Source organism: Cronobacter universalis NCTC 9529, from assembly GCF_001277175.1.
GTDB lineage: Bacteria > Pseudomonadota > Gammaproteobacteria > Enterobacterales > Enterobacteriaceae > Cronobacter > Cronobacter universalis.
In genome coordinates, this window is sequence record NZ_CP012257.1 from 1,262,070 (window position 1) to 1,492,755 (window position 230,686).

Genomic DNA, 230,686 nt, shown 5'->3' on the forward strand with positions numbered 1-230,686 from the left:
CGCTGATTCAGCGGGTTTTTTTATGCCTGCCGTTTTACCTTACCTCAGTAAAACAGAAAGCTTTTCAGAAAAAACGCGACCACCAGAACGCTGAATAACACCGCCAGCCAGCTCATCATTTGCGCTTTCATAAGCCCCTCCCGACACAGACGACAGGCCGATAGTGGCAGAGAAAAATTAAGCTAACATTAACGAGGCGTCGGTTAGCGCACGCTGATGGAAGAAAAAAGCCAGAATGCGAGCGCCGTCATCATAAACGAACCAAACAGGTTCAGCGCCACGTTAAGCCCTGCCCAACCGATGCGGCCATCCTGCAGTAAAAACACCACTTCAGCGGAGAAGGTCGAGAAGGTCGTCAGGCCGCCGCACAGGCCCGTCGTAATGAGGAGCTTCCACATCGGGTCCAGATGCGTCATGCGGTTGAACCACGCGAGCCCTGCGCCGATGATAAACGCGCCCGCGAGGTTGGCGGTGAGCGTACCGATCGGGATGGCGTGATGTACAGGATTCAGACGCAGGCCGAGCCACCAGCGCAACACGCTGCCGGCGCCGCCGCCGAGAAATACCGCGAGCATAATTTTTAACATGGGGCGTTTGTCAGTATGTTATTTGCAAGGCGAATAGTTTACCGTCAGCAAAGGCGCGCTGGCTACCGGAAGGGGAAAGTGAAATGAAAGTGGCGATTGGACAGTTCGCGGTCACGCCTGACGCGCAACAAAACGCGCAAACCTGCGTGGAGCTGATGGCTAACGCCGCCAGCCAGAATGCGGCATTGCTGGTGCTGCCCGAGGCGTTGCTGGCGCGCAGCGACAGCGACCCGGAGCTGTCGGTGAAATCGGCGCAGACGCTGGATGGCGACTATGTCCGGCAGTTACGCGAGGAGAGCGCCAGAAACCGCCTGACAACGCTTCTGACGCTGCACACTCCCACTCGTGAGGGCAGGGCGGCCAACACGCTCATCGCGCTGCGCGGCGGCGAGATTATCGCGCAGTATCAGAAGATCCATCTGTATGACGCCTTCGCGATGCAGGAGTCGCGGCTGGTGGACGCCGGCAGCACGCTGCCGCCGTTGATTGAGGTGGAAGGCATGAAGGTCGGGCTGATGACCTGCTACGACCTGCGCTTCCCGGAAATGGCGCTGAGCCTGGCGCTCGCAGGCGCGGACGTGCTGGCGCTCCCGGCCGCCTGGGTACGCGGGCCGCTCAAAGAGCATCACTGGGCCACGCTGCTCGCGGCGCGGGCGCTCGACACCACCTGTTATATTGTGGCGAGCGGCGAGTGCGGCAATCGTAATATCGGGCAGAGCCGCGTGGTGGACCCGCTTGGCGTAACGATCGCGGCGGCGGGTGAGCGCCCGGATCTGATTTTCGCGGAGATTTCAGCAATGCGCGTGGCGCAGGTTCGCGAACAGCTGCCGGTACTTAAAAATCGCCGTTTCGCTGCGCCGGAATTATTTTGATGTTTTTTTATCCAGCGCTTGATTCATCTCGTTACAGATTGCTATTGTGTGTCGGGCTTAAATGACCGTTAATAAGTACGGTCTTTGACATCGCCGACTGGCGCCAGATTTTCTAAGAAGGTAAGTATGGGTGAAATTAGTATTACCAAACTGCTCGTGATCGCCGCACTGGTAGTTCTGCTGTTTGGGACCAAAAAACTGCGCACGCTAGGGGGAGACCTGGGCGCCGCGATTAAAGGCTTCAAGAAAGCGATGAACGACGACGAGGCCGGCGCGAAAACGCCTGCGGCGACCGAAGCCCCGGCGGAACGTCTTTCTCACAAAGAATAATTTCTGCCCCTGCGGCATAAAAAAAACCGGCTCATCAGAGGCCGGTTTTTTTGTGGGCAAAGCCCTATGGTAACAATCTGTTACGCGCTTATTTCACTTCTTCGCCTTTCGCCTGGAGATCGGCATGGTAGGAAGAGCGAACAAACGGGCCACAGGCGGCGTGCGTAAAGCCCATCGCCAGCGCTTCCGCTTTCATCTCTTCAAACTCGTCAGGGCTTACGTAACGCTGTACCGGCAGGTGGTGACGGCTCGGCTGCAGGTACTGTCCCAGCGTCAGCATGGTCACGCCGTGGGCGCGCAAATCGCGCATCACGTCGATGATTTCCGCATTGGTCTCGCCAAGGCCAACCATCAGACCGGATTTGGTCGGGATTTCCGGGTGCGCTTCTTTAAAACGCTCCAGCAGCTTCAGCGACCAGTTATAATCCGCGCCCGGACGCACCTGACGATAAAGACGCGGCACGTTTTCCAGGTTGTGGTTAAACACATCCGGCGGCGTGGCGGTCAGGATCTCCAGCGCTCTGTCCATGCGGCCGCGGAAATCGGGCACCAGCGTCTCGATTTTGATGGTCGGACTCTTTTCACGGATAGCCGTAATGCAGTCGGCAAAGTGCTGAGCGCCGCCGTCACGCAGGTCATCGCGATCCACAGAAGTGATAACGACGTAGCGCAGCGCCATATCGGCGATGGTTTGCGCCAGCTTCTGCGGCTCGTTAGCGTCCGGGGCGACCGGACGGCCGTGCGCCACGTCGCAGAACGGGCAGCGACGCGTGCAGATAGCGCCAAGGATCATAAAAGTCGCGGTGCCGTGGTTGAAACACTCCGCAAGGTTCGGGCAAGAGGCCTCTTCACAAACAGAGTGGAGGCCATTCTTGCGCATCGCCGCTTTGATACCCTGAATGCGGGTCGAGTCGGCAGGGAGTTTGATTTTCATCCACTCCGGCTTTCTTAACAAAGCCTCCCGCTCTGTCGCCACATTCTTAACCGGGATAAGGGCCATTTTATCGGCATCGCGGTATTTCACACCGCGTTCCATCACAATGGGTTTACTCATAGCGTGCGTGTTCCAGTTGCGGATAACGAAGGAAAGCGTTTAAATTCAAGGTAATGTTGTATTTATCAACTATTTTTGAATTAACGGCACGCAGTATAACATTACTGCCACACAGAATCAGCCTGAGGGCACCTGAAACGCCGAAGAATTTGTAAAATAGTTGTTATTTAGTGCCTTTAAGCGGCCGCCCATTATGAGGGCGACGCGCCAGCCGAAACGGCGTGGTGGGTAAATCCTTCCACAATCGCCTCAATCACATTCTGCACAACGGGATCACGCAGGCTGAATTTATTGTAATGCAATGAAATGTCGATAGTTTCTTTTATAACGACATCGCTTTCCACTTCAATAAGTCCAAAGCTGTCTTTAAATAACGTGAATATTCGTGCGGGCATAAAGCCGATTAAATCGCTGCTGCCGATGATAGAAGCGATCGTCACCATATTGTAACTGCTAAACGAAACGTTTCGATCAGGCAGTAGCGTATTAATTTGCTTGCGTACGCCATTCACCATTCCGCCAGGCAGCATAATGAAAGTGTGCTCCCAGGTTTGCAGGTCTTCCGACGTGACAGGCTCGCCAGTGCGCGAGCAGGGGTGGCCGCGGCGACAGACCACGGCGACGCGATCTTTAAAGAGCAGGTGCGTGCTGAGGGTGCGCGACGACCACGAGCCGCTGTCGACCACCAGATCGGTCTGGAACTGGCTCAGCTGAGTTTCGGTGTCCTGCAACGGAATGTTACGGATTTGCAGATGAGGATTTACCGTGCGGATCTGCTTGTAAATCTGCGGGATCACCAGCGCGCCCAACGAGGCGGAGGTGGCAATCGTAATGGTGCGCTGTTTTTCGTGCTCGCCCTGTAAATCCAGCGCGCCGAGAATAGATTCCAGCCCCTGACTGATATATTCATGCATGTGGGTCGCATAAGCAGTCGGGGTAACCCCTTGCCCTTTGCGAATAAACAACGGATCGGGAAATATCAGTCGCAGTTTCTGAATAGACTGGCTGATAGCCGATGGCGTCAGGTTCAGTACTCTGGCCGCGTTAACGATGCCTTTATGCACGTATACGGCTTCGAAAATCGTCAGCAGGTTTAGATCGATATTTCGCAGAGTCTGGAATATTTGCGGTCTACTGTCATCTTCCTGTTTGGCTGAAGGTTTTTCAGGGGGATGGTTCAATTCCACGCTACGCTCCAACTGTATAGATAAATCAAATAATAGAGAGGTTCTATTTATAATAACTGTGAACAGGTCCCTTAGCCGACAATAAAACGCTCCGGGGATCTTACCCGCATAAAGTGAACAGGACTTTACATGGACGGCATAGGGGCGGGTGGCGTTTTCAGATAAATCCCGCTTATCTTCTCTTGCCGTTAATCCATTGATGAGATTAAGGAAAATCTATTCAGGCGCAGAGAAAATAAATAATCCGTTATGGAATGTAAAGCGGCAAATTGCATAACGATTAAAGGCCGCCACAAGAAGGGCGGCGAACCAGGAAAGTCTTAAGCGCTGATATATTCCGCGGGGGGATTATTAAGTAGCGCTAAAAAGTGATGCACCAGTCGCGGCTGCACCGCTTCAGGGTTTGCGCCAGCAGAAAGGGCGCTGACCTGGGTCATTTCCATCCCGGCGTACCCGCAAGGATTAATACGTAAAAACGGACGTAAATCCATATTAATATTAAGTGCAAGACCGTGAAAAGAGCAGCCTTTACGAATACGCAGCCCCAGCGAGCAGATTTTTTTGCCGTCCACATAGACGCCTGGCGCGTCTGGTCGAGGGTAGGCGTTAATATTCCACTCTGCAAGTGTATTGACGACGGTCTGTTCCAGCAAGGTGACCAACTCGCGCACGCCGAGCTTGCGGCGCCTGAGATCTAACATTACATACATGACCTGCTGGCCGGGCCCGTGATAGGTCACCTGGCCGCCGCGATCGCTCTGGATAACCGGAATGTCGCCCGGCATCAGTACATGTTCTGCCTTGCCGGCCTGCCCCTGCGTGAAGACCGGGGTGTGCTCGACCAGCCAGATCTCATCCGGTGTGGTTTCTTCGCGTTCGTCGGTAAACTGATGCATCGCCTGCGAAACGGGTTCATACGGCTGAAGCCCGAGCTGGCGAACAATGATTTTTTCCTGAAGCAAAACAGCGTCTCCGAAGAGAGAAGGTGCGGGGAGTATATCACGAAGAGAAGTTACCCGGACGCGGCCGGGTAACGGGGTTACAGCACCATACGCACGATTTCGATATTGCCGAGCTCTTCATAGAGCGTTTCCACCTGCTCGATATGCGTCGCGTTGATGGTAATCGAAACGGAATGGTAGTTGCCTTTGCTGCTCGGTTTGATCTGCGGCGTGTAGTCGCCGGGAGCATGGCGCTGCACTACCTCGACGACCAGATCGACCAACTCAGGCTTCGCCAGGCCCATCACTTTGTAAGTAAAGGGGGTCGGGAACTCAAGCAGCTCGTTAAGTTTGGTTTTCATGTCAGCTCCAGCGTTACGTCAAAAAATAATAACTCCCGCCGAAGCGGGAGTTGGATTGATGCTTAGTATATGGGGATGAAAGTCAGGCTTTCAAGTGGTCAGTAATTAACCAAACCAGTGGTGGAACATCAGTTTGATGTAATCGATGATGCGGCCAAAGAAATTGCCTTCCTGAATCTCTTCCAGTACCACCAGCGGGCGCTGTTCGATGGTTTTACCGTCCAGCTGGAAATTAATGGTGCCGACTACCTGATTTTTCGCCAGCGGCGCGTGCAGCTCGGAGGTGTTCAGCACATAGCTGGCTTTCAGATCTTTCATGCGGCCGCGCGGGATGGTCAGATAGATATCTTTATCGACACCCAGCGAGGCGCGATCGTTATCGCCAAACCAGGCCGGCTCGGACGCGAACTCTTTGCCGGCTTTCAGCGGGTTCACGGTTTCGAAGAAACGGAAGCCCCAGGTCAGCAGCTTTTTGCTTTCTGCTTCACGGCCTTTAAAGGTGCGCCCCCCCATCACGGCGGAGATGAGACGCATCTGACCTTCGGTGGCGGACGCGACGAGGTTGTAGCCCGCTTTGTCGGTATGACCGGTTTTGATGCCGTCCACGTTCAGGCTGTTATCCCACAGCAGACCATTACGGTTGGTCTGGCGGATGCCGTTGAAGGTGAACTCTTTCTCGCGGTAGATGGAGTATTCGTTCGGCACATCGCGGATCAGCGCCTGGCCAATCAGCGCCATGTCGCGCGCCGAGCTGTACTGGCCGTCAGCGTCGAGACCGTGTACGGTCTGGAAATGGGTGTTTTTCAGGCCCAGCGCGGTGACGTAGCTATTCATCAGGCCCACAAACGCGTCCTGGCTGCCCGCCACATAGTCTGCCATCGCCACGCAGGCGTCGTTGCCGGATTGCAGGTTAATCCCGCGGATCAGCTGAGAAACCGGCACCTGCATGCCTGGTTTCAGGAACATCAGGGACGAGCCTTTGAAGACCGGGTTGCCGGTGGCCCAGGCGTCATTGCCGATGGTCACCAGATCGGACTCTTTAAATTTACCTGCTTTCATCGCCTGGCCGATGACGTAACTGGTCATCATTTTGGTCAGGCTCGCCGGATCGCGGCGCGCGTCAGCGTTCTGCTCCGCCAGCACTTTCCCTGAGTTGTAATCGATGAGGATATAGGCTTCCGCGTCGATCTGCGGCACGCCTGGGATCATCGTTTTGATATTAAGGTCGTCGGCATGGGCGGCGGTGGAAAGGGCTGCGACAGAAAGCGCCGTGGTAACGGCGAGACGCTGCATAAAACGAACGGAGAAAGTGGTCTTCATGGTCTGAACAACGACATCCGTGATGAGTGAAAAAAAGTGCCTTACTATAGCAAATGCCTTATGGGCTGGCATCCGACTTTGCGCATGACTTTGTTAACGGCCTTTACCGTAACTGACAAAGCGGCAGGCCAGCCCGGCCTGCGGTTATTGGGCGACAGTAATGAAAGACTGAACCTGCGCTTCGCTCTGTAAACGCTGCTGGAGCGAGGCGGCCTGCGCTTTGCTGGCGAACGGCCCTAACTGAACGCGATAGACTGCGCCGTTCTGGCTGACGCGTCCTGGTACGGAAAATTGCTGGCTCAGTTTTTGTTGCCACTGCGCGGCACGCGCGCTGTCGCTGACGGCCCCGACCTGCACCACATAATTCCCGGCGGCGGCGGTGGTCGTGGAGGCGGCGCTGGCGGCTGGCGCGACGCTGCCCTGCACGGAGCCTGGCGCGGTCACCGGCGCGTTGCGGGTGGCGGGCGCGGCAAGCTGCGCGGGTTCAGCGGCAGGTTGTACGGGGGCGCTCGCGGTGACGGGCTGCGCGGTAGCGGCCGTCGGCGTGGTGTCCGGCGTTGAGCTTTCCAGCACGCCCGAAGCAAGCGTCGTCGGCGCGCCTAAAAAGCCGCCGCTTTTCACCGGCGCGCCGGTGGTGTCATCGCTTTGCAGCGTATCGTTGCTCACCGGGCGGATATCGCCCTGCGGTTCGGCAGGCTGGGGGGCAGAAGAGACGCTGCCGAGGCCGCCGCTTAAATCAGGACGCGCCGGGAGCGCATACGTTTGTTTCGCGACCGTCGTACAGGCCATGCCCGGCCCAGAGAGCGAACCGTCCGGCGCGACGATAATCGGATCGATACGCACTTTGGTGTTGTTCGACGTATTCAGTCGATCCGCCGCCGCGCGGGAGAGCGAGATCACGCGGTCATTGCCATATGGGCCGCGGTCGTTAATGCGCACGACAATCATGCGGCCATTAGCGAGGTTAGTAATGCGCGCGTAGCTTGGCACCGGCAGGGTAGGGTGCGCGGCGGTGAGCTGCATTGGGTCGAATGGTTCGCCCGAGGCGGTCAGGTTGCTGTCCGGCTCCGCGTCATAGATAGCGGCAAGCCCCGCCTGACTGAAGCGCGAAGGATCCTGAACGATGGTATAGCGTTTACCGTCGCGCTCATAATCGCTGTTTACGGAAGGATTCAGCTGTTCGTAGCGAGGATCCGCGCCGCTTATCTCAACGATCGGACCGTTGCAGACCGGCTGCTGTGGCGCTACGCTCGCCTGTTGTTGCCCTTCGTTATTGACGCCGCAGGCGGTTAATAACCCTGCGGCGATGCAGACGCCAATCCACTGCTTACGCATTGCGAACCTCTTATACGCTCTTCGACAACATTTTCCTGTGGGTATGGATCGACATCACGATGCCAAACCCGGCCATGAGTACAATCAGGGCGGAGCCCCCGTAGCTGACCAGCGGCAGCGGAACGCCCACCACCGGTAAGATACCACTCACCATACCAATATTCACAAACACATAAACGAACAGAATCAGCATCAGGCCGCCCGCCATGACGCGCCCGAAGGTCGTCTGGGCGCGCGCGGCGATCCACAGCCCGCGCATAATCAACAGGACATAGAGCGCCAGCAGCACCAGCACGCCCACCAGGCCCAGCTCTTCAGCGAGTACCGCGAAGATAAAGTCGGTATGGCGTTCCGGCAGGAATTCCAGCTGCGACTGGGTGCCGTGCAGCCAGCCTTTGCCGCGCAGGCCGCCGGAGCCGATGGCGATTTTCGACTGAATAATATGATAGCCCGCGCCCAGCGGATCGCTTTCCGGATCCAGCAGCATCATCACGCGCTGGCGCTGATAATCGTGCATCAGGAAGAACCAGAGGATCGGGATAAACGCCGCGATAAGCACCACCGCGATACCAATCAAACGCCAGCTTAAGCCGGAGAGGAACAGCACGAACAGGCCGGAGGCGGCGATAAGAATCGATGTGCCGAGGTCAGGCTGGGCGGCCACCAGCAGCGTGGGCATGAAAATCAGCACCAGCGCGATGCCGGTGTTTTTCAGCGTTGGCGGGCAGACGTCGCGGTTAATAAAGCGCGCCACCATCAGCGGCACGGCGATTTTAGCGATTTCCGAGGGCTGGAAGCGCACCACGCCGAGATCGAGCCAGCGCTGCGCCCCTTTGGAGATGGCCCCAAAGGCGTCCACCGCCACCAGCAAAATAATACAGACGATGTACAGATAGGGCGCCCAGCCTTCATAGACGCGCGGCGGGATCTGCGCCAGCACGATCATAATCACCAGGCCCATCATAATCTGCCCTATCTTGCGCTCCATCATGCCGATATCCTGGCCGCTGGCGCTCCAGATAACCATTGCGCTGTAAAAACAGAGCGCCAGAATTATCAGCATAAAGGTCGGGTCGAGGTGGATTTTATCCCACAGCGACTTTTTATTCGGATTGTCGGTCATCTTATCGATCCTCCGCCGCCGCCGTGGCGGGGTTTTCCGTCGGCAGTTCGGTGTTATTGTCCCCGAGCATAATGTGGTCGAGGATTTGACGCATGATGGTGCCCACCGCCGGGCCCGCGCCGCCGTTTTCCAGGATCATCGCCACCGCCACCTGCGGGTTATCGTAAGGCGCGAACGCGGTCATCAGCTTGTGGTCGCGCAGACGCTCAGCGATGCGGTGCGCGTTATAGGTTTCGTTGGCTTTGAGCCCGAAGACCTGCGCGGTACCGGATTTCGCGGCGATTTTATACGGCGCGCCGGCGAAGTATTTGTGACCGGTGCCGTTGGCGCGGTTGGCGACGCCATACATGCCGTCTTTGGCGATTTCCCAGTAACCGGAGTGAATATCGCCCACCGGCGGCTGTTCCGGCTGTTTCCACGGCACTTTCTGGCCGTTCACCACCGTCGTCATCAACAGGTGCGGCACTTTCACCACGCCGTCGTTAATCAGGATCATCATGGCTTTGTTCATCTGTACCGGCGTGGCGGTCCAGTAGCCCTGGCCGATGCCGACCGGAATGGTGTCGCCCTGATACCACGGCTTTTTAAAGCGTTTCATCTTCCATTCGCGCGTCGGCATGTTGCCGGAGCGCTCTTCGGAGAGATCGATTCCCGTCAGGCTGCCGTAGCCGAACTTGCGCATCCACTCGGAGAGTCGGTCGATGCCCATGTCGTAAGCGACCTGGTAGAAGAAGGTGTCTGCGGATTCTTCCAGCGATTTCGTGACGTTAAGCCGCCCGTGGCCCCACTTTTTCCAGTCGCGGTAGCGCTTCTCGGAGCCTGGCAACTGCCACCAGCCGGGGTCGAACAGCGACGTGTTGCGGTTGATAACGCCTGCGCTCAACGCGGAAACCGCGACGTAGGGCTTCACGGTAGACGCCGGCGGGTAGACGCCCTGGGTGGCGCGGTTAATCAGCGGCGTGTTCGGATCATTCAACAGGCCAGAGTAATCTTTGCTGGAGATACCATCCACGAACAGGTTCGGGTTGTAGCTTGGCATTGAGACCATCGCCAGAATGCCGCCGGTACGCGGATCGGTGACTACCACCGCGGCGCGGCTGCCCTGGAGCAGGGTTTCGATATAGGTCTGAAGCTTGAGATCGAGCGTCAGGTAGATGTCGTGGCCCGCCTGCGGCGGCACTTCTTTCAGCTGGCGAATGACGCGCCCGCGGTTGTTAACTTCAACCTCTTCATAGCCGGTCTGGCCGTGCAGGACATCTTCGTAGTAGCGCTCAATGCCGAGCTTGCCGATATCGTGCGTGGCGGCGTAGTTGGCGAGCTTGCCGTCTTTATCGAGGCGTTCGACATCTTTATCGTTAATTTTTGAGACGTAGCCGATAACGTGCGTCAGCGCCGCGCCGTAAGGGTAGTAGCGGCGCTTATAGCCTTTGACTTCCACGCCGGGGAAGCGGTACTGATTCACGGCGAAACGCGCCACCTGCACTTCCGTCAGGTTGGTTTTCACGGGAATCGACGTAAAACGGTGCGAGCGAGCGCGCTCCTTTTTGAAGTTCGCGATATCGTCATCGGTGAGATCGACCACCGAGCGCAGCGCCTCCAGCGTATCCTGCACGCTGTCTACCTTTTCAGGCATCATTTCTATCTGGTAGATAGTGCGGTTCAGGGCGAGCGGCGTCCCGTTGCGATCGTAGATAATCCCGCGGCTTGGCGGGATAGGCACCAGTTTGATGCGGTTTTCGTTGGAGCGGGTCTGGTAGTCGTTAAAACGCAGGATCTGTAAATGGTAGAGGTTGAAGATCAGAATTCCGGTCAGCACCAGAATGCCGGCAAAAGCGACCAGCGCCCGACGCACAAAGAGCGCGGACTCAGCCGTATAATCACGAAAGGAATCCTTGAGTTTCATCCGCTGCTTAACTTACCTGTGGTGATTATTCACGATGATACGGGTGGTTGGTGGTAATACTCCAGGCGCGGTAGAGACTCTCCGCGACAATCACACGTACCAGCGGATGGGGCAGGGTCAGCGCGGAAAGCGACCAGCTCTGTTCCGCCGCCGCTTTACACGCATCGGACAGGCCTTCCGGCCCGCCGATAAGCAGGCTCACATCGCGGCCGTCCTGTTTCCAGCGCTCAAGCTCGCGGGCCAGCTGCGGCGTATCCCACGGGCGCCCCGGAATATCCAGCGTCACGATGCGGTTTTTCCCCGCCGCCGCCAGCATCATCTCGCCTTCTTTATCCAGAATGCGTTTGATGTCGGCGTTTTTGCCGCGCTTCCCTGCCGGGATCTCAACGAGCTCGAACGGCATATCTTTGGGAAAGCGGCGCAGATATTCGCTGAAACCTGTCTGCACCCAGTCGGGCATTTTTGTGCCAACGGCGACCAGCTGAAGCTTCACGCCTTAACCCCAGAGCTTTTCCAGCTCATACAGGCGACGGCTCTCTTCCTGCATGACGTGCACCATCACATCGCCGAGATCGACCACGATCCAGTCGGCGGCGCTTTCGCCTTCAACGCCGAGCGGCATCATGCCCGCAGCGCGGGATTCCTGAACGACATGATCGGCGATAGACATTACATGACGGCTGGAGGTGCCGGTGCAGATAATCATACAATCTGTAATGCTGGATTTGCCCTTAACATCAATGGCGATAATATCCTGGCCTTTAAGATCGTCGATTTTATCAATGACAAAATCCTGGAGTGCTTTACCCTGCAAGTTTTCCCCCTGGGAATGTGAACCACAGATGACGCCGGATGCGCCATCGGATAATCGATACGAGTACAGCGCCCGGAATGCGGGCGGGCTGCGCTCAGAAGTGGGCTATCATCCCACCGCAGGCAAGAGTTTGCATCGCCATTTTTGTAAAACAATTTCAGAAAGGCGGCTTGCGGCGGGAAATATCTGGCAGCGGAGGATAACAGCATCGCCCGTTGTGTCAATGCCTGAACCGCAATCGGCTCAGCGCGCGTCGGCGGAACGACGCCACGGCGCGCGGTTATTTCGCGTCTTTCTTCTGTTACGGCTGGCGATACAGCGCGTGATGGTGGATATACGCCAGCACGGCGGGCGGCAGGAGATCATCACACGGCAACTGCTTTGCAAGGCGCGCGCGGATGTCCGTCGCGGATATCGGAAAGAGCGGGGTGTCGGCAAGATAGATTTTCCCGGCAGGTTCGCGGTGAAGCTCGTCCGCCTGGCGGGCGAGGCGCGGCGCCAGCCAGCGCTGGTCTTCGTCGGTTTTCATCTCCACCGGATAGCCAGGACGGCGGCAGACCAGCAGATGACAGCACGCCAGCAGCGCCTCATAGTTATGCCATGTGCGCAGCGTCAGCAGGGAATCCTGGCCGATGATAAAGGCCAGCGGCGCATCCGGGCCTGCTTCACGGCGCAGCTGCGCCATCGTTTCGCTGGTCCAGGAGGGCGTGTCGCGTTGCAGCTCGCGTGCATCCAGGCGAAACAAGGGGTTACCGGCAATGGCCAGTTCCACCATCGCTTTGCGCTGAAGACTGCTGGCGCCAGGCTGCGGGCGATGCGGCGGCACATTATTCGGCATTATGGTCACCTGAGTAAGCTTCACTTCTCCGGCGAGCGCTTCCACGGCGCGCAGATGGCCGTAATGGATGGGGTCGAACGTGCCGCCATACCAGGCCTGAAGCGCAGGGATGCGGTCAGTCATCGATAAACACTCCGGCCAGCGCTTTGTGGCAGAGCACCAGCGAGAGACTTTCCAGCTCCGGCCAGACGTTCTGGCCGTAATCCTGCTTGAGCGTGATTTCGCACTGTGTCAGCAGACGTACCGCCTGCCAGAGCCTGTCGTCGCTCAGACGTGAGAGCGCCTCGGTAAGCAGGGCGCGGCGGTTCTGCCAGACGCGGTGCTGATCAAACAGCGCGCGCAGCGGCGTGCTTGCCGACTGGCGCTTTAACGTGACCAGCGTCAACAGCTCGCGTTGCAGGGTGCGCAGTAAAATTACCGGCTCGGCGCCTTCCTGACGCAACTGCTGAAGAATATGCAGCGCGCGTTTGCTTTTACCCGCCAGCAGGGCATCGACCCAGTGGAACGGCGTAAAGTGCGCGGCGTCGTTAACGGCCTGCTCGACGCGCGGCAGCGTCAGTTTGCCGTCCGGCCAGATCAGCGACAGCCGCTCCAGCGCCTGGGCGAGCGCCAGCAGGTTGCCTTCGTAGCAGTAGCAGAGCAACTGACAGGCGGCGTCGTCCAGTTGCAGATTCATCTGCTTCGCCCGGTTAGCCACCCAGCGCGGCAGTTGCGCCTGCTCCGGCGTCTGGCAGGTTATCTGCACGGCGCGGTCGGCGAGCGCGGTAAACCACGCGGCGTTTTCCTGGGCTTTGGTGAGCTTGTTGCCGCGCACGATGAGCAGCAGATCGTCATGCAGCAGACTGACCAGCGTGGCGAGTTGTTCGTTAATAGCGGCGTTAGGGCCGTTATCCGGCAAGGCCAGCAGCAGCGTCTGGCGGCTTGCGAAGAGACTCATCGCCTGACAAAGCGAGAAAATCGCCTGCCAGTCGGTGCTGACGTCAATAATAAAGCGGTGATGCTCTTCAAACCCCTGCGCCTGCGCCTGCTGATGAATGGCGTCCTGGCTCTCCTGGAGCAGAAGCGGGTCGTTGCCGAGCACTAAATAGGCCGCGCGCAGCCCTTCATTGAGCTGCGCGCGGAGTTGTTCAGGGTAAAGCCGTAGCATTACTGAACGGGGAGAGTGGTGGAGACGCGGCCGCTGTCTGGCGTCGCCGCGTCGGCAGGCTTACTGGCAGGCTGAGAAGCATCACGGGTTTGCGACTCATCGCGTACGTGAACCGCCACCAGTTTGCGGATCAGCTGTTCGGCGGCTTTGTCATACATCTCCTGAATGATGATGCTGCGTTCGGCCGACTTCGCCAGCGCCGTCAACGGGTTATCGAAGAACGAGCGATACACGCGGGCGTTGATCGGGTAGATGTCATGACCGGGGATCAGCACGGTGGCGTTAACGGTCATCACCATCTGATACTCCGCGGTACGACCGTTCTGGAAGACCGACGCGGTATCCTGAGAAATGGTCGAGCTGCCAATACGCAGCGACGGCACGTCCTGGCGAATGGAACTCGCCTCGACAATCTCGACGCCGTTCAGACGCAGCTGGTTACGCACCGCGCGCGTCAGCGGGCCGTTCGGATCGCCGGAGTTAAGGATCAACGTATGCATTTGCTCCGGCACCTGCGTGGTATTGCGCAGATGCCAGCCGCAACCGGCGGTGAGCATCACCGCCAGGCCTACAAACAGAGTAATCAGATGTCGCACGCTTCCTCCTGCGCTTAGCCCACAACCAGGTTAAGCAGTTTACCCGGTACGTAAATCACTTTACGCACGGTCACGCCGGCGAGGTATTTCGCCACCAGATGTTCCTGAGCGGCGCGCTCGCGCACCTGCTCTTCGGTCGCGTCAGCCGCCACGGTGATTTTACCGCGCACTTTACCGTTGACCTGTACGACGACCAGCGTGGTGTCTTCCACCATCGCGCTTTCGTCAGCCTGCGGCCACGGCGCGTTGTCGATATCGCCTTCGCCTTTCAGCTCCTGCCACAGCGTAAAGCTGACGTGCGGGGTGAACGGGTTGAGCATACGCACCACGGCCAGCAGCGCTTCACGCATTAAGGCGCGATCCTGCTCGCCTTCCTGCGGCGCTTTCGCCAGTTTGTTCATCAGTTCCATGATGGCGGCGATAGCGGTGTTAAAGGTCTGACGGCGGCCGATATCATCGGACACTTTCGCGATGGTTTTATGAACATCGCGACGCAGCGCTTTCTGATCGTCATCCAGCGCATCCACATTCAGCGCCGGCGCGTCGCCGAGCGAGGTGTGCTCGTACACCAGACGCCAGACGCGTTTCAGGAAGCGGTTTGCGCCTTCCACGCCGGATTCCTGCCACTCAAGCGTCATATCCGCCGGGGAGGCGAACATCATGAACAGACGCACGGTGTCGGCGCCGTAACGCTCAACCATCTCCTGCGGGTCGATGCCGTTGTTTTTGGACTTCGACATTTTGCTCATGCCGGTATACACCAGCTCATGGCCCGCGGCGTCGCTCGCTTTCACGATGCGGCCTTTCTCATCGCGCTCGACGATGGCGTCTTTCGGGGAGACCCAGTTACGTTCGCCGTTCGCGCCCACGTAGTAGAACGCGTCCGCCAGCACCATGCCCTGGCACAGCAGCTGTTTCGCTGGTTCGTCAGAGTTCACCATACCCGCGTCGCGCATCAGCTTGTGGAAGAAGCGGAAGTAGAGCAGGTGCATGATGGCGTGTTCGATGCCGCCGATATAAATATCGACCGGCAGCCAGTAGTTGGCCGCTTTCTCATCCAGCATGCCTTCTTTGTACTGCGGGCAGGTGTAGCGCGCGTAGTACCAGGAGGATTCCATGAAGGTGTCGAAGGTGTCGGTTTCACGCAGCGCAGGCTGGCCGTTAACGGTCGTTTTCGCCCACTCCGGGTCTGCTTTAATCGGGCTGGTGATGCCGTCCATGACCACATCTTCCGGCAGGATCACCGGCAGCTGATCGGCAGGCGTCGGCATAACGGTGCCGTCTTCCAGGGTCACCATCGGGATTGGCGCGCCCCAGTAACGCTGACGGGAAACCCCCCAGTCGCGCAGGCGATAGTTCACTTTGCGCTCGCCCACGCCTTTGGCGGCGAGTTTGTCGGCAATCGCGTTAAAGCCCGCTTCGAAGTCCAGTCCGTCAAATTCACCGGAGTTAAACAGCACGCCTTTTTCGGTGAGCGCTTGTTCGCTCAGATCCGGCGCGGCGCCTTCTGCGGTCAGGATAACGGGTTTAATCGGCAGACTGTATTTGGTTGCGAATTCATAGTCGCGCTGGTCGTGGCCCGGAACGGCCATAACGGCGCCGGTGCCATATTCCATCAGCACGAAGTTCGCCGCCCATACCGGGATAGCTTCGCCGGTCAGCGGGTGAATCGCTTTAATGCCCGTGTCGACGCCTTTCTTCTCCATGGTCGCCATATCGGCTTCGGCGACTTTGGTGTTGCGACATTCGGCGATGAAATCGCCCAGCGCCGGGTTAGCGGCTGCCGCGGCCTGCGCCAGCGGATGACCCGCCGCAACGGCCAGATAGGTGACGCCCATAAAGGTATCCGGGCGGGTGGTGTACACCGTCAGCTTTTCGTCGCTGTTCTGAACGTCGAAGGTGATTTCCACGCCTTCAGAGCGGCCAATCCAGTTGCGCTGCATGGTTTTAACGGTATCCGGCCAGTGGTCGAGCTTATCCAGATCGTTTAACAGCTCGTCGGCATAGGCGGTGATTTTAATAAACCACTGCGGGATCTCTTTACGCTCCACTTTGGTGTCGCAGCGCCAGCAGCAGCCGTCGATGACCTGTTCGTTGGCAAGTACGGTCTGATCGTTCGGGCACCAGTTCACCGCGGAGGTTTTCTTGTACACCAGGCCTTTTTTGTAGAGCTCGGTGAAGAACTGCTGCTCCCAGCGGTAATATTCCGGCGTACAGGTCGCCAGCTCGCGGCTCCAGTCATAGCCGAAGCCCAGCATTTTGAGCTGGTTCTTCATGTAGTTGATGTTGTCGTACGTCCACGGCGCCGGCGCGGTGTTGTTTTTCACCGCGGCGCCTTCCGCCGGCAGGCCGAAGGCGTCCCAGCCGATGGGCTGGAGCACGTTTTTACCGAGCATACGCTGGTAGCGCGCGATCACATCGCCAATGGTGTAGTTACGAACGTGGCCCATGTGTAGTCGGCCAGAAGGATAGGGAAGCATCGACAGGCAGTAATACTTCTCTTTGCTCTCGTCTTCGGTCACTTCAAACGTGCGCTTCTCTTCCCAGTGAAGCTGTACTTTGGATTCTATCTCTTCCGGGCGATATTGCTCTTGCATGGCAGCCAGTAGTCCTGTTTTCAATACAGCTACAAATGTAGCCTTAACGTGTGTTATTTCAGATCCGCATAGCATAGCCGATTCGACCGCTGCAAAACAGCCTTTCAGCCGAGGGCGCGCGAATAAGGAAATACGTGGTTTTACACGGCCCTGTGCGCTGGCTGACAAAGCGCTGCGGGATTAACGACTACAATAAGAAGAGGTTACCCATCCAGGAGGAAAAGGCGATGAACAAGGTTGCGCAATATTACCGTGAACTGGTGACCTCGCTCACCGAACGCGTACGCAACGGGGAGCGGGATATCGACGCGCTGGTGGAGAGCGCGAGGCGGCACATTGCCCGTACCGGCGAGCTCACCCGCACCGAGGAGGAGGAAGTGACCCGCGCGGTGCGGCGCGATCTGGAAGAGTTCGCCCGCAGTTATAAAGAAAGCCAGGACGATGTGACGGACAGCGTCTTTTTACGGGTAATCAAAGAGAGCGTCTGGCAGGAGCTGGCGGATATCACCGATAAAACCCAGCTGGAGTGGCGCGAAGTGTTCCAGGATCTTAACCATCACGGCGTCTATCACAGCGGCGAGGTGGTGGGTCTTGGCAATCTGGTGTGTGAAAACTGCCATCACCATCTCGCTTTTTACACCCCGGAAGTGCTGCCGGTCTGCCCCAAATGCGGCCATAACCAGTTCCAGCGTCGGCCGTTCGAGCCGTAACAGACAATATGAATGCGCGGGCCTGAACCCGCGCATTATTTTTGGCAATAATAGTTAGTGGAGGATTTTCGCGAGAAAATCTTTCGCGCGTTCCGATTTCGGGTTCGCGAAGAACTCTTCTTTCGGCGAGTCTTCCACAATCTTGCCTTCATCCATAAAAATAACGCGGTGCGCCACTTTACGCGCAAAGCCCATCTCGTGCGTCACCACCATCATGGTCATCCCTTCCTGCGCCAGCTCGACCATCACGTCCAGCACTTCATTGATCATTTCCGGATCGAGCGCCGAAGTGGGCTCGTCAAACAGCATCGCGACCGGATCCATGCAGAGCGCGCGGGCAATCGCCACACGCTGCTGCTGGCCGCCGGAGAGCTGCGACGGGAATTTATTGGCATGCGCGGACAGCCCGACGCGCTCCAGCAGCTTTAGCCCCTTTTCACGGGCGGCGGCTTTGTCGCGCTTGAGGACTTTGACCTGCGCGAGCGTCAGGTTTTCAATAATGGAGAGATGCGGGAACAGCTCGAAGTGCTGGAACACCATGCCGACGTGTGAGCGAAGCTGCGCCAGATTGGTTTTTTTGTCGTTCACCCTGGTGCCGTTGACGACGATTTCGCCCTGCTGAACAGGTTCAAGGCCGTTGACGGTTTTAATCAGCGTCGATTTGCCGGAGCCGGAAGGGCCGCACACCACCACGACTTCGCCTTTTTTCACGGCCGTGGAGCAGTCGGTAAGCACCTGAAAGTGACCATACCATTTTGAAACGTTTTTCAGGGTAATCATTATACAGTCCTTTTCTTCAGCCAGCTGACCAACAGCGATGCACTTAAACTAATGACAAAATAAACGGCGCCTGCAAACAGGATCATCTCTACCTGGGTGCCGTCGCGCTCGCCGATGGTGGACGCGGTGCGGAAGAAATCCGCAAGGCTCAGCACATAAACGAGCGAGGTATCCTGGAACAGCACGATGCCCTGAGTGAGCAGCAGCGGCACCATGGCGCGAAACGCCTGCGGCAGGATAATCAGCTTCATGGATTGCCAGTGCGTCATCCCGAGCGCCAGCGCGGCGCTCGACTGGCCGCGGGAGATGCTCTGAATACCGGCGCGGATAATCTCCGAATAATAGGCGGCTTCAAACATCGAGAACGCCACCATCGCGGAGATCAGACGGATATCAGTTTTCGGCGAGATGCCCAGCACATCCTGCAAAATCCCCGGCACAATCAGGTAAAACCACAGCAGCACCATGACCAGCGGGATGGAACGAAACACGTTTACGTAGGCGGTGGCAAACCAGGCCAGCGGCTTAAATGCGGAAAGCCGCATCACGGCCAGCAGCGTACCCCAGACGATACCGAAGATGACGGCGGTAACGGTGATTTTTAAGGTGATCACCAGCCCCGCCAGCAGATAAGGCATAGAGGGAACAATCGATCCCCAGTCAAATTCGTACATTATTTGCTCCCCATATTGCCCGGCAGGCGAACCTTACGTTCCACCAGATTCATCACCACCATGATGACCGTGTTGATAAACACATAGGCAAGGGTGATGGCCGTAAAGGATTCCCAGGCGTGAGCGGAGTAGTCGAGCAGTTTGCCTGCCTGCGCCGCCATATCCACCAGACCAATGGTTGAGGCGATGGCCGAGTTCTTCACCAGGTTCATCATTTCGGAGGTCATCGGCGGCACAATGACGCGATAGGCGTTGGGCAGCAGCACGTAGCGATAGGTTTGCGGCAGCGTCAGCCCCATCGCGAGACCGGCGTTTTTCTGGCCGCGCGGCAGCGACTGGATAGCAGCGCGTACCTGCTCGCAGACGCGGGCGGCGGTAAAGAGCCCAAGGCAGATCATTGAGGAGAGGAAAAACTGCACGTTCGGATCGAGCTCCGCCTTAAACCACATGCCGAGATCTTCCGGCAGCAGTTCCGGCACCACCAGATACCAGGTAAAGAACTGGACGATCAGCGGAACGTTACGGAAAAGCTCGACATAGCAGGTGCCGATGCCGGAGAGAAAACGGTTCGGTACGGTGCGCAGAATGCCGAACAGGGAGCCAACGAGGAAGGCGATTATCCAGGCGCTTATCGACAGCGCGACGGTCACCTGGAAGCCACTCCATAGCCAGCCTAAGTAGGTGGTGTTACCGAACGGCGCATCCTGCAGAAAGATGCCCCAGTTCCAGTCTATAGACATAACGTACTCCGAAAAAAAAGAAGGGTAGCAGCGCTACCCCCTAAGATTGATGAGAAGCCTCTCTGTTCGCGTCGGTTGGGGAACGGCCAACCGGCGTATAGTCTGTCCGGGCTTGCTTCTTCAATCATGAGGGCAGGATGACCCGCCCCTTAATGGTTGTAATTAGTTAAGCGCTTTATCGTTAGGCTCTTTGAACAGGGCTTTCATGTCGTCGGAAAGCTCAAAGTTCAGGTTAAGGTTTTTCGGCGGGATTGGGTTTTTAAACCACTTATCAAACCATTTCGCCGCTTCGCCGGAGGTCTGCGCCTGGGCGATAGTATCGTCTACCAGCTTTTTGAAGGACTCGTCGCCTTTACGCAGCATGCAGCCGTAGGCTTCTTTGGACTGCGGCGTGCCGACGATTTCCCAGTTGTCCGGTTTCTTCGCTTTCGCGCGCTCGCCGGCCAGCAGGGCGTCATCCATCATAAAGGCCACCGCGCGGCCGCTTTCCAGGGTGCGGAAAGAGTCGCCGTGATCTTTGGCGCTGATGATGCGCATATCCATTTTCTTCTCGTCGTTCAGCTTATGCAGCAGCACTTCCGAGGTGGTGCCGGAGGTCACGACGACCGCTTTGCCTTTCAGATCCGGGAAATCTTTAATCGGGCCGCCTTTTTTCACCAGCAGGCGGGTGCCGACGACGAAAATGGTGTCAGAGAACGCGGCCTGTTTCTGGCGCTCCAGGTTGTTGGTGGTGGAGCCGCATTCGAAATCAAAGGTGCCGTTTTGCAGCAGCGGGATACGGTTCTGCGACGTAATCGGGATCATTTTGACCTGCAGATCCGGCTTATTAAGCTGTTTCTTCACGGCTTCAACGATGGCGTTGGAGTAATCCTGCGAATAGCCGACCACTTTTTGCTGGTTGTCGTAATAGGAGAAAGGAACTGAGGATTCGCGATGGCCGACAACGATAACGCCGTTCGCTTTGATTTTATCCAGCGTGCTTTGACCGCCGCTTGCGTCTTCCGCATGGGCCAGACCTGCGCTCAGACCCATTACCAGCATTGCTGCGGTCAGTTTACGTAACTGCATATCCAACTCCTTTATCGCGGCGCCAGAAACGCCATTGATACCCAATTGTGAATGTGTGTTGTTATATCCTGCCGTCCCGCCAGCAGCGTTAGTACCGTGTTGGTACCATTTAGCCTGGCTGGATGTAAATAATTTGCTGTGAATTTGTTTATTTTTGCGAAGCGCGCCGCACCAATCAGAGGCAAAAATGCGGTGTTGCACTAAAGTGGTGCCGCAAAAGATCGCTGCTGGTGCACATAACGCGCCTGCGTCGCCCGCTAAGGCGTTTCAGCTAAATCATTGGGTTAACTAAAGCAAAGGGTGTGCCAGAAAGGAAAAAGGCCAGCATAGCTGACCTTTTTAGCGGCAATGTAGCGGCAGTTTACGAACGTCTGCGTCTGCCGAGGCACATCAGCACGGAGACGAAACTACCCAGCGCGACGATTATCCAGATAATCGCGTTGCCAAAACGGGCATATGGCGTGAGCCCGCTGGTGGGCGTGACGGCGGCGTTTAACACCTCGCGGGTGAACTGCGGGATGATCGACTGAATGTTACCGTTAGCGTCAATAACCGCCGTAACGCCGTTATTGGTGCTGCGCAGCAGCGGACGCGCCAGCTCCAGCGCACGCATACGCGCCATCTGGAAATGCTGCCACGGGCCGATAGAGTGGCCGAACCAGGCGTCGTTCGAGATAGTCAGCAGGAAATCGGTATCCGGGCGGAAGTTATCGCGCACCTGTTCGCCAAGAATGATTTCATAGCAAATCGCCGCCGTGAGCTTCATACCATGCGCCTGCAACTGCGGCTGCATATACGGGCCGCGGCTGAAGGAAGACATCGGCAGATCGAAGAACGGCGCCAGCGGACGCAGAATCGATTCCAGCGGCACGAACTCGCCAAACGGCACCAGATGGTTTTTATGGTAGCGGTTGGCGGAGTTGTAGCTGTATGGCGTACCGGCGCCGAGCGTAATGATGGTGTTGTACGTGTCGTAACGGTTTTTGTCGTTAAGACGCGCATCCACCACGCCGGTAATCAGCGTCGCGTCGTTATCGCGCAGCACGGTGTCGAGATCGTGCAGGAACTGCTGCTGATTGCTCTCTAAATCAGGAATGGCGGATTCCGGCCAGATAACCAGCCCGGCTTTACCGAGCTGCTCGCGCGTGGCGTTAAGGTAGATGCGCAGCGTATTCATCAGCTCGCGTTCATCCCACTTCATCGACTGCGGAATATTGCCCTGTACCAGCGCGACGTTGATTGCGCGCTCGGCATGCGGCTGATACCACTGGATATAGCGTAGCGGGAAGGGCAGCGCGAACAGCACGAGCGCGCAGACAGCAGGCTTCCAGGCGCGATGCGCCATCGCCAGGACCAGCAGGCCGCTGACCGCCATCAGTAAAAAGGTGATGGCTTCAACGCCCATTACCGGCGCCAGGCCTTTCAGCGGGCCGTCTATCTGGCTGTAGCCGAACTGCAGCCACGGGAAGCCGGTCAGCACCCAGCCGCGTAAAAACTCGGTCAGATGCCAGACAACCGGCGCGGCGACGGCCATGCGCAGCCAGCTGGTTTTCGGCCACAGACGCGACAGGACGCCTGCGAAAAGACCGGTATAGAGCGACAGATAAGCAGCAAGGAGGATAACCAGCGCCACGTTGACTGGCCCCGGCATGCCGCCGAACTGGGCGATACTGACATAGACCCAGTTCACGCCGCTGCCAAACAGGCCAAGCCCCCAGAAGAAACCAATCCAGGCGCTTTGCATCGGGCGACGGTTAAGGGTAAGCCCCTGTAAGCCCATCAGCGAAATGAGCGCGGCGGGCCAGAAATCGTAAGGGGAAAAGGCCAGCGTTCCGCTGGCACCGAAAAGCAGCGCCAGCAGCAGACGCACGCGCTGGCGTTCAATCATTGAGGCAAGAGCCATTCCATTAGTCTTCCAGTTTAGGCTGCGGCGAGTTTTCCGGCATTCTGACGTGGACCTGGATAATACGACGGCTGTCCGCCATGGCAACTTTAAACTGGTAACCATCGATGTCGATGGTCTCTCCGCGCGCAGGCAGATGTCCGAATGCCTGCATCACCAGACCGCCGATGGTGTCGACTTCTTCATCGCTGAACTGGGTGCCGAAGGTATCGTTAAAATCTTCAATAGACGCCAGCGCGCGCACGGTCCAGGTGTGGCGGCTGAGCTGACGGAAATCGATATCTTCTTCGTCGTCGTATTCATCTTCGATTTCGCCGACGATAAGCTCCAGAATATCTTCGATAGTCACGAGCCCGGATACGCCGCCGAATTCGTCAATTACGATAGCCATGTGATAACGCTGGGAGCGGAACTCTTTCAGCATCCGGTCAACCCGTTTGCTTTCCGGCACGACAACCGCCGGGCGCAGCACTTTATCCATGCTGAAAGCTTCGGCATCGCTGCGCATAAACGGCAGCAGATCCTTGGCCATCAAAATCCCTTCAATGTGATCTTTATCTTCGCTGATCACCGGAAAACGCGAATGCGCCGATTCGATGATGACGTCGAGACACTCATCGATGCTCTGGTTGCGTTTCAGGGTGACCATCTGGGAGCGGGGGATCATGATGTCGCGGACGCGCTGGTCGGCGATATCCATAACCCCTTCGAGCATGTCGCGCGTATCCTGATCGATAAGCTCGTTCTGCTCGGAATCACGGATAAGCTCAAGCAGTTCATCACGGTTTTTTGGTTCACCGTGGAACAGCTGGCTTAAGAGGAGGGAGAAAAATCCCTTTTTATTAAGTGAGTCGCTACTGTGTGAGTTGTCGTCGCTCATGGCGTTAGTTCAGGGTTCTCGTGTTGGTTGATGTATCGCTTGCGGCGGAAAAGACACGCCGCAGCGGTAGAAATCACTGGCGGCAGCGGGCTGCCGCACAGATTACGCTTTCTCGGCAATGTACGGATCGTCAAAGCCCAGGGCAAGCATTATCTCGGTTTCGATGCCTTCCATCTCTTCGGCTTCGTCATCCTCGATATGGTCATAGCCCAGAAGATGCAGACTGCCGTGCACCACCATGTGCGCCCAGTGGGCGTCCAGCGGCTTTTCCTGTTCGCGCGCTTCGCGCTCGACCACCTGACGACAGATGATCAGATCGCCAAGCAGCGGCATATCGATGCCCGGCGGCGCTTCGAACGGGAACGACAGCACGTTGGTGGGTTTGTCCATACCACGATAAGTCAGGTTTAAGTCGTGGCTTTCCGCTTCATCCACCAGACGCACCGTGACTTCTGATTCTTCCTGAAACTGCGGCACGACGGCATTCAGCCATGTCTGAAACTGCGCCTCGTCCGGCAAACCGGTGGTGTCTTCGCAGGCAATCTGCAAATCAAGAATGACCTGACTCATTTACTCTCCTGCGCGCCGGCGGCCAGCGCCTGGGCTTCACGTTTACGCTCTGCGGCCTGTTCGGCTTTGCGTTTCTGGTCAGCCTCTTCCCACGCTTCATACGCGGTGACGATGCGCGCGACGACCGGATGGCGCACCACGTCTTCGCTGTGGAAGAAGTTAAAGCTGATCTCTTCAACTTCCGAGAGCACCTCGATGGCGTGACGCAGGCCGGATTTCAGGTTTCTCGGCAGGTCAATCTGCGTGACGTCGCCGGTGATCACCGCTTTGGAGTTAAAGCCGATGCGGGTCAGGAACATCTTCATCTGTTCGATGGTGGTGTTCTGGCTTTCATCGAGAATAATGAACGCGTCGTTAAGCGTACGGCCGCGCATGTACGCCAGCGGCGCGACTTCAATCACGTTGCGCTCCATCAGCTTTTCCACGCGCTCGAAGCCGAGCATCTCGAACAGCGCGTCATAGAGCGGGCGCAGGTAGGGGTCGACTTTCTGGCTGAGGTCGCCTGGTAGGAAGCCCAGTTTTTCACCAGCCTCCACCGCCGGGCGCGTCAGCAGAATACGACGGATCTCCTGGCGCTCCAGTGCGTCCACGGCGGCCGCAACGGCGAGATACGTTTTACCCGTACCGGCAGGGCCGATACCGAAGGTGATGTCGTGGTCGAGAATATTCGCGATGTACTGCGCCTGATTTGGCGTGCGCGGTTTAATTACGCCGCGTTTGGTCTTGATATTGACCGCTTTGCCGTACTCCGGCACGCTTTCGGCGCTCTGCTCAAGCACGCGAAATTCTTTAATGGCCAGATGAATTTGCTCCGGCTCAATCTCTTTAATTTCGCCGCGCATCGGGGCGGTATCGACGTACAGATGGCGCAGAATATCCGCTGCCGCGCTGACGCAAATCGTGCGGCCGGTCAGTTTAAAGTGGTTGTCGCGACGGGCGATTTCGATGCCGAGGCGGCGTTCAAGTTGTTTGATGTTGTCATCAAAGGGTCCACAGAGGCTAAGCAGACGAGCGTTGTCTGCCGGTTCCAGCGTAAATTCACGAGTTTCGATATTCAAACTTGTCCTCTTGGTCACTCAGGGCCAGTTAAGGTGAATAAAAATGCCTGCTGATTTTCTCAGGGCCTGAGAGAAATTATTCACGGCGAGGGAAAAAGGCGCAAGCGACAACCCGGATATTTGGGTGACGCCTTCAGAATACAAGCACGGATGGTGTAAAAATAAGCGTATGCCGCGCCGGGGCGGCATACGTGAGAGAGCAGATTATGGCTGGAAAATCCCGACGCCGAGTTCGTTTTCTTTGCGGGTGCGGGCGATGATCGATTCCGGCGATTCCACTACGCGCAGGCCCATCTCGTCTTCGGTGCGGATAACCTTGCCGCGCAGCGAGTTCGGGAACACTTCCGTGATTTCCACATCGACGAATTTACCCACCATATCCGGCGAGCCTTCGAAGTTCACCACGCGGTTGTTTTCGGTACGTCCGGAAAGCTCCATGATGCTCTTACGCGATGTGCCCTCGACCAGAATGCGCTGGGTCGTGCCGAGCATACGGCGGCTCCACGCCATCGCCTGCTGATTGATGCGCTCCTGAAGGATGTACAGACGCTGCTTTTTCTCCTCTTCCGGCACGTCATCCACCATGTCGGCGGCAGGCGTGCCCGGACGCGCGGAGAAAATAAAGCTGTAGCTCATGTCGAAATTCACCTCGGCAATCAGCTTCATGGTCTGCTCGAAATCCTGCTGGGTTTCGCCAGGGAAGCCGACGATGAAATCGGAGCTAATCTGGATATCCGGGCGCGCCGCGCGCAGCTTGCGGATAATGGCTTTATATTCCAGCGCCGTGTGGGTGCGTCCCATCATGTTCAGCACGCGGTCAGAGCCGCTCTGTACCGGCAGATGCAGGAAGCTCACCAGCTCCGGCGTGTCGCGATAGACTTCGATGATGTCATCGGTGAATTCAATCGGGTGGCTGGTGGTGAAGCGGATGCGGTCAATGCCGTCAATCGCCGCGACCAGACGCAGCAGGTCGGCGAACGTGCCGGTGGTGCCGTCATAGTTTTCACCGCGCCAGGCGTTCACGTTCTGGCCGAGCAGGTTAACCTCACGCACGCCCTGGGCGGCGAGCTGGGCGATTTCCAGCACGATGTCGTCGCTCGGACGGCTGACTTCTTCACCGCGGGTATACGGAACCACGCAGTAGGTGCAGTATTTATTGCAGCCTTCCATGATGGAAACGAACGCCGTCGGGCCTTCCGCGCGCGGCTCAGGCAGGCGATCGAATTTTTCGATTTCCGGGAAGCTGATGTCCACAACCGGGCTGCGCGTGCCTTTTACCTGGTTGATCATTTCCGGCAGGCGGTGCAGGGTCTGAGGCCCGAAAATGATGTCGACGTAGCGGGCGCGATCGCGAATATGGTCACCTTCCTGAGACGCCACACAGCCGCCCACGCCGATAATCACATCCGGGTTCTTTTCCTTTAACGTTTTCCAGCGACCTAACTGATGGAAAACCTTCTCCTGTGCCTTCTCGCGGATCGAGCAGGTATTCAGCAGCAGAATATCTGCTTCTTCCGCCACGTCGGTCAACGTAAAGCCGTGCGTGGTTTCCAGCAGATCGGCCATCTTCGATGAATCGTACTCATTCATCTGACAGCCCCAGGTTTTAATATGGAGTTTTTTTGTCATTGACTTGCCATTGCTCAGTTAAAGCCACTCATTTTGGCCGCGTATTGTAATGCTTTGACGGGTTCGTGACCAGTGGCGAGGCAAAGACGTCAGGCGGCGAAAAATCCGGTAAACTGAAGAGAGATTGCTTAAGGATAAAATGACCATGACAAATCAACCAATTGAAGTCGTCGTTGTCGGCGGGGGCATGGTGGGCGCCGCTGCCGCGCTGGGGCTTGCGCAGAATGGTTTTCAGGTGGCCGTCGTGGAACATGCCGCGCCGCCGCCGTTTTCGCCGCAAAATCCGCCGGACGTGCGGATCTCCTCGATCAGTTGCGCGTCGGTGGATCTGCTGCGCGGGCTGGGCGTCTGGCAGCAGGTGCTGGAGATGCGCGCGCATCCTTATCGCCGCCTCGAAACCTGGGAGTGGAACGAGGCGCGGGTCGAGTTCAGCGCTGATGAACTCCAGTTGCCGGAACTGGGCTATATGGTAGAAAACAGCGTGCTGCAACGCGCGCTGTGGGAGGCGCTGGAGGCGCATCCGGCGGTACAACTGCTGTGCCCGGCGACGCTCACGCAGATGACGCCGTCGCAAAATGGCCACGAACTGAAGTTCGATAATGGCGACACGGTGCAGGCGCGTCTGGTGATTGGCGCGGACGGCGCCAGCTCTCAGGTGCGTAAATGGACAGGCATCGGCGTCAACGCCTGGCAGTATCAGCAGTCATGCCTGCTTATCAGCGTCGAATGCGAACAGCCGCCCGGCGACAGCACCTGGCAGCATTTCACCCCCAACGGGCCGCATGCGTTTTTACCGCTCTTTAATAACCGGGCGTCGCTGGTCTGGTATGACCGCCCGGCGCGCGTCCGTCAGCTTCAGGCGATGAATATGACGCAACTTGGTCGAGAGATAGCAGCAGCGTTCCCGGCCCGGCTTGGCCGTGTGACGCCAGTCGCCTGCGGCGCGTTTCCGCTGGTGCGTCGTCATGCGCTGCGTTATGTCCTGCCGGGCGTCGCGCTGATTGGCGATGCCGCGCATACTATTCACCCGCTGGCGGGGCAGGGCGTGAATCTCGGCTATCGCGATGTGGACGCGCTACTGAAGGTGGTGATTGATGCCCGTAACGCGGCGGAAGACTGGGCCTCCGGCGCAGTGCTGAAGCGCTATCAGCGTCGTCGTATGCCGGATAACCTGCTGATGCAAAGCGGTATGGATCTCTTCCATTCGGGGTTTACCGCGAAGCTGAAACCGCTGCGCGTGCTGCGCAACCTGGGGCTTATCGCCGCCCAGCGCTCTGGCGTCCTGAAGCGGCAGGCGCTGCGGTATGCGCTCGGTTTATGATGCCTTAGTTACAACATGCTTATCGGTGTATGAATGGGAGGTGACAGACGCGTTATCGTCGTCATCGCCTGGCAGCCGTTAACGTATTCAGAGCAGTAAAAAGGCCCGCCTGTGCGGGCTTTTTTTATGGAGCACGCCAGGGCTGAACGGCAAAGCGTCACTCGCAACGGCGATACAGAAGAGAGAAAGGGCGGGAGCAGAAAAGAAAAAAGCCTGCTTTCGCAGGCTTTTAAAGAGTGGCTGGGGTACGAGGATTCGAACCTCGGAATGGTGGAATCAGAATCCACTGCCTTACCGCTTGGCGATACCCCAACAAATGTTGGTGCTGAATTGTCAGTTAAAGGAAGAAATAAAGAACCTTCAACCAGTGCGTTTAGCGTCTTGCCAACCGCTTCTTCAAAGTGGCTGGGGTGCAGGGATTCGAACCCCGGATGGCGGAATCAGAATCCGCTGCCTTACCGCTTGGCGACACCCCAAGAAACTCTTGCGAAGTTTACTTCGCGCATCTCGCACTAAAAAAATGCAGGACGCTTTAAATATGGTGGCTACGACGGGAATCGAACCTGTGACCCCAGCATTATGAGTGCTGTGCTCTAACCAGCTGAGCTACGTAGCCAAATTTTACTGCTTTACCAGTGATAACGACTGGCTGGGGTACCTGGATTCGAACCAGGGGATGCCGGTATCAAAAACCGGTGCCTTACCGCTTGGCGATACCCCAACGACTGCTGCGTCATACGCAAAAGTCGAAGAAATATGGCTGGGGTACCTGGATTCGAACCAGGGAATGCCGGTATCAAAAACCGGTGCCTTACCGCTTGGCGATACCCCATCCGTGCAACGCAATTACGAAGTGGTGCGGGAGGCGAGACTTGAACTCGCACACCTTGCGGCGCCAGAACCTAAATCTGGTGCGTCTACCAATTTCGCCACTCCCGCAAAAAAGATGGTGGCTACGACGGGAATCGAACCTGTGACCCCATCATTATGAGTGATGTGCTCTAACCAGCTGAGCTACGTAGCCATCTTTTTTCGCGTTACCTTATCGGCGTTGCGGGGCGCATTATGCGTATTGGGCCTGGAAGCGTCAACACCTTTTTTGGCGAAAATCGACGTAAAGTGACTGTTTGACTAGCTTGCGAACAGCTTGATGCAATATTCGGCGATTCCAGGCGAATTATCCACTAATTCAACAGAAACAGCGGTACTGTCTGCGCTTCTTTGCGCCAATAAAAAACGGGCCCGCAGGCCCGCTGTCTGTTTTCTGGCGTTGCTTATTTATAGGCAGACTGATGTACGCCCACCGCACGGCCTGACGGATCGTTCATAGTTTTAAACGCTTCGTCCCATTCGATGGCTTTCGCGGAAGAGCAGGCGACAGACGGGCCGCCAGGCACGCACTCCGCCGCACTCGGCACCGGGAACAGCTCTTCGAAGATTTCGCGGTAGAGATAAGCTTCTTTCGACGCTGGCGTGTTATACGGGAAGCGGAAGCGCGCGGTTTCCAGCTGCTGATCGGAAACCTGTTTCGCCGCCACTTCTTTCAGCGTATCAATCCAGCTGTAGCCCACGCCGTCAGAGAACTGCTCTTTCTGACGCCACGCCACGCTCGCCGGCAGATAAGATTCAAAACATTCACGCAGGATATGTTTTTCCATCTTGCCGTTGCCGCACATTTTATCCTGCGGGTTAATACGCATCGCCACATCAAGGAATTTCTTATCGAGGAACGGCACGCGCGCCTCAACGCCCCAGGCCGACATCGCTTTGTTGGCGCGCGCGCAGTCAAACATATGCAGCGCCTGTAGCTTGCGTACGGTCTCTTCATGCAGCTCTTTCGCGTTCGGCGCTTTATGGAAGTAAAGATAACCGCCGAACACTTCGTCTGAACCTTCGCCGGAGAGCACCATTTTGATGCCCATCGCTTTGATTTTACGGGACATCAAATACATCGGCGTTGACGCGCGAATCGTGGTCACATCATAGGTTTCGATGTGGTAAATCACGTCTCGGATCGCATCCAAGCCTTCCTGCACGGTGAAGTGAATTTCATGGTGTACCGTACCGAGATGGTTGGCGACTTCCTGCGCGGCTTTCAGATCCGGCGAGCCTTCAAGGCCAACAGCAAAGGAGTGCAGCTGCGGCCACCAGGCTTCGGAGCGCTCCTGGTCTTCCACGCGGCGCGCCGCGAATTTCTTGGTAATGGCCGAAATGACCGAGGAATCCAGGCCGCCTGAGAGCAGTACGCCGTAAGGCACGTCAGACATCAGGTGGCTTTTAACCGCATCTTCCAGCGCCTGGCGCAGCTCGGCTTTGTCCGTCACATTATCTTTCACCGCGTCATAGTCAAACCAGTCGCGCTGATAGTACTGGCGAATCTCGCCGTCCTGGCTCCACAGGTAGCTGCCCGCCGGGAACTCTTTAATGGTGCGGCATACCGGCACCAGCGATTTCATTTCGGAGGCGACATAAAAGTTGCCGTGCTCATCGTGACCCATATAGAGCGGGATGATGCCGATATGGTCGCGACCAATCAGATATGCGTCTTTTTCGCTGTCATAAAGCACGAAGGCGAACATGCCCTGCAACTCGTCCAGAAACGCCGGGCCTTTCTCTTTATACAGCGCCAGGATGACTTCGCAGTCAGAGCCGGTCTGGAACTGGAAACGATCGCCATATTCCGCGCGCAGCGCCTGATGGTTGTAGATCTCGCCGTTAACGGCCAGGACGTGCGTTTTCTCAGTGTTGTAGAGCGGCTGCGCGCCTGCGTTGACGTCCACGATAGAGAGACGTTCATGCGCGAGGATCGCTTTATCGCTGGCGAAGACGCCAGACCAGTCCGGGCCGCGGTGGCGCATCAGGCGCGACAGCTCAAGCGCTTTTTTACGCAGTTCAACCGCGTCGGTTTTGATATCCAGCACACCAAAAATAGAACACATAGAAAACTCCGTTAACCTTGGCGGTAATGTTGTGTTGTCTGTCTGCGAGGCGTTGCGGTTTATGCAATGTTTTCGCTTCGGCCTCCGTCGTTGATTAAGAAAATGCCGCAAAGGGTGCAGGTTGTGCAAGCGTTTTAGCGCGGGAGCCATAAATAGTTCAATGAGCGTTATCGAAAACTTAAAAACAGTCAGTAAAGCGGGGCGGTTTTTAAAGAATCGTCAAAAAAATAGCGATTTTATTAAACGGGGTTCTGTGGGCGAGACAAAAAAAACGGCCATCGTTAATGGCCGTCAGGTTCAGATAACGTCGATTTCGGCGACGGAGGGATAAATCCAGCTCGGCCGGAACGGCATGGCGTCAATATCATTGATGGTCGAAACGCCCGACAGCACCAGAATGGTCTCGAGGCCCGCCTGGAAGCCAGCCAGAATATCGGTGCGCAGGTTATCGCCTACAATCACCGTATGCTCGGAGTGGGCCTGCATTTTATTGAGCGCCGCGCGGATGATCCAGGGGCTCGGCTTACCGACATAAAATGGCTTGCGCCCGGAGATTTTCTCGATGCCCGCGCACAGCGCGCCGCAGGCAGGATAAAAGCCGCGCCCGTGGGTATCCGGGTTGGTGGCGATAAAACGTGCGCCGTTGGCGACGAAAAAGGCGGCCTTATGCATCATCTCCCAGTTATAGGAGCGCGTTTCGCCCACGATGACGAAATCGGGATTGATATCGGTAATTGTAAAGCCTGCTTTATACAGCTCGTGAATTAATGCCCCTTCGCCGACCACGTACGCTTTCTTGCCTTCCTGACGACGCAGGAAATCGGCCGTCGCCATCGCGGAGGTGTAAAACACGCTGTCCGGCACGTCGATCCCGGCGGATGCGAAGCGGTTAGCCAGATCCTGGCCGGTCTGGGACGGGTAGTTGGTCAGCAGAACCAGCGGAAACCCTTTTTCAAGGATGCCGGTCAGGAATTCGCTGGCGCCGGGCACCGCGACGTTATCGTGCATCAGCACGCCATCGATATCGCAAATTACGTTCTGAATGGTCATGGACTACTCTGGCTCAGGGAACAGAAAGGCGTAACTATAGCGCAAATCGCCACAGTCACTCGTTAACTTTCCAGCAAACGCTGTAATAACAACCCGTTAAGCATGGCGCGTTTTACCAGCGCAAACGCGCCGATAGCCGAGCGGTGATCGAGTTGCGACGGCACGACCGGCAGGTTTTTGCGAAACGCTTTCAGGGATTGCGTGTTGATGCAGCTTTCGATCGCGGGCAGCAGCACTTTCTGCGCTTCAACAATCTCACCGGCGATAACCACTTTTTGCGGGTTAAACAGGTTAATGGCGATGGCGATGGTTTTACCGAGCTGACGACCGACGCGTTCCACCACTTCGCAGGCCAGCGCATCGCCCCGGTTTGCGGCTTTGCAAATGGCTTTGATATTGCACTCGTCGGGCGTCATACGGCTCGGGTGGCCCTGCTCCAGTAACTGACGCACGCGCTGTTCAATCGCGGCATTGGCGGCGACGGTTTCCAGACAGCCAAAATTGCCGCAGTGGCAGCGCTCGCCCAGTGGATCGACCTGAATATGGCCAATCTCGCCGACGTTGCCGTTACGGCCGATGAAAATACGCCCGTTCGAGATGATGCCCGCGCCGGTGCCGCGGTGAACGCGCACCAGAATGGAGTCTTCGCAGTCGCGCGTTGCACCGAAGTAGTGCTCCGCCAGCGCCAGGCTGCGAATATCGTGGCCGACAAAACAGGCGACGTTAAAACGCTTTTGCAGCGCGTCAACGAGCGGCCAGTTCTCGACATTGATGTGCGGCATATAGCGAATGACGCCGCTTTCCGGATCCACCAGCCCCGGCAGGATCACCGACACGGCGATAAGCTCGCGGATTTTGCGCTGCCAGGTGTCGACAAACTGCGCGATGGTGTTCAGCAGCGCGTGTTCCAGCGTCTCCTGAGTGCGTTCGGGCAGGGGAAAATGTTCTTCCGCCAGCACTTTACTGCTGAGATCGAACAGCGTCAGCGTGGCGTCATGGCGGCCCAGGCGCACGCCAACGGCCTGAAAATGCCGGGTTTCGGTAACGATGGAGATAGCGCGACGGCCTCCTGTCGAGGCCTGCTGATCGACTTCTTTAATCAGACCGCGCTCAATAAGCTGGCGGGTAATTTTGGTGACGCTGGCGGGCGCAAGCTGGCTCTGTTCGGCTATCTGAATGCGCGAAATCGGACCCTGCTGGTCGATAAGACGGTAAACCGCCGCGCTGTTAAGCTGTTTTACGAGATCAACGTTGCCAATTTGAGCCTGTCCGCCAGTCGTCATGCCTTTATTTACTCAGTAACGACCTCGTTACCATTAACGATGGTCTTGATGATTTTATAATCGCGGGTAAAGGCGGTAAGGTTCGCCACTTTGCCCGCTTCAATGCTGCCAAGCCGGTGCGCCACGGCCATGGCGCGGGCCGGATAAAGCGTCGCCATACGCAGCGCTTCGTCCAGCGCGATATTGACATGCTCCACCAGGTTGCGCACGCCTTCTATCATGGTCAGCGCCGAGCCACTCAGGGTGCCGTTTTCATCCACGCACAGGCCGTTACGGTAGTATATTGTTTTACCGGCAAAAATGAACTCATCAATATTGGCACCCGCGGGCGCCGTCGCGTCCGTCACCAGACACAGCTTGTCGCCTTTGACTTTTTTCGCCAGACGCACATTAGCGAAATCGACATGCAGGCCGTCGGCGATAATGCCGCACCAGACATCCGGCTCGTCAAAGATAGCGCCCGTCAGCCCCGGCTCGCGGCCGGTGATATAAGGCATAGCGTTGAACAGATGCGTGGCGAAGCGAATACCGGCGCGGAAGCCTTTTTTCGCTTCTTTGAGCGTCGCGTTAGAGTGCCCGGCGGAAACCACAATACCCGCAGCGGTTAACTTTTCGATAACCTCAGGCGCAACGCGTTCCGGCGCGAGGGTGATTTTGGTAATCACATCGGCGTTTTCGCACAGGAAATCGACCAGCGCTGCGTCCGGCTGGCGAACGTAATCCGGGTTATGCGTGCCTTTTTTAACGATATTCAGCCACGGGCCTTCAAGGTGCAGGCCCAGCGCCTGGTTCTGGTGACGCGCCAGGTATTCGCGCATCACGCGCACGCCCTGTTTCATCAGCGCGTCGCTACAGGTAATGAGGGTAGGCAAATAGCTGGTGCAGCCCGATTTCTCGTTGGCTTTTTGCATGATTTCCAGCGTTTCAATCGATACCGCTTCAGCGGTGTCATTGAACTGCACGCCGCCGCAGCCGTTGAGCTGCACGTCGATAAAACCGGGGGCGATAATGGCGCCGCCCATATCGCGCTGCTCGATACCTGCCGGCAGTTCAGCCAGCGGGCAGAGGCGCTCAATCAGGCCATCGGCGATGATAATCGCGTGGTCATCCAGAATGTCGTGGCCGGTGTAAATCCGGCCGTGGGTTAATGCGTACATAATGCCCCCGGTAACCAGTCCTTAAAGATCTTTGATATTTTCAGCTTCGAGCTCGGTGAAGTATTTCAGCGTCTTCACTTTCAGTTCCATCGTGGAAGGCTCATCGCACACGATAACCGCTTTCGGGTGCAACTGTAGACAGCTGATTGTCCACATATGGTTAACGTTGCCTTCAACCGCCGCCTGCAGCGCCTGCGCCTTAACGTGGCCCAGCACCAGAATCATCACTTCCTGCGCGTCCAGCAGCGTGCCGACACCCACGGTGAGCGCGTATTTTGGCACCTGATTCACATCGCCGCCAAAGAAACGCGAATTCGCCACACGGGTGTCGTGCGTCAGGGTTTTGATACGCGTGCGTGAGGCCAGAGAAGAGGCGGGCTCGTTGAAGGCGATATGACCGTCGTTGCCGACGCCGCCCATAAACAGATGAATTTTGCCGTAAGCGCGAATTTTTTCTTCATAGCGGCGGCATTCTGCGTCAATATCCGGCGCGTTGCCATCCAGCAGGTTGATATTTTCTTCGGGAATATCAACGTGCTCGAAGAAATTGCGATACATGAAGCTGTGGTAGCTTTCGGGATGATCTTTCGGCAGGCCAACATATTCATCCATGTTAAACGTCACGACATGTTTGAAACTGACCTGGCCTGCTTTATGCATCTCAATCAGCGCCTTGTAGGCTTCAAGCGGCGTACCGCCGGTCGGAAGACCCAGAACGAAAGGGCGGTCGGCGGTGGGGTTGAAATCGTTAATGCGCTTAACAATATGGCGGGCGGCCCATTTGCCCACCTGCTGCGGCGTAGCCAGCGGAATCAGTCTCATTGTTCACCTCGGAAGTTAGAAACAGGAGCGGATTAAACGACTCACAGTGTAAGGGTATACCCGTTCGCTGAAAGCGGGAGCAATCCGTCTCGATTTTTTGAATGATAAAATAAGTTTTCGAGGTAAGCCAGAGCGAAGGGCGTTGAATAACGATATTTGGTGATAAAAATCACAGAAAAGACGCGTTTAATTTGCGAGGCGAATTAATTTTGCAGACACTCTGGATTGATGCAAAGTGTCGCCGCGTTTCAGGGTTAGTAGCACAATAAAAACACTGCTTAGCTGGAGCCTCATCGGGGTCTCATAGGGGGAAAAAGTGAGTATTTTAGGTTATTTACAACGAGTAGGCAGGGCGCTGATGGTGCCTGTGGCTACGCTGCCTGCGGCAGCCATTCTGATGGGGGTCGGTTACTGGCTTGACCCGACCGGCTGGGGCGGCAGCAACGCGCTGGCGGCCTTCTTCATTCAGTCCGGCTCCGCGATTATCGACAACATGGGCGTGCTGTTTGCGGTCGGCGTCGCGTATGGTATGTCAAAAGATAAAGACGGCGCTGCGGCGCTGGCGGGGTTTGTCGGCTTCCTGGTGCTGACGACGCTCTGCTCGCCAGCGGCTGTCGCCATGATCATGAAGATCCCGGCCGATCAGGTGCCTGCCGCCTTCGGCAAAATTAAAAACCAGTTCGTGGGCATTATGGTGGGGATTATTGCCGCCGAACTGTACAACCGCTTTAGCGCCGTTGAGCTGCCGAAAGCGCTGTCCTTCTTCAGCGGCCGCCGTCTGGTTCCGATTCTGACGTCCTTCGTGATGATTGTTGTCGCGTTCATCATGATGTACATCTGGCCGGTGGTGTTTGGCGGTCTCGTCGATTTTGGCGAGCAGATCCAGAAGCTCGGTTCGGTCGGTGCGGGCGTTTACGCGTTCTTTAACCGTCTGCTGATCCCGGTGGGTCTGCATCACGCCCTGAACTCCGTGTTCTGGTTCGACGTGGCGGGCATTAACGATATCCCGAATTTCCTGGGCGGCGCGCAGTCTATCGAATCCGGTAAAGCCGTGGTCGGTATCACTGGTCGTTATCAGGCGGGCTTTTTCCCAATCATGATGTTCGGCCTGCCGGGCGCGGCGCTGGCGATTTACCACTGCGCGCGTCCGGAAAATAAAGCCAAAGTGCTGGGTATTATGATGGCGGGCGCTTTCGCCGCATTCTTTACCGGCATTACCGAGCCGCTGGAATTCTCCTTTATGTTCGTGGCGCCGGTGCTGTATGTCATTCACGCGGTACTGACGGGCATCTCCGTATTTATCGCGGCGACAATGCACTGGATTGCCGGCTTCGGCTTCAGCGCCGGGCTGGTGGATATGGTGCTGTCGTCCCGTAACCCGCTGGCGACGCACTGGTACATGCTGATCCCGCAGGGTCTGGTTTTCTTCGTCATCTATTACGCGGTGTTCCGCTTTACCATCACCAAATTCAACCTGATGACGCCGGGCCGTGAGCTGGCCGTCGCAGGCAGCGAAGCAGACGGTGTGGACGTCAACGTGAGCGACGAGAAAGACCTGGATGCGGCTGGCCTTGCGCGTCAGTACATCGCGGCGGTGGGGGGGTCCGATAACCTGACCGGTATCGATGCCTGCATCACGCGTCTGCGTCTGAACGTGAAAGATTCCGCGCGGGTGGATGAAGCGATGGCTAAGCGCCTTGGCGCGACGGGCGTGATTCGCCTTAACAAAACCAGCGTGCAAATCATTGTCGGCTTCGTGGCGGAAAAAATTGCGAACGCGATGAAAACCACCGGTCATGTCGATGCCTCCGCGCCAAAAGCGCAAACCGCCGCTCCCGTAGCACCGGCCGTGAAGCCGCAGGCGGTGGCGAATGCAAAAACCATCGCCGCGCTGGTCTCGCCGGTGACGGGGGAAGTGGTCGCGCTCGACGCGGTGCCGGATGAAGCGTTCGCCAGCAAAGCGGTCGGCGATGGCGTCGCCATCAAGCCCACCGATAAACTGGTGGTCGCGCCGGCGGCCGGGACTATCGTGAAAATCTTCAACACCAACCATGCGTTCTGCCTGGAAACTGAAAACGGCGCAGAAATTGTGGTGCACATGGGGATTGATACCGTTGCGCTGAACGGCCAGGGCTTTAAACGCCTGGTGGAAGAGGGCGCGCAGGTGACGGCAGGCCAGCCGGTGCTGGAGCTTGATCTGGATTATCTGAACGCTAATGCGCGTTCGATGATTAGCCCGGTCGTATGCAGCAACATCGACGACTTCGGCGGGCTGGTTATCCAGGCGCAGGGCGCGGTGGTGGCAGGCCAGAGCGCGCTGTATGAAATTAAAGGCAAATAATCGCTTCTGAGTCGTTATGCCTGAACGGCGGGGGAAACTCCCGCCGTTTTTTTTCGCCTTTTTTTGGGGCTGGCGCGCACCACTTAACGCCATGTAGGGTAGCGGACACTGAGATTAAGGAGAATCACATGCGTCAGATTATTGTCATCCTCTTCGCTGCCGTGCTGTTAAGCGGCTGCATTCCTCGCTACGCCACCCACCGGCCTGCGCTCGATATGGATATTCAAAACGAGCAGGGCGAGCCCATTCCCCACGCCACGCTCTGGCTGCAAACGCACCGCATGCCGCCGGGTTATTACCCGCCGCCGGAAAAATTCACGGCGGATGACAACGGCCATGTTTCCGTCTCGCGCGTTTCGGAGTGGGAAAACATGATTTTCTTTCTCCACGGTACGATGATCTATTCCTGGAGCTGGTGCGTTGAGGCGCCGGGCTACCTGCCGCGTGAAGGGAATGTGGAGTCGTTAAGGTCGCCCGTTAAATTACTTAAAGCCAGAACGCCCGAGCGTTGCCGGCTGGCGGAGTACGCAGAGACCAGGCAATAACCGACGGCGCGCGACGGCGGGATTTTCTGTAACTAAAGGTTGTTTCCCGTCTCTGCTTATAAGATCATACGCCGTTAAACGATGTTGACGCTTTGAGGAATATGCGATGAGTGAGGCTGAAGCCCGCCCGACTAACTTTATTCGCCAGATTATCGATGAAGATCTGGCGTCTGGAAAACACACCACGATTTGCACCCGTTTTCCGCCGGAGCCGAATGGCTATCTGCACATCGGCCACGCGAAATCGATCTGCCTGAACTTCGGTATCGCGCAGGATTACCAGGGCCAGTGCAACCTCCGCTTTGACGATACCAACCCGGTGAAAGAAGATCTGGAATTTGTTGAGTCGATTAAAAATGACGTGCAATGGCTGGGTTTCCACTGGTCTGGCGACGTGCGCTACTCCTCTGACTATTTCGATCAGCTTTATAACTACGCCGTTGAGCTCATCAATAAAGGCCTGGCCTACGTTGACGAGCTGTCGCCGGAGCAGATCCGCGAATACCGCGGCACGCTGACCGCGCCTGGCAAAAACAGCCCGTTCCGCGATCGCAGCGTGGAAGAAAACCTGGCGCTGTTTGAGAAAATGCGTGCCGGTGGGTTTGAAGAGGGCAAAGCGTGCCTGCGCGCCAAAATCGATATGGCGTCGCCGTTTATCGTGATGCGTGACCCGGTGCTGTACCGCATTAAATTCGCCGAACATCACCAGACGGGCAACAAATGGTGCATCTACCCGATGTACGACTTCACCCACTGCATCTCCGATGCGCTGGAAGGGATCACCCATTCGCTCTGTACGCTGGAGTTCCAGGACAACCGTCGTCTGTATGACTGGGTGCTGGATAACATCACCATTCCGGTTCACCCGCGCCAGTACGAATTCTCGCGCCTGAATCTGGAATATACGGTGATGTCCAAGCGTAAGCTGAACCTGCTGGTCACCGATAAGCACGTCGAAGGCTGGGATGACCCGCGTATGCCGACGATTTCCGGCCTGCGCCGTCGCGGTTATACCGCCGGATCCATCCGCGAATTCTGCAAACGTATCGGCGTGACCAAACAGGATAACACCGTGGAAATGGCCGCGCTGGAAGCGTGCATTCGCGAAGATCTCAACGAGAACGCGCCGCGCGCCATGGCGGTTATCGATCCGGTGAAACTGGTTATCGAAAACTACCCGCAGGGCCACAGCGAAATAGTGTCGATGCCTAACCATCCGAACAAACCGGAAATGGGCAACCGCGACGTGCCGTTCAGCGGCGAAATCTGGATCGATCGCGCGGATTTCCGTGAAGAAGCGAACAAGCAGTACAAGCGTCTGGTGCTGGGCAAAGAAGTGCGCCTGCGCAACGCGTATGTGATCAAAGCAGAGCGCGTGGAGAAAGACGAGGCGGGTGAAATCACCACCATCTACTGCTCCTATGATGCCGACACGCTGAGTAAAGATCCCGCCGATGGCCGCAAGGTCAAAGGCGTTATCCACTGGGTCAGCGCGGCGCATGCGCTGCCGGTTGAGATCCGTCTCTATGACCGTCTGTTCAGCGTGCCGAACCCGGGCGCAGCGGAAGATTTCCTCGCGACCATCAACAAAGAATCGCTGGTCATTAAGCAGGGTTATGCTGAGCCGGGCCTGAAAAATGCTGAAGCAGGCAAAGCCTGGCAGTTTGAGCGTGAAGGTTATTTTTGCCTCGACAGCCGCCATGCAAACGGTGACAAACTGGTGTTCAACCGCACCGTGGGACTGCGCGATACCTGGGCTAAAACCGGCGAATAATACTTTGCCTGTAACAAGACGCCGCCGCTGTGCGGCGTTTTTTTATCTTTTTATTCAAACAGTTAATCGTGACATAATATTCGCGACGCGAATTAATTCATGGGATCATAATAAATCCCGCACCCGCCATAAAAACCTTTCTCGATATTTTTATCTGCATTTTCTCATGAAATCGCTTTCATTTTATCAATCGGTCTAAATAAGTGCGCTTTTGTAGTATTAAAAACCTGTCTCATGAAAATGTTACAAAATGAAAATTATTTTGTGCACTGCGTCATAAAGCCACGAAAATTCAGGGGATTAAGATTGATAATTCGCGCCGCGAAAAATAGTCTTGAGGGGCTGTTTCGGGGGTTCTCCTTCGACACGTTTACTTTTTGAGTTTTCATTTTTTCAGGCGCTACTGGCGCCGCGAATTTTTTACGTCAAAGAGGAATTTCACATGCGTTCGTTGAGATACAAACGTAGCGGCGTCGCGCTGGCTGTCGCCAGCGTCACCGCGCTGGGCTGCTTATGCAGCCCGCCCGCTCACGCCGCGGGGTTTATAGATGACTCCACGTTAACCGGCGGCATCTATTACTGGCAGCGCGAGCGCGACCGTAAAGATGTCGCGGAAGATAAATACAAAACTAACCTGTCGCATTCCACCTGGAACGCAAACCTCGATTTCCAGTCAGGGTTTGCCGCCGATATGTTCGGGCTTGACCTCGCCGCGTTCACGGCCATCGAAATGGCGGAAAACGGCGACAGCGGACACCCCAATGAAATCGCGTTCTCTTCCAGCAATAAAGCCTACGACGAAGACTGGTCCGGCGATAAAAGCGGTATCAGCCTCTATAAAGCAGCCGGTAAATTTAAATATGGCCCGCTCTGGGCCCGGGCTGGCTGGCTGCAGCCTACCGGCCAGACACTGCTGGCGCCGCACTGGAGCTTTATGCCCGGCACCTATCAGGGCGCGGAAGCGGGCGCGAATTTTGACTACGGCGAGGCGGGCGCGTTGAGCTTTTCGTACATGTGGACCAACGAATATAAATCGCCGTGGCATCTGGAGATGGACAAGTTTTACCAGAACGACAGAACCACCCGCGTGGATTATCTCCACTCCATCGGCGCGAAATACGATTTTAAAAACTCGCTGGTGCTCGAAGCGGCTTTTGGTCAGGCGGAAGGTTATATCGATCAATACTTTGCGAAAGCGAGCTACAACTTTTCCCTTGCGGGTAGCGCGCTCTCTACCAGTTATCAATTTTACGGCGCGCGCGATAAAGCCAGTAACGGCAGTATCAATGATATCTACGACGGCACCGCCTGGCTTCAGGCGCTGACGTTTGGCTATAAAATAGGCCAGGTCGATCTGCGTCTGGAAGGCACCTGGGTGAGCGCCGAAGGGCAGCAGGGCTATTTTCTGCAGCGCATGACGCCCACTTACGCCTCTTCCAACGGGCGGCTGGATATCTGGTGGGATAACCGCTCCGATTTTAACGCCGATGACGAAAAAGCCGTGTTCTTCGGCGCGATGTATGATCTCAAAAACTGGAACCTGCCTGGTTTTGCGCTCGGCGCGTCATACGTTTACGCCTGGGATGCGAAACCCTCCACACTCCCGACCACCGATGGCTACTACGATCCCAACTATCGCCTGAAAGAGTCCGCTTACAGTCTGGATGCGGTTTACACCCTGCAGGACGGCCGCGCCAAAGGCACGATGTTCAAACTGCATTTCACCCAGTACGACAACCATTCCGACATCCCGAGCTACGGCGGCGGTTACGGCAACATCTTCCAGGATGAACGCGACGTGAAATTTATCGTCACGGCGCCGTTCACGATTTTCTGATTGCGCAGGGGCGCGCAGGCGCCTTCCATCAAGGGCAGTGAAAAGGACACGATGATGAAAAAATTACAGGTCAGTCTGTTAGCGGGTGCGGTGATGGGGCTTTTCAGCGGAGCCAACGCACAGGCGTCAACGGCAGAGAGCATCAGCCAGTTTGGGCTTAATTACACGATTACCGACAACCAGGCCGCGCAACTCGGCACAGATTGCGCGGCGCTCGGCGCCGACTGGGCGTCATGCAATAAAGCGGTTATCACGCTCACCAATCCAGGCGATGCGGTGACGGACAAAAACTGGACTATCTGGTTTCACAGTATTCGCCAGATCCTGAAAGTCGATAACGATCAGTTTAAAGTGACTCATGTGATGGGCGATCTCCACAAGCTTGAGCCGACGGATAAGTTCACCGGCTTCCCCGCGAAAGCTTCGGTGGAAATCCCGATTATCAATGAATACTGGCAACTGTTTATTACCGACGTGCTGCCGCGCTGGTATGTCACGGCGGACGACGGCGCGCCTAAGGTTATCGCCAGTACCGATACCGAAACGCTGACCGACTTTGTCAGCCCGCTGAAAGATCAGTGGAAACGCACGCCTGACGATAAAAATATCCTGATGACCGCCGAAGCGCGGTTTGACAAAAACAGCGATGTTAAAACGCTGAACGCAGAGCGGCTGCGCGGGCAGATCGTGCCCACGCCGCGGCACGTCAAGGTTCACGGGCAAAATGTTTCTCTCGATAAAGGCGTCCAGCTCGATCTCTCCGCGCTGGATAAGCCTGCCCAGGAGGCGATTACCGCCCGTTTCGCGCTGCTCGGCGTGAAAACCGACGCGGGGTATCCGGTGCGTACGGGCATCGACAGCAAGGCGTTTACCGGCAAAGAGGCGGTCTCCGGCGCGTATCAGCTGCATATCGGGCCACAAGAGACGACGATTACCGGCTATGACCGCGCCGGCGTTTTTTATGGTCTGCAATCGCTGCTCTCGCTGATCCCGGATGAGGGCGCGAAGCAAATCGCCACACTTGAAGCCAGCGACGCGCCGCGTTTTGACTATCGCGGCATTCAACTCGATGTGGGACGCAACTTTCACACCAAAGCCGCTGTGCTACGCCTGCTTGACCAGATGGCGGCCTATAAGCTCAATAAATTCCATTTCCATCTGAGCGATGACGAAGGCTGGCGTATCGAGATTCCGGGCTTGCCGGAGCTCACTGAAGTGGGCGCGAAGCGCTGTCACGATCTCAGCGAAAAAACCTGCCTGCTGCCGCAGCTCGGCTCCGGGCCCGATACGAATAACAACGGCAGCGGGTATTTCACCCGCGCGGATTATATTAAGATTGTGAAATATGCCGCCGCGCGCCAGATAGAGGTGATTCCGGAAATCGACATGCCCGCGCACGCCCGCGCGGCGACGATCGCGATGGAAGCGCGTTACGACAGGCTGCAAAAAGCCGGTAAAACCGAAGAGGCGAATCAGTATCGTCTGCTCGATCCTAACGATACGTCGGTCACCACCGGCGTGCAGTACTACAACCGCACCGGCTACCTCAACCCGTGCCTCGACTCGTCGCGCCGCTTCGTGGATAAAGTAATTGGCGAGATCCAGCAGATGCACAAAGAGGCCGGGCAGCCGCTCACTACCTGGCATTTCGGCGGCGATGAGGCGAAAAATATCTACCTCGGGGCGGGTTATACGGACAAAGCGAAACCAGAGGCCGGGAAGGGAATTATCGATCAGCGCCGTCAGGACAAGCCCTGGGCGCGCTCGCCGGTGTGTCAGAAGATGGTGCAGGACGGCGTGGTGGCTGATGTCGAGCATCTCTCCAGCTACTTTGGCGCGGAAGTGAGCAAGCTTGTCAAAGCCCACGGCATCGACACCATGCAGGCGTGGCAGGACGGGCTTAAGGACGCGAAAGACGCCAGCGCGTTCGCGACCCCGCATGTTAACGTCAACTTCTGGGACTCGCTCTACTGGGGTGGTTTCGATACGGCGAACGACTGGGCAAATAAAGGTTTCCGCGTGGTGGTCTCTAACCCGGATTATGTTTATCTCGATTTCCCGAACGAAGTAAACCCGGCGGAGAGCGGTTACTACTGGGGTACGCGATTCAGCGACGAGCGCAAGATTTTCAGCTTCGCGCCGGATAACCTGCCGCAAAACGCCGAGACCTCCGTCGATCGCGACGGCAATCCGTTCAGCGCCAAATCCGACAAGCCGTGGCCGGGCGCGTATGGCCTCTCGGCGCAGCTCTGGAGCGAAGTCGTGCGCACCGATAAACAAATGGAGTACATGATGTACCCGCGTCTGCTGGCCGTTGCGGAGCGCGCCTGGCATCGCGCCGCCTGGGAGCAGGATTATCAGGCAGGACGCGAATATAAAGGCGGCGAAACGCATCAGGTGGATGTGAAAGCGCTGCATGAGGACTGGACGCGCTTTGCGAACCTGGCGGGCAGCCGCGAACTGCCGAAGCTTGAAAAAGCGGGCGTGCAGTTCCGTTTACCGGTGCCCGGCGCGCGCGTTAGCGAGGGCGTGTTGCAGATGAACAGCAGCCTGCCTGGCGTTGCGATGGAGTATTCCACCGACGATGGCGCGCGCTGGCTGCGTTATGACGCCGCGAAGCCGCCACGCGTCACAGGCGCGGTGCAGGTGCGCAGCGTCAGCAGCGACGGTAAGCGCTACAGCCGTGTGGATAGCGTACAGCCATAACGCAGCGTAATTAAAAAGCCAGCCTCCGGGCTGGCTTTTTCGTGAGGGACGCAAGGCTTACAGCGCGTCAGGCAGATGGTAAACCGCGACCAGCTTGCCTTTGCTTATCTCAATATTCTTCGCGCTGCGCAGTTGAGAAAGGGTTTTCATCACCATGCTACGGGAAAGATTAGTTTTTTTAACAATATAATCCGCCACGTTAATGCGGTTGCGCATGAACTCATCCATCGCCGCCAGGCAATCAATATTGGCTTTAATCATACTGAAGCTGTTTCTGCCGATCATAATTTCTTCGCGATAGCAAAGCGTATTAATAATCCATGAAGACAAAATAAGCAGATGTAACTGACAGTGATTTTTCTCAATTTCCTGCATGAAATAATCAAAAGGAATTAACTGATAATGACATTCAGAATCAGCCTGTAATTTTGCGAATTGGGATTTACCTAAATTCCTGGCGAGACCAAGGACGGAGGGCGCGCTGCTTTTTTCCAGAAGCAGCCGGTCGCTCTGGCGCATCAGAGAGAACTGACCGCCGCGAATGATGCAGATCTCCCCGTCCCGCAGGGGGATGAGCGTATTTTTTTCCGCACGAGACCAGCTACCATAGCTATTGAAAATATCCGCGATACGGTAAATCTCAGCAAGCGGTTTAGGGGGTAAGACCATATGGGTTACCTTATATAAAATAAAATTAAATCGTTGCTGTATCTTAATGGATGGATTTTTATTGCTGCAATAAGGCGCAGGAGAGATAAAAGAACAAACAGGGATAATCTGATGCCTAAGCGATTGAGCGGCAAAGATATTTATCTTTTCTGAATTTCAATTTAATAAAATATATGTGGTTTAATTAAGCATTGTGCGCTGTATTAAAACACTATCACTATTTAACTCTATCTAAAAAAATACATTTCTATTTTCGGAGCAGCGTTTTCAGGCAATAAAAAAGCCGACAGATGTCGGCCTGGATGATGCAGTGTGCGAGTGTTATTTCCCGCCAGCCTCGTGGGCGTGTTCGTTTTCGCGGCAGTCGCCGTCCGCGCAGTGACCATACAGATAGAGACTGTGGTTGGTCAGGCGGATGCCGTGACGCGTGGCGATCTCACGCTGACGGGCTTCAATGGAGTCATCGCTGAACTCGATCACTTTGCCGCAATCGAGGCAAATCAGATGATCGTGATGATGCTGTTGCGTCAGCTCGAAAACGGATTTGCCGCCTTCGAAGTTGTGGCGAGTGACGATGCCGGCATCATCGAACTGGTTAAGTACGCGATAGACCGTGGCAAGGCCAATCTCTTCACCCATGTCAATCAGACGCTTATAGAGGTCTTCCGCACTGACATGATGATTGACCGGTTCCTGCAGCACTTCGAGGATTTTTAATCGAGGAAGCGTGACTTTCAGGCCGGCCTTCTTTAATGCGGTATTGTTGTCAGTCATGCGGAATCTGTCCTGTTGCTTAACGACTCGCTCCGGAAGGGAGCGATACATCGGATACGCCGAAGATGAATGCGTCTCATTATAGAACTGACATGCCTAAATGAAAACCGCAAGCGTCCGGCAAAAAAGAGCTTAAAAATCGTGGGCCAGCCAGCGTTTTTTACGTGGAGGGCCTGATAATTAAGGAAGCTATTGTACAGCGTAGTGAGGGAAAGTTAAAAATTTGTAGCAATTATTTTCATTGCTTTTATCTATCAAACGGCGCGGAACGGTGCCCGCGCCGCTTATCATCAGGCGTTGATGATTTCCTGCAGATGTAGCTCTTCGGAAACCTGTTTGACCCATTTTTCAACGCGTTCCGCGGTCAGCTCCGGCTGGCGGTCTTCGTCAATCGCGAGACCGACGAAGTGATCGTCGTCCGCCAGGCCCTTGGAGGCTTCAAAGTGGTAGCCTTCGGTCGGCCAGTGGCCAACGATGGTCGCGCCGCGCGGCTCGATAATGTCGCGAATGGTGCCCAGCGCGTCGCAGAAGTATTCTGCGTAATCTTCCTGGTCGCCACAGCCGAAGAGAGCTACCAGCTTGCCGTTGAAGTCAATTTCTTCGAGCGTCGGGAAGAAATCATCCCAGTCGCACTGCGCTTCGCCGTAATACCAGGTCGGGATGCCAAGCAGAAGAATATCGAATGCTTCCAGATCTTCTTTGCTGCTTTTGGCAATGTCATGCACTTCAGCAACGTCTTTCCCGAGCTGTTTCTGGATAATTTTTGCGATATTTTCGGTATTGCCGGTGTCGCTGCCGAAAAAGATGCCTACGATTGCCATAAGAAGAATAACCTCTTGAATCTAAATGTGATGGTGCTGGCATAACGCCCACAGATAGGGCAATCATAGCAGAACAAAAGAGGGTGCGGAAACGGTATCAGGCGCCGGGTGCACTCTCTGCTACATTGCCCCGTCCTTTTGGGTAAAATTCAGACCAGACCTTACTCCTGCAAGGCTTTCAGCTGCGCGAGCAGCATCGCTTCTATCAGCTCGCTGCGGCTGATATTGCGCGCCTGCGCGAGATGGTTCAGCGCGTCTACCGCGTCGGCGTTCAGCTTCAGCTCCACGCGCTTAAGCCCGCGAACTTTGTCACGTTTAAGCTGGTTGCGCTTATTGATGCGCAGCTGTTCGTCGCGCGACAGCGGATTGGTTTTCGGTCTGCCCGGACGGCGTTCATCCGCGAAGAGATCGAGCGTTGTGCGGTCCGTTTGTTCTTTTGCCATGGTATGAGTATAGACAGGGGAAACAGGCTGCCGTGGCGGAGCCCGGCGGTATTTCAGCGCGCCATCATACATGAGGCAGCGAAGCGCGCCAACGCATCCGGCGCGCGAGGGCGCCGGTCGGTCTGTTTTTAATCAGTTTCCAGAAAACGACGGATCGCGCGCAGCACCGCCTGCGGTTTTTCGGCATGCACCCAGTGACCGGCGCCCGCAATCACATGCGCGCGGGCCTGCGGGAACTGCGCGAGCAACGCCTCGCGGTGCGCTTCTTCCACATAAGGCGACGCGCCGCCGCGAATAAACAGCGCGGGGCCGTGCCAGGCGGGCACCGTTTCCCAGCCGACGATACGCGAATACTGGTTCCACAGCACCGGCACGTTAAAGCGCCACTCGCCCTCGACAAACGATTTCAGCAGAAACTGCACCACGCCTTCCTCAGCAATCTGCTGACGCATAATCTCCGCCGCCTGCTGGCGCGACGTGGCGCCCGCGTCGCTCACCGCGTTCACCGCGTTAAAAATTTCATCGTGACGGCGCACCTGGTAATCCACCGGCGCGATATCAATCGCCACCAGCTTTTCTATGCGCTCCGGCGCGAGGGCGGTCACCGCCATCGCCGCTTTGCCGCCCATCGAATGGCCGATGAGAATCACCTTATTCAGCCCCAGCGCGTCGAGGGTTTCGAGAATATCCTGCGCCATCGCCGGGTAATCCATCGTCTCGCTACGCCCGGAAAGCCCGTGGTTTCGCAAATCAACCTGCACAACGTCATGATCCGCCACCAGCTCACGCGCCAGCACGCCCAGGTTATCCAGGCTGCCAAACAGCCCGTGAATGAACACAATCGGTGTATTTTGAGTCGGTTGTTGCGCAGATTGCGTGCGGGTATTTAATTTCATGGCAAAGTTCTTTTTTGGCGACTGACAGGTTAGGTTATCATGTTGACCATTCTGCCGCCCGGCTGCAAGGTTCCAGTTAATTCCGACTTTTGCGGCCTTCCTGGTTTGACGCTATCCGCTGTTGGGTTTTAACTCTATAATCCCAACGACTTGTATTCAGAAAAGATATCGCACTGGATTAAGATGAAAACGATTGAAGTTGATGACGAGCTGTATCGCTACATTGCCAGCCACACCCTGCATATTGGCGAAAGCGCGTCCGACATTTTACGGCGTATGTTGAAATTTTCCGCCTCCTCGCAGTTAGCCGCTACCCCAGCCAAAACAGAGACTTCCGCCACTGTCGCGCCCGTCGCTGAGCCTGAAAAACCGGTAAACCCGGCGCGCGATCGCGTGCGCGCCATGCGTGAGTTACTGCTGTCGGATGAATACGCCGAACAAAAACGCGCGGTCAATCGTTTTATGCTGGTGCTGTCTACACTCTATTCACTGGATGCAAACGCGTTTGCCGAAGCAACCGAGTCGTTACATGGCCGTACCCGCGTCTATTTCGCCGGTGACGAGCAAACGCTGCTGCAAAGTGGCAACCAGACGAAGCCCCGCCATGTGCCGGGCACGCCGTACTGGGTGATCACGAATACGAATACAGGCCGCAAATGCAGCATGATCGAACACATCATGCAGACCATGCAGTTCCCGGCGGAATTGATTGAGAAGGTTTGCGGCACCATTTAACTCTTGCGTCAGAAGGACCAGGCCATGGCAGTCGATAACCGTGCGGGACAGCCTGCACAACAGAGTGATTTAATCAACGTCGCCCAGCTGACCGCGCAGTACTACGTGCTGAAGCCGGAAGCGGGCAATGCGGAACACGCGGTGAAGTTCGGTACCTCGGGCCACCGCGGCAGCGCCGCGCGCCACAGCTTTAACGAGCCGCACATTCTGGCGATAGCCCAGGCGATTGCCGAAGACCGTGCGAAAAACGGCATCACCGGGCCGTGCTACGTCGGCAAAGATACGCATGCGCTCTCCGAGCCCGCGTTTATCTCCGTACTGGAAGTGCTGGCCGCTAACGGCGTCGATATCATCGTGCAGGAGAACAACGGTTATACGCCGACGCCTGCGGTCTCGAATGCGATCCTTGAGCACAACAAACGCGGCGGCGCGCAGGCGGACGGCATCGTCATCACCCCGTCGCACAACCCGCCGGACGATGGCGGCATCAAATACAACCCGCCTAACGGCGGCCCGGCGGACACCAACGTCACCAAAGTGGTCGAAAACCGCGCCAACGCGCTGCTGGCGGACGGCCTGAAAGGGGTGAAACGCCTCTCTCTGGATGACGCCTGGGCGAGCGGCCGCATTCAGGAAAAAGACCTGGTGCAGCCGTTTATCGAGGGGCTTACGGAAATCGTCGACATGGCCGCTATCCAGAAAGCCGGCCTGAAACTTGGCGTCGACCCGCTCGGCGGCTCCGGTATCGAATACTGGAAGCGCATCGCGGAGCACTACAAGCTTGATCTCACCCTCGTTAACGATCAGGTGGATCAGACCTTCCGCTTTATGCACCTCGATAAAGACGGCGCGATCCGCATGGACTGCTCGTCGGAATCGGCGATGGCCGGTCTGTTGGCGCTGCGCGATAAGTTCGATCTGGCGTTCGCCAACGACCCGGACTACGACCGCCACGGTATCGTCACGCCTGCGGGCCTGATGAACCCGAACCACTATCTGGCGGTGGCTATCAACTACCTGTTCCAGCATCGTCCGCAGTGGGGCCAGGATGTCGCCGTCGGCAAAACGCTGGTCTCTTCCGCGATGATCGACCGCGTGGTAGACGCGCTGGGCCGTAAGCTGGTGGAAGTGCCGGTCGGCTTTAAATGGTTTGTTGACGGTCTCTACGACGGCAGCTTCGGCTTCGGCGGCGAAGAGAGCGCGGGCGCGTCCTTCCTGCGCTTTGACGGCACGCCGTGGTCCACCGATAAAGACGGCATCATCATGTGCCTGCTGGCGGCGGAAATCACCGCAGTAACCGGTAAAAATCCGCAGCAGCACTATGACGAGCTGGCCGCGCGTTTCGGCGCGCCAAGCTACAACCGTCTCCAGGCTTCCGCGACCTCCGCGCAGAAAGCGGCGCTCTCTAAGCTCTCTCCGGAAATGGTCAGCGCCAGCACGCTGGCGGGCGACCCGATCACCGCGCGTCTGACGGCCGCGCCGGGCAACGGCGCTGCCATCGGCGGCCTGAAAGTGATGACCGAGAACGGCTGGTTCGCGGCGCGTCCTTCCGGCACCGAAGACGCGTACAAGATCTACTGCGAAAGCTTCCTCGGTGAAGAACATCGCAAGCAGATTGAGAAAGAAGCGGTGGAAATCGTCAGCGAAGTGCTGAAAAACGCCTGAGTGAACTCCTGAACGGGAGACACAAAAAACGGCAACCTTCGGGTTGCCGTTTTGCTTTCATCGTTATGTCGCTTATCAACCGTGCTTATTAGTCAGCTCAAAGCGCGGCGACACCAGCCCGTACAGCGTCCAGCCCATAAACGTCACTATCGCGCCATACAGCATCGCCTCCTCGCCTGACGAGTAGAGCGCGTAGAAGCTGTAAATCGCCCCGAGCAGCGCCACCAGATTCGCCTGTTTCGCCTTACGCGGCGGCACCTTCGCCACCTGCTGAATAATCACCAGCGCCGCCATCGACAGAATATACGGGATGATATTGGTCACCACCGCCAGGTTCACCAGCACGTTAAACTGCTTGTTGAGGGAAGGGCTGATGGTCATCAGCGACAGGCCGCTCTGGATAATCACAATCGTCAGCATCCCTTTCACCGGCGCTTCCGCCCGGCTCAGGCGGGAAAAGACTTTCGGGAAATAGCCCTCATCGGCGGAAGAGCGGAACACCTGCGCGATGGTGAACTGCCAGCCGAGCAGCGAGCCGCAGCAGGACATCACCATCAGCGCCATAATGATTTTCCCGACGCCCGGCGTAAACATCTGCGCGAACGCCAGCCCGAACGGCGCGGTGGAGCGGGCCAGATCCAGGTTTGGCACGATACCCGCTATCACATTGGTGGAGACGATATAAATCACCGCCGCGCCCAGCGTGCCGCCGAGCACCGCGATCGGCACGTTGCGCTCCGGGTTTTCCACCACCTCGGTATTGGCGCAGGCCGATTCGAGGCCCAGGAAGGCCCACAGCGTCATGGCGATGGACGATCCCACGGCGTCGAAAAACGGCACATGATGCGGGTTCCACGAGGCGGCATACAGCGACGGGCTGAACCAGAACCAGCCGATGACCGACAGCCCGACCACCGGAATGATCACCCCCCAGACGGTGATGCCGCTGAGTTTGCCGGTCAGACGCGCGCCGCCGAAATTGGCGACGGTGCAGATCCACAACACCCCAATGGTGGCGATCCCGGTCTGCACCGGCGTTAAGGTCGCGCCGAACAGCTCGCTGCCATAGCCGACCGCCGAAATGGCGATAGCCACGTTGGCGATAAGCAGCGACACCCCATAGGTGTAGTTCGCCATAAAATTGCCGGATTTACCGAAGGCATACTCCGCGTAGCCGCCCATACCGCCCGGTTTGCGGCTGAACATCCCGCATTTGGCGAATGCCCAGGCGAGCGCCATCGAGCCCACCGCGGTGACCAGCCAGGAGATAATCGAAATCGTGCCCACTTCGGCGAGTTTGGTCGGCAGCATAATAATGCCGGAGCCCATCATGTTGACCATCGTCAGGATGGTCAGCGGCACGACGCCCATTTTGTTGGATTTGCTCATCATAACGCTCCTTCTGCGCGCGGTTGCGGCACAGGTTTTTCACTGACCACGTAACACCAGACCTGATGGCGACCGTCGCAGGCTTCGACATAGACGCCCTGCAACTCCGGCGCGAAGCCCGGCAGCAGGTTGATCCCTTCTTCCAGCGCCCGGAAGTAATGCAGCGCCGCGCCGCCCCAGATTTCGCCAGGCACCACGCACAGCACGCCAGGCGGGTAGGGGAGCGCGCCCTCCGCCGCGATGAGGCCTTCGGCCTGTTCCAGACGCACCAGCTCGATATTGCCGCGAATAAACGCCTGGTTAGCCGCCTGCGGGCTCATGGCGACGCGCGGGAAATGCGCTTTGCGGAACATCTCTTTTTGCAGCTGTTTGACGTTACGGCTGGCGTAAAAGTCGTGCATCTCCTGGCAGAGCTGGCGCAGCGTATAGCCTTCGTAGCGCGCCTGATGCTGTTTAAAGAGCGACGGCAGCACGTCGGCGAGCGGCGCGTCGCGCTCCAGCAGCGTTTCAAAGCGCGCCAGCTGCGCTACCAGCTGTTGCAGCTTGCTCATCTCTTCGGCGGGCGTCAGCAGGAACAGAATGGAGTTAAGATCGCATTTCTCCGGGATGATATGGTTTTCGCGCAGGTAGCTTGCGAGCACCGCGGCGGGCACGCCGAAAGCCTCATACTCGCCGGTTTCGGTATTAATACCCGGCGTGGTGAGCAGCAGCTTGCACGGATCGACGAAATACTGGTCCGGCGCGTAGCCTTCAAAGGCGTGCCAGCGCTCGCCGGGTACGAACTGGAAAAACCGTAAATCAGAGGCGATCTGCGCGGTTTCATAACTCTGCCACGGTCGGCCGTCGACCATGGCCGGGACAAAGGGCCGGATGGCGCGGCAGTTGTCGAAAATCATCTTGCGGGCGTCAATGCCATACTCCACGCAGCGCATCCACATGCGGCGTCCGGCGTCGCCCTCATGCATCCGCGCGTTAATGTCCAGGGCCGCGAAAAGCGGGTAAAACGGGCTGGTGGAGGCGTGCATCATGAAGGCGTTATTCATCCGCTTGTGCGGCACGTAACGCGGCTGGCCTTTGATATGGCTGTCTTTTTTATGGATTTGCGAGGTTTGCGAAAATCCGGCCTGCTGTTTATGCACCGACTGCGTGACGAGAATGCCAGGATCGTTTTCGTTAAGCGTCAGCAGCAGCGGCGAGCAGGGCGCCATCATCGGGATAAACTGCTCATAGCCGACCCACGCGGAGTCAAAGAGCAGGTAGTCGCACAGCGGCCCGAGCGTGTCCACAATCTGGCGGGCGTTATAGACAGGCCGTCATAGGTGCCGAGCTGGATAACCGCCAGACGGAACGGGCGCTGTTCTGCGGCACGCGCTGGCGCTACCTCACGCACCAAATCGCGCAGGTAACGCTCGTCGAAACAGTGCGCGTCGATCCCGCCGATAAACCCGTACGGGTTACGCGCGGTTTCCAGATAGACCGGCGTCGCGCCCGCCTGCAACAGCGCGCCGTGGTGGTTCGACTTATGGTTATTGCGGTCAAACAGCACCAGATCGCCCGGCGCCAGCAGCGCGTTGAGCACCACTTTATTGGCCGAAGAGGTGCCATTTAACACAAAGTAAGTTTTATCAGCGTTAAACACCGCTGCGGCGTGCTGCTGCGCAAGGCAGGGCGCGCCTTCATGGATCAGTAAATCGCCCATCGCCACGTCGGCGTTGCAGAGATCGGCGCGAAACAGCGTATCGCCGAAGAAACTGACGAACTGGTTGCCCGCCGGGTGACGGCGGAAAAACTCGCCGCCCTGGTGACCGGGGCAGTCAAAGGCGCTGTTGCCCTGATTGACGTAATCCACCAGCGCGCGAAAGAACGGCGGACGCAGCGCGGTTTCATATTTCTGTGCGGCGGCCTCAAGCTGGCGGCCATAGTAGTCGCGGTGCGATTCATTATATTCAAACACGCCCGCAATCCGCGGCAGATACTCTGCCGGCACCCGCTCTTCGGGCTGGCACACCACAAAAATCGGAATGCCAAACCCGGTCATTTCAATCTCATCAATAATGCCCTGGAGAATATCGCTGACGGCCATTACCGCCGCGGCAATATCAATATAATCGGTGTCGTGAATATTAATAATCTCGCGGTCGGTAGAAAAACAGTCCGGACATAAACGGCTGACGCCAATTTTTAACGCTTGCATGAGAGTTCCTTATTTCAGGCAAAATCATCCCGCCAATTTTCTTTACGGAAAATTGCTCAATATAAATGTCGGGCAAAACGCTCCCGCTGCCGTTAAAAGGCAGAACAGAAGAGTCGCTCTTTTTTAGCCAGACAGGCCCCTGCCAGCAACGTGCTGGTATTACAAAGGACTGTGACGAAAATGCGCGTACATTCCCAGGCAATCACCTGTTAACGAATAACATCAGATGTGCTCTGAAGAATGACCGGCGCGCAGTAGCGCAATACGCTAGCGGGAGTTGAAAAGGTGAAAGTCAAAACAGTTGCGGTGGGCGAACATCATAATATGGGTTGTCCGCCTGATATGTGGCATAAACCGATTATTATTTTCCATGTGATTATTTCCTTTCAGTAATTGAAAGCATGGATATTTTATCCAGGATGTCAGGCTGATCTGTGAATAAGATCAACAAAAAAGACCTGAGCCAGAAATAATTAGTCGCCGTTTATGCATAATGCAGAGCAGACCGCTGTTTGTTGTTTAAATGTAAATGCTCGGTTAATAAAGGGTGTTATTTTATTTTGATGAAGTAATGGCTTTATTGTCGACAGACGGGAAATAACAAATGAATAAATAACGGAAAGTGCTGAAAGGCTATTCAAAATAAAAGAGAGGGGATATTTAAAGCCGCGCCAGGCGTGACGCGGCGTTAGCGTTAAAGCATAAAGCGGTAGCCGATGCCGGTTTCAGTCAGCAGGTGGCGCGGGCGCGCTGGATCGCTTTCCAGCTTCTGGCGCAGATGGCCCATATAGATACGCAGATAGTGGCTATGCTCGACCGCGTTCGGCCCCCACACCTGGCTTAACAGCTGGCGCTGGGTCAGCACTTTGCCGGGGTTATTCAGCAGCACGCCCAGCAGGCGGAACTCAATCGGCGTCAGGTGGATCTCCTCCGCGCCGCGCGTGATGCGTCTTGCGGCCAGATCGACCGTAATATCGGAAAAGCTTACCACCGGATCGCTCTGGCTCGCGCTGCCGTGGCGGCGCAGGGCGACGCGCAGCCGCGCCTGCAATTCGCCGATGCCGAACGGCTTCGCGAGAAAATCATCGGCGCCGGCATCCAGCGCCGCGATTTTGTCCTGCTCGTCGCTGCGTGCCGACAGGACAATCACTGGCGTCTGGCTCCACTGGCGATAGTCGCGGATAAAATCGATGCCGTCGCCATCCGGCAGGCCGAGATCGAGGATCACCAGATCGGGCTTGCGGGTGGCGGCTTCAATCAGCCCGCGCTGGAGGGTTTCGGCGTCATAGACGCGCAGCCCTTCGCTCTCCAGCGCCGTGCGCAGAAAGCGGCGGATCTCTTTTTCATCTTCGACTATCAGAACGCTAATCACATGACCTCGTGGATATCCAGTTCCGGGGGCGTTTCTTTGGGCAGCAGCACATGAAAACTGGCGCCGCCTTCCGGGCGGTTACGGGCGTAAATCTCGCCGCCGTGCACCTCGACAATCGCCTGACAAATCGCCAGCCCCAGACCGACGCCGGGAATAGCGGATTCTTTATTGCCGCGAGCGAATTTAGCAAAGATAGCCTGTTCCTGACCAGCCGGAATGCCGGGGCCGTTGTCCCAGACTTCCAGATCGAGCCGGTCGTCGCGCCAGCCCGCGCGCACGCCTATCTGCGCCCGGGCGCCTGCGTATTTGGCGGCGTTCTCCAGAAGGTTAATCAGCACCCGTTCAAAGAGCGGGCCGTCGACATGAATCAGTGTGAGCGGATCGCTAAGGTTGAGGTCGATGTGCCGCCCGCCGAGACCCGGCTCCAGCATCTTGAGCGCGCTGCCCACCACTTCTTCAAGCGTCAGCCACTCTTTGCGCAGGTTAAAACCGCCGGACTGAATGCGCGCCATATCCAGCAGATTATTCACCAGCCGTGCGGTGTTCAGCACATGCTGGCGGATTTCGCTCGCCTGCGGCGCGTGTTTCGAGCCTTCGGACGCCAGATCGAGCGTCAGGATCTCCGCCTGGCCGAACAGCACCGTCAGCGGCGTGCGCAGGTCGTGAGAGAGTGCGGCCAGCAAAGAGTTGCGAAGCTGTTCGCGTTCGCTGGCGAGCCGCGCTTGTTCTTCGCTCTCGGTGAGAAAGAGCCGCTCCAGGGCGCTCGCCACCAGTAACGTAAAGGTCTCCAGCAGCCGCTGCTGTTCGGGGATCATCAGCTGGCGCAGGTTGCCCGGCTCGACAATCACCAGCCCGAGCGTTTTCCCGGCGGTGCGCAGCGGCAAAATCTGATACGGCACGCCGGGCAGGGTGTCGGTGCCCGCGCCGGCAGGCAAGCCTTTATCGAAGCTCCAGCGGGCGATGGCTTCATCCCACGGGGTGATTTCCGAGAGCGGCTGCGGCGGTTGCAGCTTGCCGTGGTCATCCGGCAGCAGCAGCAGGCCGCGCGCGTGAAAGGTAGAGGCGATAAACTGCTGGCTGGTGATCGCGATATCGCGCGCGCTGCGGCCCACCGCCAGCGCTTTGGACATCTCGTAAAGGTGGCGGGTGCGCTGCTCGCGATAGCGCGCGATACGCGCCTGGTAGCGCACCCCTGCGGTCAGGTTGCCGATAATCAGCCCGACGCTCAGCATCACCGCGAAAGTAAGCAGATACTGCACGTCCGAGACTGCCAGCGTGCCGCGCGGCGCGATAAAAAAGAGATCGAAGCTCACCACGTTGATGACGGTCGCCACCACCGACGGCCAGCGGCCATAAAACAGCGCCACCAGCACCACGCCCAGCAGATAGACCATCACCAGGTTGGCGGCGTCAAACGCGATAAGCCACTGGTGCGCCACCAGCGTAATCAACGCGCAGAGCGCCGCCGCCACCGCGCAGCCGCGCAGCTGTACCCGCCATTTCTCCATAAACGGGCGGTTATCGGCGGCTTTGGCGCTGGCAGGCGCCGGTTTGTCATCCAGCGCCACAATCAGCAAATCGAGATCCGGCGCGTGGCGCGCGAGCCGTTCGGCGAACGTATCCTGACTCCACCAGCGGCGTTTATTGCGCCGCCCGATGACGATTTTGCCGAGGTTATGCTCGCGGGCGTAGCGCAGGACGGCTTTCTCCTCGACCGGGTCGGCGAGGGTGGCGGTCTCCGCGCCCAGCTCCTGGGCGAGATGCAGGGCGCTCAGAATAGCGCGCCGCGCGGTTTCCGGTAGCTGGTGCAGACGCGGCGTCTCCACATAAACCGCGTGCCAGACGCTCCCAAGCCGCGCCGCCAGGCGCGCGGCGGTGCGCACCAGCTTTTCGTTGCCTGCGCCCTGGCCGACGCACAGCAGAATGGCGTCGCGCGTGTGCCAGACTTTCTCCTGGCCCTGGCGGTCGCGCCAGGCGCGCATCTGGTCGTCCACCCGGTCGGCGGTACGGCGCAGCGCCAGCTCGCGCAGCGCGATAAGATTGCCTTTGCGAAAGAAATGCTCGATGGCGCGCTCCGCCTGGCCTGCGATATAGACTTTGCCTTCATGCAACCGCTGGCGCAGATCGTCCGGCGGCAGATCCACCAGCACGATTTCATCCGCCGCATCGAAAATCGGGTCGGGCACGGTTTCGCGCACCTGAATGCCGGTGACGCCGCCCACCACATCGTTAAGGCTCTCGAGGTGCTGGACGTTAACGGTGGTAAAGACGTCAATGCCCGCGTCGAGCAGCTCATCGACATCCTGCCAGCGCTTCGGGTGGCGAGAGCCGGGCGCGTTGCTGTGCGCCAGCTCGTCCATCAGGATCAGCGCCGGGTTACGCGCAAGCGCCGCGTCGAGATCGAACTCCTGCACCACGCGGCCCCGGTGATGAATACGCTTAAGGGGCTGGATAGCCAGCCCCTTGAGTAACGCCGCGGTCTCCTGGCGGCCGTGCGTTTCCACCACGCCGACCAGGATATCGAGCCCCTGCGCCCGAAGACGCTGGGCCTCCTGCAACATGGCGTAGGTTTTTCCTACGCCTGCGCAGGCGCCGAAGAAGATTTTGAGTTTTCCGCGCGTCCGGCCCTGCGTCTGCACCAGCAGGCGGTCCGGGTCGGGGCGCATCGGCTCTTCGGTCATGATGGTTCCTTACGGTTGCAGGGCGTCCAGCGCCAGGTTCAGTTGCAGTACATTGACCACCGGCTGGCCGAGAAAGCCCGCGATCGGCGCGTCGGTGTTCTCACGGATAAGGCGTCCCACTTCCGCTTCAGAGATGCCGCGAGCCTGCGCCACGCGCGGCGCCTGCCAGAAGGCGGCGTCCGGCGTAATGCCGTAATCAAGACCGCTCGCGGAGGCCGTCACCAACTCCACCGGCACCGCCGCACGGGCGTCGGGGTTGGAGGCGCGCAGCGCCTGTACGCGGGCCTGAACCTCTTTATCCAGCGCCGGGTTGCTGGCGGCGAGGTTACTCCCGCCGGAAGCCATTGGATTATAAGGCGCTTCGGCCGTCGCGGAAGGGCGGCCCTGGAAATATTTCGCGTCGCTGAACGCCTGGCCAATCAGGCGCGAGCCGCGCACTTCATCATGCTGGCGGATAAGCGAGCCTTCCGCCTGGTCTTTAAACCACCACTGGCCGAGCACCGTGGTCGCCAGCGGATAGACGCCGCCGGTGAGGATCGTCAGGAAAACCAGCAGGGTGAGGGCGGGACGTAACATAGCCATAATGATTCCTTTTTAAACCAGACCAGACAGCGTTAACAGCAGGTCGATAAGCTTGATGCCGATAAACGGCACCACCAGCCCGCCCAGACCGTAAATCCACAGGTTGCGGCGCAGCATCGCCGCCGCCGCGAGCGGCTTGTAGCTCACGCCTTTCAGCGCCAGCGGGATGAGAAAGACGATAATCAGCGCATTAAAAATAACGGCGCTGAGAATGGCCGAGGCCGGCGAGTGCAGATGCATCACGTTCAGCGCGTTCAGTTGCGGATAGGTCGCCGCGAACGCCGCCGGGATAATGGCGAAATATTTCGCCACGTCGTTGGCGATGCTGAACGTCGTCAGCGAGCCGCGCGTCATCAGCATCTGTTTGCCGATGTGCACCACTTCGATGAGCTTGGTGGGGTTAGAGTCGAGATCCACCATGTTGCCCGCTTCTTTCGCCGCCTGGGTGCCAGAGTTCATCGCCACCGCCACATCGGCCTGGGCCAGCGCCGGGGCGTCGTTGGTGCCGTCGCCGGTCATCGCCACCAGCCGTCCTTCGGCCTGGTACTGGCGGATCAGCGCCAGTTTCGCCTCGGGCGTGGCTTCGGAGAGAAAATCGTCCACGCCCGCTTCAGCGGCGATGGCGGCGGCGGTCAGCCGGTTATCGCCGGTAATCATCACCGTCTTGATACCCATTTTGCGCAGCTGCGCGAAGCGCTCTTTAATGCCGCCTTTGACGATATCTTTCAGCGCGATAACGCCGAGCACCTGCGCGCCTTCGGCCACCACCAGCGGCGTACCGCCGGTGCGCGCCACGCCTTCCACGAGTGTGTCGACCTGCGCCGGGAACTGGCCGCCGTTGGCTTCCACATGGCGGCGAATGGCGTCCACCGAGCCTTTACGGATCATGCGGTCCTGCACGTTGATGCCGCTCATGCGCGTCTGGGCGGTGAAGGGCACAAAAGTGGCCTGAAGATGCTGAACGTCGCGCTCGCGCAGGTTAAAGCGCTGCTTAGCCAGCACCACGATGCTGCGGCCTTCCGGCGTTTCATCGGCAAGCGAGGCCAGCTGGGCGGCGTCAGCCAGCGTTTTTTCATCCACGCCGGGGGCGGGCAGGAAGTCAGACGCCTGGCGGTTGCCGAGCGTGATGGTGCCGGTTTTATCGAGCAGCAGCACGTCCACATCGCCTGCGGCTTCCACCGCGCGGCCGCTGGTGGCGATAACGTTCGCGCCAAGCATCCGGCTCATGCCCGCCACGCCGATGGCGGAGAGCAGCCCGCCGATAGTGGTCGGGATCAGGCACACCAGCAGCGCCACCAGCACCGTCACGCTGACCGCCGTACCGCCGTATTGCGAGAACGGGTAGAGCGTGGCGGTCGCCAGCAGAAAGACAATCGTCAGCGCCACCAGCAGAATGGTCAGCGCGATTTCGTTCGGCGTTTTGCGGCGCTCGGCGCTCTCGACCATCGCAATCATACGGTCAAGGAACGTCTCGCCGGGGTTGACGCTGCACTGGATAACCAGCCAGTCGGAGAGAATACGCGTGCCGCCGGTCACCGAGGCGAAATCGCCGCCCGATTCTCGGATAACCGGCGCGGATTCGCCGGTAATGGCGCTCTCATCCACCGACGCGCCGCCTTCGATCACCTCGCCGTCGCACGGGATAATATCGCCCGCTTCCACCAGCACGATATCGCCTTTGCGCAGGTCAGCGGCGGGGATGTGATCCATCTGGGCGTCGTGATGCGGCGCGCGCAGCTTGCGGGCGAACGCGGTCTTTTTCACACCCTTCAGGCTGTTGGCCTGGGCTTTGCTGCGGCCTTCGGCCAGCGCTTCGGCGAAATTGGCGAACAGCACCGTAAACCACAGCCACAGGCTGATGGCGCCGGTAAATAGCGCCTCGCCGGGCAGTTTGCCGGCGGCAATCGCCACGGCGATCAGCGTGGTCAGCAGGCTGCCGACCCAGACGATAAACATGACCGGGTTGCGCCACTGGGCGCGCGGACTCAGTTTTTTAAGAGCATCGAAAAGCGCCTGACGAACCAGCGAGGATTCAAACAGGGCCATTTGCTTGCGACTCATGGATAGCGACTCCGCAATGGTCATTTCACAAAAGAGAGGTGTTCCGCGACCGGGCCTAAGGCGAGGGCGGGGATAAACGTCAGGGCGCCGACCAGCAGCACTGTGCCCGTCAGCAGGCCGATAAACAGCGCGCCGTGGGTGGGCAGCGTGCCGGTGCTCGCGGGCTGCGCTTTTTTGGCGGCGAGCGAGCCGGCTATCGCCATCACCGGGATAATCACCAGGAAGCGGCCAAACCACATGCAGAACGCCAGCAGCAGGTTCCAGAACGGCGTGTTGGCGCTGAGGCCGCCGAAGGCGCTGCCGTTGTTATTGGCGGCGGACGACACCGCGTAGAGCACTTCGCTGAAGCCGTGAATGCCGGGGTTGAAGATGCCCGCCCGACCCGCGTCGGTCATCATCGCCAGCGCCGTGCCGAGCAGCACCAGCGCAGGGGTGACCAGAATCGCCAGCGCGGTCATTTTCATTTCACGCACGTCGATTTTCTTGCCGAGGTATTCCGGCGTGCGGCCAATCATCAGGCCCGCGATAAACACGCCCAGCAGCACGAACAGCAGCATCCCGTACAGTCCGGAGCCGACGCCGCCGAAGACCACTTCGCCAATCTGCATCAGCCACATCGGGATCATGCCGCCGAGCGCGGTAAAGGAGTCATGCATGGCGTTTACCGCGCCGCAGGAAGCCGCCGTGGTGACGACCGCAAACAGGCTGCTCGCGAGAATGCCAAAGCGGCTCTCTTTGCCTTCCATATTGGCGGCGCTGTCGGCGCCGAGCGTGAGGAAGTGCGGGTTGCCGGTGGTTTCGGCCCACATCACCAGCGCCACGCAGACCACGAAAATCACCGTCATGGTCCAGAGAATGGCGCGGCCCTGGCGCGCGTCGCCCACCGCATCGCCAAAGGCGAAGCAGAGCGCCGCCGGGATCAGAAAGATAGCCAGCATCTGTACGAAATTGGTCAGCGCGGTCGGGTTCTCAAACGGATGCGAGGAGTTGGCGTTAAAGAAGCCGCCGCCGTTGGTGCCGAGCATTTTGATCGCCTCCTGCGACGCCACCGGCCCCATCGGCAGCATCTGCCGCGCGCCTTCCAGCGTGGTGAACGGCTGGTAGGCCGAGAAGTTCTGAATCGCGCCTTGCTGAATAAAAAACAGGGCGATAATCAGCGAAATGGGCATCAGCACCCACAGCGTGACGCGGGTGAGATCCTGCCAGGCGTTGCCAAGTGTCGTCGCCGACTGGCGCGCAAAGGCGCGGATCAGCGCAAACGCCACCGCAATGCCGGTCGCCGCCGAGAGGAAGTTCTGCACCGCGAGGCCCGCCATCTGGCTGAAATAGCTGACGGTGCTTTCACCCGCGTACGACTGCCAGTTGGTATTGGCGACGAAACTCACCGCCGTGTTGAGCGCCAGATGCCAGGAGAGCCCCGGCAGGTTCTGCGGGTTCAGCGGCAGCACGCCCTGGCACATCAGAATGGCGAACAGTAGCGCCAGACCGAGCGTGTTAAACACCAGAATAGCCAGCAGGTAGCGTTTCCAGTCCATCTCTTCCTGACGAATGCCGAGCACGGCCCAGAGCGCGCGCTCCACGCCGCCCACGCCCGGCAAAGGGTCGCCGTTAATCAGCCGGGCCAGCAGGCTGCCCAGCGGTTTCGCCAGCGCCATCAGCACCAGCAGGAAACTGGCGATAAGTAAAAATGCGGACGCCGCCATCAGAACGCCTCCGCATTAATCAGGGCGTATACCAGATAGCCCAGCAACAGGAAAACCAGCACGATGCCGGTTATCAGGCCTGCACTCACAATCCACCTCCAGTGGGGTTTTTTGAATATGTGCAGAGGGTAGGGATTCAGGCGTAAAGGTTTCGCAAAAATCGCGAAGCGGGGTGTAAAAAAAATATAAAAATGGCAAAAGCCATGATTTAACTGCGGGTTAGTATTTATTTAACCGTTTTGTAACTTATTTACGATATCAATTGTAAAGATGGTAAGAATTCGCCCTAAAAGCTGGTCGGATGAGTAGTAAAATTACAGGCAAAGCGATACAATTTTAACCAGCTCACAGAATCCGGTTTCCGGCCTTGATTGCCGGGCAGTTAAGTTAAGGGGGAAAAACCTATGTCTTTATATAAAAAATATCCTGCGCATCAGGTCTTCCTGCGTCGCGCGGTAGTGCTCCTGGTCGGCATTGCGGCCCTGCCGGTGATGCTGTTCTGGAAAGACCGTTCGCGTTTTTACAGCTATCTGCATCGCGTGTGGTCGAAAACCAGCGATCAGCCGGTCTGGATGGCGCAGGCTGAACAAACCGCCAGCTATTTCTACTGATTCGCGCGACTCCCTGAAAAACCGCTCATAAAGAGCGGTTTTTTTATGCCTGCGATACGCCGCGCCGCTGCGTTTTTCGCAGTCATCAGACTGGTGTTAACAGGCCGCCTCTGGCTACACTGAGAGTGTATAAAAATGAGGATGGCCGAATGAGTATAAAAATCCCTGTTGGCATTAGCGCCTGTCTTTTAGGGGAAAATGTGCGTTTTGACGGCGGCCATAAACGGCTCGCCTTTGCGGTGGAAGAGCTGGCGCCCTGGGTGAAGTATGAGCCCGTCTGCCCGGAGATGGCCGTCGGCCTGCCGGTGCCGCGCCCGGCGTTGCGTCTGGTGAAAACCGACGAGGGCCTGGCGCTGCGTTTTAGCGATAAGCGCGAAGGGGATTTAACCGCTGAGATGGAAACCTTTTCGCGCGAGCGCGTCAGCCGTCTGGATCACCTGTGCGGCTATATCGTCTGCGCGAAATCGCCAAGCTGCGGCATGGAGCGCGTGCGCGTCTACGATGCGGATGGCAAAAACAACCGTAAAGCCGGTCGCGGCATCTACACGGATATTCTGATGAACGCGCTGCCGTGGCTGCCGGTGGAAGAGGACGGGCGCCTGCACGATCCGGCCATTCGCGAAAACTTCGTCGAGCGCATCTATACGCTGCATGAACTTCACGCGCTGCGCGCCGAAGGGCTGACGCGCGGCAATCTCATCGCCTTCCACAGCCGCTACAAACTGCTGCTGCTGGCGCATTCGCAGCCGCTCTACCGCGAACTGGGGCGCTTTGTGGCCGCTATCGACCAGTGGGATTCGCTGGAGGCGTTTTTCGACGAGTACCGCCTGCGCCTGATGACGCTGCTCTCCATCCAGGCGACCCGCCGCAATCACACCAACGTGCTGATGCATGTGCAGGGCTATTTCCGCAACCAGCTTAACGGGCGTCAGCGTCAGGAGCTCTCCACGCTTATCGACCGTTACCGTCAGGGCACGCAGCCGCTGCTGGCGCCGGTGACGCTGCTTAAGCACTACATGGCGGAATTCCCCGACCCTTACCTTGATCAACAACGCTACTTCGAGCCGTACCCGGAATCGCTTCGCCTGCGCTACGGCCGTTAAACAAGGAGTGTTATGACCACGCATCTGGTCTGGTTTCGCGCGGATCTGCGCGTTAACGACAATCTGGCGCTCGCCGCCGCCTGCCGGGACCCCGACGCGCGGGTGATCGGCCTGTTTATCGCGACCCCGCAGCAGTGGCGCGATCACACCCTCGCGCCGCGTCAGGCGGCATTTATTCACCAGAATCTGGAAGCCCTGCAACAGGCGCTGGCAGCGCGTGGCATTGCGCTGTTTACGCGCGAGGCGCCCGATTTCGCCGCCGCCGTGGACGCGCTGGCCGCATTTTGCGACGAACAGCAGGTTTCCACGCTCTTTTACAACTATCAGTATGAGCTGAATGAAGCCCGGCGCGATGCGGCGGTTGAGCACAGGCTGGAAGGCCGCGTCGCCTGTCAGGGCTTTGACGACAGCGTAATGCTGCCGCCCGGAAGCGTCGTGACCGGCAACGGCGAGATGTATAAAGTGTTCACGCCTTACAGCCGGGCGTTTATACACCGTCTCGGCGAAGGATTACCGCCCTGCGTCAGCGCGCCGAAGCCGCGTAACGGCGGCGCGATAACCGACCTGCCTGCGCTTGCGCCGTTCGATTATCCGTGTGAGACGCCGGACGCGCTGCTGTTCCCGGCGGGCGAAGAGGCGGCGCTTAAACGCCTGCGTGAGTTTTGCCAGACGGCCGCGGGCGATTATCCGGAAAAGCGCGATTTCCCGGCGATTCGCGGCACCAGTTTGCTGTCGCCGTATCTCGCCATCGGCGTGCTCTCGCCGCGCCAGTGCCTGCATCGTCTTTTAACCGAACACCCACGCGCGCTGGAAGGCGGCAGCGGGGCGGTGTGGCTGAACGAGCTTATCTGGCGCGAATTTTATCGACATCTTATCGTCGCCTGGCCGCACCTGTGCCGCCATCAGCCGTTTATCGACTGGACGGCGCGGGTGGCGTGGCAGCGCAACGACGCGCATTTTCAGGCGTGGTGCGAAGGCAGGACGGGGTATCCGATTGTCGACGCCGCCATGCGCCAGATGAACGCCACGGGCTGGATGCACAACCGGCTGCGGATGATCGCCGCAAGCTTTCTGGTCAAAGACTTACTGGTCGACTGGCGGCGCGGCGAACGCTATTTTATGTCGCAGCTAATCGACGGCGACTTTGCCGCCAATAACGGCGGCTGGCAGTGGGCCGCCTCCACCGGCACCGACGCCGCGCCCTATTTCCGTATCTTCAACCCCACCACGCAGGGGCAGCGGTTTGACGCCGAGGGCGACTTTATCCGCCGCTGGGTGCCGGAACTGAGCCATATTCCCGGCAAGGCGGTGCACGAGCCGCACGCCTGGGCGAAGAAAAACGGCAAGGCGCTGCGTTACCCGCAGCCTATCGTCGATCACAAACAGGCGCGCGTCGCGACGCTCGCGGCGTATGAAGCGGCCCGCAAGGAATAAGAGAGAGACCATGAAAAACAGCGAACTGGAACAACTGATCAACGACAAGCTCAACAGCGCGACGTTCAGCGACTACGCCCCGAACGGCTTGCAGGTTGAGGGCCGCGATGAGGTGCGCAAAATCGTCACCGGCGTCACCGCAAGCCAGGCGCTGCTCGACGAAGCGGTGCGCCTGGAGGCCGACGCGGTGATTGTGCATCACGGCTATTTCTGGAAAGGCGAATCGCCGGTAGTGCGCGGCATGAAGCGCAACCGCCTGAAGACGCTGCTCACTAACGATATTAACCTCTACGGCTGGCATCTGCCGCTCGATGCGCATCCGCAGCTTGGCAATAACGTCCAGCTGGCGCAGCTGCTCGGCATTGAAGTGAAGGGCGAGATCGAGCCGCTGGTGCCGTGGGGCGAGCTGTCGATGGCGGTATCGGGCCCGGAGTTCGCCTCCTGGCTTGAAGCGCGTCTGGGCCGCCGCCCGCTGTGGTGCGGCGATACCGGGCCGGACCTGATTAAGCGCGTCGCCTGGTGCACCGGCGGCGGGCAGGGCTTTATCGACAGCGCGGCGCGTTTCGGCGTCGACGCCTTTATCACCGGCGAAGTGTCTGAGCAGACCATCCACTCGGCGCGCGAGCAGTCGCTGCACTTCTACGCGGCAGGCCACCACGCCACCGAGCGCGGCGGCATTCGCGCGCTCAGCGAGTGGCTGAACGAAACCACCGATCTGGACGTGACCTTTATCGATATCCCGAACCCGGCTTAACCAACACAAGAGAGGAAAACGTGCAGCGAGCCCGTTGTTATCTGTTAGGCGAAAGCGCCGTGGTACTGGAGCTGGAGCCGCCCGTCACGCTTGCCAGCCAGCAGCGCATCTGGGGGCTGGTGCAGCGTCTCGCGGACGTGCCCGCCGTGGTGGAAGTCATTCCCGGCATGAATAACATTACCGTGATGCTGCGCGAGCCGGGCACGATGGCGCTGGACGCTATCGAGCGGCTGCAACGCTGGTGGGAGGAGAGCGAGGCGATCGTTCCCGACGCGCGGCGCATCGAGATCCCGGTGGTGTACGGCGGAGAAGGCGGGCCGGATCTCGGGGTGGTGGCGAACCATGCCGAACTCAGTGAAAAGCAGGTGGTGGAGATGCACGCGCAGGTCGATTACGTGGTCTATTTCATCGGCTTTCAGCCGGGCTTTCCGTATCTCGGCGGGCTCGCGCCTGAGCTTGCCACGCCGCGCCGCGCGGAGCCGCGTCTTCAGGTGTCCGCAGGATCGGTCGGCATCGGCGGCAGCCAGACCGGCATCTATCCGCTGCCCACGCCCGGCGGCTGGCAGATTATCGGCCATACGCCGCTTGCGCTGTTTGATCCGCGCAATAACCCGCCGGGCCTGCTCGCGCCGGGCGACACCGTGCGCTTTGTGCCGCAAAAGGAGGGCGTATGCTGAAGATCATTCGCGCGGGCATCCACGCCACCATTCAGGATGGCGGCCGTTTCGGACTACGCCAGTACGGTGTGAGCCAGTGCGGCGCGCTGGATGGCCCGTCGCTGCACATCGCCAACCTGCTGGTGGGCAACGACCCTGATGCGGCGGCGCTGGAGATAACGCTCGGCCAGTGCGTGGTGGAGTTCACCGAAGACACCTGGTTTGCGCTCACCGGCGCGGGCTGCGATGCGACGCTTGATGAGCGCGCCGTCTGGACCGGCTGGCGTCTGCTCGCCCGCGCGGGCCAGCGCCTGAGCCTGAAGCTGCCGCGCCGCGGTATGCGCAGCTACCTGGCGCTGGCGGGCGGTTTCGACGTGCCGGAAGTGATGGGCTCGCGCAGTACCGATGTGAAAGCGGGCGTCGGCGGTTTTGAAGGGCGGCTCCTGCGCGACGGCGATGAACTGCCCGTCAATCCGCCCACGCGTCATTTCCGCGAGGCGCGCGGCGTGAAGCAACTGCTGTGGGGCAACCGCATTCGCGCGCTGCCGGGACCGGAATATCACGAATTCAGCCACGCGGCGAAAGAAGCCTTCTGGCGCACGCCGTGGCAGTTGAGCCCGCAGAGTAACCGCATGGGCTACCGGCTGCACGGCCACATGCTGGAGCGCACCACCGAACGCGATTTACTCTCCCACGGCCTGCTGCCGGGCGTGGTGCAGGTGCCGCACGGCGGACAGCCTATCGTGCTGATGAATGACGCCCAGACCACCGGCGGCTATCCGCGCATCGCGTGCGTGATCGACGCCGATCGCTACAACCTCGCGCAGCTGCGCCTGGGCGAGCCGATTCACTTCGTGCAGTGCTCCATCGAAGAGGCGCTGCAGGCGCGCAGCGACCGGGCGCGTTACCTTCAACAACTGGCATGGCGGCTTAACGATGAAGATTGATCTTAACGCCGATCTCGGCGAAGGCTGCGGCAACGACGCGCAACTGATGCCGCTGATTAGCTCCGCCAACATCGCCTGCGGCTTCCATGCGGGCGATGCCCGGACGATGCGCGAGAGCGTGCGGCTGGCGCTGGCGCACGGCGTGGCGATTGGCGCGCATCCGGGGTTCGCGGATCGTGAAAACTTCGGGCGCACGGCGATGCAGCTGCCGCCGGAGACGATTTACGCCGAGACGCTCTATCAGATCGGCGCGCTCGCCGCTATCGCACAGGCCGAGGGCGGCAGGCTGGCGCATGTGAAACCGCACGGCATGCTCTATAACCAGGCGGCGAGAGACGCGGCGCTCGCCGACGCTATCGCGCAGGCGGTAAAGGATGTTGACGCGTCGCTGATCCTGGTGGGGCTGGCGGGCAGCGAACTGATTCGCGCGGGCGCGCGTTATCAGCTCGCCACGCGCGAAGAGGTCTTCGCCGATCGCGGTTATCTGGCCGACGGCGCGCTGGTGCCGCGCAGCGAGCCGGGCGCGTTGATTGAAGACGACGACGAAGCGGTCTCGCGCACGCTGATGATGGTGCAGGAAGGGCGGGTGCGCAGCCGCGACGGCGCGTGGGCGGCGGTGAATGCCCAGACGGTCTGCCTGCATGGCGACGGCGCGCACGCGCTGGCGTTCGCGCGCCGGTTACGCGAGGCGTTCGACGCGCGCCAGATTCAGGTCAGCGCGTAACTCAGAGCGATGCCGCCGCCCGCGCGGCGGTGTCGTAAAGCGAGGCGATGGTGCGCAGCAGTTGCGCCGTTTCGCCAATCGCCGCGCCCGGTATGCCGCTCTCGACCTGAATCGCGATAAGACACGCTTCGCGCACGTCGCGGTATTTCATACACAGCGCTTTGCCTTCATCCGTCGTCGAGAAATAGAGCTCTTTACCCACCTTTTCACTGGTCACATAGCCCGCTTTCACCAGCTTTTTCAGCGCGTAGGTCACGATGTGCGTATCTTCCACGTTAAGCACAAAGCAGATATCCGCGAGTTTTTTCTTGCGGTTGCGGTGGTTAACGTGATGCAACAGCGAGACGTCAAACGCGCCCATATCCGGCTCGCCCGCCGCCGTCATGCAGCGCACCATCCATTTGTTAAACGCGTTGCCGGTCATAATAAGCGCGTACTCCAGCTCCGAGAGTTCCGCGCAACGCTCCGACACCAGATGACGGGACGACACAATGCGCCCGTCAGCAATATCGTCGTTATCACTTGATACAACAGCTTTTTTACGGCTCATGGCGTCCCTTACTCTCCTGTGGGTATTGGTAAAAACTATAAAACGTCACCGACAAAATAAAAACATTTTATTGATAAATTGTTTACATACTATGACTGTTCAGATATAGCTTTTTGGTCAGGTTCTGCACGTTCACAGCGCCTCTCACACAACAACGTTCGCCGCAATGCCCACGCTTCGCCACCCGGCGAAGGAGCAGAATAGCCTTCGGCGTGCAACGCTCACTTTGGAAAGGGTAACAATGTATGGACGGTTCCTCTCTGTTGCCGCTCATCGGTATTCCGGTGGTGGTTATCGGTTTCGCGCTGCGCTTTAACCCGCTGCTGGTGGTGGTGGTTGCCGGGCTGACGACCGGGCTCACGGTCGGCATGGATTTCGGCATGCTGCTGGAAACCTTCGGCGAAAAGTTCGTTAACAGCCGCTCGCTCGCGACTTTCATTCTGATCCTGCCGGTCATTGGCCTGCTGGAGTATTACGGCCTGAAAGAGCGCGCCCAGGCGTGGGTGGCGAAAATCGCCAGCGCCACCTCGGCGCGTATTCTGATGCTCTATTTCGTGGTGCGCGAAGGCACCGCGGCGCTCGGGCTGATGTCGCTTGGCGGCCACGCCCAGACCGTGCGCCCGCTGCTCGCGCCGATGGCTGAAGGCGCGGCGCTCAATGAATATGGCGAGCTGCCTGCGCACATCCGCGACAAAATCAAAGCCCACGCCGCCGCCTGCGACAATATCGCGGTGTTTTTTGGCGAAGATATTTTCATCGCTTTCGGCGCGGTGCTGCTGATTGACGCGTTCCTGAAAGAGAACGGCATTCCCGGCATCGAGCCGCTGCATATCGGCCTGTGGGCCATTCCGACCGCGATTGCGGCGCTGATTATTCATATGGCGCGCTTGCTGCGCTTAGACGCCAGCATTCGCCGCGAGGTGCTGGCCTGGCGCGCGGAGCAGGGCAACCAGGAGGCCGTGCAATGAGTACGTTGCTGACCATCAACCGCGTCTACTACCTGATCGGCTTTATCGTCATGCTGCTGGTGGTGATGACGCTTCGCGATCGCGGTAATCCGAAACGCTTCACTACCGCGCTGTTCTGGTTCCTGTTCGGCGGGATTTTTCTCTTCGGCGATCTGCTGGTGCAGGAGCTGGGCCGTTCGCTGGCCTACCGCATTATCGGCGGCGCGGTGATTGTCATCGCCCTGCTGGCGGGCTTCGGGCTGGTCGGGAAGGGGCACTATAAAATGTCCACCGAGGAGGAGCGCGAGGCGTCGTCCCGGCGTCTGGGCAACTGGCTGTTTCTGCCGGCGCTGCTGATCCCGGTGGTGACGGTGATTGGCACGCTGTTTTTAAAAGGCGTCTCGTTGGGCGGCGTGTTCCTGCTGGATCAAAAACAGCTGACGCTCGCGGCGCTGTGCGTGGCGTGTATCGCGGCGCTGCTGGTGGGCTGGTGGCTCACGCGCGGCACGCCGCTGCATGCGATTCGCCAGTCGCGCCGCCTGGTGGATACCATCGGCTGGGCGGTGATTTTGCCGCAGATGCTGGCGATGCTCGGCGGGGTGTTTGTCGCCGCCGATACCGGCACGGCGGTGCAGCGCGTGGTGAGCCTGTTTGTCGACCCGGAAAACCGCTTCATGCTGGTGGTTATCTACTGCATCGGCATGGCGCTGTTCACGATGATTATGGGTAACGCGTTTGCGGCGTTCCCGGTGCTGAGCGCGGGCATCGCGCTGCCGCTGCTGATTAATCATCACCACGGCGACCCGGCGCCGCTGCTGGCCATCGGCATGTACGCGGGCTACTGCGGCACGCTGATGACGCCGATGGCGGCGAATTTTAATATCGTTCCCGCCGCCCTGCTGGAGCTGAAAGACAAATATCAGGTGATAAAAATTCAGATCCCGACGGCGCTGACGCTGCTGGTGGTGAACGTTTTCCTGATGTATTTCATCGTATTCCGCTAAGGCCCACTAAGGAGCTGTTATGACGTTGACACAACCCCAGGCCGACGCCTTTGCCCGGATGCCCCTGACCTATCTGCGCCAGGAGTATCCGAACCATATCATGCATCTGATGAATGATGACGCCGACGCGCTGCCGCCGCGCGAACTGCACCCGATTTTCTACGGCTGCTTTGACTGGCATTCGGCGGTGCACGGTTACTGGCTGCTGCTGCGCTGCTTGCGCCGCTACCCGACGCTGTCGTGCCGCGAAGAGATCATCGCGCTGTTCGATGAACACATCACGCCTGCGAATGTGGCGCGTGAAGTGGATTACTTTACCGCGCCGTTCCGCGCCTCGTTCGAGCGCCCGTATGGCTACGGCTGGCTGCTGGCGCTCGCCCAGGAGCTGAAAGCGTCAGACCTGCCGCAGGCTGCGCGCTGGCACGAGACGCTGGCGCCGCTGACCCAGGATATCCGCGCGCGCCTTATCGATTACCTCTGCAAGCTGACCTACCCGATTCGCGTCGGCACCCATTACAACACGGCGTTTGCGCTCGCCCTCGGTCTGGATTACGCCCGCGCGCTTGGTGATGAGACGCTTGAGCGCGCCATCACTGACGCGACGACGCGCTTTTATCAGGCCGACACCGACTACCCGGCGCACTACGAGCCGGGCGGCGATGAGTATCTCTCCGGCGCGCTCACCGAAGCGCTGCTGATGAGTAAAACGGCGGCGCATTTCCCGGCGTGGTTTGACGCGTATCTGCCGGATATCAACGACGTGGCGGCGCTGATGCACCCGGCGGTAGTGAGCGATCGCGCCGACCCGAAAATCGCCCACCTCGACGGGCTTAACTTAAGCCGCGCCTGGTGTATGAAGCATATCGCCGCGGCGCTCCCTGAAGATCACCGCGCGCAGCCAGCGCTGCAGGAGGCGGTGCAACGTCATCTTGCGGCAAGCGTTGAGCATGTGGTCGGCAGCCACTACAGCGGCGGCCACTGGCTGGCGAGCTTCGCGCTGCTGGCGCTGGAGTAAACCGTTAACCGCCGCTTTTTTGCGGCGGTTGTCTTTTTCTCCCGGCGCCTGCTGCTACAGTTTATCCTGATGTTTTAATGCGTAAGTAACCTGAAAAGGATGAACGATGCCGGAAGGACCGGAGATCCGCCGCGCGGCGGACAAGCTTGAAGCGGCGGTGGCGGGCAAACCGCTGACCCACGTCTGGTTTGCGTTTCCTGAATTAAAACCGTTTGAAGCGCAGCTGACCGGCGCGCGGGTGGAGCGATTCGAAACCCGCGGCAAAGCGCTGTTGACGCATTTTTCCTGTGGGCTGACGCTCTACAGCCACAATCAGCTGTATGGCGTCTGGCGCGTGGTGAAAGCGGGTGAAACGCCGCAGACCACGCGAAGCCTGCGCGTGCGGCTCGAAACCGAAGACGCCGCGGTGCTGCTTTACAGCGCCTCGGAAATCGAGATGCTGGATGCAGACGGCATGGCGGCGCACGCGTTTTTGCAGCGCGTCGGGCCGGACGTGCTGGATATGTCGCTGACGGTGGAGCAGGTGAAGGAGCGTCTGTTAAGCCCGCGCTTTCATCGCCGTCAGTTCAGCGGGCTGCTGCTGGACCAGGCGTTTCTCGCGGGGCTTGGCAATTATTTGCGTGTGGAGATCCTCTGGCAGGCGCAGCTTGCGCCGCGCCACAAGGCAATAGAGCTGAATAATACGCAGCTTGATGCGCTGGCCCGCGCATGTCTTGAGATCCCGCGGCTCTCATACCAGACGCGCGGGACGGTGGATGAGAATAAGCATCACGGCGCGCTGTTTCGCTTCGAGGTGTTTCACCGCGCCGGGAAGAAATGCCGCCGCTGCGGGGGAATTATCGAGAAGACGACGCTGTCGTCGCGGCCATTTTACTGGTGTCCGGGGTGTCAGGCGTAGTTTTAGGGTGAATGGCGGGTGCGCGTTGCTTACCCGCCCTACATGAAATATAGATGGGTTGTGGCGGGTGCGCTGCGCTTACCCGCCCTACGTTAAATACAAAAACGGTGGTTCGGTGTAGGGCGGGTAAGCGCAGCGCACCCGCCGCTAAAACGCCCATAAAAAAACGCGCCCAAAGGCGCGTTTTTCAGATTAACCGCAGCGTGGATTAACGCTTGGTCAGATCGGATTTGAAATCACGCTGCTCGTAGCCGGTGTACAGCTGACGCGGACGCGCGATCTTCATGCCTTCGCTGTGCATCTCGTTCCAGTGCGCAATCCAGCCCACGGTACGCGCCATCGCGAAGATAACGGTAAACATGGAAGACGGAATGCCCATCGCTTTCAGGATGATGCCGGAGTAGAAATCCACGTTCGGGTAGAGTTTCTTCTCGATGAAATACGGGTCGTTCAGCGCGATGTTTTCCAGCTCCATCGCCACTTCCAGCAGATCGTCTTTGGTGCCCAGCTCTTTCAGCACTTCGTGGCAGGTTTCGCGCATTACGGTGGCGCGCGGGTCATAGTTTTTGTAAACGCGATGACCGAAGCCCATCAGGCGGAAAGAGTCGTTTTTGTCTTTCGCGCGACGCACGAATTCCGGAATGTGCTCAACGGTGCTGATCTCTTCCAGCATCTTGAGTGCGGCTTCGTTAGCGCCACCGTGCGCCGGTCCCCACAGGGAGGCGATGCCCGCGGCGATACACGCGAACGGGTTCGCGCCGGAGGAGCCTGCGGTACGTACGGTAGAGGTTGACGCGTTCTGCTCATGATCCGCGTGCAGGATCAGAATGCGATCCATCGCGCGCTCCAGCACCGGGTTCACCTCGTAAGGCTCGCATGGTGTGGAGAACATCATATTCAGGAAGTTGCCGGAGTAGGAGAGATCGTTACGCGGATACACAAACGGCTGGCCGATCGAATATTTGTAACACATCGCCGCCACGGTCGGCATTTTAGAGAGCAGACGGAAGGCCGCAATCTCACGGTGACGCGGGTTATTGACGTCCAGCGAGTCGTGATAGAACGCCGCCAGCGCGCCGGTCACGCCGCACAGCACCGCCATCGGGTGAGAATCGCGACGGAAACCGTGGAACAGACGCGTGATCTGCTCATGGATCATGGTGTGGCGGGTGACGGTGGTTCTGAATTCGTCGTACTGCTCCTGGGTCGGCTTTTCGCCGTAGAGCAGGATGTAGCACACTTCAAGATAGTTGGACTCAGTGGCTAACTGATCGATAGGGAAACCGCGGTGCAGCAGGATACCTTCGTCACCATCAATAAAGGTGATTTTGGACTCGCAGGATGCGGTGGAAGTAAAGCCGGGGTCGAACGTGAAAACACCTTTTGAACCAAGACTACGGATATCGATTACATCCTGACCGAGCGTGCCTTTTAGCACATCCAGTTCGATAGCACCATCACCGTTATAGGTTAGGTTTGCTTTAATATCAGCCATTTACGGTCTCCTTAGCGCCTGTTGCTTGCGACGGTTAACCGCCGATTTACCTCCAGCCAGCAGGGGACAGTTGCCAGTTTGTTGTGTGGCGCGCAGCTCTGTTTCAGAGGGGAAACCAGGGTACAGAGCGATGGGCGGCTTGCAGGCAACCATTCAAACCTGGGTGAAACAACAGTAAATCAGGGTGTTAGCCGTCAGTATTTGTCAAACCTGTTTATCACTAATACCTGGCTAAATTACTGCGGTCAATACTGGCACACTGTTACATAACTTATTCTCAGGTGAAAGCATGACCCCATAACTTTTGCGAATTATATGCGTTTCTGGGTGATGTTTGTAACTAATTTGTTTAACATTTGTCAAATCAGATGATTAAAAATTAAAATAATGTTGTTATCGTGATCCTGGTCACTGTTCCGACCAAAACCGGCCAAAGAATTTGTAGGTTAATTGTAATGATATTGTGAACATCCTATACTGCCGCCAGGTCTCCGGAACACCTTGCAACCGCGAGCCACCCAGCGTAGTAACGTGTCATGCAGCCTTTGGAAGCGGTGATTTTGCATGACGCGGAGTTATAGAAAAATGACGCTGCTTGACCCGCCTGCAGACCGGAGGAAGGACACAATAAGAACAGCATGTGGGCGCATTCATGATAAAAAAGGTGAATAAACAACGACCTGTCAACCTGGATCTGACAACGATCCGGTTTCCTGTCACCGCGATTGCTTCTATCCTCCACCGCGTTTCCGGCGTGATTACCTTTGTCGCCGTCGGCATTCTGCTGTGGTTGTTAGGACTCTCTCTCTCGTCTCAAGAAGGCTTTCTGACTGCGTCCAACATCATGGACAGCTTCTTCGTTAAATTCATTATGTGGGGCATTCTGACAGCGCTGGCTTACCACGTTGTTGGCGGCGTTCGCCACATGCTGATGGATTTCGGCTATCTTGAAGAAACCTTCGCAGCAGGCCAACGCTCCGCTAAGTTCGCTTTTATTATCACTGTCGTGCTTTCAATTCTCGCAGGAGTCCTCGTATGGTAAGCAACGCCTCCGCATTAGGACGCAACGGCGTACATGACTTCATCCTGGTTCGCGCCACCTCCATCGTAATGACGCTGTATATCATTTATATGATTGGCTTCTTCGCGATGAACGGCGATCTGACTTATGAAGTCTGGACTGGTTTCTTCTCATCCACCTTCACCAAAGTGTTCACCCTGCTGACCCTGGTTTCGATTCTCGTCCATACCTGGATTGGGATGTGGCAGGTGCTGACCGACTACGTAAAACATCTGGCGCTGCGCCTCTTTTTGCAGCTGGCGATTGTCGTCGCTCTGGTGGTTTACGTGATTTATGGCTTTGTTGTGGTGTGGGGTGTGTAAATGAATTTGCCAGTCAGAGAATTTGATGCCGTTGTTATTGGCGCAGGCGGCGCAGGTATGCGCGCGGCGCTGCAGATTTCCCAGAGCGGCCAGACCTGTGCGCTGCTTTCCAAGGTGTTCCCGACCCGTTCTCACACCGTCTCCGCCCAGGGCGGCATTACCGTTGCGCTTGGCAATTCCCATGAAGATAACTGGGAATGGCACATGTATGACACGGTAAAAGGTTCCGACTATATCGGCGACCAGGACGCGATTGAATATATGTGTAAAACCGGCCCGGAAGCGATTCTGGAGCTTGAGCACATGGGGCTGCCGTTCTCCCGTCTTGATGACGGCCGTATTTATCAGCGCCCGTTCGGCGGCCAGTCGAAAAACTTCGGCGGCGAGCAGGCGGCGCGCACCGCGGCGGCGGCGGACCGTACCGGCCACGCGCTGCTGCATACGCTCTATCAGCAGAACCTGAAAAACCACACCACCATTTTTTCTGAGTGGTATGCGCTGGATCTGGTGAAAAACCAGGATGGCGCGGTGGTGGGTTGCACCGCGCTGTGCATCGAAACCGGCGAAGTGGTCTACTTCAAAGCCCGCGCGACCGTGCTGGCGACCGGCGGCGCAGGCCGTATTTACCAGTCCACCACCAACGCCCACATTAACACTGGCGACGGCGTCGGCATGGCGCTGCGCGCCGGCGTACCGGTGCAGGACATGGAAATGTGGCAGTTCCACCCGACCGGCATCGCCGGCGCGGGCGTACTCGTCACCGAAGGGTGCCGCGGCGAAGGCGGGTACCTGCTGAACAAACACGGCGAGCGCTTTATGGAGCGTTACGCGCCGAACGCGAAAGATCTGGCGGGCCGCGATGTCGTTGCGCGCTCTATCATGATTGAAATCCGCGAAGGCCGCGGCTGCGACGGCCCGTGGGGCCCGCACGCCAAGCTGAAACTCGACCATCTGGGTAAAGAAGTGCTGGAATCCCGTCTGCCGGGCATTCTGGAACTCTCCCGCACCTTTGCTCACGTTGACCCGGTCAAAGAGCCGATCCCGGTTATCCCGACCTGCCACTACATGATGGGCGGTATTCCGACCAAAGTGACCGGCCAGGCGCTGACCGTGAACGAGAAGGGCGAAGACGTAGTGATCCCGGGCCTGTTCGCGGTGGGCGAAATCGCCTGCGTATCCGTACACGGCGCCAACCGTCTGGGCGGCAACTCGCTGCTTGACCTGGTGGTGTTCGGCCGCGCGGCGGGCCTGCATTTGCAGGAGTCCATCGCCGAGCAGGGTCAGCTTCGCGACGCCAGCGACTCCGACGTGGAGTTCTCGCTGGAGCGCCTCAACCGCTGGAACAACAACCGCGACGGCGAAGATCCGGTCGAAATCCGCAAAGCGCTGCAGGAATGTATGCAGCATAACTTCTCGGTATTCCGCGAAGGCGACGCGATGGCCAAAGGGCTTGAGCAGCTGAAAGCCATCCGCGAGCGCCTGAAAAACGCCCGCCTGGACGACACCTCCAGCGAGTTCAACACCCAGCGCGTCGAATGCCTGGAGCTGGATAACCTGATGGAAACCGCTTACGCCACCGCCGTATCGGCGAACTTCCGTACCGAGAGCCGTGGCGCGCACAGCCGCTTCGACTACCCGGACCGCGACGACGAAAACTGGCTGTGCCACAGCCTCTATTTGCCGCAAACCGAGAGCATGACGCGTCGCGAAGTGAATATGCAGCCTAAGCTGCGCCCGGCTTTCCCGCCGAAAGTGCGTACTTATTAAGAGCGGAGCAATGTGATGAAACTCGAGTTTTCCATTTATCGCTATAACCCGGATGTCGACGACGCGCCGCGCATGCAGGATTACACCCTGGAGCAGGAAGAAGGGCGCGACATGATGCTGCTCGACGCCCTGATGCTGCTGAAAGAGAAGGACCCGAGCCTCTCTTTCCGCCGCTCCTGCCGCGAAGGCGTCTGCGGCTCCGACGGTCTGAACATGAACGGCAAGAACGGCCTGGCGTGTATTACGCCTGTGTCTAACCTGGGCGCCGGTAAGCAGAAAATCGTTATCCGTCCGTTGCCCGGTCTGCCGGTTATCCGCGACCTCGTAGTGGACATGGGGCAGTTCTACGCCCAATATGAGAAGATTAAACCTTACTTGTTGAATAATGGGCACAATCCGCCGGCGCGCGAACATTTGCAGATGCCGGAGCAGCGCGAGAAGCTCGACGGGCTGTATGAGTGCATTCTGTGCGCCTGCTGCTCCACGTCGTGCCCGTCGTTCTGGTGGAACCCGGACAAGTTCATCGGCCCGGCAGGTCTGCTGGCAGCGTACCGTTTCCTTATCGACAGCCGCGATACCGAAACCAACGAGCGCCTGGATGGCCTGAGCGATGCGTTCAGCGTGTTCCGTTGCCATAGCATCATGAACTGCGTGAGCGTTTGTCCGAAAGGGTTAAACCCGACGCGCGCCATCGGCCATATTAAGTCGATGTTGTTGCAGCGCAGCGCGTAAGTAAGCGTTGCGGTAGTGGCGGGTGCGCTTACCCGCCCTACATATAAGTGTCCCTCTCCCTGAGGGGAGAGGGAAAAGCAGGAAACCTTTAAAAACCGCTACAGAGTAGTACCAGTAATCGAGGCGTTCAGTGCGAGACAAGGCGGCAACTGAGCGCATCCCCAGGAGCATAGTGACCTATGTGACTGGGGTAAGCGAAGGCAGCCAACGATGTCGCAGCCTGAACGAAGAAGATTAATGGCAGTTTTTAAAGGTTCCTTCGCGGGCCCGCACTAAACAAGAGCTCGCAGGTGAACCCCGGCACGTACAACACTGTACGTGGTAGTTTCTACGGCGAAATAAGCAGACATGCTTAAGGGATCACGATGCAGAACGGCGCAATGAAAGCCTGGCTGGACTCTTCTTACCTCTCTGGCTCTAACCAGAGCTGGATAGAACAGCTCTATGAAGACTTCTTAACCGATCCTGATTCAGTGGACGCCCACTGGCGCTCTATGTTCCAGCAACTGCCTGGCACCGGCGCGAAACCGGATCAATTCCATTCAACAACGCGTGATTATTTCCGTCGTCTGGCGAAGGATGCCTCACGTTACTCTTCCTCGATTTCCGACCCTGACACGAATGCGAAGCAGGTTAAAGTCCTGCAGCTTATTAACGCCTATCGCTTCCGTGGCCACCAGCACGCGAATCTCGATCCGCTGGGCCTGTGGCAACAGGAGCACGTCGCGGATCTGGACCCTGCGTTCCACGATCTGACCGAAGCCGACTTCCAGGAAACCTTTAACGTAGGCTCTTTTGCGCTTGGCAAAGAGACCATGAAGCTCGGCGACCTCATCGAGGCGCTTAAGCAGACCTACTGCGGCTCCATCGGCGCGGAATACATGCATATCACCTCGACGGAAGAGAAACGCTGGATCCAGCAGCGTATCGAATCGGTCGCGGGCCACGCGGGCTTTAGCGCGGACGAGAAAAAACGCTTCTTAAGCGAACTGACCGCCGCCGAAGGACTTGAGCGTTATCTGGGCGCGAAATTCCCTGGCGCGAAACGCTTCTCGCTGGAAGGCGGCGACGCGTTAATCCCGATGCTCAAAGAGATGATCCGCCACGCCGGTAAGAGCGGCACGCGCGAAGTGGTGCTGGGTATGGCGCACCGCGGTCGTCTGAACGTGCTTATCAACGTGCTTGGTAAAAAACCGCAGGATCTGTTTGACGAATTCGCCGGCAAACATAAAGAACACCTCGGCACCGGCGACGTGAAATATCACATGGGCTTCTCGTCGGATATCGAAACCGAAGGCGGCCTGGTGCACCTGGCGCTGGCGTTTAACCCGTCGCACCTGGAGATTGTCAGCCCGGTGGTGATGGGCTCGGTGCGCGCGCGTCTCGACCGCCTAGACGAGCCGAGCAGCAACAAAGTGCTGCCGATCACCATTCACGGCGACGCGGCAGTCGCCGGGCAGGGCGTGGTTCAGGAAACCCTGAACATGTCCAAAGCGCGCGGTTACGAAGTGGGCGGCACGGTCCGTATCGTTATCAACAACCAGGTGGGCTTCACCACCTCCAACCCGCTTGACGCCCGTTCCACCCCGTACTGCACCGACATCGGCAAAATGGTGATGGCGCCGATTTTCCACGTCAACGCGGACGACCCGGAAGCGGTCGCGTTTGTGACCCGCCTGGCGCTGGATTTCCGTAACACCTTTAAGCGCGACGTGTTTATTGACCTGGTATGCTACCGCCGTCACGGCCATAACGAAGCCGACGAGCCGAGCGCTACCCAGCCGCTGATGTACCAGAAAATCAAAAAACACCCGACCCCGCGCAAAATCTACGCCGACAAGCTGGAGCAGGAAGGCGTGGCGAAACTCGAAGACGCGACCGAAATGGTCAATCTCTACCGCGACGCGCTGGATGCCGGCGAGTGCGTGGTGAAAGAGTGGCGTCCGATGAATATGCACTCCTTTACCTGGTCGCCGTATCTCAACCACGAATGGGACGAAAGCTACCCGAACAAAGTGGAGATGAAGCGCTTACAGGAACTGGCGAAGCGCATCAGCAGCGTGCCGGACGGCATCGAGATGCAGTCGCGCGTGGCGAAAATCTACGGCGACCGTCAGCTGATGGCGAACGGCGAGAAACCGTTCGACTGGGGCGGGGCGGAAACGCTGGCCTATGCGACGCTGGTCGATGAAGGTATTCCGGTGCGCCTGTCCGGCGAAGACTCCGGCCGCGGCACCTTCTTCCACCGTCACGCCGTGGTGCATAACCAGGCTAACGGTTCTACCTGGGTGCCGCTGCAACACATCCATAACGGCCAGGGCCAGTTCAAAGTCTGGGACTCCGTGCTGTCTGAAGAAGCGGTGCTGGCGTTTGAATATGGCTATGCGACCGCAGAGCCGCGCACGCTGACTATCTGGGAAGCGCAGTTCGGCGACTTCGCCAACGGCGCGCAGGTGGTTATCGATCAGTTCATCAGCTCCGGCGAGCAGAAATGGGGCCGTATGTGCGGTCTGGTAATGCTGCTGCCGCACGGCTACGAAGGCCAGGGGCCGGAGCACTCCTCCGCGCGTCTGGAGCGTTATCTGCAACTCTGCGCCGAGCAGAACATGCAGGTGTGCGTGCCATCGACCCCGGCGCAGGTTTACCACATGCTGCGTCGTCAGGCGCTGCGCGGTATGCGCCGTCCGCTGGTGGTCATGTCGCCGAAATCGCTGCTGCGTCACCCGCTGGCGGTATCGAGCCTTGAAGAACTGGCCAACGGCGCCTTCCAGCCGGCCATCGGCGAAGTCGATGAACTCGATCCGCAGGGCGTGAAACGCGTCGTGCTCTGTTCTGGTAAGGTTTATTACGACCTGCTGGAACAGCGTCGTAAGAATGATCAGAAGGATGTGGCGATTGTCCGTATCGAACAGCTCTACCCGTTCCCGCATCACGCGGTGCAGGAAGCGCTGAAGCCGTTCGCGCACGTGCATGATTTCGTCTGGTGCCAGGAAGAGCCGCTCAACCAGGGCGCCTGGTATTGCAGCCAGCACCACCTTCGTGAAGTGATTCCGTTTGGATCTGCATTACGTTATGCAGGCCGCCCGGCCTCCGCCTCGCCGGCGGTAGGGTATATGTCCGTTCACCAGAAACAGCAACAAGATCTGGTTAATGACGCGCTGAACGTCAATTAATTAAAGGATAAATAATGAGTAGCGTAGATATTCTTGTTCCCGACCTGCCTGAATCCGTTGCTGACGCAACCGTCGCCACCTGGCACAAAAAGCCGGGCGACGCGGTAAAACGCGATGAAGTGCTGGTAGAAATCGAAACTGACAAAGTGGTACTGGAAGTACCGGCGTCGGCTGACGGCGTTCTGGATGCGGTACTGGAAGACGAAGGCAGCACCGTCACGTCTCGCCAGATCCTGGGCCGTCTGCGCGAAGGCAACAGCGCGGGCAAAGAGAGCAGCGCCAAACCGGAAGCGAAAGAATCTACCCCGGCGCAGCGCCAGCAGGCGTCTCTGGAAGAACAAAATAACGACGCGCTGAGCCCGGCTATCCGCCGTCTGCTCGCCGAACACAACCTGGACGCGGCCGCCATCAAAGGCACCGGCGTTGGCGGCCGTCTGACCCGTGAAGATGTGGAAAAACATCTGGCGAAAGCGAACGGCGGCGAATCTGCCAAAGCCCCGGAACAAGCCGCCGCCGCGCCGCAGCCGCAGCTCGGCGCCCGCAGCGAAAAACGCGTGCCGATGACCCGTCTGCGCAAACGCGTGGCCGAGCGTCTGCTGGAAGCGAAAAACTCCACCGCGATGCTGACCACGTTCAACGAAGTGAACATGAAGCCGATCATGGATCTGCGTAAGCAGTACGGCGACGCCTTCGAAAAACGTCACGGCATCCGTCTGGGCTTTATGTCCTTCTACGTGAAAGCGGTCGTTGAAGCGCTCAAACGCTTCCCGGAAGTGAACGCGTCCATTGATGGCGACGACGTGGTATATCACAACTATTTCGACGTCAGCATGGCGGTCTCCACGCCGCGCGGCCTGGTGACCCCGGTTCTGCGTGATGTCGACGTGCTGGGCATGGCGGATATCGAGAAGAAAATCAAAGAGCTGGCAGTCAAAGGCCGCGACGGCAAACTGACCGTGGAAGACCTGACCGGCGGCAACTTCACCATTACCAACGGCGGCGTTTTCGGCTCGCTGATGTCCACGCCTATCATCAACCCGCCGCAGAGCGCGATCCTCGGCATGCACGCCATTAAAGATCGTCCGATGGCGGTGGATGGCAAGGTTGAGATCCTGCCGATGATGTACCTGGCGCTCTCTTACGATCACCGTCTGATCGACGGCCGTGAATCGGTAGGTTTCCTGGTGACCATTAAAGAGTTGCTGGAAGATCCGACTCGTCTGCTGCTGGACGTGTAGTTTCACAAGGGCGGCCCGACCGCCCTCAGGTAGTGTTTATGGTCGCGCCGCGAGGCGCGGCAATTTCGAACTCCGAGCGTGAATGCGCTTTTTCTTGATGGACTGAAGAGATGAACTTACACGAATATCAGGCGAAACAGCTGTTTGCCAGATCAGGCCTGCCGACGCCGGTAGGTTATGCCTGCTCGACTCCGCGTGAAGCAGAAGAAGCCGCCTCTAAAATCGGCTCCGGCCCGTGGGTAGTGAAATGCCAGGTGCACGCAGGCGGCCGCGGTAAAGCGGGCGGTGTAAAAGTCGTTAAGAGCAAAGAAGAGATTCGCGCCTTTGCCGAGCACTGGCTGGGCAAACGCCTGGTGACGTACCAAACGGACGCCAACGGCCAGCCGGTTAACCAGATTCTGGTGGAAGCCGCGACCGATATCGCGAAAGAACTCTATCTCGGCGCGGTGGTTGACCGTGGCTCCCGTCGCGTGGTGTTCATGGCCTCTACCGAAGGCGGCGTGGAAATTGAAAAAGTGGCGGAAGAAACCCCGCACCTGATCCACAAAGTCGCTATCGATCCGCTGACCGGCCCGATGCCGTATCAGGGACGCGAGCTGGCCTTTAAACTGGGCCTCGAAGGGAAACTGGTTCAGCAGTTCACCAAAGTCTTTATGGGCCTGGCGAACATTTTCCTGGAGCGCGATCTGGCGCTTATCGAAATCAACCCGCTGGTGATCACCTCGCAGGGCGACCTGATCTGCCTCGACGGCAAGCTGGGCGCTGACGGCAACGCGCTGTTCCGCCAGCCGGATCTGCGTGAAATGCGCGACCAGTCTCAGGAAGATCCGCGCGAAGCGCAGGCGGCGCAGTGGGAGCTGAACTACGTAGCGCTGGACGGCAACATCGGTTGCATGGTGAACGGCGCGGGCCTCGCGATGGGCACCATGGATATCGTTAAGCTGCACGGCGGCGAACCGGCGAACTTCCTGGACGTGGGCGGCGGCGCGACCAAAGAGCGCGTGACCGAAGCGTTTAAAATCATTCTGTCTGATGACAAAGTGAAAGCCGTACTGGTTAACATCTTCGGCGGCATCGTGCGCTGCGACCTGATCGCGGACGGCATCATCGGCGCGGTGGCGGAAGTGGGCGTGAACGTACCGGTTGTCGTACGTCTGGAAGGCAACAACGCCGAGCTGGGCGCGAAGAAACTGGCCGACAGCGGCCTGAATATTATTGCAGCGAAAAGTCTGACGGATGCAGCTCAGCAGGTTGTTGCTGCTGTGGAGGGGAAATAATGTCCATTCTGATCGATAAAAACACCAAAGTTATCTGCCAGGGCTTTACCGGCAGCCAGGGGACATTCCACTCCGAACAGGCTATCGCCTACGGCACCCAGATGGTTGGCGGCGTAACGCCAGGCAAAGGCGGCACCACGCACCTGGGACTGCCGGTGTTTAACACCGTGCGCGAAGCGGTAGATGCGACCGGCGCGACCGCGTCCGTTATCTACGTTCCGGCGCCGTTCTGCAAAGACTCTATTCTGGAAGCCATCGACGCAGGCATTAAGCTCATCATCACCATTACTGAAGGCATCCCGACGCTGGATATGCTGACGGTGAAAGTGAAGCTGGATGAAGCGGGCGTGCGCATGATTGGCCCGAACTGCCCGGGCGTTATCACCCCTGGCGAGTGCAAAATCGGCATCATGCCGGGCCACATCCACCAGCCTGGCCGCGTGGGCATCGTTTCCCGCTCCGGCACCCTGACCTACGAAGCGGTTAAACAGACCACCGATTACGGTTTTGGTCAGTCGACCTGCGTGGGTATCGGCGGCGACCCGATCCCGGGCTCTAACTTCATCGATATCCTGAAGCTGTTCCAGGAAGATCCGCAGACCGAAGCGATCGTAATGATCGGCGAGATCGGCGGCAGCGCGGAAGAAGAAGCGGCGGCGTATATTAAAGATCACGTCACCAAACCTGTCGTGGGCTACATCGCGGGCGTGACCGCGCCGAAAGGCAAGCGTATGGGCCACGCGGGCGCGATCATCGCGGGCGGCAAAGGCACGGCGGATGAGAAATTCGCGGCGCTGGAAGCGGCAGGCGTGAAAACCGTGCGCAGCCTGGCGGACATCGGCGACGCGCTGAAAACCATCCTGAAGTAAACGTCTTACCTCGTGGGTGGGAGGTTAAACCACCCGATAATAAGATTCGACATGGTTGGCTACTCGTGAGGGTAGCCTTTTTTATTGCCCGCGGCGCGCCACCAGCGTGAACGGGTAATCGTCGCTTTTAAAGACGTTGCGGCGGAATTCAAACTTACGTTTCTCACCGTTGTGCAACGCGCGCTGACACGCGCTTTTTAGCGTGCAGGAGGGCGTTATACCATCGTACCGTGTGGGTCTTCATGACAGTCGCTCTGTGCAGCAAAGCGGGCAGGAGAGGGGATTTATCCGTTATCTCGGTGAGTATGCGTTATGAATGTGTAACGTCGCTTCTGCGACACGGCACGTTTTGACTGCGTCTTTATTACCTTTTGTTATGCCGCCACCTGAAGATTGTCGGTGAGTGGCATTTTTATTCTCTAAAGAGCAATGTCATTGGCACCCCGTAAAACGGCTAATTAGTAAAATAATTGTGAAATAAAATTGTCATTCCTGATCTAATAAATTGTTTTGGACTGCCGATATTAACAGGGAGGTGTGATTAATATCTCGTATTGTGGTTAGCTAAAATAACATGGATTAATTATTTGTATCTCTTTCATAACCCGCCCTGCGTTAAAAAAATACTTATCGTTAACATTATTTTTACTTAACCCGTTAGGGGTGAAACATAATTAACAATGGGTACAAAAACTGATTTTAATCAAAGTTTTTAGCTTGAAAAAAAGCGTGAGAAAGCGCTAAATTGCGGTCGATCAATCTGGCGTCCAGGCGGCGATTTGGGTATAAATTGATCGCCGTCGTAAAACGCAAATAAAGGGATGTGTAAATCTATTTATTATCCCTGGATTGCAGCGTAAAATATTCGCCGAATCAATTTGGAATTCTTTTAACTTATTTGTAACCTTTCGCCATTACTTTTTCACAAATACACGCAGTGATTTAAGCAAGGCTGACGGGAGCAAATGTCATTGGTATTGGGGCATGCGTTGTGGCGCTTTAAAAAGGGCCACGCTCGAAGTCTTCATGCGAGGAGCAAGGAGTCAAGATGTTAGATATAGTCGAACTGTCGCGCTTACAGTTTGCCTTGACCGCGATGTACCACTTCCTTTTTGTGCCGCTGACGCTTGGTATGGCGTTCCTGCTGGCCATTATGGAAACGGTCTACGTCCTCTCTGGTAAACAAATCTATAAAGACATGACCAAGTTCTGGGGCAAGTTGTTTGGTATCAACTTCGCACTGGGCGTGGCGACCGGCTTGACCATGGAGTTCCAGTTCGGGACTAACTGGTCTTACTATTCACACTATGTAGGCGATATCTTCGGTGCCCCGCTGGCTATCGAAGGCCTGATGGCATTCTTCCTTGAATCGACCTTCGTCGGCCTGTTTTTCTTCGGCTGGGATCGTCTGAGCAAAGTGCAGCACATGGCCGTCACCTGGCTGGTGGCGCTGGGCTCCAACCTCTCCGCACTGTGGATCCTGGTGGCGAACGGCTGGATGCAGAACCCGATCGCGTCTGATTTCAACTTCGAAACCATGCGCATGGAGATGGTGAGCTTCTCCGAGCTGGTGCTGAACCCGGTCGCGCAGGTGAAATTCGTTCACACCGTGGCCGCAGGCTACTGCACCGGCGCGATGTTCATTCTGGGCATCAGCGCGTGGTACATGCTCAAAGGCCGCGACTTCGCTTTCGCCAAACGCTCTTTCGCTATCGCGGCGAGCTTCGGCATGGCGGCGGTGCTTTCCGTTATCGTGCTGGGTGATGAATCCGGTTACGAAATGGGCGACGTACAGAAAACCAAACTGGCCGCTATCGAAGCCGAGTGGGAAACCCAGCCGGCGCCGGCCGCGTTTACGCTGTTTGGTATCCCGGATCAGAAAACCCAGGAAAACCGCTTCGCGATTCAGATCCCTTACGCGCTTGGCATTATCGCCACCCGCTCTGTGGATACGCCGGTGATTGGTCTTAAAGATCTGCTGGTGCAGCATGAAGCGCGCATCCGTAACGGGATGAAAGCCTACGCGCTGCTGGAGCAACTGCGTTCAGGCTCGAACGACCAGGCGCTTCGCGACGAATTTAACAGCGTGAAGAAAGACCTCGGCTACGGCCTGCTGCTGAAGCGTTATACCGATAACGTGGCTCAAGCGACCGAAGCGCAGATCCAGAAAGCGACGCAGGATTCTATTCCGAGCGTGGCGCCGCTGTACTTCTCCTTCCGTATCATGGTGCTGTGCGGCATCCTGATGCTGCTGATTATCGGCGCGTCGTTCTGGTCGGTTATCCGTAACCGTATCGGCGATAAAAAATGGCTCCTGCGAGCGGCGTTTTACGGCATTCCGCTGCCGTGGATCGCGGTGGAATCGGGCTGGTTTGTGGCCGAATATGGCCGTCAGCCGTGGGCTATCGGCGAAGTGCTGCCGACCGCGGTCGCGCACTCTAACCTGTCTGCGGGCGACATCCTCTTCTCTATGGTGCTGATCTGCGGCCTGTACACGCTCTTCCTGGTGGCGGAACTGTTCCTGATGTTCAAATTCGCCCGCCTGGGGCCGAGCAGCCTGAAAACGGGTCGCTACCACTTCGAGCAGTCCACTGTGGCTTCTCAGCCGGCACGCTAATCGAGGAGACGTAAAATGATCGATTATGAAGTACTGCGTTTGGTCTGGTGGCTGCTGGTCGGCATTCTGCTGATTGGTTTTGCGGTCACCGATGGTTTTGATATGGGGGTCGGCATGCTGACCCGCATCCTGGGACGCACCGACACCGAGCGCCGCGTGATGATTAACTCCATCGCGCCGCACTGGGACGGCAACCAGGTATGGCTTATCACCGCAGGCGGCGCGCTGTTCGCGGCCTGGCCGCTGGTGTATGCCGCCGCGTTCTCCGGTTTTTATGTCGCGATGATCCTGGTGCTCGCTTCGCTGTTCTTCCGTCCGGTCGGTTTTGACTACCGTTCGAAAATTGAAGATATGCGCTGGCGCAACATGTGGGACTGGGGCGTGTTTGCCGGTAGCTTCGTGCCGCCACTGGTGATTGGCGTGGCGTTCGGCAACCTGCTGCAGGGCGTGCCGTTCCACTTCGATAAATATCAGGGCATGTTCTACACCGGCAACTTCTTCCAGCTGCTGAACCCGTTTGGCCTGCTGGCAGGTGTTGTGAGCGTGGCGATGATCCTGACCCAGGGCGCGACTTATCTGCAAATGCGTACCACCGGCGAGCTGCATCTGCGCTCCCGCGCCACCGCGCAGATCTCAGCCCTGGTGATGATGGTCTGCTTTGTACTGGCGGGCGTCTGGGTGATGTACGGGATTGACGGTTATGTGGTGACCTCTGCCATCGATCCGCGTGCGGCCTCTAACCCGATGAATAAAGAAGTGGTTCGTCAGGCGGGCGCCTGGTTTGCTAACTTTAATAAGATGCCGGCGCTGTGGGCGATCCCTGCGCTGGGCGTGGTGCTGCCGCTGCTGACCGTGCTGGCGTCGCGTCTGGAGAAAGGCGCCTGGGCGTTTGTATTCTCTTCTCTGACGCTGGCCTGCGTTATCCTGACTGCCGGTATCGCGATGTTCCCGTTCATCATGCCGTCCAGCACCATGCTGAACGCCAGCCTGACGATGTGGGACGCGACCTCCAGCCAGCTGACGCTGACCGTGATGACCTATGTCGCCGCGGTGTTCGTACCGATTATTTTGCTCTACACCACCTGGTGTTACTGGAAAATGTTTGGTCGTATCACCAAAGAGCATATCGAAAGCAACACGCATTCTCTGTACTAATAAGGAGCTGACTATGTGGTATTTCGCCTGGATTCTCGGAACGCTTCTTGCCTGTGCTTTCGGGGTCATTACCGCGCTGGCGCTTGAGCATGTCGAAGCGACCAAAGCTGGTAAAGTCGAGTCGTGATGAAACGCCTCATCACCGCGCTTTACGCGCTGATGGATAAGAGCCCGCTAAGGGCTCTTTCCTTAATCATGGCGCTGGTGCTGGCCGGTTGCATATTCTGGGACCCGTCGCGCTTCGCGGCGAAGACCAGCGGCCTTGCAATCTGGCAGGGCTTGTTCCTGATGTGGGCCGTCTGCGCGGGTGTGATTCACGGCGTGGGTTTTCGTCTTCGCGCCGTACACTGGCAGGGAATTTTCTGTCCGCCGATCGCCTTTCTGGTGATGCTGGCGGGGCTGATTTTTTTCTTCGGCTGAACGCGCCAACGCCTCTGTTTCTGTGGGCTTTCCGGAGCCCATAAATATTTACTCTCCGTTTACTTCTCCCCATTCCCAACCCACATTCACTTGCGTATAGTAGCAGCGTTTATTTGCATTACCGGGATGTAGAGTGAGCACAACGCTGTTTCGATGGCCGGTTCGTGTCTATTACGAAGACACCGACGCCGGTGGTGTGGTTTACCACGCCAGTTACGTCGCCTTTTATGAAAGAGCACGCACAGAGATGCTGCGCCACCACCATTTTAGTCAGCAAGATTTACTGGCGGAGCGAGTAGCCTTTGTGGTTCGCAGGATGTCGCTTGAGTATCTTGCGCCTGCCCGACTCGACGATATGCTCGAAGTCCAGACCGAAATTACAACGCTGCGTGGCACCTCCATGGTGTTCAGGCAACGGATTGTTAACGCGGAAAACCAGCTCCTCAATGAAGCCGAGGTGTTGATTGTCTGCGTTGATCCACTCTTAATGAAGCCTCGTGCGCTTCCCAAGTCTATTGTCGCGGAGTTCAAGCAGTGACTGACATGAATATCCTTGATTTGTTCCTGAAGGCAAGTCTTCTGGTCAAACTTATCATGTTGATTTTGATTGGTTTTTCAATCGCGTCCTGGGCCATCATCATTCAGCGAACGCGCATCCTCAATGCCGCGTCGCGCGAAGCGGAAGCCTTTGAAGATAAATTCTGGTCGGGCATTGAGCTCTCTCGCCTGTATCAGGAGAGCCAGGGGCGTCGCGAAAACCTCTCCGGCTCCGAGCAGATCTTCTACGCCGGATTTAAAGAGTTCGCCCGTCTGCATCGCGCCAACAGCCATGCGCCGGAAGCGATTGTCGAAGGGGCGTCGCGCGCGATGCGTATCTCGATGAACCGCGAGCTTGAAACCCTCGAAACGCATATTCCTTTCCTCGGCACCGTAGGTTCCATCAGCCCGTACATCGGTCTGTTCGGCACCGTGTGGGGGATCATGCACGCCTTTATCGCGCTGGGTGCTGTGAAACAGGCGACGCTGCAGATGGTGGCTCCGGGTATCGCGGAAGCGCTTATCGCCACGGCGATCGGTCTGTTCGCGGCTATTCCGGCGGTCATGGCCTATAACCGTCTGAACCAGCGCGTGAACAAGCTGGAGCTTAATTACGACAACTTTATGGAAGAGTTCACGGCTATCCTGCATCGTCAGGCTTTCACCAGCACCAGTACAAGCGAAAGCAACAAGGGGTAAGTCATGGCCAGAACACGTGGACGTGGTCGTCGTGATCTGAAATCTGAAATCAACATCGTCCCGTTACTGGACGTGCTGCTGGTGCTGCTGCTGATTTTTATGGCGACGGCCCCCATCATCACCCAGAGCGTGGAAGTGGATTTGCCGGACGCCACGGATTCCCAGACCGTCAGCAGCAATGACAACCCGCCGGTGATTATTGAAGTCTCCGGCGTGGGCCAGTACAGCGTGGTGGTGGAAAAAGACCGTATGGATCAGCTGCCTGCTGAGCAGATTGTTGCCGAGGCGCAGCGTCGTCTGCAGGAGAATCCGAAGACCGTCTTTTTAATCGGTGGCGCCAAAGAGGTTCCTTACGACGAGATTATTAAAGCGCTGAACCTGTTACATCAGGCGGGCGTAAAATCTGTCGGCTTAATGACGCAGCCTATCTGATCCACTGCCTGACAGGGCTACAAGTTTTGGAAACCGAGAGTGGCAAAGGCAACCGAACAAAACGATAAGCTGAAACGCGCGATCATCATTTCCGTCGTGCTGCATGTGTTGCTGATTGCGCTGCTGATCTGGAGCTCGTTCGATGAGCATATCAGTGAAGACGCAGCGGGCGGCGGCGGCGGATCGGCTATCGACGCCGTGATGGTCGATCCCGGCGCGGTAGTGCAGCAGTACAACCGCCAGCAGCAACAGCAGGCAAGCGCTAAACAAGCCGCCGAGCAGCGCGAGAAACAGGCGCAGCAGCAGGCGGAAGAACTGCGCGAGAAACAGGCCGCCGAACAGGAGCGCCTGAAAAAGCTTGAGCAGGAGCGCCTTGAGGCGCAGGAGAAAGCGCAGCAGCAGGCTGAACAGCAGAAACAGGCTGAAGAAGCCGCGAAGCGCGCGCAGGAGCAGCAGAAACAGGCGGAAGAGGCGGCAGCCAAAGCCGCAGCAGACGCCAAAGCGAAAGCTGACGCCCAGGCGAAAGCCGCTGAAGAAGCCGCGAAGAAAGCCGCTGCCGACGCGCAGAAAAAAGCGCAGGCAGAGGCCGCTAAAGCCGCTGCCGCCGCGAAGAAAGCGCAGGAAGAGGCAGAGAAAAAAGCGGCCGCTGATGCGGCGAAAAAAGCGCAGCAGGACGCCGAGAAGAAAGCGGCAGCCGAGGCTGCGAAGAAAGCCGCAGCCGAAAAAGCCGCCGCTGAAAAAGCCGCGGCGGCTGAGAAAGCGGCAGCGGAAAAAGCGGCGGCCGAGAAGAAAGCCGCCGCAGCGGAAAAAGCGGCCGCGGAAAAAGCAGCGGCCGCAGAGAAAGCCGCTGCCGACAAGAAAGCGGCGGCAGAAAAAGCCGCGGCGAAGAAAGCCGCAGCCGCGAAAGCCGCTGCAGAAAAAGCGGCCGCAGCGGAAGGCGTCGACGATCTGCTTGGCGATCTCAGCTCAGGTAAGAATGCGCCGAAAACCGGCGGCGGGGCGAAAGGCAGTAATGCAGCGCCGGCGGGGAGCGGTAATAGTAAGAACAACGGTGCCAGCGGCGCTGAAATCAATGGCTACGCCTCGCAGATAAAGTCCGCCATTGAAAGCAAGTTCTATGATGCGTCGTCGTATTCAGGAAAAACCTGTACGCTGCGTATTAAGCTTGCACCGGACGGCTTACTGCTGGATATCCAGTCGGAAGGGGGCGATCCTGCGCTTTGCCAGGCAGCCATTTCCGCCGCCCGACAGGCTAAGATTCCTAAACCGCCAAGCCAGGCTGTTTATGAAGTCTTTAAAAACGCGCCATTGCTTTTCAAACCGCAGTGATTTCCGGTAAAACCGGGCTTCACTGTCCGGTTTAAGCCGGCGTGCGATGTGGTTGTCTATCTTTGAGTTTGTTAACATTCTGCTAAATTATCGTGGGCTTTGACGTCCAGATAAGGGAGATATGATGAAGCAGGCATTACGTTTAGCATTTAGTTTTCTGATGCTGTGGGCAGCCGTGCTGCACGCAGAAGTACGCATCGAGATAACCCAGGGGGTTGACTCGGCGCGTCCGATTGGGGTGGTGCCGTTCAAGTGGGCAGGCCCGGGCGCCGCGCCTGAAGATATCGGCGGCATCGTGGCGGCGGATCTGCGCAACAGCGGTAAATTCAACCCGCTCGATCGCTCCCGTCTGCCGCAGCAGCCCGCTTCCGCGCAGGAAGTTCAGCCGGCGGCATGGTCTGCGCTCGGTATTGACGCGGTCGTGGTAGGGCAGGTGACGCCGAACGGCGACGGCAGCTATACCGTGGCGTATCAGCTGGTCGACACTGGCGGCGCGCCGGGCACCGTGCTCGCGCAGAACTCCTACAAAGTGAACAAGCAGTGGCTGCGTTACGCAGGCCATACCGCAAGCGACGAAGTGTTTGAGAAGCTGACCGGCATCAAAGGCGCTTTCCGCACCCGTATCGCTTACGTGGTTCAGACCAACGGCGGCCAGTTCCCGTACGAACTGCGCGTCTCTGACTACGACGGCTACAACCAGTTTGTGGTTCACCGCTCACCGCAGCCGCTGATGTCTCCGGCCTGGTCGCCGGATGGCAGCAAGGTCGCTTACGTGACCTTTGAAAGCGGTCGTTCTGCGCTGGTTATCCAGACGTTGTCTAACGGCGCCGTGCGTCAGGTGGCCTCGTTCCCGCGTCACAACGGTGCGCCGGCCTTCTCGCCGGACGGCAGCAAACTGGCCTTCGCGCTCTCTAAAACCGGCAGCCTGAACCTGTACGTGATGGATATCGGCTCCGGCCAGATCCGCCAGGTAACTGACGGTCGCAGCAACAACACCGAACCGACCTGGTATCCGGACAGCCAGACGCTGGCCTATACCTCTGACCAGGCCGGTCGTCCGCAGGTTTATAAAGTCAACATCAACGGCGGTGCGCCGCAGCGCGTGACCTGGGAAGGTTCTCAGAACCAGGATGCTGACGTAAGCTCTGACGGTAAATTTATGGTGATGGTGAGCTCCAATGGCGGCGCTCAGAACATCGCTAAACTGGATCTGGTAACGGGTGGCGTGCAGACTCTGTCGTCAACGTTCCTGGATGAAACGCCAAGTCTGGCACCTAACGGCACTATGGTTATCTACAGCTCTTCTCAGGGGATGGGATCCGTGCTGAACCTGGTTTCTACAGATGGGCGTTTCAAAGCGCGTCTTCCGGCAACTGATGGACAGGTTAAATTCCCTGCCTGGTCGCCGTATCTGTAATAATAATTAATTGATTACTAAAGGAATCAAAGAAATGCAACTGAACAAAGTGCTGAAAGGGCTGATGATCGCTCTGCCTGTTATGGCAATCGCGGCGTGTTCTTCTAACAAGAACGCCAGCAATGACCAGAGCGGCGAAGGCATGCTGGGTGCCGGCACTGGTATGAACGGCAACGGCGGCAACATGTCTTCTGAAGAGCAGGCGCGTCTGCAGATGCAGCAGCTGCAGCAGAACAACATCGTTTACTTCGATCTGGACAAGTACGACATCCGTTCTGACTTCGCTGCAATGCTGGATGCGCACGCTAACTTCCTGCGTAGCAACCCGTCTTACAAAGTGACCGTTGAAGGTCACGCGGATGAGCGCGGCACCCCGGAGTACAACATCTCCCTGGGCGAGCGTCGTGCTAACGCCGTTAAGATGTACCTGCAGGGCAAAGGCGTTTCTGCTGACCAGATCTCCATCGTTTCTTACGGTAAAGAAAAACCTGCAGTACTGGGTCACGACGAAGCGGCATATGCCAAAAACCGTCGCGCCGTACTGGTTTACTAAGAGAATTGCATGATCAGTAACTTCAGACATCACCTGTTGGGTCTGTCGTTACTGGTTGGCGTAGCGGCCCCCTGGGCCGCTAATGCCCAGGCGCCAATCAGTGATGTCGGCTCAGGCTCGGTCGAAGACCGTGTCGTTCAACTCGAGCGTATTTCCAACGCTCACAGTCAGCTTTTAACCCAGCTTCAGCAGCAGCTCTCCGATAACCAGTCCGATATTGATGCCCTGCGCGGTCAGATTCAGGAAAATCAGTATCAGCTTAACCAGATTGTGGAACGTCAAAAGCAGATTTTGCTGCAGATGGACAGTCTGACTAATGGCAATGGCGGAGCGGCCGCGGCGCAGAGCGGCGATCAGGCGCAAAACGGCGCGGCGCAAGCCACACCGGACGCCGGGGCCTCCGCGCCCGCAGCCAGCGCGCCGACGCAAAGCGGGGATGCCAATACCGATTACAACGCAGCTATCGCGCTGGTGCAGGATAAATCCCGTCAGGATGAAGCCATCACCGCGTTTTCCAATTTCATTAAGCAATACCCGGATTCCACTTACCAGCCGAATGCCCATTACTGGCTCGGCCAGCTGAATTACAACAAAGGTAAGAAGGATGACGCGGCGTATTACTTCGCTTCGGTGGTGAAGAACTATCCCAAATCACCAAAAGCGGCGGATGCGATGTTTAAGGTTGGCGTAATCATGCAGGATAAAGGCGACACCGCGAAAGCGAAGGCCGTTTATCAGCAGGTTATCTCCAAATATCCTGGCTCCGAAGGCGCAAAGCAGGCGCAAAAACGTCTGAATGCGATGTAATGCATGCGGCTTGACCAGATAACGTATTATTTCTGGTCTTGCCGCATGAAACGTAAGCAGTTAAGTGATCTGCCTCGAAATTTTTGTTGCGTCAGAATCTTAAATCAGTAATATATGCCGCCGTTGCCACGGGATACGAAACAAACCCGCGGTGGCGAAAATGTGGGTCGTTAGCTCAGTTGGTAGAGCAGTTGACTTTTAATCAATTGGTCGCAGGTTCGAATCCTGCACGACCCACCACTCGCTCAGGTGGTTTCAATGAGCGATATCGTGAAGGCAACGTGGCAACACGCTTCGTTAAGATTTTATCCCCTCCACGACTGACCACACGCAGTAAACCAGCGTAGTATCGGGTGATTAGCTCAGCTGGGAGAGCACCTCCCTTACAAGGAGGGGGTCGGCGGTTCGATCCCGTCATCACCCACCACTCGGGTCGTTAGCTCAGTTGGTAGAGCAGTTGACTTTTAATCAATTGGTCGCAGGTTCGAATCCTGCACGACCCACCAACGCTTCATGTGAAAACATGTGCGATATCGTGAAGGATAACGTTGCGAAGCAACGGCCCGAAGGGCGAGGCGAAGCCGAGTCATCCTGCACGACCCACCAACGCTTTTGTTGGTAAAGCAGTAAATCTTTCAGATAACACCCGTATGGGTCGTTAGCTCAGTTGGTAGAGCAGTTGACTTTTAATCAATTGGTCGCAGGTTCGAATCCTGCACGACCCACCACTGAAAGCGTGGGTGTTAACAGAAGGTGTGAAGGATAACGTTGTACAACAGCATTTATCTTCCACGGCCTCACTCTGAAAGAAAGCCGTTCCCGAAAGGGGTCGTTAGCTCAGTTGGTAGAGCAGTTGACTTTTAATCAATTGGTCGCAGGTTCGAATCCTGCACGACCCACCATCGCCTGATGTAGAAACAGAGGCGATATGTGAAGGATAACGTTGCGAAGCAACGGCCCGAAGGGCGAGCGAAGCGAGTCATCCTGCACGACACACCAGTGTAAAAAGGCGCCCTAAAGGCGCCTTTTTGCTTTTCAGACGTAACCTCATCCACACTCATCCGCACGCTGCAAAATGCTTCCCGCCATACGCTTGCTCACCTCTTTCATCCGATGATGCGCCATGCGCATCCCACGCCACCTTTTCCTGTGACTTTTCCCGAGCAATCCGCTATCTTGTTTAGCATATAAAACAAATGAAGCTGCCAGGTGGCTTTCAACGGCTCAGTAACGCGGCTTTAGTTAAGTGCAAAAAACGAGATGGTGCAAATGAGTGTAATGTTCGATCCCGAAGCCGCAATTTATCCATTCCCGCCAAAGCCCGCGCCGCTGAGTGCGGACGAGAAAGCCGTTTACCGCGAAAAAATTAAGCGTCTCCTTAAAGAACGCAATGCGGTCATTGTGGCGCACTACTACACCGACCCGGAGATCCAGGCGCTGGCCGAAGAGACGGGCGGCTGCATTTCTGACTCGCTCGAGATGGCGCGTTTTGGCGCGAATCACCCCGCCACCACGCTGCTGGTCGCGGGCGTGCGCTTTATGGGCGAGACCGCCAAAATCTTAAGTCCTGAAAAAACCATTCTGATGCCGACGCTACAGGCGGAGTGCTCGCTGGATCTCGGCTGCCCGGAAGAAGAGTTCGCCGCATTTTGCGACAGCCATCCGGATCGCACCGTGGTGGTGTACGCCAATACCTCGGCGGCGGTAAAAGCCCGCGCCGACTGGGTGGTGACATCCAGCATCGCCGTTGAGCTGATTGAACATCTCGACAGTCTCGGTGAGAAAATCATCTGGGCGCCGGACCGCCACCTGGGCCGCTATGTGCAAAAGCAGACCGGCGCAGATGTGCTCTGCTGGCAGGGCGCGTGCATCGTGCATGATGAGTTCAAAACGCAGGCGCTGGCGCGTATGAAGGCGCTCTACCCGGACGCCGCCGTGCTGGTGCACCCTGAGTCGCCGCAGGCGATTGTCGATATGGCCGATGCCGTTGGCTCCACGAGCCAGCTCATTAACGCCGCCAGAACGCTGCCGCACCCGCAGCTGATTGTGGCGACCGATCGCGGCATCTTTTACAAAATGCAGCAGGCCTGCCCGGAAAAAACGCTGCTTGAGGCGCCGACCGCAGGCGAGGGCGCGACCTGCCGCAGCTGCGCGCACTGTCCGTGGATGGCGATGAATGGCCTTCAGGCCATCGCAGAGGCGCTGGAGCATGGCGGCGCGGCTCATGAGATTCATGTCGACGCAGGCCTGCGAGAAGCCGCGTTAACGCCGCTTAACCGCATGCTGGATTTTGCGGCTACACTTCGTCTTTCGGTTAAAGGAAACGCGTAAGGATTTTACGCTTCGGGGATAATATGGATTTTTTTAGCGTACAAAACATTCTGGTGCATATTCCGCTTGGCGAGGGCGGGTATTCGTTATCATGGATCGAAGCCATCGGCACGCTCGCGGGACTGCTGTGCATCTGGCTGGCGAGCCTTGAGAAAATCGTTAACTACGTGTTCGGCTTAATCAACGTCACGCTGTTTGCGATTATTTTCTTCCAGATCCAGCTCTATGCGAGCCTGCTCTTACAGGTCTTTTTCTTTGTGGCGAATATTTACGGCTGGTACGCGTGGTCGCGCCAGAGCAGCGATAACCAGGCGGCGTTGCACATCCGCTGGCTGCCGCGCCCGAAAGCCTTCGGCTGGCTGGCGGTCTGCGTGGTGGCGATTGGGTTAATGACGCTCTGGATCGATCCCGTGTTTGCCTTCCTGACCCGCATTGCGGTGCAGGGAATGCACGCAGTCGGGCTTAACGTGACGGCGCCGCAGCTTCAGCCGGACGCTTTCCCGTTCTGGGATTCCTGCATGACGGTCTTGTCCGTAGTGGCGATGATCCTGATGACCCGTAAATATGTCGAAAACTGGCTGCTGTGGGTCATCATTAACGTGATTAGCGTGGTGATTTTCGCCCGCCAGGGCGTCTATGCGATGTCGCTGGAGTATCTGATCCTGACGTTTATCGCGCTCAACGGCAGCCGGATGTGGATCAAAGCGGCGTACGAGCGGGGCTCGCGCGCGCTGTCTCACTAATGTGAATGGCCGTGGGCGTGCGGTGTGGCGTCCCCGGCATTCAAATCGCAGTCTTTAACGCTGCAAGACTGGTATTCAAGCTGTACCGTCGCGTGGGCTATCTGGTAGTGATGGCGCAGATAATCGTGAATGCTCGCCATCAGGGCGTCATGATCGTGCGGCGGGATCACCTGCACATGCAGCGTCATCACCGGTTTTTCTCCTACCAGCCACAGATGCACATGATGTACGTCGCGCGCTTCCGGGATTTCGCGTACCAGCCTGCGGCGCAGTTGATCCACATCCACCGCCCGGGGCGCGCCTTCCAGCAGTTCATTCATGCTCTCCTGAAGCAGCCGCCAGGCGCTACGCAGCACGAGGCATGAGACCAGAATCGAGAGAATAGGGTCGATCGGCGTCCAGCCCGTCCAGAGAATAATCACCGCCGCCGCAATCGCGCCGACGGACCCCAGCAGATCGCCTAGCACATGCAGCGCCGCGGCGCGCACGTTCATGTTTTTCTCATCGCTGCCGCGGTGCAGGATCCAGAATGACAGCAGATTCGCCACCAGCCCCGCCACGGCGATACCGAGCATCGGCGCGCCCGCCACGGGTTGCGGCGTAATAAAGCGCGCGACAGCCTCCCAGACGATAATCGCGGTAATCACCAGCAGCGCCAGCGCATTCACGAAAGCGGCAAGCGTGGTTAAACGCAGTAACCCAAAAGTATGGCGCGCGTTCGGGCTGCGGCGTGCGAAGCGCACGGCCATCAGCGCCACCAGCAGCGCGGCGGCGTCGGTAAACATATGGCCGGCGTCGGCCAGCAGCGCCAGCGAGCCGGAAAGCAGGCCGCCGGCAATCTCCAGCACCATAAACGTGGCGGTCACCAGGAAGGCGATCAGCAGACGTTTGCTGTTACTGTTGGAGGAATGAGAATGCTCGTGGGGATCGTGCGTATGAGAATGGGAATGGGCCATAGCGTGTGTCGCTCAACATTTTTGTTGTGATTATCAATATCAGTTATTTGCGCGGCAACCGCGCGCTACCACAATAGCAAAAATAAAGGAGAGCCGAAGCTCTCCTTTTGTATTCAGGCGTTAAACGCGATTACTGGGAGGTACTGCCAGAGGTGCTCGGGCAGGCGTCGCCAGTACACTGTACGCTACCGGTCGTACCGGACGTGCTGCTGCCGGTGGCGCCCGCTTCACCGCTGGTGCTGTGCGCGGTGCCGGAAGAGGTGCCAGTCGCGGTACCGGTGCCGGTATTCACGCCGCTGTTTGCGGAGTTGGTGCCGGAGGTATTGATATTGCTGTTATCCACGCCGTTCGGAGCGACATTCTGTTTCGCGTCAGGCGCTACCTGGCCTGCGTTAGCGGCTGCGTTTGCAGAGCCGGTGTCGCTGCCGCCGGTTGAAGAACCGGAATCGGCGGCAAGCGCCGCGCCGCTGGCCAGAGTCAGAGTGGCGGTCAGAAAGAGTGAAGTCAGTTTATTCAGTTTCATAGTCATGCTCCTGTTCTGGTCGTTATTGCTGGATAACTTCTTCCAACAGTGCACTGCGAAAAAGTTGATCAGCGTGTGTGTTGCGGTCGAAAAAACCACACCATCGCCGAAAGGCAGTAGGTGATTCGGTAAAATGTATAAAACAGAGTGCTAACAATTAAAAAGTGTAGACTGGATCTCCCTTTACGCTACTTTCTGGCGTTTTTAAGTTAACTTCCAGGAATTTTCCGTGCGAAGTGTAAATGCGTGTTTACACTACTAACATGACAAGATAGATTGAGGGTATTGCATTACCACCAAACTGTAGGGCCTCCTGGAACCATCATGACTTATCAGAACGACGACTTACGTATTGAAGGTATTAACGAATTACTCCCGCCTGTCGCACTCCTGGAAAAATTTCCCGCTACTGAAAACGCTGCCGAAACCGTCTCAGCCGCGCGCCAGGCGATTCATCAGATCCTGCATGGCGACGACGATCGTCTGCTGGTGGTGATAGGTCCGTGCTCTATTCACGATCCGATGGCGGCCAAAGAGTATGCCTCGCGTCTGCTGCCGCTGCGTAAGGCGCTGAAGAACGAGTTGGAAATCGTCATGCGCGTCTATTTTGAAAAGCCGCGCACCACGGTGGGCTGGAAGGGGCTTATCAACGATCCGCATATGGACAACAGTTTCCAGATCAACGAGGGACTGAAGATTGCGCGTAAATTGCTGCTGGATATCAACGACACCGGCCTGCCGGCGGCGGGTGAGTTCCTGGATATGATTACGCCGCAATATATGGCGGATTTAATGAGCTGGGGCGCTATCGGCGCGCGTACCACCGAATCGCAGGTGCACCGCGAGCTGGCGTCCGGGCTTTCCTGTCCGGTTGGTTTTAAAAATGGCACCGACGGCACCATTAAAGTGGCGATTGACGCCATCAACGCCGCCAGCGCGCCGCACTGTTTCCTGTCGGTCACCAAGTGGGGCCACTCGGCTATCGTTAACACCAGCGGCAATAGCGACTGCCATATTATCCTGCGCGGCGGTAAAGCGCCGAACTACAGCGCGGCGCACGTCGCTGAGGTGAAAACCGGTCTTGAGAAAGCGGGTCTGAAGCCGCAGGTGATGATCGATTTCAGCCATGCCAACTCCAGCAAGCAGTTTAAGAAGCAGATGGACGTCGGCGCGGATGTCTGCGCGCAAATCGCCGGCGGCGAGAGCGCCATTATGGGCGTCATGATTGAAAGCCATCTGGTGGAAGGCAACCAGAGCCTGGAGAGCGGCGAGCCGCTGGTGTATGGCAAGAGCGTGACCGATGCCTGCATCGGCTGGGAAGACACCGACGCGATCCTGCGCCAGCTCGCCGACGCCGTGAAAGCGCGCCGCGGTTAAGTCGCTGTCTGAGAAGCTGCAAGAAAAGGTGGGTGCGCTAACGCTTACCCACCCTACATACCTCTCGCACCGTTGTAGGGCGGGTAAGCAAAGCGCACCCGCCGTCCCACGCGAAACGGCAGGGTCCTGTAGGGCGGGTAAGCACAGCGCACCCGCCATATCTGGCCACGGCACCCGCCAATAAAAAAGGCGTGATTTTCACCACGCCTTTTGCACACCTTACGGTTGCGAATTACTTCGCTTTACCCTGGTTCGCGACAGCGGCCGCTTTCGCTGCGATCTCGTCAGCATTGCCCAGGTAGTAGTGTTTAATCGGCTTGAAGTTCTCGTCGAACTCATACACCAGCGGCACGCCGGTCGGGATGTTCAGCTCAAGAATCTCTTCTTCGCTCATATTATCCAGGTATTTTACCAGCGCGCGCAGGGAGTTGCCGTGAGCGGCGATAATCACGCGCTCACCGCTTTTCAGGCGCGGCAGAATGGTTTCATTCCAGTAAGGGATAACGCGATCGATGGTCAGCGCCAGGCTTTCGGTCAGCGGCAGTTCCTGCTCGCTCAGTTTCGCGTAGCGCGGATCGTGGCCCGGGAAACGCTCGTCATCTTTGGTCAGCGCCGGCGGAGTCACCGCGAAGCCGCGACGCCACTGTTTCACCTGCTCGTCACCGTATTTTTCAGCGGTTTCGGCTTTGTTCAGACCCTGCAGGGCGCCGTAGTGACGCTCGTTCAGTTTCCAGGATTTTTCAACCGGCAGCCAGGCCTGATCCAGCCCGTCCAGGATGTTCCACAGCGTATGGATGGCACGTTTCAGCACGGAGGTATAAGCAAAGTCAAAGCTATAGCCTTCGTCTTTCAGCAGCTTGCCCGCGGCTTTCGCTTCGCTGACGCCTTTTTCAGACAGGTCAACGTCGTACCAACCGGTAAAGCGGTTTTCGTTGTTCCACTGGCTTTCGCCGTGACGAACCAGAACCAGCTTAGTAACAGCCATAGTATTACTCCTTCATAAGCCTGATTGAATGATAACAGTTATCATTATATTGCCGTGTTGAAGTTAGCGGCAACGTAAACCTTTAACATAGCGAAAATAGCGGTGTAGTGTAAGGCACATGTGAATCGGCGGTGATGTTTTTGTCAGTAACTGGCGGTAATAACAGCAACATGGCGAAAAAAAAGCCCTCTTTTAAAGAGGGCTGAGATTTACTGAGGAATAAAGTGATAGTGCGTGATGCTCTGGTATTCCTGATCCGGACGCAAAACGCAGTCCGGCTGCGGCCACTCCGGGTGGTTGGGGCTGTCCGGCAGGAATTCACTCTCCAGCGCCAGCCCTTGCCAGGCGCTGTAAGTGCCCTGTTCGCGGGCGGGCGTGCCTTCCAGATAGTTGCCTGAGTAGAACTGCAACGCCGGCGCGGTGGTGTAGACCGTCATTTTGAGCTTTTCATCGCTCGACCAGACGTGCGCCGCAGGCTGTTCCAGATCGCCTTTCGCGTCCAGCAGCCAGGCGTGGTCATAGCCTTTTACGCGCTGCTGGCCTTCGTCTTTCAGGAAATCCTGCGCGATTTTTTTCGGCTCGCGGAAATCAAAACCGGTTCCCGCGACGTCCGCCAGACCCTCGCGCGGAATGCCCTGCTCGTCAACCGGCAGATAGCGCCCTGCGAAGAGTTGCAGGCGATGGCCGCGCACGTCGTTCTGCTCGCCGTCCAGGTTGAAATAGGCGTGATTCGTAAGGTTGACCGGACACAGTTTATCCACGCGGGCGCGATATTCAATGCTGATGCGGTTATCGTCGGTCAGGCGGAAATGCGCGGTGGCGCGCAGCTCGCCGGGATAACCCTGGTCGCCATCCTGCGAATCCAGCGTATAAAGCACTTCCTGCCCGTTCTGGCGCACAATGCGCCAGCGGCGTTTGTCGAACCCTTCCGGGCCGCCATGCAGCTGGTTTTCACCCTGGCTCGGCGTCAGGGAATATGTCTTGCCATCCAGCGTAAATCGCGACTGCGCGATGCGGTTGGCGTAACGGCCCACCGACGCGCCGAGAAACGCGGTCTGCTCAAGCCAGACTTCCGGGCTCGGACAGCCCAGCAGCGTTTCGCGCACGCTGGCGTCTTTCATCGGGACGCGGGCCGACAGCAGCGTCGCGCCCCAGTCCATCACGGTCACGACCATCCCTGCGGCGTTGCGCAGGGTGGAGATACGATACGGCTGGCCATCCGGGGCCAGTTGTGGCGTCTCTTTTAGCACAGACCTGCTCCTTCTGAAGGTTTGCACACGTAAAACGTTTCTTTAATACCGGTGCGCGCTTCGTACTGCGCCTCCACGGCAGCCTGCACTTCCGGCACGATAGCTTCCGGCACCAGCGCCACGACGCAGCCGCCGAAGCCGCCGCCCGTCATGCGCACGCCGCCCTGGTCACCGATTACCGATTTCACAATCTCCACCAGAGTATCGATCTGCGGAACGGTAATTTCAAAGTCGTCGCGCATCGAGGCGTGAGATTCCGCCATCAGTTTGCCCATCCGGCTCAGGTCGCCTTTCGCCAGCGCGTCAGCCGCTTCCACGGTGCGGGCGTTTTCAGTCAGGACATGGCGCACGCGTTTAGCCACAATCGGGTCAAGCTCATGCGCCACGGCGTTAAATTGATCCAGGCTCACGTCGCGCAGCGCTTTTTGCGTGAAGAAACGCGCGCCGGTTTCGCACTGCTCGCGGCGGGTGTTGTACTCGCTGCCGACCAGCGTGCGTTTAAAATTACTGTTGATAATAACGACCGCGACGCCCTGCGGCATCGGTACGGCTTTGGTGCCGAGGCTGCGGCAGTCGATAAGCAGCGCATGGTCTTTTTTGCCGAGCGCGGAGATCAACTGATCCATGATCCCGCAGTTGCAGCCGACGAACTGGTTTTCCGCTTCCTGGCCGTTCAGAGCGATCTGCGCGCCGTCGAGCGAAAGGTGATAGAGGTGGCGGAACACGGTGCCGACCGCCACTTCCAGCGACGCGGAAGAGCTTAAGCCCGCGCCCTGCGGCACATTGCCGCTGATCACCAGATCGGCGCCGCCGAAGCCAGGGTCGCGCTGTTGCAGATGCTTCACCACGCCGCGCACATAGTTCGACCACTGCTGGCTGTCGTGCGTCAGAATCGGCTCATCGAGAGAAAACTCATCGGTTTGGTTATCGTAATCGGCGGCAACCACGCGCACGCGGCGGTCGTCACGCTTCGCGCAGCTGATCACCGTCTGGTAATCGATAGCGCAGGGCAGCACGAAACCGTCGTTATAGTCGGTGTGCTCGCCAATAAGGTTAACGCGGCCCGGCGCCTGAATATGGGTGGTGGCAGGGTAGCCGAATTTTTCGGCAAACAGGGCGTGTGTCTTTTCTTTCAGGCTCATTGTTATTCTCCGGATTCGCGAAAATGGACGTCGCTGACGGCGCGCAGGCGCTCTGCCGCCTGTTCGGCGGTTAAATCACGCTGGGTTTCCGCCAGCATTTCATACCCCACCATAAATTTACGTACCGTGGCGCTGCGCAGCAGCGGCGGGTAGAAGTGGGCGTGAAGCTGCCAGTGCGTGTTCTCTTCGCCATTGAACGGCGCGCCGTGCCAGCCCATCGAGTAGGGGAACGAGGTCTGGAACAGGTTGTCGTAGCGGCTGGTGAGTTTTTTCAGCGCCACCGCAAGGCAGCTGCGCTGCGCGTCAGTCAAATCGGTCATGCGCAGAATGTGCGTTTTCGGCAGCAGCAGCGTTTCAAACGGCCATGCCGCCCAGTACGGCACCACCGCCAGCCAGTGTTCGGTTTCCACCACGGTGCGGCTGCCGTCTGCGAGCTCACGCTGGGCGTAATCCACCAGCATCGGCGAGCCTTGCTGTTCGAAATACTCGCGCTGCAGCCTGTCTTCACGCTCGGCTTCATTCGGCAGGAAGCTGTTGGCCCAAATCTGACCGTGCGGATGCGGGTTAGAGCAGCCCATCGCCGCGCCTTTATTTTCAAACACCTGCACCCACGGGTAGGTTTTCCCCAGCTCAGCCGTTTGCGTCTGCCAGGTGTTCACCACTTCTTCGAGCGCGGGCAGCGTCAGCTCCGGCAGCGTTTTGCTGTGATCCGGCGAGAAGCAAATCACGCGGCTGGTGCCGCGGGCGCTCTCAAGACGCATCAGCGGATCGGCGCTTTGCGGCGCGTCCGGCGTATCGGTCATCAGCGCGGCGAAATCGTTGGTAAACACATAGGTGCCGGTGTACTGCGGGTTTTTATCCCCGGTGACGCGGGTGTTGCCGGGGCAGAGAAAACAATCGGGATCGTGCTGCGGCAGCGTCTGTTTCGCAGGCGTTTCCTGCGCCCCCTGCCAGGGGCGCTTGGCGCGATGCGGCGAAACCAGAATCCATTGTCCGGTCAGCGGGTTATAACGACGGTGCGGATGATCCACGGGGTTAAACTGTTCCATCTGACTTCCTTTAATCGGGATAACCTTGGGGATGACGTGACTGCCAGCGCCAGGTGTCGTCCGCCATTTCCTGTAATGAACGCGTCACGCGCCAGTTCAGATCCTGGTCTGCTTTGGTGGCGTCCGCCCAGTACGCGGGCAGATCGCCGTCGCGGCGCGGCGCGAAGTGATAATTGATAGGCTTGCCGCAGGCTTTGCTGAACGCGTTCACGACATCCAGCACGCTGCTGCCGACGCCTGCGCCGAGGTTGTAGATATGCACGCCCGGCTTATCGGCCAGTTGTTGCATCGCGGCAACGTGGCCGTCGGCGAGATCCATGACGTGGATATAGTCGCGCACGCCGGTGCCGTCTTTGGTCGGGTAATCGTTACCGAAAACCGCCAGCGACTCACGACGGCCTACCGCCACCTGCGCGATATACGGCATCAGGTTGTTCGGGATGCCCTGCGGATCTTCGCCCATATCGCCCGACGGATGCGCGCCGACCGGGTTGAAATAACGCAGCAGCGCGATGCTCCACTCCGGGCAGGCTTTTTGCAGGTCGGTCAGGATCTGCTCGACCATCAGCTTGCTTTTGCCATACGGGCTTTGCGGCGTGCCGGTCGGGAAGCTTTCGACGTAAGGGATTTTCGGCTGGTCGCCGTAGACGGTCGCGGAGGAGCTGAAAATAAAATTGGTGACGCCCGCGGCGCGCATGGCGGAGATCAGGCGCAGCGTACCGTTGACGTTATTGTCGTAATACTCCAGCGGTTTCGCGACGGATTCGCCGACCGCTTTCAGACCGGCGAAATGGATCACCGTATCGATAGAATAGTCGTGGAAAATCTCGCGCAGCAGCGCTTCATCGCGGATATCGCCATCGATAAACGTCGCGGCCTTGCCGCCCAGACGCTCAATCACCGGCAGCACGCTGCGCTTGCTATTGCAGAGGTTATCAAGGATGACCACATCATGATTGTTTTGCAGCAGCTGCACACAGGTATGACTTCCGATGTAACCGCTACCACCCGTTACCAGAACTCGCATATTTGGCTCCATTACGCTTATGGTATGTATTAACCATAGCATAACAGAGAGCCAAAAAGTGTGACATGGGATAAATTAGTGGAATCGTTTACACAGGTTTTCACTCAGTGGGCTGACAACGCTAAGCCATTGTAAAACAAAACGCGACGCGCGCATTTGCAGCTAATCTGAAAGTGAAAGCGGGAGGCGGGCAGGGAAACGCCCGGCCCGCGTCAAAACGCTGTGCGTTAACGCAGCGTATCGAACTGATAACGGTAGCTGTCGCCGTCAGGAATGAAGGTTAAACGGTGGGTCATGCACTGCGGCGCGTCTTCGGCGTGGTGCGAGACAAACAGCAACTGCGTTTCGCCCTCGCTAATCAGCACATCCACAAAACGGCGCACCAGCTGGCGGTTCAGCGGGTCGAGCCCCTGCAACGGCTCATCAAGGATCAGCAGCGTCGGGTGTTTCACCAGCGCGCGCACTATCAGCGCCAGCCGCTGCTGACCCCAGGAGAGGCTGTGAAACGGCGCGTCGGCGGTGGCGTCGTTCATGCCGAGAATATCGAGCCATTCGCGCGTCAGCTGCTGCTGGCGGTCCGAGACGGCCTGATAAATGCCGATGGAATCGAAATAACCGGAAAGGATCACGCTGCGCACCGAGGCGCTGACGCGGTAATCGAGATGCAAACTGCTGCTGACATAGCCGATATGCTTTTTGATATCCCAGATGGTTTCGCCGCTGCCGCGGCGACGTCCGAAGAGCGTCAGGTCATTGCTGTAGCCCTGCGGATGGTCGCCCGTCACGAGGCTTAACAGCGTCGATTTCCCCGCGCCGTTGGGGCCGACGATTTGCCAGTGTTCGCCGGGGCGCACCGTCCAGCTCAGATCGTTCAGAATCGGGCGGTCGTTATACGAGACCACCCCGTTTCGCAGCACAATGCGCGGTTCGGCGGCACTCAGCGAGTGGCGCGCCGCGGGCTCGTCCGCTTCCGGCAGTCGTACGCCCGACAGCTTCTCGCTGTGGGCCAGCTGCGCCACCAGGGCCTGGTTCAGTAGTGTGGCTTTATCGCCTGTCTCCACCAGCGTGCAGTCCGCCACCACGCCCGCGTGCTGCACAAAATCGGGGATCTCATCAAAGCGGTTCAGGATCAGCACCAGCGTCAGGCCCTGCGCGCTCAGCTCGCCAAGCAGCCGCGCGAGCTGTTCGCGTGAGGCGACATCGAGGCCGTCGAACGGCTCGTCGAGGATCAGTAAATCGGGCTGCGACATCAGCGCCTGGCAGAGCAGCGTTTTGCGGGTTTCGCCGGTGGAGAGATATTTAAAGCGCCGCGCCAGCAGCGCATCGATGCCGAATCGCGCCGCCAGCGCCGCGCAACGCGCCGGATCGTGCACCTCATCCTGAATAATCTGCGCGGTGGTGCGCCCGGTGTCGTCTTCGTCCGGGCTCAGCATATCGGTGTTATTGCGCTGCCACTCGGCGCTGACCAGTTTTTGCAGTTGTTCAAACGAGAGCAGGGCGATGCGGGAAAACTGGCATACGCAATCGCCTTTCTCTGTCGTGAGCTCGCCCGCCAGCGCCCGCGCGAGTGACGATTTGCCGCTGCCGTTAGCGCCGACAAACGCCCAGCTCTCGCCCGCGTGGATAATCAGGTCCTCAATATGAAGCGCGCGCGTATCGCCAATGCGAAACGTGCCTTGCATAATTTGCAACGTTGTCATCCCGTATCCCATTTTTTGCAGCATAAAACCACAGGGATACGTTTTTCACGGCGCGATGTCAACGGCTGCGGTTAACAGAGGGTGGCGACGATCACGCTGTCGGCGTTAAACCAGGCGGTCACCGTCAGGCCTTCCTGCGGGTTTAACGCCTGCGCGGCTTCCGGTGTTAGCGTGGCGCAGAGCGTCTGGCCGTCATGCAGGGTCAGGATAATTTCGCAGTGTTGTGGGGTGCGGGCGATATGACTGATGGTGCCGGCGAGCTGGTTATCGGCGTGAGCGGCCTCCTGCGGATCGCGGGTCAGATGCACCCACGGCGCTTTAACGAGCGCCAGCACCTCTTTGCCCGGCGAAAGCGCCAGCCGCTCAGCGCTCTGCGTGGTGACCGCGGCGTTGATTCGCGTGCCGCTCCCGGCGAGCGCAATTTCGATAGTCTCCTGAACCGGGCAGGCGTCGCGGCTGATCACTTCGCCGAACCACTGGTTACGGGCGCTGGTTTGCAGCGAGAAGCGGGCGATGGCGGCCAGCAGGCTGTCCAGCGGCAGCGCGTCGTCAGAAAGCGCGTTAAACGCCTTTTGCTGTATTTGGCCCAGCAGATCGTAGAGCGCGATAAGCCGCTCGCCGTAAGGCGTCACCTGCGCGCCGCCGCCCCCTTTGCCGCCGGTGGCGCGCTCCACCAGCAGTTTATCGCCAAGCTGGTTCATCTCGTTGATGGCGTCCCACGCGCTTTTATAGCTGATGCCCGCGAGTTTCGCGCCCTGACTGATGGAGCCCGTGAGCGCCACCTGTTTCAGCAGATTGATGCGCCGCGGGTCGGCAAAAATTTTGTCGTGCAGTTTAAGCGTAAGGAGAATATCGGCCTGCATGGTGGCCTCCAGCCGGGCAAAAGACTATTGTGAAGGAAAGCGGCGGCTCGGCGCAAATGGCACAAAAGGGCAGGATGTTTCGTGCGGATGCCGCTAGAATGACGGTTTACTGTTTTCAGGAGGCAACCATGTTCGAGTTGTTGAAAAGTCTGGCATTTGCCGTGATTATGGTGCCGGTGGTGATGGCCGTGATCCTGGGGTTAATCTGGGGCCTCGGTGAAGTGTTCAATATCTTCTCCGGCGTCGGTCACAAAGACCAGTCTAAACAGCACCGCTGATTCCCCCCGCGCCCGGCTTTGCCGGGCGTTTTCCTCTCTGCGCCCTCAAGCCGCCGCTTTTTTTGCCGATAGATAATTGCTGGGAAAACCCTGCCCGCAGCGTTATATTATTTCTTATATAACGAAACGGTAAGGAGCAGGTCATGGCAACATTATGGGTAAAACTGGCGCTCGGCGTCACCTTAAGCGCGGGCGCGGTCGGCGCTTCTCTGGCGCAGGACAACACGGTCACCGTGTTCGCCGCCGCGTCGCTGACCAACGCGATGCAGGATATCGCCAAAGACTATGCCAAAGGGCATGAGGTGAAAGTGGTCTCGTCGTTCGCGTCCTCTTCCACGCTCGCGCGCCAGATAGAAGCCGGGGCGCCGGCGGATATTTTTATCTCCGCCGATCAGAAGTGGATGGATTACGCCGCCGATAAAAAAGCGATTGACGCGCCGAGCCGTAAAACGCTCCTCGGCAATAGTCTTGTGGTGGTGGCGCCGGCGAAAAGCGCGCAGGGCGATATCGTGATTAACCGCAGCACCGACTGGAAAAGCCTGCTGAAAGGCGGCCGTCTGGCGGTGGGCGATCCGGCGCATGTCCCGGCCGGGATTTACGCGAAAGAGGCATTGCAAAAACTCGGCGCGTGGGAGACGCTCTCCGCTCAGCTCGCGCCTGCGGAAGATGTCCGCGGCGCGCTGGCGCTGGTGGAGCGCGGCGAAGCCCCGCTGGGCATCGTCTATGGTTCTGACGCCGTGGCGAGTCACGGCGTGAAAGTGGTTGGCACCTTCCCGGAGGATTCCCATCAGAAAGTGGAATATCCGCTGGCGATCATCGACGGGCATAACAACCCGACGGTCAGCGCGTTTTACCGCTATCTGCAGGGCCCGGAAGCTGCCGCAGTGTTTAAACGATACGGATTTACAACCAGCCAATGATGTTGACGGAACCCGAATGGCAGGCGGTACTGCTTAGCCTGAAAGTCTCTACACTTGCGGTACTTATCAGTTTGCCCTTCGGGGTGCTTCTCGCCTGGGTGCTGGTGCGCTGCACTTTCCCGGGCAAAACGCTGCTGGATGGCGTGATTCATCTGCCGCTGGTGCTGCCGCCGGTGGTGGTCGGCTATCTGCTGCTGGTGGTGTTTGGCCGCCGCGGTCTGATAGGCGAATGGCTTTACGATCTCTTCGGCATCACGCTCGCCTTTAGCTGGCGCGGGGCGGTGCTCGCCTCGGCGGTGATGGCGTTCCCGCTGATGGTGCGCGCCATTCGCCTGGCGCTGGAGGCGGTCGATATCCGTCTTGAGGCGGCGGCCCGTACGCTCGGCGCCGGGCGCTGGCGCGTCTTTTTCACCATCACGCTGCCGTTGACGCTGCCGGGCATTATCGTCGGCACCGTGCTGGCCTTTGCCCGCTCGCTTGGCGAGTTCGGCGCGACCATTACCTTTGTTTCCAATATTCCGGGCGAAACCCGCACATTGCCGTCGGCGATGTATACGCTCATTCAGACGCCGGGCGGCGAAAGCGCCGCCGCGCGCCTGTGCGTGATCGCCATTGCGCTGGCGCTCTGCTCGCTGATGTTTTCTGAATGGCTGGCGCGCCAGAGCCGCCGCCGTCTGGGAGCGTCCTGATGCTGGAGCTGAATTTCACCCAGGTGCTCGGCAAGCATCGCCTGACGGTTAACGAAACCCTGCCGGGGAGCGGCATTACCGCCGTGTTTGGCGTGTCGGGCGCGGGCAAAACGTCCCTGATTAACGCCATTAGCGGGCTGACCCGCCCGCAGCACGGACGCATTGTGTTAAACGATCGCGTGCTGAGCGACACCGAAACCGACACCTTTCTGCCGCCGGAAAAACGCCGCGTCGGCTATGTCTTTCAGGATGCGCGCCTCTTTCCGCATTATAAAGTGCGCGGCAACCTGAAATATGGCATGGCGAAAGAGATGGCGTCGCAGTTCGACAAACTGGTGACGCTGCTCGGCATCGAGCCGCTGCTCGACCGTTTGCCGGGCACGCTCTCGGGCGGTGAAAAACAGCGCGTGGCGATTGGCCGCGCGCTGCTGACGGCGCCCGAGCTGCTGCTGCTTGACGAACCGCTCGCCTCGCTCGACGTGCCGCGCAAGCGCGAACTGCTGCCGTACCTGCAACGGCTGGCGCGCGAAATCAATATCCCGATGCTCTACGTCAGCCATTCGCTGGAGGAGATCCTGCATCTGGCTGATAAAGTGCTGGTGCTGGAGCAGGGCGAGGTGAAAGCGTTCGGCAGCCTGGAGGATATCTGGGGCAGCAGCGTGATGTACCCGTGGCTGCCGCCCGAGCAGCAGAGCAGCGTGCTGAAAGTCACGGTGCTTGAGCACCACCCGCATTACGCGATGACGGCGCTGGCGCTGGGCGATCAGCACCTGTGGGTTAATCGTATCGAAAAGCCGCTTCAGACGGCGCTGCGCATTCGCATTCAGGCGTCTGACGTGTCGCTGGTGCTACAGCCGCCGCTGCAAAGCAGCATCCGCAATATTCTGCGCGCCCGTGTGGCGCAGTGTTACGACGACAACGGGCAGGTGGAAGTGCAACTGGAGGTGGGCTCGCGCACCCTTTGGGCGCGCATCAGCCCCTGGGCGCGCGACGAGCTGGCCATCAAGCCCGGCCTGTGGCTCTACGCCCAGATAAAAAGCGTGTCGATAACGACTTAAAGCACCCACTGACGCAGCGCGTCGGCAATGCTGGCCTCGCTATTGGGGCCGATGACTTTGTCGGCGTGCGATTTCACGACGTCGTCGGCGTTGCCCATGGCGATGCCAAGCCCGGCGCGCTCCAGCATGGAGATGTCGTTATGGTTATCTCCGAACGCCACCACCTGATCCATCGCTAATCCCTGCGATTCCACCCACTGCGCCAGGCGTTTGCCCTTGCTGTTGCCAGGCGCTGCCACATCGACCTGATCGTGCCATGACCATTCGCAGGCGAGGCCCAGCTCGCGCTCAATCGTCAACGCGAGGCTTTGCAGACGCGGAATGTCTTCCCCGGTGAGCGCGAATTTCCAGATATTGTCCACCGAGCGGGCCGCCTCGCGCAGCGAATCGACCTGGCGGAACACCGGGCGCTGCGCTTCAGGCAGGCGCAGCGCCCAGTTCTGAGTGCGCTCGATATGGCCGCAGGCGTGTTCATACAGCATCGCGTCATCCATATACATCAGCGCCGGGATTCCCGCGTCGCTCAGTAATTCCAGCAGCCTTTCAGCCTGCTGCGGGCTCATCGGATCGGCGGTGATGACCTTTTCCGCTTGATAATCATACAAATAAGTGCCATTACAACAAATGGCAGGTGTATCGAGCGCCAGTGCCTGATAAAAAGAATGGATGGCATTATGGTGGCGCCCGGTGACGATCACCGGTTTCAGCCCGGCCGCTTTCGCGCGCGCCAGCGCGTCGAGGGATTCCGGGAGGATGGTTTTTTGAGCGGTTAACAACGTGCCGTCTAAGTCGAGAGCGATTACGCGAAAAGTCATGCAGGTTTCCAGGTCGTCAGTCAGATATCCGGTTGATGGTACACCGCGACAGACGTCGCGCGAAACCCGCATGGCCTGCGTCGGCACAGGAAGATAAAACACGCTACCCTTGAAACAGTCTTTCAAGCTCAGTGAAGCAAGGAGTATTCATGAAACAAACCGTTTATACCGCAAGCCCGGAGAGCCAGCAGATCCACGTCTGGCGTCTGGAGCCGCAGGGCACGCTGACGCTGTTGCAGGTGGTGGATGCGCCAGGGCAGGTTCAGCCGATGGTTATCAGCCCCGATAAGCGTTTCCTCTACGTCGGCGTGCGCCCGGAATTTCGCGTTATCGCGTACCGCATCGCCGCCCATGACGGCACGCTCAGCGAAGCGGGCGAAGCGCCGCTGCCGGGCAGCCCTACCCACATTTCGACCGATCATACCGGCCGTTTCCTGTTCAGCGGCTCCTATAACGCGGGCAGCGTAAGCGTGGTGCGCCTGAACGACGGCCTGCCGGGCGAGACCGTCACCGTGGTGGAAGGGCTGGAAGGCTGCCACTCCGCGAATATCTCTCCGGATAACCGCACCCTGTGGGTGCCTGCGCTGAAGCAGGATCGCATCTGCCTGTTTACGCTTTCGGACGACGGCAAGCTGGAGCCGCAAACGCCAGCGGAAGTGACCACCGTCGCGGGCGCCGGGCCGCGCCATATGGTTTTCCACCCGAGCAAACCGTTCGCTTACTGCGTGAATGAGCTGAACAGCTCGGTGGATGTCTGGGCGCTGAGCGATCCGCACGGCAATATCGAATGCGTGCAGACGCTGGATATGATGCCGGCCGATTTCTCCGATACCCGCTGGGCGGCGGATATCCACATTACGCCGGATGGCCGTCACCTCTACGCCTGCGATCGCACCGCCAGCGTGATTACGGTCTTTACTGTTTCTGAAGATGGCAGCGTCCTGGCGGTGCAAGGGCACCAGCCCACCGAAACCCAGCCGCGCGGCTTCAACATCGACAACAGCGGTCAGTATCTGATTGCCGCCGGCCAGAAATCGCATCACATTGCGGTTTACGGCATTGAAGGCGAGCAGGGGCTGCTCGCGGAAAAAGGCCGTTACGCGGTAGGCCAGGGGCCGATGTGGGTCGTGATTAACGCCTTCGACGCCTAAAAATAAAAAACCTCGCCGCGGCGAGGTTTTTTTATGGGCGGTGGTGAGCCACCCTGCACGTCTGTTGTTCTCAACGCCTTTATCATACGGGCCCGCCGCCGTCAGGCGATTGCCTTGCGTCAACAAACAGGTAAAGAAAAGGGGGATTGCTCCCCCTTTTTTCTGCCGCTCGTTAATGCCGGGCGATTACTTTTTCGGTTCGGCAATCACTTTGCTGCCCAGTCCGCGGTTGTTGTATTCCCACAGACGGTTGGCGTTCGCGTCGTTCAGATCGCGCTGGATATTGCCTTTATCGTCCTGCGCGCCGATGTTGCCGGTGAACGGACGCTGTGAGCCCAGCGCCGGGCCCCACGGCTGCGCGGTGTTGAAACCGGCGTCAATCACGCTGTCGCGGATAACTACCTGACCGTTCGGCGTCTGGCCCGGGGTATAACCATTGGCGCTCGCGTCCATATCCCATGCGCGGCCAAGCTGCGCCACGCCTTCACCGGCCGCCACAAAGCGGCTGTTCACGGCGAGGAAGCCGTAATAGAAGTTCGGCATGGTCGCTGGCGCAAACACATAACCTTCTTTTTGGGTACGCGTGTTCACCACGCGGAATTCGGTGTTATCAAACACCACCGCGCCGCGGCCCGCGACCAGATCCACATCGCCTTCCACGTAGCTGTTCGTCACCTGGGTACGGGTCAGACGATCCGGCGTGAAGCGGTTACGGATATCGCTGTTGGTCACCAGGAACGGATTCTGGCGGCCCAGGACATTCACTTTGTTGATCTGCACGCGGTCGCCATCGGTGCGCAGCGCGACAGCCTGGTGCTGACCTTCGCCTGCGGCGTCGCCGAGGCTGTTTTCGATGGTCAGGTTTTGCAGTTGCAGGCCATTATTCTGCGACCAGAACACCGCGGAACACATCAGGCCGACGGTGCCGTTGCGGCGGTTCTGGCAGTTGTCGAACATATACCAGGCCGGTTTGCCGGGCATATATTTGCCGGACGGGTTCACGGTACGACGCCAGGTGTTGGCATCCATTTCGCTGTCCAGCGCGGCGCTGATTTTCACATCCAGCGGTTTTTCGCCGGTGCCGTAAAGCGTAACGCTGCCCGGCGCCGCAGGCACGTAGACAGTGCCTTCGTAGGTGCCCGGAAGGATAGCGATGTACTGGCGCGCTGAAGCGTGACGGGCAATGGCTGCGTCAACCGCCGCCTGAATGCTGGTATGGGTCACGCCCTGCTCGCCCGCCTGGCCGACCACGAAGTCCGCTCTTTCAGGCAGTCGAATCGGGGAGGGCGCCCACGGCGCGGCATTCGGATCGATATTGGCGAAGTAACGCGCCGGGACGAAATTTTTCGCTTCATCCGCAGACAGCACCGGGCGAGCCGACGTACCCGGCGCGCGTTGTTCAGAAGGACGTTGGTCCGGTGGCGTTGAGCTGCATGCAGTCAGTGTCACGCCAAAAGCGAACGCCAGCGCCAGACGGGAGACCGAAAATGTGTTCAAGGGATGCTCCTTGCTAAGCCTGTTTAAAATGGGGGAACGCACAAGAGCCTGCTTTTTTATACTAAGTTGAGCGAAACGGGAAGCCGATTGTGATAACCGGCTTCAAAATGATTCAGATGTAGTGCGCCGTCAGCGAGGCGCTGGCGAGCCGGTGGAAGTGCACATTAAACCCGACCATCGCGCCGCTGGCGTTTTCATCGACCTCAATACGCTCCACATCCAGGGCGTGCACCGTGAAAATATAGCGGTGTGTTTCCCCTTTCGGCGGTGCCGCGCCGCCATAGCCTGCGGTGCCGAAATCGGTGCGCGTCTGAATAGCGCCGTCCGGCAGGTCAGCCTGACCAGACCCCGCGCCCTGCGGCAGCACGCGGGTATCCGCGGGTAGATTCGCAACGATCCAGTGCCACCAGCCGGAGCCGGTGGGAGCGTCAGGATCGTAACAGGTCACCACGAAGCTTTTCGTGCCGGGCGGCACCTCATCCCAGGTGAGATGGGGCGAAATATTATCGCCCTCGTAGCCCATGCCGTTAAACACATGGCGGGCGGGGAGTTTATCCCCGTCGTTAAAATTCACACTGATTAACTTCATGCCGTTTCCCCGCTTACAGATGAAGCAATTTTAACAGCGCTTCGGCGGTCGCCGCGGAAGAGGCCGGGTTCTGGCCGGTCACCAGATGCCCGTCGACGACCACATGCACGCCCCAGTCATCGGTGCGCTCAAACTGGCCGCCGGCCGCTTTCAGGGCATCTTCTACCAGGAACGGGACAACATTCGTCAGCCCGACCGCCTCTTCTTCGCTGTTGGTAAAGCCGGTGACGCGTTTGCCTTCCACCAGCGGGCTGCCGTCGGGCTTTTTCACATGGCGCAGCACGCCCGGCGCGTGGCACACCGTCGCGACGGGCTTGCCGCTGCCCCAGTAGTGTTCGATAAGGGCGATGGAAATCGGGTGATCGGCGAGATCCCACAGCGGGCCGTGGCCACCCGGGTAAAACAGCGCGTCGTACTCATCGGCGTTGATTTCATCGAGCCGCGCGGTATTCGCAAGCGTGGCCTGAGCCTCTTGATCTTCGCGAAAACGCCGGGTGTCGGCGGTCTGCGCGTCCGGCGCGTCGCTTTTCGGATCGAGCGGCGGCTGGCCGCCCTGCGGCGTAGCGAGCGTCACGTCGATCCCCGCGTCGCGAAACACAAAGTAAGGCGCTGCAAACTCTTCCAGCCAGAAGCCGGTTTTTTTCCCGGTATCACCCAGTCTGTCGTGGGAGGTCAGTACCATCAGAATCTTCATCGCGCTCTCCTGGTTGTTTATCGCAAATCCTGAAAGTGTAGTGCATCCCTCACGGCTTGCCGGGCGCTCACTGTCTGAAAAACGACGGGTTTTTCACGGCCTCGCACACCGCGCGCGTGAGACGCGAGAGCTGTTCTGGCGTGATGATATAGGGCGGCATCAGATAGATCAGGCGGCCAAACGGGCGCACCCAGACGCCCTGTTCCACGAAAAAGCGCTGAAGCGCGGCCATCTCGACCGGCGCGGTGGTTTCCACGACGCCGATAGCGCCCAGCACGCGCACGTCAGCGACCTGCGGCAGCTCGCGACACGGCGCCAGCTCATCGCGAAGTTGCCGCTCAATGGCCGCGACCTGCGCGCGCCACTCGCCGGTTTCCAGCAGCGCCAGGCTCTCGGCCGCCACCGCGCAGGCGAGCGGATTGCCCATAAACGTCGGGCCGTGCATAAAGCAGCCCGCTTCGCCGTTGCTGATGGTGTCGGCGACATGCCGCGTGGTGAGGGTCGCGGAAAGCGTCATCGTGCCGCCGGTCAGCGCCTTGCCAAGACAGAGAATATCCGGCGTCACGCCCGCGTGCTCGCAGGCGAACAGCCTGCCGGTGCGGCCAAAGCCGGTCGCTATCTCATCGGCGATAAGCAAAATCCCTTCGCGATCGCACATGCGGCGGATGCGCTTAAGCCACTCCGGATGATACATCCGCATCCCGCCCGCGCCCTGCACAATCGGCTCAAGAATAACCGCGGCTATCTCATGGCGGTGCGCGGCCAGCAGGCGGGCGAACGGCGCGAGATCGCGCTCATCCCACTCGCCGTCAAAACGGCTCTGCGGCGCGGGCGCGAACAGGTTTTCCGGCAGGTAGCCCTTCCAGAGACTGTGCATTGAGTTATCCGGATCGCACACCGACATCGCGCCGAAGGTGTCGCCGTGGTAGCCGTGGCGGAAGGTCAGAAAGCGCTGGCGCGGCTCGCCGCGGGCATGCCAGTACTGCAATGCCATTTTCATCGCCACTTCCACCGCCACCGAGCCGGAGTCGGCAAGAAACACGCACTCGAGATCTTCCGGGGTCATCGCCACCAGCTTGCGGCACAGGGCTATCGCGGCGGGGTGGGTAATGCCGCCGAACATGACGTGCGACATCGCGTCAATCTGGTTTTTCATGGCCGCGTTGAGGCGCGGATGGTTATAGCCGTGAATGGCGGCCCACCACGACGACATACCATCCACCAGCCGTTCGCCGCTCGCCAGATGCAGTTCGCAGCCAGCGGCGTGCGTCACCGGGTAGACCGGCAGCGGCGCGCTCATGGAGGTGTAAGGGTGCCAGATATGGTCACGATCGAAGGCGAGATCGGCGGGTGTTAACATGACTTGTAAACCATTTTAAAAAGATTTAGGTTTACGAGTATATCCATAACCCAGATAAATAAAACCCTTTGGAGACGCCCGATGGCTCACCTTTCACGCTGGACTTTGTCGCAAGTCACTGACCTTTTTGAAAAACCGCTGCTGGACCTGCTGTTTGAAGCGCAACAGGTGCATCGCCAGCACTTCGATCCGCATCAGGTGCAGGTCAGCACGCTGCTGTCGATCAAAACCGGCGCCTGCCCGGAAGACTGCAAATACTGCCCACAGAGCGCGCGCTACAAAACCGGGCTTGAGGCCGAGCGCCTGATGGAAGTGGAGCAGGTGCTCGATTCCGCGCGCAAGGCCAAAGCGGCGGGTTCGACGCGCTTCTGCATGGGCGCTGCCTGGAAAAACCCGAACGATCGCGATATGCCGTATCTGGAGCAGATGGTGCAGGGCGTTAAAGCGCTGGGCCTGGAAACCTGCATGACGCTCGGCACGCTGAGCGACGATCAGGCGCAGCGCCTCGGCGAAGCGGGCCTTGATTACTACAACCACAACCTCGACACCTCGCCGGAGTTCTACGGCAACATCATCACCACGCGCACCTATCAGGAGCGTCTCGATACGCTGGAGAAAGTGCGCGAGGCGGGCATTAAGGTCTGCTCCGGCGGCATCGTGGGGCTTGGCGAAACCGTCACCGACCGCGCCGGGCTGCTGCTGCAACTCGCCAACCTGCCGACGCCGCCGGAAAGCGTGCCAATCAACATGCTGGTGAAAGTTAAGGGCACGCCGCTTGCCGATAACGAGGATGTCGACGCGTTTGACTTTATCCGCACCATCGCGGTGGCGCGCATCATGATGCCGACGTCTTACGTGCGCCTCTCCGCCGGTCGCGAGCAGATGAACGAGCAGACCCAGGCGATGTGCTTTATGGCGGGTGCTAACTCCATTTTCTACGGCTGCAAACTGCTGACCACCCCGAACCCGGAAGAGGACAAAGATTTGCAGCTGTTCCGCAAGCTGGGCCTCAACCCGCAGCAGACCGCGGTGCTGGCGGGCGATAACGAGCAGCAGGAACGCCTGGAGCACGCGCTGCGCGACGCGGACAACCAGCAATACTACAACGCGGCGGCGGTATGACCTGGCAGGCGAGAATCGATGCAGCGCTGAGTGCGCGCGAAGCCAGCCACAGCCTGCGCCGCCGCGTCGTCTGCACGCCGGCGCCCGGCGGCGCGCTGGTGCATCAGGGCGTGCGCTACCGTAACTTTTCCGGCAACGACTATCTGGGCTTAAGCCAGCACCCGGCGCTTATCGCGGCCTGGCGACAGGGCGCGCAGACGTATGGCGTGGGGAGCGGCGCGTCCGGCCACGTCAGCGGCTACAGCGACGCGCATCAGTCGCTCGAAAACGCGCTGGCGCAGTGGCTCGGCTTTGACCGCGCGCTGCTGTTTATCTCCGGCTTCGCCGCCAATCAGGCGGTGGTCACCGCGCTGATGCAGCAGCCTGACCGCATTCTCGCCGACCGTTTAAGCCACGCGTCGTTGCTCGAAGCCGCAAGCCTCAGCCCGGCGACGCTGCGCCGCTTCGCGCATAACGATTCCGCGGCGCTGGCCACGCTGCTGGACAAACCCTGCGACGGACTGACGCTCGTCTTTACCGAAGGGGTGTTCAGCATGGATGGCGACAGCGCGCCGCTCGCGGATATCGCGGGCCTTTCGCAAGGCGCTCAGACGCTGATGATAGTGGATGACGCACACGGCATCGGCGTGCTGGGGCGCGAAGGGCGGGGCAGCTGCGATGTGGCGGGCATCAGGCCCGATCTGCTGTTGGTGACGTTTGGCAAAGCCTTTGGGCTCAGCGGCGCGGCGCTCTTGTGCAGCGCGCCGATGGCGGACTATCTGCTGCAAACCGCGCGTCATCTCATCTACAGCACCGCGATGCCCGCCGCCCAGGCCTGCGCGCTGAACGCCGCCTTAACGGTTATTCGCGAAGGCGACGACTTACGCGCGCGGCTTGCGCGCAATATTGCGCGGTTTCGCGCAGGCGCGGCGTCGCTGCCGCTGACGCTTGCCGCTTCGCAGACCGCCATTCAGCCGCTGATTGTCGGTGAGAACAGTGCCGCGCTGACGCTTGCGGAAACGCTGCGCGAACGCGGCTGCTGGGCGACGGCCATTCGTCCGCCGACCGTGCCTGCGGGTACGGCGCGCCTGCGCCTGACGCTCAGCGCCGCGCATCAGGATGAGGACATCGACGCGCTGCTGGAGGCGTTATATGACGGTTGCCGTTGATAAACGCGCCGTGGCGGCGGCGTTTGGCCGCGCGGCCCACAGCTATGACGATTTCGCGGCGCTTCAGCGCCAGAGCGCGCAGTTGCTTGCCGGACACTGCGGCGCGCAGGGCATTAACACGGTACTGGACGCAGGCTGCGGCACCGGCGCGGGCAGCCTCGACTGGCGCGCGCGCGGCTGCGACGTGACGGCCTTTGACTTAAGCCCGGCCATGCTGGCGCGCGCCCGCGAGCGCGGCGCGGCGCATCGCTACGTGCAGGGCGATATCGAGGCGCTGCCGTTTGCCGACGGCAGCTTTGATCTCGTATGGAGCAATCTGGCGGTGCAGTGGTGCCAGAGCCTGTCAGAGGCGCTCGCCGGGATGCTGCGTGTGGCGCGCCCCGACGGACGCGTGGCGTTCAGCACGCTGGTCCACGGCTCGCTTGGCGAGCTGCATCAGGCGTGGGCGGCGGTGGATGACCGTCCGCACGCCAACCGTTTCGCGAGCGCCGAAGCGGTTCATGCTGCCGCTCCCGATGCGCGCATGACGCTGTGCCAGCACCCTATGACGCTGCTTTTTGGCGATGCGCTCAGCGCCATGCAGTCGCTCAAGGGAATTGGCGCCACCCATCTGCACGCCGGGCGCGACAGCCGCACGCTCACGCGCCGTGAGCTTCGCGTGCTCGAAGACGCCTGGCCGCGTCAGGACGGGCGTTTCCCGCTGACTTACCATCTGATTTCTGGAGTGATTGAACGTGACTGAACGCTGGTTTATTACCGGAACCGATACCGAAGTGGGCAAAACTATCGCGAGCTGCGCGCTGCTGGAGGCCGCGAAAGCCGCGGGCTTTAGCACTGCGGGCTACAAGCCGGTCGCCTCCGGCAGCGATATCACGCCGCAAGGGCTTCGCAACAGCGACGCGCTGGCGCTCCAGCGCCACAGCAGCGTGGCGCTGCGCTACGAGCAGGTGAACCCGCTGACGTTTGAAGAGCCGACCTCGCCGCATATCGCAAGCCGGGAAGAGGGGCTGCCGATCGACTTCACGGTGATGTCCGCCGGCCTGCGCGCGCTGGAGCCGCTCGCCGACTGGGTGCAGGTGGAGGGCGCGGGCGGCTGGTTTACGCCGCTCTCTCACGACGCGACGTTCGCCGACTGGGTGCAGCAGGAGCGCCTGCCGGTGATTTTAGTGGTCGGCGTTAAGCTTGGCTGCATCAACCACGCGCTGCTGACCGCGCAGGCGGTGCAGTCCGCGGGTCTGCGCCTCGCGGGCTGGGTGGCGAACGACGTGCAGCCGCCCGGCCGCCGTCATCAGGACTATCTCGCCACGCTTGAGCGTCTGTTGCCGGCCCCGATGCTGGGTGAAATTCCGTGGCTGGGGGCCGAGCCTGACGTGACGCCTGCCGCGCAGTGGATCGATCTCAGCAAACTGGCGCGCTAGGGCGTTATCCAGTGCATAAGTCGCGCATCGGTTAACTGCGCCGCGCTGCCGCGGGCCACGGCGCGCCCGCGGTGCAGCAGACAGAAGCGATCCGCCACCCGACGGATAAACGACAGGTGACGCTCCACCAGCAGCAGGCTCATTCCCCACTCGCGGTTAAGCCGCGTGAGCAGATCCGCAAGCCGCGGAATAAACGTCTGCCCGAGGCCGCGCGTCGGCTCATCCAGAATCAGCAGCCGCGGGCGCGTCACCAGTGCCTGGGCGAGCGTCAGCTGGAGCGCGAGCTCCGGCGCGAGCCTGGAGGCCTGCGCGTGGCGGTTGGTCCAGAGCGTCGGGAACAGATCAAACACCGGCTCCGGGCTCGTCGCGATCTCAGGCTGCGCGCGCAGCGCGATATGCAGATTCTCCTCCACCGTCAGCTGTGAAAAATAGCGCCGCTCCTGCGGCACGTAACGGATGCCCAGCGCCGCGCGGGCGTCCGCGCCGACGCGCAGCAGCTCCTGCGGCGCTTGTCCGGCCTCGCGCCAGAGCATGCTGCCGCTCTTAACCGGCAGATAACCTGCCACGCAGTTCAGCAGCGTGGTTTTTCCCATGCCCGGCGCGCCGATAACGCAGGTGCACTCGCCGGGCAAAAGATCGAGGCTGACGTCCCACAGCGTATGCTGCGTGCCGTAAAAGTGGTTAACCGCGTGCAGACTTAACATGGCGCTTCTCCTTCAGACAGGGTATCGGAAAACAGCTTGGGCGCAGGTGTTCTGACGCCCGCATACGCAGTGACTTCCCCGGCCTGCCCGCGCGTCCTGCTGTCGCCTCCCGCCAACGGCGGGAAGAGGGTGTAGTTCCGGTAAAAGGGATACTGCAATTCTCTTGCCAGCCAGTGAAAACCCCTTCGATCGCGCCGGAAATTGAGACTAAACCTGAACGCGCGGCGAACGGGTAGTGCGTTATCCTGGGAAAAGCCGGGCGGCGTGCACATTTTAAGTGCTGCGGATGGCGTGCTTTTGGTGCAGCGTGGCGCAAATGCAAAGCAGAAATGTGTGAAAAGGATCGCGAAAGGCGCGGCGCGGAAAGCAAGCAAAATTCGTCAAAACAAGGCGGGAAAATTTTTTTCTGAGCCAGGCGCGGGCGGCCAGGGCGAACCGGCGACGCGGCGCGCTTTCAGGGCTGAACGCAGTTATCCACTATTCCTGTGGATAACCTTGTGTATTAGAGTTAGAAAACGCGCCGTAAGCGAGAGCCGATGCGGCTTTCACCCGATCTGGCGCGAAAGCCGTCTTTTCAGGAAAACCATTTAAAATTAACAGGTTAATTAAAAGCAAGCGCTGAAGGAAAAGTGTCATCTGCTGCAACAAAAGTATCACAGCCTCGCTTGACAAATGTTAAAGGATAAAAATTTCTGGGGATAACCGCCCTCATGTAGTGTTTTATCCGGCGCACGGGCAAATTTGCTTCATACCAGATGGTAAAAATGCGGTATGACCAAAATCCGCTAACCTGCTACTGATTTTATATCCAGTATTTAGCGCTGGCAAAAATCGCTGTGGCGAGTAAAATTAACGCTCTGTCCCGCGCAAATCTTCATCAGGTGTTTCTTCATGAGCAAACCGTTCAAACTCAATTCCGCTTTCAAACCTTCCGGCGACCAGCCAGAGGCAATCCGCCGCATCAAGGAAGGGCTGGAGGACGGGCTGGCGCACCAGACGCTGCTGGGTGTGACGGGCTCGGGGAAAACGTTCACCATGGCGAACGTCATCGCCGATTTGCAGCGCCCGACGATGGTGCTGGCGCCTAACAAAACGCTGGCGGCGCAACTCTACGGCGAGATGAAAGAGTTCTTCCCGGAGAACGCGGTGGAATATTTCGTCTCGTACTACGACTACTACCAGCCGGAAGCCTATGTGCCGAGCTCCGACACCTTTATCGAAAAAGACGCCTCGGTGAACGAACACATCGAGCAGATGCGTCTGTCGGCCACCAAAGCGCTGCTGGAGCGGCGCGACGTGGTGGTGGTGGCGTCCGTTTCCGCTATCTACGGCCTTGGCGACCCGGATCTCTACCTGAAGATGATGCTGCATCTCACCAAAGGGATGATCATCGACCAGCGCGCCATTCTGCGTCGTCTGACGGAGCTGCAATATACCCGCAACGACCAGGCGTTTCAGCGCGGCACCTTCCGCGTGCGCGGCGAAGTGATTGATATCTTCCCCGCGGAATCGGACGAGCTGGCGCTACGCGTCGAGCTGTTCGACGAAGAAGTCGAGCGCCTGTCGCTGTTCGACCCGCTGACCGGCACCGTCGATTCGATCATCCAGCGTTTCACCGTCTACCCGAAAACGCACTACGTCACGCCGCGTGAGCGCATCGTACAGGCGATGGAAGAGATCAAGGTGGAGCTGGCGGAGCGTCGGCAGGTGCTGCTGGCGAATAACAAACTGCTGGAAGAACAGCGTCTGACCCAGCGTACCCAGTTCGATCTCGAAATGATGAACGAGCTGGGGTACTGCTCCGGCATCGAAAACTATTCGCGCTATCTCTCCGGCCGGGGCCCCGGCGAAGCGCCGCCGACGCTGTTTGACTATCTGCCGGCGGATGGCCTGCTGGTTATCGATGAATCGCACGTCACCATTCCGCAGATTGGCGGGATGTTCCGCGGCGACCGCGCGCGTAAAGAGACGCTGGTGGAGTATGGTTTCCGTCTGCCGTCAGCGCTCGATAACCGTCCGCTGAAGTTTGAAGAGTTCGAGGCGCTGGCGCCGCAGACGGTGTATGTATCGGCGACGCCGGGCAACTATGAGCTGGAAAAATCGGGCGGCGAGATTATCGACCAGGTGGTGCGCCCGACCGGTCTGCTCGATCCGATTATCGAAGTGCGCCCGGTGGCGACCCAGGTGGACGATTTGTTGTCGGAAATCCGCAAGCGCGTCGCTATCAACGAGCGCGTGCTGGTGACGACGCTCACCAAGCGCATGGCGGAAGATTTAACCGAGTACCTGGAAGAGCACGGCGAAAAAGTGCGCTATCTGCACTCGGATATCGATACCGTGGAGCGTATGGAGATTATCCGCGATCTGCGTCTGGGCGAATTCGACGTGCTGGTGGGCATCAACCTGCTCCGTGAGGGGCTGGACATGCCGGAAGTGTCGCTGGTGGCTATCCTCGACGCCGATAAAGAGGGCTTCCTGCGCTCCGAGCGTTCGCTTATCCAGACCATCGGCCGCGCGGCGCGTAACGTGAACGGCAAAGCGATTCTCTACGGCGATAAAATTACGCCGTCGATGGCGAAGGCGATTGGCGAAACCGAACGCCGCCGTGAGAAACAGCAGGCGTATAACGAAGAACACGGCATTGTGCCGCAGGGTCTCAACAAGAAAGTGGTGGATATTCTGGCGCTTGGCGAGAATATCGCGAAAACCAAGGCGAAAGGCCGCGGCAAAGGGCGTACGGTGGCGGATGTCGAAGCCGCTGAACTGGCGCTGACGCCGAAAGCGTTGCAGCAGAAGATTCATCAGCTTGAAGCGCAGATGGTGCAGCATGCGCAGAATCTGGAGTTCGAAGAGGCGGCGCAGCTGCGCGATAAGCTTCATCAGTTGCGCGAGCTGTTTATCGCCGCGTCGTAAGTGCTTCTTGCTGCGAATGGATGGTTTGTAATGTGGCGGGTGCGCTTCGCTTACCCACCCTACGGAACGACGAAGCAGGCATTGATTCCTGGTAGGGCGGGTAAGCGCAGCGCACCCGCCATAACCACGAGCTCAACAGATTACCCCAGCGCCTGAATCGCTTTTTCCAGCGCCGCGCGCAGCAGGTGGCGGTCGTGGCGGTAAGGGATATCGCTGGCTTCCAGCGGCTCCTGAATCACAATCCTGTCCTGCGCGCCGCTCACGTCCACCTTCGGGCCGACGACCACGGCGTCCACCACGCGTTTCCCCACATGCGCTTCCATCAGCGCCAGCTTCTCCTCAAGCCTGAGCGCGGCGGCGGCCGGGCTTAACTCGCGCCCTAAATTGCCGATGTAAACCATCGGCGCAGGCGTGCGGCGCAGCGCTTTGGCGAGATCGTCAAGCAGCAGCAGCGGCATCAGACTGGTGTAAAAACTGCCGGGGCCAATCACAATCAAATCGGCTTCGGCAATCGCTTCAACGGCCTCGCGCGTCGCCTGCACGTTCGGGTAGAGCATCAGCTCCTTCGGCGGGTGGCTCAGTAAATCGATATTCACTTCGCCATACACTTCGTTGTCTTCGCGATCGATTGCCATCAGATCGACCGGTTGCTCAGACATCGGGATCAGGAACGCGTCCACTTTAAGCAGGTTGCGGATAAGATTGATTGCCTCAAGAGGCCGCACGCTCAGGTGATCCAGCGCCTTTAACATGAGATTTCCGAGGTTATGCCCCGAAAGTTCCCCATTACCTCCAAAACGGTACTCAAACATCGCCGACGCGACGCTCGGTTCGGTAATTAACTGATTGAGACAGTTGCGCATATCGCCCCAGGCGATCCCGCCTTCCGAACGCCGGATACGGCCCGTCGAACCGCCGTTATCCGTCGTGGTGACAATGCCTGTGAGGCGCGAGCCCAGAGAAGAGAGCGAGGACATAACGCGTCCTAAACCGTGACCGCCGCCGAGCGCCACCACCCGGTCGAGATCCGCAAACGTGCGATTGCGCATACCTAATCCTTATTATTCAAAACTCGCCTACGTTAGCTGAAAAGCGCGAGAAAAACGATCTGCTGGCGCTGAAAATGACACATATCAAAGTGAAACCGTGGTTTTTACGTATTCTGGTCCGCGTTACGCGAATAATGCCGTTATGTATCAATTTATATAGCGAAATCGCGCGTGGCGAAACCCGCGATAACACGCTACTATCGCCGCTGGCAGGTTTAAAAACCTGAAAAAGACACTCAAGCCTTTGCGCCTACGTTTTTAAGAAATATGGCGTTCTGGCCGTGGCGAAACGCCACCAGGGTGCAGGAAGAAATGACTGCATCTCCCGATTTGGAAAGGTGTACATGGCTTCTCAACTTACCGATGCGTTTGCGCGTAAGTTCTATTACTTGCGCCTGTCAGTGACTGACGTCTGCAACTTTCGTTGCACCTATTGCCTGCCGGATGGCTACAAGCCCGCGGGCGTCACCAACAAAGGCTTCCTCTCGCTCGACGAAATTCGTCGCGTGACGCGCGCGTTCGCGAATCTCGGCACTGAAAAAGTGCGCCTGACCGGCGGCGAACCCTCGCTGCGCCGCGATTTTTGTGACATCATCGCCGCCGTGCGTGAAAACCCCTCCATCCGCCAGATTGCCGTCACAACCAACGGCTATCGCCTGGCGCGCGACGTCGCGCAGTGGCGCGAGGCCGGGCTGACGGCGGTCAATGTCAGCGTCGACAGCCTCGACGCCCGCCAGTTTCACGCCATCACCGGGCAGGATAAGTTCCGTCAGGTGATGGCGGGCATTGACGCCGCCTTCGATGCGGGCTTTGAAAAAGTGAAGGTCAACACCGTGCTGATGCGCGACGTGAACCATCACCAGCTCGACACCTTCCTCAACTGGATCCAGTCCCGCCCCATCCAGCTACGCTTTATTGAGCTGATGGAAACCGGCGAGGGGAGCGATCTCTTCCGCAAGCACCATATTTCTGGCGCGACGATCCGCGACGAACTGCTTAAGCGCGGCTGGATCCATCAATTGCGCAGCCGCGCCGACGGCCCGGCGCAGGTCTTCTGCCACCCCGATTATCAGGGCGAAATCGGCCTTATCATGCCGTATGAGAAAGATTTCTGCGCGAGCTGCAACCGCCTGCGCGTGTCGTCGGTCGGCAAGCTGCACCTGTGCCTGTTTGGCGACGGCGGCGTGGAGTTGCGCGATCTGCTGGCCGAAGAAGGGCAGCAGGCGGCGCTGATGGCGCGTATCGAAACGGCGTTGCTCGGCAAAAAGCAGACCCACTTCCTGCATCAGGGCAATACCGGCATCACCCAGAATCTGTCCTATATCGGCGGCTGACGCCGCGTACAAGGAGTCACTATGAGTCAGGTTAGCGCAGAGTTTGCGCCGGCGCGCGTCGCCATTCTTACGGTGTCCAGCCGCCGCGGCGAAGAGGACGACACCTCCGGCCATTTTTTGCAGGAGGCCGCCCACGAAGCGGGCCATCAGGTTGTGGATAAAGCCATCGTCAAAGAGAACCGGTACGCCATTCGCGCGGAAGTCTCCCGCTGGATTGCCAGCGACGACGTGCAGGTGGTGCTGATTAACGGCGGCACCGGTTTTACCGCAGGCGATCAGGTGCCGGAGGCGCTACAGCCGTTGTTCGACCGCGAAATCGCGGGCTTTGGCGAAATGTTTCGCATGCTCTCGTTTGAAGAGATTGGCACCGCGATGATGCAGTCGCGCGCGGTGGCGGGCATCGCCAACGATACCCTGATTTTCGCGATGCCGGGCTCGACCCGCGCCTGTCGCACCGCCTGGGAAAATATCATCGCGCCGCAGCTCGACGCCCGCACGCGCCCCTGTAATTTTCACCCTCATCTGAAGAAGTAAGTTATGTCGCAACTGACCCACATCAACGCCGCGGGCGAAGCCCATATGGTGGATGTCTCCGGCAAAGCGGAGACGGTGCGCGAGGCGCGCGCCGAAGCGTTTGTTGAAATGCGCCCCGAGACGCTGTCGATGATCGTAAGCGGCAGCCATCACAAAGGCGATGTGTTCGCCACGGCGCGCATCGCCGGCATTCAGGCCGCCAAACGCACCTGGGAGCTGATCCCGCTCTGTCATCCGCTGCTGCTGAGCAAAGTTGAAGTGCAGCTTTTCGCCGACGAAGCGCGAAGCCGCGTGCGTATTGAATCGCTCTGCCGTCTCACCGGCAAAACCGGCGTCGAGATGGAAGCGCTCACGGCGGCGTCGGTGGCGGCGCTCACGATTTACGACATGTGCAAAGCGGTGCAGAAAGATATGGTCATTGGCCCGGTGCGGCTGCTGGCGAAAAGCGGCGGCAAATCGGGCGATTTTCAGGTAGACGCTCATGATTAATGTGCTTTTCTTCGCGCAGGTGCGCGAGCTTACCGGCGTGGACGCCGAGCGCGTGGCGGCGGAGTTCGCGACCGTTGAGGCGCTGCGTGAACATCTCGCGGCGCGCGGCGGGCGTTACGCGCTGGCGCTGGAGTCAGGCAAGCTGCTGGCGGCCGTTAACCAGACGCTGGTGCCGTTTGATCATCCGCTCGCCGATGGCGATGAAGTGGCCTTTTTCCCGCCGGTGACCGGAGGCTGAGATGAGTGAAACCCGCATCCGCGTCGGCCATGAAAATTTCAGCGTCGGCGATGAATACCAGTGGCTGGCGCAGTGCGATGAAGACGGCGCGGTCGTCACTTTTACCGGCAAAGTGCGTAACCATAATCTCGGCGACAGCGTAAGCGCGCTGACGCTTGAGCACTATCCGGGCATGACGGAGAAAGCGCTGGCGGAGATCGTCGCCGAGGCGCGTGGCCGCTGGCCGCTGCAACGCGTGTCGGTTATCCACCGCGTGGGCGAGCTGTGGCCAGGCGATGAAATCGTTTTTGTCGGCGTGACCGGCGCGCACCGCAGCCAGGCGTTTGACGCGGCGCAGTTTATTATGGATTACCTGAAAACCCGCGCGCCGTTCTGGAAGCGCGAAGCCACGCCGGAAGGCGACCGCTGGGTGGAAGCGCGCGACAGCGATCAGGAGGCGGCGAAGCGCTGGTAAATGGCGCGCCCGGCCATTTGTTCTAGTCTTAACGGTGGGGAGACGCGCGTTGCGCGCGTCTCGACACAAGTTAACTGAATGAATGAGGCAGCGTCATGGATCGATTCCCACGCTCAAATGAAAGCATTGTGCAGCCCCGCGCCGGGCTGCAAACGTTTATGGCTCAGGTGTATGGCTGGATGACCTGCGGTCTGTTGCTGACCGCCTTCGTCGCCTGGTATTCGGCCAACAACGAAAACCTGATGATGTATATCTTCTCCAGCCGGTTTGTGTTCTTCGGGCTTATCATCGCCCAGCTCGCCCTGGTGTTTATTCTCTCAGGACTGGTGCATAAGCTCAGCCCGGCGGTCGCCACCGCGCTGTTTATGCTCTATTCGGCGCTGACGGGGCTTACGCTCTCATCCATCTTTCTGGTCTATACCTACGCGTCTATCGCCAGCACGTTTGTGGTGACGGCGGGGATGTTCGGCGTGATGAGTCTGTATGGTTACACGACCAAACGCGATCTCAGCGGCTGGGGCAATATCCTGTTTATGGCGCTGATCGGCCTGATTATCGCGTCGCTGGTGAACTTCTGGCTGAAAAGCACCGCGCTGATGTGGGCGGTGACGTATATCGGCGTTATCGTGTTTGTGGGCCTGACGGCGTATGACACGCAGAAGCTGAAGAGCCTGGGCGAGCAGATTGACGTGAACGATCACGGGAATCTGCGTAAATATTCGATTCTCGGCGCGCTGACGCTGTATCTCGATTTCATCAACCTGTTCCTGATGCTGTTGCGGATTTTCGGCAACCGCCGGTAACCGGTGTTGAAGCAATAAAAAACCCTCTGCGGAGGGTTTTTTATGGGCATGGGAATAACGGCGGGTGCGCTCACGCTTACCCGCCCTACGGTGATGAGGCGGATGTTGAGTAGCGTAGGGTGGGTAAGCGAAGCGCACCCACCGCAGCGCCCAAAAACGTTGAAGTTGGATTTTGTAGGGTGGGTAAGCGCAGCGCACCCACCAATACCCCCCATCACTTCTCTTTCGCGAGACTCAGCGGCGGCTCCTCGTTCTCCTCACGCACGCTGTCAGAACCCTGCGCTTTCGCGAGCTTCTGCTCGTTTTTGGCGCGCAGTTTCTTCGCGCGGCCTTCAAGCACCAGATAGATAACGATAGCCAGTAGCAGCGGGGCGAAGAAATAGAGCATACGGTAGGCGAGCAGCGCCGCGATAATCGCGCCGTGGCTCACGTGTTCGCCGCCAAGCAGCGCGATAAACACCGCTTCCAGCACCCCGATGCCCGCCGGGATATGGATAATCACCCCGGCGATACTGCTCACCAGCAGCACGCCCAGCACAAAGAAATAGTTAATCTCCTGGCCCAGCAGCAGCCAGATAATCGCGCCCATCGCCATCCAGTTGGCGCTGGAAATCACCATCTGCGCTATCGCGAATTTCCACGACGGCAGCACCAGCTTCTGGCCTTTAATCGTCATATGGCGGCGTTTAGCGAACGCGCAGAACCACATATAGACCGCGATCACGGCGAGCAGCGCGATGCCGATAATGCGCAGCGTCATTTCGTCGATATACCAGTGCGCCGGCAGTTTCACCACGCCAAAGGTGAAAATCACGCCGCCGAGCAGGATATAACCGAGCCAGTTAGTCGTAATACTCAGCGAGAAAATGCGCGTAATAGTGCTCCCCGGCAGCCCCAGGCGCGAGTAAAGCCGGTAGCGCATCCCCACGCCGCCCACCCAGGTACTGAGCGTCAGGTTAAAGGCGTAGCAGACGAACGAGACCAGCATCACCTGCCGTTTGGCGAGCTTATGGCCGCAGTAGGCGCGGCCCAGCAGATCGTAACAGCCGTAGAGCAGATAACTCAGGATAACCAGCGCCACCGAGATAAGCAGGGCGGAACGGTCATAGTTCTTGATGACCTTCCACACCTCTTCCCAGTCGACTTTTTGCGCATACATCACAATCAGCACGACGACGGCGATAAAAAACAGCCACGTCAGGATTTTCTTCGTCAGACGCCACTTCGGATGCGATTTCGCCATCAGGGTTTTACTCCAGGATTTTCAGTCTCCACCCGGTCCTGGGTTTCGATTTCAGGTTGCACCGGCGGCGGCACCTGCGCGAGCTTCGGGGTATGCGCGGGCAGCCAGCCCACCATCGCCGGGAAGTGGCGCAGGAAGTGGAACACGATGACGCTCTTGGCGAGATTCCACCAGGTGCGCTTCGGCATCATGCTCTCATCCACCTGTTTACAGTCTTCACGAATCAGCCGCGTCAGGTTGTCGCGCAGGGTCTGGTTAAACTGCGTGTCGTGAATAATCAGATTCGCCTCAAGGTTAAGCGACAGGCTCAGCGGGTCGAGGTTGCTGGAACCCACCGTCGCCCAATGGTCGTCCATCAGCGCCACCTTGCCATGCAGCGGGCGGCGCAGATATTCATAGACTTCGACGCCGCCCTTCACCAGATAGTTATAAAGCAGGCGCGCGCCTACCTTAACGATAGGCATATCCGGCTCACCCTGCACAATCAGCTTCACTTTCACGCCGCGGCGCACGGCGTTGCGCATCGCATGCAGCAGGCGATAGCCGGGGAAGAAATAGGCGTTGGCGATGATCACCTCTTTTTTGGCGTTCGCCAGCATCTTGAGGTAATGGCGTTCGATATCGTCGCGATGATCGTTATTGTCGCGCCAGACAAACAGCGCCTGCGCCTCGCCCGGCGTGGTGTTCTCCACCGCCTGCTGATAGTGGCGCTGCCACCAGCGGCTCACGCGCTCTTCGCCGAGATTGCTGAGCACGAAATGGTAGATATCCTGCACCACCGGCCCTTCGACGCGCACCGCGTAATCTTGTTTCGCCTCCGGGCCGTAATCGCTCATATGCTCGGCGGAGTAGTTAATGCCGCCGACGAACGCCACTTCGCCGTCGATCACCACGATTTTGCGGTGCATGCGGCGGAACACGTTAGTGCGCATGCCCATCGTGCGCGGGCGCGGATCGTAATAGCGGAACATCACGCCCGCCGAGGTGAGCGTGCCGACAAACTCGTCGCTGAGATCGGGCGAGCCGTAGCCGTCCAGCAGCACTTCGACGCTGACGCCGCGCTGCGCGGCGTTCAGGATAACCTCATGCAACTGGCGGCCCACGTTATCGTCGAACCAGATAAAGGTTTCGAGAATGACTTTACTGCGCGCCTTGTCGATGGCGTCAAACACGGCGGGATAAAATTGGTCGCCGTTCTCTAACAGCTCAATATGGTTGCCGTCACGCCAGGTCGTTTTCATAGATGGATCTCCACTGCCAGCGGGGCATGGTCGGAAAGATGGCGCCAGTTACGCAGCGGCAGCGCGGTCGGCGCGCTCGCCGAGGCGTTTTTCACATAGATTCGGTCAAGGCGCAGCAGCGGGAAGCTCACCGGAAACGTGCGCGCCGGGCGGCCGTGGGCGCGGGTGAAAACCTCATCAAGCCCGGCCTCGTTGCGCAGAATACGGTTAGCCTGCTGGCGCCAGTCGTTGAAATCGCCCGCCACGACCACCGGCTCGCCTTCCGGCAGGCTGTTGACCAGCTCGGCCAGCATGGTGAGCTGCGCCTGGCGGTGCGCCTCTTTCAGCCCCAGATGAACGCAAATCACATGAATCGCTTTCGGGAAACCGGGCGGGGTAATGCGGCAGTGCAGCACGCCGCGCTTTTCGGTGCCGGGCACCGAAACATCGCGGTTTTCATAGTGTTCAATCGGGTAGCGCGACAGCACGGCGTTGCCGTGATGGCCTTCCGGGTAGACGGCGTTACGCCCGTAGGCGTAATCGCTCCACATGGTATCGGCCAGAAATTCGTAATGGGTGGTGTCAGGCCAGTTTTCCACATGCAGCGGATGAACTTCGTGCGCGCCCATCACTTCCTGGAGACAGACAATATCCGCCGACACCGTGCGAACCGCGTCGCGCAGTTCCGGTAAAATAAAACGTCGGTTAAAAGCGGTAAAACCTTTATGGGTATTAATCGTTAAAACATTAAATGAAAATCGCTGTGTGTTATCTGCCATGTTTCCCCAGCCACTTCTTATTCTCCTGATGTCTTTAAAGTGTAGTCCCAGTCACAAAAAGCGGCGGGGATACGGAATTTTCCGTAAACTGCGGTACTCTGAAGAATGAGTGAAAAATCCCACAGGAGTGCGGCCATGAAGTGGCAACAATATATTCGCGTGGTGACGGGCCTGAGCTGCTGGCAGATTATGCTGCATCTGGCGGTCGTGGCCATGCTGGTGGCGGGCTGGATGAGCGGGTCGCTGGTGAAGGTCGGCCTCGTATTATGCGCGCTTTACGCGCTGACGGTGGTGCTGATGCTGGCGTTCCAGCGCCACCACGACGGCCGCTGGCGCGAGGTGAGCGACTTTCTGGAAGAGCTGACCACCACCTGGTATTTTGGCACGGCGCTGATTGCGCTCTGGCTGCTCTCCCGCGTCTTACACAATAATCTGCTGCTGGCGCTGGCGGGCGTGGTGATCCTGGCCGGGCCTGCGCTGCTTTCGCTGCTGGTTAAAGAGCGCAAGCGCGATTCAGCCAATTTTGCGTCGAAACATGGCATACGCCGCTAACCCTGTCGTGGCCGCAATCACCAGCAGCGGCCACACGCTACGCCAGATGATGTCGAGGCTGGCGTCCTTGAGATAAATCGCCTTCGTAATATCGGTAAAGTGCCGGATCGGGTTAATCCACGTCAGGTTTTGCAGCCAGACCGGCATATTCTCCACCGGCGAGACATACCCCGAGAGCAAAATCGCGGGCATCATAAAGACAAACACCCCGATAAACGCCTGCTGCTGCGTCGAGCAGAGCGCCGAAATCAAAAGCCCGAACCCCACCAGCGACAGCCCGTAAATCACCATCGTGAAATAAAAGAGCGCAAGCGATCCGGCGAAGGGGATCTGATAGCCCCAGATGCCGATGCCCAGCACAATCGTGGCCTGGAAGGTGGCGACAATCAGCGCCGGCACCGCTTTGCCGACGAAAATCTGCCAGGTGGCGAGCGGCGAGACTAACAGCTGATCGAGCGTGCCCTGTTCGCGCTCGCGGGCCACCGACAGCGACGTCACAATCATCACGCCGATAGTGGTAATCATCGCAATCAGCGACGGCACCACAAACCATTTGTAGTCGAGGTTCGGGTTATACCAGTTACGCACAATCAGCTCGCTGTTATTGGGCTTCGCGCGGCCTGCGAGCAGCTCCTGCTGATAATCTTTGACGATCTGCTGAAGGTAATTGGCGGCTATCTGCGCGCTGTTGGAGTTGCGCCCGTCGAGCAGAATTTGCAGCGTCGCGGGTTCGCCGCGCGCCAGCTTGCGGGAGAAATCCGCCGGAAAGTGAATGGCCAGCAACGCCTTCTGGGCATCGATCGTCGGCCGGATCGCCTGCTCGCTGTTAAGCAATGTCACATGGCTGAAGGCGCTGGCGCGGGCGAAGCGCTGGGTCAGCTCCACCGCGTGCGCGCCGTTATCCTGGTTATAGATGGCGATGGTGGCGTTAGTCACCTCAAGCGTCGCCGCGAACGGAAACAGCAGCACCTGCAAGACGACAGGCAGGATCAGAATGGCGCGGGTCTGCGGCTCGCGCAGCAGCGACTGCAACTCTTTGCGGATAAGCGTCCATAAGCGGTGCCACATAGCGTCTCCTTAATCGAGGCGGCGTCGGGTATTCACCCAGGTGAGTCCGATAAACATCACGGCGGAAGCCAGCAGAAACAGCACGTTGACCAGCAGCACGCCCGGCAGCGTGCCCGCGAGGAACAGGCTTTGCAGCGTACTGACGAAATAGCGCGCCGGAATGATATACGTCACCGCGCGGATCACGGCGGGCATACTGTCTATCTGGAAAATAAACCCCGAGAGCATGACCGAAGGCAGAAACGCCGCATTCAGCGCCACCTGGGCGGCGTTAAACTGGTTGCGGGTGAGCGTTGAGATAAGCAGCCCCATGCCGAGCGTGCTCAGCAGAAACAGGCTGGAGATGAAAAACAGCGCCAGCAGCGAGCCGCGATACGGCACGCCGAGAATAAACACCGACACCAGCATACAGAGCAGCATCGCCAGCATACCGAGGAAATAGTAGGGGATAAGCTTGCACAGCAGCAGCTCGCCGCGCGTAACTTCGGTCGAGAGCAGCGCCTCCATAGTGCCGCGCTCCCATTCGCGGGCGACCACCAACGAAGTCAGGATCGCGCCGATAACCGTCATGATGATCGTCACCGCGCCGGGAATAATAAAGTGCTGGCTTATGGCCGCCGGGTTAAACCAGTAGCGGAGCTGCACATCGATCAGCGGCTCGAACGTCTCGCCGCGGTCTTCCGCGCGCTCGGCCTGCCAGAGCTGCCAGATGCCTTCCATATAACCGCGCACGAAGTTGGCGGTGTTGGGTTCGCTGCCGTCGGTGATCACCTGAATCGGCGCGCTGTCGCCGGGGCGCGCCATCCGCGCGGCGAAATCCACGGGAATGACCACCAGCCCGCGGATTTTCCCGGCCTGCATCAGCGAAATAAGATGCTGGCGGTTGTCGCTTATCGTCGGCGCGATAAACGGCGAGGCGGTAATGGTGTGCGTGAAGTCGAGCGCCTCTTCGCTGCGCTGCTCCAGCAGGACACCGACATGCAGGCGGCTGGAGTCGAGGTTAATACCGTAGCCGAAGATAAACAGCAGCAGCAGGGGAATGGCGACCGCGATAAGCCAGCTGCTCGGGTCGCGCAGGATCTGGCGCGTCTCTTTGACGCACAACGCGCGCACGCGCCGCAGTTTCATCATTGGCTGTGCTCCTTATCCCAGGCCTCGATAAGACGAATAAACGCTTCTTCCATCGTCGGCTCGTCATCTGCATCGCGCGCCGCCTGGCGCTTTAAATCATCCGGCGTGCCGCTGGCGATAAGCTTGCCGTGGTAAACCAGCCCGATGCGATCGCAATATTCCGCCTCGTCCATAAAGTGGGTCGTCACCATCACCGTCACGCCTTTCTCCGGCATGCTGTTGATGTGCCGCCAGAATTCGCGGCGGGTCAGCGGGTCGACGCCGGAGGTCGGCTCGTCGAGAAACAGAATATCCGGCTCGTGCATCAGCGCGCAGGCTAAAGCCAGGCGCTGCTTAAAGCCGAGCGGCAGCGCGTCCGTCGGCTGGCTGGCGATGTTTTTCAGCCCGAACGCCTCGCTCATGCGCGCCATTTTCTCCTGCTGCGCCCGGCCGCGCAGGCCGTAGACGCCGGAGAAAAAGCGTAAGTTCTGCTCGACGGTCAGGTTGCCGTACAGCGAGAATTTCTGCGCCATATAGCCGAGCCGCTGGCGCGCCTTGCCGGAGTCGGTTTTTAAATCGAGGCCCAGCACCAGCGCCTGGCCGTCGCTCGGCTTCAGCAGCCCGCACATCATCTTGAACGTGGTGGATTTACCCGCGCCGTTCGGCCCGAGCAGGCCGAAAATCTCGCCGCGCCGCACGGTAAAATTCACATGGTCGGTCGCCGTAAAATCGCCGAAGGTTTTGGTCAGTTCGCGCGCCTCAATCACCACATCGTCGCGGCTGCCGGGAATGTCATGCAGGATGGCGCCGAGCGGCGATTCACGCAGCGCGGCGCCGCCCGCCAGATCGATAAACGCGTCTTCAAAGCGCGGCGCGGTCTCCCGAAGCGTGGCGCCGGGCAGGGCGCGCAGGGCGTCTGGGTCGGAGCCCTCTTTTAAAATCACCCGCACCGCCGCGCCCTGAATGGTGGCGTCGCCGACGTCCGGGCGTTGCATCACTTCGCGCAGCAGCGCGCGGTTGTCGCCGTTGTCGGGGCGCAGCAGCAGACTGCGGCCCGCCATTTTCCCGGTGAGCGCCTGCGGCGCGCCCTGATACAGCAGTTCGCCTTCGTTCATCAGCAGCACCTCGCGGCACTGCTCGGCTTCATCAAGATACGAGGTACTCCAGAGAATTAACATCCCGTCGCCCGCCAGCTCATGCACCATCTCCCAGAGTTCGCGGCGGGAGATCGGGTCGACGCCGACGCCCGGCTCGTCGAGCAGCAGCACCTTCGGCTGGCCCACCAGCGTGCAGGCAAGCCCCAGTTTTTGCTTCATTCCGCCGGAGAGTTTGCCCGCGAGCCGCCCGGTGAACGGGCCGAGCGCGGTAAATTCCAGAAGCCGGGCGAACGTCTCCTGCCGCGCCGCGCCGGTGACGCTGCGCAGATCCGCGTAGAGATTGAGGTTCTCCTGAACGGTGAGATCTTCATACAGGCCGAATTTCTGCGGCATATAGCCGAGCACCGCGTGCAGCGCGTTTTCCTCTGCAATCGGGTCAAGCCCGAGCACCCGCACGCGGCCATCGTCCTGGCGCATCAGCCCCGCCAGGATGCGCATCAGCGTGGTTTTGCCCGCGCCGTCCGGCCCCACCAGCCCCGTGACGCTGCCCGTGCGGATCGTCACGCTGAGCGGCGCGACGGCGGGTTTTTCGAGGCCCGGAAAGCGTTTGACCAGCCCGTCGAGCACGATGCTGTCGTTAGCGGTTTCCATCCGCGGCCTCATGGTGGAATCGCAGCGTGACCGGCATCCCCTGGCGCAGCGCGTCGTCGGCGTCGTTGACGATAATGCGCAGGCGGTAGACCAGATCGGTGCGCAGATCTTCGGTTTCGACCGTTTTCGGCGTGAACTCGGCGGTCGGCGAGACGAAGCCTATCTTGCCGTGGTACGGCCTGTCGGGGCGGCCATCGGTATAAATCAGGATTTCGCGCCCCGGCGTCGCGAGGCCCAGATTCGCCTCGTCAATATAGGCGCGTACCCAGACCGGGCGGGTCAGCGAGAGCGTGAACACGGTACTGCCCGCGTTGAGCATCGAGCCCGGCTCAACGGCGCGCGTGAGTATGGTGCCGTCGGAAGGGGAAACCAGGCGCGCGTCTTCCGCATCAAGCTGCGCCTGGGCGAGCTGCGCCTGCGCCTGTTCAAGGCTCGCCTGCGCCTGCGCGATTTCCTGCGGGCGGTTACCGGCGCGGTACTGGCTGAGTTTATCCTGCGCGGATTTCAGCTGCGCCTGCGCCTGATCCCGCGCCGAACGGGCGTTTTCCAGATCGTTGGCCGAAATCACTTTCGTGCGCCACAGCCCCTGCTGGCGCTGGTAGAAATTCTGGGCGTAATCATACGCGGCCTGCGCCTGGCGCACCGCGGCGGCGGCCTGGGCTATCTCTTCATCGCGAAAACCCGCGACGGTCAGCTCATATTTGGCCCGCGCGGCGGCGACATTCGCCTGCGCCTGACGCAGCGCGTTTTGCAGCGGCGCCGGGTCCAGTTCGCCGAGCGGCTGTCCGGCGCGTACCGCGTCGCCTTCATCGACGGCCAGCGACGCCAGGCGGCCGCCGACGCGAAAGCTTAAATTCACGGTGCGGATATCGACATTGCCGTAAAGCGTCAGCGGCGTGTAGCGCGCGGCATACCAGCGCCATCCGGCCATCGCCGCGACGATAATCACTACCACCAGCGCCAGCAGCGCGACGCGTTTTTTATTCATTACGAAGGCTCCCTGAAAGACCTGCGAGGATCCAGTCGATATGCAGCGCCACCACCCGGTGGATCTGCGCGGCTTTGTCGTCGTCGAACTCCCGCCAGCCGGCGCGCAGCAGAATGGTTTCGCGCCCGAGACGAAACGCGAGGATTTCGCCAATCAGCGCGTGGGTGTGCAGCACCGTTTCGGTGGCGTCCGGATCGGCGCCGGTCAGGCGGGCGATCAGCCGCGTAAAGTGGTGGTGCAGGGGGGCGATGACCTGATCGTGAATAAGCTGATACGCCGGCGACGGGGAGAGCTGCTCGCGGGAGATAAATTTACTCACGCTGAGCGTCTCGTCGGCGGTCATCAGCTGGATCATCTGGCGGCAGGCGTCGTCGATGCGCGCGCGCATGGCGGCGTGATCGGGCTGCGGCTGGCTTAAAAGCGCTTCGGCGGCGTCGGCGTGGGGCTGAAAATGGCCGCGGATAAAATCCGCTATCCACTGCGCCGAGGCCATGTAGAGATCTTCTTTCGAGCCAAAGTAGTAAGGAATGGCGGCGATATTCTGCCCGGCCGCGGCGGCGATATCCCGCGTGGTGGCGTGCAGGCCGTACTCGCCAAACTGGTTAATGGCGGCGCTGATGAGCTTCTCTTTGGCCTGTTCGCCGCGCGAAGTGGGCGGCGTGACGGAGAGCGACATATCGATGAAGTCCATAAAAGTTAATCAATCGATTGATTAACTTTATGACCTAAAAGCGCGCCTGTCGACATGAAAAACGCCGCGATGCGCAGTCGGACGCGAGAATTTATGCGGTAGCTCACAAAAGCTGTTACACTCCGCTCCTCTGCGACATTGTGGTTTATGTCCCTTCTCCGGCCAGACGGCCATTAGACTCCCTGAAACTACACCCTTTGCGGTCGGGACGAGTCAGGAATAACTATGTCTTTTGATTCACTGGGCTTAAGCCCTGAAATTCTGCGCGCCATTGCCGAGCAGGGTTACAACGAACCGACTCCGATCCAGCGCCAGGCCATTCCGGTGGTGCTTTCAGGCAAAGATTTGATGGCCAGCGCCCAGACCGGCACCGGCAAAACCGCAGGCTTTACGCTGCCGCTGCTGCAACGCCTGACGGCGAACCAGCCGCACCCGAACGGTCGCCGCCCGGTGCGCGCGCTGATCCTGACCCCGACGCGCGAACTGGCAGCCCAGGTGGGCGAGAACGTGCGCGAATACAGCAAATATCTCGATATCCGCTCGTTGGTGGTCTTCGGCGGCGTGAGCATCAACCCGCAGATGATGAAACTGCGCGGCGGCGTGGATGTGCTGATCGCAACGCCGGGCCGTCTGCTCGATCTCGAACACCAGAACGCCGTGAAGCTCGACCAGGTGGAAGTGCTGGTGCTTGATGAAGCCGACCGTATGCTGGACATGGGCTTTATTCACGACATCCGCCGCGTGCTGGCGAAGCTGCCGGCGAAGCGTCAGAACCTGCTGTTCTCCGCGACGTTCTCCGACGACATTAAATCGCTGGCGGAAAAACTGCTGCGCAACCCGGAAGAAGTGGAAGTGGCGCGCCGCAACACGGCCTCCGAGCAGATCACGCAGCATGTGCATTTCGTGGATAAAAAACGCAAGCGGGAACTGCTTTCTTATCTGATTGGCGACGGCAACTGGCAGCAGGTGCTGGTGTTTACCCGTACCAAACACGGCGCCAACCATCTGGCGGAGCAGCTGAATAAAGACGGCATTACCGCCGCGGCTATCCACGGCAACAAGAGCCAGGGCGCCCGTACCCGCGCGCTGGCGGATTTCAAAACCGGCGGCATTCGCGTACTGGTGGCGACTGATATCGCCGCGCGCGGTCTGGATATCGAAGAGCTGCCGCACGTCGTGAACTATGAGTTGCCGAATGTGCCGGAAGATTACGTTCACCGTATCGGCCGTACCGGGCGCGCCGCCGCGACCGGCGAGGCGCTGTCGCTGGTGTGCGTCGATGAGCACAAACTGCTGCGCGATATCGAACGCCTGCTCAAGCGCGAGATCCCGCGTATGGCGATTGCGGGCTACGAGCCGGATCCGTCTATCCCGGCGGAGCCTATCGTGAACGGTCGCCAGGGCCGCGGCGGACGCGGTGGTCAGGGCGGCGGCGGTCGTGGTCAGGGCCAGCCGCGTCGTCAGAACGGCGAAGGCAACCGTTCATCCGGCGAACGCAGCCGTCCGTCCGGTGAGCGTGGTCGTCGTCAGGATGGCGAAGGCAATCGTCCGTCCGGCGAGCGTTCACGTCGCCCGGCAGGCGAGGGCAACCGTCCGGCAGGCAACAAACCGCGCACCCGTCGCGCGCCGCGTAAAGCGTCCGGGGATTAATCCACGGGTGTGGTAAGCGGCGCCTGACAAGGCCGGTGAGTAAAAAGGGTGTGCGCAAGCGCACCCTTTTTTATAGTTACGCGACAGCGGAACCGGGCGGTTAATCCCATGCGTAGGGTGGGTAAGCGTAGCGCACCCACCATTTACGTTGACGGCGGGTGCGCTACGCTTACCCGCCCTACGACACCACAAAACCCAATTTCACCGCCGATGCCGGGGGTTTTCCCCTGCGGCGGCCCTTTGGCCGCGAGCCGGGATTGTTAAGGGGGGCGGCGGCGAGCCCCCTTAACACGTTCGCGTGATTAAACGTGACAGAGAGAATCAGCGTCGTGGCGATCGGCCCGCGCCGCGCGGGTAAAAAAAGGTTCAGCTGGCGGTGGAAAAGTGCCACAATAGTGGCTGTTTATACAGTGTTTCAGGGCTTTAGATGGCATTAACCGCCGCGCAGAAATCGCAAATCGCCGCCTGGTATAAGGCGCTTCAGCAGCAGATACCGGACTTCATTCCCCGCGCTCCGCAGCGGCAGATGATCGCGGAAGTGGCGAAAACCCTCGGCGGCGATGAAGGGCGGCATCTGGCTATCGAGGCGCCGACCGGCGTCGGCAAAACGCTCTCGTATCTTATCCCCGGTATCGCCATCGCCCGCGAAGAGCAAAAAACGCTGGTGGTGAGCACCGCCAACGTGGCGTTGCAGGATCAGATCTTCAGTAAAGATCTGCCGTTGCTGCGCAAAATCATCCCTGAACTGCGCTTTACCGCCGCCTTCGGGCGCGGGCGTTACGTCTGCCCGCGCAACCTCGCGGCGCTCTCGACCGACAGCGCCTCGCAGGGCGACTTGCTGGCGTTTCTTGACGACGAGCTGACGCCGAACAGCAAAGAAGAACAGCAGCGCTGCGCGAAGCTCAAAGCCGATCTCGACAGCTACAAGTGGGACGGCCTTCGCGATCACACCGATCAGGCGATTGACGACAGCCTCTGGTCGCGGCTCAGCACCGATAAAGCGAGCTGCCTGAACCGCAACTGCCACTACTACCGTGAATGCCCGTTCTTCGTGGCGCGTCGTGAGATTCAGGAGGCGGAAGTGGTGGTCGCCAACCATGCGCTGGTGATGGCGGCGCTGGAGAGCGAATCGGTCCTGCCGGAGCCAAAGCATCTGCTGCTGGTGCTTGATGAAGGCCATCATCTGCCGGACGTCGCCCGCGACGCGCTGGAGATGAGCGCCGATATCAGCGCGCCCTGGACGCGGTTGCAGCTCGATCTCTTCAGCAAGCTGGTCGCCACCTGCCTTGAGCAGTTCCGGCCCAAAACCGTGCCGCCGCTCTCCACGCCGGAGCGGCTTAACAATCACTGCGAAGAAGTCTATGAACTGGTCGCCACTATGAACCGTATCGTCGGGCTGTTGCTGCCGCCGGGCGAGGAGAGCGAGTTTCGCTTCCCGATGGGCGAACTGCCGCAGGAAGTCATGGAAATCTGCGAGCGGCTGGCGAAGCTTACCGAAAACCTGCGCGGGCTGGCGGAGCTGTTCTTAAACGATCTCAGCGAAAAGACCGGCAGCCACGACATCGTGCGCCTGCACCGTGTGCTGTTGCAGATGAACCGCGCGCTCGGCCATTTTGAAGCGCAAAGCAAGCTCTGGCGGCTCGCCTCGCTGGCGCACGCCTCCGGCGCGCCGGTTTCCAAATGGGTGACGCGCGAGACCCGCGAAGGGCAGCCGCATATTTTCTTCCACTGCGTGGGCATTCGCGTCAGCGATCAGCTGGAAAAGCTCATCTGGCGGCAGGTGCCGCATGTGGTGGTGACCTCCGCCACGCTGCGCTCGCTGAACAGCTTCGCGCGACTGCAGGAGATGAGCGGCCTGCGCGATAAAGCAGGCGACCGCTTCGTGACGCTCGATTCGCCGTTTAACCATTTCGAGCAGGGCAAACTCGTGATCCCGCGCCTGCGCCACGAGCCGCTGATGGAGCATGAAGAGGCGCACCTCGCCGAGATGGCGGCCTATTTCCGCGCGGAATATAAAAAGGGCGAGCATAAAGGGATGCTGGTGCTGTTCGCCAGTAACCGCGCGATGCAGACCTTTTTATCCTTTGTGCCCGATCTGCGGCTCGGTCTGCTGGTGCAGGGCGATCAGCCGCGCTACCGGCTGGTGGAGCTGCACCGCAAAAAAATCGAGCAGGGCGAGGCGAGCGTGCTGGTGGGGCTACAGTCGTTTGCCGAGGGGCTCGATCTTAAGGGTGAGCTGTTAAGCCAGGTGCATATTCATAAAATCGCCTTTCCGCCGGTGGACAGCCCGGTGGTGGTGACGGAAGGCGAATGGCTGAAAAGCCTCAGGCGTTATCCGTTTGAAGTGCAAAGCCTGCCCGCGGCCTCGTTCAATCTTATTCAGCAGGTGGGGCGGCTTATCCGCAGCCACAGCTGCTGGGGCGAAATCGTCATTTATGACCGCCGCCTGCTCACTAAATCCTATGGCAAACGGCTGCTGGACGCGTTGCCGGTATTTGCGATTGAACAGCCCGAAGCGCCGGAGGCGTTAAGCAAACCGGCGCCCGCAAAGCGTTCTGCGGCAGGCCGCAAGGGCGCGCCCGCCAGGCGACGCAACGCTTACCGGTAGGTGAAGATCACCTGCACCGCCGTTTCAAAAGAGCCTGCCGCAAAGGTATCCGTGGTGCGAATATAACGCGCGCTAAATTCATAGGTAGCGCTGTGCGTCGCCGCATCCACCGGCTCGATGGCGGGATCGCCGCCTGGTAACATATACATTCTGGTTTTTGTGTCGATTACCTGTAATGCCAGCCCGCGTCCCGTGCCCATGTTCGCATAAGCCGTGCCCTCCCGCGGATCTCGCTGTCCGTTAAATACCGCCTCTACCGTCGAGGTGGTGGCAGGGCAATGCGTCACGCTCAGTTCAAAGGGAACCCAGGGACCATAGGCGTAGGGCTGAGAGAAGGCGCTGGCGAGCGCCTGGCCCATTTCCACCGTTTTCGTCTGGCTGGCGGTGTCCACCTCGCAGGAGCCCGCCGTAATCGCGCCATTGATTTGCAGTGTGATGTCATCGGCCATAGCCGGCCCTGCGGCGACCATCGCTATCAGCAATAACAGTAATCGTTTCATCGCGGCGCGCTCATCGGTAAGCGATGGTAAGAGTCGCAACGGCATTTGCCGAACCCGGCGTCACCGTGCTGGCGGTCTGGTAGTACTGAACGGCGAAAGGGATATTGAGCATCATATTCGCGGCAGGGATATCGCCCACATAGCTGTAATGATCGAAATCCGTGTTCTGCCCGTTGGTCAGGATCTGGACGCCGATACCGGTCGCTGCGCCCATTTCCGGCGTCAGTTTAATGACGGAGGGCTGGGCTGAGGCATAACCATTCGCGCTGGAAACTTTTACCCCCACGCTTACCGGATTGTTGCAGGTGGCGTGAACCGAAAAGTTATACCAGCCGGAGCCGCTGCCGATACCAGTAAACGTCGCGCCTGGCACATTGCCGAGGGTGAGGTAGAGACTTTTCGGATCTACGGAGCAGGTAACGGATTTGTAGGTGATATTGCCGGCGTAAGAAATGTTATTTGGCGCGCCGATGGGCGACTGATTATAGACCCCCACGCCGAATACCGTCTGCGCCTGCTGAAGCGAGCCGGAGACGATATTGTCCGAAGTTTTGACCAGCGCCAGCGTCACGTTAAAATTAAAGGTATTACTGCCGTCGCTGGAGACATAGCCCAGCGGGGTATTGCGGGTATCACAACCGATGCCGCCGCCAACAATGCGCTGGCCTTTATCGTTCACCAGCGTAATCCCGATCCCATTCACGCCCGTGTTGTAAACGCCCGGCACTCCCGGTACTTCGCTGCCGCTTCCATAGTAACAACCGATAATGACCTGGCCTGCGTATCCGTCACAGGAACCGTGAATATTGATAGTCTCGTCACTGCCCGGAATGGCCGAGCCGACCGGCAACGTGCTGGAGACCGCAATCGAAGCCACAGACACCGTGTAAGGCATCATCGGCGCAGTACAGCCCGCCTGCGCATGAGGCATAAAGAAAAGGCTACCGGCCAGCACCAGCAGCGCGCTGAAGAGTTTTACGATTCGCATAACGAGTTTCCTGATAACGCGCATCACACACACTGCGCGGAGAGAGTAATAAAGGGACCGGCGGCATTCGCCGGGGGCAGATGCCAGATGGCCGAACAGTGCTGGCTGGCGTCTTTCCCCCAGCTCACCTGCAAGGTGCCTTCCGCTTTCAGGCCGGTCAGATAGACCTGGCCGTCTTCGCCGACGATAAACGCTTGCGCAGCATCATCCGCCGTCGCGGTGGCGCCAAACGGCACCGGATGGCCGTCGGCGCGCGCCAGCGTCATTAATGCGCGCGCGCCGGTGCGGGTGTCGAAGCGGGCGCGCACCACCGCGCCGCGTGTCGGCGTCACGGTCTGCACGGCCTGCGTGACGTCGGCGTCGGCGGGCAGCGTTTCGGTATCAAGCGCAATGGCGTTGCGGCGATAAGGACTGACGAAAGGCACGATGGTGTAGCCGTGGCTGTCTGTCGCAATGCCGGTCTGGTTGGCGATAGCGGTGCCGCTGGCGCCAGGGGCTTCTACCAGCGCGACGGTTTCTCCCATCGGCTGCCCGAACGTGACGCCGTGCGCATGGGCGATAATGCCGCCCTGGAAGCCGTAGTGGATCTGGCGCTGGTTGCTGTCCTGGCCGTATCCGGCGCTCGCTTCGCCATAAGCACCTTTATAATCGGCATTCAGCGAGGTGCTGTTGGCCTGGCCCTGGCTGTTATGGCTCTGCTGGATGTTCCAGTTGAGGTTGTCGCCCGCCAGCGCCGTTCCGTTCATACCGACGTTTTGCGTGGCGCCCTGCTTACTGTTATTCAGGCTATAGTTCGCCCAGGTATCAGGCAGCCAGCGTTCGAGCGGCACGGAGAGCGTGAAGGAGAGCACGCGGTCATTTTGTCGAATGGCGTTATCGCCTGTCGTGCCGGTGGTATTGCGGTTCAGGCTGTAATTCAGCCCGTAGCTAATGCTGTGCCAGCTATTGTTGTAACCGAGACTGAGCGAGGCCATCGCCTGACGGCTGTCCCAGTAATTTTCTTTAAGCAGGCTGACGTTCAGGGAGCCCAACGCGTCACCGAGAGGTTGCTCAAGCGTAAGCTCGGTGCGCTGCCTGCGGCGCAGCGGGTTATTCCACTGGTTATCCGCGCGCAGCGCGTCAAACACCTCCTGCATCCCGTAATAGTTTTCGCTGCTAAAGCGGTAGCCCGCGACCGAGAGCGTGGCGCCGGTCAGCGGAAGATCTTTACTGTAGCGGACGCGCCATGAGCGGCCCGTATGCTTTTCACCCGGTGTCTGCGTCGAGGTGGCCTCTGTCATATCCAGCGACAGCGCGCCAAACTTGCCCAGGTTTTCACCGACGCCTGCCGCCAGCGCATGATAGGGCTGGCTTGCCTGAATACCGCCGTAGAGCGTAAATCCGTGCGGCAGCCCATAAATCGCCGAGCCCTGAATAAAGGGCGTCGGTAACACCTCGTCGTCATAAGAGCGATAGCGCCCGCCGGTAAGGCTGTATTTCAGCCGTCCTTCGCGTTGCAGAACGGGAACCGAAGCGTAGGGCACCACAAAGTGCTGTTCGCTGCCGTCGCTCTCTTTCACCGTGACGTTCAGATCGCCGCTGCCGCCGCTGGGGTAGAGATCGTTAATCTCAAACGCGCCGGGGGCGACGTTATTCTGCGAAATCACGTAACCGTTCTGGCGAATAATGACCTGCGCGTTGCTGCGCGCAATGCCATGAACGACAGGCGCGTAGCCGCGCAGCCCGTCCGGCAGCATGTCGTCGTCAGAGGCGATCTGCGCGCCCGTAAAAGGGATGCTGTCGAAGACATCCGCCGGCGAACTGCTTTGCCCGAGCGTCAGCGCGCTTTTAAGGGTGATAATGTCGCGCTGCGCGTAGGTGTAAACAGACGAAAATGCCTTTTCAGTCTCTTTATCGTCGTCGCTGTGGCGCCAGGTCGAATAGTTGCGCAGCCGCCACGGTCCGAGATTAAGGCCAGGGCGCAGGTTGGCGTAAAGGTCGCTGCTGTCCTGCGTGCCGGACGCCAGCGATTTCTGGCGTGAGCCATTCACGCTGTAATTCAGCAACAGCGCATTGATGCCTTCATTAAACGCCTCCGGCGGGATATATCCGCGCGGCGCCTGGCCCAGCGCGCTTTGCGGTATGCTGAGCTGAAGCTGCTGGCGGCCCACGTTGAAATGGGCGCTGGCGGAAGGAATAGCAGAGAGATCGGCGCACTGCGCGGGCGCGCGCAACGTGTCGAAACGGTCAGTCTCTATGCCGAAACTTTTCAAATCCTCTGGCGTCAGGCAGGGCTGCAACGTGCTGCTGCCATCGGCGGCGGTCGCCAGCGTAAACGTGACTTCGCGGGTATCGATACGGTTGTTATTCACGTAAATATCCACACGATATTTTCCCGGCGCCAGACCCGGCCCTTTTTCATAAAGACTTAAATCGGTTTTTTCCTGATTCGGGTTATCAATATCCAGCAGTGCCGGGTTGAAATAATCATCCGCCCTCGCAGACGCCAGCGACAGGCCTGTACAAATACAGGCTATCGCCAGCGCTAAACGACGGGCATGAAAAAGACCTGGCCGTCTGGCTTTATTGAGAGGCATGATAATTACCGTATTAATAAAATAATGGGATGACGTGGCGTTAAAGCGTTTGGGACCAGTTTTTACCAATGGCGCCGAAATCATTAATAATGTTCCAGGACAGCGTGCCGTGTTTTACGCTTTTGGCTAAAGGAAAACGGCTTTCGCCTTCCGGAACGGCGAAATTAATATCATCCACTTTATTGCCGTTGATACTTACGCTATTAAAGTTCATATAAAAGGGCGTCGGATTTTCCACCACCAGCGTATTTCCTTCGGTGCGCCACTTCAGCCTGTTCGCGACATCGTCCGGTTTGCCGCTGACGGACGCCGGACGGTACATTAATTTAATACGCGTTTTGACGGCAATTTGCAGACTGTTGACGCCTTCTTTTTTGTCCGCAGAAGGAATCGATTTGATATTGAGCCAGTAGAGCGATTCACGATCCTCCGGCAGATTGCCGCCGGTACGTACCACGCGTAGCGTATTATCCTGATGCGCATCCAGACGAAAGAGCGGCGGCGTCACCATAAACGGTGCTTTAGCCGCGCCTGGCGCATCGGTATCCACCCACGACTGAATTAAATAATTAATATCATCATTATTAGTGACCGGAACGGACGCCTCTTTCTTATCACCCTGATAGACCACGCGGGTACCGCCGACAATAACGCCAGCCTGCGCCGCCGTTGTCGCCATCAGTAAGGCTGAAATAACGAGTAATTTACGCATGATGAAAACTCTCTGTTAATAAGGGCTATTAGTGACCATCAGCGTCGGCTAATAGCCCGTCGGGGATCAGTTATAGGTCACAGTAAATGTGGAAGAGCCGTTGGCGGTTCCCGCCGTGACAGCCGCGCCGGTTTGAATATAACGGGCGCCGAATTCCAGATCGTTGGTCGCCGTGCCGGTCTGCAGCGCGTAATCCGCTGACGCGGTATAGAGATTCAGCGGCGTGCCGTCAGCATCGACTAACTGAATGCCAATGCCGCTGGCGGCGCCGGTGCCGCCGGTCAGGGCGAGGACGTTAACGTTATCGGTATCTGCATTGCCGCCAAATTTAATTGAGGCTTTTGTCACCGTTTCGGGGCAGTTTTTTAGCTGCAGGAAAAAGCTGGTGATGTTGGTGGTGGAGCCAACGCCAGTAAAGGCAGTTTTAGAGACTTTCCCTAAATCCACCGCCAGCGGGCTGCTCAGGCTGTTGACGACCTCGCAGGCGGCATCAAGGATTTCACCGGTAAAATTAACCTGGCCTTCACCGGTCGATGCGGCACAGGTAAATGAGGAGGAACAGGCCAGCGCGGCCAGAGTGGATGTAAGCAATAACTTTTTCATCATTAATCCTGAATCAGGAGGGAACCCAGTCTTAAATAATTAAGACGCGAATAATTTCGATGAAAAATATGCATCCAATGAATGCATCACTCCAGTTATGAACACTTAACGTTTCTTGTAGTAAATAAATACAGTGCGAAGCGAGGTGAACCGCGGTTAATGGACTTGGGCGCTGACGCGCCTGATGCGTGGCATTTCAGACGCTTAACTTGTATTGTGCGCAGAGGCGGGATGTCGACTGCGGTGGCTAAGCGGCGAGGCATCGCAGACAATCATTCATCGGGGCTATGATTAAGGTGAGCAGAGGGAGGATAAGATGGATTATCGCGACATCATCAAAGAGATAGGCCGGGGCAAAAATCACGCCCGTTCTCTGGACCGCGAAACGGCCAGAGCCTTATACAACCACATGCTGGATGGCGATGTGCCGGAACTGGAGATGGGCGCGATTCTTATTGCGCTGCGTATTAAAGGCGAGGGCGAACAGGAGATGCGCGGTTTTTACGACGCGATGCAGCAGCACACGCTGCGCCTGACGCCGCCGGTGGCAAAACCGATGCCTGTGGTTATCCCCAGCTATAACGGCGCGCGTAAGCAGGCCAACCTGACGCCGCTGCTGGCGCTATTACTGAGCCGTCTCGGTTTTCCGGTCGTCGTACATGGCGTCAGCGACGATCCGACGCGCGTGCTGACAGAGACAATTTTTACGCTGATGGGCATCGCGCCGACGCTGCACGCAGGCCAGGCGCAGGCGAAACTGGACGGGCGCGATCCGGTCTATATCCCGGTCGGCGCGCTCTGCCCGCCGCTCGAAAAACAGCTGGGTATGCGCTGGCGGCTTGGGGTGCGCAACAGCGCCCATACGCTGGCGAAGCTTGCCACGCCGTTTGGCGAATCTGACGCGCTGCGTCTGTCCAGCGTCTCGCACCCGGAATATGTGAACCGGGTAGGGCAGTTCTTTATCGATATCGGCGGACGCGGTCTGCTGATGCACGGTACGGAAGGCGAGGTCTACGCCAACCCGCAGCGCTGCCCGCAAATCGCGCTTATTGAAGATGGGAACATGCGCATTCTGGTGGAGCGCCAGAGCGAGGCGGCGGCAAGCCCTGTAGCGCTGCCGGAGGCGAAAGATCCCGAAGTGACCGCCCGCTGGACCGAGCGCTGTTTATCTGGTCTTGAGCCGGTGCCGGAATCGTTAAAAATCCAGATGGCGTGCGTACTGGTGGCAAGCGGCGAAGCGCAGGATATCCCGTCGGCGCTGGCCCGCATCGCCGGGACGTTTTGACGAAAAAAAGCCCGCAGCATCCGCCGCGGGCAAAAAGGGTAACAAAGGGTCAATTAAGGGTAATGAAGGTATCTGTCAGTCGGCGCGTGGCGATCAGTTGTAGATAACTGCGGTGCCGCTCGCCAGATCGTTAGTACGGGCAGAGGTGATGCTGTAGGCTTTCGCGCCTGCCGCTTCCGCTTTCGCCGCCAGGCTGTCGTTCAGCTCGTCAAGGGTACGTGCGCCCTGAGCGGAGACGACGCCGATTTTGTTCAGGTTCTGCGCCTGAGCGGGGCTTACCTGCTCGGCGGCGCCGGCAGCAAAGGTGAAGGCGGAAAGGGTCAGAGCGGCTACAGCATATTTGATGGCTTTCATAGGGATTCTCTCGCAGTTTGTTCTGTTAAATACGGCGTGTTCCGTTGATGTGATGATTGTCACATTCACGGGCAGAATATAAAACCGAAGAGAATTGACAGCCTTATTCTAAAAATTTGAATGTAATATAACCATTTGAATTTAATATGGTTATCCCACCTTTCCCACGCTTCTTTACACGCCCTTACCGTCCCGCCGCTTGAGGGCACAAATAGACACATCGAAACGGTAAAAGGGTGTAAGTGGACAGCAGAAAGGCCTAGCGGAGCTGACTGTCTTTCGAGCCGCGGCGGTTATAGAGGGAGTAGCGCTGGCGGTGTTCATCCTGCTTTTGCTGGCAGTTTACGCACAAATGCACGCCAGGGATCGCCTTGCGGCGCGCCTCGGGGATGGGCTCATCGCACATCTCGCAAAACTCCAGACTTTCGCCTGTCGGCAGGTCGCGTCTCGCGCGCGCCACGGCGTCTTCCACGGTGCTGTCGATTTGATCCTGCACCGCGCCGTCATTTGCCCAACCTGAAGCCATAAGACCTCCTCTGTGGTTAAACACAGTACTTATTATAGCAAAAACGGGGCGATCTGCCGGGAAGGGCCCGCCGTAGCGGGCCCGGCGGGGTTAACGGGCGTCGGGGCGCACGAGATCGAAGCGCTGAGCGTCATCGATACCGTAATAGGCGCTCGGGCCGCCTGCGCGCAGGATCGGCTGCGCTTTCGACGTCTGGTAGATGCCGTCTTCGAGCAGCGCGTCGGCGATGTGCACCGCCACCACTTCGCCCAGCACCAGCCAGGTGTCGATGGGCTCGCCGCTCGCGGAGGTCAGCTGAATACACTGGCTCAGGCGGCACTCGAAGTTCACCGGGCTTTCGGCGACGCGCGGCGCGCGCACCAGACGCGAAGGCGCGGCGGTCAGGCCTGCACGCACAAATTCATCTTCATCGTGGGGCAGAGAGGCGGAGGTCTCGTTCATCGCCACCGCCAGCGAGCGCGTCGCCAGATTCCAGACGAACTCTTTGGTTTCAGCAATATTTTTCACGCTGTCTTTCCAGCCGTTGCTGGAGAAGCCAATAATCGGCGGGCGATAGTTAAAGCAGTTAAAGAAGCTGTAGGGCGCGAGATTGCGATGGCCTGCGGCGTCCTGCGAGGCTATCCAGCCAATCGGGCGCGGGCCGATGATGGCGTTCAGCGGATCGTGCGGCAAACCGTGGCCGCGTGCCGGTTCGTAGTAGTAGCTCATAGCATTTCCCTGGGCAAAAAAACTATCATAGCCGTCCCGCTAAATTTTGCCGCGCTTATTTACCAGGGGCGGGTCAGCGGGTATTGTACGCGCCCACACAGGAGGAAGCCGATGAACCGCAAACCGGGCCTGCACCCACGCAACCGCCACCACAGCCGCTATGATTTCGACGCGCTGACAGAGAGCTGTCCGGCGCTTGGCGCTTTTGTCCGCCCGTCGCCCGCGGGCGAGCCGACGATCGACTTCGCCGATCCGCAGGCGGTGAAAACCCTTAACCAGGCGCTGCTGGCGCACTTTTACGGCGTGCGGGAGTGGGATATTCCTGAAGGATTCCTCTGCCCGCCCGTACCGGGCCGCGCGGATTATATTCACCATCTCGCCGATCTGCTTGCCGAAGGCAACGGCGGCGCGCTGCCCGCGCAGGCGAGCGTGCTGGATATTGGCGTTGGCGCGAACTGCATTTATCCGCTCATCGGCCAGCATGAGTATGGCTGGCGTTTTACCGGGACTGACACCAGCGACGAGGCGATCCGCAGCGCGAACGCCATCGTTGACGCCAACCCGGGGCTTAACCGCGCGATCCGTCTGCGCCGTCAGAAAACCCCCGGCGCGATTTTCAACGGCGTCATTCACAAGAATGAAAGCTACGACGCCACGCTGTGCAACCCGCCGTTCCATGACTCCGCCGACGCGGCAGAGGCGGGCAACGCACGCAAGCGCCGCAACCTGGGGCTGGCGGCTGATTCGGGGCTGAATTTCGGCGGTCAGCAGCAGGAGCTGTGGTGCGAAGGCGGCGAGGTCGGGTTTATCACGCAGATGATCGCCGAGAGCAAGCAGTTCGCCCGTCAGGTATTGTGGTTCACCACCCTGGTGTCGAAAGGCGATAACCTGCCGCTGCTCTACCGCGCGCTGGAGCAGGCGGGCGCGGTGAAAGTGGTTAAAAAAGAGATGGCCCAGGGGCAGAAGCAGAGCCGCTTTATCGCCTGGAGTTTTCTCGACACGGCCCAGCGCGAACGCTGGGCCCAGAACCGCCTGCGATAATTATACCGTCGGGTTGGCGGGCGGCAGCGCGCCGCCTGCCGCCGCTTGTGCCTGGGCGGCCGCGGCCGCATCCGGCATCGGCTGCATCACCTGCACCGTCTGCACCGGCGGGCGAATACCTGCCAGATCGAAGTGCTTTTTCACCATCCCGTCGAGCGCGAAGCGCACCGTCCACTGCTTGAGCGGCTGTGTGGTGAATGTCACGCGGATAGTAAACGCGGTGTTGGTCAGCCCGACGATGCCCACCACATTCGGCTCGCCTATCACCAGCATGCGGATATCCTCCTGCTCCATCAGCTCGTCCACCGCGGCGCGCAGGGCGCGATTGGCCTTATCGGTATCTTCAAACCTGTCGACATCATAGTTCGCCACAAACGAGCCGATACCGCGCACGAAGTTCGCGAAGGTGGTGATCGATGACCACGGAATGATGTGGTACGCGCCGGTATCCTGACGCACGCCCACCGAGCGGATCGACATGCGCTCCACCGTGCCCGTCAACGGCCCGATCGTCACCAGATCGCCGGTGTTCATGCCATTTTCAAACTGAATAAAGATGCCGGTAATAATATCTTTCACCAGCGTCTGGGAGCCGAACGACACGGCGAGGCCCAGCGCGCCCGCGCCCGCCAGCAGCGGCGCGATATTCACGCCAATCTCCGAGAGCACGATCATGATGGTAATGGTGCTGATGACCACCGCCAGCGCGTTGCGAAACAGCGTCAGCAGCGTGCGGGTACGCGCGCTCGGCATCGGGCGGCCGTGGATATCCGAGGCGAGGCGGCTCTCAATCAGGCTCGCCAGCAGCGTCCAGCCGACGGCGGAGAAGAACACAATCAGCGAGATGCGGATTAAGATATCGACGGCTTTTTCGCCCGCGCCCACGGTCAGCCACGTCCAGAAATCAAACAGCCCCCAGGCGTTGAGCAGCAGCATCACCGTCACGCAAACGGTGAGAAAGCGCGCCAGCTTCAGCGAGACCGACAGCCAGCCGTTGAGGCGCTTTTGCAGCTCCGGGTAGTTGCGCTGCACCGGCGGCGAGAGCGTGATGGTTTTGCTGAGCCAGCGGGTGAACACGCCGCAGATAAACGCCGCGACGCTGACAATGACGAGCGTTTTCAGCGAGGCGCCCATCATCGTTTTCAGGCTGTTGCCCGGATCGAAGAGCGAAAAGAAAAAGAGCACGATGAAATAGGCGCTCGCCAGCCAATGCCAGACCAGCGCGAACGCGCGGATAAACAGGCTGAAGAAGGCCAGCGAACGGTCCGCCAGGCGCGTCAGCCCGGCGGTGATGGCGCGCTTATTGTGGAAGATAAGATAGAGCGCCCAGGCGGTCATCGTCAGCATGATGACGACATTCGCCAGCGCGCCGATTTGCACGTTAACCTGGGCTGAGATAATCGGCACCGCCACCAGCAGGCCGTAGCCAATCAGGCTGCTCAGCCCGCTCAGGCGCAGGTGCCAGTAGCGTGCGCTCGCATCGCTGATGACAAACGGGCGCAGCGACGGAAAGCGCGGGCAGAAAATCAGGCGCAAAATCGCTTTGAAAAACTCAATCAGCGCGAAAGCGTTGAGGAACAGCCCCTGCTGGCGGGCGATGGTGCGGCTGCCGGCGTTCATCATCTCGATGGCGAGCTGACCCACGAAGAGCGTCAGCGCCAGCAGCGCGAGATCGATAAGAAACGCGAGGATAATCATCAGCGGCAGCTGAACCCAGCTTGCCCGGTTGATGTTTTTACGCCGCCCCCACTGGCCCATTTTGCGATACAGCGGAATGGCGCAGGCGCGCACGGCGAAGTAAAAGAGGAATACCGAGACCGCGAGCAGGCTGAAATGGGTGAGCGCGTTGAAAAACGTCTTTTCGTTGAAGGGCTTATGTGGCGCGTTGGTGATATTGCGGTGCAGCTGCGCGAAGCGTCCGGCGAGCTCGCCGCCGTAGTGGCGGGTGACCTCGGTGACGTTTTCCAGCACCGTTTTATCTTCTTCATCGCTGACCGGCGGCTTGATGACCGGCGTCGGCTGGTCCGCAGGCGTGGCCGCCGCCTGACGCAGCTGTTCAATTAGCGCTTTGCGGGAGGCGTCGTTTTCGAGCACGTCCGCCAGCGCCGCGTAAGCGGCTTTCTTTTTATCGGCATCGGGCTCTGCGGGCGGCGTCTCGCTTTTCTGCGTGGTTGACGCGCCCACCACTGCGGCGGGCAGGCTTACGGCACTGGCTGAGACGCTAAACAGGCTGACAAGCAGCAGTAAAATCCACGGCACGCTCTCCTCCGGCTGAGAAAGTGACACAAAGAGGTAAGTATAGTGCCCGGATAAGCGAAGCCCGGAAAAGAGGAGTATTCCGCAGTGGGTTTAATGTAACCGGTGGATACAGCGCATGACGATGAAGGTGGGTGCGCTGCGCTTACCCACCCTACAACAGACTAATCAGCCTTGAAGGGTCGTAGGGCGGGTAAGCTTGCGCACCCGCCTTAAAGGCGACATACCTGCCGCGACGCCCATAAAAAAACCCTCTCAGGGGAGAGGGTTTATGAAGGCGCAAACCTTAGGATACGTGCTGCAAAAACTCCTGCAAGCGCGGGCTTGGCGGGTTCTTGATGAGATCCTGCGGGTTGCCGTCTTCGGCGATGCGGCCTTTATCGATAAAGATCAGGCGCGACGCCACTTTCTCGGCAAAGCCGATTTCATGGGTCACGATCACCATCGTCATGCCTTCTTCAGCCAGATCCTGCATAACCTTAAGCACTTCGTGGCGCAGTTCCGGATCGAGCGCGGAGGTCGGCTCATCGAACAGCATCATCTTCGGCTTCACCGCCAGCGCGCGGGCGATCGCCACGCGCTGCTGCTGGCCGCCGGAGAGTTCGGACGGATAGTGGTGCGCGCGCTCGGCGAGCCCCACTTTCGCCAGCAGCGATTTCGCCAGCGTTTCCGCTTCTTCCTTGCTGGCACCGCGCACGCGGATCGGGCCGAACATCACGTTTTCCAGCGCCGTCAGGTGCGGGAACAGGTAGAACTGCTGGAACACCATGCCGGCTTCCTGGCGAATCAGGCGCTCGTCCACTTTCGGGTCGTTAACTTTCAGTCCATCGACAATCAGATCGCCGCTGGTGATCTCTTCCAGCTTATTAATGCAGCGCAGCAGGGTGGATTTCCCGGAGCCTGACGGCCCGATAATGACTACGACTTCGCCCTGCTTCACGTTCAGGTCAATGTTATGCAGCACCTGGGTCGGGCCAAAATGCTTGGAGACGTTTTTAAATTCGATCATAGGATTTTCATCCTTCTTTCAAGAATACGGAGCACGATGTTCAGAACCTGGGTGATTATCAGATAGATAACCCCGACGGCGGTCCAGATTTCCAGCGCGCGGAAGTTGCCGGCGATGATTTCCTGGCCGCTGCGCGTCAGCTCGGCGGCGCCGATGACGATGAACAACGAGGTGTCCTTGATACTGATGATCAGCTGGTTACCGAGCGCCGGCAGCATGCGACGCAGCGCCAGCGGCATGATCACATGGCGAATCGTTTCGCGACGCGACAGGCCGAGCGCCAGTCCCGCTTCGCTAAAGCCTTTATGGATTGACAGCACCGACCCGCGGGTGATTTCCGCAATATAGGCCCCTGAGTTGATCATGATAGTGATCACGGCGGCGGTAAAGGTGTCGATGCGGATGTCTGGGAAGGCCATCGGCAGGGCGAAGTAGATATACATCACCTGAACGACAATCGGCGTTCCGCGGATGACTTCGATGAAAACAAGGGCGATGTGGTTTGAGATCCAGCCGCCGTAGCTACGGGCGAGGCCTGCCAGCAGACCGATGACGATACCGCCTGCCAGGCCGAGGATCGAAATCCACAGAGTCATTTTGGCGCCGTCCAGCAGAATGGGAATAGCGGGCCAGATGACGCTCCAGTCAAACTCCATAATGTGTTCCTGTTACTGTTACCGTGGTTCAAAAATAACAGGGGCGAAGGCCGCCCCTGACTGATGATAACTGCTTAATAAGAATTATTATTTTGGCTCAGTACCGAACCATTTTTTGTAGATTTCGTTGTAGGTGCCGTTCTCTTTCAGGTTTTTCAGCGCGCCGTTCACTTTAGTGCGCAGCTCGTCGCTGCCTTTCGGGAACGCGATGCCATACTGCTGGCCCGCCAGAGACTCGCCTACCGCTTTGAACTGGCCGTTGCCTGCGGTTTTGATGAAGTAGAGAATATTTGGTGTGTCGTGCAGCACGGCGTCAGCACGGTTGGTGCCAAGCTCCATGTACGCGTTGTCGATGTTCGGGAACTGGCGCAGATCTTTGGTTTTGATGTTCGCTTTCGCGTAATCGACCGAGCCGGTGCCGCTCTTCACCGCCAGGACTTTGCCGTCGAGATCTTTCACGCTTTTCACGTCGTTGTTATTCGCTTTCACCATCACCAGCAGGCCGCTTGTGTAGTAGCCGTCGGAGAAGTCGATCGCTTTTTTACGTTCATCCGTGATGGTGATGCCGGCCAGCGCCACGTCGACGTTTTTGGTTTGCAGCGCAGGAATAATGCCGCTGAAATCCATCGGTTTTAAGGTGTAGTCGAGCTTCAGCTCTTTGGCGATAGCGGCCCACAGGTCGACGTCGAAGCCGACATATTTATCGCCTTGTTTAAATTCGAAGGGAACAAACGCGGTGTCGGTTGCTACAACCAGCTTATCCGCCGCCTGAGAAGAGACCGCAAAGGCCAGAGTCAGGGCTGCCAGGGAAACTTTAAAAACAGACTTCATAGCATTTCCTTTATTTATCCGCGGGGCGATCCCCGATAAGAACGTAGCGCTGCATGAAAAAATCATGCCAGTTTTACAACCCGCTGTTTTGAAAGGCAAGACAAAAGTCCGCCTGCACGCTTTGCGCGCTTTTTCCACAGTGATGCACCACGATGGCGCACCAAAATAGTGCGTAACGGCCGACAGTCGGGTGAATAGCCTTTTTAGCCTGAAAACTGGTGGTAAAACAATCTCTCATTAACGATTGTGTGAGGGGATTATTACAAATAGATAACGTTTGCGGCGGGAAAGGGAGAAAGGGTGCCCTTTTATAGTGCAAAGCCCCCTCCACAAGGGAGAGGGCTTGATAAGTAAAGCGTCTGATGCGTTATCGAATTATTCGATATTCGATTCGATAAACCACAGGAATTTATCCAGGTCGCGGGACGCGGCGGTAAAGATATCCGCGGTGTCTTCGTCCTGCGCTTCGCTGATGGCTTTACGTACATCATTCGCCACGATTGCGTAACGATCCGCCAGCTCTTTCAGGTGTTCCTGAACGCTGTGAATGTCCAGCGGGTAGCTTTTCAGCGGAGTTTTGCTGTTGATCACCTGCGTGGTGCCCAGCGCCACGCCGCCCAGCTGTACGGCGCGTTCAGCGATGGTATCCATATGACCGGTCAGCGCGGTACGGAAGCCGTCCAGCATTTCATGCACGCCAATGAAGTTCGCGCCGCGCATGTTCCAGTGTGCCTGTTTGGTAATCAGCGACAAGTCAATGAAATTAACCACCTGGCGGTTCAGCAGCTCGATGGTGGCCTTTTTGTCGCTGTCTGCTACATCGTTGCGGGTGTAGAGCAGGTCGGAAGCCTTTGTTTTAACCAGTTTAGCGGTACCCATAATTTCATATCCTCTTGATGATTGTGTCCCAGGAAATTACGGAATTAAGTATAGCACCGTGTTTTACCTTTGCTGGCGAGGCTGTGCCTATCAGATAAATAGCGAGGGGGCGCTTGCGATAATTTTTTCTTTATGGACAATAGGTTGAGTAATTTTGTAAGTATTTTTATAGCGCTGAATTCAGCGCAGGATTAAAGACGAAGCGCGCGCGTTAATATTTTAAAAGAGAATGAGTCGCAACGCGGAAATATCTTAAAACTGTCATAAAACTATATTCCGGCACAGCATAAACCGTGCCGGAAAAGCGTTATTCTTTTTAATCAATGTCGAGGCTTTTTATCTGCGTTTCGCGCCTCAGCGTCAGCGTCGATCCGACAGAGGCGATAATAATCGACAGCAGTGCCAGCCATTGCACCAGCGTCAGCGTCTCGCCCAGAAAAAGCATGCCGGTAAATGCCGCCAGCGCCGGCTCCATACTCATTAGCGTACCGAATGTACGCGTGGGCAGGCGCGTCAGCGCCGTCATCTCCAGCGAGTAGGGGAGCGCGGTAGAAAGGATGGCGATCCCAAGCCCTACCGGCAGCACCGACCAGTGCCAGAGCGCCTCGCCCGCCGCCGCCGCGCCGATGGGCACAAAAACGATAGCCGCAATCAGCGACCCAATGGCGACGGTCGCCGGGCCGTGCTCCGCGCCGGCCTTTTGTCCGGCAATAATATAGATGGCCCAGCAGACGCCCGCGCCTAACGCGCAGGCGGCGCCAAGGGGATCGACATGGGTGACGTCCTGACCCAGCGGCAGTAAAAACCATAAACCAAGCACCGCCAGCGCGACCCAGAGAAAATCCACCGGGCGGCGCGAGCCAAACAGCGCCACCGCCAGCGGGCCGGTAAACTCCAGCGCGACGGCGATGCCCAGCGGCACAGTGCGAATCGACAGATAAAAGAGGTAGTTCATCGCGCCCAGCGCCAGGCCATACACCAGCAGCGGCATCCGCTGGCTGCGGGTAAAGCGCAGCCGCCAGGGTTTAAACACTACGGCCAGTATCAGCGTGCCGAGCGCCAGACGCAGCGCGGTGACGCCGGGCGCGCCCACGAGCGGGAACAGGGATTTAGCAAGCGAAGCGCCGCTCTGAATCGACGCCATCGCAACGATGAGCACCACAACGGGCAGCCAGAGGGGGGTTTTACGGGGTAACGTCGGCATCCTGCGCACCTGCAAAAGTTAACGATAAGTAAACGCGATAGCTTACTGTATTTAACTGCATTGTGGTTGAGCAATCATTGATAAACGCGCCGGGATTACCCGTTATCATACTCGCGTTAGCGCAAAAAATGCGCAATCGCGTTTAGGAATAATCTGGATGCGGTCATGCCTGGCCTGAGACAATAATGACGGCCGCCTGGTAAAATCCAGTGTTTTTAGCAGGATAGACGCGGGCGGAAACGTTCTGTTACAGGAAAGAGCGCATTAGACAACGCGAACAACAAAGAGTTTCCTGCTGGGTTTTGATATATTTAAATCTTAGGACTTACTTGAAGCACATTTGAGGTGGTTATGAAAAAAATTGCATGTCTTTCAGCACTGGCTTGTGTTCTGGCCGTTTCCGCAGGTTCTGCTGTTGCTGGCACCGCTACCGTTACCGGTGGCTACGCACAGAGCGACGCGCAGGGCGTGATGAACAAAATGAACGGTTTCAACCTGAAATACCGTTATGAGTTCGACGATACCAACCCGCTGGGCGTGATCGGTTCCTTCACCTACACCGAAAAAGATCGCACCGAAGATGGCGTATATGGCAAAAACCAGTACTACGGCATCACTGCTGGTCCGGCTTACCGTCTGAACGACTGGGCGAGCATCTACGGCGTAGTGGGTGTTGGTTACGACAAAGCACAGGCTACCAACGGCGTTGATAAAGCAGACACCAGCGACTACGGCTTCTCCTACGGCGCAGGCCTGCAGTTCAACCCGGTTCAGGACGTTGCTCTGGACTTCTCCTACGAGCAGAGCCGTGTGCGTAACACCGACATCGGCACCTGGATCGCAGGCGTAGGTTACCGCTTCTAATCACTTCGGTGATGAAAAAATCCGCCCACGGGCGGATTTTTTTTATCTGCGCATCGCGTCAGCGTACGTTAACGGGGACGCGCGTCAAACAGATCCGTGCCGAGATGATCATAGCTCACCTTGTTGAGTTTAAAGTTAGTCACAAAGACCGGCCCCGCCTTTTGCCCGGAGATAAATTTATATTTCGGCGCGATCTCTTTTACTTTAATCCCCGTCCATTGCGCGAAAAAGTTCAGGAAATCATTGGCTGAGCGCCGCGCTTTGATAATCCGGTGCGCTTTGTCGTCGCTTGAGAGCACCATAAACGGCACCTGGAAATTTTGCTGAAATTTATCATCATGCGCCAGGTACTGCACCGCTTTGCCGCGCTCTTTAAAGGCAAGGCCGTGGTCAGAAAAATAGACCATCGAGAAGCTCTGCCCGCTGTTTTGCAACTGCTGGTACAACTGGCTTAACAGATCGTCGGTCTGGCGAATGCTGTAGAGATAGCAGGAGGTCTCTTTCGACTGCACAAACTCCGCATATTTGCCCTGGGTGCGGTCGCAGGCCTGCGGGTGCGAGCCCATCAGATGCAGCACAATAAGCTGCGGTTGCGGGCGCTGCGTCGCCAGCACCTGAGCCGTCATCTTCAGCAGCGCTTCGTCGCGCGTGTTTTTATCCGCCTCGAAATCGCCGCTTTTTAAGAACTGCACTTCATCGGCGCGCTTCGCGATACTGGCGATCGCGGTGTCATATTCGCCAATCTGTCCCTGATTGGAGAACCACCAGGTCTGGAAACCCGCGCGGTTGGCGAGCGTGACGAAGTTATCCTGGTACTGCGGTTTATTATCGACGACGAGGTTGAGCGTCAGCCCCAGCGATTTCTGCGTCGACCCGCTGGCGGCGATATAATCGGTAAACAGATAGCCGTTGACGCGGCTCGCAAACGGGCTGTTATCCCACTGGCCGCCAAACGCGCCTACCGCGTCGCGACGTACGCTCTCGCCGATGACCACCACATAGGTGTGATATTTCGGCGCGACCGCCAGTACGTTCCAGGAATCCTTAATTTTGGAGAGCGCCTCCATGCGTTGCTGCTCTTCCAGCACGTCGTGGTTATTCACCACCACATCTTTGACAAAGCGAAATACCGGATAGCCGCTGTCTTTCAGCGCGAATACGCCGCCATAGAGTTGGTTTTGCACCGGCGTGACGAAGAAACTCACCACGCTGACCGCAAGGCAGAGGCTGTCAAACGGCTGCCAGCGGGACGGCGCGGATGGCGTGCGGCGCACCGCGATAATGCCGAGCGTAAAAATAAACAGCGACACCAGATAGCTGTACCACGGGAAAATCGTCAGCAGCTCTGTCGACTCTTCCATATTGGTGGCGTGCATGGCCAGCAGCGTATTGAAATTCGGCGCGCCGTAAGTTTGCCCGAAAGGGAAATAGAGCCCGGCCACCAGAGAACAGATGGCTAAAAGGCCTTTTTGCGCGCGCGGCGCGGTTTTCCACAGCAGCAGCAGGACGCAGCAAAACGCGACGGCGTACAGCAGGCTGAATTCATAACCCAGAGCGACATTAATTAATAACGATTGCAGAAAATAGAAGCCAATCCACGGATCGAGAGCGATGCCGCGCGCAGCAAGAGTATTTTTTAGCGTTAGATTCATAGTACGGATTCAACGAAACGCCATGCGCAAACCCTGGCGTCAAAGGTATTCGCCCGCCAGAGTGCTGGACCAGAAGGGAGGAAGATCCGCATTCGGTATCGTCGTAAGAGCAGGCTGCAAGAAGATAGAGCCGCGCGGCAAGAATAGCAACGGGGTGAAACCAACTAGTTTGCGAGAAAGGCTGCAAAATTCGCCAAAAGAGAGGTTAAAGCCAACGTGAGGAGCGCCAGGGCTCAGTGTAACGCAGAAAGATGAAGAAAAAATGGCAACGCCGGGGGAAGGGCGGCGGGTTATTTTTGCCCGTTATCGTCCTGCCCCGGCTGGGGTTTCGGGTTAAACATATCGCACAGCATATTCAGCAGCCGCAGCCGCACCTGAAAGGGGGAGTGAGTAAACACGTTCAGACACCTCATTAATTCGTTCATACCACACCTCCGCGTCTCACAGCCGGAAGACATCACAACTGTTCGCATTACATACAGATATAGCACAGGCTATGTTATATAGCTATGGCTAACGCGTTAATTTTTTGTGCTCAAGGATCTGTGGTTTACAATGGCCCGCAAAGAGCGTTAACCGTATCGCGCCACCGTAATGAGGAAGCATCAATGAGCCGTCGGGCAGGTAAGCAGAGCAGCATGAAAGTGACGCAGCTGGTCAATGTCGAAGAACATGTGGAGGGCTTTCGCCAGGTGCGTGAAGCCCACCGTCGCGAGCTTATCGACGATTACGTCGAGCTGATTTCCGATCTCATTCGTGAGGTGGGCGAAGCGCGGCAGGTGGATATGGCGGCGCGTCTTGGCGTTTCGCAGCCGACGGTCGCGAAAATGCTCAAGCGTCTCGCCACTGTCGGGCTGATTGAGCAGATCCCGTGGCGCGGCGTGTTTCTGACGCCGGAAGGCGAAAAGCTGGCGCAGCAGAGCCGCGAGCGGCATCAGATCGTCGAAAACTTCCTGCTGGCGCTGGGCGTGAATCCGGATACCGCACGCCGCGACGCCGAAGGAATGGAGCACCATGTCAGCGAAGAGACGCTTGAGGTCTTTCGCCGTTTCAGCCAGCAAAACGGGTTTGAATAATCATGTTACTTCGCCTCGCGCGTCCTTTTCTGCACGACCGGTTTTTCCAGCTTTTACTGATTACCGGCGTAATACTCTCCTTTTTTGTGCCTTTCGCGCCGCGCGAGTGGCCGCAGGCGGTGGACTGGCGCACCATCATTACGCTTGCCGGGCTGATGATGCTCACCAAAGGCGTTGAACTCAGCGGTTATTTCGACGTGCTGGGCCGCCGCCTGGTGCGGCGCTTTGCGACAGAGCGCAGCCTGGCGCTGTTTCTGGTCTGCGCGGCCGCACTGCTCTCCACTTTCTTAACTAACGACGTGGCGCTGTTTATCGTGGTGCCGCTGACGCTGACGCTGAAAAAACTGTGCGCCATTCCGGTTAACCGCCTCATTATTTTTGAAGCGCTGGCAGTCAACGCCGGTTCGCTGCTGACGCCCATCGGCAACCCGCAGAATATTCTTTTGTGGGGCCGCTCCGGCCTCGCGTTTGGTGAATTTATTCTGCACATGGCGCCGCTCGCGCTGGCGCTGATGCTAAGCCTGCTGCTGCTCTGCTGGTTTTGCTTTCCGGGCAAGGCGCTGCATTATCAGTCGCACGATAAACAGCACGACTGGCAGCCGCGTCTGGTCTGGAGCTGCCTTGCGTTCTATGTCGTGTTCTTAACCGCGCTGGAGCTGAATGTCGCGCTGTGGGGGCTGGCGCTGGTGGCGGCCGGGTTCCTGCTGGTGGCGCGCCGGGTGCTTATCAGCATTGACTGGAGCCTGCTGCTGGTCTTCGTGGCGATGTTTATCGATGTGCATCTGCTGACCAGACTGCCTGCGCTGACCACCAGCCTGCATCATGTCTCGCAGCTGCCGCCCGTGGGGCTGTACGCGCTGGGCATCGGCCTGTCGCAGTTTATCAGCAACGTACCGTCCACCATTTTGCTGCTCAATTATGTGCCGCCGACGACGCTGCTCGCCTGGGCGGTCAACATCGGCGGATTCGGGCTGCTGCCTGGCTCGCTGGCGAACCTGATTGCGCTGCGTATGGCGGCCGATCGCCGCATCTGGTGGCGCTTTCACCTCTACTCGCTGCCGCTGCTGATCTGGTCGGCGCTGGTGGGTTATGCGCTGCTCTGGGCGCTCTTTCTCAGATAATGCTAATTTGTCAGTTTTTCCTGGAAAATGTATAGACTGCTCCTAAGTTTAGTAAACGGTATTTTGTGATGTTGTTAACTTACAGGACTGTTGCTGAACTATGGCGGAAAACCACAATAACAACGCTGACGAAGAGAAACGTCAGGACCCACAAGACGATCACAGCAAAAACGAGGATAACGGCAAGAGCAACGGGAAAGGCGAGGGGGAAACCCGCAAGCGCCCCGGTAAAAAGCCGCTGATTATCCTCGGCATCGTTGTCATCATTATGGTTATCGGGGCCATCATCTGGTGGTTTATGACCCGTAACCTGGAAACCACCGACGACGCCTTTATCGAAGGCGATGCCGTGACCGTCGCGCCGAAAGTGGCGGGGTATGTCACGGAACTTCGCGTCAAAGATAACCAGCGGGTGAAAAAAGGCGATTTGCTGGTCGTTATCGACCCGCGCGACGCCGCCGCACAGCGCGATCAGGCCCAGGCGCAGCTGTCGCTTGCCGAGTCGCAGCTCCACCAGGCGCAGGCGCAACTGGCGCTCGCCAAAGTGCAGTACCCGGCGCAGCGTGACCAGGCGAAAGCACAGGTGCTGCGCGCGCAGGCGGAGCTTGCCAACGCCCGCGCCGAATATCAGCGCCAGCGCGGCGTTGACCCGCGCGCCACCTCGAAACAAAACATCGACGCCGCCAGCGCCCAGCTGCGCAGCGCCGAAGCCGGGCTTGCCAACGCGCAGGCGCAGCTGGAAGTCGCCGAACAGGTGCAACTGCAAATCCGTCAGCAGGAAACCAACGTCGAAGCGCGCCAGAGCCAGGTGGCGCAGGCCCGCGCGCAGCTGCAAACGGCCGAACTGAACCTCTCTTACACCGAAGTGCGCGCGCCGTTCGACGGCTATGTCACTAAGCGTAACGTTCAGAACGGCACGCTGGTGCAGGCGGGCAGCGCGCTCTTTTCGCTGGTGTCGCCGGACATCTGGGTGGTGGCGAACTTTAAAGAGTCGCAGCTTGAGCGGATGCGGCCCGGCGATAAAGTTGAGATCTCCGTGGACGCGTTTCCCGATCTCGAACTCCAGGGCCATGTCGAGAGCATTCAGCAGGGCAGCGGCTCGCGCTTCTCGGCGTTTCCGGCGGAAAACGCCACCGGCAACTTTGTGAAAATCGTCCAGCGCGTGCCGGTGAAAATCGTTATCGACAAAGGGCTTGAAAACTGGAACCAGCCGCTGCCGCTGGGGCTGTCCGTCGAGCCTGAGGTGACGGTGGAATGAGCGAGCAGCCCCACAGCGGCTGGCGCCCGGCCAGCAACCCCTGGTCCGTCGCGATCGTCGTGACGATCGCGGTGTTCATGGAGATCCTCGACACCACCATCGTCAACGTGGCGCTGCCGCACATCGCCGGGTCGCTGTCGTCGAGCTATTCCGAATCGACGTGGGTCCTGACCTCGTATCTGGTGGCGAACGGCATCGTGCTGCCGCTGTCGGCGTTTTTCAGCCGGCTGTTCGGGCGCAAACAGTTTTTCCTGATTTGCATCGTGATGTTTACCGTCTGCTCGTTTCTGTGCGGCATCGCCACTGAGCTCTGGCAAATTATTCTGTTTCGTATTTTGCAGGGTTTTTTCGGCGGCGGCCTCCAGCCGACGCAGCAGTCGGTGCTGCTCGATTACTTTAAGCCGGAAGATCGCGGCAAGGCGTTCGGGCTTTCTTCCATCGCGATTATCGTCGCGCCTGTTCTCGGCCCGACGCTCGGCGGCTGGATAACCGATAACTACTCCTGGCGCTGGGTCTTTTTCATCAACATTCCGGTCGGCATCGTCTGCGTGCTGGCGGTCTATCAGTTGCTGGAAGATCCGCCGTGGGAGAAAAAGTCCGAGGAGAAAATCCCGGTGGACTGGACGGGCATCGGCCTTATCGCGCTGGGTCTCGGCTGCCTTCAGGTGATGCTCGATCGCGGCGAAGACGAAGACTGGTTCGCGTCCGATTTTATCCGCACCTTCGCGGTGCTGACGCTTATCGGCATTGTGGGCGCGATTTACTGGCTCATCTATACCCGCCGTCCGGTGGTGGATCTGCACTGCGTGCGGGATAAAAACTTCGCCGTCTCCAGCGTGCTGATGGCGGGCATGGCGCTGATCCTCTACGGCAGCTCGGTGGTTATTCCGCAGCTTGCGCAGCAGGATCTCGGCTACACCGCCACCTGGTCGGGGCTGATACTCTCGCCCGGCGCGGTGCTTATCGTCTTTACCATTCCGATTGTGCTGAAGCTGATGCCGCTGGTGCAGACCCGCTGGATTATCGCCTTCGGCTTCCTCTGCCTTGGCGTGTCGTTTTTCTGGTCGCGCAATCTGGTGCCGAACGTCGATTTCGAAACGCTGATGCTGATGCGCAGCGCGCAGTCGATCGGGCTTGGCTTTTTGTTTGTGCCGCTTACTACGATTGCGTTTATCACTATTCCGCAGCGGCTCAACGCCGACGCGGCGGCGCTGTTTACGATGTTCCGCAACGTCGCGGGCTCGATAGGGATTTCGCTTTCCACCGCCGCGATTACCGAGCGCGCGCAGGTGCAGAGCGCCCATCTGAGCGCGCACATGACGCCTTTTGACGAACAGTTCCAGCAGGCGATACGCAGCGGCGCCGCGGCGGTGCGCAATTTCACAGCACAACTGGGCGACCCAACCGGCATCGCCACCGGGCAGCTTTATAAAACCATGATTGCCCAGTCGCGCATCCTCGCGTATGTCGACGTGTTCACGATGCTGAGCGTGGTGGCGATCCTGTTGATTCCGTTTTGTTTATTGCTTTCGCCCATCAAGAGCGAAGGCTCCGCAGGAGCACATTAATATGTCCGGGAGAGTGACCTTCCCCTTATCACTTACGGCGCTGGCGCTGCTGCTGGCAGGCTGCGCGGTCGGCCCCGATTACCAGCCGCCGGAACCCGTCACGCCGGGCGCCTTTGGCGAAACGGCCCGGCAGAACGCGCCGGATGTGGCCTCGAAGGCGCATAGCGCCGCGCCGGACCCGCGCTGGTGGCGCACCTTTAAATCGCCGCAGCTCGACAGCCTGATCGAGCGCGCCATCGCCGGCAACTTATCGCTACAGCAAACCGTGCTGCGTATCGCGGGCGCCCGTGAACAGATAAACCAGGCGGGCGGCGCGTTTTTCCCGGCGGTCAACGGCAACGTGCGCGCCACGCGCCAGCAGCTCGGCCTGGAAGGCGAGCTGAAATCGCATGATGTCTATGGTCAGCTTAGTGACGTCGATCCGCAAATCAGTTCCGCGCTCGGGCCGCTGACGCAGCCCATTAATCTCTACCAGGGCAGCTTTGACGCGCAGTGGGAAATCGACCTGTGGGGCAAAGTGCGCCGTCAGGTGGAGGCCGCAGACGCGCAGCAGAAGGCGGCGATTGAGCAGCGCAACGACGCGCTGGTCTCGCTCGAAGCCGAAGTGGCGCGCGCCTGGCTGCAACTGCGCGGCGCGCAGAGCATTCTCGCCACCATGAATCAACAAATCGCCTCGGCGCAGCAGACGCTGGAGCTGACCGAAAGCCGCCAGCGAAGCGGGCTGTCGCCGCAGCTGGATGTGGAAAACGCCCGCGCCCAGCTCGGCACGCTCCAGGCGCAGCTGCCGCAGTACCAGGCGCAGGAGCGCCAGGCGATGAACGGGCTGGCGGTACTGCTTGGCAAGCCGCCGGGCGCGCTCGACGCCGAATTGCAGGCCGCGCAGCCGCTGCCGGATCTGCCGGAAATCGTGCCGGTGGGCATTCCGTCGACGCTGGCGCGCCGTCGCCCTGACGTGCGCGAAGCCGAGGCGCGGCTCCACGCCGCGACCGCGCAAATCGGGGTATCCGTGGCGCAGCTCTTCCCGAGCCTGTCGCTCTCCGGCCAGTTTGGGCTGCGTAACAGCGAAACCGATTATCTGACCGACTGGAGCAGCCACTTCTACAGCTTCGGCCCGCAGGTTTCCATTCCCATCTTCCAGGGCGGGCGGCTGGTCTCCAGCGTGAAACTGACCCGCGCGGAGCAGGGCGCGGCGGCGTTGCAGTATCGCCAGACGGTGCTGACGGCGTTAAGCGATGTGGAAAATGCGCTGGTCAGCTACCGCACCGACCAGCAGCGCGAGGCGGGGCTTGAGAAAACCCTGGACGCGCTGCAAACCTCGTTCGATCTGGCGAGCGACAGCTACCGCAAAGGCATCGCAACGTTTATTGAAGTGCTCGACGCCCAGCGCCAGCTGGCGCAGGCCGAGCAGCAGCGCGCGCAGGCGCGGGTGCAGAGCAGCCTGGATCTCGTCGCGCTCTACAAAGCGCTCGGCGGCGGCTGGGAGCCGTATCAGAACGTGCGCCTGCCAGACTACGACGTTTTTGGCCCCGCGCCGCGCGGCTGAATCTGCAATGAGCTCGCAACGCCTTCCGCCTCTGGAGAGAGGGGCGGTGGAAGAGAGAGTTCATTGCGCTCAGGCACGTTTTTCGCCTGAGTAACAACGGATAACGACAATTCATCAGGAGAAAGGTATGTTTGAGTTATTACTGGAGCCAGCAAAATTATTTATTAACGCAGGCATGGACAGCTTCAAAAAGTCAAAAGAGCTGGCTAACCTGAAAATTGCGGTCAGGCAGCGGATTATCCGGGAAATTAAGCTCAACGCCGCAGTGCTTGATGAAATAATCAAAAACTATTACGAAAAAGAAGGCTCCGTAGCGGAGAAAAATGCGCTCATTATGGCATTGCGGACCCGTGCCTTCGACGAGCTTAATGACGGCGCTATTCCGGTATCGCTTTTGATAAGCGGCAATGCGGATCACTGGCCTTCCGCCACGACTAAAGATGAAAAAGAGCGTTATCTGAAGTATCTCAGCAGTATCAAAACCACCATTGACCTCCTAGACCGCGCCTATTATCGCATTCATATCGCCCGTATTCTCGCCAGCAGCGGTAAATGCGATTCTGACCTTAAATATATCCGCTATATGCTTACCGCTTTGATCGTCAACCTGCGTGATGAAGAGAGCTGAAATAGCCTGCGCGTAAGGAACGAAAACAAAAAAAGCCAGCATCACAAGGTGATTGCCGGCTTCTCAGAGTGAAAAAACCGTCTGTCTTTATCTTACTTTCAGACGGCTATTGCGCTCGTTTTCTCTCAGTATGTGCTTAATTCAGACGGACCGGCATACCGGAACGGTTCTGCACCGCCTGCTCAACGACGTTCTGATCGACATCGCTCTGGCTGGTGACGGTGGTCACCGCTTTGGTCAGCGTAATCGGCACCAGTTCGTTGTTGTTGATCTGATCTTCGCTGGTGGAGAGCGGGTTATGCACCTCGATGTAACGGCTGCCATCCGGCTCGGTGGTCGCTTTCACCGGCTCGTTGACGAACTGTACGCGGGTGCCGACCGGCACGTTCTCGAACAGGAATTTAATGTCTTCGTTACGCAGACGCACGCAGCCGTGGCTCACGCGCAGGCCGATACCGAAGTTGGCGTTGGTGCCGTGAATAGCGTACAGGCGGCCGATATAGAGCGCGTAGAGGCCCATCGGGTTATCCGGGCCAGCCGGTACCACCGGCGGCAGCGGTTCGCCCGCGGCAGCGTACTCCGCGTGCATCTTGGCGGTCGGCGTCCAGGTCGGGTTCGCGCGCTTGCGCTCGACTTTCGTCACCCAGTTGATCGGGGTGTCTTTACCGAGCTGGCCGATGCCGATCGGCAGCACGATAACCGTGTTGGTGCCTTGCGGGTAGTAATACAGACGCATTTCGGCGCTGTTAATCACAATGCCTTCATGCGGCGTATCCGGCAGGATCAGCTGCTGAGGAATGTTCAGAATGGTGCCGCCTTTCGGCAGATACGGGTCGACGCCCGGGTTGGCCTCCAGCATGTTGGAAAGCCCCATCTGATACTGTGCGGCGAAATCTTCCAGCGGCAGGTTATTGCCTTCCGGGATTGTCACCACCTGGTTTTCACCCACCAGACGGCTACCGTCGGTCGGCAGAGGATAAGTCACCGCAGAGGCGGAGTTACAAAACCCGACGACTGCGAAGGCTGCCACTAAAAGCGTGCGTAATTTCATCTTCATGTTATGCAAATATCGTTGCCGGACCGGCCGTTAGAGTGAACGAAAGAATACAGGGAGCGCATTATATGTGCATTCTCCGTGGCAGGGAATTGAGATGTGTGCTTATTCACATTTTTTTCCCATTCCTGAGTCAGTGTAGTCAGCCCATTGACGGGGGAAATAAATTCGGAGTTATGGCATAATGCGTTGTTTATCACACATCTTACCCAGGAATTACGCGTGTTAGTTACCAGCAACGTCACCATGCAGTTCGGCAGTAAGCCGCTGTTTGAAAACATTTCCGTCAAGTTCGGCGGCGGCAACCGTTACGGTCTGATTGGCGCCAACGGGAGCGGCAAGTCCACTTTCATGAAGATCCTCGGCGGCGATTTACAGCCGAGCGCGGGCAACGTCTCGCTCGATCCTAACGAACGCATCGGTAAGCTGCGCCAGGATCAGTTCGCGTTTGAACAATACACCGTGCTGGATACCGTGATCATGGGCCACGGCGAACTGTGGGAAGTGAAGCAGGAGCGCGATCGCATCTACGCGCTGCCGGAGATGAGCGAAGAAGACGGCTATAAAGTGGCCGATCTCGAAGTGAAATATGGCGAGATGGACGGCTACAGCGCGGAGTCCCGCGCGGGCGAGCTGCTGCTGGGCGTCGGCATTCCGCTGGAGCAGCATTACGGCCCGATGAGCGAAGTCGCCCCTGGCTGGAAGCTGCGTGTCCTGCTGGCGCAGGCGCTGTTCTCTAACCCGGACATCCTGCTGCTCGATGAACCGACGAACAACCTGGACATCGACACCATTCGCTGGCTGGAACAGACGCTCAACGATCGCGACAGCACCATGATTATTATTTCGCACGACCGTCACTTCCTGAACATGGTCTGCACGCACATGGCGGATCTCGACTACGGCGAACTGCGCGTCTATCCGGGCAACTATGACGAATACATGACCGCCGCCACCCAGGCGCGCGAGCGTCTGCTGGCGGACAACGCCAAGAAAAAAGCCCAGATTGCCGACCTGCAATCGTTCGTGAGCCGCTTTAGCGCCAACGCCTCGAAATCCCGTCAGGCGACCTCCCGCGCCCGCCAGATTGATAAAATCAAACTGGAAGAGGTGAAAGCCTCCAGCCGCCAGAACCCGTTTATCCGCTTCGAGCAGGATAAAAAGCTGTTCCGCAACGCGCTGGAAGTGGAAGCGATGACCAAAGGCTTCGATAACGGCCCGCTGTTTAAAAACGTCGGCCTGCTGCTGGAAGTGGGCGAGAAGCTGGCTATCCTCGGCGCCAACGGCGTGGGTAAATCCACCATGCTGAAAACGCTGGTGGGCGAACTGCAACCGGATAACGGCACCGTGAAATGGTCTGAGAATGCGCAGATTGGCTACTACGCGCAGGATCACGAATATGAGTTCGACAACGATCTGACCGTGTTTGAATGGATGAGCCAGTGGAAGCAGGAAGGCGACGACGAGCAGGCGGTTCGCAGCATTCTTGGACGTCTGCTGTTCAGCCAGGACGACATCAAAAAGCCCGCCAAAGTGCTCTCCGGTGGTGAAAAGGGGCGTATGCTGTTCGGCAAGCTGATGATGGAAAAACCGAACATTCTGGTGATGGACGAACCGACCAACCACCTGGATATGGAATCGATCGAATCGCTGAACGCCGCGCTGGAAATGTACCAGGGCACGCTGATTTTCGTCTCCCACGACCGTGAGTTCGTCAGCTCTCTCGCGACCCGCGTAATTGAAATCACCCCGGAACGCGTGGTGGATTTCTCCGGCGGCTACGAAGATTATCTGCGCAGCAAAGGCATCGAATAATTTTCGCGTCGCCGCGTTGTTGGCGGATGGCGGGTGCGCTAACGCTTACCCGCCCTACGGGAAGTGTTTTTATCGTCAGTAGGGTGGGTAAGCGAAGCGCACCCACCGTTTGCGCGAAGATGAAACCGAAAACAAAAAGGCGGGTCTGTGACCCGCCTTTTTACGTTATTGCCCGCTTACCCTGCCCAGGTATTCGCTTCAGTGCCATTGATAATAAGACGCCGGGTTTCATCTGGTGGCAGCGTAACCGCCAGCTCACGCCATGCCGGACGGTAATCGCCGGTCGTGGAGAACGCCAGATGAATGGCGTCGGCGGTGCATTGCATCTGCCAGTTCACCCACAGCGCGTTGCCTTCCTGATAACCCCAGCTTTCGCCGTCATCCTCAAACAAAAGACCCGCACTTTGGCCGTTGCCCGGCACTGGGAAGAGCTTCAGCTCGCGCGTGTCGTCGCGCTGCGCATCTACATGACGCAGGCGTGCGCTGAGCGGCAGGCCGCTGCCTGCGCGCACCAGCAGCGGCAGACGTTCCAGCGGCGCGTCCAGCGTTACCTGCTGACCGCCGGCGTACCAGCTTCCCGTGTGGAAATCGTACCAGCCGTGGTCATTCGCGGGCAGCCAGAGCGTGCGGGTACGCGCGCCCGGCTCCACCACGCTCGCCACCAGCAGATCGCGGCCCAGCATAAACTCGTCGCACTCGCGGAAGGTCCGCGCGTCGTGTTCGTGATCGAGGAACGTCGGGCGCAACATCGGCTCGTCATCGGCGTGCGCCTGCCACAGCAGCGTATAAAGGTAGGGCAGCAGACGGTAGCGCAGTTCGATGGCGCTGCGGATGGCGGGCGTCACCCCCGGGTACATCCACGGTTCGTTAACGGTGCGATCGTCGTTCCACGAGTGAATGGTAAAGCGCGGATGCATCACGCCGTTCTGTACCCAGCGCACAAACAGCTCGGCGTCCGGTTTATCGCCGGAGAAGCCGCCGACGTCGTGGCCGACGTTGTACAGCCCCGACAGGCTCATGCCGAGCCCCATGCGAATGTTGTAGCGCAGCGTCTGCCAGCTGGTGCGGTTATCGCCGCTCCAGGTCTGGACGTAGCGCTGCATCCCGGCGCAGCCGGAGCGCGAGATCAGGTACGGGCGTTTCTCTGGCGCGAAGGTCTGCTGCGCTTCCATCGAGGCGCGCATCATTAACAGCGGCATCACCGGGCGGATATGTTTAATCGCCACCGGCTCGCCGAAGCCGTAGCAGCGCGCTTCGCCGTCCCAGACTTCATATTCGTTATTGTCATTCCAGGTGGAATCGATGCCCATCTCCAGCAGCTGCGTGGTGACGCCGTTCTGCCACCAGGCGATGGTCGCCGGGTTAGTGAAATCGAGGTGCGATCCTTCGTCATCCCAGAAGCTGGAGCGCTCCGGCGCGTCGGTTTCGGAATCGCGGATAAACAGCCCCTGCTGCGCGACCTCCTGATAGCGCGGGTGATCCTGCAACAGGCAGGGCTTGATGTTGGCGGCAAGCTTCAGCCCGGCGTCATGGAACGCGGCGCTCATCGCTTTCGGCTGCGGCACTTTGTCGTAGTTCCAGTTAAAGACGTAGCGCTTGTTATTGATGGAGGTGTACCCCGACGAGAGCTGGAAGGAGTCGCACGGGATCGCGTGTTCTTCACACAGGCGAATAAAGTTCATCAACTGGTTCTGCGCATCCGGCGCGTCGGTGTAATGCATCGTCGAGCCGCTGTAGCCGAGGCTCCATTTCGGGCCGAACAGCGTTTTACCGGTCAGGCGCACAAAGGCTTTGGTGACATCCAGCACGCGCGGGCCGACGAACAGGTAGTAATCGATATCGCCGGCTTCGGCCTGCCAGCGGCGGTAGGGGAGGTGATAGTTGTCGATCTCATTGCCGAGATCGAGCCAGCAGCTGCTCAGGTTGTCGTAAAACAGCCCGAAACTGACCTGCTCGCGGCGGGTAATGGTAAACGGAATATGTTTATACAGCGGATCGGTGCTGGCGGCGTTATAGCCCATCGCGTCAAGGTTACGCATCTCGAAGCGGCGGCCGGTGCGCTCCAGGTCGCCCGCTTTTTCGCCCAGCCCGTAATAGCGGTCATCTTTCTGGCGGCGCTGATAGTGCGCAACGCCGTCGCCATGCGCGTTGATAAGATAAGCGCTGGTGGGACGATCGCTGGTAAGAAACTGCCACTGGCCGCTGTCGTCGCGGTAGTGCCACTCCAGCCACAGCGGCTGATGCACCGTCACGCGCAGTTTATCGCTGCTGATAACAAGGCGCTCCGGCGTTTCGTCGAGCGTAAAGCCCGGCAGGCTGAAGCCGTCGAGACTGTCGCGCGGGCGGCCTTCCCACGGCGGGTCGTCGCCTGGCGCGATACTCCAGGTACGGTTGAGCGCATACGCGCCGCGGCGTTTCACCGCCACGCGGAACAGGCCCGGCTCCAGCACCCACAGGCAGAGCGTGTGGACGTCATCGACGGTCAGCTTGACGTGGTGGTCGTCAGAATGGGTGAATCTCCAGCGTTTGAGGGTTTTCATAAGCATCTCCCTATGAAGCGCGCTTGTTGCGGCGCTCGGCAATAAAGGCAACCAGGAACACAGCGCCAATCAGGTCAAAGAACCCCATGGCGACAAACAGCGGGTTGAAGCCGATTTTGTCGGCGGTCACCCCGATAATCAGTGAGAACAGGAAGCTCGCAATCCAGGCGCAGGAGCCGCGCATCCCGTTCACGGTGGCCATCTGGCCGCGATCGAACGATTCCACCACCAGCGCGCTCAGCATGCAGGAGATAATCTGATGCCCGAAGCCGCCGATGGAGATAAGAATGATGGTGATGTACGGGTCTTTGGTGAGCGTGACAATCGCCAGCGACACCATGAGGAACGCGCCGGTCACCGAGCTTGCCACCACAGAGTTGATCTGCGTGCAGCCGAAGACGCGCACATACAGCTTCGTGAGATAGCCGCTCGCGACAGAGCCTAAATCGGCGGCGAGAAACGGCAGCCAGGCGAACATGGCAATCTGCTTGAGATCCATGCCGTGCTCTTTGGCCAGATACAGCGGCACCCAGAAGCTCATCACCGCCCAGGCGGGCTCGGCCATAAACGCCGGGATCGCGATGCCGTAAAAGCGTTTGTTTTTGGCGACGGTTTTCAGCGCGGTCAAGAAGGGCAGGCGCACCGGCGGCGGCTCGTTATCCTGGCGAATGAACGCCAGCTCTTCCTGGCTCAGGCGCGGGTGCTTTTCCGGATTGTGGTAAAAGAGCCACCACAGCGCGACCCAGACCAGGGCCAGCACGCCGGTAAAGAGAAACGCGCCCTGCCAGCCGAAGGAGATATGCGCGAAGTAAATAATCGGCGGCGCCAGCATGGCGCCGATGGAGAACCCGACGCCCGCCCAGCCTGCGGCGACCGGGCGCTCTTTTTTCGGGAACCATTCGCCGAGCGTTTTGGCGTTGGCGGGCGTTGCCGCCGCTTCCGCCGCGCCCATAAAGAAGCGCAGGATAGCCAGATGCAGCCAGCTGCCGGCCCCGGCGTGGAAAATACACATCAGCGCCCAGATGGAGGCGCAAATCAGAAAGCCGAGCTTTAAGCCAATCACGTCAATCAGCCAGCCGCACAGCGGTTGAAACAGGGTGTAGGCGAGCTGGAACGCGCCCACGATATAAGAGTATTGCTCGGTGGTGATGCCCAAGCTCTCTTTCAGCTCCGGCGCAAGAATGCCAAGGGAGTTACGGGTGATGTAGTTGACGGTCACGCCCATCAAAAACAGCACCAGCACCCACCAGCGCAGATGGCGGATGGCGCGGCGGGTGCGGGTTTTCACCGCGCCGACATCCTGATTAATGCTCTGACTCATTTGTTCTTCTCCACGGTTAGCCTGACGGGTATAACAACTCGCATTCCGGGCGCGCCGGAAACCACAGCAGAGACCGCTATTTATTTGAATTAACATGTTTTTTGTAGGGTTTGTCGCACGCGTTTTTGATGAAAGTTGTACGACAACCTGAGAGTAGAGCAGCGACTGGAATGGTAGTAGCCTCTTTTATGCAAAGATTTTCACCAACTACCGGGAGTGTGTTAAAAGAAGCCCTGCTGAAAGGGATATATCGTAAAAAATACGCGTGAAAAATTTTTCATTTCACAACCGGAGATGGATCACAAAATGAGTAAAAAGCTCCAGGTCGCCCGGATCGCCGAACAAACGGGACTGTCGCTTAGCACCGTTTCCCGCGTGCTGGCGGGCAAAGCCAATACCAGTGAAAAGGCGCGCCGCAAAGTGCGGGAGTGCGCGAAAGCGCTGGGCGTGCTGGAGGATATGGCGGCAGGCAGGCTGCTGCTGAACAGTCTGGTGGTATTCGCGCCGCGTCGCGCGTTTGACGAGCGGTCCGACATCTTTTACTACCGCGTGATCCAGAGCATCAACAAAGCGCTGGAGCCGCATGAAGTGCGGCTGCGCTACTGCGCGCTGGAAGAGAACGACGCTGACGCCAACCTGTTTCTCGCGCGGATGAACGATCCGCAGACCGAGGCGGCGCTCCTGCTCGGCATCGACGATCCGCACATTCACGATCTGGCGTGCGACGTCGGTAAGCCGTGCGTGCTGATCAACTGTCGCGATCGCAAAATGCGCCTGCCGGCGGTCGCGCCGGATCACCGGGCGATTGGCGAGAACGCGGCGCGCTATCTCTTTGAGATGGGCCACCGCGAGGTGCTAAACGTGCTGTGTCTGCGGCGCTATACGATGGAGCTGCGCCTGGCGGGCATCCGCGACGCCTGGGAGGCGCAGAATCTGGCGTTTGACGAGACGCGACACTTGCTGACCGCGCCCGATTTCAGCGCGCGGGGTAGCGAGGCGCTGGTCGCGCGCTTTCTGGAGGAAACGCCCGCGGCGGCGCTTCCCGGCGCGCTGCTGGTGGGCGGCGATTTTATGGCGGCGGGCGCTGTGAAAGCGTTACAAAACGCCGGGCTGCGGGTGCCGCAGGACATTTCCGTGATGAGCATCGACGCCTTTAACCTGGCGGCGATTGAAGATGTGCCGCTGACGGCGGTGCATGTGCCGCGCGACGCGCTGGGCGAAGAGGCCGTGTTGATGCTGCAACAGCGGCTTATCCGCCCGCAGGCGGCGGTCGGCACGCTGCTTTTGAACGGCACGCTGGACGTGCGTGAATCGGTGCGCCGCGTCAGGCCGGGGCGGGGGAGCGCCAGCGTGCAGCGCGACGGCCTGTACGATTAACGCCCGTCGCCGCAGACCTCGCAGTGCGGGTTGCGCGCCAGTTTCATTTCGCGAAACTGCGTGCGCAGCGCGTCATAGATGACCAGCTTTCCGGCGCACGGCTCGCCATAGCGCGCCAGCACTTTGATGGCTTCCATCGCCTGCAACGAGCCAATCACGCCGACCAGCGGGGCCATCACGCCCGCTTCCACGCAGGTCAGCGCATTGTCGCCAAACAGGCGGCTCAGGCAGCGGTAGCACGGCTCGCCGGGCTGCCACGTAAAAACGCTGATCTGACCCTCCATGCGGATAGCCGCGCCGGAGACCAGCGGCACCTTATGATGGAAACAGGCGGCGTTAAGCTGATTGCGAGTCGCCACGTTATCGGTGCAGTCGAGCACCAGGTCGTGGCGGGCGATAAGCGCCGCGAGCGCCGCGTCATCGAGCTGTGCGTTGACCGTGTCGATGACGCAGTGCGGGTTAATGGCGGCAAGCGCCTCACGCGCCGATTCCACCTTCGGCTGGCCGATGGTGGCGTCGCGGTGCAGCACCTGGCGCTGGAGATTTGAGAGCGCCACCGTGTCGAAATCGAGCAGCGTCAGCGTGCCAGCGCCCGCCGCGGCCAGATAAGGCGCGGCCGCGCAGCCAAGACCGCCGAGGCCCACCACCAGCACGCGCGCGGCTTTCAGCCGCTCCTGGCCGTCGAAATCGAAATCCCGCAGGATGATCTGCCGGTTATAGCGCAGCATCTCGGCATCGCTTAACGCCTCGGTCATCTCAGCCTCCGAACAGGTGATTAAACAGCTCCACCTCAACCCACTCGCCCGGCTCGACGTTGCCGCGCTCGCGCTCCAGCACGATAAAGCAGTTGCCCTGGGTGAAGGAGCTGAAAATATGCGAGCCCTGATGGCCAGTGCTCGCCACTTCCGGCAGGCCGTCCGCGCCGGTGCGCAGCACGCCGCGCTGGAAATCGAGCCGTCCGGGGGATTTTTTCAGCCGCGTCGCCGCCCGCACGCGCAGGCGCGGCGTGAACATATCCTTCTGGCCGCTTAGTTTCGCAATCAGCGGGCGCACCAGTTGATAGAACGTGACGGCCGCGGAAACCGGGTTGCCCGGCAGCCCGCAGAACCAGCTGTTGGCGAGGCGGCCAAAGGCGAACGGTTTGCCAGGCTTAATGGCGAGCTTCCAGAAGCCGATTTCGCCAAGCTCCTCCAGCTGCGTTTTGGTGTAGTCCGCTTCGCCGACGGAAACGCCGCCGGAGCTCAGCACCAGATCGGCCTCGCGATCGGCCTCCAGAAACGCGGCGCGCAGGGCGTCCGGATCGTCGCGAATAATGCCGAGGTTAACCACATCGCAGCCGAGCGCTTCAAGCATCAGGTGCACCGCGAGGCGGTTGGTGTCATAAATCTGGCCTTCCGCCAGCGGCTGGCCGGGGAGCTGGAGCTCATCGCCGGTGGAGAAAATCGCGACGCGCGGCTTGCGCACCACGTCCACTTCGGCAATGCCGAGCGAGGCGAGCAGCGGCAGTTCGGCGGCGCTCAGTTTCTGGCCTGCTTCCATCACCACCGCGCCCTGGCGGATATCTTCGCCGCGACGGCGGATGTGCTGGCCCGCGCGCGCATCCGCGCTAAAGCGCACGCCCGCGTCGCTGGTCTGCGCCTCTTCCTGCATGATGACGGCCTCACAGCCCGGCGGCACCGGCGCGCCGGTCATGATGCGAATAACCGTGCCCGCAGGCCATTCGCCGCTAAACGGCTGGCCCGCGAAGGCTTTGCCCGCCACCGGCAGCCACCCGCCGGACGCGAGATCGGCGAGACGCACGGCGTAGCCATCCATCGCGGCGTTATCAAAGCCCGGCACATCCAGCGGCGAGGTCACGGCGCGCGCCGTGACGCGGCCCATGCTTTTCAGCAGCGGCAGCGTTTGCGTCTCACTCAGGGGAACGATGCGGGAGAGCATCTCCTCAAGGGCGGTTTCCAGGGACATCAGTCCGGCGGTCGGTTCCATGTTTCACTCCAGCGCGACAGTCACAAAGCGCCTATTATGACAGAAAGGGCGGTGGGGATGTATGTTTCGCCCGCAGCCGCGCCCGCCGGGCTTTACATCACATTTACCTCTTTCTATATTCAAAATTCGTCTGAAAGCGCGGCAACAATAATGATATTTATAGAAAAAACGCAGCCGCCCCTGAATAATTTTGCGAAATGCTTACGCGCCGAACCATCACCAGCGAGGACCCGCAGTGCCTAAAGTTGAAGTGTTGCCTGAAGAACAGGTGTTGTCGGTTTCCGGCCTGAGCGTGCGTTTTAAAGACGAGGGCGATGCTACCGACGCGGTGCGTCAGCTCTCATTTAGCCTGAAGCGCGGCGAAACGCTGGCGATTGTCGGGGAATCTGGCTCGGGGAAATCGGTCACGGCGCTCTCGCTGATGCGTCTGATTGAACAGGCGGGCGGCGAAATGGAGAGCGGCCCGCTGCTGCTGCGCCGCCGCAACGAGCAGGTGATTGATCTGCGTACGTTCATCCAGAAACAGATGCGCGACGTGCGCGGCGCCGACATGGCGATGATTTTTCAGGAGCCGATGACTTCGCTGAATCCGGTCTTCCCGGTGGGCGAGCAGATAGCCGAGTCGATTCGTCTGCATCAGGGCTTCGGGCGCGAAAAAGCGATGCGCGAGGCCAAACGGATGCTCGATTTAGTCCGCATCCCGGAGTCCGAAGCGATGCTGGCGCGCTTTCCTCATCAGCTCTCCGGCGGGATGCGCCAGCGCGTGATGATCGCGATGGCGCTCTCGTGCCGCCCGGCGGTGCTGATCGCAGACGAACCCACCACGGCGCTGGACGTCACCATTCAGGCGCAGATCCTGCAACTTATCCGCGTTTTGCAGCAGGAGATGTCGATGGGCGTGATTTTTATCACCCACGACATGGGCGTGGTCGCCAATATGGCCGACCGGGTGCTGGTGATGTATCAGGGCGAGGCGGTGGAAACCGGCAGCGTCGAGGAGGTTTTCCGCCGCCCGGCGCACCCGTATACCCGTTCCCTGCTGGCCGCCGTGCCGCGCCTGGGCGCGATGAACGGCACCGATCTGCCGCGTAAATTCCCGCTTAACCATGCGCCGCGGTGTGACATGGACTCGCCTGACGCCGAGCAGGATACGGTGGTGCCGGACAGCGAGCCGATTCTCCAGGTGCGCGATCTCGTGACGCGCTTTCCGGTGCGCAGCGGCATCTTCAACCGCGTGAAGCGCGAAGTCCACGCGGTAGAGAAAGTGAGTTTTGATCTCTGGCCCGGCGAAACGCTGTCGCTGGTGGGCGAATCGGGCTGCGGTAAATCGACCACCGGGCGATCGCTGCTGCGGCTCGTGGAGACGCAGGGCGGCTCCATTACCTTTGGCGGCAGGCGCATCGATACGCTCTCCGACAGCGCGATGCAGGCGGTGCGCCGCGATATGCAGTTTATCTTTCAGGACCCTTACGCCTCGCTCGATCCGCGCCTGACGGTGGGCTATTCCATTATGGAGCCGCTGCTGGTGCACCGGCTGCTTGACGGCGAGGCGGCGCGCAAGCGCGTGGCGTGGCTGCTGGAGCGCGTCGGGCTGAAGCCCGAGCACGCCTGGCGTTATCCGCATGAGTTTTCCGGCGGCCAGCGCCAGCGTATCTGCATCGCGCGCGCGCTGGCGCTCAACCCGAAAGTGGTGATCGCCGATGAGTCGGTCTCCGCGCTTGATGTCTCCATCCGCGCGCAAATCATTAACCTGCTGCTTGATTTGCAGCGCGATTTTGGCATTTCGTTTCTGTTTATTTCACACGATATGGCGGTGGTGGAGCGCATCAGCCACCGCGTGGCGGTGATGTATCTCGGACAGATTGTCGAGATAGGCCCGCGTCGCGCGGTGTTTGAAAACCCACAACACCCCTACACCCGCAAGCTGATGGCGGCGGTGCCGGTGGCCGATCCTGGCCATCCGCGCCGCCAGCCCGTGCTGCTTTCCGATGAGATCCCGAGCGCCACGCGCCCGAAAGGCGACGCGCCGTTTGTCGCGCCGCTGGTGCAGGTGGGGCAGGGGCATTATGTGGCGCGCCACCCCGTAGGGGCGACGGACCACCATTTTTAATTTTTCAGGTACGGCTTTCAGGAGAAGACTATGACACAACACATCGCACGCCGCTGGCTGGTGGCGGCAGGGCTGGCTTCTGCGCTGGCCGCCGCGCCTGCGCTGGCGCAGAAAGAGATTGTCGTGGCCGTGGGCTCAAGTTTCACCACGCTCGATCCTTACGACGCCAACGACACGCTCTCCCAGCAGGTCGCCAAATCATTCTATCAGGGGCTGTTTGGCCTTGATAAATCGATGAAAGTGCAGAACGTGCTGGCGGAAAGCTACAGCGTGTCGGACGACGGGCTGGTCTACACGATTAAGCTGCGCAGCGGCGTGAAGTTCCAGGACGGCACCGATTTTAACGCCGCGGCGGTAAAGGTGAACCTCGATCGCGCCAGCAACCCGGATAACCACCTGAAGCGTTATAACCTGTATAAGAACATCGCCAGCACCGAGGCGGTGGATCCGACGACGGTCAAAATTACCCTCAAACAGCCGTTCTCGGCGTTTATCAATATTCTGGCGCACCCGGCGACCGCGATGATCTCCCCGGCGGCGCTGGAGAAATATGGCAATGAGATAGGCTTTCATCCGGTCGGCACCGGGCCTTATGAACTGGTGACGTGGAACCCGACCGATTTTGTGAAGGTGAAGAAAAACGCCCACTACTGGCAGCCGGGGCTGCCGAAGCTTGACGCCATCACCTGGCGTCCGGTGGTGGACAACAATACGCGCGCCTCGATGCTGCAAACCGGCGAAGCGCAGTTCGCTTTCCCCATCCCCTACGAGCAGGCCGCGCTGCTTGAGAAAAACAGCAAACTGGATCTGGTGGCGACGCCGTCAATCATGCAGCGCTATATCAGCATGAACGTGACCCAGAAGCCGTTCGATAACCCGAAAGTGCGCGAGGCGATTAACTACGCCATTAACCGTCAGGCGCTGGTGAAGGTGGCGTTCGCGGGCTACGCGACGCCCGCCACCGGCGTGGTGCCGCCGACGATTGAGTTCGCGCAGCAGTATCAGCCGTGGCCATACAACCCGGCCAAAGCGCGTGAGTTGCTGAAAGAAGCGGGCTACCCGAACGGCTTTAGCACCACGCTCTGGTCGTCGCATAACCACAGCACCGCCCAGAAGGTGTTGCAGTTTACGCAGCAGCAGCTGGCGCAGGTGGGCATTAAGGCGAAGGTGACGGCGATGGACGCGGGCCAGCGCGCCTCGGAAGTGGAAGGCAAAGGACAGAAAGAGAGCGGCGTGCGGATGTTCTACACCGGCTGGTCGGCGTCGACCGGCGAAGCCGACTGGGCGCTGTCACCGCTTTTCGCCTCGCAGAACTGGCCGCCGACGCTGTTTAATACGGCGTTTTACAGCAACCCGGCGGTGGATAAAGATCTCGCCGACGCCCTGAAAACCACCGACAAAACCCGCAAGGCCGCGCTTTATAAAGCCGCGCAGGATACGCTGTGGAAAGAGTCTCCCTGGGTGCCGCTGGTGGTGGAAAAACTGGTGTCGGCGCACAGCAAATCGTTGACCGGGTTTTACATGATGCCGGATACGGGCTTTAGTTTTGAGGACGCGGATATCAAGTAAGCGCCGCCGGAAGGTGGGGACGAGCGTAAATGGCCGGAAGGTGGGTGCGCTTACGCTTACCCACCCTACATTTATGCACCCAACCGCGGTAGGGCGGGTAAGCGAAGCGCACCCGCCAGTCAAGGGTTAGCGATGTAAACTGTAGGGCGGGTAAGCGTAGCGCACCCGCCGGCGGCACAACGACCAATCCCCTAACAGAAGACGCGATCATGAAGGAATACAGGGTTTCGCATGTTTAGCTACATCATAAAACGCCTGCTGGGGCTTATCCCGACGCTGCTCATTGTCGCGGTGCTGGTGTTTTTGTTTGTTCATCTGCTGCCGGGCGATCCGGCGCGCCTGGTCGCCGGGCCGGAGGCGGATTCGCAGGTCATTGAACTCGTGCGCCATCAGCTCGGGCTCGATCAGCCGCTCTGGCAGCAGTTCTGGCACTACATCAGCAACGTGGTGCGCGGCGATTTCGGCACCTCGCTGGTGTCGCGTCGTCCGGTATCGGAAGAGATAGCCAGCCGCTTTATGCCGACCTTCTGGCTGACGCTCGCCAGCATGAGCTGGGCGATGATCTTCGGGCTCGCCGCCGGGATTGTCGCGGCGGTGTGGCGCAACCGCTGGCCGGATCGCCTGAGCATGACGCTCGCGGTCTCCGGCATTTCGTTCCCCGCGTTCGCCCTCGGTATGCTGCTGATGCATATTTTCTCGGTGCAGCTCGGCTGGTTGCCCACCGTTGGCGCCGATACCTGGCGGCACTATATCCTGCCGTCGCTGACGCTCGGCGCGGCCGTGGCGGCCGTCATGGCGCGTTTCACCCGCGCCTCCTTCGTGGATGTGCTGAGCGAAGACTATATGCGCACCGCCCGCGCCAAAGGCGTGAGCGAAAAGTGGGTTATCCTGAAACATAGCCTGCGCAACGCCATGATCCCGGTCGTCACCATGATGGGTCTACAGTTCGGCTTTCTGCTGGGCGGCTCTATCGTAGTGGAGAAGGTTTTTAACTGGCCAGGGCTGGGGCGTCTGCTGGTGGATTCCGTGGAGATGCGCGACTACCCGGTCATTCAGGCCGAGGTGTTGCTGTTCTCGCTCGAATTTATTCTTATCAACTTAGTGGTGGATGTGCTCTACGCCGCCATTAACCCGGCTATCAGGTACAAGTAAGGATGCGACTTTTCAACTGGCGCCGACAGGCGATTTTAAACGGCCTGCCCACCGTTCGCCCGCAGCAGACGCGCACGCCGTGGCATGAATTCTGGCATCGCCTCAAACGCCAGCCGGTGGCGCTGGTGGCGGGCGGCTTCGTCCTGCTATTGATAGCGCTGGCGCTGTTCGCGCCGTGGATTGCGCCGTTCGACGCGGAAAACTATTTCGATTACGACCGCCTGAATGAAGGGCCGTCGATGGTGCACTGGTTCGGCGTCGATTCGCTGGGACGCGATATTTTCAGCCGCGTGATTGTCGGCGCGCGGATTTCGCTCGCCGCCGGGGTGTTTGCGGTGCTCACTGGGGCGCTTATCGGCACCGTGCTGGGGCTGCTGGCGGGCTTTTACGAAGGATGGTGGGACCGGGTGATTATGCGCATCTGCGACGTGCTGTTCGCCTTTCCGGGCATTCTGCTCGCCATCGCCGTGGTGGCGGTGATGGGCAGCGGGATGGCGAATGTCATTATCGCCGTGGCGATCTTCAGTATCCCGGCCTTTGCCCGTCTGGTGCGCGGCAATACGCTGGTGCTGAAGCACCAGACGTTTATTGAATCGGCGCGCAGCATCGGCGCGTCGGATGCGACTATTCTGTTTCGCCATATCCTGCCGGGGACGGTGTCGTCGATTGTGGTCTATTTCACCATGCGCATTGGCACGTCGATTATCTCCGCCGCCAGCCTGTCGTTTCTGGGGCTTGGCGCGCAGCCGCCGACGCCGGAGTGGGGCGCGATGTTAAACGAGGCCCGCGCGGATATGGTGATGGCCCCGCATGTGGCGATTTTCCCGAGCCTTGCGATTTTCCTGACGGTGCTGGCGTTTAATCTGTTGGGCGACGGGTTGCGCGACGCGCTGGATCCGAAGATTAAGGGGTAGGGCGGGAAGTGGTGGGTGCGCACCCGCCGATGCAACGCATCCGCCATAAAAAAGGCTGCCACCGGCAGCCTTTTCACTTTCACGTCGCGCAGAAACCTTATACCAGGCTCCCCCACAGATCATACTCGTCGGCATTTTCCACCTTCACGCGCACCACATCGCCCGGCTTCAGTGTGGTTTCCCCGTTTAGGTACACCGCGCCGTCAATCTCCGGGGCGTCCGCCATGCTGCGGCCAATCGCGCCTTCCTCGTCCACCTCATCAACGATGACCAGGATCTCGCGGCCCACTTTCTCCTGCAGGCGTTCGGCGGAAATCTGCTGCTGCAACGCCATAAAGCGGTTCCAGCGCTCTTCTTTCACCTCTTCCGGCACCTGATCCGCCAGATCGTTGGCGGTCGCGCCTTCAACCGGGCTGTACTTAAAGCAGCCCACGCGATCCAGACGCGCCTCTTTCAGGAAATCCAGCAGCATCTGGAAATCTTCTTCGGTTTCGCCAGGGAAGCCGACGATAAATGTCGAACGCAGGGTCAGATCCGGGCAGATCTCGCGCCACTGCTTGATTCGCGCCAGCTGGCGGTCTACCGAACCCGGACGCTTCATCAGCTTCAGGATACGCGGACTGGCGTGCTGTAACGGGATATCCAGATACGGCAGGATTTTGCCTTCCGCCATCAGCGGGATCACATCGTCTACATGCGGGTAGGGGTAGACGTAATGCAGACGCACCCAGACGCCCAGCTTCGCGAGCTGTTCGCACAGGCTCACCATGCTGGTTTTGACCGGGGAACCGTTCCAGAAACCGGTGCGGTGTTTCACATCCACGCCGTAAGCGGAAGTGTCCTGCGAAATCACCAGCAGCTCTTTGACGCCCGCCTCCACCAGACGTTTCGCCTCGGCCAGCACATCGCCAATCGGACGGCTGTCGAGATCGCCGCGCATCGACGGGATAATGCAGAAGGTGCAGCGATGGTTGCAGCCTTCGGAAATTTTGAGATAGGCGTAGTGGCGCGGCGTCAGCTTCACGCCCTGCTCCGGCACCAGGCTCAAGAACGGGTTGTGCTTAGGCTTCGGCACATAGTGATGAACATGTTGCAGCACCTGCTCGTAGCTGTGCGGCCCGGTGATCTCCAGCACTTTCGGGTGCACTTCGCGGATCTGGTCTTCTTTCGCGCCGAGACAGCCGGTGACAATCACCTTGCCGTTTTCATTCAGCGCCTCGCCGATGGCCTCCAGCGACTCCTGCACCGCGCTGTCGATAAACCCGCAGGTGTTGACGATAACCATATCGGCGTCGTCATAGCGTGGCACCACGTCATAACCCTCGGTGCGAAGCTCTGTCAGGATGCGTTCAGAGTCCACCAGGTTTTTTGGGCAGCCCAGCGAAACGAAGCCGATCTTTGGCTGCTGCATTACATTGCTCATAGGTCAAAAATTCATCATTTATGGAGTTATCAGGGCGGGGATTTTACAGAGGTTGGTGGGAAAATTGTACTGGTATCTTATGGTCCCCGCGATGTTAAAGATTTTGTAAAAGTCAGCCGGGCCGTTCTGCGGCTGGCTACCCTTAATCGGGACTGCCATAAGGAGAACGCCATGCCGCTACGCTCGCCCCATTTACTCGCTCTGCTGCTCGTTGTGAGCGCCTCCGCCGCCGCGCTGCCTGCAAAGGTGGATGTGCTTGCCGATAATCTCGAAAACCCGTGGTCGCTGGCGTTTTTGCCCGATAACCAGGGCATGCTGATAACGCTTCGCGGCGGCGAGCTGAAACGCTGGCAGCCAGGCAAAGGGCTTTCCGCGGCCATCTCTGGCGTGCCCACGGTCTGGCATCAGGGGCAGGGCGGTCTGCTGGACGTGGTGCTGGCGCCCGATTTTAACGACAGCCGCCGCGTCTGGCTGAGTTACGCCGAAGGCGGCAGCGACGGTAAAGCGGGCACCGCGGTGGGCTATGGTCGGCTTAGCGACGATATGCAGCGGCTGGAGAATTTTAAGGTCGTGTTCCGCCAGCAGCCGAAGCTCTCGGTCGGCAACCATTTCGGCGGGCGTATGGCGTTTGACGGTAAAGGCCATCTGTTTATCGCGCTTGGCGAAAACAACCAGCGCCCGACGGCGCAGGATCTCGATAAGCTCCAGGGCAAGGTGGTGCGCCTGACGGAGAACGGCGACGTGCCGAAGGATAACCCGTTTGTCGGCAAACAGGGCGTGCGCCCGGAGATCTGGTCTTATGGCATTCGCAATCCGCAGGGGCTGGCGCTCAACCCGTGGAGCCAGACGATATGGCTTAACGAGCACGGCCCGAAAGGCGGCGATGAAATTAATATTCCCGAAGCGGGCAAAAACTACGGCTGGCCGCTTGCCACCTGGGGCATCAATTACAGCGGCGAGCCTATTCCGGAGGCCAAAGGCGGCGAAGCGCCGGGCACCGAACAGCCGCTGTTCTACTGGAAAGTCTCGCCCGCGGTGAGCGGCATGGCGTTTTATAACGCCGACAAATTTCCACAGTGGAAAAACAAGCTGTTTATCGGCGCGCTCAAGGAGCAGAACCTGATCCAGCTGTCGGTCAACGGCAATCAAGTGACGGAAGATGGCCGACTGCTGGAGAAAGAGAATAAACGCATTCGCGACGTGCGCGTCGGGCCGGACGGCTTTCTGTATGTGCTGACCGACGAAACCGACGGTCAGCTGCTGAAAGTCAGCCCCGCGTCGTGATCAGCTCACCGGGATCATGACGATATTGCGAAACGCCGGGCGCTCGGTGAGCTGCTGATACCAGCGCTCCAGGTGCGGGCGCGGCGTCCATTCGATGCCCACGTTAAAGAGGTTATAGATGTGCGGGGCAGGCGCCATATCGGCGATGCCGAACGCGTCGCCGGAGAGCCACGGCGTTTTCGCCAGTTCGGCGTCAAGAATGGCGAACAGCGCGTCGCACTGCTTTTTGCTCTCTTCAATCAGCGCCGGATCGCGCTGCTCGGGCGGCGTGCGCACGAGGCTGAAGACGACGCCGCGGTGCGGGGCGGGCAGCGTGCTGATGGCCCAGTCCATCCACTTTTCGCCGCGGGCGCGCTCAACGGGGCTTTCCAGCCACAGACGGCCCTGGCCATACTGCGCCGCCAGATAACGCACGATGGCGTTCGATTCCCACAGCACCAGACCAGTTTCATCGTCGCGCAGGCACGGCACCAGCCCGTTCGGGTTCATTTCCAGATAATCCGCGTCGTGGTTAACGCCATATTTGCCGCCCGCCGGAATGCGGTTATACGGCAGCTCCAGCTCTTCCAGACACCACAGCACCTTCTTCACGTTAGTGGAATTTTCTCGACCCCATACGGTAATCATATCTTGCTCCTTTGCAGATGAACGATGCCGCGGCGACGGCGCGCCACGAAGATATTCCATGGTGGAATAATCCCCACGCTTTCGCAACTCCCTGAAAATGCCGTGTCACTTTGTGACCGGAAAGTGAAACTTTAAAAACTTTACCCCCGCGCTGTTTCATTGATGGCGTTTGTGCGTTATTACTCATCTTTTCACCGATACGGTTGATTTGTAGTAGTTTCTGGAATGGATATTCAGGTGGCTCTTATGACCTCATTCTCACGCTCCGGCGCTCGTCGCGTGCTGGCTCTCTCAGGCGCGTTTCTTTTAATTTCTCTCTCCACCGCCCACGCGGCCGACCCGATGGCGCCCGCCGCGCCGGACGTCGACGCCCGCGCCTGGATCCTGATGGACTACCACAGCGGCAAAGTGCTGGCGGAAGGCAACGCGGATGAAAAACTCGATCCGGCGAGCCTCACCAAACTGATGACCAGCTATGTGGTCGGCCAGGCGCTGAAGGCAGGTAAAATTCATCTCGATGATAAAGTGACCGTCGGCAAAGACGCCTGGGCGACCGGTAACCCGGCGCTGCGCGGCTCGTCGCTGATGTTTTTAAAACCCGGCGATCAGGTGTCGGTGGCCGATCTCAACAAAGGCGTGATTATTCAGTCCGGCAACGACGCCAGTATTGCCATCGCCGATTATGTGGCGGGCAGCCAGGACGCGTTTGTCAGCCTGATGAACGGTTACGCGCAGCGCCTCGGCCTGACTAACACGACCTTTAAAACGGTTCACGGCCTCGATGCGCCGGGGCAGTTCAGCACCGCGCGCGATATGGCGCTGCTCGGCAAGGCGCTGATCCACGACGTGCCGGATGAGTACGCCATCCATAAAGAGAAAGAGTTTACGTTCAATAAGATCCGCCAGCCGAACCGCAACCGACTGTTGTGGAGCAGCAGCATGAACGTCGATGGAATGAAAACCGGCACCACGGCGGGCGCGGGCTATAACCTGGTCGCCTCGGCGACGCAGGGCGATATGCGCCTGATCTCCGTCGTGCTGGGCGCGAAAACCGACGGCATTCGCTTTCGTGAATCGGAAAAGCTGCTGACCTGGGGCTTCCGCTTCTTTGAAACCGTCACGCCGATTAAACCGGATGCCGCGTTCGTCAACCAGCGCGTCTGGTTTGGCGACAGCAGCGAAGTGAAACTTGGCGCGGGCGAGGCGGGCTCGGTGACGATCCCGAAAGGCCAGCTGAAAAACCTGAAAGCTACGTATACGCTGAATTCGCCGCAGCTTACCGCGCCGCTGAAGCAGGGCCAGGTGGTCGGCACCATCGATTTTCAGCTGAACGGCAAGAGCATCGAGCAGCGCCCGCTGGTGGTCATGGAAGCGGTAAATGAAGGCGGCTTCTTCAGCCGGATGTGGGATTTCGTGCTGATGAAATTCCACCAGTGGTTCGGGAGCTGGTTCTCGTAACCGTGCGCTCCCGTTTCGCGGGAGCGTTTACCACATCACGCTGATGTTCGCCGCCTGCGCCCAGGCGATAAACGCGTCGTCGGGCATGCGGTCAGTCGCGATAGTATCGAACGCCTCAAGCGGCCCCATGCAGGCGGGCCGCACCTGCCCAAACTTACTGTGATCGGCCACGATGACATGACGCTGGGCCATCTCCAGCGCCCAGTGTTTCACCGGCAATTCGTCGAGATTAAAACAGGTCGCGCCATACTGCGGATGCACGCCCGCCGCTGAAAAAAAGGCGATATCGGGGCAGAGATTGCGCAGCGTCTCCTGGAAGTTCAGCGGCTTGAAAATGGCGTTGCTGGCGTGGAATTCGCCGCCGCAGAGAATAACGCGGCAGTGCGGTTTCTCCTGGAGCGCCAGAAAGGTGTTAAGCGAATAGCAGATGCCGGTAAAGGGCAGGGCGTCGTCCAGCGCGTCGATGACCCACGGCGTGGTGGTGCCGCAGTCGAAAAAGAGCGTCTGGTGCGGGCGGGCGAGCGACGCCGCGAGCGCGGCCGCGTGGCGTTTCTCCTCCACCAGCCGGGTCTGCTCATCGCTTAACAGGTAGCGGCTTACCGCCACGCCGCGCGGCTCCAGCACTATGTAGCCGCCAAGCAGCGTGACCGGCGCGTCATTGCCCTGCAGGTCGCGGCGAATCGTCATCTCCGAGACGCCCAGCAGCGCCGCCGCCTCTTTGAGATGCATTTTATCCTGTCGCTTCAGTGCCTGTAGCAGTTGCGCCAGTCGCTCGTCACGCCGCGTTTCCATAATCCCTCTTGCTCAACCCGGCGCCGCGCCCGTCGCGCGGCGCCTGAAAAGTCGTGCAATCTTACCTGTCGACCTGCGGTTAGTCACGCACCCAGCCTTTACGGATGGGCAGGGCAAAACAGAAACGATAAAGCTGGCGCAGCGCGCGATAGAGCGGTTCGCCGAGCGGCGACCAGAGGATCTGCGCGCTCAGGCAGGCGAGCATCGCCACCAGCAGACCGCCCGCCATATCGAGCGGCCAGTGGACGCCCAGATAAACGCGCGACCAGGCGATCGCGCAGGCGACCGCCATTAACAGCGCGCCAGACCAGACGCGGTGCCAGAAGAGAAACGCCAGCGCGAAGGTGAAAATCACGGTGCCGTGATCGCTTGGGTAGGAGTCGTCCGGCGCGTGCGGCAGGAACTGATGACCGAGGCCGACCACAAACGGGCGCGGATGCGGAAACAGATGACCGGCAACCCAGGAAACGGCAAGGCTGATGAGCAGCGCCAGCGCGAACTTCACCACCAGCCGGCGCTCGCCAGGCCGCCAGAGCCAGAGCACCGCCGGCAGCAGCGGCACAATCGAGATAAGATCGCGGGCGATAAACGTCGCCAGCGCGATAAGCCAGCCCGGCGACGCGGGCGTCGCGTTAATGTGCAAAAACAGAAATTGATTCAACGCTTCCATCATAGGGTTGCGGGTTCCTTATTCATCAATGTGGTGGTCACGCCCCACGTCACCACCTGCGTGAGCCACACCCACCAGCCTGCCCACAGGTTATGGGTGAAGAAATGCGCGCCGCGCATCACCTGGCCGAAGCCCATCGCGAGCCCCAGCGCAATGCCTGCCGCCAGCGCCAGCCGGGCGTATCCCGGATGTTCGCGCTTAAGGCCGAACCAGAGGCCCATCACCATAAAACCGCTGGAGGCGTGGCCGCCGGGAAAACAGCGGCCAGGGCCGCTGCCGTCGGGCGCCGCGCCGAAGAGCGGATAAGAGAGCGCCTTTCCGCCATACTCAACGAGATCCCACGGACAGCTGTGATGGCTGGTGGCTTTCAGGATACCGACCACGGCGGCCCCGAGGCCCATCAGCACCGCGACCATTACCCAGCGCGGATGGCGACGAATCACGCCATACAGCAGGCTCCCGACGGCGACCGCGATGGCGCAATATTTGGCGAGCCGGTGGTTGAGCAGATCAAGCCAGGGGTTGTCCTGCCACGGAAAATTTCCTGCCGCGGCGTCAAACCACATCTGCGTCAGCCAGCGGTCCAGCGTTTCCGTGCGTGACAGCCAGGTGAACAGCACGCCCAGCGCCGTTAACAGCGCGAGCTGACCAACATAAAAGCGCGCGGGCAGGGAATAAAGGGAGATTGTCTTATTTATCCGGGGCCTGGCGGGCCAGAAAAGCGGAGAAAAAGTACGCATAGCGACGCCATCGGGAAGAGGAAAACCACCAGAATAAAGGGGCTAACTTAAGAAAACCTTAAACAACCGGGCGAAAGGCGCGCCACGCCCCGGTAGTCGCACACAATTCACTATCGCGCGGCGCGGCAATTCATTACACTTTGCGCGATTTTATGGATGGATGACTCATGCAAACTCACGCAAACCGAACCGGACGTCTCGGACGCCAGGCGCTGCTGTTCCCGCTCTGCCTGGTGCTCTACGAATTCTCGACTTATATCGGCAACGACATGATCCAGCCGGGCATGCTCGCGGTCGTCGAACAGTATCAGGCGGGCGTTGAATGGGTGCCGACCTCCATGACCGCTTATCTCGCGGGCGGCATGTTTTTACAGTGGCTGCTCGGCCCGCTCTCTGATCGCATCGGCAGACGCCCCGTAATGCTGGCGGGCGTGGTGTGGTTTATCGTCACCTGCCTCGCCACGCTGCTGGCCCAGACCATTGAGCAGTTCACCGTGCTGCGCTTTTTGCAGGGGATCAGCCTGTGTTTTATCGGCGCGGTAGGGTATGCGGCGATTCAGGAGTCGTTTGAAGAGGCGGTGTGCATCAAAATCACCGCGCTGATGGCGAACGTGGCGCTGATCGCGCCGCTGCTCGGGCCGCTGGTGGGCGCCGCCTGGGTGCACGCCGCGCCCTGGGAGATGATGTTCGTGCTGTTCGCGGCGCTGGCGGCCATCTCTTTCTTTGGCCTGTGGCGCGCCATGCCGGAGACGGCCACGCGGCTTGGCGAGAAGCTGTCGCTGCGCGAGCTGGGCCGCGACTATAAAGCGGTGCTGAAAAACCTGCGGTTTGTGTCCGGGGCGCTGGCGATAGGCTTCGTCAGCCTGCCGCTGCTGGCGTGGATCGCGCAGTCGCCGGTCATTATCATCAGCGGCGAGCAGATGAGCACCTATGAGTATGGCCTGTTGCAGGTGCCGATTTTCGGCGCGCTGATTATCGGCAACCTGGTGCTGGCCAAGCTCACCGCGCGGCGCTCCGTGCGCTCGCTGATTGTGATGGGCGGCTGGCCGATGATGGCTGGGCTGGCGCTGGCGGCGCTCGCCACGGTGATTTCATCCCATGCCTACCTCTGGATGACGGCGGGGCTGAGCATCTACGCCTTCGGCATCGGCATAGCCAACGCGGGCCTGGTGCGCCTGACGCTCTTTGCCAGCGACATCAGCAAAGGCACCGTCTCCGCGGCGATGGGCATGTTGCAGATGACCATTTTCACGGTGGGTATCGAAGTCAGCAAACACGCCTGGCTCGGCGGCGGCAACGCGCTGTTTAACCTGTTTAACTTCGCAAGCGGCCTGCTGTGGCTGGGCCTGATGGCGATTTTCCTGAAGGACAAAACCGTCGGCACCCGCCCGGAAGGCTAACGCATAACGCGGCGGCCCGTCCGGGCCGTCGCCTCAGGCGAACGGCGCGTCGCCGTTCAGCACCTTGTCGATAATCTCCAGTACGCCGTCCTGATTGTTGGCGGGCGCACGGTAACGCGCGACTTTGTGGATCGCCTCCGGCGCGTTGTCCATCGCAAACCCAAACCCGGCATGACGCAGCATCTCAACGTCATTGCCGCCGTCGCCAAACGCCACGACCTCGCTGTCCGCAATGCCCCAGCGCTGTTGCAGCATCTGAATGCCGTTGGCTTTATGAAGCCCCGGAATGATGAGATCGATAGAGCCGTGGCCGCTGGAGACCGGCACCACGATCCCTTCAAACGCCTCGGTCAGTTCGTCCATTCGTTTCAGTAACTCGATATCCGGCAGGTTAAGCGCGAATTTAAAGAAAATGTCGTTGATACCGTGCAGGTCGTCGACAAACGCCAGGCGGTGATAGTAGTGCGCCGCCATCTCTTTGAAGCGCTCGTCGTAGCGCTTGAGCGTGTAGCCGCTGTGTTTCCCGCAGGCGATGATTTCCAGATGGTCCAGCGTCATCAGGTGGTCGACGACGTGACGATAGTCGTCATCGCTGAGCTCGCCGTTAAACACATCTTCCCCTTCGCACACCACCCACGCGCCGTTTTCCGCCACGAAGGCGATGTCGTCGGCGATGTCCGGGAAGAACGACGCCAGCTGGTAGTACTGGTTGCCGCTCGCCACCACAAAACGGATGCCGCGCGCTTTCAGTTCGGCGTATTGCTTAAGAAAACGCTCGCGGTGATACGTCTTGTCATCGCGTAAAAACGTGCCGTCCATATCCACGGCGATTAACTTAACTGTCATAAACGCTCCTTAAGGATTTACCCGGCCTGACACATAAAAAGTGCGGATAATGGCCTGTTAACATAAGCTGTGGTTATTAAAAGGATTTTTACTTAATTCAAATTTAGACCTAAAGCTAAATTGCCCCGGGGCCGATAGTAGCCTTGTTAACGACTCTCCGACGTGCGAAACGGCAACCCTATGGCGACTATCTTCAACAATCTGATGTCCGGCAATGTCCTGACGCAGCAGAAAAAAACGGCCGCTAGCTTAAGCCAGTCCATCGAGCGGCTCTCATCCGGCATGCGCATTAACAGCGCGAAGGATGACGCTGCCGGGCAGGCTATCGCCAACCGTATGTCCGCCACGCTCAGGGCGAATGACGTGGCCTCGCGCAGCATGAACGACGGGATCAGCCTCTCGCAGACGGCCGAAGGGGCGCTTTCTGAAGTGACCGATCTGCTGACGCGCGCAAAAGAGCTTGCCGTGCAGTCCGCGACCGGCACGCTGGGCGCAAGCGATCGCGCGGCGATCTCTGCGGAGTTCAGCGAGATCAAAGCGCAGATAGACGCGATTTCCACAGGGACGACGATTTTCGGCAAATATCCGCTGGCGCCCGCGGCATCGCCGCCGCCGCCCGCGTCGCAGCTCGGCAATATTCCGTCTATCAACCAGCGCTTCCCGGTGCCAGGCCAGCAATACACCTTTTCGTCCGGACTGGTGCCGCTGGCCTATATTCCGGCAGGCGCGACCGACATCACGCTTACGATTAACTCGGGTTGGATGGATGACGATATCCAGCTGTTCAGCCGCGATGGCAGCCATCTCGTCGGTACGCCGGTGAACGGCCCCACGCGCGATTTCACCTGGACCAATAACGGGGTGAACAGCACGGCGACCGCCAACACAAAAGTTATCTCGACCGATAACGGTTTTTTGCCGGGCGCCAGTTACAGCGACGCGAACCTGACGCAGGGGCCCGCCACCTACAACGTGAACGGCGGCGCGGTGAAGCAGTACAACGGCATGACCATCACCTACAGCGGCGATGGCGACCGCTACGAAACGCCGGCGACGGGCTGGGCCAACAACGGGACGGTATCGCCCGGCGACTATGTCGAGCGGCTTTCTATCGATAAGGTGACGGAAGATGTGATTATCATGGTGGTCGGCAACGGCTCGTTTTACGGACAGATGACCTGGACGAAACTGCCGAAGCCCACCGATCCGCCGGATAACGGGCCGGTCAGCACCGATACGGATATCGTAATGAGCGCGGACTATGGCGAGGCGGTGCAGTATAAAACCATCCCCGGCACGCCCTCGGACACGAAAACGCTCGGCCTTGATACCGCGCGGCTTGATAATCAGCAGAGCGCGTCGCAGGCGATAGACGCCATCGATCACGCGCTCGATACTGTGAGCGCGTATCGGGGCACCTACGGGAGCCTCGTGAATACGTTCGATTCGGCGAAGGCCGGGCTGGCGCAGGATACCGCCGCCACGACCGCCGCGCGCAGCCGCATTGAGGATGCGGATTTCGCGCAGGAGGCGAGCAATCTCAGCCGGACGCAGATCCTGCAACAGGCCGGGGACGCCGTGCTGGCGCAGGCGAACCAGCAGGCGCAGAGCGTGCTCTCGTTGCTTAAATAACGTCACGCGCCTGCCCGGACGCTGACGCCACAGGCGTAGCGGGTTTCGCCACCGCGCGAGCCACCACGGCCGCCAGCACGACCAGTGACAACACCACCAGCATCGCGCTGCGTAATCCGTAATGTTCCCCCAGGAAGCCGAGTAACGGCGGGCCCACCAGGAAGGCGATATAGCCTGCCGTCGCCACCACACTCACGCGCACCGGCGCATCCGGCCCGGTATCGCTCGCCGCCGAAATCGTCAGCGGGAAGCCGAGCGACGCGCCCAGACCCCACAGCAGCACCGACACGCTCGCGATAATCGGGTTATCGACAAAGATAATCAGCCCGATGCCGAGCGCGCCCATAATGGCGCTGGCGCGCACCACGTTAACGCGGCTGTAGCGGTCGATAAACCAGCCGCCAAAGAAACGGCCGAGCGTCATGCCGAGCGTAAAACCGGCGTAAATGAGCGAGCCGGAGGTGGGGCTGAAACCGTGGCCGTCCACCATCAGGAGCGGCAGCCAGTCGTTGGCGGAGCCTTCGGCAAACGCCATCGCCAGCACAATCAGACCAATCAACAGCAGCTGGGTGTCTCTCCAGAACGGGATATGGCCGGCAGGACGCTGCTGGCGCGCTTCTTTCGTCTCGATGCCGACGCCCCTCGGGATAGCCCGCAGCCCGATGATAATCGGGATAACGGTAATCAGCGTGGCAATCGCGAGATGCAGATCGGCGCGAAAATGCAACGCCGTCAGGCTCAGGCCGATGCCCGCGCCAATCAGCGTGCCGAGGCTGTAAAAGCCGTGCATCATCGGCAGAACGGTCTTGTTCTGTAACTGCTCGACGGTCGCGCCTTCGACATTGAGCGCCACTTCGGCGGAACCCATGCCCGCGCCCAGCACCGCCAGCCCGCAGGCAAACAGCAGCGGCGAGGCGAACCACAGCGCGAGCGCCATCAGCAACATGCCGATAACCCCAAGCGCCATGCCGTTGCGGATAACCGTATGCGTGCCGAGGCGCTTCACCAGCCAGCCGGAGCAGAGAATACCGCTCATGGAGCCAACGGAAAGCCCGAACAACACAATGCCCATGCCAGCGGTGGAGACCGCCAGCACATCACGAATGGACGGCGTGCGGGTCGCCCAGGAGGCCATCAACAGGCCCGGCAGAAAGAAAAACAGAAACAGCGCCCACGTCCGGTGACGCAGCGCGGAAGAGTGATTCACGTCGGATGACATAGCCCATTCGCCTGGAGAGTGAAAAAGAACCTTTAAAACGTAGCAAGGTTGTGTACATTTGTACACATACAGAAAATGCTTTCCGGCTGAGAATTCGACACCCTATGGCGACACGACAAAACGACCCGCAACGCCGCGAGCGTATTCTGGAAGCGACGCTCGCCTGCATCGCCACGCACGGCTTTCATCATATTACGCACCGTAAAATCGCCCTTGAGGCTGGCGTGCCGCTGGGCTCGGTCACCTACTATTTTACGACGCTGGAGGCGCTGCTGGCCGAGGCGTTTACGCGTTTCGCCGAGAGCATGTCGCGCCAGTACCAGGCGCTGATGGCGCAGGCGCAGAGCCGTGAAGAGGCCTGCGAGGCGTTAACGGCGCTGATTTGCGGCGCGCAGGTGACGACGCCAGAAAATATGGAGCTGATGTACCAGCTTTACGCCTACGCCAGCCGCCAGCCGCAACTCAAGATCATCATGCAGGACTGGATGCGCCGCAGCCAGCAGACGCTCGAAACCTGGTTCGACCCGGCGACCGCCCGCGCGCTCGATGCGTTTGTCGAAGGGATGACGCTGCACTACGTCGTCGACCGCGAGCCGCTGAATCGCGAGACCATCCGCAGTATGGTGGGGAGAATTGTGGGGGAGGGGTGAGGGGAACTGAATACACGAAACCGAGAAAGATACTTCTGGTCAATTAAGCCTAATTAAAATGATGCAAAATCCCCTCAACGGCATTTCGCTTTAATATATTTATGCGCAAAAAGGACGGGAGCGGATGAAGACGGTATCTGATAAAGAGATTCAGGCAATAATCTTAAAAGAATTGCCGCTGGTGACGTCTTTTACACTTAAAACACAACAGCATGATATTAACAGCCCTTTGCAGGAAACGTTTGAAGCCGAGGATATCGCAGAGATGGCGCAGGCGCTTTTTAGCCACTTCGGAACAGAGCACAGCTGCTTCGATCTGGCCGCCTACTATCCGTGGAAAGCTCCACGATTGTTTTCACGCAAGCCAGTGATACAGGATAAACCGCCATTGACAATCAGGATGTTTGTGGCGTCAGTGAAGGCGGGGAGGTGGTTGTATGGAAATTGTCAGGAGTAGTTATATTCTGATTCAGCGTTAGCTATTATTTAAAATGCAGGCCTGCGCACGAAAATCCATCCTTTTTTAAATCACATTTTTTGCAAATGTGATTAAGTGAGGTTTATTAAGGATGAGTAAGCGTGAAGATATTGTAGATGGGAAGTTGAGTGCTGGTCTTAAATATGGGCTTGTCTATACTGAGGTTCTGGGCTGGATTGATTTAGGCCACGCACAGGGTAACGATATAAGGAAATTATTAAAGGATTTTGCGATCGGGGAATCATCAGGCAAAAAAGAATACAACGTGTCTTACTCGCAATCCATGGTTGATCCCACAAGGTCTATAAAAATGGGAAAGTTCCTTACCTGGACTATCAAACGCGGACGTACTTATAACGAGCAATTGAGCATCGCCTTAGCCATGATGATGATTCTGGCCGGAAAATTTGAAGGATTACAACGTTCATTTTTTATCCGTTTATTTACAGATAGTGGATTTAGTGGCGAAGATTTGATTTCAGATTTGTTGGGTTTTTATCGTGTAGTCGCTATATATAATCCTTTCGACTTGCTGCGGCCAGTCAGTAGAGAGGATGCTTTAACTCGCTGGGACTACTACGGTAAAATTGGTAACTGGAAGAGTGATGATTTCAGACCATGGCTTTTTCCTGACCCGGAACGGTTTCCTGACGCAAAACCGCGTAAGGGATATCTGCCTTATTTTATGCGAACTATCACTCCATGGCATGACTTCCGCTCTGGTATAGTTAAAATTAACACTATGAACGGGAATTATATGGATAGCGCTAAAGGAGGTTCGCTACCTTATGCGTAAGAAGGCAAAAGTCCTTATTGTTCTGGCTGTGCTTTTGGCAGGCGCGTTCGGCTGTGCTATTCCATACATCAAAATGGAATTTACAGAAAGTGCTTACTATACCGAGAAAGATGAACGAGAGTATCGCTTCTTCACGCCCCAAATCTTACAGGAAATGCCGCGGATTTCTGAAAAATACGAATTTAGCTTTATCAATGTTAGCGGGCCTGCTTCTCAGGTGCATGTGGTTAAATTCTATAGGACATCTGATACCAGACAGGTGGACCGTTACCTCACCTCTAAAGGCTATAAAAAACAGGCAACCTGCGATATCGAGGCAACTTGCTGGCGCGGCAGTGATCCGCAAGAAACGCTCTATGTCGGAACTTTCAAGGACGAAAATATGGTCATGGTTCAGGTCGTTATTGATTTCTCATAGACAGTGAAACGGTTTTTTATCAGGAAAATAGTTTTTGAACTGGTGGTAAGAACCGAAAAAAACTTGAGTGGCATCTTAGGCCATTTTTGAACGCTGAAACATCAGTGCATAGCGGCAATACCAAACCCCGGACAACAAAAAACCCATTTATGTAAATGGGTTAGTGAAAACAACGACTTTTAATATTATCAATAAGTTAGTTTGGTGGTAAATAGTGGCGATTACGGGGTAGTGCCAACCGCTGTCGCCACTTTGTCGCCACTTCGGATCTTCTTCTCGTACTCATCTAATGCTTGCTCAACTTCGGCTAGATACGATTTGAAGGAGTCTAAGACCATGGTCAATGAACCGTTCATAAAAAGAACTTGTTTTCCATCCTTTTTAAATAAATCAGGATGAGCATCCATGAGTTCGAAAATGGGTTTAATGTTCTGTCCATCATTTTCTATGTATTTAGCATCGTTGTGTGCACAGCTATTTCTCAACTTTGTTATTTTTTTGATGGTTGAATAGTGAGTCGATGTTTTCATGCCTAGTAGTTTTTTTATGAATAAATGACTTCTCTCAAATCCGCTACCTTTAAGGTCTGAAATGTTGATTGGGGTTTGATGTTTACGAGCAAAGTTATTGCAGAATTTTTCAATCTCGTGCTCAAACATTCCGAAAATAGTTAAAAAAACAGACCTTCGAAATATACTTGGATAATATTCCAAGAACATTTCATCTAGATCAACAGATGAACTGTCAAGGCCCATGTAGTAATCGATGGACTGATAGAGACCTTCTTCAGGGGAAATGTCAATTACATATTCTTCTGGACCCTTTTCTTTATATTCTGTAATCCCTTTGTCAATGGAAGATTCACTTTGTAGTATTAATGTTTCGATGATTTCAAATGTTAGGGAGAAATCGAAAACTGGAAATGTTAATGAGAATTTAACCATTATGGAACCCTTTTAAAATTTACTTCATTGACACTCAGTGTTGCCAGAGGATTAAAGCGAAGTGCTGTTTCTAAGTGATCAGGCGCTAGATGAGCATAACGCATTGTCATTTTGATGTCGTGATGTCCAAGGATTTTTTGTAAAGCAAGAATGTTACCGCCGGACATCATAAAGTGGGCTGCAAATGTGTGTCGAAGAACATGAGTCAGTTGTCCGCGTGGAAGGACAATTGAGGTTTTATCCATCACCGACAAAAATTGGAAATAGCAGTCAGTAAAGAATTTGAAGCCGTCCAGGGCAATGATTTCCTCATACAGCTCTTTGCTAATCGGAATGCTGCGGTTCTTTTTGCCTTTGGTTCTAGTAAATGTGATTCGGTATTTTGTAACCTGTGAACGCGTAAGGTTTACAGCTTCGCGCCAACGTGCACCTGTGCTTAGGCAGATTTTGACAACCAAAGCGAGAAGGGGGCTTTGACGACGGCAGTCGTCCAATAGTTCTGTTATTTGCTCATGCGTTAGCCAGGCCATCTCTTTTTCAGCAATGGTGAATTTGCGCATGTTCTCAAGTGGGTTCGGTGCGCTCCATTCTCCAAGCCGGGCCAGCTCACTAAAAACTCCGCTCAGATAGCTTTGTTCTAAATTGATAGTTACCGGACTCGCTCCATTTTTCCATTTCTCACTGAAATAGATTTCTCCGGTCAGACGTTTGTCGCGGTAGTGTGCAAACATTTTAGCTGTGAGGTCTGTCGCAGGAGGATTTCCGAGGGCACCAACCATCAGGAGCAGCTTGTCATAAACATGTTCGCCAGCAGTCAAAGATTTGCCGTGCAGCTTGAACCAGAGTTCAACTATGTCTTTTAATGAACGACGGTCTACCGATTCGCCCAGCCAGGGTTTTGCTTCAGTTTCCTCCATGGTGTAGCGTTCAAAGGCCAGAGCTTCACCTTTTGTTGCAAACTGCTTGCGGACACGCCTGCCAGAGCGTCCCATGGGATAACACTCGCAGAGCCATTTTCCTGTTGTGAGTTTTCGTACTGCCATAAAAATGTCCTCCAATGGAGAACATTTATACTGTTTTTTTGTACAGTGTCAATGTATGAGGAACGTGTAATCATACATGTGATATGTGCTTTGGATTAGTGCACTTTTGTCACATCTATGTTTTTATCGATTTTGCCTCTATCACTGTAGGACCTTTGTTCTTTTCTTTTAATGTATAATTCCCAGCGAATATTATTCATTATAATGGCATAAATATTAAAAATAAAAGTCTTAACTACTAATACTAAGTAAATAAGACTAGTCCCTATAAGGCAATATCCTAATTTGATAATTAACTCTTTTATCAATTTTGAACCTGGAATTAAATCAATGATATTGCCAATCATCCCATTTGACTGACAAAATAGAATTATAACTAGATAAATGAAAGTAAACGTAATAAAAGAAATAAAAACTTTCATAAACGCCATGAAGTTATATTTCAACGTGGGCATCTGTGTTTTTTTATGCTGTACTGACATCATTTGAAGAAACATATCGGGCTTAGATAGTGTTGCAAATATAGTGAAACCTGCAATAAGAAAACCTAGGGTTGTTACTGCAAAGTTGAAACCAATCAAAGCCCAGTTTCTGATATCAGAGACTAAATGAGACGTATCCTTCTCAATGAAAAAAGAGTTTGTCAATAAAAAAATAGACGCTGCGAGCAAAATGCAAACATGGAATGTACTAATAGTAATCCGTTTGCAGAGCAAGTAAACATCCCAAAGATTTTTTTCTTTGGTTATTTCTTTAGCGTCTATTTTATTTATCATCAGCTAAACCTTTGATATATATTGCTAATAATTCTAATCGTCTTTTGTGAAAGAGCTCTGGGTAGAGATATCTTACTTTCATTTACAAGCTCTTCATATCGCTCATAACATTCATTTGCAGCCTCGTTGGTATTTTTTGATAATTCATCTATCTCACTTAACAAAACAAAATCATCATTACTACCTTTTATTATATCACCTTCGTCATCATATCCTTTAATATTTATTCCTGAATTTGCTAATCTGGTTGCTGATGTGAGTTGTTCTAATACGGCATCATGATTCAAACCTGAATCGGTGTTTGAAAAACGAATGGACGTAGAAATACTGCCCATTTCTTCTCCAGCGCTTTCAAGTGACTCCCAAAATTCGTCGTTATCAATTTCCTCTTGGTTCGTAGGGAGTAGTTTTACAGAAACATTTTGAATTTTTCTGAAATTTTCAATGAATTGCTCTAGGCTTTGTTCATCGGTTAAAGGTGTAATTCTTAATTTAGGTCGTACGATTTCACTTCGTAAGCTTTTTTTAGTAACTCGAGGTAAGTCAGGATCTACTTCTCGTGCCCTTTTTGCCGTTTCGTATAAGTGAGATATGTATTTTTCATACTCTATATTTAAGAAACATTGACTTGTTGACTGGAAGTTTTGAATTGTAGGAGCACCACTAACTTCCTTGCAAAGAATTAATCTGTGCGTATTTAATATTAAAAGAAAGAAAGAACTAGGTGCTGTTTCAAGCTCATCATGATCTTCGACTAAATCAGCACCATCAAATACCTGTTCTCTGGTTAGTAATGTATTTTTAATAATCCGCCCCTTAATTCCTAGTACAGGAGGGGTTGCTTCTTCATCAAGAATGACGCATTCAGTATCAATGAAAAAGAATTCTGATTTATCGGATATTCTGCGAATGTTCGCCATTTCTAAAAAAGATGGGAAAACGATTTCATCATAGTAATCCAATAAAACTTCATCACCAAAACGTAGAGTGTAATTTCCAAACTCGAGCTTTTTAACAAAATCCATTGCTGTGCCTCAAGGTTAAATAGTACGGTATTGTGAGAAGATTTTTGCAACAAGCTTTATATCTTCTTTTTTACAATCAAATGTTAAATGATCATCTGTTACCCGAAGATTACCTCCAGGTAATAAAAAGATTTGTTTTAACTTAAAATTATTTTGGTATTGAACAAGCCACATGCCATCTTCAATATTAGATTTATTTATATGTGCAATATTTGTGCAATGATGGTCCTGTATTGCTAATAAATCCTTAAAATGAGGAAGCAGGGTTTTATCTATAAATAAATGACCAGCATCGAAAATTTGATTGTCAATTAGTTTTACTTTCGAAATTTTTGAAACTTCACTTTCTTCACTCTTTTCACTTTCAAATACTGGCCCGCGCCCAGTAGTTAACCAAGTGAGGGTTGCTCCGGTTTCGATGGCACATTGGATGATCCAGTCAGAAGGGAAGGTGTCTCTTAGATATCGATTAGCCAAAGTACTTTTGGAGACCTTCAGGTGATCAGCTAGCGCTTGGCGCGTTGTGAAGCCATATGCTGAAACTAGCCTTTCGATAGCTTCTCGCCCACCGCTCTCAAAATTCAGCGGGATCTCATTTGGGTACTTTGATGTTGACATATCTCTTTTGCGATCCTAGTATGCACCTTGTTCCCAATTGGGTACTTGTCACAGTTCAAGGCAATTAATCAAGAAACAAGGAATCATGCATCATGACACCTAATATTTCAATCTCATTGGCCGTACCTTCTATTTCCATTGAAAAGTACAGTGAACTCACAGGCTTATCTATAGACACAATTAATGACATGTTGGCCGACGGTCGTCTAATTCGGCACCGCTTACGCAAAGATAAAAAGCGCGAAAAAGTTATGATCAACATTGCTGCTATGACTGTAGAGGCGCATTATCCAGAGCTGGCGTCCGGGCTGCATCTGCCGAAATTCGCGCGGGTGGTCGCGCACAGTGAGCCGGTGAGCAGCGGGAATTTTTCCGATCCGTTCCGCCCGCGCTACGCCGTTGACGTGCAGCTGCTTGACGCAGACGGTAAGCCGGACGGTAACACGCCGGTGTATTCCGCTGTGCCGCTGCCGGTGCCGATGGCCGGTAATGATTCGGGGATGTTCCAGTTTCCGCCCGAAGGCACGCTGGTTGAAGTGGGCTTTACCGGCGGGCGTGCGGATAAGCCGTTTGTGCGCCAGACCGTACCGGATGGCACAAGCCTGCCGGACGTGAAGCCGGGCGAGCAGCTGCAACAGCAGCGGGAAGAAGTGTCACAGCGCGTCACGCAGGCCGGTGACTGGGTGCGCAAGACTGACCAGACCATCAGCGAAACATCCATGAGCCGCGAAGTGACCGCAGACCGGGAGCGCCGCGAGCTGGTCAGCCGTGAAACCACGGTAAACGCCACGGATAAAACCACGGTACTGGGAACCGTCAGCATGCTGGCCGGTGCCGTTCAGCACGTGGCCACGGGCGATTACGCCATCGCAGCCAGCGGCAAATTTCTGGCCCGCGTGGAAGGCGACGCCGAAGCCGAAATTGACGGTCAGCAGAAAACGCACGTTAAGGGCGGCATCAAGACGCAGACCGATGGCGCACTTACCGAGAAAATCGCGCAGCTGCGTAAAAGCATCGCAGCGGGCGGCCAGCAAATCATGGGGCCAACGGTACACATCGGCAGCGAAGGTGTTAACACGCTGCAAATGATGCTGGAAACCATCGACCTGCTGGCACAGCTGGCCAGCCAGTGCGCAAACCATTCACACCCCGGCACCGGCGGGCCGACCACTGCCGCCGCGTTCAGCCAGACGGCAACGCAGGCGACTCAGACCCGCAGCCGTTATGAAAAGATAATAGCGTAGTGAATAAAGATAAGTATCGGTGGCTTACTAATAGACATTGTGTGGTGATAGAATGTACAGGCTTGAGTGTTTAATCACTATAACTACTTTATGTTAAGGAGCGGCTTATGAATCTTTCGGATTACGAGAAGTTGTCACTTGCGATTCTTTGCGAAATTCATACAGCATTAAAATTGAGTGATAATGGTCTTGATTCGAAGTTTATATCTAAAGCATTAGACACTGGCAATGAGTGGGCCATTTCTAGTCGTTTTGGGGATTACTTAGGTTTTAAAGATAGTGAGCACCCTGAAGAAGTCAGTTTTGTTTACAATGTCCTTGATATGTGGTCGTTTATTGAAGAGGGTGTGGAAGCTCTAACGGACGAGGAACGGGTAACTCTTGAGGAAAAGGCTGCTCCTTTAGGTAAAAACCCTCGATTTAATGGCTTTGATGGTAATAATGAAACCCGATATTTAAGCATAGCTAGCTTTATTGTTAGTGATCCTCATGCCTTCGGGGGGCGTTTCGCTGACAGGTATTTGAATTCACATTCGCGTCGTGTTGAAAAATATAAGCGTATGTATGAAATATTTGAGCCCTGGCGTGATAACTACCCCAGCCGTCCGCTAAATGTTGATGAATTAGTTAAATTACTTACTGCATGAAAGCTATAGACATTTTCCTGCCCGCATTGCGCGGGCTTTTTTTATGTCCGTCATTAACCCACCCAGAACGCACCACAGCGCCCGCAGCGCGCAAACCACACACCGCCACCCCTGAAACAGATCCCGCCCGCCTCGTTGCTCTGGCGCAGCCGCAGACCCACAAAATAAAACGTCCGCAGACAAAAACGGCACTACACCGCACCCGCCTGCAAGTTTTGGATCGCAAAATTTTTTCAGTTTTGTTTTTTTACAAACGACATGGTCAGACCGCGCCAGCGCTGGCGCATTGCCAGAAAAGCGAAACTGAAATGATTGAAAATAATTTCAGTGTTTTTCATTTTTTTGGATCGCTGATGGATCTGCCTGAAAATTCATGCGCATGTTTTAATTGGATTTTTTTGATTTTACGTCAGAGGAAGGGAGCTTCGGCCGCAATGGCAGACGGCACGTTATATAGAGAAAAGCCAGACGCGGCAGGGCATGTACAGTAACTTCCACCTCCGGCAGAACTGAAAAAATGTTCATTAAACATTGCACTGCTGATTTCCATTTTCCAGGAATCATCCGAAAGGTTAAGCCGTTCAGATGGTAAGAATATGCTGTTTTGATAACCTTCCACTACCGCATATTTCGTGAGATGGGTTTTATGGATGCAAAACTGATAGCGAAGGGAATTGTTGACGGGCTCGCAGCTTTTCCGGAAGGGCTTTATTTAACCGCCGTGAGGACAGTTGAAGGGTCAGGTGCCTTTGGGCGCGAGTTGAAAGTGCGCAATGAGTATGAAACCGAGCGATTTATGCGGGCATTCAAAGACCTCGCATCAAATGAAGAGCCGGTTAGAAGACTGGTTACGATGGTGATAACTGATTTCTATCAGAAATTAGATGATGCAGGTAAGAAAGCGATCAACGATAAGCTGCATTACTCAGATGCAAAGCTGGGTAGCCGTATGGGGGCTCAGGCATTTGTCTCGCAATACATTGCTAAACGCATAATAAATAGGGTGAAAATGGGAAAGGTCATGACGCGTGTCATTCGCGTAGCGTCAGCCTTCACGCTCAACATTGTTATGATACAAGGCATGATTGAAGAGGCTGCCAGAGCATCCCGAAGGATGAAAACCAAATATCCGATTACCTATTACAAAGTTGTCTACATGAATTTAGATATGGTTTATTTTCTGGTCGAAAGTGAACTTGAACCCTATCTGATATATATCGAAAGCCACCCAGTTCAGTGTAAAGGTATTGAAAATGAAATGTGCAAACTCCTCGCGAAATAATGTTTTTAAATCTGTGAGGAATCATGCGGCAAACATGGTCGAGGCGGTTACAACCTGCCTTTGCGCTTTCGCGGCTTTTGGTTGTCTGTTTATAGTAGATGGTTGGCTGATGAAGCTGGCCGGGTTCGTCGGCTTTTTTGCGTTGGCTTATCTAATCGCTTGGCTTGTCGATCTGGTGAAGACAGAGCGCCCGGAATAGCACTGGAATATCGTTGGATGGAGGCAAACTAACTCTGTGTCGCCATTTTGTCGCCTTTGATTGCAAAGCAATCTGACAAGCTGCTGTTTTGTAAAGATTAATTTTAGTGGCAATAAAAAACCCATCAACCTTGAACCAAGATGGCGGGGTTGATGGGCTCCACAAAATGGGGACATCAAAGAAAAGCAGTGGCACTAATTGAGACTGGCGCTTTTTCGAAAAGTTCGCGCCATCTGCAAAATTTCTCGTTTTTTTATGTGCCGGGCCAGATGATGACGATAAGCGTACCGGCAAGCGTCAGCAGAACGTTGGCAATCGCATAGGTGCCCGCGTAGCCGAGCGCCGGGATGTTGCTGCGCGCGGTATCGCTGATGATCTCCATCGCCGGTGCGCAGGTGCGCGCGCCCATCATCGCGCCGAACAGCAGCGCGCGGTTCATGCGCAGCACATACGCGCCGAACAGGAAGCAAATCACCACCGGCAGCAGGCTCACTATCAGGCCCGCAAACAGCATCTGGCCGCCCACGACGCCGAGGCCGTGGCCGATGCCGCTGCCCGCGCTCAGGCCCACGCCCGCCATAAACACCATCAGGCCGAACTCTTTCACCATCATCAGCGCGCCCTGCGGAATATAGCCGAACGTCGGGTGGTTGGCGCGCAGGAAGCCGAGCATGATCCCGGCGAACAGCAGACCGGCGGCGTTACCGATGCCGAAGCTGAACGAGCTGAACTGGAAGGTGATCATCCCGATCATCAGGCCGACAATAAAGAAGGCGCAGAAGGCAAGAAGATCCGTCACCTGGCTGTGAATGGAGATAAACCCGATGCGGTCGGCGATGGTTTTCACGCGCCGGGCGTCGCCGCTCACCTGTAAGACGTCGCCTTTGTTAAGGACGATGTTGTCGTCAATCGGCATCTCAATCTGGCTGCGGATGACGCGGTTTAAGAAGCAGCCGTGATCGGTGAGCTTAAGCTGGCCAAGACGGCGGCCCACCACGTTGTGGTTTTTCACCACGATCTCTTCGGTGACGATGCGCATGTCGAGCAGATCGCGGTCGAACACCTCTTTCCCGTTGCGAAAGCTCGGGTCGAGGCGCGCGTGCGCGTCCGGGTAGCCTACCAGCGCGATTTCATCGCCCATTTGCAACACCGCGTCGCCGTCCGGGTTCGCGAGAATGCCGTTGCGGCGGATGCGCTCGATGTAACAGCCGGTCTGGCGGTAAATGCCAAGCTCGCGCAGGTTTTTGCCGTCGGCCCAGGCGACCAGCTCCGGCCCCACGCGATAGGCGCGGATAACCGGCAGATAGACTTTGCGGTTGGCGTCGGTGTCGAGACCGCGCTCGCGCGCAATCTGCTGGGCGCTGGTTTGCAGATCCTGGTGCTGAAGTTTCGGCAGGTAGCGCGCGCCGAAAATCAGGCTCACCAGCCCGATAAGGTACGTCAGCGCATAGCCGAGGCTCAGGTGATCCAGCGCCTGGGCGAGCTGCGCGCCTTCCATCCCCGCGTGGCGTAATGTGTCGCCTGCGCCCACCAGCACGGGGGTTGAGGTCATCGAGCCCGCCAGCATCCCGGCGGTCAGACCGATATCCCAGCCGAACGCGCGGCCAAGCCCGAGCGCGATAAGCAGGGCGCTGCCGACCATGACCAGCGCCAGCATCAGGTAATTTTTACCGTCGCGAAAGAAAATAGAAAAAAAGTTGGGACCGGCTTCCACACCAACGCAAAAAATAAACAGCATAAAGCCGAGGTTAAGCGCGTCGGTGTTAATCGAAAAATGTTGCTGGCCTAATAATAATGAAACGACTAAAACGCCAATGGAATTACCCAGTTGCACAGAACCCAGGCGTAATTTACCAAGACACAGGCCGAGCGCCAGCACCACAAATAATAACAGGATGTAATTCCCGTTTAACAAATCTGCGACGTTTATATTCACGGAGGCTAACTTCTTGTTTACCAGTAAGTTGTTGAAAAGGAGAGGCTTCTGGGCTAGGATTTTGCTTATGTTTTGCCGGAAGTGCGCTTTTTCCGGCGCCGTTATTTCGTCTGCATAAGCTTTTAGCCGCCGCTAGTTTAATCGTTATGTATAGTATCGGCCAGCAAGAATATTCTATTACCCGCAGTTAATTATGAGGCACGGACTGCCGCCATGCTTTATCTGACTAAACATCCGCACTGGCGGAGAGGAGATCAGGTTGATACAGGCACTATCAGGGGGATATCTGTTGATGCGACGTCATAGCCGGGCCGCGACTGCCTGCTGTTTTATTCTGTTTCTGGCGGTATTCATGGCACAAAAAATGGTGCCCGGTACGTTTGCGCCAGGCGCCGGATCGATGGATTTGGGGATTTTATATTTCATGCTGCCGGGCGCGCTGGCGGGCGTGTGCGCCCGACGGGGCCGCGAGCTTAAGCCGCTGCTGGGGGCGCTGCTTGCCGCGCCGATCTGTCTGGTTCTTCTGCATCTGTGGGATGGAGACGCGCGTTCCTTCTGGCAGGAGCTGGCGTGGATTTTCAGCGCGCTGTTCTGGTGCTCTATCGGGTCGCTCGGCTGGCTGTTTATGTTAACGCTACGCCATCGTAGAGACGGCAGACGCCGGCTGTAACGGCCGGTTTCATTTTCCTTTCTAAACGCAACGTTCCGTTAACCGCCATCTGGCGCATTACGATTATACTGATGAGTTTTGGAGCGAGCCTTTAGCTTGCTTTTCAACACACCAGGAATGAATAAGGAAAACGTGATGACGCCAACGATTGAGCTGCTTTGCTCGCACCGTTCCATTCGCCATTATACCGACGAGCCCATCAGCGACGCCCAGCGTGAAGCCATTATCCACGCGGCGCAGTCCGCCTCAAGCTCCAGTTTCCTGCAGTGCAGCTCCATTATTCGCGTGACCGACCGCGCCATGCGCGAGCAACTGGTGACGCTGACCGGCGGCCAGCCGCACGTCGCGAAAGCGGCCGAGTTCTGGGTCTTCTGCGCCGATTTCAACCGCCACCTGCAAATCTGCCCGGACGCGCAGCTGGGCCTGGCGGAACAGCTGCTGCTCGGCGTGGTGGATACCGCGATGCTCGGGCAAAACGCGCTGGTCGCAGCGGAATCGCTCGGTCTCGGCGGCGTGTACATCGGCGGTATTCGTAACAGCATTGAGGCGGTGACGGAACTGCTGGGCCTGCCGAAGCATGTCCTGCCGCTGTTTGGCCTGTGCCTCGGCTGGCCGGCGGACGATCCGCAGGTGAAGCCGCGAATGCCTGCGGGCCTGATGGTGCATGAAAACCGCTACCAGCCGGTCGACCGTGAACTGCTGGCCGAATACGACGAAGAGATCGCTAACTATTATCTGCATCGCGACAGCAACGCGCGCCGCGATACCTGGAGCGACCAGATCCGCCGCACCATCATCAAAGAGAATCGTCCGTTTATTCTCGACTATCTGCATAAGCAGGGCTGGGCGACACGCTAAGCTTTTTTGCATTCCCCCGCCCGCGCGGGGGCGTGTATGATAGGCCGGTTTTCACAAGACGTGTTCAGAGAGGTGCAGGGTGAAAATCGCCATTTTGTCCCGGGACGGTACGCTCTATTCTTGTAAACGCCTGCGCGAAGCCGCCACGCGGCGCGGCCATCAGGTGGAAATTCTCGATCCGCTTTCCTGCTATATGACCATCAACCCCGCGGCGTCCTGCGTGCATTACAAAGGCCGTCAGCTGCCGCATTTCGATGCGGTGATCCCGCGCATTGGCTCCGCCATCACTTTTTACGGCACCGCCGCGCTGCGCCAGTTCGAAATGCTCGGCAGTTATCCGCTGAATGAATCGGTCGCCATTACCCGCGCGCGCGATAAGCTGCGCTCATTGCAGCTGCTGGCGCGTCAGGGCATCGATTTGCCCATCACCGGCATCGCCCATTCGCCGGACGACACCAGCGATCTTATCGATATGGTGGGCGGCGCGCCGCTGGTGGTGAAACTGGTGGAAGGCACCCAGGGCATCGGCGTGGTCCTGGCCGAAACTCGTCAGGCCGCCGAAAGCGTGATTGATGCCTTTCGCGGGCTCAACGCGCATATCCTCGTGCAGGAGTATATAAAAGAAGCCCGAGGGCGAGATATCCGCTGCCTGGTGGTGGGTGACCGGGTGGTCGCGGCCATTGAGCGCCAGGCGAAAGAGGGCGATTTCCGCTCGAACCTGCACCGCGGCGGCGTGGCGCGTATCGCGGAGATAAGTGAGCGCGAGCGCGACATCGCGATTAAAGCCGCCGCCACGCTCGGGCTTGACGTCGCGGGCGTCGATATTCTGCGCGCCGACCGCGGCCCGCTGGTCATGGAAGTGAACGCGTCGCCGGGCCTGGAAGGCATTGAGAAAACCACCGGTATGGATATCGCCGGGCAAATGATTAGCTGGATTGAGCGCCACGCGCGGCCCGACTACTGTCTCAAAACCGGCGGCTGATCCGGCGTCATGGTATAACGTCCGTTTTTTGCGTAAGCTATCCGATTGACATGTTTGTTGACTAAGAGGCTACAGGTTTTATGGATTCACTCGTCGTCCCGACGCTGGACACCCTGCGCCGCTGGCTCGATAACCTCGGCGTGAGCTTTTTCGAGTGTGATACCTGCCAGGCGCTCCATCTTCCCCATATGCAGAATTTCGACGGCGTGTTCGACGCCAAGATAGACCTGGTGGATAACGTGGTGATGTTTTCCGCGATGGCGGAAATCAAGCCTTCGGCGCTGCTGACGGTCGCGGCCGATCTCTCGGCCATCAATGCCGGCTCGTTAACCTTAAAAGCCTTTCTCGATATTCAGGATGATAACCTGCCGAAGCTGGTGGTCTGTCAGACGCTGCTCGCAGAAGTGGGCGTGACGGTTGAACAGTTCGAGGCCTTTTATCGCCAGAGCGAACAGCAGACCTCGATGGTGATTATGGAAGCCCGCGCGCACCAGCTGATTTACGCCCCTGAAGAGGATGAAAAAGGGGAACCTGAAGTGAATAACCATTTTCTTCACTGATCCCGCCCGCTTTTAGCGCAGTCGCCACCAGGGCGACTGCGTATTTCCATTTATTATTCTGTATATAAACTGTTGCGATAGCATAAATCACCGCTCACCTCGCCATTTTGGCTTATCACATAGACCAAATCTGACTAAAAAATTGTTAAAAGGCGTTTTTTATTCCGGGCTATAGCCTCGGGGTCAGGCTACAGTTATCCTTGCGAAGCTGCATACAGCGTGCAACGTCTGCCGGAGAGCCGCGCTCTTTTTTCTGCGCAGAATGACCATCTATGCATGAATCTTGCATATGTTTAATTGCGTAAATTTAGTTCGCGCCGACGCGGACTTTTACCCTTTATTCAGAAGGAAAACAGATATGTCCACCCAGAGTAAAAAATGGTTATCGGGTGTGGTTGCCGGTGCGTTGATGGCCGTCTCCGCGACGACCCTGGCGGCTGAACAGAAAACGCTGCACGTGTATAACTGGTCCGACTATATCGCCCCGGACACGATTGCCAATTTCACCAAAGAGACCGGCATTAAAGTCGTCTATGACGTGTTCGATTCCAACGAAGTGCTGGAAGGCAAACTGATGGCGGGCAGCACCGGTTTTGACCTCGTCGTGCCGTCTGCAAGCTTCCTTGAGCGCCAGCTCACCGCCGGCGTGTTCCAGCCGCTCGATAAGAGCAAGCTGCCGAACTGGAAAAACCTCGACCCGGAAATCCTCAAGCTGGTGGCGAAGCACGATCCCGATAACAAATACGCGATGCCTTACCTGTGGGCGACCACCGGCATCGGCTATAACGTGGACAAAGTGAAAGCCGCGCTCGGCACCGATGCGCCGCTGAATAGCTGGGATCTGGTGCTGAAACCGGAAAATCTCGAAAAACTGAAAAGCTGCGGCGTCTCCTTCCTGGATGCCCCGGAAGAAATTTTCGCGACCGTGCTGAATTACCTCGGCAAAGATCCGAACAGCAGCAAAGCGGACGACTACAGCGGCGCGGCGACCGATCTGCTGCTGAAGCTGCGTCCGAATATCCGTTATTTCCACTCCTCGCAGTACATCAACGATCTGGCGAACGGCGACATCTGCGTGGCGATCGGCTGGGCGGGCGACGTGTGGCAGGCGGCGAACCGCGCGAAAGAGGCGAAGAACGGCGTCAACATCTCTTACACCATCCCGAAAGAGGGCGCGCTGGCGTTCTTTGATGTCTTCGCGATGCCGGCGGACGCCAAAAACAAAGACGAAGCGTACCAGTTCCTCAACTACCTGATGCGCCCGGACGTCATGGCGCACATCAGCGATCACGTCTACTACGCGAGCGGCAACAAAGCTTCCACGCCGCTGGTGAGCAAAGAGGTGCGCGACAATCCGGGTATCTACCCGCCGCCGGACGTAATGGCCAAACTCTTCACGCTCAAAGTGCAGGAGCCGAAGCTGGATCGCGTCAGAACCCGCGCCTGGACCAAAGTGAAAAGCGGTAAATAAGGCCGTTTTACCGTAAACGGTATGCATCGGGGCGGTGCAGCTGCCCCATAACAGAACAGAGGACACGCGCCTCTGTTCTGCCATTTGCGCGGCAACCGGGCCGCGCAGGTACTTTTGCTTTTTGCCGGAGAGCAATGTAGTGAACGACGCTATTCCCCGCCCACAGGCGAAACCCCGCAAGGCGCTGACCCCGCTGCTGGAAATCCGTAACCTGACCAAATCGTTCGACGGCCAGCACGCCGTCGATGACGTCAGCCTGACCATTTATAAAGGCGAAATTTTCGCGCTGCTCGGCGCCTCCGGGTGCGGAAAATCAACGCTTCTGCGCATGCTCGCGGGCTTTGAAATTCCCACCGCCGGGCAGATTGTGCTGGACGGCGTGGATCTCTCCCACGTACCGCCGTACCAGCGCCCTATCAATATGATGTTTCAGTCTTACGCGCTCTTTCCGCATATGACGGTTGAGCAAAACATCGCTTTCGGCCTGAAGCAGGACAAACTGCCGAAGGCGGAGATCGCCAGCCGCGTCGAAGAGATGCTGGGCCTGGTGCATATGCAGGAGTTCGCGAAGCGTAAGCCGCACCAGCTTTCCGGCGGCCAGCGTCAGCGCGTGGCGCTGGCCCGCAGCCTCGCCAAACGTCCGAAACTGCTGCTGCTCGACGAGCCGATGGGCGCGCTCGATAAAAAGCTGCGCGACCGTATGCAGCTCGAAGTAGTCGATATTCTTGAGCGCGTTGGCGTGACGTGCGTGATGGTGACGCACGATCAGGAAGAGGCCATGACGATGGCAGGCCGCATCGCCATCATGAACCGCGGCAAGTTTGTGCAGATCGGCGAGCCGGAAGAGATTTACGAACATCCGACGACACGCTACAGCGCGGAGTTTATCGGCTCGGTGAACGTCTTCGACGGGCTGCTGCGCGAGCGGCGTGAGGACGGGCTAATCATCGACGCGCCGGGGCTGGTACATCCGCTGAAAGTGGACCCGGACGCCTCGGTGGTGGACGGCGTGCCGGTTCACGTCGCGCTGCGCCCGGAGAAAGTCATGCTCTGCGACGAACCGCCTGCCGATGGCTTTAACTTCGGCGTGGGCGAAGTGGTGCATATCGCCTATCTCGGCGATCTCTCCATCTATCATGTGCGGCTGCACAGCGGGCAGATGATCAGCGCGCAGTTGCAGAACGCGCACCGCTACCGCAAAGGCGCGCCCACCTGGGGCGACGAAGTTCGCCTGTGCTGGGACGCGGACAGCTGCGTTGTGCTGACGGTGTAAGGAGCGACAGATGAGCACTATTGAACGTCAAAGCGAGCCGCCGTCCGCCGCGCCAGGCGGTTTCCGGCTCTGGCTCGCGCGCCTGCAAATGGCGCATGGCCGTAAGCTTGTGGTCGCGCTGCCATACCTGTGGCTGATTCTGCTGTTTATGCTGCCGTTTTTAATCGTCTTCAAGATAAGCCTTGCAGAGATGGCGCGGGCGATCCCGCCCTATACCGATCTGGTGAGCTGGGCGGACGATCAGCTGTCGGTGACGCTGAATATCGGCAACTTCCTGCAACTGACCGACGATCCGCTCTATTTCGAGGCGTATCTGCAGTCGTTACAGGTGGCGGCTGTCTCCACGCTGTTCTGTCTGCTGCTCGGCTATCCGCTCGCCTGGGCGGTGGCGCACAGCAAGCCGTCGACGCGCAACATCCTGCTGCTGCTGGTGATCCTGCCGTCGTGGACGTCGTTTCTTATTCGCGTTTACGCCTGGATGGGCATCCTCAAAGAGAACGGCGTGCTGAATAACGTGCTGCTGTGGCTCGGCGTGATCGACCAGCCGCTCGCCATTCTGCATACCAATCTCGCGGTCTACATCGGGATTGTGTACGCGTACCTGCCGTTTATGGTGCTGCCGATTTATACGGCGTTGACCCGCATCGACTACTCGCTGGTCGAAGCGTCGCTCGATCTGGGCGCGCGCCCGGTGAAAACGTTCTTCAGCATTATTGTGCCGCTCACCAAAGGCGGGATTATCGCGGGCTCGATGCTGGTGTTTATCCCGGCGGTGGGTGAGTTCGTTATCCCGGAACTGCTCGGCGGGCCGGACAGCATCATGATCGGCCGCGTGCTCTGGCAGGAGTTCTTCAATAACCGCGACTGGCCGGTGGCCTCGGCGGTGGCGATCACCATGCTGGTGGTGCTGATTGTGCCCATCATGTGGTTCCACAAATACCAGAACAAAACGATGGGAGACCATGCATGAATAATCTGCCCGTGGTGCGCTCCCCGTGGCGCATTCTGATTTTGATTATCGGCTTTGCGTTTCTCTACGCGCCGATGCTGATGCTGGTTATCTACTCGTTTAACAGTTCAAAACTGGTGACGGTGTGGGCGGGCTGGTCGACCCGCTGGTACGGCGAGCTGTTCCGCGATTCGGCGATGATCAACGCCGTGGGGCTGAGCCTGACGATTGCCGCCTGCGCGGCGACGATGGCGGTGGTGCTGGGCACCATCGCGGCGGTGGTGATGGTGCGTTTCGGGCGTTTTCGCGGCTCGAACGGTTTCGCGTTTATGCTGACCGCGCCGCTGGTCATGCCGGATGTGATAACCGGTCTGTCGCTGCTGCTGCTCTTTGTGGCGCTCGGCCATGCGATTGGCTGGCCGTCCGATCGCGGCATGCTCACCATCTGGCTGGCGCACGTTACGTTCTGTACCGCGTATGTGTCGGTGGTGATAAGCTCACGCCTGCGTGAGCTGGACCGCTCGATAGAAGAGGCGGCGATGGATCTCGGCGCCGCGCCGCTGAAAGTGTTTTTTGTGATAACGCTGCCGATGATCATGCCAGCCGTGATTTCCGGCTGGCTGCTCGCCTTTACGCTCTCGCTTGACGACCTTGTTATCGCAAGCTTTGTGTCGGGTCCCGGCGCCACGACGCTGCCGATGCTGGTCTTCTCCAGCGTCCGTATGGGGGTCAACCCGGAGATCAACGCGCTGGCGTCGATTATCCTCGGCGTGGTCGGCATTATCGGTCTGATCGCCTGGTTTTTTATGGCGCGGGCAGAAAAGCAGCGACTGCGCGATGTCCAGCGTGCAAGGCATAGCTGAACCGCCTAAAATCTGCAATCATGTGCACCCGGCGCCGCGTATGACGCGGCGCTGTTTCACAGGGAAGGCGAGATTTGGACATTTTCAGCAAAGCGCGACAGTCACACGCCCGAATGAACGCTCCTACGCTGGTACAGGTGGCGGCGATAGGCATTATTTCTACGCGCTGCCTGGATCTGCTGATGATTTTCAACCTGCTGGGCGTGCGCGGCGTGATGGATTTTATCCACCGCAGCGTACAGACCTGGAGCCTGACGCTGATTTTCTTCGCAAGCCTCGTCTTACTCTGCATCGAATTCCGTTGCGCGTTCGTTATCCTGCAAGGTCGCGGCTGGGGCCGCTGGGGCTTTTTGCTTACCCAGATTATCGCCACCGGCTATCTGTGGGCGGCCTCGCTCGGCTGGGGATACCCGGAGCTGTTCAGTATCGCGGGCGGCTCGCGGCGTGAAATTTTCCATTCGCTGGTGATGCAAAAGCTGCCGGATATGCTGGTGCTGGCGCTGCTGTTTATTCCCGCCCGCAGCCGACGCTTTTTCCGGCTACAGTAATCCTGCGGCGTGATAGAATCGCCGGTCCGCGTTTTTCTTAAGGTTTTTAGCTATGCACTGCGCACTCTATGACGCCGGGCGCTGCCGCTCCTGTCAGTGGATTGAACAGCCCCCCGACACCCAACTTGCCGCCAAGATGACCGACCTGCGAACGCTGCTGGCTGACCTGCCCGTGGGCGAGTGGGGCGCGCCGGTGAGCGGGCCGGAGCGGGCGTTTCGCAATAAAGCGAAAATGGTGGTAAGCGGGAGCGTGGAAAAACCGCTGCTCGGCATGCTGCATCGCGACGGCACGCCGGTGGATTTGACCGAATGCCCGCTCTATCCGGCGTCGTTTTATACCGTGTTCGCCGCCATAAAACCGTTTATCGCTCGTGCTGGCCTGACGCCGTACAACGTCGCCCGTAAGCGCGGCGAGCTGAAATACCTGCTGCTGACGCAGAGCACGCTTGACGGCGGGTTGATGCTGCGTTTTGTGCTGCGCTCAAAGGAGAAACTCGAACAACTGCGCGCCGCGCTGCCTGCGCTGCTCGCGGAATTGCCGCAGCTTAAAGTAGTGACCGCCAATATTCAGCCGGTGCATATGGCGATTATGGAAGGCGACGAAGAGATCTGGCTGACGCAGCAGCAGGCGCTCGCGGAAAATTTCAACGGCGTGCCGCTGTGGATCCGTCCGCAGAGCTTTTTCCAGACCAACCCGACGGTCGCGAGCGCTCTGTACGCCACGGCGCGCGACTGGGTGCGCGCGCTGCCAGTGAATCATATGTGGGATCTCTTTTGCGGCGTCGGGGGCTTCGGGCTGCACTGCGCCACGCCGGAGATGACGCTGACCGGCATCGAAATCGCGCCGGAAGCGATTGCCAGCGCACGCGCGTCGGCGCAGGCGCTGGGGCTTCGCAACGTGTATTTTCAGGCGCTGGATTCGACCGATTTCGCGAACGGCCAGCAGGCAGTGCCGGATCTGGTTCTCGTTAACCCGCCGCGGCGCGGCATCGGTCAGGCGTTGTGTGAGTATCTGAGCCGTATGGCGCCGCGTTATATTGTCTATTCAAGCTGTAACGCGCAGACGATGGCGAAAGATATCCGCGAGTTGCCCGGCTATCGCATCGCGCGTGTGCAGCTGTTCGATATGTTTCCGCATACGGCGCATTACGAGGTGTTGACGCTGCTGGTGCGGGAGTAAACGCCCGTTTTTTTAGTGGTGGGTGCGCTGACGCTTACCCACCCTACACAAGGAGCCGTAGGGCGGGTAAGCAGAGCGCACCCGCCACGCGCTTACCAGTAGAGCTTCCAGCTTTGCGACAGCCGCGTCAGCGCTTCCATATAAAAATAATCGCCCCAGCTGCAACACTCATCCACACCTTTGTCGCTCGCCAGATGGTAAACCGAATGCTTCAACAGACCGTTGCAGGCGTCTTCCGGTTTGGCCAGGTAATCCCGCGTCAACGAGGTGAAAATATGCAGCGCCCACGCCTCGCAGACGGCGCGATCCGGGTCTGTCACGGGTAAATGTTTGATAAGCTCCAGCAGCCCGCACACGGTAATCGCCGCGGCGGACGAATCGCGCAGCGCGTCGGTGCCCTGAAGCGCCAGATCCCAGTGGCAGACGCCATCTTCCGGCAGGCGGTTCACGAAATAGCTCGCAAGCTTCTTCGATAACCCCACCATCCGCGTATGGCCCGTATAACGGTAGCTCAGCAGAAATCCGTAAATGCCCCACGCCTGCCCGCGAGACCAGCACGAATCATCGGCATACCCCTGCTGCGTATTGCCAAAGCGCGGCTCGCCGGTCACCGGATTCATATAATAGGTGTGCCAGCTGGAGGCGTCCGGGCGCACCAGATAGCGCGCCGCCTGGCTCACATGCGCCTGCGCCGCCGCCGCGAAACGCCCGTCGCCGGTCTGCTCGCTCGCCCACCACAGCAGCGGCAGGTTCATATTGCAGTCGATAATCATGCGCCCGGCCTGCGCCGGATCGTCCAGATCGCCCCACGCCTGAATTATCTGCGCCTTCGGGTGATAGCGCTCAAGCAGCGCCTCGGCGGCCAGCAGCGCGAAACCCCGCGCTTCCTGGCGGGCGTTCAGCCGCCAGTCGGCGACGCAGGAGAGCGTATACAGAAAACCGAGATCGTGCGTGTTGGTATCGTGGCGCCCGGCGATACGCTCGCCGAACGAGCGCACCTGGCGCTGCGCGGCGGCGCGGAAAGTCTCATCGCCGGAAAGCTCCCACGCGAGCCACAGCTGCCCAGTCCAGAAACTGGTGGTCCACTCGACGTTGTCGGTCAGCGGGTAGTAGCCCTTCACGCAGGTTTCGGCAGGGAAACGATCGCCGAAAGCGGCCAGATTCTGGCGCAGGCGCGCCAGCACGGCTTCACGGGTCTGCCCCAGCGTCTCGCGAAGCGACGCCAGCGAGGGCGCGGCGGGCGGATGGTTAAACGGTTCACGGGCAACAGATTGCAGCATAACGACTCCTGAAAAGTTAGTTTTTTACCGTCGCCGCGGCGTGAGCGGCGCCGTCACGTTTGCTCTGACAGGCGGAGAGGGTAAAGGCGGAAATCAGCGTAAAGGTGAGGGCGGTAGCGCCCATCAGGATATAGGTCTGCTCAAAGCCGATACGGTCGTAGAGATAGCCGGCGGGTGACGAGACCACCACGTTGCCGACATACAGCATCGCCTGGTAGCCCAGCAGATACATGGTGGCGTTGACGCGTTTGTCGAAGTGCTCGGCGATATACTTGAACACCGACACCAGCAGCAGGCAGATCTCCAGCCCGTACAACGGCTTCAGCACGGAAATCAGCAGATGGGAATCGCACAGCCCGGAGATAATCAGCCGCGCGCCGACGACCAGGCCGACAATCAGCAGCCCTTTTTTGGCACCCACATAGTTCACGAATACCGGAATGACCATGTACATCACAAATTCCATGCCGGACTGCACGGTGCCGAGATAACCAAAGACCGCGTTGCCCTGCTGCACGTCGTCAAAGAAGGTCACGAAGTAGCGTGAGAACTGCTGTTCGGCGATAAACATCATCCACGCCACGCCCGCCACATACAGGCAGAACGCCCAGAATTTACGGCTGCGCAGCAGTTCATAAACATCGCTCATGGCGATTTTCTGCTTCGAGAGCACTTCACTGGCGTGTGTGGTCGCAGTGTTGACCTTCAGGCTCAGCAGCACGCCCAGCATGACCAGCGACGCCGCGCTGCCGAGGATAAAGTTATACGCCGGGGAGAGGTTAAACAGCAGGCCGGAGAATGACGAGGCGACCGCCCAGCCGAGCGAGCCCCACATGCGGATCTGCCCGAATTCCATGCCGTTCAGGCGGCTGTAGCGATCGGTGTAGGATTCACAGGCCGCGACGCCTGCATACCACGCGAAGCTTAAATAAATCGCCCCGACGATAATCCCGGCCAGCGTGTTCGAGACCAGCAGCGGCTGGTAGACATAGATAAAAAACGGCGCCATCAGCGCCGACATGCCCACCACGAAATAGAGCAGGTATTTGCTCATACCGATCTTATCGAGGATGTAGCCGTAAACGGGCTTGAGGATCACCGAGAAAATGCCGTTCACGGCAAACACGGTTCCGATCACCGAACCGCTCAGGTGCGTTTTCTGCCCGAGCCAGATAGCCAGCAGACCGATACTGGCAGACCAGGTAAAAAAGTAGAGAAAGATAAAACTACTGATTTTCACATATTCCGCTTTATTGGCAGCAGTGATGTTCTTCATGGCGTCCTCTCAGGGGCTTATTTATTGTTGTAGAGCGGGAAGCGGCGCGTCGTGCCGTCCGGCGCGCGCAGGCGCAGGGCATCGGCCTCAAGGGTGATTTCGGGGGCGTCCGTCAGGGCGTCCGGCGCGCCGGTAACCCCGGCCACCGCGCTGCACAGCCAGCTTTCGCCTGCGGCAACGACGCCCGTAAGGCAAGGGATGGCGGCGCACTCAGCGAACATTACGCTGCTGTTGGGCGGCGTAATCACATGCTCTGCCTGGCGCGCGCCTGCTGGCGCGAGATCGACGATGACGCTGGCGCCGAAGGTCGCTTCAATCGCGCAGCGGTGCGCAGAGGCGATAACGCGCGTCGTCTGCGCTTGCCAGAGGGTGGCGAATCCGCCTTCGACGCTGTGCAGGTCACGATCGCTGCGGATATGGTGGACGCGCAGGTGCCACGGGCCGTAAGGGATAAGCCAGGTGGCGATTTGCACGTCGCGCCACGGCGACCAGCGCGAGAAAATATGGTCCGGCGCGGTGACGACCTCGTCGCACTCCCGGCGGCCGCGGTAGTAGCCGTCGTTTTCGCACAGCAGCAGCATGGAATCGCAGGCGGCATGTTTGATGCCGTAGCGGCCGCGCTCGATGGTGAAGCCGAAGTGGCTGGAGTAGGCGAATTTGGTGTATTTGGCCTCGGTATTCACATAGTTATTCAGCTCCACCTGGCCCGCGGTGAGCAGCCAGGCGTGGCGTGAATGCTCGCTGTGCGCGAGTAACTGTGAGGCTTCGGGAATGGCCCGAATTCCATCGTGTAGGGGCAGCGGCGCCTCCTGCGCCTGCCAGAAGGGGCTTTCTTCCGCCATCGCCAGCACCAGAAAAACCTTCAGCGCCCAGTAGGGCGAGCCGGGCGAGTTGTAGTCTTCGCACATCGCGAGATTCGGGCAGGCGTAACCGAGGGTCAGAATATCGTCGCGATCGAGGACTGGCTTATCCATCCACCAGCGCAGGTGGCGCAGCACAATGCCTTTCACCACGCCCGGCGTAAACACATCGAGCCCGGAGAACGCCACCGCGCTCCAGAACGCCACCATCGCAAAGCGGTAAGTAAGGCTGCGGCCAAACGGAATGGACGCGCCGTCGGCGGCGGAAAACCAGATGAAATTGGCGGCAAACCGGCGCGCGCGCTCACGAAGCGTCGCGGCGCGTTCGGCATCGTCCTCCGCCATCAGCGTGGCGTAGACCAGCCCGTAAAAGTGAAACGCCATTGAGATGTAGTAATCTTTCGGGCGGCCGGGGCCATCGGCGTACCAGCCGTTGCCGAGGTAATACGCCTCCATGCGGGTGAAACGCGTCTCCAGCACCTCACGCCGCCACGGCAGGCCCGCGCGTTTAAAACCCAGTTCCACGAGGATCGCGAAGTAGTTCCAGTTGCTGTCGGGCATGGAGGCGTCGCCTGCCTGGCGCAGCCACTGGTAAAGATTGTTCAGTTCACGCTCGCTAAAGCGCGCGGTGAGTTTCTCCTGCAGCAGCGCCAGCCCCAGCCCGTAGGCCGCCATCTCCACCAGCCGCTGATCGTAAGGGCCGGCCTCGCCCCAGTAGCCGGGGTGCTGCGGATCGGTGCCGTGGCGAATGGCCGTCAGGTATTTTTCCGCTTCCGGCGGCGTGTCGCCGCCCGCCATCAGCGGAAACAGCCCCCACAGCGCCCGCGACAACCCCTCCATCCGCGCGATGTCCGGGCCGTAATGCGCGCAGGTTGCGCCGAGGGTAATGCCGGTATCGCCTTCGATAAATTGTTGATCCAGCCCGCGCAGCAGCCGCAGCAACAGCGCGGCCACATCGCTTCGGGAAGAGAGCGGGTTTTTTGGGGTTTTCTCGGCTGACATGATTCACCTCACCAATGCGTTTGCACAGCGCTGAGCGCCTGCGTAATGGCTGCAAGCATAGGGAAGCCGGGGGAGGGGTAAATGTTAGCTGTGTCACAGGGCGATGCATTAGTTAAGACGCTGTTTGAGAAAATTTAAAACTATGGTTTATAACTGCGTGCAACCGGTCAAAAATTGAAATGGGTTGCCCTGTGGATACCGCCTGCGAAAAATCGCTGCTGGAGCTTATCTCGCTGAATGACGACATCGTGTCGTTCAGTCGCCTGTATGCGAATTCCATTCGTTACCATCACTGGCATCAGTGCCTGGAGCTACTCTATGTGGAGGAGGGGTATGGCGTGGTGATGGTGGACAATCAGCAGTACACCATGCGCCCCGGCCGGCTTTTTATCTTTCCGCCGATGACGCTGCATAAAGTGCTGGTGGAAGAGCGCGAACGCGAACGTTACCGGCGGACCGTGATTCACCTGGATAACCACGCCGCGCTGCGGCTGCTGACGCCTTTCGCGCAGCGTTATGGGCGGCTTGAGGCGTTAAGCCGGCGCGGGGCGCGCGCGACGGTCGTGGATTTCGCGGATATTCACGGGCATCTCGATCATCTCTTTACGCTCTATGCGCCGCGGCTCGCCAAAGGGCGCAGCGAACATGAAGAGGTGGCGAGCTTTCTGGTTCATTTGCTGAGCCTGCTGCCGGAAACGCCCGCGCCGCCGCCGCGCGCCAGCAATGCGCTCTCCACACAGGTGATGTTCTGGGTGGAAGAACATTATGCGCAGAAGTTTAGCCTGAGCGCGCTGGCGCAGACGCTTAACCGCTCGCGCAGTTATCTCTCGCGCCGCTTCCAGCAGGAGACCGGGGAGGCGATCCACGACTACCTGACGACATTCCGGCTGCGTAAGGCGTGTGAGCTGTTGCGCCATCACTCACATAGCGTGGCGGATATCGCCCGGATGACCGGTTTTTCCGATACCACATATTTCATCAGCAGCTTCCGTAAGCGGCTGGGAGAAACGCCGTTGCAGTATCGTAAATCCAGAAAAAATGAAGGCCCGCGTGGCGGGCCTTGAAAGGTAACTGACAGCGTTTACTGCGGGAACCACTGGTCGCTGATTTTCTGATAAGTGCCGTCGGCTTTTATAGCCGCCAGCGCGTCGTTAAGCTTTTTCAACAGCGCGACGTTATCCGGGCGCACCGCGATGCCAAGGCCGGTGCCGAAGTATTGCGGGTCGGTCACTTTTTCCGTCGCGGTGCCGAGCTGCGGATTGTTCTTCAGCCATTCGTTTACCACGGCGGTATCGCCGAAGACGCCGTCGATGCGGCCGTTTTTCAGGTCGATAATCGCATTCTGGTAGCTGTCATACGCCACGGTTTTCACTTCCGGGTGTTTATCCTGGAGGTATTTCTGATGCGTGGTGCCGTTTTCCATGCCAATGCGTTTGCCTTTGAGATCGTCAAAGGATTTGTACGCGCCTTTTTTGGCGATCACGATGGCGGAGTTGGCGTAGTACGGCGTGGTGAACGCGACCTGTTTCTGGCGCTCCGGCGTGATGTCCATGCCGGAGATAACGGCGTCATATTTTTTAAATTTCAGCGCCGGGATGAGGCTGTCGAACGCATGGTTGGTGAAGGTGCATTCCGCCTGCATTTGTTTGCATAACGCTTTGGCGAGATCAATGTCGAAACCGACGATCTGGTTGCTGGCGTCGAGCGACTCAAAAGGCGGGTATGTCGCCGAAGAACCGAAGCTGATTTTATCCGCTGCCGCGGCGTGGAATGCGGCCCCGGCAAGCATGGCGGCCAGAATGATTTTTTTCATGCGTGAAGCTCCCGTCTGTCAATCTTGTTTTATGTCACCGTTTACCCGGCGTGTTAATACCATGCCATTAAGTGAATTTATATGCAATAAAAACGTATAAGTATTTTATTTGGTTTATGGGTATGGATGGGGATGTCGGTGGGTGCGCTTTGCTTACCCACCCTACAAAATAAGATTCAGATTTGCGTAGGGCGGGTAAGTGGAGCGCACCCGCCATAAAACAGAAAAACCCTCTCCCACAACGGGAGAGGACAGCGAGAACTAACTGCGGCGCTCAAACGCCAGCGCGCGGCGCTCGATGACGCGCATCAGGAGCGTCAGCAGGCCGTTGACGATAAGATAAATCACGCCCGCCGCGCCAAACACCATCACATCATAGGTGCGGCCATACAGCAGTTGTCCGTAGCCCATCACTTCCATCAGCGTAATGGTGTAGGCAAGCGACGTACTCTTGAACACCAGCACCACTTCGTTGGAATAGGACGACAGCGCGCGCTTGAACGCATATGGCAGCAGGATCGCCAGCGTATCTTTACGGCTCATGCCCAGCGCCCCGCAGGACTGCCACTGGCCCTCCGGAATCGCCCGGATAGCCCCGTAAAACAGCTGCGTGGTATACGCCGCCGAGTTCAGCGACAGCGCCACCAGTGCGCACAGCCACGGCTCGGAGAGCACATGCCACAGCCACGGATAGTTCTGCAGCGACGGGAACTGTCCCGGCCCGTAGTAAATCAGGAAGATCTGCACCAGCAGCGGCGTACCGGTAAAGAGCGTAATGTAGCCGCGCACAATCCAGACCAGCACCGGCGTTTTCAGCGTCAGGACAATCGTGAAAATCACCGACAGCACCAGCGCTACGGCGATTGACGCCGCGGTGAGCGTCAGGCTGGTGTGCAGCCCTTTTAACAGCTCCGGCAAGTAATCCAGCATCAGCCCGGCCTCCGCTCAAAGCGCGTGGCGTGCAGGTCGATACGCTTAAGGATGTACTGGCTTATCAGGGTGATCACCAGATAAATCGCCGCCGCGATAATGTACCAGGTAAACGGCTCCTGGGTGCGGGTGGCGATGCTTTTGGTTTGCAGCATCAAATCGTTCACGCTAATCAGCGACACCAGCGCGGTGTCTTTCAGCAGCACCAGCCACTGGTTGCCGAGCCCCGGCAGCGCGTGGCGCCACATCTGCGGCATCACGAGACGGAAGAAAATCGCCGATTTCGACAGGCCCAGCGCCTGACCCGATTCCCACTGGCCGTGCGGCACCGCTTTCAGCGCGCCGCGCAGCGTCTGCGAGGCATAGGCCGAATAGAGCAGGGCGAGCGCAATCACGCCGCACAGGAACGGGCTGACGTCGAAATTATCGATCTGCACCTGCACAGGAATGGAGGCGAAACCGAGCGGGATCGTAAAGCCGTCCGAAAGGGTGAGCAACAGTTGCGAGGAGCCGAAATAGATAAACAGCACCACCAGGATTTCCGGCAGGCCGCGCAGCAGGGTGACCAGCGCCGTGGCAAGCCAGCCGACCGGCCGCCACTTCGCCGATTCCAGTACGGCGAACAGCATCGCCAGCACCAGCCCCAGGCCCAGCGCGCAAACGGCAAGGCCGACGGTCATCCCGGCGGCACTTGCTAAAGGTAACATATCGTTCATTCAGGCGATTACTTCTGGAACCATTTGTCGTAGATGGCCTTGTAGGTGCCGTCTTTCTTCACTTTCTCCAGCGCAGAGTTGAATTTCTGCTGAAGCTCGGTGTTGCCCTGACGAACCGCGATGCCAAGGCCGGTGCCGAAGTAATCTTTATCCGTCACTTTATCGCCGACGGCGGCCAGTTTCGGGTTGGTTTTCAGCCACTCGGTCACGACGGCAGTGTCGCCGAACACGGCATCGATACGGCCGTTCTGCAGATCCAGGCGCGCGGTCTGGTAGCTGTCATACGGCACCGTGGTGATTTCCGGGTGTTTGTCGGTGATGTATTTCTGGTGAGTAGTGCCATTCTGCACGCCCACGCGCTTGCCTTTCAGCTGTTCGATGCTGCTGTTTTTACCCTGCAAACCCACGAACAGCGCGGAGTTGTCATAATAAGGGGTGGTAAACAGCACCTGCTTCTGGCGCTCCGGGGTGATGTCCATACCGGCCATGACCGCGTCCACACGCTTGAATTTCAGCGCCGGGATCAGGCTGTCGAACGCCTGGTTGGTGAAGGTGCAGGTCGCATCGATCTCTTTACACAGCGCATTAGCCAGATCGACGTCGAAACCGACGATTTTGTTGCCCGCGTCCATCGACTCAAACGGAGGGTAAGAGGCTTCGGTTGCGAAACGAATAGTTTGTGCTGCGGCGGCGGAAAGGCTAACGCTTGCGAGAAGCGCGGCAATCAATACGTTTTTCATTGTCATTATTCCGGTCATCTTCAGTGGGAAAGATAGTTTTTAAACGCCTCGGTCGCAGGGGCGCTAAAGCAGCTCGCGTCGCCCTGCTCGATAATATGTCCATTTTCCATATAGACCACCCGGCTGGCGGTTTTACGCGCCACTTCCACTTCATGCGTCACAATCACCTGCGTGATCCCGGTCTGGGAGAGCTCGCGGATAATGCTGACGATCTGCGCGGTGATTTCTGGGTCGAGCGCGGCCGTCGGTTCGTCAAACAGCAGCACCTGCGGCTCCATCATCAGCGCGCGCGCAATCGCCACGCGCTGCTGCTGGCCGCCGGAAAGGTGCAGCGGATAACGATCCACATACGGCGTCAGGCGCAGGCGCTCCAGCAGTTTATCGGCACGCTTACGCGCGGCCTCTTTGCTGAGCCCGAGCACCCGGCACGGCGCCTCGATAAGATTATCCAGCACCGTCAGGTGTGGCCACAGATTGTACTGCTGGAACACCATGCCGACGTTGCGGCGCAGTTCGCGGATCGCTTTGTCGCCCGGCGCCTTCGCGAAATCAAACTGGTTGCCCGCAATGCTGAGCTGCCCGGAACGCGGCATCTCCAGCAAATTGAGTACCCGCAGCAGCGAGCTTTTACCCGCGCCGCTTGGGCCAAGCAACACCAGCGTTTCGCCCTCAGGGCAGCTGAGCGTGATGTCAAACAGCGCCTGATGCGCGCCGTAGAAGCAGTTTATGCCGTTTAGTTGAATACTCATGCGTAGCAGTTGAATAGCAATTGAGACCGCGAATAGTACCGTTGGCAGAATAGTTATGCAATATTAGTGCGTTAAAACTTAATATTCTCCACATTTACGGTACAAAACCAGCACGATATAGCGGGGTGGGGGTGGGGCAAGAATAAATGTCGGCCAGATGGCGCTAAGCCAGACGGTTTATCGCACGCGCCACCCCTGCGCGCTTAGCGGCGCTCCAGCGACTGGCGCAGCGTGCCCGCAGGCGCATGCGTAGAGCCGCCGAGGTAGCGCACATCGTCCACCGTCCAGCACTGGCCTTCGCGCACCATCAGCACTTCATCCAGCCATGTGGTGTCGCCGCGGCGCTGTTCGATGCGCAGCGGAATATTGCGCGCGTCGGTGTTCGGAATGCGCGAGGCGCTGGCGACGCGCACGCTGTCAGGCGTTTCAGTGCGGCTGGAGAACGGGTCGGTGCGCAAGAAGCCGTTACCGGCATGGTTCTCACGGTTCGATTTATCCAGCAGCTGATAGAGCGAATCGCTTAAATAAGGCCGCAGCGAGGTCAGGTTCGTCAGCCCCTGGCTGCGCTGTTCGATGCGATGCTGGTAGAACTGTTCCGCCACGGTATCAGGGCCGCCTTCCACACACGGACCGCTGCGCGAGCCGATATCCTTAAAGGCGGGCGTCACGGTCGTACAGGCGCTCAGCAGCAGGGCGCACGGAAGAACCAGAGTCAGAACTGAATGGCGCATTTTTTATTTCCTTATTCCGGTAAGCAGGACTACGTTTCTTGTCACAGGACTTTTTTAGCATAGCGTATCGCGACCGAATTGCGTCTGGTATCGTCAGCTAACGCATTGATAGCCAAAAGGAGAGAACCATGCAGTTTTCCACCACCCCAACCCTGGAAGGACAAGTCATTGTTGAGTATTGCGGCGTCGTCACCGGCGAGGCGATCCTCGGCGCCAATATCTTTCGCGACTTCTTCGCAGGCATCCGCGACATCGTCGGCGGCCGCTCCGGCGCGTATGAAAAAGAGCTGCGCAAGGCGCGTGAAATCGCGTTTCGCGAGCTGGGCGACCAGGCGGCGTCGCTGGGCGCCGATGCCGTCGTCGGGATCGATATCGATTATGAAACCGTCGGCAAAGACGGCAGCATGCTGATGGTAAGCGTTTCCGGCACGGCGGTGAAAACCCGTCGATGAAGCTGCGTTGCTGGCCGCTGTTACTGGCGGCATTGCTCGCGGGCTGCGCGGGCGAAAAAGGAATTGTCGATCGCGGCGACTATAAAGTAGATACGCGCCGCGCGGCGCAGGCGGCGTATCCGCGCATCAAAGTGCTGGTTATCCACTACACCGCCGATGATTTTGACACCTCGCTTGCCACGCTGACCGACCGGCACGTCAGCTCGCACTATCTGATCCCGGCGAACCCGCCGCAAAAGGGCGGCAAACCGGTTATCTGGCAACTGGTGCCGGAGCGTGAGCTGGCGTGGCATGCGGGCGTCAGTTTCTGGCGCGGAGCCACGCGTTTAAACGACACCTCGGTGGGCATTGAGCTGGAAAATTACGGCTACCGGAAAATCGGCGGTCAGAAGCAGTACTTCCCGTTCAGCCCGCCGCAGATAGCCGTGCTGAGCAAGCTTGCGCGCGACATCATTCAGCGCTACCAGATTGCCCCGCAAAACGTCGTGGCGCATGCGGATATCGCGCCGCAGCGCAAAGACGATCCGGGCCCGCTCTTTCCGTGGCAGGCGCTGGCCGCACAAGGGATCGGGGCATGGCCGGATGAATCGCGCGTGGCGTTTTATCTCGCCGGGCGTAACCCTTACGCGCCGGTGGATGAAGCGACGCTGCTGGATTTGCTCGCGCGCTACGGCTATGAAGTGACGCCGCAGATGAGCGAGGCGCAGCGCAAGCGCGTGATTCAGGCGTTCCAGATGCACTTTCGGCCCGCGCGCTACGACGGCCTGCCGGACGCGCAA

General features: G+C 58.2%; 213 protein-coding genes, 12 tRNA genes, 3 pseudogenes and 1 riboswitch (1 of these 229 running past the window's edge). Of the genes and pseudogenes, 108 read left to right on the forward strand and 120 right to left on the reverse strand.

Annotated elements, in window-relative coordinates:
• Positions 1-203: 203 nt before the first annotated feature.
• Entirely contained in the window at positions 204-587 is a 384-nt protein-coding gene (gene crcB, locus AFK65_RS05735; protein WP_007699877.1) for a fluoride efflux transporter CrcB, read from the reverse strand.
• 83 nt (positions 588-670) lie between these two features.
• Between crcB and AFK65_RS05740 the strand changes: the two genes are divergently transcribed.
• The gene (locus AFK65_RS05740; RefSeq protein WP_038857738.1) at positions 671-1,459 is read left to right on the forward strand and encodes a deaminated glutathione amidase; all 789 of its coding nucleotides are present in this window, start codon (positions 671-673) and stop codon (positions 1,457-1,459) included.
• A gap of 126 nt (positions 1,460-1,585) precedes the next feature.
• On the forward strand, positions 1,586-1,789 hold the full coding sequence (gene tatE / locus AFK65_RS05745; protein WP_007699872.1) for a twin-arginine translocase subunit TatE: 204 nt from the start codon (positions 1,586-1,588) through the stop codon (positions 1,787-1,789).
• 88 nt (positions 1,790-1,877) lie between these two features.
• On the opposite strand, the gene lipA is transcribed toward tatE, so the two are convergent.
• From lipA to leuS, 14 genes are all read right to left on the reverse strand, one after another.
• On the reverse strand, positions 1,878-2,843 hold the full coding sequence (gene lipA, locus AFK65_RS05750; protein ID WP_007699869.1) for a lipoyl synthase: 966 nt from the start codon (positions 2,841-2,843) through the stop codon (positions 1,878-1,880).
• A 191-nt stretch (positions 2,844-3,034) separates the two neighbouring features.
• Entirely contained in the window at positions 3,035-4,030 is a 996-nt protein-coding gene (locus AFK65_RS05755; RefSeq protein ID WP_007699867.1) for a YbeF family transcriptional regulator, read from the reverse strand.
• Positions 4,031-4,350: 320 nt separating this feature from the next.
• Positions 4,351-4,992, reverse strand: coding sequence for a lipoyl(octanoyl) transferase LipB (gene lipB, locus AFK65_RS05760; RefSeq protein WP_032804318.1), 642 nt, complete (start codon positions 4,990-4,992; stop codon positions 4,351-4,353).
• 77 nt (positions 4,993-5,069) lie between these two features.
• A complete protein-coding gene (ybeD, locus tag AFK65_RS05765; protein WP_007699789.1) occupies positions 5,070-5,333 on the reverse strand; it encodes a DUF493 family protein YbeD in 264 nt (87 codons plus the stop codon).
• A 105-nt stretch (positions 5,334-5,438) separates the two neighbouring features.
• Complete coding sequence (gene dacA, locus AFK65_RS05770; protein WP_032804317.1) at positions 5,439-6,653, reverse strand: D-alanyl-D-alanine carboxypeptidase DacA; 1,215 nt, start codon at positions 6,651-6,653, stop codon at positions 5,439-5,441.
• 144 nt (positions 6,654-6,797) lie between these two features.
• The gene (rlpA, locus tag AFK65_RS05775; RefSeq protein ID WP_053531609.1) at positions 6,798-7,988 is read right to left on the reverse strand and encodes an endolytic peptidoglycan transglycosylase RlpA; all 1,191 of its coding nucleotides are present in this window, start codon (positions 7,986-7,988) and stop codon (positions 6,798-6,800) included.
• Positions 7,989-7,998: 10 nt separating this feature from the next.
• Positions 7,999-9,111, reverse strand: coding sequence for a peptidoglycan glycosyltransferase MrdB (gene mrdB / locus AFK65_RS05780; protein WP_007699723.1), 1,113 nt, complete (start codon positions 9,109-9,111; stop codon positions 7,999-8,001).
• Between the two features lies 1 nt (position 9,112).
• Positions 9,113-11,014: a peptidoglycan DD-transpeptidase MrdA gene (gene mrdA / locus AFK65_RS05785; protein WP_007699722.1), complete on the reverse strand. Its 1,902-nt coding sequence runs from the start codon at positions 11,012-11,014 to the stop codon at positions 9,113-9,115.
• Between the two features lie 25 nt (positions 11,015-11,039).
• Positions 11,040-11,507 (reverse strand): 23S rRNA (pseudouridine(1915)-N(3))-methyltransferase RlmH, encoded by a 468-nt coding sequence (gene rlmH, locus AFK65_RS05790; RefSeq protein ID WP_007699721.1) that lies wholly within the window; start codon positions 11,505-11,507, stop codon positions 11,040-11,042.
• A gap of 3 nt (positions 11,508-11,510) precedes the next feature.
• Positions 11,511-11,828 (reverse strand): ribosome silencing factor, encoded by a 318-nt coding sequence (rsfS, locus tag AFK65_RS05795; RefSeq protein ID WP_007699718.1) that lies wholly within the window; start codon positions 11,826-11,828, stop codon positions 11,511-11,513.
• A 301-nt stretch (positions 11,829-12,129) separates the two neighbouring features.
• A complete protein-coding gene (gene nadD, locus AFK65_RS05800) occupies positions 12,130-12,789 on the reverse strand; it encodes a nicotinate-nucleotide adenylyltransferase (RefSeq protein ID WP_038857720.1) in 660 nt (219 codons plus the stop codon).
• Positions 12,782-13,813 (reverse strand): DNA polymerase III subunit delta, encoded by a 1,032-nt coding sequence (holA, locus tag AFK65_RS05805; RefSeq protein WP_007699675.1) that lies wholly within the window; start codon positions 13,811-13,813, stop codon positions 12,782-12,784. The genes nadD and holA overlap by 8 nt, the downstream gene beginning before the upstream one ends.
• Entirely contained in the window at positions 13,813-14,409 is a 597-nt protein-coding gene (lptE, locus tag AFK65_RS05810) for an LPS assembly lipoprotein LptE (protein ID WP_032970622.1), read from the reverse strand. Before lptE ends, holA begins: the two co-directional genes overlap by 1 nt.
• Before the next feature lie 14 nt (positions 14,410-14,423).
• Positions 14,424-17,006 carry a leucine--tRNA ligase gene (gene leuS, locus AFK65_RS05815; RefSeq protein ID WP_144421396.1) on the reverse strand — a complete coding sequence of 861 codons (2,583 nt, stop codon included), beginning with the start codon at positions 17,004-17,006 and terminating at the stop codon, positions 14,424-14,426.
• Between the two features lie 227 nt (positions 17,007-17,233).
• Here leuS and AFK65_RS05820 point away from each other — a divergent pair, with 227 nt between their 5' ends.
• Positions 17,234-17,716 (forward strand): zinc ribbon-containing protein, encoded by a 483-nt coding sequence (locus AFK65_RS05820; protein WP_032804315.1) that lies wholly within the window; start codon positions 17,234-17,236, stop codon positions 17,714-17,716.
• Positions 17,717-17,770: 54 nt separating this feature from the next.
• Here AFK65_RS05820 and AFK65_RS05825 read toward each other — a convergent pair whose 3' ends face one another.
• The 9 genes from AFK65_RS05825 to miaB all read right to left on the reverse strand — a co-directional run bounded on the left by AFK65_RS05825 (position 17,771) and on the right by miaB (position 27,018).
• Positions 17,771-18,496 carry an amino acid ABC transporter ATP-binding protein gene (locus AFK65_RS05825; protein WP_007699518.1) on the reverse strand — a complete coding sequence of 242 codons (726 nt, stop codon included), beginning with the start codon at positions 18,494-18,496 and terminating at the stop codon, positions 17,771-17,773.
• Positions 18,496-19,170, reverse strand: coding sequence for a glutamate/aspartate ABC transporter permease GltK (gene gltK, locus AFK65_RS05830; RefSeq protein ID WP_007699516.1), 675 nt, complete (start codon positions 19,168-19,170; stop codon positions 18,496-18,498). Before gltK ends, AFK65_RS05825 begins: the two co-directional genes overlap by 1 nt.
• Complete coding sequence (locus AFK65_RS05835; RefSeq protein ID WP_007699515.1) at positions 19,170-19,910, reverse strand: amino acid ABC transporter permease; 741 nt, start codon at positions 19,908-19,910, stop codon at positions 19,170-19,172. The genes gltK and AFK65_RS05835 overlap by 1 nt, the downstream gene beginning before the upstream one ends.
• Positions 19,911-20,072: 162 nt before the next feature.
• Positions 20,073-20,978, reverse strand: a complete 906-nt coding sequence (locus AFK65_RS05840) for an amino acid ABC transporter substrate-binding protein (RefSeq protein ID WP_007699512.1) — start codon at positions 20,976-20,978, stop codon at positions 20,073-20,075.
• Positions 20,979-21,339: 361 nt separating this feature from the next.
• Complete coding sequence (lnt, locus tag AFK65_RS05845; protein ID WP_007699508.1) at positions 21,340-22,881, reverse strand: apolipoprotein N-acyltransferase; 1,542 nt, start codon at positions 22,879-22,881, stop codon at positions 21,340-21,342.
• A gap of 4 nt (positions 22,882-22,885) precedes the next feature.
• Positions 22,886-23,761, reverse strand: coding sequence for a CNNM family magnesium/cobalt transport protein CorC (gene corC / locus AFK65_RS05850; RefSeq protein WP_007699505.1), 876 nt, complete (start codon positions 23,759-23,761; stop codon positions 22,886-22,888).
• A 102-nt stretch (positions 23,762-23,863) separates the two neighbouring features.
• On the reverse strand, positions 23,864-24,331 hold the full coding sequence (gene ybeY, locus AFK65_RS05855; protein WP_007699503.1) for an rRNA maturation RNase YbeY: 468 nt from the start codon (positions 24,329-24,331) through the stop codon (positions 23,864-23,866).
• Positions 24,328-25,389, reverse strand: coding sequence for a PhoH family protein (locus AFK65_RS05860; RefSeq protein ID WP_004387189.1), 1,062 nt, complete (start codon positions 25,387-25,389; stop codon positions 24,328-24,330). Before AFK65_RS05860 ends, ybeY begins: the two co-directional genes overlap by 4 nt.
• Before the next feature lie 204 nt (positions 25,390-25,593).
• Complete coding sequence (miaB, locus tag AFK65_RS05865) at positions 25,594-27,018, reverse strand: tRNA (N6-isopentenyl adenosine(37)-C2)-methylthiotransferase MiaB (RefSeq protein WP_004387188.1); 1,425 nt, start codon at positions 27,016-27,018, stop codon at positions 25,594-25,596.
• Between the two features lie 145 nt (positions 27,019-27,163).
• Here miaB and ubiF point away from each other — a divergent pair, with 145 nt between their 5' ends.
• Positions 27,164-28,339 (forward strand): 3-demethoxyubiquinol 3-hydroxylase, encoded by a 1,176-nt coding sequence (gene ubiF / locus AFK65_RS05870; RefSeq protein WP_038857725.1) that lies wholly within the window; start codon positions 27,164-27,166, stop codon positions 28,337-28,339.
• Between the two features lie 237 nt (positions 28,340-28,576).
• Here the strand turns inward: ubiF and AFK65_RS05875 are convergent.
• The 12 genes from AFK65_RS05875 to nagB all read right to left on the reverse strand — a co-directional run bounded on the left by AFK65_RS05875 (position 28,577) and on the right by nagB (position 35,590).
• A tRNA-Gln gene (locus AFK65_RS05875) sits at positions 28,577-28,651 on the reverse strand.
• Positions 28,652-28,741: 90 nt separating this feature from the next.
• Positions 28,742-28,815: transfer RNA gene (locus AFK65_RS05880), tRNA-Gln, on the reverse strand.
• Between the two features lie 63 nt (positions 28,816-28,878).
• Positions 28,879-28,955, reverse strand: a tRNA-Met gene (locus AFK65_RS05885).
• A gap of 30 nt (positions 28,956-28,985) precedes the next feature.
• Positions 28,986-29,060, reverse strand: a tRNA-Gln gene (locus tag AFK65_RS05890).
• Positions 29,061-29,096: 36 nt separating this feature from the next.
• Positions 29,097-29,171, reverse strand: a tRNA-Gln gene (locus AFK65_RS05895).
• A 22-nt stretch (positions 29,172-29,193) separates the two neighbouring features.
• Positions 29,194-29,278 (reverse strand) — tRNA-Leu (locus AFK65_RS05900).
• Between the two features lie 8 nt (positions 29,279-29,286).
• Positions 29,287-29,363: transfer RNA gene (locus AFK65_RS05905), tRNA-Met, on the reverse strand.
• 250 nt (positions 29,364-29,613) lie between these two features.
• On the reverse strand, positions 29,614-31,278 hold the full coding sequence (asnB, locus tag AFK65_RS05910) for an asparagine synthase B (protein ID WP_038857716.1): 1,665 nt from the start codon (positions 31,276-31,278) through the stop codon (positions 29,614-29,616).
• A gap of 297 nt (positions 31,279-31,575) precedes the next feature.
• The gene (locus tag AFK65_RS05915; RefSeq protein WP_007706733.1) at positions 31,576-32,328 is read right to left on the reverse strand and encodes an HAD-IIA family hydrolase; all 753 of its coding nucleotides are present in this window, start codon (positions 32,326-32,328) and stop codon (positions 31,576-31,578) included.
• Positions 32,329-32,390: 62 nt separating this feature from the next.
• The gene (gene nagC, locus AFK65_RS05920) at positions 32,391-33,611 is read right to left on the reverse strand and encodes a DNA-binding transcriptional regulator NagC (protein WP_007706737.1); all 1,221 of its coding nucleotides are present in this window, start codon (positions 33,609-33,611) and stop codon (positions 32,391-32,393) included.
• Positions 33,612-33,619: 8 nt separating this feature from the next.
• Entirely contained in the window at positions 33,620-34,768 is a 1,149-nt protein-coding gene (gene nagA / locus AFK65_RS05925) for an N-acetylglucosamine-6-phosphate deacetylase (RefSeq protein ID WP_007706740.1), read from the reverse strand.
• A 21-nt stretch (positions 34,769-34,789) separates the two neighbouring features.
• On the reverse strand, positions 34,790-35,590 hold the full coding sequence (nagB, locus tag AFK65_RS05930) for a glucosamine-6-phosphate deaminase (protein ID WP_007706747.1): 801 nt from the start codon (positions 35,588-35,590) through the stop codon (positions 34,790-34,792).
• Between the two features lie 316 nt (positions 35,591-35,906).
• Here nagB and nagE point away from each other — a divergent pair, with 316 nt between their 5' ends.
• The 5 genes from nagE (at position 35,907) to AFK65_RS05955 (ending at position 44,793) form a co-directional block, all read left to right on the forward strand.
• Positions 35,907-37,931, forward strand: coding sequence for an N-acetylglucosamine-specific PTS transporter subunit IIBC (gene nagE / locus AFK65_RS05935; protein WP_007706749.1), 2,025 nt, complete (start codon positions 35,907-35,909; stop codon positions 37,929-37,931).
• Positions 37,932-38,059: 128 nt separating this feature from the next.
• Complete coding sequence (locus AFK65_RS05940; RefSeq protein ID WP_007706752.1) at positions 38,060-38,476, forward strand: membrane lipoprotein lipid attachment site-containing protein; 417 nt, start codon at positions 38,060-38,062, stop codon at positions 38,474-38,476.
• Between the two features lie 106 nt (positions 38,477-38,582).
• Entirely contained in the window at positions 38,583-40,250 is a 1,668-nt protein-coding gene (glnS, locus tag AFK65_RS05945; RefSeq protein WP_007706755.1) for a glutamine--tRNA ligase, read from the forward strand.
• A 442-nt stretch (positions 40,251-40,692) separates the two neighbouring features.
• On the forward strand, positions 40,693-42,087 hold the full coding sequence (chiP, locus tag AFK65_RS05950; RefSeq protein WP_038857713.1) for a chitoporin ChiP: 1,395 nt from the start codon (positions 40,693-40,695) through the stop codon (positions 42,085-42,087).
• Positions 42,088-42,141: 54 nt separating this feature from the next.
• Positions 42,142-44,793 (forward strand): beta-N-acetylhexosaminidase, encoded by a 2,652-nt coding sequence (locus AFK65_RS05955; RefSeq protein ID WP_038857711.1) that lies wholly within the window; start codon positions 42,142-42,144, stop codon positions 44,791-44,793.
• A 57-nt stretch (positions 44,794-44,850) separates the two neighbouring features.
• Here the strand turns inward: AFK65_RS05955 and AFK65_RS05960 are convergent, their stop codons facing one another.
• The 5 genes from AFK65_RS05960 to ybfF form a co-directional block, all read right to left on the reverse strand.
• Complete coding sequence (locus AFK65_RS05960; protein ID WP_007706763.1) at positions 44,851-45,462, reverse strand: helix-turn-helix domain-containing protein; 612 nt, start codon at positions 45,460-45,462, stop codon at positions 44,851-44,853.
• 321 nt (positions 45,463-45,783) lie between these two features.
• The gene (gene fur, locus AFK65_RS05965; protein WP_004387176.1) at positions 45,784-46,236 is read right to left on the reverse strand and encodes a ferric iron uptake transcriptional regulator; all 453 of its coding nucleotides are present in this window, start codon (positions 46,234-46,236) and stop codon (positions 45,784-45,786) included.
• A 290-nt stretch (positions 46,237-46,526) separates the two neighbouring features.
• Positions 46,527-47,057, reverse strand: coding sequence for a flavodoxin FldA (gene fldA / locus AFK65_RS05970; RefSeq protein WP_015740539.1), 531 nt, complete (start codon positions 47,055-47,057; stop codon positions 46,527-46,529).
• A gap of 161 nt (positions 47,058-47,218) precedes the next feature.
• Positions 47,219-47,500, reverse strand: a complete 282-nt coding sequence (gene ybfE, locus AFK65_RS05975) for a LexA regulated protein (RefSeq protein ID WP_004387174.1) — start codon at positions 47,498-47,500, stop codon at positions 47,219-47,221.
• Between the two features lie 128 nt (positions 47,501-47,628).
• Entirely contained in the window at positions 47,629-48,396 is a 768-nt protein-coding gene (ybfF, locus tag AFK65_RS05980) for an esterase (protein WP_007706768.1), read from the reverse strand.
• 183 nt (positions 48,397-48,579) lie between these two features.
• Here ybfF and seqA point away from each other — a divergent pair, with 183 nt between their 5' ends.
• Positions 48,580-49,131 carry a replication initiation negative regulator SeqA gene (seqA, locus tag AFK65_RS05985; protein ID WP_007706772.1) on the forward strand — a complete coding sequence of 184 codons (552 nt, stop codon included), beginning with the start codon at positions 48,580-48,582 and terminating at the stop codon, positions 49,129-49,131.
• Positions 49,132-49,155: 24 nt separating this feature from the next.
• Positions 49,156-50,796, forward strand: a complete 1,641-nt coding sequence (pgm, locus tag AFK65_RS05990) for a phosphoglucomutase (alpha-D-glucose-1,6-bisphosphate-dependent) (RefSeq protein WP_007706775.1) — start codon at positions 49,156-49,158, stop codon at positions 50,794-50,796.
• A 75-nt stretch (positions 50,797-50,871) separates the two neighbouring features.
• Here the strand turns inward: pgm and potE are convergent, their stop codons facing one another.
• The 9 genes and pseudogenes from potE to kdpF form a co-directional block, all read right to left on the reverse strand.
• Complete coding sequence (gene potE / locus AFK65_RS05995) at positions 50,872-52,185, reverse strand: putrescine-ornithine antiporter (RefSeq protein WP_032804409.1); 1,314 nt, start codon at positions 52,183-52,185, stop codon at positions 50,872-50,874.
• Positions 52,185-54,379, reverse strand: a pseudogene (gene speF / locus AFK65_RS06000) (ornithine decarboxylase SpeF). The gene potE and the pseudogene speF overlap by 1 nt, the downstream one beginning before the upstream one ends.
• 267 nt (positions 54,380-54,646) lie before the next feature.
• A complete protein-coding gene (speFL, locus tag AFK65_RS21740; RefSeq protein WP_105874755.1) occupies positions 54,647-54,751 on the reverse strand; it encodes a leader peptide SpeFL in 105 nt (34 codons plus the stop codon).
• Between the two features lie 322 nt (positions 54,752-55,073).
• Positions 55,074-55,751, reverse strand: coding sequence for a two-component system response regulator KdpE (gene kdpE, locus AFK65_RS06005; protein ID WP_032993577.1), 678 nt, complete (start codon positions 55,749-55,751; stop codon positions 55,074-55,076).
• Entirely contained in the window at positions 55,748-58,432 is a 2,685-nt protein-coding gene (gene kdpD / locus AFK65_RS06010) for a two-component system sensor histidine kinase KdpD (protein WP_038857708.1), read from the reverse strand. The genes kdpE and kdpD overlap by 4 nt, the downstream gene beginning before the upstream one ends.
• Positions 58,433-58,441: 9 nt before the next feature.
• Positions 58,442-59,014, reverse strand: a complete 573-nt coding sequence (gene kdpC / locus AFK65_RS06015; protein ID WP_038857707.1) for a potassium-transporting ATPase subunit KdpC — start codon at positions 59,012-59,014, stop codon at positions 58,442-58,444.
• A 12-nt stretch (positions 59,015-59,026) separates the two neighbouring features.
• Positions 59,027-61,075 carry a potassium-transporting ATPase subunit KdpB gene (gene kdpB, locus AFK65_RS06020; RefSeq protein WP_038857706.1) on the reverse strand — a complete coding sequence of 683 codons (2,049 nt, stop codon included), beginning with the start codon at positions 61,073-61,075 and terminating at the stop codon, positions 59,027-59,029.
• A gap of 20 nt (positions 61,076-61,095) precedes the next feature.
• Positions 61,096-62,778 (reverse strand): potassium-transporting ATPase subunit KdpA, encoded by a 1,683-nt coding sequence (kdpA, locus tag AFK65_RS06025; protein ID WP_038857703.1) that lies wholly within the window; start codon positions 62,776-62,778, stop codon positions 61,096-61,098.
• Positions 62,778-62,867, reverse strand: coding sequence for a K(+)-transporting ATPase subunit F (kdpF, locus tag AFK65_RS20755; protein WP_015386886.1), 90 nt, complete (start codon positions 62,865-62,867; stop codon positions 62,778-62,780). The genes kdpA and kdpF overlap by 1 nt, the downstream gene beginning before the upstream one ends.
• A 315-nt stretch (positions 62,868-63,182) precedes the next feature.
• Here kdpF and AFK65_RS06030 point away from each other — a divergent pair, with 315 nt between their 5' ends.
• The 7 genes from AFK65_RS06030 (at position 63,183) to pxpA (ending at position 69,007) form a co-directional block, all read left to right on the forward strand.
• Entirely contained in the window at positions 63,183-63,389 is a 207-nt protein-coding gene (locus AFK65_RS06030) for a YbfA family protein (protein WP_007706789.1), read from the forward strand.
• A gap of 149 nt (positions 63,390-63,538) precedes the next feature.
• Positions 63,539-64,492 (forward strand): YbgA family protein, encoded by a 954-nt coding sequence (locus AFK65_RS06035; protein ID WP_007706790.1) that lies wholly within the window; start codon positions 63,539-63,541, stop codon positions 64,490-64,492.
• A gap of 12 nt (positions 64,493-64,504) precedes the next feature.
• The gene (gene phrB, locus AFK65_RS06040; RefSeq protein ID WP_038857702.1) at positions 64,505-65,926 is read left to right on the forward strand and encodes a deoxyribodipyrimidine photo-lyase; all 1,422 of its coding nucleotides are present in this window, start codon (positions 64,505-64,507) and stop codon (positions 65,924-65,926) included.
• A gap of 10 nt (positions 65,927-65,936) precedes the next feature.
• Positions 65,937-66,680 carry a type 2 GTP cyclohydrolase I gene (locus tag AFK65_RS06045; RefSeq protein ID WP_038857700.1) on the forward strand — a complete coding sequence of 248 codons (744 nt, stop codon included), beginning with the start codon at positions 65,937-65,939 and terminating at the stop codon, positions 66,678-66,680.
• A gap of 20 nt (positions 66,681-66,700) precedes the next feature.
• Positions 66,701-67,357 (forward strand): 5-oxoprolinase subunit PxpB, encoded by a 657-nt coding sequence (gene pxpB, locus AFK65_RS06050; RefSeq protein ID WP_038857698.1) that lies wholly within the window; start codon positions 66,701-66,703, stop codon positions 67,355-67,357.
• The gene (pxpC, locus tag AFK65_RS06055; protein ID WP_038857696.1) at positions 67,351-68,283 is read left to right on the forward strand and encodes a 5-oxoprolinase subunit PxpC; all 933 of its coding nucleotides are present in this window, start codon (positions 67,351-67,353) and stop codon (positions 68,281-68,283) included. Before pxpB ends, pxpC begins: the two co-directional genes overlap by 7 nt.
• Positions 68,273-69,007: a 5-oxoprolinase subunit PxpA gene (pxpA, locus tag AFK65_RS06060; protein WP_038857695.1), complete on the forward strand. Its 735-nt coding sequence runs from the start codon at positions 68,273-68,275 to the stop codon at positions 69,005-69,007. Before pxpC ends, pxpA begins: the two co-directional genes overlap by 11 nt.
• Position 69,008: 1 nt before the next feature.
• Here the strand turns inward: pxpA and AFK65_RS06065 are convergent, their stop codons facing one another.
• The gene (locus AFK65_RS06065; protein ID WP_038857693.1) at positions 69,009-69,557 is read right to left on the reverse strand and encodes a winged helix DNA-binding protein; all 549 of its coding nucleotides are present in this window, start codon (positions 69,555-69,557) and stop codon (positions 69,009-69,011) included.
• A 245-nt stretch (positions 69,558-69,802) separates the two neighbouring features.
• On the opposite strand from AFK65_RS06065, the gene AFK65_RS06070 reads away from it, so the two are divergent.
• The 4 genes from AFK65_RS06070 (at position 69,803) to nei (ending at position 73,421) form a co-directional block, all read left to right on the forward strand.
• Positions 69,803-70,525 carry a DUF969 domain-containing protein gene (locus tag AFK65_RS06070; protein WP_007706808.1) on the forward strand — a complete coding sequence of 241 codons (723 nt, stop codon included), beginning with the start codon at positions 69,803-69,805 and terminating at the stop codon, positions 70,523-70,525.
• A complete protein-coding gene (locus tag AFK65_RS06075; protein ID WP_007706810.1) occupies positions 70,522-71,508 on the forward strand; it encodes a DUF979 domain-containing protein in 987 nt (328 codons plus the stop codon). The genes AFK65_RS06070 and AFK65_RS06075 overlap by 4 nt, the downstream gene beginning before the upstream one ends.
• Positions 71,509-71,527: 19 nt before the next feature.
• Positions 71,528-72,523 (forward strand): DUF2891 domain-containing protein, encoded by a 996-nt coding sequence (locus tag AFK65_RS06080; protein ID WP_007706812.1) that lies wholly within the window; start codon positions 71,528-71,530, stop codon positions 72,521-72,523.
• A 106-nt stretch (positions 72,524-72,629) separates the two neighbouring features.
• The gene (gene nei, locus AFK65_RS06085; protein ID WP_038857692.1) at positions 72,630-73,421 is read left to right on the forward strand and encodes an endonuclease VIII; all 792 of its coding nucleotides are present in this window, start codon (positions 72,630-72,632) and stop codon (positions 73,419-73,421) included.
• A 208-nt stretch (positions 73,422-73,629) separates the two neighbouring features.
• On the opposite strand, the gene AFK65_RS06090 is transcribed toward nei, so the two are convergent.
• Positions 73,630-74,916, reverse strand: a complete 1,287-nt coding sequence (locus tag AFK65_RS06090) for a citrate synthase (RefSeq protein ID WP_007706820.1) — start codon at positions 74,914-74,916, stop codon at positions 73,630-73,632.
• Positions 74,917-75,147: 231 nt separating this feature from the next.
• Complete coding sequence (locus tag AFK65_RS22470) at positions 75,148-75,207, reverse strand: hypothetical protein (protein ID WP_420868149.1); 60 nt, start codon at positions 75,205-75,207, stop codon at positions 75,148-75,150.
• Between the two features lie 347 nt (positions 75,208-75,554).
• Between AFK65_RS22470 and sdhC the strand changes: the two are divergent.
• The 26 genes and pseudogenes from sdhC (at position 75,555) to pnuC (ending at position 98,395) form a co-directional block, all read left to right on the forward strand.
• A pseudogene (sdhC, locus tag AFK65_RS06095) lies at positions 75,555-75,958 on the forward strand (succinate dehydrogenase cytochrome b556 subunit).
• Positions 75,952-76,299 carry a succinate dehydrogenase membrane anchor subunit gene (gene sdhD, locus AFK65_RS06100; protein ID WP_007706826.1) on the forward strand — a complete coding sequence of 116 codons (348 nt, stop codon included), beginning with the start codon at positions 75,952-75,954 and terminating at the stop codon, positions 76,297-76,299. The pseudogene sdhC and the gene sdhD overlap by 7 nt, the downstream one beginning before the upstream one ends.
• Complete coding sequence (gene sdhA, locus AFK65_RS06105) at positions 76,300-78,066, forward strand: succinate dehydrogenase flavoprotein subunit (RefSeq protein ID WP_007706831.1); 1,767 nt, start codon at positions 76,300-76,302, stop codon at positions 78,064-78,066.
• 15 nt (positions 78,067-78,081) lie between these two features.
• Positions 78,082-78,798, forward strand: coding sequence for a succinate dehydrogenase iron-sulfur subunit (locus AFK65_RS06110; protein WP_007669742.1), 717 nt, complete (start codon positions 78,082-78,084; stop codon positions 78,796-78,798).
• 365 nt (positions 78,799-79,163) lie between these two features.
• Complete coding sequence (sucA, locus tag AFK65_RS06115) at positions 79,164-81,971, forward strand: 2-oxoglutarate dehydrogenase E1 component (protein WP_007706841.1); 2,808 nt, start codon at positions 79,164-79,166, stop codon at positions 81,969-81,971.
• A gap of 14 nt (positions 81,972-81,985) precedes the next feature.
• Positions 81,986-83,209, forward strand: a complete 1,224-nt coding sequence (gene odhB, locus AFK65_RS06120; RefSeq protein ID WP_007706852.1) for a 2-oxoglutarate dehydrogenase complex dihydrolipoyllysine-residue succinyltransferase — start codon at positions 81,986-81,988, stop codon at positions 83,207-83,209.
• A 110-nt stretch (positions 83,210-83,319) separates the two neighbouring features.
• Positions 83,320-84,486, forward strand: a complete 1,167-nt coding sequence (gene sucC / locus AFK65_RS06125) for an ADP-forming succinate--CoA ligase subunit beta (RefSeq protein WP_004385341.1) — start codon at positions 83,320-83,322, stop codon at positions 84,484-84,486.
• A complete protein-coding gene (gene sucD / locus AFK65_RS06130; protein WP_007706855.1) occupies positions 84,486-85,355 on the forward strand; it encodes a succinate--CoA ligase subunit alpha in 870 nt (289 codons plus the stop codon). The genes sucC and sucD overlap by 1 nt, the downstream gene beginning before the upstream one ends.
• A gap of 1,048 nt (positions 85,356-86,403) precedes the next feature.
• The gene (gene cydA, locus AFK65_RS06135) at positions 86,404-87,972 is read left to right on the forward strand and encodes a cytochrome ubiquinol oxidase subunit I (RefSeq protein WP_038857690.1); all 1,569 of its coding nucleotides are present in this window, start codon (positions 86,404-86,406) and stop codon (positions 87,970-87,972) included.
• 15 nt (positions 87,973-87,987) lie between these two features.
• Complete coding sequence (gene cydB / locus AFK65_RS06140) at positions 87,988-89,127, forward strand: cytochrome d ubiquinol oxidase subunit II (protein WP_007706861.1); 1,140 nt, start codon at positions 87,988-87,990, stop codon at positions 89,125-89,127.
• A 13-nt stretch (positions 89,128-89,140) separates the two neighbouring features.
• Positions 89,141-89,254 carry a cytochrome bd-I oxidase subunit CydX gene (cydX, locus tag AFK65_RS20760; protein WP_007706864.1) on the forward strand — a complete coding sequence of 38 codons (114 nt, stop codon included), beginning with the start codon at positions 89,141-89,143 and terminating at the stop codon, positions 89,252-89,254.
• A complete protein-coding gene (ybgE, locus tag AFK65_RS06145) occupies positions 89,254-89,547 on the forward strand; it encodes a cyd operon protein YbgE (RefSeq protein WP_032804414.1) in 294 nt (97 codons plus the stop codon). The genes cydX and ybgE overlap by 1 nt, the downstream gene beginning before the upstream one ends.
• A gap of 133 nt (positions 89,548-89,680) precedes the next feature.
• Complete coding sequence (gene ybgC, locus AFK65_RS06150) at positions 89,681-90,085, forward strand: tol-pal system-associated acyl-CoA thioesterase (RefSeq protein WP_004387903.1); 405 nt, start codon at positions 89,681-89,683, stop codon at positions 90,083-90,085.
• Entirely contained in the window at positions 90,082-90,783 is a 702-nt protein-coding gene (gene tolQ, locus AFK65_RS06155) for a Tol-Pal system protein TolQ (protein WP_007791890.1), read from the forward strand. The genes ybgC and tolQ overlap by 4 nt, the downstream gene beginning before the upstream one ends.
• Positions 90,784-90,786: 3 nt before the next feature.
• Positions 90,787-91,215, forward strand: coding sequence for a colicin uptake protein TolR (gene tolR / locus AFK65_RS06160; protein ID WP_004387901.1), 429 nt, complete (start codon positions 90,787-90,789; stop codon positions 91,213-91,215).
• A 39-nt stretch (positions 91,216-91,254) separates the two neighbouring features.
• Entirely contained in the window at positions 91,255-92,544 is a 1,290-nt protein-coding gene (tolA, locus tag AFK65_RS06165) for a cell envelope integrity protein TolA (protein WP_038857686.1), read from the forward strand.
• Between the two features lie 124 nt (positions 92,545-92,668).
• Positions 92,669-93,961, forward strand: a complete 1,293-nt coding sequence (gene tolB, locus AFK65_RS06170; protein ID WP_032804415.1) for a Tol-Pal system beta propeller repeat protein TolB — start codon at positions 92,669-92,671, stop codon at positions 93,959-93,961.
• A gap of 34 nt (positions 93,962-93,995) precedes the next feature.
• Positions 93,996-94,514 carry a peptidoglycan-associated lipoprotein Pal gene (pal, locus tag AFK65_RS06175; protein ID WP_004386751.1) on the forward strand — a complete coding sequence of 173 codons (519 nt, stop codon included), beginning with the start codon at positions 93,996-93,998 and terminating at the stop codon, positions 94,512-94,514.
• A gap of 9 nt (positions 94,515-94,523) precedes the next feature.
• Positions 94,524-95,321: a cell division protein CpoB gene (gene cpoB, locus AFK65_RS06180; RefSeq protein ID WP_038857684.1), complete on the forward strand. Its 798-nt coding sequence runs from the start codon at positions 94,524-94,526 to the stop codon at positions 95,319-95,321.
• Positions 95,322-95,485: 164 nt separating this feature from the next.
• Positions 95,486-95,561, forward strand: a tRNA-Lys gene (locus AFK65_RS06185).
• A gap of 111 nt (positions 95,562-95,672) precedes the next feature.
• Positions 95,673-95,748 (forward strand) — tRNA-Val (locus tag AFK65_RS06190).
• Positions 95,749-95,751: 3 nt separating this feature from the next.
• Positions 95,752-95,827: transfer RNA gene (locus tag AFK65_RS06195), tRNA-Lys, on the forward strand.
• Between the two features lie 146 nt (positions 95,828-95,973).
• A tRNA-Lys gene (locus AFK65_RS06200) sits at positions 95,974-96,049 on the forward strand.
• Positions 96,050-96,147: 98 nt separating this feature from the next.
• Positions 96,148-96,223 (forward strand) — tRNA-Lys (locus tag AFK65_RS06205).
• Positions 96,224-96,590: 367 nt separating this feature from the next.
• Positions 96,591-97,652: a quinolinate synthase NadA gene (nadA, locus tag AFK65_RS06210; RefSeq protein ID WP_032804417.1), complete on the forward strand. Its 1,062-nt coding sequence runs from the start codon at positions 96,591-96,593 to the stop codon at positions 97,650-97,652.
• Between the two features lie 23 nt (positions 97,653-97,675).
• Positions 97,676-98,395, forward strand: a complete 720-nt coding sequence (gene pnuC / locus AFK65_RS06215; RefSeq protein ID WP_007706883.1) for a nicotinamide riboside transporter PnuC — start codon at positions 97,676-97,678, stop codon at positions 98,393-98,395.
• Here the strand turns inward: pnuC and zitB are convergent.
• Both zitB and AFK65_RS06225 read right to left on the reverse strand, forming a co-directional pair.
• Entirely contained in the window at positions 98,392-99,351 is a 960-nt protein-coding gene (zitB, locus tag AFK65_RS06220; RefSeq protein WP_038857683.1) for a CDF family zinc transporter ZitB, read from the reverse strand. The genes pnuC and zitB overlap by 4 nt on opposite strands.
• 130 nt (positions 99,352-99,481) lie before the next feature.
• Entirely contained in the window at positions 99,482-99,874 is a 393-nt protein-coding gene (locus AFK65_RS06225; RefSeq protein WP_007706889.1) for a protein YbgS, read from the reverse strand.
• A gap of 324 nt (positions 99,875-100,198) precedes the next feature.
• Between AFK65_RS06225 and aroG the strand changes: the two genes are divergently transcribed.
• Positions 100,199-101,251: a 3-deoxy-7-phosphoheptulonate synthase AroG gene (gene aroG, locus AFK65_RS06230; protein ID WP_007706891.1), complete on the forward strand. Its 1,053-nt coding sequence runs from the start codon at positions 100,199-100,201 to the stop codon at positions 101,249-101,251.
• Positions 101,252-101,483: 232 nt separating this feature from the next.
• Here the strand turns inward: aroG and gpmA are convergent, their stop codons facing one another.
• The 7 genes from gpmA to modE all read right to left on the reverse strand — a co-directional run bounded on the left by gpmA (position 101,484) and on the right by modE (position 109,267).
• Complete coding sequence (gene gpmA / locus AFK65_RS06235; protein ID WP_007706899.1) at positions 101,484-102,236, reverse strand: 2,3-diphosphoglycerate-dependent phosphoglycerate mutase; 753 nt, start codon at positions 102,234-102,236, stop codon at positions 101,484-101,486.
• 209 nt (positions 102,237-102,445) lie between these two features.
• Positions 102,446-103,486 (reverse strand): galactose-1-epimerase, encoded by a 1,041-nt coding sequence (gene galM, locus AFK65_RS06240; protein ID WP_007706902.1) that lies wholly within the window; start codon positions 103,484-103,486, stop codon positions 102,446-102,448.
• On the reverse strand, positions 103,480-104,628 hold the full coding sequence (gene galK, locus AFK65_RS06245) for a galactokinase (RefSeq protein WP_007706919.1): 1,149 nt from the start codon (positions 104,626-104,628) through the stop codon (positions 103,480-103,482). The genes galM and galK overlap by 7 nt, the downstream gene beginning before the upstream one ends.
• Before the next feature lie 2 nt (positions 104,629-104,630).
• Positions 104,631-105,677: a galactose-1-phosphate uridylyltransferase gene (gene galT / locus AFK65_RS06250; protein ID WP_015386877.1), complete on the reverse strand. Its 1,047-nt coding sequence runs from the start codon at positions 105,675-105,677 to the stop codon at positions 104,631-104,633.
• Between the two features lie 10 nt (positions 105,678-105,687).
• Positions 105,688-106,704, reverse strand: coding sequence for a UDP-glucose 4-epimerase GalE (gene galE / locus AFK65_RS06255; protein WP_032973440.1), 1,017 nt, complete (start codon positions 106,702-106,704; stop codon positions 105,688-105,690).
• A 227-nt stretch (positions 106,705-106,931) separates the two neighbouring features.
• Entirely contained in the window at positions 106,932-108,404 is a 1,473-nt protein-coding gene (modF, locus tag AFK65_RS06260) for a molybdate ABC transporter ATP-binding protein ModF (protein WP_032804420.1), read from the reverse strand.
• Between the two features lie 71 nt (positions 108,405-108,475).
• Complete coding sequence (modE, locus tag AFK65_RS06265) at positions 108,476-109,267, reverse strand: molybdenum-dependent transcriptional regulator (RefSeq protein ID WP_007706933.1); 792 nt, start codon at positions 109,265-109,267, stop codon at positions 108,476-108,478.
• Between the two features lie 128 nt (positions 109,268-109,395).
• On the opposite strand from modE, the gene AFK65_RS20765 reads away from it, so the two are divergent.
• The 4 genes from AFK65_RS20765 (at position 109,396) to modC (ending at position 112,212) form a co-directional block, all read left to right on the forward strand.
• Positions 109,396-109,545, forward strand: a complete 150-nt coding sequence (locus AFK65_RS20765; RefSeq protein ID WP_007706936.1) for an AcrZ family multidrug efflux pump-associated protein — start codon at positions 109,396-109,398, stop codon at positions 109,543-109,545.
• Between the two features lie 143 nt (positions 109,546-109,688).
• The gene (modA, locus tag AFK65_RS06270; protein WP_007706944.1) at positions 109,689-110,465 is read left to right on the forward strand and encodes a molybdate ABC transporter substrate-binding protein; all 777 of its coding nucleotides are present in this window, start codon (positions 109,689-109,691) and stop codon (positions 110,463-110,465) included.
• Positions 110,462-111,154 (forward strand): molybdate ABC transporter permease subunit, encoded by a 693-nt coding sequence (gene modB, locus AFK65_RS06275; protein WP_007706947.1) that lies wholly within the window; start codon positions 110,462-110,464, stop codon positions 111,152-111,154. The genes modA and modB overlap by 4 nt, the downstream gene beginning before the upstream one ends.
• Complete coding sequence (gene modC / locus AFK65_RS06280) at positions 111,154-112,212, forward strand: molybdenum ABC transporter ATP-binding protein ModC (RefSeq protein ID WP_007706950.1); 1,059 nt, start codon at positions 111,154-111,156, stop codon at positions 112,210-112,212. The genes modB and modC overlap by 1 nt, the downstream gene beginning before the upstream one ends.
• Here the strand turns inward: modC and AFK65_RS06285 are convergent.
• Entirely contained in the window at positions 112,209-113,027 is an 819-nt protein-coding gene (locus tag AFK65_RS06285; protein ID WP_038857680.1) for a pyridoxal phosphatase, read from the reverse strand. The genes modC and AFK65_RS06285 overlap by 4 nt on opposite strands.
• A gap of 149 nt (positions 113,028-113,176) precedes the next feature.
• Between AFK65_RS06285 and pgl the strand changes: the two genes are divergently transcribed.
• Complete coding sequence (gene pgl, locus AFK65_RS06290) at positions 113,177-114,178, forward strand: 6-phosphogluconolactonase (RefSeq protein WP_038857678.1); 1,002 nt, start codon at positions 113,177-113,179, stop codon at positions 114,176-114,178.
• A 186-nt stretch (positions 114,179-114,364) separates the two neighbouring features.
• Here pgl and AFK65_RS06295 read toward each other — a convergent pair whose 3' ends face one another.
• The 4 genes from AFK65_RS06295 to bioA form a co-directional block, all read right to left on the reverse strand.
• Positions 114,365-115,675 carry a putative acyl-CoA thioester hydrolase gene (locus AFK65_RS06295; RefSeq protein ID WP_038857677.1) on the reverse strand — a complete coding sequence of 437 codons (1,311 nt, stop codon included), beginning with the start codon at positions 115,673-115,675 and terminating at the stop codon, positions 114,365-114,367.
• A gap of 112 nt (positions 115,676-115,787) precedes the next feature.
• Positions 115,788-116,264 carry a kinase inhibitor gene (locus AFK65_RS06300; RefSeq protein ID WP_007706982.1) on the reverse strand — a complete coding sequence of 159 codons (477 nt, stop codon included), beginning with the start codon at positions 116,262-116,264 and terminating at the stop codon, positions 115,788-115,790.
• A gap of 13 nt (positions 116,265-116,277) precedes the next feature.
• Positions 116,278-116,958 carry a type 1 glutamine amidotransferase domain-containing protein gene (locus AFK65_RS06305; RefSeq protein WP_038857676.1) on the reverse strand — a complete coding sequence of 227 codons (681 nt, stop codon included), beginning with the start codon at positions 116,956-116,958 and terminating at the stop codon, positions 116,278-116,280.
• A 67-nt stretch (positions 116,959-117,025) separates the two neighbouring features.
• The gene (bioA, locus tag AFK65_RS06310) at positions 117,026-118,318 is read right to left on the reverse strand and encodes an adenosylmethionine--8-amino-7-oxononanoate transaminase (protein ID WP_038857674.1); all 1,293 of its coding nucleotides are present in this window, start codon (positions 118,316-118,318) and stop codon (positions 117,026-117,028) included.
• An 81-nt stretch (positions 118,319-118,399) separates the two neighbouring features.
• On the opposite strand from bioA, the gene bioB reads away from it, so the two are divergent.
• From bioB to bioD, 4 genes are read left to right on the forward strand one after another with little or no spacing between them, the layout of a single operon-like run.
• A complete protein-coding gene (gene bioB / locus AFK65_RS06315) occupies positions 118,400-119,440 on the forward strand; it encodes a biotin synthase BioB (protein ID WP_007706989.1) in 1,041 nt (346 codons plus the stop codon).
• On the forward strand, positions 119,437-120,588 hold the full coding sequence (gene bioF, locus AFK65_RS06320) for an 8-amino-7-oxononanoate synthase (protein ID WP_038857673.1): 1,152 nt from the start codon (positions 119,437-119,439) through the stop codon (positions 120,586-120,588). Before bioB ends, bioF begins: the two co-directional genes overlap by 4 nt.
• Entirely contained in the window at positions 120,572-121,330 is a 759-nt protein-coding gene (bioC, locus tag AFK65_RS06325) for a malonyl-ACP O-methyltransferase BioC (RefSeq protein WP_038857670.1), read from the forward strand. Before bioF ends, bioC begins: the two co-directional genes overlap by 17 nt.
• On the forward strand, positions 121,323-122,006 hold the full coding sequence (gene bioD, locus AFK65_RS06330) for a dethiobiotin synthase (RefSeq protein WP_007706994.1): 684 nt from the start codon (positions 121,323-121,325) through the stop codon (positions 122,004-122,006). Before bioC ends, bioD begins: the two co-directional genes overlap by 8 nt.
• Here the strand turns inward: bioD and AFK65_RS06335 are convergent.
• Positions 122,003-122,710, reverse strand: coding sequence for an ABC transporter ATP-binding protein (locus AFK65_RS06335; protein WP_038857668.1), 708 nt, complete (start codon positions 122,708-122,710; stop codon positions 122,003-122,005). The genes bioD and AFK65_RS06335 overlap by 4 nt on opposite strands.
• Before the next feature lie 891 nt (positions 122,711-123,601).
• Here AFK65_RS06335 and uvrB point away from each other — a divergent pair.
• Positions 123,602-125,623, forward strand: coding sequence for an excinuclease ABC subunit UvrB (gene uvrB / locus AFK65_RS06340; protein WP_038857667.1), 2,022 nt, complete (start codon positions 123,602-123,604; stop codon positions 125,621-125,623).
• A 140-nt stretch (positions 125,624-125,763) separates the two neighbouring features.
• Here the strand turns inward: uvrB and yvcK are convergent, their stop codons facing one another.
• Complete coding sequence (gene yvcK, locus AFK65_RS06345) at positions 125,764-126,672, reverse strand: uridine diphosphate-N-acetylglucosamine-binding protein YvcK (protein ID WP_007707003.1); 909 nt, start codon at positions 126,670-126,672, stop codon at positions 125,764-125,766.
• Positions 126,673-126,893: 221 nt separating this feature from the next.
• Positions 126,894-127,029, forward strand: a riboswitch (molybdenum cofactor riboswitch).
• Here yvcK and moaA point away from each other — a divergent pair.
• From moaA to AFK65_RS06375, 6 genes are all read left to right on the forward strand, one after another.
• Positions 127,017-128,006 carry a GTP 3',8-cyclase MoaA gene (gene moaA, locus AFK65_RS06350; protein ID WP_038857665.1) on the forward strand — a complete coding sequence of 330 codons (990 nt, stop codon included), beginning with the start codon at positions 127,017-127,019 and terminating at the stop codon, positions 128,004-128,006. It overlaps the preceding riboswitch by 13 nt.
• Before the next feature lie 21 nt (positions 128,007-128,027).
• Positions 128,028-128,540, forward strand: coding sequence for a molybdenum cofactor biosynthesis protein B (moaB, locus tag AFK65_RS06355; RefSeq protein ID WP_007707009.1), 513 nt, complete (start codon positions 128,028-128,030; stop codon positions 128,538-128,540).
• Positions 128,541-128,543: 3 nt separating this feature from the next.
• Entirely contained in the window at positions 128,544-129,029 is a 486-nt protein-coding gene (gene moaC, locus AFK65_RS06360) for a cyclic pyranopterin monophosphate synthase MoaC (RefSeq protein ID WP_004387504.1), read from the forward strand.
• Positions 129,022-129,267 carry a molybdopterin synthase sulfur carrier subunit gene (moaD, locus tag AFK65_RS06365; RefSeq protein WP_007707011.1) on the forward strand — a complete coding sequence of 82 codons (246 nt, stop codon included), beginning with the start codon at positions 129,022-129,024 and terminating at the stop codon, positions 129,265-129,267. Before moaC ends, moaD begins: the two co-directional genes overlap by 8 nt.
• 1 nt (position 129,268) lies before the next feature.
• Complete coding sequence (gene moaE, locus AFK65_RS06370) at positions 129,269-129,721, forward strand: molybdopterin synthase catalytic subunit MoaE (RefSeq protein ID WP_007707012.1); 453 nt, start codon at positions 129,269-129,271, stop codon at positions 129,719-129,721.
• A gap of 95 nt (positions 129,722-129,816) precedes the next feature.
• Positions 129,817-130,524, forward strand: coding sequence for a Bax inhibitor-1/YccA family protein (locus AFK65_RS06375; RefSeq protein ID WP_007707013.1), 708 nt, complete (start codon positions 129,817-129,819; stop codon positions 130,522-130,524).
• Positions 130,525-130,738: 214 nt separating this feature from the next.
• On the opposite strand, the gene AFK65_RS06380 is transcribed toward AFK65_RS06375, so the two are convergent.
• The 3 genes from AFK65_RS06380 to AFK65_RS06390 are packed head-to-tail and all read right to left on the reverse strand — an operon-like array spanning position 130,739 to position 133,766.
• A complete protein-coding gene (locus AFK65_RS06380) occupies positions 130,739-131,767 on the reverse strand; it encodes a lysylphosphatidylglycerol synthase transmembrane domain-containing protein (RefSeq protein ID WP_007707014.1) in 1,029 nt (342 codons plus the stop codon).
• Complete coding sequence (gene clsB / locus AFK65_RS06385; protein WP_038857662.1) at positions 131,767-133,008, reverse strand: cardiolipin synthase ClsB; 1,242 nt, start codon at positions 133,006-133,008, stop codon at positions 131,767-131,769. The genes AFK65_RS06380 and clsB overlap by 1 nt, the downstream gene beginning before the upstream one ends.
• On the reverse strand, positions 133,005-133,766 hold the full coding sequence (locus tag AFK65_RS06390; RefSeq protein ID WP_004387497.1) for an endonuclease/exonuclease/phosphatase family protein: 762 nt from the start codon (positions 133,764-133,766) through the stop codon (positions 133,005-133,007). The genes clsB and AFK65_RS06390 overlap by 4 nt, the downstream gene beginning before the upstream one ends.
• A gap of 135 nt (positions 133,767-133,901) precedes the next feature.
• Here AFK65_RS06390 and AFK65_RS06395 point away from each other — a divergent pair, with 135 nt between their 5' ends.
• Positions 133,902-134,318: a YbhQ family protein gene (locus AFK65_RS06395; RefSeq protein WP_007707018.1), complete on the forward strand. Its 417-nt coding sequence runs from the start codon at positions 133,902-133,904 to the stop codon at positions 134,316-134,318.
• On the opposite strand, the gene AFK65_RS06400 is transcribed toward AFK65_RS06395, so the two are convergent.
• The 5 genes from AFK65_RS06400 to cecR are packed head-to-tail and all read right to left on the reverse strand — an operon-like array spanning position 134,280 to position 139,923.
• Positions 134,280-135,386, reverse strand: coding sequence for an ABC transporter permease (locus AFK65_RS06400; RefSeq protein ID WP_007707021.1), 1,107 nt, complete (start codon positions 135,384-135,386; stop codon positions 134,280-134,282). The two genes, AFK65_RS06395 and AFK65_RS06400, sit on opposite strands and share 39 nt — an antisense overlap.
• A 9-nt stretch (positions 135,387-135,395) precedes the next feature.
• Positions 135,396-136,517 (reverse strand): ABC transporter permease, encoded by a 1,122-nt coding sequence (locus tag AFK65_RS06405; RefSeq protein ID WP_038857659.1) that lies wholly within the window; start codon positions 136,515-136,517, stop codon positions 135,396-135,398.
• Positions 136,514-138,244, reverse strand: coding sequence for an ATP-binding cassette domain-containing protein (locus tag AFK65_RS06410; RefSeq protein WP_038857658.1), 1,731 nt, complete (start codon positions 138,242-138,244; stop codon positions 136,514-136,516). Before AFK65_RS06410 ends, AFK65_RS06405 begins: the two co-directional genes overlap by 4 nt.
• On the reverse strand, positions 138,231-139,232 hold the full coding sequence (gene hlyD / locus AFK65_RS06415) for a secretion protein HlyD (protein ID WP_038857657.1): 1,002 nt from the start codon (positions 139,230-139,232) through the stop codon (positions 138,231-138,233). The genes AFK65_RS06410 and hlyD overlap by 14 nt, the downstream gene beginning before the upstream one ends.
• Positions 139,225-139,923: a transcriptional regulator CecR gene (cecR, locus tag AFK65_RS06420; protein WP_038857656.1), complete on the reverse strand. Its 699-nt coding sequence runs from the start codon at positions 139,921-139,923 to the stop codon at positions 139,225-139,227. The genes hlyD and cecR overlap by 8 nt, the downstream gene beginning before the upstream one ends.
• A gap of 225 nt (positions 139,924-140,148) precedes the next feature.
• On the opposite strand from cecR, the gene rhlE reads away from it, so the two are divergent.
• A complete protein-coding gene (gene rhlE, locus AFK65_RS06425; protein ID WP_038857652.1) occupies positions 140,149-141,573 on the forward strand; it encodes an ATP-dependent RNA helicase RhlE in 1,425 nt (474 codons plus the stop codon).
• Between the two features lie 427 nt (positions 141,574-142,000).
• Positions 142,001-144,181, forward strand: coding sequence for an ATP-dependent DNA helicase DinG (gene dinG / locus AFK65_RS06430; RefSeq protein ID WP_038857649.1), 2,181 nt, complete (start codon positions 142,001-142,003; stop codon positions 144,179-144,181).
• Here the strand turns inward: dinG and AFK65_RS06435 are convergent.
• The 5 genes from AFK65_RS06435 to AFK65_RS06455 all read right to left on the reverse strand — a co-directional run bounded on the left by AFK65_RS06435 (position 144,172) and on the right by AFK65_RS06455 (position 149,560).
• Entirely contained in the window at positions 144,172-144,681 is a 510-nt protein-coding gene (locus tag AFK65_RS06435; protein ID WP_032804424.1) for a fimbrial protein, read from the reverse strand. The genes dinG and AFK65_RS06435 overlap by 10 nt on opposite strands.
• A 10-nt stretch (positions 144,682-144,691) precedes the next feature.
• Positions 144,692-145,669, reverse strand: coding sequence for a fimbrial protein (locus tag AFK65_RS06440; RefSeq protein WP_007707052.1), 978 nt, complete (start codon positions 145,667-145,669; stop codon positions 144,692-144,694).
• A gap of 23 nt (positions 145,670-145,692) precedes the next feature.
• Complete coding sequence (locus AFK65_RS06445) at positions 145,693-148,245, reverse strand: fimbria/pilus outer membrane usher protein (RefSeq protein WP_038857724.1); 2,553 nt, start codon at positions 148,243-148,245, stop codon at positions 145,693-145,695.
• A 40-nt stretch (positions 148,246-148,285) separates the two neighbouring features.
• Positions 148,286-148,957, reverse strand: coding sequence for a fimbrial biogenesis chaperone (locus AFK65_RS06450; RefSeq protein WP_007707055.1), 672 nt, complete (start codon positions 148,955-148,957; stop codon positions 148,286-148,288).
• A 66-nt stretch (positions 148,958-149,023) separates the two neighbouring features.
• Positions 149,024-149,560 (reverse strand): fimbrial protein, encoded by a 537-nt coding sequence (locus tag AFK65_RS06455; RefSeq protein ID WP_007707058.1) that lies wholly within the window; start codon positions 149,558-149,560, stop codon positions 149,024-149,026.
• Between the two features lie 316 nt (positions 149,561-149,876).
• Between AFK65_RS06455 and ybiB the strand changes: the two genes are divergently transcribed.
• Positions 149,877-150,845, forward strand: a complete 969-nt coding sequence (gene ybiB / locus AFK65_RS06460) for a DNA-binding protein YbiB (protein ID WP_007707061.1) — start codon at positions 149,877-149,879, stop codon at positions 150,843-150,845.
• 93 nt (positions 150,846-150,938) lie between these two features.
• On the opposite strand, the gene ybiJ is transcribed toward ybiB, so the two are convergent.
• From ybiJ to AFK65_RS06475, 3 genes are all read right to left on the reverse strand, one after another.
• Complete coding sequence (ybiJ, locus tag AFK65_RS06465; protein ID WP_007707063.1) at positions 150,939-151,199, reverse strand: DUF1471 family protein YbiJ; 261 nt, start codon at positions 151,197-151,199, stop codon at positions 150,939-150,941.
• A 259-nt stretch (positions 151,200-151,458) separates the two neighbouring features.
• On the reverse strand, positions 151,459-151,725 hold the full coding sequence (locus tag AFK65_RS06470) for a DksA/TraR family C4-type zinc finger protein (protein WP_007707065.1): 267 nt from the start codon (positions 151,723-151,725) through the stop codon (positions 151,459-151,461).
• Between the two features lie 90 nt (positions 151,726-151,815).
• A complete protein-coding gene (locus tag AFK65_RS06475) occupies positions 151,816-152,433 on the reverse strand; it encodes a flavin reductase family protein (protein ID WP_038857647.1) in 618 nt (205 codons plus the stop codon).
• A gap of 111 nt (positions 152,434-152,544) precedes the next feature.
• Here AFK65_RS06475 and rlmF point away from each other — a divergent pair, with 111 nt between their 5' ends.
• Positions 152,545-153,474, forward strand: coding sequence for a 23S rRNA (adenine(1618)-N(6))-methyltransferase RlmF (rlmF, locus tag AFK65_RS06480; protein ID WP_038857646.1), 930 nt, complete (start codon positions 152,545-152,547; stop codon positions 153,472-153,474).
• Here the strand turns inward: rlmF and ybiO are convergent, their stop codons facing one another.
• The 6 genes from ybiO to rhtA all read right to left on the reverse strand — a co-directional run bounded on the left by ybiO (position 153,475) and on the right by rhtA (position 160,309).
• Positions 153,475-155,733: a mechanosensitive channel protein gene (ybiO, locus tag AFK65_RS06485; RefSeq protein ID WP_038857645.1), complete on the reverse strand. Its 2,259-nt coding sequence runs from the start codon at positions 155,731-155,733 to the stop codon at positions 153,475-153,477.
• 283 nt (positions 155,734-156,016) lie between these two features.
• Positions 156,017-156,739 carry a glutamine ABC transporter ATP-binding protein GlnQ gene (glnQ, locus tag AFK65_RS06490; protein WP_038857644.1) on the reverse strand — a complete coding sequence of 241 codons (723 nt, stop codon included), beginning with the start codon at positions 156,737-156,739 and terminating at the stop codon, positions 156,017-156,019.
• The gene (gene glnP / locus AFK65_RS06495; protein ID WP_007707081.1) at positions 156,736-157,395 is read right to left on the reverse strand and encodes a glutamine ABC transporter permease GlnP; all 660 of its coding nucleotides are present in this window, start codon (positions 157,393-157,395) and stop codon (positions 156,736-156,738) included. The genes glnQ and glnP overlap by 4 nt, the downstream gene beginning before the upstream one ends.
• Positions 157,396-157,482: 87 nt before the next feature.
• A complete protein-coding gene (gene glnH / locus AFK65_RS06500; RefSeq protein WP_032804426.1) occupies positions 157,483-158,226 on the reverse strand; it encodes a glutamine ABC transporter substrate-binding protein GlnH in 744 nt (247 codons plus the stop codon).
• Between the two features lie 375 nt (positions 158,227-158,601).
• Positions 158,602-159,105 carry a DNA starvation/stationary phase protection protein Dps gene (gene dps / locus AFK65_RS06505; RefSeq protein WP_007707087.1) on the reverse strand — a complete coding sequence of 168 codons (504 nt, stop codon included), beginning with the start codon at positions 159,103-159,105 and terminating at the stop codon, positions 158,602-158,604.
• A gap of 316 nt (positions 159,106-159,421) precedes the next feature.
• Positions 159,422-160,309 carry a threonine/homoserine exporter RhtA gene (rhtA, locus tag AFK65_RS06510; protein WP_007707090.1) on the reverse strand — a complete coding sequence of 296 codons (888 nt, stop codon included), beginning with the start codon at positions 160,307-160,309 and terminating at the stop codon, positions 159,422-159,424.
• Positions 160,310-160,660: 351 nt separating this feature from the next.
• On the opposite strand from rhtA, the gene ompX reads away from it, so the two are divergent.
• Entirely contained in the window at positions 160,661-161,173 is a 513-nt protein-coding gene (ompX, locus tag AFK65_RS06515) for an outer membrane protein OmpX (RefSeq protein WP_007707096.1), read from the forward strand.
• A gap of 68 nt (positions 161,174-161,241) precedes the next feature.
• On the opposite strand, the gene AFK65_RS06520 is transcribed toward ompX, so the two are convergent.
• Positions 161,242-162,825, reverse strand: a complete 1,584-nt coding sequence (locus AFK65_RS06520; protein WP_038857641.1) for a phosphoethanolamine transferase — start codon at positions 162,823-162,825, stop codon at positions 161,242-161,244.
• A gap of 290 nt (positions 162,826-163,115) precedes the next feature.
• Positions 163,116-163,250, reverse strand: coding sequence for a manganase accumulation protein MntS (gene mntS, locus AFK65_RS21750; RefSeq protein WP_007707100.1), 135 nt, complete (start codon positions 163,248-163,250; stop codon positions 163,116-163,118).
• A gap of 183 nt (positions 163,251-163,433) precedes the next feature.
• On the opposite strand from mntS, the gene mntR reads away from it, so the two are divergent.
• The 6 genes from mntR to AFK65_RS06550 all read left to right on the forward strand — a co-directional run bounded on the left by mntR (position 163,434) and on the right by AFK65_RS06550 (position 170,019).
• Positions 163,434-163,901: a manganese-binding transcriptional regulator MntR gene (mntR, locus tag AFK65_RS06525; protein ID WP_007707103.1), complete on the forward strand. Its 468-nt coding sequence runs from the start codon at positions 163,434-163,436 to the stop codon at positions 163,899-163,901.
• 2 nt (positions 163,902-163,903) lie between these two features.
• Positions 163,904-165,022, forward strand: a complete 1,119-nt coding sequence (locus tag AFK65_RS06530) for an anion transporter (protein WP_007707106.1) — start codon at positions 163,904-163,906, stop codon at positions 165,020-165,022.
• Positions 165,023-165,122: 100 nt separating this feature from the next.
• Positions 165,123-166,280: an HlyD family secretion protein gene (locus AFK65_RS06535; protein ID WP_038857640.1), complete on the forward strand. Its 1,158-nt coding sequence runs from the start codon at positions 165,123-165,125 to the stop codon at positions 166,278-166,280.
• Entirely contained in the window at positions 166,277-167,848 is a 1,572-nt protein-coding gene (locus AFK65_RS06540) for a DHA2 family efflux MFS transporter permease subunit (RefSeq protein ID WP_038857637.1), read from the forward strand. Before AFK65_RS06535 ends, AFK65_RS06540 begins: the two co-directional genes overlap by 4 nt.
• A gap of 1 nt (position 167,849) precedes the next feature.
• Positions 167,850-169,391, forward strand: a complete 1,542-nt coding sequence (locus AFK65_RS06545) for an efflux transporter outer membrane subunit (protein WP_038857635.1) — start codon at positions 167,850-167,852, stop codon at positions 169,389-169,391.
• Positions 169,392-169,518: 127 nt separating this feature from the next.
• The gene (locus AFK65_RS06550; protein ID WP_007707117.1) at positions 169,519-170,019 is read left to right on the forward strand and encodes a hypothetical protein; all 501 of its coding nucleotides are present in this window, start codon (positions 169,519-169,521) and stop codon (positions 170,017-170,019) included.
• Between the two features lie 136 nt (positions 170,020-170,155).
• Here the strand turns inward: AFK65_RS06550 and ldtB are convergent, their stop codons facing one another.
• Positions 170,156-171,076, reverse strand: a complete 921-nt coding sequence (gene ldtB / locus AFK65_RS06555) for a L,D-transpeptidase (RefSeq protein WP_032804431.1) — start codon at positions 171,074-171,076, stop codon at positions 170,156-170,158.
• A 219-nt stretch (positions 171,077-171,295) separates the two neighbouring features.
• Between ldtB and AFK65_RS06560 the strand changes: the two genes are divergently transcribed.
• On the forward strand, positions 171,296-172,888 hold the full coding sequence (locus tag AFK65_RS06560) for an ABC-F family ATPase (protein ID WP_007707121.1): 1,593 nt from the start codon (positions 171,296-171,298) through the stop codon (positions 172,886-172,888).
• Between the two features lie 176 nt (positions 172,889-173,064).
• Here the strand turns inward: AFK65_RS06560 and AFK65_RS06565 are convergent, their stop codons facing one another.
• Together AFK65_RS06565 and AFK65_RS06570 are read right to left on the reverse strand one after the other, a co-directional pair.
• On the reverse strand, positions 173,065-175,428 hold the full coding sequence (locus AFK65_RS06565; RefSeq protein ID WP_007707122.1) for a glycoside hydrolase family 31 protein: 2,364 nt from the start codon (positions 175,426-175,428) through the stop codon (positions 173,065-173,067).
• 10 nt (positions 175,429-175,438) lie between these two features.
• Entirely contained in the window at positions 175,439-176,749 is a 1,311-nt protein-coding gene (locus AFK65_RS06570; protein WP_038857633.1) for an MFS transporter, read from the reverse strand.
• A gap of 306 nt (positions 176,750-177,055) precedes the next feature.
• Between AFK65_RS06570 and AFK65_RS06575 the strand changes: the two genes are divergently transcribed.
• A complete protein-coding gene (locus AFK65_RS06575) occupies positions 177,056-178,126 on the forward strand; it encodes a LacI family DNA-binding transcriptional regulator (protein WP_038857632.1) in 1,071 nt (356 codons plus the stop codon).
• Here AFK65_RS06575 and moeB read toward each other — a convergent pair.
• Positions 178,123-178,881, reverse strand: a complete 759-nt coding sequence (gene moeB, locus AFK65_RS06580; protein WP_038857631.1) for a molybdopterin-synthase adenylyltransferase MoeB — start codon at positions 178,879-178,881, stop codon at positions 178,123-178,125. The genes AFK65_RS06575 and moeB overlap by 4 nt on opposite strands.
• A 1-nt stretch (position 178,882) precedes the next feature.
• Positions 178,883-180,112 (reverse strand): molybdopterin molybdotransferase MoeA, encoded by a 1,230-nt coding sequence (gene moeA / locus AFK65_RS06585; RefSeq protein ID WP_038857630.1) that lies wholly within the window; start codon positions 180,110-180,112, stop codon positions 178,883-178,885.
• 235 nt (positions 180,113-180,347) lie between these two features.
• Here moeA and gsiA point away from each other — a divergent pair, with 235 nt between their 5' ends.
• The 4 genes from gsiA to gsiD all read left to right on the forward strand — a co-directional run bounded on the left by gsiA (position 180,348) and on the right by gsiD (position 185,857).
• The gene (gene gsiA / locus AFK65_RS06590; protein WP_038857629.1) at positions 180,348-182,222 is read left to right on the forward strand and encodes a glutathione ABC transporter ATP-binding protein GsiA; all 1,875 of its coding nucleotides are present in this window, start codon (positions 180,348-180,350) and stop codon (positions 182,220-182,222) included.
• 30 nt (positions 182,223-182,252) lie between these two features.
• Positions 182,253-183,791 carry a glutathione ABC transporter substrate-binding protein GsiB gene (gsiB, locus tag AFK65_RS06595; protein ID WP_038857627.1) on the forward strand — a complete coding sequence of 513 codons (1,539 nt, stop codon included), beginning with the start codon at positions 182,253-182,255 and terminating at the stop codon, positions 183,789-183,791.
• 231 nt (positions 183,792-184,022) lie between these two features.
• Entirely contained in the window at positions 184,023-184,943 is a 921-nt protein-coding gene (gsiC, locus tag AFK65_RS06600) for a glutathione ABC transporter permease GsiC (protein WP_007707169.1), read from the forward strand.
• Positions 184,944-184,945: 2 nt separating this feature from the next.
• The gene (gene gsiD, locus AFK65_RS06605) at positions 184,946-185,857 is read left to right on the forward strand and encodes a glutathione ABC transporter permease GsiD (RefSeq protein ID WP_032982480.1); all 912 of its coding nucleotides are present in this window, start codon (positions 184,946-184,948) and stop codon (positions 185,855-185,857) included.
• A 97-nt stretch (positions 185,858-185,954) separates the two neighbouring features.
• Here gsiD and rimO read toward each other — a convergent pair whose 3' ends face one another.
• Positions 185,955-187,280: a 30S ribosomal protein S12 methylthiotransferase RimO gene (gene rimO / locus AFK65_RS06610; RefSeq protein ID WP_032804432.1), complete on the reverse strand. Its 1,326-nt coding sequence runs from the start codon at positions 187,278-187,280 to the stop codon at positions 185,955-185,957.
• A gap of 171 nt (positions 187,281-187,451) precedes the next feature.
• Between rimO and AFK65_RS06615 the strand changes: the two genes are divergently transcribed.
• Complete coding sequence (locus AFK65_RS06615; RefSeq protein WP_007707172.1) at positions 187,452-188,564, forward strand: PQQ-dependent sugar dehydrogenase; 1,113 nt, start codon at positions 187,452-187,454, stop codon at positions 188,562-188,564.
• On the opposite strand, the gene AFK65_RS06620 is transcribed toward AFK65_RS06615, so the two are convergent.
• Complete coding sequence (locus AFK65_RS06620) at positions 188,565-189,191, reverse strand: glutathione S-transferase family protein (RefSeq protein WP_038857625.1); 627 nt, start codon at positions 189,189-189,191, stop codon at positions 188,565-188,567.
• 246 nt (positions 189,192-189,437) lie between these two features.
• Here AFK65_RS06620 and dacC point away from each other — a divergent pair, with 246 nt between their 5' ends.
• Complete coding sequence (gene dacC / locus AFK65_RS06625) at positions 189,438-190,649, forward strand: serine-type D-Ala-D-Ala carboxypeptidase (protein ID WP_038857622.1); 1,212 nt, start codon at positions 189,438-189,440, stop codon at positions 190,647-190,649.
• Positions 190,650-190,676: 27 nt separating this feature from the next.
• Here the strand turns inward: dacC and deoR are convergent, their stop codons facing one another.
• The 3 genes from deoR to AFK65_RS06640 form a co-directional block, all read right to left on the reverse strand.
• A complete protein-coding gene (deoR, locus tag AFK65_RS06630; protein ID WP_007707184.1) occupies positions 190,677-191,441 on the reverse strand; it encodes a DNA-binding transcriptional repressor DeoR in 765 nt (254 codons plus the stop codon).
• Between the two features lie 79 nt (positions 191,442-191,520).
• Positions 191,521-192,114 carry an undecaprenyl-diphosphate phosphatase gene (ybjG, locus tag AFK65_RS06635; protein ID WP_007707186.1) on the reverse strand — a complete coding sequence of 198 codons (594 nt, stop codon included), beginning with the start codon at positions 192,112-192,114 and terminating at the stop codon, positions 191,521-191,523.
• Positions 192,111-192,851, reverse strand: coding sequence for a phosphatase PAP2 family protein (locus AFK65_RS06640; RefSeq protein ID WP_038857620.1), 741 nt, complete (start codon positions 192,849-192,851; stop codon positions 192,111-192,113). The genes ybjG and AFK65_RS06640 overlap by 4 nt, the downstream gene beginning before the upstream one ends.
• Positions 192,852-193,018: 167 nt before the next feature.
• On the opposite strand from AFK65_RS06640, the gene AFK65_RS06645 reads away from it, so the two are divergent.
• Complete coding sequence (locus tag AFK65_RS06645) at positions 193,019-194,251, forward strand: MFS transporter (RefSeq protein WP_007707188.1); 1,233 nt, start codon at positions 193,019-193,021, stop codon at positions 194,249-194,251.
• Between the two features lie 33 nt (positions 194,252-194,284).
• On the opposite strand, the gene AFK65_RS06650 is transcribed toward AFK65_RS06645, so the two are convergent.
• A complete protein-coding gene (locus AFK65_RS06650) occupies positions 194,285-195,097 on the reverse strand; it encodes a Cof-type HAD-IIB family hydrolase (RefSeq protein ID WP_038857618.1) in 813 nt (270 codons plus the stop codon).
• Positions 195,098-195,277: 180 nt separating this feature from the next.
• Between AFK65_RS06650 and AFK65_RS06655 the strand changes: the two genes are divergently transcribed.
• Positions 195,278-196,729 (forward strand): flagellin N-terminal helical domain-containing protein, encoded by a 1,452-nt coding sequence (locus AFK65_RS06655; protein WP_007707190.1) that lies wholly within the window; start codon positions 195,278-195,280, stop codon positions 196,727-196,729.
• On the opposite strand, the gene AFK65_RS06660 is transcribed toward AFK65_RS06655, so the two are convergent.
• Positions 196,722-197,948 (reverse strand): MFS transporter, encoded by a 1,227-nt coding sequence (locus AFK65_RS06660; protein WP_007707193.1) that lies wholly within the window; start codon positions 197,946-197,948, stop codon positions 196,722-196,724. The genes AFK65_RS06655 and AFK65_RS06660 overlap by 8 nt on opposite strands.
• A gap of 104 nt (positions 197,949-198,052) precedes the next feature.
• Between AFK65_RS06660 and AFK65_RS06665 the strand changes: the two genes are divergently transcribed.
• From AFK65_RS06665 to AFK65_RS06680, 4 genes are all read left to right on the forward strand, one after another.
• Entirely contained in the window at positions 198,053-198,598 is a 546-nt protein-coding gene (locus tag AFK65_RS06665) for a TetR/AcrR family transcriptional regulator (RefSeq protein WP_007707196.1), read from the forward strand.
• Between the two features lie 124 nt (positions 198,599-198,722).
• Entirely contained in the window at positions 198,723-199,055 is a 333-nt protein-coding gene (locus AFK65_RS06670; RefSeq protein ID WP_007707199.1) for a DUF1493 family protein, read from the forward strand.
• A gap of 112 nt (positions 199,056-199,167) precedes the next feature.
• Positions 199,168-199,872: a hypothetical protein gene (locus tag AFK65_RS06675; RefSeq protein ID WP_032804434.1), complete on the forward strand. Its 705-nt coding sequence runs from the start codon at positions 199,168-199,170 to the stop codon at positions 199,870-199,872.
• Positions 199,865-200,290 carry a hypothetical protein gene (locus tag AFK65_RS06680; protein WP_007707202.1) on the forward strand — a complete coding sequence of 142 codons (426 nt, stop codon included), beginning with the start codon at positions 199,865-199,867 and terminating at the stop codon, positions 200,288-200,290. Before AFK65_RS06675 ends, AFK65_RS06680 begins: the two co-directional genes overlap by 8 nt.
• Before the next feature lie 221 nt (positions 200,291-200,511).
• Here the strand turns inward: AFK65_RS06680 and AFK65_RS06685 are convergent, their stop codons facing one another.
• The 5 genes from AFK65_RS06685 to AFK65_RS20790 all read right to left on the reverse strand — a co-directional run bounded on the left by AFK65_RS06685 (position 200,512) and on the right by AFK65_RS20790 (position 204,696).
• Entirely contained in the window at positions 200,512-201,234 is a 723-nt protein-coding gene (locus AFK65_RS06685; RefSeq protein WP_032804435.1) for a hypothetical protein, read from the reverse strand.
• Positions 201,234-202,277: a phage integrase gene (locus AFK65_RS22405; RefSeq protein WP_007707205.1), complete on the reverse strand. Its 1,044-nt coding sequence runs from the start codon at positions 202,275-202,277 to the stop codon at positions 201,234-201,236. Before AFK65_RS22405 ends, AFK65_RS06685 begins: the two co-directional genes overlap by 1 nt.
• A 95-nt stretch (positions 202,278-202,372) precedes the next feature.
• Positions 202,373-203,053 (reverse strand): hypothetical protein, encoded by a 681-nt coding sequence (locus AFK65_RS06695; RefSeq protein WP_032804436.1) that lies wholly within the window; start codon positions 203,051-203,053, stop codon positions 202,373-202,375.
• Positions 203,053-204,078, reverse strand: coding sequence for a hypothetical protein (locus AFK65_RS20785; RefSeq protein ID WP_007707208.1), 1,026 nt, complete (start codon positions 204,076-204,078; stop codon positions 203,053-203,055). Before AFK65_RS20785 ends, AFK65_RS06695 begins: the two co-directional genes overlap by 1 nt.
• A gap of 15 nt (positions 204,079-204,093) precedes the next feature.
• Positions 204,094-204,696 (reverse strand): phage repressor protein CI, encoded by a 603-nt coding sequence (locus tag AFK65_RS20790; RefSeq protein ID WP_032804437.1) that lies wholly within the window; start codon positions 204,694-204,696, stop codon positions 204,094-204,096.
• A 263-nt stretch (positions 204,697-204,959) separates the two neighbouring features.
• Here AFK65_RS20790 and AFK65_RS06700 point away from each other — a divergent pair.
• The 4 genes and pseudogenes from AFK65_RS06700 to AFK65_RS06710 form a co-directional block, all read left to right on the forward strand.
• Positions 204,960-205,940 (forward strand): annotated as a pseudogene (locus tag AFK65_RS06700) (hypothetical protein); the annotation flags it as partial.
• Between the two features lie 107 nt (positions 205,941-206,047).
• Positions 206,048-206,587, forward strand: a complete 540-nt coding sequence (locus AFK65_RS06705) for a YfbU family protein (protein WP_032804195.1) — start codon at positions 206,048-206,050, stop codon at positions 206,585-206,587.
• Entirely contained in the window at positions 206,584-207,078 is a 495-nt protein-coding gene (locus AFK65_RS22085; RefSeq protein ID WP_162830900.1) for a hypothetical protein, read from the forward strand. The genes AFK65_RS06705 and AFK65_RS22085 overlap by 4 nt, the downstream gene beginning before the upstream one ends.
• 155 nt (positions 207,079-207,233) lie before the next feature.
• Positions 207,234-207,869 (forward strand): hypothetical protein, encoded by a 636-nt coding sequence (locus AFK65_RS06710; protein ID WP_144421398.1) that lies wholly within the window; start codon positions 207,234-207,236, stop codon positions 207,867-207,869.
• 452 nt (positions 207,870-208,321) lie between these two features.
• Here AFK65_RS06710 and AFK65_RS06720 read toward each other — a convergent pair whose 3' ends face one another.
• Positions 208,322-210,004, reverse strand: coding sequence for an aspartate:alanine antiporter (locus AFK65_RS06720; protein WP_007707274.1), 1,683 nt, complete (start codon positions 210,002-210,004; stop codon positions 208,322-208,324).
• 292 nt (positions 210,005-210,296) lie between these two features.
• On the opposite strand from AFK65_RS06720, the gene ybjM reads away from it, so the two are divergent.
• The 10 genes from ybjM to rlmC all read left to right on the forward strand — a co-directional run bounded on the left by ybjM (position 210,297) and on the right by rlmC (position 219,358).
• On the forward strand, positions 210,297-210,674 hold the full coding sequence (gene ybjM, locus AFK65_RS06725; RefSeq protein ID WP_038857617.1) for an inner membrane protein YbjM: 378 nt from the start codon (positions 210,297-210,299) through the stop codon (positions 210,672-210,674).
• 135 nt (positions 210,675-210,809) lie between these two features.
• A complete protein-coding gene (nfsA, locus tag AFK65_RS06730) occupies positions 210,810-211,532 on the forward strand; it encodes an oxygen-insensitive NADPH nitroreductase (protein WP_007707284.1) in 723 nt (240 codons plus the stop codon).
• A 79-nt stretch (positions 211,533-211,611) separates the two neighbouring features.
• The gene (rimK, locus tag AFK65_RS06735) at positions 211,612-212,514 is read left to right on the forward strand and encodes a 30S ribosomal protein S6--L-glutamate ligase (RefSeq protein ID WP_004385779.1); all 903 of its coding nucleotides are present in this window, start codon (positions 211,612-211,614) and stop codon (positions 212,512-212,514) included.
• A gap of 80 nt (positions 212,515-212,594) precedes the next feature.
• Complete coding sequence (locus tag AFK65_RS06740) at positions 212,595-213,074, forward strand: type III secretion system chaperone family protein (protein WP_007707293.1); 480 nt, start codon at positions 212,595-212,597, stop codon at positions 213,072-213,074.
• A 358-nt stretch (positions 213,075-213,432) separates the two neighbouring features.
• Positions 213,433-214,545: a spermidine/putrescine ABC transporter substrate-binding protein PotF gene (potF, locus tag AFK65_RS06745; protein WP_007707336.1), complete on the forward strand. Its 1,113-nt coding sequence runs from the start codon at positions 213,433-213,435 to the stop codon at positions 214,543-214,545.
• 139 nt (positions 214,546-214,684) lie between these two features.
• Positions 214,685-215,818, forward strand: coding sequence for a putrescine ABC transporter ATP-binding subunit PotG (gene potG, locus AFK65_RS06750; RefSeq protein ID WP_007707338.1), 1,134 nt, complete (start codon positions 214,685-214,687; stop codon positions 215,816-215,818).
• Positions 215,819-215,828: 10 nt separating this feature from the next.
• Positions 215,829-216,788 (forward strand): putrescine ABC transporter permease PotH, encoded by a 960-nt coding sequence (potH, locus tag AFK65_RS06755; protein ID WP_038857615.1) that lies wholly within the window; start codon positions 215,829-215,831, stop codon positions 216,786-216,788.
• Positions 216,785-217,630 carry a putrescine ABC transporter permease PotI gene (potI, locus tag AFK65_RS06760; RefSeq protein WP_038857614.1) on the forward strand — a complete coding sequence of 282 codons (846 nt, stop codon included), beginning with the start codon at positions 216,785-216,787 and terminating at the stop codon, positions 217,628-217,630. Before potH ends, potI begins: the two co-directional genes overlap by 4 nt.
• A 113-nt stretch (positions 217,631-217,743) precedes the next feature.
• Complete coding sequence (locus AFK65_RS06765) at positions 217,744-218,178, forward strand: YbjO family protein (protein ID WP_050555783.1); 435 nt, start codon at positions 217,744-217,746, stop codon at positions 218,176-218,178.
• A 52-nt stretch (positions 218,179-218,230) separates the two neighbouring features.
• Positions 218,231-219,358, forward strand: a complete 1,128-nt coding sequence (gene rlmC / locus AFK65_RS06770; protein ID WP_038857612.1) for a 23S rRNA (uracil(747)-C(5))-methyltransferase RlmC — start codon at positions 218,231-218,233, stop codon at positions 219,356-219,358.
• A 92-nt stretch (positions 219,359-219,450) separates the two neighbouring features.
• Here the strand turns inward: rlmC and AFK65_RS06775 are convergent, their stop codons facing one another.
• From AFK65_RS06775 to AFK65_RS06785, 3 genes are read right to left on the reverse strand one after another with little or no spacing between them, the layout of a single operon-like run.
• On the reverse strand, positions 219,451-220,638 hold the full coding sequence (locus AFK65_RS06775) for a glycoside hydrolase family 88 protein (RefSeq protein WP_007707343.1): 1,188 nt from the start codon (positions 220,636-220,638) through the stop codon (positions 219,451-219,453).
• Positions 220,639-220,654: 16 nt separating this feature from the next.
• On the reverse strand, positions 220,655-221,914 hold the full coding sequence (locus AFK65_RS06780) for an oligosaccharide MFS transporter (protein WP_007707345.1): 1,260 nt from the start codon (positions 221,912-221,914) through the stop codon (positions 220,655-220,657).
• Between the two features lie 17 nt (positions 221,915-221,931).
• A complete protein-coding gene (locus AFK65_RS06785) occupies positions 221,932-223,776 on the reverse strand; it encodes a DUF2264 domain-containing protein (RefSeq protein ID WP_038857611.1) in 1,845 nt (614 codons plus the stop codon).
• Positions 223,777-223,967: 191 nt separating this feature from the next.
• Between AFK65_RS06785 and AFK65_RS06790 the strand changes: the two genes are divergently transcribed.
• Positions 223,968-224,840, forward strand: a complete 873-nt coding sequence (locus AFK65_RS06790) for an AraC family transcriptional regulator (RefSeq protein WP_032973662.1) — start codon at positions 223,968-223,970, stop codon at positions 224,838-224,840.
• A gap of 17 nt (positions 224,841-224,857) precedes the next feature.
• Here AFK65_RS06790 and artJ read toward each other — a convergent pair whose 3' ends face one another.
• The 6 genes from artJ to AFK65_RS06820 form a co-directional block, all read right to left on the reverse strand.
• Positions 224,858-225,589 carry an arginine ABC transporter substrate-binding protein ArtJ gene (artJ, locus tag AFK65_RS06795; RefSeq protein ID WP_007707348.1) on the reverse strand — a complete coding sequence of 244 codons (732 nt, stop codon included), beginning with the start codon at positions 225,587-225,589 and terminating at the stop codon, positions 224,858-224,860.
• Between the two features lie 261 nt (positions 225,590-225,850).
• Positions 225,851-226,519, reverse strand: coding sequence for an arginine ABC transporter permease ArtM (gene artM / locus AFK65_RS06800; protein ID WP_007707351.1), 669 nt, complete (start codon positions 226,517-226,519; stop codon positions 225,851-225,853).
• Positions 226,519-227,235, reverse strand: a complete 717-nt coding sequence (gene artQ, locus AFK65_RS06805) for an arginine ABC transporter permease ArtQ (protein WP_007707354.1) — start codon at positions 227,233-227,235, stop codon at positions 226,519-226,521. The genes artM and artQ overlap by 1 nt, the downstream gene beginning before the upstream one ends.
• An 8-nt stretch (positions 227,236-227,243) precedes the next feature.
• A complete protein-coding gene (gene artI / locus AFK65_RS06810) occupies positions 227,244-227,975 on the reverse strand; it encodes an arginine ABC transporter substrate-binding protein ArtI (protein WP_007707355.1) in 732 nt (243 codons plus the stop codon).
• Positions 227,976-227,995: 20 nt separating this feature from the next.
• The gene (gene artP / locus AFK65_RS06815) at positions 227,996-228,724 is read right to left on the reverse strand and encodes an arginine ABC transporter ATP-binding protein ArtP (RefSeq protein WP_004388042.1); all 729 of its coding nucleotides are present in this window, start codon (positions 228,722-228,724) and stop codon (positions 227,996-227,998) included.
• A gap of 203 nt (positions 228,725-228,927) precedes the next feature.
• Positions 228,928-229,455, reverse strand: coding sequence for a lipoprotein (locus AFK65_RS06820; RefSeq protein ID WP_007707359.1), 528 nt, complete (start codon positions 229,453-229,455; stop codon positions 228,928-228,930).
• A 128-nt stretch (positions 229,456-229,583) separates the two neighbouring features.
• Here AFK65_RS06820 and AFK65_RS06825 point away from each other — a divergent pair, with 128 nt between their 5' ends.
• Together AFK65_RS06825 and AFK65_RS06830 are read left to right on the forward strand one after the other, a co-directional pair.
• Entirely contained in the window at positions 229,584-229,907 is a 324-nt protein-coding gene (locus AFK65_RS06825; protein WP_004386731.1) for a heavy metal-binding domain-containing protein, read from the forward strand.
• Positions 229,904-230,686: the 5' portion of an N-acetylmuramoyl-L-alanine amidase gene (locus tag AFK65_RS06830; RefSeq protein ID WP_038857607.1), read on the forward strand. It continues 48 nt past the right edge of the window; only the first 783 of its 831 coding nucleotides appear in the window; it begins with the start codon at positions 229,904-229,906; its stop codon lies off the right edge, out of view. The genes AFK65_RS06825 and AFK65_RS06830 overlap by 4 nt, the downstream gene beginning before the upstream one ends.

Coding starts and splice junctions, on each gene's coding strand:
- AFK65_RS06540 (WP_038857637.1), top strand. CDS start 166,277: ATGAGCGAGCAGCCCCACAGCGGCTGGCGCCCGGCCAGCAACCCCTGG.
- sucC (WP_004385341.1), top strand. CDS start 83,320: ATGAACTTACACGAATATCAGGCGAAACAGCTGTTTGCCAGATCAGGC.
- pxpC (WP_038857696.1), top strand. CDS start 67,351: ATGCTGAAGATCATTCGCGCGGGCATCCACGCCACCATTCAGGATGGC.
- bioC (WP_038857670.1), top strand. CDS start 120,572: ATGACGGTTGCCGTTGATAAACGCGCCGTGGCGGCGGCGTTTGGCCGC.
- AFK65_RS20785 (WP_007707208.1), bottom strand. CDS start 204,078: ATGGATTTTGTTAAAAAGCTCGAGTTTGGAAATTACACTCTACGTTTT.
- AFK65_RS06710 (WP_144421398.1), top strand. CDS start 207,234: ATGGATGCAAAACTGATAGCGAAGGGAATTGTTGACGGGCTCGCAGCT.
- AFK65_RS05740 (WP_038857738.1), top strand. CDS start 671: ATGAAAGTGGCGATTGGACAGTTCGCGGTCACGCCTGACGCGCAACAA.
- artM (WP_007707351.1), bottom strand. CDS start 226,519: ATGCTGGATTACTTGCCGGAGCTGTTAAAAGGGCTGCACACCAGCCTG.
- corC (WP_007699505.1), bottom strand. CDS start 23,761: ATGAGCGACGACAACTCACACAGTAGCGACTCACTTAATAAAAAGGGA.
- AFK65_RS06110 (WP_007669742.1), top strand. CDS start 78,082: ATGAAACTCGAGTTTTCCATTTATCGCTATAACCCGGATGTCGACGAC.
- AFK65_RS06475 (WP_038857647.1), bottom strand. CDS start 152,433: ATGAGCTACTACTACGAACCGGCACGCGGCCACGGTTTGCCGCACGAT.
- AFK65_RS06065 (WP_038857693.1), bottom strand. CDS start 69,557: ATGAGCCGTAAAAAAGCTGTTGTATCAAGTGATAACGACGATATTGCT.
- artI (WP_007707355.1), bottom strand. CDS start 227,975: ATGAAAAACGTATTGATTGCCGCGCTTCTCGCAAGCGTTAGCCTTTCC.
- potE (WP_032804409.1), bottom strand. CDS start 52,185: ATGAGCAAATCCAACAAAATGGGCGTCGTGCCGCTGACCATCCTGACG.
- pal (WP_004386751.1), top strand. CDS start 93,996: ATGCAACTGAACAAAGTGCTGAAAGGGCTGATGATCGCTCTGCCTGTT.
- kdpC (WP_038857707.1), bottom strand. CDS start 59,014: ATGGCTATGTTACGTCCCGCCCTCACCCTGCTGGTTTTCCTGACGATC.
- seqA (WP_007706772.1), top strand. CDS start 48,580: ATGAAAACGATTGAAGTTGATGACGAGCTGTATCGCTACATTGCCAGC.
- yvcK (WP_007707003.1), bottom strand. CDS start 126,672: ATGCGCAATCGCACGTTTGCGGATCTCGACCGGGTGGTGGCGCTCGGC.
- AFK65_RS06680 (WP_007707202.1), top strand. CDS start 199,865: ATGCGTAAGAAGGCAAAAGTCCTTATTGTTCTGGCTGTGCTTTTGGCA.
- kdpB (WP_038857706.1), bottom strand. CDS start 61,075: ATGAGTCGCAAGCAAATGGCCCTGTTTGAATCCTCGCTGGTTCGTCAG.
- AFK65_RS06335 (WP_038857668.1), bottom strand. CDS start 122,710: ATGTTAAGTCTGCACGCGGTTAACCACTTTTACGGCACGCAGCATACG.
- rlmC (WP_038857612.1), top strand. CDS start 218,231: ATGCACTGCGCACTCTATGACGCCGGGCGCTGCCGCTCCTGTCAGTGG.
- cydA (WP_038857690.1), top strand. CDS start 86,404: ATGTTAGATATAGTCGAACTGTCGCGCTTACAGTTTGCCTTGACCGCG.
- AFK65_RS06620 (WP_038857625.1), bottom strand. CDS start 189,191: ATGATTACCGTATGGGGTCGAGAAAATTCCACTAACGTGAAGAAGGTG.
- rlmF (WP_038857646.1), top strand. CDS start 152,545: ATGAACCGCAAACCGGGCCTGCACCCACGCAACCGCCACCACAGCCGC.
- odhB (WP_007706852.1), top strand. CDS start 81,986: ATGAGTAGCGTAGATATTCTTGTTCCCGACCTGCCTGAATCCGTTGCT.
- AFK65_RS06305 (WP_038857676.1), bottom strand. CDS start 116,958: ATGAAGATTCTGATGGTACTGACCTCCCACGACAGACTGGGTGATACC.
- aroG (WP_007706891.1), top strand. CDS start 100,199: ATGACTTATCAGAACGACGACTTACGTATTGAAGGTATTAACGAATTA.
- ldtB (WP_032804431.1), bottom strand. CDS start 171,076: ATGAAGATGAAATTACGCACGCTTTTAGTGGCAGCCTTCGCAGTCGTC.
- AFK65_RS06670 (WP_007707199.1), top strand. CDS start 198,723: ATGAAGACGGTATCTGATAAAGAGATTCAGGCAATAATCTTAAAAGAA.
- moaB (WP_007707009.1), top strand. CDS start 128,028: ATGAGTCAGGTTAGCGCAGAGTTTGCGCCGGCGCGCGTCGCCATTCTT.
- AFK65_RS05835 (WP_007699515.1), bottom strand. CDS start 19,910: ATGTCTATAGACTGGAACTGGGGCATCTTTCTGCAGGATGCGCCGTTC.
- ubiF (WP_038857725.1), top strand. CDS start 27,164: ATGACAAATCAACCAATTGAAGTCGTCGTTGTCGGCGGGGGCATGGTG.
- fldA (WP_015740539.1), bottom strand. CDS start 47,057: ATGGCAATCGTAGGCATCTTTTTCGGCAGCGACACCGGCAATACCGAA.
- moaE (WP_007707012.1), top strand. CDS start 129,269: ATGAGTGAAACCCGCATCCGCGTCGGCCATGAAAATTTCAGCGTCGGC.
- AFK65_RS06435 (WP_032804424.1), bottom strand. CDS start 144,681: ATGAAACGATTACTGTTATTGCTGATAGCGATGGTCGCCGCAGGGCCG.
- uvrB (WP_038857667.1), top strand. CDS start 123,602: ATGAGCAAACCGTTCAAACTCAATTCCGCTTTCAAACCTTCCGGCGAC.
- nagB (WP_007706747.1), bottom strand. CDS start 35,590: ATGAGACTGATTCCGCTGGCTACGCCGCAGCAGGTGGGCAAATGGGCC.
- ybfF (WP_007706768.1), bottom strand. CDS start 48,396: ATGAAATTAAATACCCGCACGCAATCTGCGCAACAACCGACTCAAAAT.
- ybjG (WP_007707186.1), bottom strand. CDS start 192,114: ATGATGGAAGCGTTGAATCAATTTCTGTTTTTGCACATTAACGCGACG.
- AFK65_RS06650 (WP_038857618.1), bottom strand. CDS start 195,097: ATGACAGTTAAGTTAATCGCCGTGGATATGGACGGCACGTTTTTACGC.
- AFK65_RS06550 (WP_007707117.1), top strand. CDS start 169,519: ATGTTTGAGTTATTACTGGAGCCAGCAAAATTATTTATTAACGCAGGC.
- cecR (WP_038857656.1), bottom strand. CDS start 139,923: ATGGACTTCATCGATATGTCGCTCTCCGTCACGCCGCCCACTTCGCGC.
- rhtA (WP_007707090.1), bottom strand. CDS start 160,309: ATGCCGACGTTACCCCGTAAAACCCCCCTCTGGCTGCCCGTTGTGGTG.
- gltK (WP_007699516.1), bottom strand. CDS start 19,170: ATGTACGAATTTGACTGGGGATCGATTGTTCCCTCTATGCCTTATCTG.
- hlyD (WP_038857657.1), bottom strand. CDS start 139,232: ATGAATAAAAAACGCGTCGCGCTGCTGGCGCTGGTGGTAGTGATTATC.
- ompX (WP_007707096.1), top strand. CDS start 160,661: ATGAAAAAAATTGCATGTCTTTCAGCACTGGCTTGTGTTCTGGCCGTT.
- AFK65_RS06070 (WP_007706808.1), top strand. CDS start 69,803: ATGGACGGTTCCTCTCTGTTGCCGCTCATCGGTATTCCGGTGGTGGTT.
- AFK65_RS22405 (WP_007707205.1), bottom strand. CDS start 202,277: ATGGCAGTACGAAAACTCACAACAGGAAAATGGCTCTGCGAGTGTTAT.
- dinG (WP_038857649.1), top strand. CDS start 142,001: ATGGCATTAACCGCCGCGCAGAAATCGCAAATCGCCGCCTGGTATAAG.
- AFK65_RS06570 (WP_038857633.1), bottom strand. CDS start 176,749: ATGAGTCAGAGCATTAATCAGGATGTCGGCGCGGTGAAAACCCGCACC.
- AFK65_RS22085 (WP_162830900.1), top strand. CDS start 206,584: ATGAAAGCTATAGACATTTTCCTGCCCGCATTGCGCGGGCTTTTTTTA.
- bioF (WP_038857673.1), top strand. CDS start 119,437: ATGACCTGGCAGGCGAGAATCGATGCAGCGCTGAGTGCGCGCGAAGCC.
- glnQ (WP_038857644.1), bottom strand. CDS start 156,739: ATGATCGAATTTAAAAACGTCTCCAAGCATTTTGGCCCGACCCAGGTG.
- zitB (WP_038857683.1), bottom strand. CDS start 99,351: ATGGCCCATTCCCATTCTCATACGCACGATCCCCACGAGCATTCTCAT.
- dacA (WP_032804317.1), bottom strand. CDS start 6,653: ATGAAGACCACTTTCTCCGTTCGTTTTATGCAGCGTCTCGCCGTTACC.
- dps (WP_007707087.1), bottom strand. CDS start 159,105: ATGGGTACCGCTAAACTGGTTAAAACAAAGGCTTCCGACCTGCTCTAC.
- ybjM (WP_038857617.1), top strand. CDS start 210,297: ATGCGACGTCATAGCCGGGCCGCGACTGCCTGCTGTTTTATTCTGTTT.
- leuS (WP_144421396.1), bottom strand. CDS start 17,006: ATGCAAGAGCAATATCGCCCGGAAGAGATAGAATCCAAAGTACAGCTT.
- moeB (WP_038857631.1), bottom strand. CDS start 178,881: ATGACCGAGGCGTTAAGCGATGCCGAGATGCTGCGCTATAACCGGCAG.
- potH (WP_038857615.1), top strand. CDS start 215,829: ATGAGCACTATTGAACGTCAAAGCGAGCCGCCGTCCGCCGCGCCAGGC.
- pgm (WP_007706775.1), top strand. CDS start 49,156: ATGGCAGTCGATAACCGTGCGGGACAGCCTGCACAACAGAGTGATTTA.
- ybeY (WP_007699503.1), bottom strand. CDS start 24,331: ATGAGTCAGGTCATTCTTGATTTGCAGATTGCCTGCGAAGACACCACC.
- tolR (WP_004387901.1), top strand. CDS start 90,787: ATGGCCAGAACACGTGGACGTGGTCGTCGTGATCTGAAATCTGAAATC.
- mrdB (WP_007699723.1), bottom strand. CDS start 9,111: ATGACCGACAATCCGAATAAAAAGTCGCTGTGGGATAAAATCCACCTC.
- AFK65_RS06785 (WP_038857611.1), bottom strand. CDS start 223,776: ATGTCAGCCGAGAAAACCCCAAAAAACCCGCTCTCTTCCCGAAGCGAT.
- modE (WP_007706933.1), bottom strand. CDS start 109,267: ATGCAGGCCGATATTCTCCTTACGCTTAAACTGCACGACAAAATTTTT.
- AFK65_RS06300 (WP_007706982.1), bottom strand. CDS start 116,264: ATGAAGTTAATCAGTGTGAATTTTAACGACGGGGATAAACTCCCCGCC.
- galT (WP_015386877.1), bottom strand. CDS start 105,677: ATGGAACAGTTTAACCCCGTGGATCATCCGCACCGTCGTTATAACCCG.
- AFK65_RS06400 (WP_007707021.1), bottom strand. CDS start 135,386: ATGTGGCACCGCTTATGGACGCTTATCCGCAAAGAGTTGCAGTCGCTG.
- AFK65_RS06695 (WP_032804436.1), bottom strand. CDS start 203,053: ATGATAAATAAAATAGACGCTAAAGAAATAACCAAAGAAAAAAATCTT.
- artP (WP_004388042.1), bottom strand. CDS start 228,724: ATGAGTATTCAACTAAACGGCATAAACTGCTTCTACGGCGCGCATCAG.
- AFK65_RS06740 (WP_007707293.1), top strand. CDS start 212,595: ATGGATTCACTCGTCGTCCCGACGCTGGACACCCTGCGCCGCTGGCTC.
- AFK65_RS05840 (WP_007699512.1), bottom strand. CDS start 20,978: ATGCAGTTACGTAAACTGACCGCAGCAATGCTGGTAATGGGTCTGAGC.
- sdhA (WP_007706831.1), top strand. CDS start 76,300: ATGAATTTGCCAGTCAGAGAATTTGATGCCGTTGTTATTGGCGCAGGC.
- mntS (WP_007707100.1), bottom strand. CDS start 163,250: ATGAACGAATTAATGAGGTGTCTGAACGTGTTTACTCACTCCCCCTTT.
- tatE (WP_007699872.1), top strand. CDS start 1,586: ATGGGTGAAATTAGTATTACCAAACTGCTCGTGATCGCCGCACTGGTA.
- AFK65_RS20765 (WP_007706936.1), top strand. CDS start 109,396: ATGTTCGAGTTGTTGAAAAGTCTGGCATTTGCCGTGATTATGGTGCCG.
- gsiD (WP_032982480.1), top strand. CDS start 184,946: ATGCGACTTTTCAACTGGCGCCGACAGGCGATTTTAAACGGCCTGCCC.
- moeA (WP_038857630.1), bottom strand. CDS start 180,112: ATGGAACCGACCGCCGGACTGATGTCCCTGGAAACCGCCCTTGAGGAG.
- gsiC (WP_007707169.1), top strand. CDS start 184,023: ATGTTTAGCTACATCATAAAACGCCTGCTGGGGCTTATCCCGACGCTG.
- pxpA (WP_038857695.1), top strand. CDS start 68,273: ATGAAGATTGATCTTAACGCCGATCTCGGCGAAGGCTGCGGCAACGAC.
- AFK65_RS06705 (WP_032804195.1), top strand. CDS start 206,048: ATGAATCTTTCGGATTACGAGAAGTTGTCACTTGCGATTCTTTGCGAA.
- AFK65_RS06030 (WP_007706789.1), top strand. CDS start 63,183: ATGTCTTTATATAAAAAATATCCTGCGCATCAGGTCTTCCTGCGTCGC.
- AFK65_RS06285 (WP_038857680.1), bottom strand. CDS start 113,027: ATGACTTTTCGCGTAATCGCTCTCGACTTAGACGGCACGTTGTTAACC.
- fur (WP_004387176.1), bottom strand. CDS start 46,236: ATGACTGACAACAATACCGCATTAAAGAAGGCCGGCCTGAAAGTCACG.
- AFK65_RS06615 (WP_007707172.1), top strand. CDS start 187,452: ATGCCGCTACGCTCGCCCCATTTACTCGCTCTGCTGCTCGTTGTGAGC.
- bioB (WP_007706989.1), top strand. CDS start 118,400: ATGGCTCACCTTTCACGCTGGACTTTGTCGCAAGTCACTGACCTTTTT.
- AFK65_RS06675 (WP_032804434.1), top strand. CDS start 199,168: ATGAGTAAGCGTGAAGATATTGTAGATGGGAAGTTGAGTGCTGGTCTT.
- cydX (WP_007706864.1), top strand. CDS start 89,141: ATGTGGTATTTCGCCTGGATTCTCGGAACGCTTCTTGCCTGTGCTTTC.
- AFK65_RS06375 (WP_007707013.1), top strand. CDS start 129,817: ATGGATCGATTCCCACGCTCAAATGAAAGCATTGTGCAGCCCCGCGCC.
- AFK65_RS06470 (WP_007707065.1), bottom strand. CDS start 151,725: ATGGCTTCAGGTTGGGCAAATGACGGCGCGGTGCAGGATCAAATCGAC.
- cydB (WP_007706861.1), top strand. CDS start 87,988: ATGATCGATTATGAAGTACTGCGTTTGGTCTGGTGGCTGCTGGTCGGC.
- bioA (WP_038857674.1), bottom strand. CDS start 118,318: ATGTTAACACCCGCCGATCTCGCCTTCGATCGTGACCATATCTGGCAC.
- deoR (WP_007707184.1), bottom strand. CDS start 191,441: ATGGAAACGCGGCGTGACGAGCGACTGGCGCAACTGCTACAGGCACTG.
- phrB (WP_038857702.1), top strand. CDS start 64,505: ATGACCACGCATCTGGTCTGGTTTCGCGCGGATCTGCGCGTTAACGAC.
- miaB (WP_004387188.1), bottom strand. CDS start 27,018: ATGACAAAAAAACTCCATATTAAAACCTGGGGCTGTCAGATGAATGAG.
- AFK65_RS06080 (WP_007706812.1), top strand. CDS start 71,528: ATGACGTTGACACAACCCCAGGCCGACGCCTTTGCCCGGATGCCCCTG.
- AFK65_RS06575 (WP_038857632.1), top strand. CDS start 177,056: ATGAGTAAAAAGCTCCAGGTCGCCCGGATCGCCGAACAAACGGGACTG.
- AFK65_RS06825 (WP_004386731.1), top strand. CDS start 229,584: ATGCAGTTTTCCACCACCCCAACCCTGGAAGGACAAGTCATTGTTGAG.
- AFK65_RS20790 (WP_032804437.1), bottom strand. CDS start 204,696: ATGTCAACATCAAAGTACCCAAATGAGATCCCGCTGAATTTTGAGAGC.
- AFK65_RS06530 (WP_007707106.1), top strand. CDS start 163,904: ATGTTACTTCGCCTCGCGCGTCCTTTTCTGCACGACCGGTTTTTCCAG.
- ybeD (WP_007699789.1), bottom strand. CDS start 5,333: ATGAAAACCAAACTTAACGAGCTGCTTGAGTTCCCGACCCCCTTTACT.
- AFK65_RS06645 (WP_007707188.1), top strand. CDS start 193,019: ATGCAAACTCACGCAAACCGAACCGGACGTCTCGGACGCCAGGCGCTG.
- asnB (WP_038857716.1), bottom strand. CDS start 31,278: ATGTGTTCTATTTTTGGTGTGCTGGATATCAAAACCGACGCGGTTGAA.
- AFK65_RS06395 (WP_007707018.1), top strand. CDS start 133,902: ATGAAGTGGCAACAATATATTCGCGTGGTGACGGGCCTGAGCTGCTGG.
- sucA (WP_007706841.1), top strand. CDS start 79,164: ATGCAGAACGGCGCAATGAAAGCCTGGCTGGACTCTTCTTACCTCTCT.
- AFK65_RS05915 (WP_007706733.1), bottom strand. CDS start 32,328: ATGACCATTCAGAACGTAATTTGCGATATCGATGGCGTGCTGATGCAC.
- galE (WP_032973440.1), bottom strand. CDS start 106,704: ATGCGAGTTCTGGTAACGGGTGGTAGCGGTTACATCGGAAGTCATACC.
- potI (WP_038857614.1), top strand. CDS start 216,785: ATGAATAATCTGCCCGTGGTGCGCTCCCCGTGGCGCATTCTGATTTTG.
- AFK65_RS06535 (WP_038857640.1), top strand. CDS start 165,123: ATGGCGGAAAACCACAATAACAACGCTGACGAAGAGAAACGTCAGGAC.
- galK (WP_007706919.1), bottom strand. CDS start 104,628: ATGAGCCTGAAAGAAAAGACACACGCCCTGTTTGCCGAAAAATTCGGC.
- nei (WP_038857692.1), top strand. CDS start 72,630: ATGCCGGAAGGACCGGAGATCCGCCGCGCGGCGGACAAGCTTGAAGCG.
- AFK65_RS05960 (WP_007706763.1), bottom strand. CDS start 45,462: ATGGTCTTACCCCCTAAACCGCTTGCTGAGATTTACCGTATCGCGGAT.
- AFK65_RS06450 (WP_007707055.1), bottom strand. CDS start 148,957: ATGCGTAAATTACTCGTTATTTCAGCCTTACTGATGGCGACAACGGCG.
- AFK65_RS06075 (WP_007706810.1), top strand. CDS start 70,522: ATGAGTACGTTGCTGACCATCAACCGCGTCTACTACCTGATCGGCTTT.
- glnP (WP_007707081.1), bottom strand. CDS start 157,395: ATGGAGTTTGACTGGAGCGTCATCTGGCCCGCTATTCCCATTCTGCTG.
- AFK65_RS06655 (WP_007707190.1), top strand. CDS start 195,278: ATGGCGACTATCTTCAACAATCTGATGTCCGGCAATGTCCTGACGCAG.
- ybfE (WP_004387174.1), bottom strand. CDS start 47,500: ATGGCAAAAGAACAAACGGACCGCACAACGCTCGATCTCTTCGCGGAT.
- holA (WP_007699675.1), bottom strand. CDS start 13,813: ATGCTACGGCTTTACCCTGAACAACTCCGCGCGCAGCTCAATGAAGGG.
- AFK65_RS06565 (WP_007707122.1), bottom strand. CDS start 175,428: ATGAAAACCCTCAAACGCTGGAGATTCACCCATTCTGACGACCACCAC.
- AFK65_RS05825 (WP_007699518.1), bottom strand. CDS start 18,496: ATGATTACCCTGAAAAACGTTTCAAAATGGTATGGTCACTTTCAGGTG.
- AFK65_RS05820 (WP_032804315.1), top strand. CDS start 17,234: ATGAACAAGGTTGCGCAATATTACCGTGAACTGGTGACCTCGCTCACC.
- lipA (WP_007699869.1), bottom strand. CDS start 2,843: ATGAGTAAACCCATTGTGATGGAACGCGGTGTGAAATACCGCGATGCC.
- modA (WP_007706944.1), top strand. CDS start 109,689: ATGGCAACATTATGGGTAAAACTGGCGCTCGGCGTCACCTTAAGCGCG.
- AFK65_RS06665 (WP_007707196.1), top strand. CDS start 198,053: ATGGCGACACGACAAAACGACCCGCAACGCCGCGAGCGTATTCTGGAA.
- rhlE (WP_038857652.1), top strand. CDS start 140,149: ATGTCTTTTGATTCACTGGGCTTAAGCCCTGAAATTCTGCGCGCCATT.
- AFK65_RS06380 (WP_007707014.1), bottom strand. CDS start 131,767: ATGGCGAAATCGCATCCGAAGTGGCGTCTGACGAAGAAAATCCTGACG.
- gpmA (WP_007706899.1), bottom strand. CDS start 102,236: ATGGCTGTTACTAAGCTGGTTCTGGTTCGTCACGGCGAAAGCCAGTGG.
- crcB (WP_007699877.1), bottom strand. CDS start 587: ATGTTAAAAATTATGCTCGCGGTATTTCTCGGCGGCGGCGCCGGCAGC.
- mntR (WP_007707103.1), top strand. CDS start 163,434: ATGAGCCGTCGGGCAGGTAAGCAGAGCAGCATGAAAGTGACGCAGCTG.
- AFK65_RS06455 (WP_007707058.1), bottom strand. CDS start 149,560: ATGAAAAAGTTATTGCTTACATCCACTCTGGCCGCGCTGGCCTGTTCC.
- AFK65_RS06545 (WP_038857635.1), top strand. CDS start 167,850: ATGTCCGGGAGAGTGACCTTCCCCTTATCACTTACGGCGCTGGCGCTG.
- AFK65_RS05955 (WP_038857711.1), top strand. CDS start 42,142: ATGAAAAAATTACAGGTCAGTCTGTTAGCGGGTGCGGTGATGGGGCTT.
- cpoB (WP_038857684.1), top strand. CDS start 94,524: ATGATCAGTAACTTCAGACATCACCTGTTGGGTCTGTCGTTACTGGTT.
- nagA (WP_007706740.1), bottom strand. CDS start 34,768: ATGTACGCATTAACCCACGGCCGGATTTACACCGGCCACGACATTCTG.
- kdpD (WP_038857708.1), bottom strand. CDS start 58,432: ATGACCGAAGAGCCGATGCGCCCCGACCCGGACCGCCTGCTGGTGCAG.
- AFK65_RS06405 (WP_038857659.1), bottom strand. CDS start 136,517: ATGATGAAACTGCGGCGCGTGCGCGCGTTGTGCGTCAAAGAGACGCGC.
- nadD (WP_038857720.1), bottom strand. CDS start 12,789: ATGACTGACCGCATCCCTGCGCTTCAGGCCTGGTATGGCGGCACGTTC.
- ybgE (WP_032804414.1), top strand. CDS start 89,254: ATGAAACGCCTCATCACCGCGCTTTACGCGCTGATGGATAAGAGCCCG.
- sucD (WP_007706855.1), top strand. CDS start 84,486: ATGTCCATTCTGATCGATAAAAACACCAAAGTTATCTGCCAGGGCTTT.
- speFL (WP_105874755.1), bottom strand. CDS start 54,751: ATGGAAAATAATAATCGGTTTATGCCACATATCAGGCGGACAACCCAT.
- potF (WP_007707336.1), top strand. CDS start 213,433: ATGTCCACCCAGAGTAAAAAATGGTTATCGGGTGTGGTTGCCGGTGCG.
- nfsA (WP_007707284.1), top strand. CDS start 210,810: ATGACGCCAACGATTGAGCTGCTTTGCTCGCACCGTTCCATTCGCCAT.
- AFK65_RS06225 (WP_007706889.1), bottom strand. CDS start 99,874: ATGAAACTGAATAAACTGACTTCACTCTTTCTGACCGCCACTCTGACT.
- AFK65_RS06775 (WP_007707343.1), bottom strand. CDS start 220,638: ATGCTGCAATCTGTTGCCCGTGAACCGTTTAACCATCCGCCCGCCGCG.
- AFK65_RS06765 (WP_050555783.1), top strand. CDS start 217,744: ATGAACGCTCCTACGCTGGTACAGGTGGCGGCGATAGGCATTATTTCT.
- moaD (WP_007707011.1), top strand. CDS start 129,022: ATGATTAATGTGCTTTTCTTCGCGCAGGTGCGCGAGCTTACCGGCGTG.
- AFK65_RS06660 (WP_007707193.1), bottom strand. CDS start 197,948: ATGTCATCCGACGTGAATCACTCTTCCGCGCTGCGTCACCGGACGTGG.
- modF (WP_032804420.1), bottom strand. CDS start 108,404: ATGACAACGTTGCAAATTATGCAAGGCACGTTTCGCATTGGCGATACG.
- nadA (WP_032804417.1), top strand. CDS start 96,591: ATGAGTGTAATGTTCGATCCCGAAGCCGCAATTTATCCATTCCCGCCA.
- AFK65_RS05940 (WP_007706752.1), top strand. CDS start 38,060: ATGCGTCAGATTATTGTCATCCTCTTCGCTGCCGTGCTGTTAAGCGGC.
- AFK65_RS06640 (WP_038857620.1), bottom strand. CDS start 192,851: ATGCGTACTTTTTCTCCGCTTTTCTGGCCCGCCAGGCCCCGGATAAAT.
- lnt (WP_007699508.1), bottom strand. CDS start 22,881: ATGGCTCTTGCCTCAATGATTGAACGCCAGCGCGTGCGTCTGCTGCTG.
- mrdA (WP_007699722.1), bottom strand. CDS start 11,014: ATGAAACTCAAGGATTCCTTTCGTGATTATACGGCTGAGTCCGCGCTC.
- rimO (WP_032804432.1), bottom strand. CDS start 187,280: ATGAGCAATGTAATGCAGCAGCCAAAGATCGGCTTCGTTTCGCTGGGC.
- nagC (WP_007706737.1), bottom strand. CDS start 33,611: ATGACGACTGGCGGACAGGCTCAAATTGGCAACGTTGATCTCGTAAAA.
- artJ (WP_007707348.1), bottom strand. CDS start 225,589: ATGAAAAAAATCATTCTGGCCGCCATGCTTGCCGGGGCCGCATTCCAC.
- modB (WP_007706947.1), top strand. CDS start 110,462: ATGATGTTGACGGAACCCGAATGGCAGGCGGTACTGCTTAGCCTGAAA.
- glnH (WP_032804426.1), bottom strand. CDS start 158,226: ATGAAGTCTGTTTTTAAAGTTTCCCTGGCAGCCCTGACTCTGGCCTTT.
- ybiJ (WP_007707063.1), bottom strand. CDS start 151,199: ATGAAAGCCATCAAATATGCTGTAGCCGCTCTGACCCTTTCCGCCTTC.
- clsB (WP_038857662.1), bottom strand. CDS start 133,008: ATGAAAACGACCTGGCGTGACGGCAACCATATTGAGCTGTTAGAGAAC.
- moaA (WP_038857665.1), top strand. CDS start 127,017: ATGGCTTCTCAACTTACCGATGCGTTTGCGCGTAAGTTCTATTACTTG.
- AFK65_RS06820 (WP_007707359.1), bottom strand. CDS start 229,455: ATGCGCCATTCAGTTCTGACTCTGGTTCTTCCGTGCGCCCTGCTGCTG.
- tolB (WP_032804415.1), top strand. CDS start 92,669: ATGAAGCAGGCATTACGTTTAGCATTTAGTTTTCTGATGCTGTGGGCA.
- chiP (WP_038857713.1), top strand. CDS start 40,693: ATGCGTTCGTTGAGATACAAACGTAGCGGCGTCGCGCTGGCTGTCGCC.
- AFK65_RS06685 (WP_032804435.1), bottom strand. CDS start 201,234: ATGGTTAAATTCTCATTAACATTTCCAGTTTTCGATTTCTCCCTAACA.
- AFK65_RS06520 (WP_038857641.1), bottom strand. CDS start 162,825: ATGAATCTAACGCTAAAAAATACTCTTGCTGCGCGCGGCATCGCTCTC.
- artQ (WP_007707354.1), bottom strand. CDS start 227,235: ATGAACGATATGTTACCTTTAGCAAGTGCCGCCGGGATGACCGTCGGC.
- rlpA (WP_053531609.1), bottom strand. CDS start 7,988: ATGCGTAAGCAGTGGATTGGCGTCTGCATCGCCGCAGGGTTATTAACC.
- pgl (WP_038857678.1), top strand. CDS start 113,177: ATGAAACAAACCGTTTATACCGCAAGCCCGGAGAGCCAGCAGATCCAC.
- dacC (WP_038857622.1), top strand. CDS start 189,438: ATGACCTCATTCTCACGCTCCGGCGCTCGTCGCGTGCTGGCTCTCTCA.
- AFK65_RS06440 (WP_007707052.1), bottom strand. CDS start 145,669: ATGCGAATCGTAAAACTCTTCAGCGCGCTGCTGGTGCTGGCCGGTAGC.
- ybiB (WP_007707061.1), top strand. CDS start 149,877: ATGGATTATCGCGACATCATCAAAGAGATAGGCCGGGGCAAAAATCAC.
- AFK65_RS06780 (WP_007707345.1), bottom strand. CDS start 221,914: ATGAAGAACATCACTGCTGCCAATAAAGCGGAATATGTGAAAATCAGT.
- AFK65_RS06390 (WP_004387497.1), bottom strand. CDS start 133,766: ATGGCAGATAACACACAGCGATTTTCATTTAATGTTTTAACGATTAAT.
- AFK65_RS06035 (WP_007706790.1), top strand. CDS start 63,539: ATGAGTATAAAAATCCCTGTTGGCATTAGCGCCTGTCTTTTAGGGGAA.
- glnS (WP_007706755.1), top strand. CDS start 38,583: ATGAGTGAGGCTGAAGCCCGCCCGACTAACTTTATTCGCCAGATTATC.
- kdpA (WP_038857703.1), bottom strand. CDS start 62,778: ATGGCGGCGTCCGCATTTTTACTTATCGCCAGTTTCCTGCTGGTGCTG.
- AFK65_RS06045 (WP_038857700.1), top strand. CDS start 65,937: ATGAAAAACAGCGAACTGGAACAACTGATCAACGACAAGCTCAACAGC.
- gsiB (WP_038857627.1), top strand. CDS start 182,253: ATGACACAACACATCGCACGCCGCTGGCTGGTGGCGGCAGGGCTGGCT.
- AFK65_RS06445 (WP_038857724.1), bottom strand. CDS start 148,245: ATGCCTCTCAATAAAGCCAGACGGCCAGGTCTTTTTCATGCCCGTCGT.
- sdhD (WP_007706826.1), top strand. CDS start 75,952: ATGGTAAGCAACGCCTCCGCATTAGGACGCAACGGCGTACATGACTTC.
- AFK65_RS06090 (WP_007706820.1), bottom strand. CDS start 74,916: ATGGCTGATATTAAAGCAAACCTAACCTATAACGGTGATGGTGCTATC.
- modC (WP_007706950.1), top strand. CDS start 111,154: ATGCTGGAGCTGAATTTCACCCAGGTGCTCGGCAAGCATCGCCTGACG.
- pnuC (WP_007706883.1), top strand. CDS start 97,676: ATGGATTTTTTTAGCGTACAAAACATTCTGGTGCATATTCCGCTTGGC.
- moaC (WP_004387504.1), top strand. CDS start 128,544: ATGTCGCAACTGACCCACATCAACGCCGCGGGCGAAGCCCATATGGTG.
- AFK65_RS06410 (WP_038857658.1), bottom strand. CDS start 138,244: ATGGAAACCGCTAACGACAGCATCGTGCTCGACGGGCTGGTCAAACGC.